Below are 185,466 nucleotides of genomic sequence, written 5' to 3'. Positions count from 1 at the left end.
GGACGACAAGGCCCACTTCACCTTCCGCGGTGAAGCCAAGCCCTCCGCCGTCCCGGACGTCCCGCCGGTCAGCGTCGGCGCCTCCGGTGGCGACGACTCCGGCGAAGCCGAATCGGACTGACGTCCCGACCACGGATCCCGATGTCATGAGGGGACCCCTCCAGACGAAATCTGTCCGGAGGGGTCCCCTCATGAAAGTTCCCGGCCCGGGGATCAGGGTTTGAGGTTCCCGGGGTAGAGGTACTGGTCGGCGGGTTTGGCGTTGCCGTAGAACCAGGCGTCGAAGAAGCCCTGCAAGTTCTGGTGCGCCACCCGCTCGGTGAACTTCTGGAACTCGGGCAGGTTCGCGTTGCCGTCGCGGTGCAGGGTCGGCCACAGCCGCAGCACCAGGTTGAACGCCCGCTCGCCGATCTGGTGCCGCAGCGCGTGCAGCGCGAGCGGGCCCTTGCTGTACACCGAGGTGAACTCGTTGCCCGGCCCCATGTCGTACAGCTTCCCGGCCCAGAACCGGTCGTTGACCTGCTTCACCTGGGTCCGGTACCGGTCGTCCAGGTTCTGCCCGTCCTTGGCCTCCGACCACAGCCACTGCGCGTAGGAGGCGAAGCATTCGTTGAGGCAGACGTCCTTCCAGTCGTCCACCGCCACCGAGTCGCCCCACCACTGGTGCGCGTTCTCGTGCACGATCGTCTGGATGTTGCCCGCCCGGCCGGAGTAGATCGGCCGGCTCAGCGTCTCCAGCGAGAACCCGATCGGCTCGGCGAGGAAGATCCCGCCCGCCGCGTCCACCGGGTACGGGCCGAACTTCGACGACAGGAAGTCGATGATCTCCGGCAGCCGGGCCTCGGCGGCCTTGGTCGCCGCCGAGGTGCCGGGCGCGAACGCGCTCACCACCGGCGTGCCGTTCGCGAGCCTGCCCCGCGAGAACTCCCATTTGTCGATCGCGACCGTGGTCATGTACGGGACCGCCGGGGTCTCCTCGGCCCACACGTGCGTGGTGCCTCGCTCGGTCTTGCTCGTCCCGCGCTCGCGTCCGTTGGCGATCACGCCCCATTCGTCCGGCACGGTGATCGCCAGGTGGAAGGTCGCCTTGTCCTTCGGCGTGTCGTTGACCGGGTACCAGGTCGTCGCCGAATGCGGCTCCCCGGCGACGAACGCGCCGCCGTTAGCGGAGTACTGCCAGCCGTTCGGGCCGAGCCGCGGGTCCTGGATCGGCGCCGGTTTGCCGTGGTAGGCGATCTCGGCGGTGAACCGCTGCCCGCGCCGCAGCGGGCGGTCCGGGGTGATCACGAGTTCGTGCTCGCCGGTGCGGGCGAACTTCGCCGCGGCGCCGTTCACCCGCACCGAATCCACGGTGAGCCCGTTGAGGTCGAGGTTGAACGAGCTCAGCCCCTGCGTCGCCCGCGCGGTGATCACCTGGGTGCCGGTGAGGTCGTGCGAGGCGGGGTCGTAGCCGACCTTCAGGTTGTAGTCGGCGACGTCGTAGCCCCCGTTGCCGTCCTGCGGGTAGTAGGCGTCCCCCGCCCCGTCGCTGCCCGGGGACGCCGACGGCGCGGCCTCGGCGGCCGGGGCGCCGACGGCGACCCCGGCGAGCACGGCCGCCGCGAGCAGGGTCACGCGGCGTACGTGGTGGGTTGTTCTGGCCATGAAGACTCCCATCGGATGCCGGTATGCGCCTCTCCCGCCGGAACGTATCGCGTTCAACCAAAGCCCTCGCCGGGAAATGGGACATTTGTCCGAAGAATCCAGCCTTCCGGTGGTGCCGCACGTCCGGGGCCGGATTCTGGAAAGCTGGGACCGGTGCGGATAGGTCTGCTCGGCCCAGTGCGGGCACACGCTGACGACGGCGCCCCGATCGACATCGGCGGTGTCCGCCTCCGCATGCTGCTGGCCCGGCTGGCGCTGGACGCCGGGCGTGCGGTGTCCGCGGAAACCCTGGTGAGCGATCTGTGGGGCGCCGAACCGCCCGCCGACTCCGCGAACGCCCTCCAGTCGCTGGTTTCCCGGCTGCGCAAGGCGCTGCGCGGCCACGGCACGCTGGATTCGGTGGCCGGCGGGTACCAGCTCGCGCTCGACGCCGAACGGATCGACGCGCACCGGTTCGAAACCCTCGCCGCGCGCGGGCGCCGGGACCTGGCCGCGGGCCGCGACGCGGCGGCGGCCGGGACGCTCGGCGAGGCGCTCGGCCTCTGGCGGGGCGACGCGCTGGCCGACGTGCGCGACGCGCCGTTCGCCGCCGCGCCCGCCGCCCGGCTGGAGGATCTGCGGGCGGGCGTGGCCGAGGACCGGTTCGAGGCGGAACTGCGGCTCGGGCGGCACGCCGAGGTCCTCGCCGATCTGGAGGCGAGCGGCGCCGAGCAGCCACTGCGCGAGCGCCTGGCCGGGCTCCGGATGCGGGCCCTGGCCGCGGCGGGCCGCCAGTCCGAGGCGCTCGCGGTCTACGAGCGGATCCGCGCCACGCTGGCCGGTGAACTCGGCGTCGACCCGTCCGCCGAACTTCAGGAGATCCACCTCGCGGTGCTGCGCGGCGAGCTGACCGGCCCGGCCCGGGCCGAACGCGCCGCCGAGCACCTGCCGGTCCGGCTGACCAGTTTCGTCGGCCGGGACGACGAGCTGAAACTGCTCGCCGAGCTGATGAGCGGCTCCCGGCTGGTCACGCTGGTCGGACCGGGCGGAGCCGGGAAGACCCGGCTGGCCGTGGAGACCGCCGCCCGCCACCGCGCGCACGAGCGCGGGCGGGTGTGGTTCGTCCCGCTGGCCGGGGTCCGCGACGCCGGCGACGTGCCGAGCGCGGTGCTCGGCGCGCTCGGTTCGCGGGGGGACCTGCGGATGGGCGAGAAACCGGTGCCCCGCCAACCGGTCGAGGCGCTCGAGCGCATCGCCGAACTGCTCGGTCCCGGGGAATCGGTGCTGGTGCTGGACAACTGCGAGCACGTCGTCGAGGCCGCGGCCGCGCTCGCGCACGAGCTGCTCGGCCGGGTGCCCGAGCTGCGCCTGCTGGCCACCAGCCGGGAACCCCTGGCGATCACCGGGGAGGCGCTGTGCCCGCTCGGCCCGCTGGAGGTGCCGACCGGTAAGCCCGATGTCGCCGCGGCCACCGGCACCTCGGCGGTGCGCCTGTTCGTGGACCGGGCGACCGCCGTCCAGCCGCGGTTCGTCCTCGACGAGTCGTGCGTGGATTCCGTGGTGGACATCTGCCGCCGGTTGGACGGGATGCCGCTCGCCCTCGAACTCGCCGCCGCGCGGCTGCGGTCGATGAGCGCGCCGCAGATCGTCCAGCGCCTGGACGACCGGTTCCGCCTGCTCACCTCGGGTAGCCGGTCCGCGCTGCCGCGCCAGCGGACCTTGCGCGCGGTGGTCGAGTGGAGCTGGGACCTGCTCGACGACGCCGAATCGGTGCTCGCCCGAAGACTCGCCGTCTTTCCCAGCGGCGCTTCGCTTTCCGCGATCGAGGCGATCTGCGCGGACGAGCTGCTGCCGGCCGAGGACGTGCTCTACGTGCTCGGCTCGCTGGTGGAGAAGTCCATTGTGGACGCCCAAAGCAGCCCGGATCCGCGGTACCGGATGCTGGAGACCATCCGGGCGTTCGCGGACGAACGACTCGCCGAAGCGGGCGAGGAAGCCGCGGTGACCGGGCGGTTCGGCGCCTATTTCCTCGATCTCGCCGAGGAGAACGAGCCGTTGCTGCGGACCGGTGAGCAGCTGCGGGCGATGGCGGTCTTCGACGCCGAGCACGACAACATGCTGTCCGCGCTGCGCCGGGCCATCGACACCGAGGACGCCGACACCGCGTACCGGCTCACCGGCGCGCTGTTCTGGTACTGGGCGGTGCGCGGGTTCGACGAGCAGCCGCTGCTGTTCGTGGACGAGATCCTGCGGTTCGGTGACCGGATTCCCGCCCACGCCCACGCCGCGTTCGCCGCGGTCCGCGGCCTCACCACCAATTTTCCGGGCACGTTGGAGCGGAACCGGTTGCGCCCGCTGATCGACGAATGCGTGCGCACCGGCGCGTGCGACCACTACTCGGTGCTCGCGATCGGGCTGCCGATGCTGGCCTTCATGGTCCGGGACCAGGAACTGGCCGCGCGGGAACTGGCCCGCGCGCACGACCACGCCGATCCGTGGGCGCGGGCCTGCGCGTACTGGGTCGACGGGCTGCTCCACGCCGATCGCGGCGACCTGGCCGGGGCGCAGCGGGCACGGGCCGAGTCGCTGCGCCGGTTCGAGGAACTGGGGGACCGCTGGGGCTTGGCGATAACCCTGGCGATGCTGGCCGAGGGCCAGTCGCTGGAAGGCGACCACGTGTCCGCGATCGCCGCCTACGAGCGGGGGCTCGCGCTCTCCGCCGAACTCGGTGCGCGGGACGACGTCAGCCAGCACCTGGTGCACGTGGCCATTCAGCGCATGCGCGCCGGTGACCTCGACGGGGCGGCGCGGGACGTCCGGGCGGCGGAACGGCTCCTCGCCGACGGCGGCACCGCGGAGATGGAGGCCGTGGTGACCTTCGGCCTGATCGAACTGGCCCGGCTGGCGGGTGATTTCGCGAAGGCGCGCCGCTACCTGGCGCGGCTGGAAACCATCGCCGGTTCGGCGAAGCTGCCGAGTGCGGTGGCGCGGGAGTGGATCGCCACCGCGCGAGCCTCGCTGCTGCTCTCCGAGGGCGACCTGGCCGGGGCGCGCGCCGAACTGCCCACGGCGATCCGGGTGGCCAGCGAGCGGCGGGACATGCCGGACACCGCGGTGCCGGTGGAAAACGCCGCGCGGCTGTTCCGGCTGGAGGGCGATTTCCTGGCCGCGGCACGGACGCTGGGAATGAGCGAGTCGATCCGCGGCGCCTTCGACAGGGGCAATCCGGAACTGCGCGAGCTGATCGGCGAGCTGATCGCCGAACTCGGCGAGCCCGCCTACCGGGCGGCCTACCGCGAAGGCGCTTCGATGTCCAAAGAGGACGCGGTCGCGGCCGTTCTCGTGCGACTGTCGTGAGTGGTCAGGGCTGTCCCGGCCCTGACCACTCACGACTCCCCTTTCCCCGGTCAGCTCGTCCGTCGGCGGTAGGCCCACATGGCGAGCGGGAAGAACACCACGACCAGCGCGGCCATCCAGCCCAGCGCCCCGAACAGCGGCCCGGCGACTTCGCCGCCGTTCATCAGCCCGCGCAGGGCGTTGGCGGTCAGGCTCACCGGGCTGATGTCCGACCACGCCTGCAGCCAGCCCGGCATCCGGTCGCTCGGCACGAAGACGTTGCTGCCGAAGTTGAGCGGCAGGATGAACGCGACCATCAGGCCCTGCACCGCGCCCGGGGTCTTCAGCAGCATGCCGACGAACACCGCCATCCAGCAGAAGCACAGTCCGAACAGGACCAGCAGGGCGACGCCGACCACCAGCGACGCGGCGCCGGTCTGCAGCCGGTAGCCCATGATCATGGCCACCACGAGCAGCACGACCAGGCACACCAGGTAGCGCACCACGTCGGCGAACACGGCGCCGACCAGCGGCGCCGACCGGGCGATCGGCATGCTCCGAAACCGGTCGAACACGCCCTTGCTCGCGTCGGTGTTCAGCGAGACCCCGATGGTCATGCTGGCCTGCATGATGTTCATGACCATGATTCCGGGAACGACCATCTGCAGGTAGGAACCGGTGCTGCCGGAGATCGCGACGCCGAAGATGTACACGAACATGAGCAGGAACAGGATGGGCGCGATCGTCACGTCCATCAGCTGCTCGGGATTCTTGCGGATCTTGAGAATTCCGCGCCAGCCAAGGGAAAGCCCGTGCTTCAGGGCCTTGGCCGGGCCGATGTGCAGCGGCCGCGCGGGAGCCGCGTCGAGTGTCATCGTGGTCATACCAGGCTCCTCACCCTGTCATCGTCCGCGGCCGCGCTGTCCTTTGTGGAGTGACCGGTGAGGGCGAGGAAGACCTCGTCCAGGCTGGGCAGTCGCAGCGCGAGCTCGTCCGCGGTGATCCCGGCCTCGTCCAGCCTCCGGACCAATGTGGACAGCAGGACCGGATCGGACACCGGCGCGGTGAGCAGCCCGGTGTCGTCGTCCCGGGTCGGCGCCATCCCGGTCAGGTCGGCGAGGATCCGGGCCGCCGCGTCCAGATCGGCGAGTGCGGTCGGGCGCACCTGCAGCGTCTGCCCGCCGGTTCGCCGCTTGAGCTCGTCGGCGCGGCCGTCGGCGACGACCCGGCCGTGGTCGAACACGGTGATCCGGTCGGCCAGCTGGTCGGCTTCCTCCAGGTACTGGGTGGTGAGCAGCACGGTCGACCCCTCGGCGACCAGGCTGCGCACCACCTGCCACACCTCGTTGCGGGCATGCGGGTCGAGCCCGGTGGTCGGTTCGTCCAGGTACAGCACGTGCGGGCGGCCGACCAGGCTCGCCGCGAGGTCCAGGCGGCGGCGCATCCCGCCGGAGTAGGTCCGGATCGGCCGCCCCGCGGCCTCGGTGAGCTCGAACCGCTCCAGCAGTTCCGCCGCCCGCGCCTTGGCGCCCGATCGGGAAAGGTCCAGCAGGCGGCCGATCAGCACCAGGTTCTCAGTGCCGCTGAGGTCCTCGTCGACCGAGGCGTACTGGCCGGTGAGCCCGATCAGGCCGCGCACCCGCACCGGGTCCTTCAGCACGTCGTAGCCGCCGACCGTGGCGTGCCCGGCGTCCGGGCGCAACAGGGTGGCGAGGATGCGGACGGCGGTGGTCTTCCCGGCCCCATTGGGCCCCAGCACGCCGACCACCTTCCCGGCCGGCACCTCCAGGTCGACCCCGTCCAGCGCGACGGTGTCGCCGTAGCGTTTGACCAGGCCCTCGGCCCGGATCGCATGAGACATGGTTCCTCCCTCGTGAACACCCACGACGATGGCCGGTGGACCTGGTAACCCCCGCACAGCGCGCTGTCAGCGCCTGGCACCCGCTGTCAGGCAGACTGGTCCACATGGGACTGAAAACCGAGGCCCCGCCCGCGCACCCGCTGCGGAAACGCCTGGTCACCGGCGTTTTCGTGCTGCTCGCCGTGCCGTTCGCGGTGCTCGGAGCCCTGCGCCTGACCGGCATCGACGGCAACACCTACACCGCCTCGGCCCTCGCGCTGACGCCCTATGCCACCGCCGCGGGGCTGGTGCTCGGCGTGCTCGCCCTCCTGCTGCGGCGCTGGTGGATCGGCGCGGTGGTGACGTTGCTCGCCGTGTCGCTCACGATCGCGGTCGTGCCGCGCCTGGTCCCCGCGGACCAGCCCGCCCCGGCGGGTGGGCGGCCGCTGCGCGTGCTCGCCGCGAACCTGCACGTCGGTCAGGCCGACGCGAAGACGATCGTCGACCTGGTGCGCACGCACGAGGTCGACGTGCTGAACCTGCTGGAGCTGACGCCGCGCTCGGTGAACGCGCTCACCGAGGCGGGCCTGTTCACCCTGCTGCCGCACCGCGTGCTGCGCGCCGAACCGGGTGGCTCCGGTTCCGGGATCGTGTCCCGGCATCCGCTCACCGAACTGTCGCTGGCGAAACCGTCCCGGCTCCAGCAGCCGAGCGCCCGGGTGGACCTGGGCGACGGCGCGAGCGTGGAGATCGTCGCCGTGCATCCGCTGCCGCCCACGATGTCCCCGCCGGAGTGGAAGTCCGCGCTGCGCGGGTTGCCCGAGCCGACCGCGGACCTGCCGGTGCGCGTCCTGGCGGGGGATTTCAACGCCACCCTCGACCACGCCCAGCTGCGGGACCTGCTCGACGCGGGCTACGCCGACGCCGGGTCCGAACGCGGCGCGGGGTTCATCCCGACCTGGCCGGACGGGATCTTCCCGCCGCCGGTGACCATCGACCACGTCCTCGCCGACGATCGGTCCGCGGTCAACGACTACCAGGTGTTCGACCTCCCCGGCAGCGACCACGCGGCCGTCTACGCCGATCTCACCATCCCCACCCGTACGTCCTGAGGGGTCGCACTTTGTCGACTAAGTGCGGGCGTCGCCGTCCGGGAGATGGGTGGCCAGGGCGGAGAGGGCGGCCAGGGCGTTCATCGGGAGCGAGATGCCCCGGTTGTGGCGGATTTCCGGCTCGCGGGGGTTGATCCGGATGAGCGCGCCGGTCGCGGCGCTCGCCAGTTCGGCGTACCGGCGCACGGTCGGCACCGCGAGCCCGGCGCCGAGTTCGACCACCACCAGGTTCCGGTGGTCGCGGCGCCAGGCGGTGAGCGCGTCGAGCTGGGCCTGGCCGCGGTGCGGCACCCAGTCGAAGTCGCCGAACATGAGGATGTTGGGGCGCGCGAGCCCGCCGCAGTTCCGGCAGGCGGGCAGCGGCGGCAGCGCGCGCATCGAGTCCTCGTCGACCAGGACTTCGAGGTCGTCGGCGGGCCAGACGTCGTCCGAGCACGGCTCGACGCACTGCAGGTGGTGGATCGAACCGTGGCATTCGGCCACCTGCTCGAATCCGGCGACCTGGAACTGCCCGTCGACGTTGGAGGTGAACACGCGCACCCCGCCGGGAAGCCGGGAACCCCACTCCCGGAGCAGGTGAAAACCTTGGTGTGGCACGGTTTTCCGGTACAGCGCCAGGCGGTGGCCGTAGAAACCCCAGGCGAGGTGCGGATCGGCGCGGAAGTGCCGCGGATCGGCGACCTCGGCGAAGTTCAGGCCGAGCCGGGCATACGGCGGATATGCCCGCCAGAATCCTTCGGCGCCGCGGAAATCGGGCAGGCCGGAATCGACCCCCATCCCGGCGCCGGCGCAGACGAGCAACGCGTCCGCCCCGGCGATCAGCTCCGCGGCGCGGGCGAGTTCGCTCACTCGCCCTTCGGCGTGCTGCTCAGCACGACCTCGAACTCCAGCACCCCGGCCCCGGTCCCGACCGGTTTCCGCTCGCCACCGCCGCCGTGCGCTTCCTTCGACCCGCCGGCCTGCCAGTTCTGGAAGTCCTCGTCGGTTTCCCAGCGGGAGTACACGAAGTAGCGGGTCTCCCCGGCGACCGGGCGGAGCAACTCGAACCCGAGGAACCCGGGCTGACCGTCGAGCGAGGCGAGCCGGGCGGCGAACCGCTTCTCCAGTTCGGGACCGGCGCCTTCGGGGACCTCGATGGTGTTGATCTTCACGACTGCCATGTCGTCAGGGTACGGCCTTGCGCCCGCACCACCGCCGGATCCCGGCGACCAGGCCCCCAACCCCGCCGACCGCGGCTCCGAGCGCCGGTGAGTGGACGACGAGCGCGGCGACCGCGAGGAGGATGAACGCGATCGGGTAGAGCAGGGAACGGGCGCGGCGGGTCCGATCCTCGTCGTCGAGGACGTAACCCAGCAGCCCACCCGGCGGCGCGGTCACCGCATCCGCTCCGGGACCGGCTGGCGGAGGGCCCGCCGCAGGCCGAACGCCCGCGTGCACAGGCGTAGCGTATAGGCGATCCGGAGGCGGCGCGGTTCATCGCGCAGGTCGTACAACTCGGCGGAGATCTCCTCCCGATACCGGCTCCGCTCGTGCGCGGGCAGCAGCCGGATCACCCAGCCGAGGAGCGCGCTTTCGCCGCCTTCCGAGGCGACCCGTCGTGACCGCGCGGCGGCAAGACGCGGATCTGGTTCTCGAATGGCTCGCGCGATGTCGATGAGGAGCTCGCTGTAATGGGTGAGCAGCTTGCTGAGTAAGGTGTCTCGGCCGCTTCGGGTCATGCGGTGTGCAAGCCACTCGAGTGCGTCGGCCAGGTAGTCGGGGATTATCTGCTCGCTCGGCCGAGCAGCACGGAGTTCGGTATCGCTGTTGGTTTTCGCGATCATCGGGCACCTCCGGCGAGGCCGGGGCGGAGGCGGTTCAGCGCCTGCGCCGATGCGCCCGCCCGGTGCAGCGCCGCCCGCACCGATGCGATGTTGTTCGGGTCGAGCCGGTAGTACCGCCGCCGCGGCCGTCCCCGCTCGCTCGGATCGACCTCCTCCCAGCGGCTCTCCAGCCAGCCCGCCTTCTCCAGCCGGGCGAGGATCGGGTGGATCGTGCCGCTGGGCAGCCCGGCCGCGGCGCAGATCTCCAACCCGTACAGCTCCCGCACGGGATCTTCGAGCAGCGTGTGCAGCACCAGCTGGGTGGGCAATGTCATCCGGGGACCGGCCATACCTAGAACTCTACCTAGGGGCTAGGTAGAGAACAAGACAGTTGAAATAACAGAGAATGATCAAGCGGAATCGTGGAGTGAGAACGTCGCGCCGTTCGGACGCGTGAGCACGACCGAACGGTCCGGCACGGTGCGCGCCGACCTCCCGATCAAGTCCTGCCGGAAATCCTGAACCTCACGGGTGCAGCGCACCGGGGTAGAGATCCGCGTCCGGCGGGATCTCGTCGCCGTGGAACCAGATCTCGAAGAACCCGCCGAGGTCACCGCCGGAAATCCCGGTGACGAACCGTTCGAACTCCGGCCACGAGGCGTTCCCGTTCCGGTGCGCGGCGGGCCATTCGCGCAGCACGCGGTTGAACGCGTCCTCGCCGATCTTCCTGCGCAGCGCGTGCACGGCCAGGATTCCCTTGTCGTACACGCCTTCGAACTCGTGCCCCGGCCCCATGTCGAAGAGCTTGTGCGACCAGAACTCCCGGTCGTCGCGCACCTTGTCCAGCGCCCGGCGGTACCGGGCGTCGAGGTCGTCGGCCTCCTTCCCCTCCGCCCACAGCCACTGGGCGTAACTGGCCAGGCATTCGTTGAGGCAGACGTCCGCCCACGACCACACCGAGACCGAGTTCCCGTACCACTGGTGCGCGATCTCGTGCACCACGGTCGGCAGGTCGGCCCATTTCGCGTAGACCGGCCGCCCCTGCGTCTCCAGCGAGAAACCGAGGGACTCGTTCAGGTAGATCCCGCCCGCCGCGCTCTGCGGGTACGGCCCGAACCGCCCGGCCAGGAACTCGACGACCTCGCCGACCCGGGAACCGATCTCCCGCCGCGGCTCGGCGCCCGGCGCGTAGGCGCTCAGCACCGGGATGCCGCCGGGCAGCGCGGACCGGTCGAAGGTGAACCGGTCGACGGCGATCGTGGTCAGGTAGGACGCCACCGGCGTCGGTTCGGACCAGGACGACGTCGTCCAGCCGTCCGCGGACGAGGTGCCCTCCTCGCGCCCGATGGACACCACCGACCAGCCGTCGGGCACCCGGGCGGTGAGGTGGAAGGCGGCCTTGTCCCGGGGCGTCTCGTTCACCGGGTACCAGAAGGACGCCGACCGCGGCTCGCCGACCGCGTACGCCCCACCGGCGGCCGAGCGGCTCCATCCGGTCGCGCCCAGCGGGCCCGAGGTGTCGGCGCCCGGGGTGCCGGAGTAGCGGATCCGGGCGGTGAACGTGCTCCCCGCCGGGACCGGTTCGGCCGGGATGAGCACGAGTTCGGCGTTCTCGCGGGTGAACGCGGCCGGTTTGCCGTTCACCTCGGCCGAACCGACGTCCAGCCCGCGCAGATCGAGGTTCAGCCGGGCCAGGGCGTGCGCCGCCCGCGCGGTGACCGCGGTGTCGCCGTCGAGGTGCTGCTTCGCCGGGTCGAAGCCGATCGTGACGTGGTAGTCGAGGACGTCGTAGCCGCCGTTGCCGTCGTTCGGGTAGTAGGCGTCGCCCGCCCCCGGGGCGCCGGGGACGGGCACCTTCGGATCCGGCGGCGCGGAACTGCCGGGGGAGCAGCCGATAATGATCGAGACCAGGCCGCAGACGGCGGCGGCTCTGGGCGTACGGCTGCGCATGAGTAGGGAGCTTAGGTTGTCGAGGCGTACCGATGTCGTGGACTTCGGCGGCGAGGGCCCGCCGATCCTGCTGCTGCACGGGCTCATGGGGCGGGCGCGGACGTGGTGGTCGGTCGCCCAGTGGCTGGTCCGCTACGGGCACGTGGTCGGGATCGACGCGCGGGGCCACGGGCGCGGTCCGGCCGAGGGGCCGTGGCACACCGAGCGGTTCGTCGCCGATCTGGCCGCCTTCGTGCGGGAGCTGGACGAGGGGCCGGTCGTGGTGATCGGGCATTCGATGGGCGGCCTGCACGCGTGGGGGCTCGCGGCGACCCATCCCGAGCTCGTCCGGGCCGTGGTGTGCGAGGACATCGCGCCGGACCAGCGCGGCAGGACCGTGGACGCGTGGCGGGCCTACTTCGACTCGTGGCCGGTGCCGTTCCAGTCGCTCGCGCACGTTCGGGCGTTCTTCGCGCCGCTGGGCGACTACTTCACCGAATGCGTCGTCGAGCGGGAGGACGGGTTCCACCTCGCCGCCGATCTGGAGAACCTCTACGAGATCGCCACGGAATGGGGCGTGCGCGCCTACTGGTCCTATGTGGACGGTGTGAAATGCCCGCTGCTGGCCATCGAGGGCGAGCACACGGCGATGCCGCCCGGCCAGCAGGCCGAACTGGCCGCCCGGGTGCCGGGCGGCGGCCGCCACCTGATCGTCGCGGGCGCCGGGCACGTCGTGCACGACGAAGCCCCCGAGGAGTACCGGGGCGCCGTCGAGGCGTTCCTTTCGGAGGTCCTCGCCCGATAGGCACCGGTCAGGAGGCGAGGAGTTCCTGCCACGTCCGCGGGGTGAGGACGCCCGTCACCCGGGTTCCGGTGGCCTCCACCAGGGCGCCCGCCGCGCGGGCCGCCTCGTCCCCGGTCCCCGGCCGCACCGAGGGCGTGATGAGCGGCCAGATGTCGGCGCCGAGGAACCCGGTCTCGTCGGCGTGCGCGGCCGCGTAACAGGTGTGCCCGGTCAGCCCGTGAGCCGCCGCGAGCGCGCTCACGGCGTCGCGTGTGGACGGTCCGAACACGCCGTCGGCCGGGACCGACCGCGCTCCCCGGGCGCGCAGGAGATGCTGGGCCGCAAGGACTTTCCGGCCGGTGTCGCCGGGCTTGAGCAGCGGCCATTCGAGCGGAGCGGCCACGCTCCGGCCCAGCGCGCCGCCGACCGCCTGGCGCAGTTCGGGCAGCCGGTCGTAGAGCACCTGGCCCGGGCACTCGGTCGAGTTGAAGTCGCGGTGCCCCTTGATGTTCTCCGGCGGGATGCCGTACTGGCTCGCGATGTAGGCGACCAGTTTCACCAGCGAATCCCACAGTGCCCGCGGCACGTCGACCGTGCTGTACAGGCCCTCGTTCTCGATCCCGATGACCTCGCTGTTGTGGTTGGCCACATTCGCGCCCTGCACGTGCTGCGTGCCGCCGCGCAGGATCTCCAGGCTGCGGTGCCGCCCCTCGGTGACGAACCCGCCCCGGCTGTTGGTGAACTGCTGCCCGGTGTCGATCCAGCCCCGGGTGTTCATGTGGAAGTTCTGAATGTCCCGCGAGATCTGGAAGGCGCGCTCTTTCGAGTAATCCTCGCTGTTGCCCGGCTCCACCGTGTGGTGCACGACGATGTAGGTCGGCTTGTGGTTCTCCACGGTGATCGCGCCGCTCGGCGGGCGGGCGCCCCAGTCCCCGGTGCCGTAGATCTCCGGCGCGGCGACCGATGCGTCGGCCCGCGCCGTGCCGAACGCGCCCAGGGCGCCCACGGCGGTCACGGTCAGGCCGCCTTTGAGCAGGGCACGCCGGTCGAAGCCTGGTGAAGCAGCCATTTTCGATCTCCCTCGACAACGGGGTGGGTACGCGATCGCCCGCACCACCCAGATCGGTTTGATGGCGAAATTTCGGTTATGCGCAGGGTGTGGCAGGAGACGCTAATCGCTTCCCCACAATCAGACAACAGCTAACGAACTTTCGTTGCTCATTGTGGAAGATTGTTAGAAGTGGGAAAACACTTAGCGTAGACCGAATTAGGCCGTTCAGCGGTACGGCGCGCTTCAGCGGTGCTCGCCGGGAAGCGCGAACCGCCCGTCCGGGGTCTGCTCGACCAGCCCGTCGACCAGCAGCGAGTCCAGGCAGCGATCCCGCTGGCCCGGCTCGTTCCAGACGATGTCCAGCCGCGCCTTGTCCACCGGTTCCGCGGTGCCGCGCAGCACGTCGAGGAGCTTGCCCCGCACCTGGCGATCCGTGCCCGCGTACCGCTGCACCGGTTTGGCGGGACCGGCGTATTCCGGGCGCCCGTTGCGCTGCCACGCGCAGTCGCCGTGCAGCGGGCAGTCCGCGCAGCGCGGCACCCGGGCCGTGCAGATCAGCGCGCCGAGTTCCATCAGCGCCGCGGAGAACCGGGCGGCGAGGGCCTCGTTCGCGGGCAGCAGCGCCGCCACGTCGGCCATGTCGCGGCCGGTCGACGGCGGCCCCGCGTCCCCGGCGCCGTGCACCGCGCGGGCCACCGCGCGCCGGACGTTCGTATCCACCACCGGCGCGCGTTTGCCGTAGGCGAAGGCGGCGACCGCGCGGGCGGTGTACGCGCCGATGCCGGGCAGCGCGAGCAGGGCGTCGACGTCCGCGGGCACCACGTCCCCGTGCTTACCGGCGATCGCCGTCGCGGCGGAGTGCAGGCGCAGGGCACGGCGCGGGTAGCCGAGCTTGCCCCACGCGCGCAGCACCTCGCCCTGGCTCGCGGCGGCCAGCGCGGACGGGACCGGCCAGCGAATCATCCATTCGTGCCAAATCGGCTCGACCCGGGCGACCGGGGTCTGCTGCAGCATGATCTCGCTGACCAGCACGCCCCAGGCCGTGCATTCCGGGCGCCGCCAGGGCAGATCCCGCCCGTTCGTGTCGAACCAGTCGATCAGGGTATCCGTGTCGATGGACATCCCGCTAATTCAAGCACCGCCGGGCTCACTCCACTTCGGTGAGGGTGCCTGTGTGGACGTCGTAAACGAAACCCCGGACGTTGTCCGTGTGCGGCAGGAAGTCACTGCGCCGCACCCGCCGCACCGACCGGCGGACGCTGTCCTCGACCTCCCGGAACGCCTCGACCGCCCAGGTCGGCCGCACGCCGGTGGCGTCTTCCAGCTCGTCCTTGAATTCGTCCTCGGTGACCAGCGACAACCCGCAGTTGGTGTGCTGCACGATCAGCACCTCGCGGGTGCCGAGCTTGCGCTGGCTCAGCGCCAGCGAGCGGATCATGTCGTCGGTCACCACCCCGCCCGCGTTGCGCAGGATGTGCGACTCGCCCTGGATGAGCCCGAAGATCTCGAAGACCCGGATCCGGGCGTCCATGCAGGTCAGAATCGCCACGTGCAGGGACGGCTGGGGCGAGGAGCGGTCCCCGGGGACCACGTTGCCCAGCTCCTGGTTGCGCTTCAGCAGTACGTCGATCGCGGTCATCACGGCCACCCTCCGGCGAACTGTCAAGTCGTTCTATTGGACCTGGTGTCCCGCCGAGGGGCAATCAAGATTGGTGAATCGTTGCAGATCTCACCATGTCACGGGCCGAACCACTGCTCCTCCGCCGTGCGCGGGGCCGCCGAGGTGGTGCCGATCCGCAGCTCGGTGGGCAGGGTGATGACCTTGGGGGTGACCCGTTCGGCCGACGCGAGCAGCAGCTTGCCGGCCGCCTTGCCCTTGTCCAGCACCGGCTGGTGCACGGTCGTCAGCCCGGCGCGTTCCGCTTCGGCGATGCCGTCGAACCCGGTCACCGTGAGGTCGGCCGGGACCCGCAGGCCGCGCCGGTTGGCCTCGGCCAGCGCGCCGAGCGCGAGGATGTCCGAGGTGCAGATCACCGCGGTGACCTGCGGATGGGCGTCCAGCAGCTGCCGCGCGGCGGAGGCGCCGTCGTCGACGGTGTGGTCGAAGCGCTCCACGACCGGCACGGTCGCCCAGTCCACGCCGGCCGATTCGAACGCCGCGGCCAGCGCGCCCAGCCGGGTGCGCTGCACGTGGTAGTGCGCCTCCCGCTGACGGGTGAGCGGCACGAAGTCGTCGTTGCGCTCGCGGGCCAGCCGCATGCAGACCACGCCGATCTGCCGGTGCCCGAGTTCGATGAGGTGGTTGGCCAGGCCGGTGATCGCGGCGGCGTCGTCCGGGCCGACCCGGTCCACGCCCTCGAGCCGCGGCTGGTCGATGATCACCGTGGGCACCGGGCGGGAGAGCACCGCGGCCAGGTGCGGATCGTCGTCCGGCACCGAATAGACCACGAAACCGTCCACCCCGGCGCGGTGCACCGCGGCCACGTCCTCGCGGCCGGGACTGGCCGGGACCAGGTGCAGCCCGACGCCCGCGTCCTCGCAGGCGAGCGCGAGCCCCTCGAGCACGCCGACGGCGGCCGGGTCGCGGAAGGCGTAGGACAGGTTCTCGGTGAGCAGGAGGCCGACCGCGCCCGCCTTGCGCGTGCGCAGTGATCTCGCGACCGGGTCCGGGCCGGGGTAGCCGAGCCGCCGCGCGGTCTCCAGTACCCGGCGCCGCAGCTCCGGGGACAGCTGGTCCGGGCGGTTGTAGGCGTTCGACACCGTGGTCCTGGACACGCCCAGTTCGGCGGCCAGCGACGCCAGGGTCGCCTGCCTTCTGGTGCGTATAGGACGTCCCATGGGGAGACCGTAACGGTTCAGAACGTAATCCAGAAGCAACGCCCCACGACTGCCGTATCAGGCGTGCCGCAACTATGCGTTAAGTCACGCGTAACCAGATCGGGTTTCACGACATCGAGTGGGGTAGAGTGCATTCGAAAATGATTTCCATTAGCTATACTAAGCGTTCCGAACTGACTTCCAGGAGTGCCCAGATGAGTTCTCGTGCTGCGTGGCGCCTGCTCACCACCATCTCCGCCGCGGCCGCGCTGACCCTCGGCGTTGCCGGTTGCGGCAACGGCGGCGACGGCGGAACCGCCCCGCAGGGCGGCGACAAGATCAAGACCGTGGCCTCCACCAACGTCTGGGGCAGCGTGCTGACCGCGGTCGGCGGGGACCAGGTCGAGGTCAAGTCGATCATCGGCGAGTCGGGCGACCCGCACTCCTACGAGACCACCTCCGAGGACGGCCTCGCCGCGCAGAACGCCAAGCTCACCCTGGGCAACGGCGGCGGCTACGACGACTTCTTCACCAAGCTCACCGACCAGGCGCCGGGCGCGCGCAAGCTGGTCGCCTACGACATCGCCGCGACCGGCGACGAGAACGAGCACGTCTGGTACAGCCTGGCCGCCGTGCAGAAGGTGGCCGATCAGGTCGCCGCCCAGCTCGGCGAGCTGAAACCGGACGCGAAGCAGGCGTTCACCGACAACGCGAACGCGTTCAAGGCCAAGGTCGGCGAGGTGCAGAAGAAGGCCGAGCAGATCGGCGCCGCGCACCCGGACACCAAGGTGGTCGCCACCGAGCCGATCGCGGACTACCTGCTGCGGACCGCGAAGGTCGACGACGCGACCCCGGACGAGTTCTCCGAGGCGATCGAGGAGGAGACCGACGTCCCGGCCGGCGCGCTGGACCAGGTGAAGCAGCTCGTCGCGGGCAAGCAGGTCAAGGCCGTGGTCAACAACGTGCAGACCACCACCCCGGTGACCGAGCAGATCGTGAGCAGCGCTAAGAATGTCGGGCTGCCGGTGGTTGACGTATCCGAGACGCTGCCGGCCGGAGTAACGGATTACATTGCCTGGATGAGCAAGGAAGTGGACGCGTTGGCCGGAGCGCTGGGTGGCTGAGCCCGCCGTTGAGATTCGCGGCGCCGGGCTGTCGTTCGGCACGCGGACGCTGTGGTCCGGGCTCGACCTCGACGTCGAGCCCGGTGAGTTCCTTGCTGTGCTGGGGCCGAACGGCTCGGGAAAGACCAGTTTGATGAAGGTCCTGCTCGGCCTGCAGCCGCTGTCGTCGGGTTCGGTGCGACTCGCGGGCGCGCGGCCGGGCGAGGCCAACGAGCGGATCGGGTACATCCCGCAGCAGCGCGCGATGCAGGAGGGCCTCACGCTGCGCGGCACCGATCTGGTCGGGCTCGGCCTGGACGGGCACCGCTGGGGGATCGGCCTGCGCGGGATCGGCGAGCGCCGCCGCCGGGTGGCCGCGGCCATCGCCTCGGTCGGCGCCGAGTCGTACGCGAAGTCGCCGGTCGGCCGGCTCTCCGGCGGTGAGCAGCAGCGGCTGCGGGTGGCGCAGGCGCTGGTCGGCGAGCCGGACGTGCTGCTGTGCGACGAGCCGCTGCTGTCGCTCGACCTCGCGCACCAGCGGGCGGTCAGCGAGCTGATCGACGCGCGGCGGCGCCGGGCGAACACCGCGGTGCTGTTCGTCACGCATGAGCTGAATCCGATCTTGTCCTTTGTGGACAGAGTGCTGTACCTGGTCAACGGCCAGTTCCGGATCGGCACACCGGATGAGGTGATGACCTCGGAGACGCTGTCCGAGCTGTACCGGACGAAGGTCGAGGTCATCCGGATCGGCGGGCAGATCCACATCGCCGGTGCGCAGAGCGCGCTGTGCGAGGACGAACCGCACCATCTCGAAGCACGGGTCTCCTGACCTGGGTTAAGGGCGTTCATGGACAAGCTGTTCGACTTCGGGCAGACCGGGAAGCTGCTCGAACTCGATTTCGTGCAGACCGCGCTGATCGCCGCGGCGATCGTCGGGCTGGTCGCGGGCCTGCTCGGCCCGCTGATCGTGATGCGGCGCATGTCGTTCGCCGTGCACGGCACCGCCGAGCTGGCGTTCACCGGCGCGGCGGGCGCGCTGCTGCTCGGCGTCGGGATCGAGTACGGCGCGCTGGCCGGCGCCGTGGTGGCCGCGCTGCTGCTCGGCCTGCTCGGCGGGCGGGAATCCGACCGCGATTCGGTGATCGGCGCGATCCTGTCGTTCGGGCTCGGCCTCGGGGTGCTGCTGCTCTGGTTCTATCCCGGCCGGGCGTCGAACAAGTTCGGCATCCTGGTCGGCCAGCTCGTGTCGATCGAACCGACCGATCTGACCGTGCTCGTGGTGGCCGCGGTGGTCGTGCTGGTGGTGCTCGCGCTGATCTACCGGCCGCTGCTGTTCGCCAGCGTCGACTCGAGCGTCGCGGTGGCCCGGGGCGTGCCGGTCGCCGTGCTGTCCCCGGTGTTCGCGGTGCTCGTCGGGATCGCCACCGCGCTCGGGGTGAAGGTCGTCGGCGCGCTGCTCGTGGTGGCGCTCATGGTGACCCCGGCCGCCGCGGCCGCCCGGGTGACCGCGAGCCCGTGGCGGGCGACCCTGCTGGCGATCGTCTTCGCCGAGGTCGCCGGGCTGGGCGGGATCGTGCTGTCGCTGGCCCCGTCCGCGCCGCCGAGCGCGTTCGTCACCGCGATCTCGTTCACCATCTACCTGGTCTGCCGCTTCATCGCCTACCGCCGCACCAAGGTGGCGTCCCGAGCCCCTGCCCCGGCCGCGGTCAGTGCAGCATGAGCAGGACCTGCAGCTCGCCGACCAGGAAGCCGATCACGCCGCCGACCGCGACGAGTTTCCACTCGTCCTGACGGAAGGCGGGCCGGAGCAGGCCCTCGTACTCGACCGGCGTCAGGTTCAGCATGCGTTCTTCGATCATGTTCGCCACGTCCATGGCCTCGGTCAGGTACCCGGTCGCGTGCCGCACGGTGTCCGGGAACCGCCGCATCGCCTTGACCGCCGCGGCCTGCTTCATCTCCCGCATCAGGTCCCCGCCCGCGGTGACCGCGACCAGCGGCCGGGCCAGGCTGGCCTGCTCGTCGACGGCCTGGGCGACCATCCGCCGCACCATCGCCAGCAGCCGGTCCGAGCGCGGCCCGCTCAGGAGCGCGTCCAGCAGGTTCGGCACGGTCAGCACGTCCCGGGAGATGATCTCGCCGTACTGCCGCGCCACCTCCGCCCGCCGCCGCTGGAACTTGCCCTGCCAGGTGAACCGGTACAACCGCACCGGCTCCCGCGGCACGAAGATCAGCTTGATCGCCAGCCAGTCGGTGAACAGGCCGATGCAGCCGCCGAAGATCGGCAGCACCCACGGCTCCTTGGTCAGCGCCCAGACCACCGCCTGCGCGATCCCGAGCCCGAAGCCGAAGTAGATCCCGCACCGCGCGATGAACGCCATCTCCGGGCGGGACGTCTCGCGCACCAGTTTGACCAGCAGCGCCTTGTCCCGGGTCAGGTTCCGCACGGTCATGTCCCGGACGTCGAGCACCTCGTCCAGGTTCTCCCGGAGCTCGTCGAGCAGTTGCCGGACCAGCCGCGGGGACTGCGCCTGGATCTGCTTGACGATCAACTCCTGCGCCATCGTGGGCAGCAGTTCCCACATGCGCGGGTGGTGCTCGGCGAGCACGTCCCGCGCGATGTCGTCGACCGCGCGCAGCAGCGGCTGCTCGATCTCCCGGGTGAGCCGGTCCGGGTCGATCCGGGCGAAGACCTCCTTGAGGTCGAGCAGGTTCGACGCGAGCAGATCGGTGGCGACCGCCGCCATCCGGCCGCCGTGCCGGGGCACCACGCCCTGCCAGCCGAGGAACGTGCCCTTGATCCCGACGAACTCCAGCGGGCGGAACATCATCTCGATCGCGACGCGCTTGGTCACGTACCCGATCAGCGCGGCGATGAACGGGATCGCGGTGTACAGCGGCCAGTGCCGGGCGAAGTCGTCGAGCACCGCGTCCACACACCACCTCCGGATCCGGTGCGCAAACCGTATCTGGGCTTGATCAGTGCAGCAGGAGCAGGTTCGTGGGTACCCAATGCGGCATTAGGTACCTTCAACGCCCCCAATGCCGCATTGGTGTCCTCGCGGTACCGGCGCAGCGGCACCGGTTGCCCCACGAGCATCCTGCGCACCGTTCGTCGCCTTCACGCGCGCACCGAACGCCGCATTAGGTGTGTGGGACGCGCCGAAAGCCACATTTGTTGCGCCTGTCAGTGCAGCAGGAGCAGGACCTGCAACTCCCCGACCAGCCCGCCGATCACCGCGCCGACCGCGATCAGCTTCCACTCGTCCTGCCGGAACGCCGGGCGCAGCAGGCCCTCGAACTCCACCGGGGACAGCCGCCGCATCCGGTCCACGATCGTGTTCCGCACGTCGAGGGCGTTGATCGCGTAGTCCTCGGCGTGCCGGATGGTCTCCGGCACCCGCTCGGCCGCCTTCGCCGCCGCGGCCTGCTTCATCTCCTGGAACCGCCGCGAGCCGACCGCCATGGCGACGAACGGTTTGACGATGCTGGCCTGCGCGTCGATGGTCCGCCGCACCTCGCGGCTGATCATCTCGAACAGCCGGTCCGCCTTCGGCCCCCGCAGGATCTCCTCCAGCAGGTTCGGGATGGTGATGATCTCGCGGGCGATCATGTCGCCGTAGTCGGCGGCCACCTGGTGCCGCCGCTTCTGGAACACGCCCTGCCAGGTGTAGCAGCCGAGGAACACCTTCGGCTCGCGCGGCAGGAAGATCATCTTCAGCGCGAGCCAGTCGGTGAACCAGCCGATCATCAGGCCGAACGCGGGCAGCACGTACGGCGACTTCGTCAGCGCCCACACCAGCAGCTGCACCACGCCGAGGTAGAACCCGAACACGATCCCGGACCGCGCGATGAACCGCATCTCCGGCCGGGAGATGTCCCGGATCAGGCGGTTCAGCAGCGCCTTGTCCCGGACCAGGTTGGTCACCACCATGTGCTTGAGGTCCAGCACGTCGTCGATGTTGTGCGAGATCTCGCGCATGATCTTCGCGATGACCTTGGGCGATTCGGTCTGGACCCGTTTCAGCAGCAGCTGCTGCGCGCCGGTGGGCAGCGCCTCCCACAGCCGGGGCTGGTACTGCTCCATCACCTCGCGCGTGATGTCCTCGACCACCCGCAGCAGCGGCTCCTCGATCTCCTTCGCGACCTGATCGGGGTCCAGGCGCGCGAAGATCTCGTTCGGATCGACGAGGTTGCTGGTCAGCATCTCGGTCGCGGTCGCGGCCATCCGTTCCGCGTTGGCGGGCAGCACGCCCTGCCAGCCGAAGAACGGCCGGATGCCGACGAACTCGACCGGTTTGAACATCATCTCGATCGCCACGCGCTTGGTGACGTACCCGATCAGGGCCGCGATGAAGGGCATCGTGGCGTACACCTGCCAGTGCGCCTGCAGGTCCGCGAGAATCCCCTCCACGGCGGAAACCGTAGCTGGCGCCTTCAGTGCAGCAGGAGCAGGACCTGCAGTTCCCCGACCAGCCCGCCGATCACCGCGCCGACCGCGATCAGCTTCCACTCGTCCTGTTTGAACGCGGGACGCAGGATGCCCTCGAACTCGACCGGGGTGAGCCCGCGCATCTTGTCCACGATCGTGTTGCGGACGTCCAGCGCGTCGGTCGCGTAGCCCTCGACGTGCCGGATGGTCTCCGGCAGGTGCTCGAGGGCCTTCGCCGCGGCCGCCCGTTTCATCTCCTGGTACCGGCGGCCGCCGACGCTCATCGCGACGAACGGTTTGGCGATGCTGATCTGCTGGTCGATGGTCTTCTGCACCTCGCGCTGGATGAGCGCGAACAGCTTGTCCGACTTCGGCCCGGTGAGCACCGCCTCCAGCACGTTCGCCACGGTGAGCACCTCGTCGGCGATCAGGCCGCCGTAGTCCATCGCCACCTGCCGGCGTCGTTTCTGGAACATGCCCTGCCAGCGGAAGAACAGGAACCCGCGCGGCTCCCGCGGGTAGAAGATCATCTTGAGCGCGAGCCAGTCGGTCACGAATCCGGTGACGAACCCGAAGATCGGCATGATCAACGGCTGCTTGGTCAGCGCCCACGCCACGAACTGCACCAGCCCGATGACGAATCCGAACCAGATCCCCGAACGCGCGATGAACTTCAGCTCGGGCTGGGCGACCTCCTTGATCAGCCGGCAGGTGAGCGCCTTGTCGCGGACCATGTTCGTGATGAGCATGTCGTTGACGTCGAGCACCTCGTCGATGTTCGCCGACACCTCGCGCATCAGCCGGGTCACGACCTTCGGCGCCTGCGCGCGCACCCGGTCGATCAGCAGCCGCTGCGCCTGCGCGGGCAGCAGCTCCCACAGCCGGGGCTGGTACTGCTCCATGACCTCGCGCGTGACGTCCTCGACCGAGCGCAGCAGCGGCTCCTCCAGCTCCTTGACCATCCGGTCCGGATCGAGGCGCGCGAAGATCTCCCGCGGGTTCACCAGGTGCCGGGTCAGCAGGTCGACCGCGGTGGTCGCCATCCGCCGCGCGTTCGCCGGGATCACGCCCTGCCAGCCGAAGATCGGTTTGACGCCGACGAACTCCAGCGGCCGGAACATCATCTCGATGGCGACCCGTTTGGTGATGTACCCGATCAGCGCGGCGATGAACGGCATCGTCGCGTAGACGTGCCAGTGCTCCGCGATGTCGGCGAGGATCGCCCCCATGTCACCCTCCCGACATCGCCTGCTAACACCCGGTCAACAGAGGATGTCATGCGCGGGAGGGCGGACCAAGACCGCGGCGATCAGGCCAGTACGCGTCGCAAGTGGACGCGATCCTCGCCGGGACCGTCGTAGTCCGGCTGGGGAGCGGACACTTCGAAGCCCAGCTTGGTGTGGAAAGCGATCGAGTTCGTGTTGGCGGGCGAGGTGATCGCGTGCACCTCGGTGCGCCCCGCGGCGCGGGCCGCCGCGAAGAACGTCTCGTAGAGCCGCCGGGCGAGGCCGCGCCCGCGGAACTCCGGGTCGATCCCGACGAAGTGGATGTAGGCCTGTGCGGCGTGGTCCTGGGAGTGGAAGCCGACCAGGAAGCCATGCAGTCGCCCGTCCTCTTCGGCGAGCAGGCTGGTGCCCGCGAAGTGCTCGAGGAAAAGCCGGGGCAGCAGCAGGGAAAGCGCTTGCGCCTGCTCGGGAGTGCGCGAGTCGCCCCACCACGTCCGCACCGCCGCGACCAGGTTCGGATGGTCCTCGGGGCCGGGGTGTCGAAGTTGATCTGTCACTCCGTTCACCGTAGTGAGACGTCTTACGCGATGCAGCCGAATGGCGGTATGGAATCGGTCGACCGTAGTTACTAATCTTCCCGCATGGCTGAAGCCGACACGCCCAACCCCGCCCCCAACACCTCCCACTTCGCCACCGCCTTCCGTGGCTACAACGTCGAGCAGGTCGACGAACGCTTCAAACGCCTGACCGCGGAACTCAAGGAAGCCGCGCAGAACCGGGACCAGGCGCTGGCCTCGGTCTCCGAACTGACCAAGGCGCTGAGCCTGGCCCAGCAGGAACTGTCCGAAGCCAAGGCCGGGCTCGCGCGTATGGCCACCAACCCGACCGGCGCGACCGCGATGACCGAGCGCGTCCGGACGATGATGGCGCTGGCCGACGAGGAAATCGCCGAACTGCGCAAGAACGCCGACGAGTACTCGGAGAACAAGAAGTCCGAAGCGGACGACTACGCCCGGGACGTCCGCGCGGCGGCCGACGAGCGCACCAAGGAGCTCGACGAGCGCAGCCGCGAGCTGGAAGAGAAGTACGCCAACCTGACGAGCGAGCTCGAGGACAAGCACGCGAAGCTCCGCGAGGAACTCGAAGCCGAGTTCGAAGCGCTCAAGAAGGAGCACAACGAGGAGCACAAGCAGCTCCTCGCCGACGCGCGGGCCGAAGCCGAGCGCAAGGCCGCGGAAACCGAGGCCGCCGCGAAGGAGAAGGCCGCCGGGATCATCGCCGACGCCGAGGGCCGCCTGGCCGAGGCCGAGCAGACCCGCACGCGGGCCCGGGAGTTCAGCGCGAAGGTCACCGAGCAGCTGAGCGCCACCAGCGCCGCCGTGCAGGAGGCCATCGCGCACCTCGCGCCGAGCGAGGAAGATCAGCCCGTCGCCGAGGCCAAGGCCGGGGAACCGGCCGAGAAGACCGAAGAACCGAAGAACGCCAAGGAGAAGGTGCCGTCACCGTAAGGCGACGGCGTACAACTCCTCGTCGATCCAGCCCCGGGCGTGCAGCTCGGTGCAGAAACGCCGGTAGGAGCCGGTGAGCGCGTCGCTTTCGCGCTCGTCCGGCTCGACCAGCGTGCCCGCGTCGGCGAGCCCGGCGGCCGTGCTCGCCGCGCCGAGGCCGCCGGGCAGCAGCGCCGCCGCGGCGAGCAGCGCCGCGCCGTACCCGGTCTCCGCGTGCGGGGACACCCGCAAACCCAGCCCGGTCACCGTCGCCCGAATTCGTGTCCACAGTGGACTCTTGCTGCCGCCGCCCGCGGCGAACAGCGGTGCGCGCACCTGGATGCCCAGCCGCCGCAGGTGATCCAGTGCGAGCCGTTCGACGAACGCGACCCCTTCCAGCCGGGCCCGATGCAGTTCGACCTCGTCGGCCGGACCCGAGGTGAAGCCCCGGGCGTCCGGGGTGACGAACGGGAACCGCTCACCCGAGCGCGCCAGCGGGTAGGCGACGATCCCGGCGGGACCGCGCTCGGCGGCCGCCGCGTCCAGTCCGGCCAGGCCCGGGGTGCCCGCGACGGCCTCGCCGCCGGTGTTCGAGGCGCCGCCGGGCAGCCACCAGCCGTCCGGATGGCGGTGGCTGTACAGCGCTCCGCTCGGATCCGGGACGAGCCGCTCGGTGACCCCCTTGAGCACGTACGTGGTGCCGAGGATGCCGACGAACCGGCCGGGTTCGTGCGCCCCGGTGGCCAGCTGGCCCGCGCAACCGTCGGTCATCCCGGCGACCACGCGGCAACCGGCCGGGAGCCCGGCGATCGGGCGGGTGAGGGTGCCGAGCACGGTGGTCGGGCGGACCACCTCGGGCAGCCAGGCCGCCGGGACGCCGAACGCGTCGAACACCTCGTGCGCCCATTCGCCGGTCAACGGGTCGTATCCGCTTTTCAGGGCGTGCGAGGAGTCGGTGGCCACCGGTGCGCCGAGCAGGTGCGCGCCGATCACCTCCGGGGTGTGCCGGATCCCGGCGGCGCCCGGGACCGCGTCGCGCAGCCAGGCGATCCGGCCGAGCGCCGCGGTCGGCGAGACCGTGATGCCCAGCGCCCGCCAGCGGTCCGCGCCGAGTTCGGCGGCCTTCGCGTTGTGCCCCGCGCCGCGCCGGTCGTCGTACATCAGCGCGGGGGAGACGGGTTCGCCCCGGCCGTCGACCGCGACGATGGTGCCCGAGGTGGCGGACACCGCGACCGCGGCGACCTCCGCGCCGCGGCCGGGGAGTTCGCCGGTGACCTTCCGCAGCGCGCTTTCCACGGCGGGCCACCATTTCGTGGCGTCCTGCTCGCTGCGCCCGTCGGCGGTGCGTTCCGGCTGGGGCAGCTTCTCGGCCGCGGTGGCCACGACGGCGCCGCCGCCGTCCACCGCGAGGGCTCGCACCCCCGCGGTGGCGACGTCGACGCCGATCGATATCGAACTCACGTGGTGGTAACCCTTTCCCCGAGTTCTTGCAGGTTGGCGTCTTCCTGGATGGCTTTCTCGGTGGTCTCCGGCAGTTTCAGGAACCGCACCAGCACCGCGGCGACCAGGTACAGCGCGGCGAAGATGATGACCACCCCGGCGGCCCCGGCCGGGCCGAGGAACAGGCTGACGATCGCGGGTCCGGCGAACGCGGCCGCCCCGGCGCCCAGGTTGAGCAGGGCCATCGCGCCGCCCTTGTTCTCCGGTGCGAGCGAGGGCAGCAGCGCGGAGATCGGCACGAACCCGGCGAGCGTGGCGCCGTAGAGCGCGCCCACGATCAGCGCCAGCCAGTAGTACTCCGCGCCCATCGCCAGCGGAACGAAGTACAGCAGCAGGATCGAGATCGCGCAGCCGATCGCGCCGAACCAGAAGATCGTGGTGCGCCAGCCGATCTTGTCGCTGAGCACGCCGAAGATGAGGTTGAAGAAGATGTTGGTGCCGTAGATGACCGACACCAGCAGCAGCCACCGGCTCTCGCCGAAGCCGATCTCGTCGATGAAGATCGTCGGGAAGAACACCAGCATGCCGAACTCGGGCGCGGTGTTGATGACCCGCACGATCATGCCGACCCCGACCCGCGGGTTCTTCCAGGCGATCGAAACGCTGGAGACCAGGCTCTGCACCGGTTTCACCTCGGGTGGCGCGAGCCGCCGGTACCCCGTGCGCTCCCGCACCCCGAACACGCACACCAGCCCGCCGAGCGCGAGCAGGCCCACGGACAGCCACAGCGTGCCGTAGTGCCCCATGATCGGGTTGGTGAAGCTGGCGACCAGCGCGCCGAGCGTCGGCAGGCCGCCGGTGAACGCGAAGTAGAACCAGCCGACTGCGGCGCCGAGCCGGGCGATCGGCGCGACCGCGGTGATCCACACCAGGAAGCCGAACGCGAACATGGGGTACCCGAAGCCGCGGATCCCGTAGAAGACGAGCATCAGCGGGTAGTTCTCCCCGGGGACCGCGACCGCCAGGAAGAGCACGTCGAAGACGAGCCAGATGGCCAGCCCGACCAGCATCACGCGGCGCGGGCCCCACAGTTCGGAAAGCGCTCCGGACAGCCAGGACGCGAGCATCACGGCGACGCCGTACACGGTGATCACATAGGACGCTTTGATTTCCGTGCCCGCGCCGTGATCCGCCATGAACGGCGCGATGAATCCGGATTCGACGCCGTCGCCGATCATGAACAGCAGCAGGCCGGCGTACCCGAGGAAAAGCGGTGCGGGCAGCCCCCACCGGTTCAGCAGCCTGGCGAACGAGCTCTCCTCGCCGCCACCGGTCCGGGACAACCGCGGTGTTGTCAACTGGCTCATACACGCCTCCATGACGATAAGTCACAGTATCATGGATCGTGTTAAGTTAACGCGCAAGATGTGACGGCGAACTTTTCGGCGGTCTTCGGGCGAGCGCCGGTCAGATTTCGGCGACGTCCACCTTGGTGCGGCTGCGCAGCTCCTCGACCAGGTTCGCCGGGACGCCGTCGTCCACGATCAGCCGGTGGTAGTCCGAGAGCGGGGCGAGCCGGTGCAGCGCGGGGCGCGGCATCTTGCTGGAGTCCATCAGCAGCACCCGGGTCTCCGCGCTGGCCAGCATGGCCCGCTTGACCATCACGATGTCCGGCTCCTGGTGGTAGGTCATCTCGGTGTTCATCGCCGAGGTGGACACGAACGTGATGTCCACGCTCAGCCGTTCGACCGCCTCCAGGCACGGCATGCCGAGGAACGAGTCGTGCGTGCCCGAGTAGTCGCCGCCGATGCAGATCAACCGCAGCTCGTCGGTGCCCTTGAGCACGTCGATCGTGCGCAGGTAGTTGGTCGCCACGGTCAGCGGGGTCAGCTCGGGCAGCAGCTTGGCCAGGGCCAGCGCGCTGGTCGAATCGTCCAGCAGGATCGACATCCCCGGTTCGACGAAGTCCACCGCCCGCCGGGCGATCGCGGCCTTGGCCTCGACGTGCGCGTTCAGCCGGTACTCGGCGTTGCTCTCGAACACCGTGGAGGGCTGCGCCGAAACGCCGCCGCGGAACTTGCGCAGCAGGCCCCGCCGGGACAGCTCGTCGATGTCCCGGTGCACGGTCATGTGGCTGACGCCCGTGTACTCCACCAGCATCGCCACCGAGGCCTGACCGCGGTCGATGACGAAGTCGGCGATCTTCTGCTGCCGTTCGGTGCGCGAGCGGGCGCTGCCGCCACCGGTGTGGGCGTCGCTGGTCATGGGACTCAGTATCGCGTCCGGGCGGTCGATTGGTTGAAGCGCAACAGGCTGGTGTCGTCGCCGTGCAGCGAGAGTTCGGTGAGCGCCGCGTTCTCCAGGCGCGGGAACACCGTGCGGTAGGTGGCCAGCGGGATGCCGAGCAACCGGCACAGGGTCAGCCGGATGAGCGTGTTGTGCGCGACGACCAGGACCGGGCCCGCGTGCTCGCGGTCGGCGATCGCGCGCAGCGCGGCGGCGCCCCGGTCGGCCGCCTTCTCCGGCGGCTCCGCGCCGGGGAAAGCGCCCCCGACCGGATCGCCGAGGAAGGCGGCGACCGCCTCCGGATCGGTTTCGCGCAGCTCGGCGCGGGTGCGCCCCTCGGCGATGCCGAAGTGCACCTCGCGCAGGTCGTCCACGATCTCCGGGGACAGGCCGAGCGCGCGCGCCGCGGGGGCGGCGGTGCGCCGGGCGCGGTCCTGCGGGGAGCAGTAGAGCGCCACCGGGCGGTCCCTTTCGGGCCGCGCGGCGAGGAACACCGCCAGGTCCTCGGCCTGCTCGAGGCCGGTCGCGGTCAACGCGACCTCGCTCGAACCGGCGTACCGGTTCTCCGCGTGCCATTCGGTCTGCCCGTGCCGGGCGAGAAGCAGCCGGGTGCCCATGTCTCCTCCGCATCGCAGCCTCGCTGAGAAAAGAGCCGGTGACAAATCCCGGACTCGGTGTTAACTTAACATCAACGATGTGATGGAGGAGGTTCCATGGCGCTCGCCGCGGTCGTGTTCGACCTCGACGGAGTCCTCGTCGACAGCGAACATCTCTGGGAGGAGAACTGGGTCGCCTACGCGGCCCGGCACCAGGTCGAGTGGACCAGCGCGGACACCTCGACGGTCCAGGGCATGAGCGCGCCGGAATGGGCGAGCTACCTCGCCGAGCGCAGCGGCACCGCGGACACCGTGGAGCAGGTCGAGCGGGCCGTGGTCGACGGCATGATCGCGTCGATCGAGGCGGGTGAGGCGCCGCTGCTGCCCGGCGCGGACGCCATGGTCCGCGAGGTCGGCGCCCGGGTGCCGGTCGCGCTCGCCTCCTCGGCTGCCCGCCGGGTGATCGACGCGGTGCTCGCCACGCACGGGCTCACCGGCGAGTTCACCGCCACCGTGTCCAGCGCCGAGGTGCCGCGCGGCAAACCGAATCCGGACGTCTACCTGGAGGCCGCGTCCCGGCTCGGCCGCCAGGGCGCCGAATGCCTGGGGGTGGAGGACTCCAGCAACGGGATCCGCGCCGCGGCCGCCGCCGGGCTCACCGTGATCGCCCTGCCCAACCCCACCTACCCGCCGAAGCCGGACGCGCTGGAACTGGCCGCCGAGATCGCCGAGAACAACGACGACGTCCGCCGGAAACTGCTGGCGTATCTGGGCGAGCCCGTCCTGAGTGAATCGGGAGGTCACTCATGACGACTTTGGGCAAGCCCGAGACGTTCAAGCGCGACTGGGTGGACGGGTTCGTCACGGCGTATGGGCGGACCGTTCGTAAGGTGCCGGACGCCTACGGCGTGGTGCGGCGGGAGCCGACGCGGGACGGCAAGGTCGCGGTGGTCATCGGCGGCGGCTGCGGGCACTACCCGGCGTTCGCCGGTCTCGTCGGCCCCGGCCTCGCCGACGGCGCGGTGGTCGGCGACGTGTTCACCAGTCCGAGCGCGGAGCAGGTCTACCGCACCGCGCGGGCCGCGGAGAGCGGCGGCGGCGTGCTCTTCGGTTACGGCAACTACCAGGGCGACGTGCTGCACTTCGGCCTCGCCGCGCGGCGGCTCGCCGCGGAAGGCGTGGACAGCCGCACCATCCTGGTCACCGACGACATCGCCAGCGGCCCCGCCGACCGGCCCGAACGCCGCCGCGGCGTGGCCGGTGACTTCCTCGTCTTCAAGATCGCCGGGGCGGCCGCCGAACGCGGCTACGACCTGGACGCCGTGCACGCGGCCGCGGTCAAGGCGAACGCGCGCACCCGCACGTTCGGGGTGGCGTTCGGCGGCTGCACGCTGCCCGGCGCGCCCGAGCCGCTGTTCACCGTGGGCGAGAACGAGATGGAACTCGGCCTCGGCATCCACGGCGAGCCGGGTGTGCGCACGGTCTCCCGGCTGAACGCGACCGAACTCGCCGACGAACTCGTCGACGGGCTGCTCCCCGAACTTCCCACCGGCGACGGCCGGATCGTGGTGCTGCTCAACGGCCTGGGCCGCACCAAGTACGAGGAAATGTTCGTCACCTACACCCGGGTGCACGAGCGGCTGGCCGCGGCCGGGCTCAGCTCGCTGCACACCGAGGTGGGCGAGTTCGTCACCTCCCTGGACATGGCGGGCGTCTCGCTGTCGGTGCTGGTGCTCGACGACGAACTCGCCGAGCTGTACGCGGCGCCCTGCGACACCCCCGGCTACCGCAGCACCGGCGCGCTCCTGGAAACCGTCCCACTGGAGTCCACAGTGGACACAGTGCTCGCGGATTCCGCCGGTGCGGCCGGAAACGGGATTGTCGATCGAGTACTGACCGCCGCGCTGGCCAGCGTCGAGTCGAATGAGGACGAGCTGGGCCGGTTGGACGCGGTGGCCGCGGACGGTGACCACGGGCTCGGCATCACCCGCGGCATGCGCGCGGCCGTCGCGGCGGCCCGCGCCGCCGAACGGGACGGCGAACCGGTTTCCGGGGCGCTGCTGGCCGCGGGCACCGCGCTCGCGGACGCCGCGGGCGGGGCGTCCGGTGCGCTCTACGGCGTGCTGCTCGCCGAGACCGGGGCCGGGCTGGCGGGACTCGCCGCCGGGGAGATCACCGCACCGGTGCTGGCGGACGCGGTGGACGGCGCCGCGCGCGCGTTCGTCGAACTGGGCAAGGCCGAACCGGGCGACAAGACCATGCTCGACGCGATCGAGCCGTTCCGGGCCGTGCTGCGCGAACGGGCCGAGGCCGGATCGGGTGTCGCGGACGCCTGGCGAGCCGCGGCCGAGCGGGCGACCGAAGCCGCCCGGGAAACCGCGGACCTGCTGCCCGCCAAGGGCCGGGCGGCCCGGCTCGCGCAGCGCAGCAAGGGACACGCGGACCCGGGCGCGACCTCGTTCGCGCTGATCGTCACCGCCGTGGGCGGAGTTCTGGCAGAGAAGGAAAGCTGATGCGTGTTGTGGTGGCGGCGGATAACGCCGGTGTGGGACTCAAGAACGAAGTGCGTGAACTGCTTCGCGCCGATGATCGGGTCACCGAGGTGATCGACCTCGGGGTCGCCGACGCGGCCGACGACCGCGCGTACCCGGTGCTCGGGCTCGCCGCCGCGGAGAAGATCGCCGCGGGCGAGGCCGATCGGGGCGTGCTGGTCTGCGGCACCGGGATCGGCGTGGCGATCTCGGCGAACAAGGTGCCCGGCGTGCGGGCCGCCGTGGCGCACGACTCCTACTCGGCCGAGCGCTCGATCAAATCCAACAACTGCCAGGTCATCACGTTCGGCGCGCGGGTGATCGGGCCGGAACTCGCGAAGAAGATCGTCACCGAATGGCTCGGGTACACCTTCGACCCGGAGTCGGCCAGCGCGGGCAAGGTGGCGCACATCACCGACTACGAACAGACTCATCTGGCCAGCTGACTCGCACTTTGTCGGCCAAGTGCGGCGTGCACCGCCGCGGGTAGTGGGAGAGGAACAATGACGTTGCGGATACTCGCTGCGGGAGACGAATTCGTCGGCACCGAACTGCTCATCTCCGAGGTGCGCGCGGAAATCGGCGACCAGGAGTTCAGCAGGCTTTCGCTGCCCTGGCCGGTGGAGCCGTTCGGCCCGGTCGCCAACGTGCACGAGGCCAGCGGCACCGAGGCGCAGGTGATCGAGGCGCTGGCCGGGGCCGAGGTCGCGGTCACCCAGATGGCGCCGTTCACCAAGCAGGTCTTCGCCGCCGCGCCCGAACTGAAACTGGTCTCGGTCTGCCGGGGCGGCCCGGTGAACGTCGACCTCGCGGCGGCTACCGAGGCGGGCGTCGCGGTGACCTACGCGCCCGGCCGGAACGCCACGGCGGCCGCCGAGTTCGCGATCGGCATGATCCTCGCCGGGATGCGCCGGATCGCCACCTCGTCGGCGGAACTGCTCGGCGGGGCCTGGCGCGGTGACTACTACGCCTACGACAAGACCGGGATCGAGCTCGAGGGCTCCACGGTCGGACTGGTCGGCTACGGCGCGATCGGCTCGCGGGTGGCCAAGGTGCTGCTCGCGTTCGGCGCGCGGGTCCTGGTGGCCGATCCGTTCGCGGACCCGGCGCGGATCACCGCCGACGGCGCCGAGCTCGTCGAACTGGACGACCTGCTGCGGCAGAGCCTGGTGGTCAGCTTGCACGCCCGGCTCACCGAGCAGACGCGGAACCTGATCGACGCGGAGAAGCTCGCCCTGCTGCCCGAGGGCGCGGTGCTGGTGAACACCGCCCGGGGCGGGCTGCTGGACTACTCGCCGCTGCCCGCGGCGCTGCGGTCCGGGCGGCTCGGCGCGCTCGCGCTGGACGTCTACGACATCGAGCCGCCGCCCGCCGACTGGGCGCTGCGGGACGCGCCGAACGTGATCGCCACCCCGCACCTGGCCGGGGCTAGCCGCCAGACCGCCGAACGGGCGGCGAAGATCGTCGCCGCCGAGGTCGGCCGCTACGCCCGCGGCGAAGCGCTCGCCAACGTCGCCAACCCCGACGTGCTCACCCGGTAACCGCCATGAATGGTCACATCATCGGCGTCGACATCGGCACCTCGCTCACCAAGGCGGTGGTCTTCGACTCCGCCGGGGTGTCGATCGCACAGGCGAGCACCCGCTCCGAGGTGCGGCACCTCTCGGGCGGGCGGGTCGAACAGGATCTCGACCAGGTGATCGGCACGGTCGCCACGGTCGTCCGCGAAGTGGCCGCGCAACTGGACGGCCCGGTCACCGCGCTCGCGCTGACCGGCCAGGGCGACGGCCTGTGGCTGCGGGACGCGGACGGCCGCGCGGTCCGGCCCGCGATCTCCTGGCTGGACGGCCGCGCGAACGCGCTGCTCGCCAAGTGGCAGGCCGACGGCGTCACCCGGGAAGTGTTCCGCCGCACCGGCTCCGGCATGTTCCCCGGCTGCGCCGCGGCGATCATGTCCTATTTGGACACCCAGGAACCGGAATCGCTGGACCGGGCCGTGGTCGCGGGTTACTGCGTGGACGCGGTCGTGCAGCGGCTGACCGGCGAGATCACCGTCGACGTCTCGGACGCGTCGCTGCCGTTCCTCGACCCGGCGACGCGCCGGTACGACGAGGAGGCCATCGCGGCCTGCGGACTTTCCCACCGCCGCGCGCTCTTCGCCGAACCGGCGGCGAAGGCGGTGTTCCGGCTGAACGCCGAGGGTGCCGCACTGGTCGGCCTGCCCGAAGGGCTGCCGGTGAGTTCGGGCCCGTTCGACCTGGTGGCCAGCGCGATCGGCGCCGGGGTCCGGGAACCGGGCGACGGGATCCTCATCGCGGGCACCACGCTGGCCTGCCAGGTGCTCACCCGCGACGCCACGATCGATCCGGCCGGCGAACCGGCGGGGATGTTCCTCAGCACCCCGGCGGAAGGCGAGTACCTGCACGCGATGCCCGCGATGGTGGGCACCGCGAGCATCGACTGGGCGTGCGAACTGCTCGGGATCGAGGTCGAGGAAATCGGCCCGCTGCTCGGCGCGAGCGTGCCCGGCGCGGGCGGGGTGCGCGCGTTGCCGTTCCTGTCCAGCTCGGGCGAGCGCGCGCCGTTCGTCGACGCGGCCGCCCGCGCGCAGTTCGCCGGGCTGAGCCTGGAAACCGGCCGGGCGGACGTCGTGCGCGCGCTGTGCGAGTCGATCGCTTACGCCGCAAGGCATTGCTTCGAAGCCGCCGGGCTTTCCGGGCGCCTGTACGCGTGCGGCGGCGGGGTCCGCTCGGCGGAATGGACCCAGATCTTCGCCGACGTGCTGGGCCGCCCGATCGTGATCCCCGGCGATCCGGGCGTCGGCGCGCGCGGCGCCGTGCTGGTCGCCGCGGAATCGCTCGGCAGCCCGTTCGACGCCGAACTCTGGGCGAGCGACTCGCGTACCGTCGAGGTCCAGCCGGAGAATGTCGAGTTCTACCACCGGGGTTACGCCGACTACCAGGCTTCCCTGGCGGCGGCACGCGGATTGTGGAGGCTTTGATGGGTGAACTGCTCCTCGCGGAACAGCGGGCCGCGGTGTGCGACTACGCCCGCCGCATGACCGCCGACGGTCTCGTGGTCGGCACCTCGGGCAACGTCTCCGCACGCGCCGGGGACCTGGTCGCGGTCACCCCGTCGGGCGTGGACTACGACGCCCTCACCCCGGCCGACATCCCGGTGGTCGCCCTGGACGGATCTATTGTGGACGGTTCGCTGCGCCCCACCAGCGAACTGCCCATGCACCTCACCGTCTACCGCAAGGCCACCGACCCGGACGGCGCCGAAATCGCCGCCGTCGTGCACACCCACTCCGTGCACGCCACCGCGGTGTCCACTTTGGTCGAAGAGGTGCCGCCGATCCACTACATGCTCGCCACCATCGGCCCCACCGCCCGCGTCGCGCCCTACGCCACCTTCGGCACCACCGAACTGGCCGACGCGATGCTCACCGCCCTGACCGACCGCCACGGCTGCCTGCTCGCCAACCACGGCACCATCACCTACGGCGACACCCTCTCCGCCGCCTACCACCGAGCCCAGCAACTGGAATGGGTCTGCCACCTCTGGCTCACCGCCCGCGCCGCCGGCACCCCAACCCTCCTACCCCAAACCGAAATCAACCACGTCGTCAACAAACTCCACACCTACGGCCAACCCAAATAACCCCACCCAGAACACCCCACCAAACCCAGTGCAGCCCAGCCCCCACCACTCCCTGGGGGGCGACCCCGAGTCCAGCCTACCCACGAACCGCCCGGAAAACGGGGTCCGCGGAAATCTGTGGATAACGGATGGCGATGTGGACAACTCCCCGCCGCCAACCCCGCCCCCGGCCCACCCGCAAACCCACCTCGCCCGCCCGCGAACCGAGCCCGCCCCGCGAGCCGCCCCAGGCCCCCGCAGCGCGAGTCCCCCATTTCGGTCGTGCGAGTCCCGCATTTCGGTCGTGCGAGTTCCCCATTCCAGTCGCCCTGCCCACCTTCCCGCACCCGAGTTGCACCTTCCCGCACCCGAGTTGCACACTCAGGACCACGAGTTTCACGTTCGCGACAACGAGTTACACGTTCGCGGGTCCCGCACCCAAGACCGCGCGTCCGCGCCCGGGACCTAACCGGTCGCCTGCACCGCCCGGCCGACCGCGGTGATGTCGTGCACGTGGTGGATCCCCTCATGGGTGGCCTGCCGGACCAGCCAGCGCGCGGTGCGCACCTCGTGCGGCAGCCGGGTCGCGACACGGTCCCAGTCGGTGGCCTGACCGACCTCGTCGACGAATCCGTCCACATTGGACTCAATTTCATGCAAAACGGCGGTCAGGTCCAGCGAGTTGTACCGGAACCACTCGACCCGCCGATCGGGCAGCAGCGGTTCCACCGCGGGCCGTTCTTCGGTGCGGGTCCGGTACAGGCGGACGGTGTAGGCCGCGTAGACGTCCCGGATGTGGCAGGCGTACTCGACCACCGACCAGGTCCGCGGCTCCGGCCGCCGCACCCGCAACTCCGGCGGCACACCCAACGCGGCCGCGTGCACAGCGCCGGGTAGCCGCCGGACCTTGTCCAGCGCTTCGTCGATGGTCAGTTCGGCATAACTCAGGTCGCATTCGGCGCACACGTGGTCTTCTTCGGCCAGCGGTGGCAGATCAGCCGGTCTTCCCATACTGGCCAGCAAACTGGTCGAAACCGCGCTTGTCGAGAGATATCGTGCGGGCAGTGCCGCAACGGAAGGGATCGCCTTGCCCAGGGAAGAGACCGTCACCCACCTCGAGATGACCGATCCCGCCGAGTTGCGCCCGGCCGCGGCGGTGCCCGGGGTGTCCCTCGAACGGCTCGAACGCACCTCCCCGTTGATCCGTTCGGTGGCCGTGCGGATCGGCACACCGTACGAATGGCCGAGCGTCTCGTGGACCGACGCGCAATGGGGCGACTTCCTCGCTCACCCGCGGCGGGAGTTCTGGCTGATCCGCCATGGCGAGGAGATCGCCGGCCTCGCCGATTTCGAAGGCCAGGACGGCGGCCAGGTGGAGATCACGACGTTCGGGCTGGTCCCCGAATCGGTCGGCCGGGGCATCGGCGGCCACGCGCTCACCCTCGTCCTCGAACGCGCCTGGAAATTCCCGCACTCCGACGGCGAAGTGCGCCGAGTCTGGTTGCACACCTCGACCCTCGACCACCCCCATGCGATGCCGAACTACCGCAAGCGCGGCCTGCGCCCGTTCCGCACCGAACTCAGCGAGCGGTAATTCGGTTGACCGGGCCGGGCGGTGATCCGGACACTCCGGGGCATGCCGACCCGTACCGCACTGGTCACCGGTGTGAGCCGCCGCAAGGGGATCGGCTTCGCGATCGCCCGCCGCCTGCTGGCGGACGGGGCCCAGGTTTTCGCGCAGTCGTGGGCGCCTTACGACGAGACCGAGCCCTGGGGCGCCGACCCCGGCGGCATGCCCGGAGTGCTCGCCGCGCTCGGCGGTGAAGGCCCAACCCTCGCGCACGCCGAGGCCGACTTCGAAGACCCGGACGCCCCCGCCCGCCTGATCCGCGCCGCGAACGACCGCTTCGGCACCCTCGACACACTGATCGTGAACCACGCCCGCAGCTCCCTGGGCACGCTGCCCGAGCTCACCGCGGCCGAACTCGACCGCACCTGGGCGATCAACGTCCGTGCCACGTTACTGCTGGTGCAAGCGTTTGCGGCGCAGTATCGGAACACCCCGGCGGGCGGCCGGGTGGTGCTGTTCACGTCCGGGCAACACCTCGCCCCGATGTGCGACGAGATCCCGTACGCGACGACCAAGGGAACCCTGCACCAGCTCACGCTCACCCTCTCCGACGCGCTCGTCGAGCAGGGGATCACGGTGAACTGCGTCAACCCGGGCCCCACCGACACCGGATGGGCGACCGAGGAACTGAACCGCGGCGTCGAACGCGCGATGCCCGCCGGTCGCTGGAACTCGCCGGAGGAGGCCGCGAACGTGGTCGCGATGCTGCTGAGCCGCGACGCCGCCACGGTCACCGGCCGGGTCATCGACGCCGAAGCCGGCTTCCGCCGCTGGAAAGCGTGGATATGACGGAAACAACGACCGGCTCCCGAAATACGTGGTCGTTCGCGCGATTGTTTCAAGTGATCGACAATCTGAATCGCGGCTAGAACTGGTAGTAAAGGAATGGGCTGAAGGTGCCGTTGGCGACCAGGATGGCGGCGTAGGCCAGGCCGACGGTCATCACGCCGATGCGGAGGCCGTTGGCCGAGCGGCTGCGGGAGGATTCCAGCAGGGGCCCGGTGACCGGGTGCGAGGGCAGGAAAACCACCGCCAGCGCGGCGAGCAGGATGACCAGTCGCTGGTTGGTGAACGCGGCGTCGACCACCTCGGTCAGGCCGGCGAAGTCCGGCAGGAACATGTGGCCGATCATGTTCAGCGCCTGCCCCAGATCGGGGGCTTTGAAGAACACCCAGCCGAACACGACCAGGACCATGGTCAGCGCGCGCCGCGCGATCCGGGTCGCGGTGCCGGTGGGTGCGGTGTCGAAGCCGAAGGCGCGTTCGATGATCAGCAGGGCGCCGTGGTACAGGCCCCAGATCAGGAACGTCCAGTTCGCGCCGTGCCAGAACCCGGTCAGCACGAAAACGACGCACAGGTTCCGGTACGTCCGGGCCGCGCCGTTCCGGTTGCCGCCGAGCGGGATGTAGACGTAGTCGCGGAACCAGCGCGACAACGACATGTGCCACCGCCGCCAGAACTCGGTGATGGTGACCGACGAGTACGGGCGCGCGAAGTTCTCCGGCAGCCGGAAGCCGAGCATCCGGCCGAGGCCGATCGCCATATCCGAGTAGCCGGAGAAGTCGAAGAACAGCTGCAGCGTGTAGCCGACCGCGCCGATCCACGCGATCGCGAACGTCATCTCACTGCTGGGGGTGGAGAAGCAGGCTTCGACCAGCGGGCTGATCGAGTCCGCGATGATCGTCTTCTTGCACAGGCCCAGCGCGAACCGGGGGAACCCGGCGGCGATGTCGTCCAGGCGGTGCGACCGCCGCTGCGGCAGCTGGTCGGCGATCTCGCGGTAGCGCACGATCGGGCCGGCCACCAGTTGCGGGAACATCGCGATGTACGTGGCGAACGAGACCGGATTGCGCAGCGCCCGCCGCTCGCCGCGGTAGATGTCCACCACGTATGAGATGTGGTGGAAGGTGAAGAACGAGATCCCGATCGGCATCGCGATGTGCACGATCGGGAAGTCCCCGCCGAGCAGGTGCGCGAACGCGGCGAACTGCTGGGTGGCGAACCCGGCGTACTTCCAGATCACCAGCACCGAGACGTCGAAGCCGATCACCGCGATGAGCAGCCAGCGTTTGCGGGTCGCCTGGATGTCCCACGCGTTCGGCTCGAGCGCCGGTCCGGCGGCGAAGTTCACCGCCATGCAGGCGAGCAGCAGCAGCGTGAAGGCCCCGGCGCCGCTCGCGTAGAAGATCAGGCTGCCGACCGCGATGATGCCGTTGCGCCAGCTGCGCGGGCACACCAGCACGGCGAGCAGTACCGCCGGCATGAAGTACCACAGGAACAGTGGCGAGATGAACGACATCGGTGCGCGGGCTCCCAGGAGTCACGAGTCAGCCTCGTGACCCTAGCCGAGCGCGCTTGCCCGTGGTGGCCATACCAGGTTCAAGTGGCCCGCGCCATGCCCCGATCCGGCGGCGCGCCCGCCGCGGCGGCAGGAAGGGAGATTTACTACGGTTCTCCGGTAGTAAAGGTCCCTCGCTCCGGTAGAGCCGGAGCGAAGGTCCCTTCCTGCCGCGGCTACGACGGGGTCCGGGTGGCTTGGCGGCGGCCGACGGCGCGGCCGATGAAGTAGCCGAGCAGCAGGCCCACCACCAGGCCGATGGCGATGAAGAAGATGATCGTGGCCGCGGCGATCTTCCCGACCGTGCCGAGGAACCCCTTCGCCTCGAGCTCCTGGGCGACGGTGACGGCCTGAACCAGCGCGTAGTGGGTCATGCCGCCAGGATTCCACCCGCCGACCGGCCATGCACCCTAGACGCGCCCGGCGAGCCGCCGTCGCCGGGCGACCTCGGCGAGCAGCACGCCCGCCGCCACCGACGCGTTCAGCGATTCCACACCCGCCGCCATCGGGATCGACACGGTCGCGTCGCAGGTCTCCCGGACCAGCCGGGACAGCCCGCGCCCCTCCGAGCCGAGCACGATCACCAGCGGATCGGTCGCCAGGTCGAGCGAATCGATGTCCACCGAACCGTCCGCGTCCAGCCCGGCGATCATCAGCCCGTCGGACGCCCACGCCTTCAGCTGGCGGGTGAGGTTCGTCGCCACCGCGACCGGCAGCTTCGCGGCCGTTCCGGCGCTGGTCCGCCACGCGACCGCGGTCATCCCCGCGCTGCGCCGGCCGGGCAGCAGCACGCCGTGCGCGCCGAACGCGGCCGCCGAGCGGATCACCGCGCCCAGGTTGCGGGGATCGGTCACCCCGTCCAGCGCGACGAGCAGCGGCGGGTCCCCGGACTCCCGCGCGATCCGCATCAGATCGTCCGGATGCGCGTACTCGAACGGCGGCACCTGCAGCCCGAGCCCCTGGTGCACGGCCCGGTTGGTCTTCCGGTCGAGCTCCTCGCGCGGGATCTCCAGGATCGAGATGCCCCGGTCCGCGGCGATCCGCACCGCCTCGGTGACCCGATCGTCGGCGTCGACGTTCAGGGCCACGTACAGCGCGGTCGCCGGGACGTCCGCCCGCAACGCCTCGACCACCGGGTTGCGCCCGGCGATCAGCTCGGGCCCCTCGGTCTTGTTCGCGCGCGCCTCCTTGGCCTTGGCTTTGGCCGCGGCGCGGCGCTGGGCCGGGTGGCCCGGGCGCATCTCGGCCTTAGGGGTCGGGCCCTTGCCTTCGAGCGCCTTGCGCCGCTGCCCGCCGGAGCCGACCACCGCGCCCTTCTTCGTGCCAGGTTTGCGCACCGCACCCTGGCGCCGGGAATTGCCTGCCATACTAAGCGTCTCTCACTGTCCACAAAGGACCATTGGGGGTGTCTTCCACCGCGATGCCCGCCTGCTGCAGGCGGTCGCGGATCGTGTCGGCGCGGGCGAAGTCCCGTTCCGCGCGGGCCATCTGCCGCTCGTTGAGCAGGCCCTCGACCAGGTCGACCAGGGCCTGCCGGCTCGGCGTCTCGCTGCCACCGGCCTCGGCCCACTTCGGTGACAGCGGGTCCAGGCCCAGCACGTCGGTCATCGCGCGCACCGCGGCGGCGAGGTGAAGCGCCTCCTTCTCATCGCCCGAGTCGAGCGCGGCGTTGCCGTCGCGGACGGTGTTGTGTATCACCGCGAAGGCCTTCGGCGTCGCCAGATCGTCGTCGAGCGCGGCGGCGAACTCCGGTTTGATCTCCCCGGTGTGCACCACCCCGGCGACGCCCGCGACCCGGCGCAGGAACTGCTCGATCCGCTGGTACCCCTGCGCCGCCTCGGACAGCGCGCCGTCGGAGTACTCGACGGTCGAGCGGTAGTGCGGCTGGATCAGGTAGTACCGCAGCTCGGGCGCCCGGTAGTTGCGCAGCATCGCCTCGATGGAGACCACGTTGCCCAGCGATTTGGACATCTTCTCGCCGGCCAGGGTCACCCACGCGTTGTGCAGCCAGAACCGCGCGAACCCGTCGCCCGCGGCCAGCGACTGGGCACGTTCGTTCTCGTGGTGCGGGAAGACCAGGTCGACCCCGCCGCCGTGGATGTCGAACTCGGCGCCGAGATAGGCGGTCGCCATCGCCGAGCACTCCAGGTGCCAGCCCGGGCGCCCCGGGCCCCACGGCGTCGGCCAGGACGGCTCGCCGGGTTTGGCGCTCTTCCACAACGTGAAATCGCGTGGATCGCGTTTGCCCTCGGCCAGCGTCTCGCCCTGCTGCACCTCGTCGAGCCGCTGACCGGACAGCTCGCCGTAGCCGTCGAACGAGGTGACCGCGAAGTACACGTCCCCGCCCGCGGCGTAGGCGTGCCCGGAGTCGATCAGGCGCTGGATCATTTCCACCATCTGGGTGACGTGCCCGGTGGCCCGCGGCGCGATCGACGGCGGCAGGCAGCCGAGCAGGTCGTAGGCGCCCTCGAACGCGCGTTCGTGCGTGGCCGCCCACTCCCACCAGGGCCGGCCCGCGTCGGCGGCCTTGTTCAGGATCTTGTCGTCGATGTCGGTGACATTGCGGACGAACAGGACGTCAAGTCCATTGTGGACAAGCCAGCGCCGGAGGACGTCGTAGTTGAGCGCGCCGCGCACGTGGCCGATGTGCGGCACCCCCTGCACGGTGGCCCCACACACGTACATGGACGCCGTTCCGCTACGGGCGGGGTGGAACTCCCGCACGCTCCGGGTCGCGGTGTCATAAAGGTGTAGGACCACGCGGAAATGGTACGGGGCTCGCGTGTGCCGTGTCGCACGGCGTAGCGCTCAGGGGCGAAGGGCCCTCACCGGACGACGTGTTCGCGCAGCGCGGTGACCAGTCCGTTCGGTCGCCGGCTCGTCGGCAGCGGCTCGACCAGGGCGAACGCGCAGCCCAGCGCCCGAGCGCCACCGTCGGCCTCCTCGCTGTCGCCGACCATCAGCGTCTCCTCGGCCGGGACGCCGAGGCGGTCGATCGCCAGCCGGAAGATCTCCGGCTGCGGTTTGATCGCGCCGACCTCGAACGACAGCACGAACGCGTCGACGTAGGAGTCCAGCCCGCGGCTGGTGAACGCGGGCCGGATGTCGAACGCGATGTTGCTCAGCACCCCGACCGCGAGCCCCTGCTCGTGCGTGCCCTTCAGGACGTCCTCGGTGTCCGGATAGGGCGTCCACTGCAGCGGGTCGATCAGCCGGTGGTAGAGCGCCTTGGCCTGCTCGACCCGCGGCACCCCCGACTGCCGGAGCACCTCGAGGTAGACCTTCCGGTGCAGCCCGGCATCCAGATCGCGGTTTTCCCAGGCGTGCTGGTGCTCGTCGTCGAGTTTGGCGACCTGACCGACCGGGGCGGTCATCCGCCGCATCAGCTCGGTCTGCGCCTCGACGTCGAGCGGGTCGCCGTCGTGGTCGGTCAGCTCGGTCAGCCAGGTTTCGTCCTGTTCGAGCCGGAACAGCGTGCCGGAGAAGTCGAACAACACCGCCTTGATCGCCACGCGACCCAGGCTAGCGGCTCAGCGGTTCAGGCGGAGAAACCTGTGATCTTCTCCGGAATGATCCGGACCACCACGCGCACCACTTCGGCGGGCTCCTCCGGGTAGTCCTTGCCCTCGTACTTGTTCGACAGCTCGTCGATCAGCGCGCGGCCGTTCTCCTCGGTCAGCTCGGCGCGGCCGCGGACCTCGACGTAGTCGTACGGGTTGCCCATGCCGAAGATCGAGACGCTGACCCGCGGATCCCGGATCAGGTTGCGGATCTTCTGCCGCTGCTTGGTCGCCGAGAACAGCACGGTGTCGCCGTCTCGTTTGACCCAGACCACCGAGCTCTGCGGCCCGCCGTCCGGGTTCACCGTGGCGACGGTGGCGAAGTTCTTGCCGTCGAAGAGGGCACGGGTGGCCTCGTTGAAAGTCACTCCCATACCGGTGAGCCTAGTGGGATCTCACGGCGTGAATTCGACGATTTTCTCCGGCGTCACCCGCACGATCACGCGCCGGATCTCGCCGGATTCGAACGGCGGGTCCTCGCCGACGTACTTGTGGGACAGCTCCTTCGGCAACGCCTTGCCGGGGTCCTCGGTGACCGACGCGGTGCCGCGGATCTCCGCATAGGCGTAGGGATTCGCGGTGTCGAAGATCGACAGGCTGACCCGCGGATCCCGCACCAGGTTGCGAACCTTCCGCCGCCGTTCGGTCGCCGAGAACAGCACGTCGTCGCCGTCGCGTTTGACCCAGATCACCGAGGTCTGCGGTCCGCCGTCGGGGTTCAGCGTCGCGAGGGTGGCGAAGTTCTTCCCGTCGATCAGGCTGCGGGCGAACTCGCTCAAGCTGACTGCCATAACCCCAAACTAGTGATCGGCCGGGGCCGTCCCACCAGGTAGGAGCAGCGCGGTCGCGACGGCGGCGAGGCCCTCGCCGCGCCCGGTGAGCCCGAGCCCGTCCGAGGTCGTCCCGGCGACACCGACCGGCCCGCCCGCGGCCTCGGACAGCACTTCCTGAGCCTCCGCGCGCCGGGTGCCGACGCGGGGCGCGTTGCCGATGACCTGGACCGACGCGTTGCCCAGGCGCCAGCCCGCGGCCTCGATCCGGCGGCGCACCTCGGCGAGCAGTTCGGCCCCGTGCGCCCCCGCCCACCGCGGGTCGCCGGTGCCGAACACGGCTCCGAGATCCCCGAGCCCGGCCGCGGCGAGCATGGCGTCGCACAGCGCGTGCGACACCACGTCCCCGTCCGAATGCCCGGCGCACCCGTCGACCCCGTCCCAGCGGAGCCCGGCGATCCAGCATTCCCGGCCCGGCTCGACGGGGTGCACGTCGACCCCGGTGCCGACCCTCATCGATTCTCCTTGTGTTCGTCCACCAGCATGGCTTCGGCGATGACCAGGTCGAACGGGGTGCTCACGCGCATCCCGTTCGGATGCCCGGGCACGGTCCGCACCGGGACGTCCCCGGCGAGCGAAGCGAGCACGTCGTCCCCGCCGTGCGCGCACGCGGCGCGCAGGACCGCCTCGGTGCAGCCGAGGGGGGCCTGCAGGGTGCGCAGCCGGGAACGGTCCTCGGTACCGGTCACCACGTCGCCGGCGCCGACCAGCTTGACCGTGTCGGTGACCGGCAGGACCGGGACGACGGCCCCGCCGTGCGCGCCGACCGCCTCGGCCACCGCCTGGACGGTGCCGGGCGGGGTGAAGGCGCGGGCCACGTCGTGGACCAGGAAGACCTCGTACCGGGAAGGCCCGACCGAGTCGAGCGCCATCCGGATCGATTCGGCGCGATCGGCGCCGCCGGGCATCGCCCGGACGCGGTCGCCCGCGCCGGGAAGTGCCTGAAGAACTGAGTTGAAGGCCGCAAAGCGCCGTGCGGGGACCGTCACGACCACCAGATCCACGCACTGGCAGTCGAGCAGCCCTCGCACGGCGTGCGACAGTAGCGATTCGCCGTGAACCGAGGCCAACGCGTCCGGCTCCGCGGAACCGTGCGCATCAGCTATGACGAACGCGACGACTTTCATCGCCGTGATCGAATTCCCGGGGATCAGAACTAAACCGCTGCGGTTTCCAGAACCTCGTCGAGGAGCGATTCCGCCTTGCCCTCGTCGGTGCCCTCGGCGAGCGCGAGCTCGCTCACTAGGATTTGCCGTGCCTTCGCCAGCATCCGCTTCTCACCAGCGGAAAGGCCACGGTCCTTCTCTCGCCGCCAGAGGTCGCGCACCACCTCGGCCACCTTGTTCACATCGCCGGAGGCGAGCTTCTCGAGGTTGGCCTTGTACCGACGTGACCAGTTCGTCGGTTCTTCGGTATGCGGCGCCCGCAGCACATCGAATACTCGGTTCAAGCCATCCTGCCCGACGACATCGCGCACGCCGACGATCTCGGCGTTGTCAGCGGGCACACGAACCGTAAGATCCCCTTGCGCGACTTTCAGGACGAGGTACTTCTTCTCCTCGCCCTTGATCACGCGGGTCTCGATGGCTTCGATGAGTGCGGCACCGTGGTGCGGGTAGACGACGGTCTCTCCGACCTTGAAAACCATGTGTCCTCTGCCCCTTTCGCTGTATCCAGTCTAGCACGGGGTGTCGGGGGCCACCTAGCGCCCCGGGGACCGTCCGCGCAGGTCAGGGGCCTGATGGTGGTCTGGGCGGGGGTTGACAAACGTGCGTTTCCCATGCTCATGCAGGTGAGGCGGGAACCCTTGCAAGCACCCTGGCGAATCCACAGTGGACGGTGGAACTCCCCTCCCGGGCGCGGAACGGCTACCGGGTGATCCACCTGGTGCGGCGCCGGGCTACCCTTCGCGAGTATCTGGAGCGGGCGCTAGGAGGGACTCGTACCGTGAGGCTGCAGAAACGTCGCGTGCTCGGCTCGACCGTGCTGGGCCTCGGTGCCGCCCTGGCCATCGCCGGGTGCGGGGCCGGGCAGATCACCCAGACCGACACCCAGCAGCCCGCGGTCAACGGCGCTTACGGGCAGGTCGGCAAGCTCTCCATCCGCAACGCCTCGCTGGCCAACCGCAACGAGTGCGAGCAGGCATACACCCCGGGGTCGAACGCCCCATTGATCCTGACCGTGGCCAACGAGGGCGGCAAGGACGACGAGCTGGTCTCGGTGACCTCGGAGTACGCGTCCGGCGCGACCGTCGAGGGCGACAAGCTGGTCGTCGCGGGCAGCGCGCTGGTGATCGGCCCGTCCGCGCCGGGCGAATCGGAGGGCGTCGCCGAGCAGGCGGCGGCCGCGCCGTCGAGCACGGCGCCGGCGTCCTCCTCGGCGAAGCCCGGGGCGCAGGGCACCGTGTCGACCCAGCAGCAGGCGCCGGAGAAGAAGCGCGTCGGGCACGCCACCGTGGTCCTGCAGGGCCTGAAGGCCACCGTGTGGCCCGCCCAGACCATCAAGGTCACCTTCACCTTCCGCGACGCCGGACCGGTGACCGTCGACCTGCCGATCGCGGCCCCGACGAAGAAGCTCGAGTGCCGCCCGTCGGAAGAGCACGCCCCGCCCGCCGAAGGCCACTAGCGCGCGCCTGCCCGGAAACTGTCGGACCCGGCGGCTAACGTCTCGCCCGTGGGCAAGAAGGGCATCAGCTACCGCTGCGCGGAGTGCGGGAACGAGGTCGCCAAATGGGTCGGCCGCTGTCCCGAGTGCCAGGCGTGGGGGACCGTCGAGGAACGCGGCGACGGCCGTCCCCCGATCGCGCGCGTGGCCGCCGGGGCGCCGAGCGCGCCCGCACGGCCGATCGCCGAGGTCGACGTCGAGGCGGCGCGGGCCCGGAAGACCGGGGTCTCCGAGCTCGACCGGGTGCTCGGCGGCGGCCTGGTGCCGGGCGCGGTGGTGCTGCTCGCGGGTGAGCCGGGGGTCGGGAAGTCGACCCTGCTGCTGGAGGTCGCGTATCGATGGGCTGCGCGCGATGGCTCCGCGAGCCCGTCGTTGTACGTCACCGGTGAGGAGTCGGCGGGTCAGGTGCGGCTGCGCGCCGAACGCACCGGCAACCTGCACGAGGGCATGTTCCTGGCCGCGGAGAGCGATCTGGCCGCGATCCTCGGCCACGTCGACGCAGTCCGACCGGGCCTGCTGATCGTCGACTCGGTGCAGACCATGTCCTCGCCGCAGGCCGAGGGCACCCCGGGCGGGGTCACCCAGGTCCGCGCGGTCACCGCGGGGCTGGTCGCGCTGGCCAAGGAGCGCGGGCTGCCGGTCGTGCTGGTCGGCCACGTCACCAAGGACGGTTCGGTCGCCGGGCCGCGCGTGCTCGAGCACCTGGTCGACGTCGTGCTGCACTTCGAGGGCGATCGGCACTCCACGCTGCGCCTGGTGCGCGGGGTGAAGAACCGGTTCGGCGCGGCCGACGAGATCGGCTGCTTCGAACTGCGCGAGGACGGCATCGCCGGGGTGCCGGATCCGTCCGGCCTGTTCATGAACCGGACCCTGGAGCCGGTGCCGGGCACCGCGATCACCGTCACGGTCGAGGGCAAGCGCCCGCTGCTGGGCGAGGTGCAGGCGCTGGTCGCGTCCTCGACGCTCCCGCAGCCGCGGCGGGCGGTCAGCGGTCTCGACTCGGCCCGGGTCGGCATGGTGCTCGCGGTGCTGCAGAAGCGCGGCAAGCTGCCGCTGGGCGACAAGGACGTCTACACCGCGACCGTCGGCGGGATGAAGGTCACCGAGCCCGCGGTCGATCTCGCGGTCGCGCTCGCCGTGGCGTCGGCGGCGCAGGACGTGGCGTTGCCGCCGCGCCTGGTCGCGATCGGGGAAGTGGGGCTGGCCGGTGAGGTGCGCCGGGTGACCGGGGTGGGGCGCCGCCTCGCCGAGGCCGCCCGGCTGGGCTTCACGCACGCGATCGTGCCGCCCGATTCGGGCAAGGTGCCGGACGGCATCCGGGTGCTCGAGGCGGGCGATGTGGCCCTGGCGGTCCTGGCCGCCCAGCGCGCCCGCGCGTAATGCGGCCCGTGCGCCCCCGACAGGCGCACGGGCCGCGACCGGAAGCGGGTCAGCTTCCGGGCTTCACCCCGAGCCGGGGAGCGATACCGGTTTCGATCGAGGTTTCCGAGGACACCGTGCCCCGCGGAACGCCCCGGTCGTCGCCGGTGGCCGTCTGGCGTTCGCCGATGGGTTCGCCGGTGGCCGGGTCGATGATGAGTTCCTGCTTCTCCCCGGCCTTGTCGAAGCTCAGCGAGAGCCCGGTCCGGCCGTCGAGGGTCGTGCTGGGTGCGACCGAGAGGCCGGGCACGAGTTCGAGGGCCCGGTACAGGTTGAGCCGCACGTTCGCGGGGACGGTACCGCCGCGGATCGCGTCGGCCACGTACACCAGCATCTCCTTGTCGGGATCCTGGCCGCGGCCGTCGGTGTCCGCCCGCAACCGGTCGTAGAGCTGCCGCGGATCGGTGGGCAGGGACTTGAGGAACTCCGGGGTCGGTGTCTGCCAGCTGCCCTGGATCGGGCCGTGGAACTCGCCGCGTGGCGCCCGCTTGTCCTCGGGCGGTTGCGGACCCGGCAGGAGCCCGGCCGCCCTGGCCTCCTGCTCGGTGCCTGCGAGCATCTTCACCTTGCCGGTGTTCGTGGTGCGCTGGAGCCATTCCTGTTCAGGGTCCGCGGGCATCCACACCTCGGTCATGACTTCTTCGAGGACCACGACCGGATCCGAATACCTTCCGTGCCAGGCGTGCGTGGCGAAGTAGCGGTACTGGCCGGGCGGGATCGGCGCGTCCTTCGCCCCGACGCCCTCGATACCGGTCGGGTTCTGCTGGGAATTGGCCACCGGCGGGGCGGCGGTGGGATTGCCGAGAACCACGTTCCGGACCACCACGGCCCCGGCGACCAGCAGCACCACGGCCGCCGCCGCGGCGAGCCAGCGCGCCCAGTGCCGCGCCGGTTTCCCGGCCGCATCCGAGTTTTCCACGGCCCGGGTGCCGGAATCCTCGGCGGTGACCGGGATTCCCGCGCCGCGCATCAGGGTGGCCCGGGCCCGGGCGAGTTCGCCCTCGTCGGTCCGGACGTCCGCGTGCAGGGTGGCGAGCGCGCCGTCGAGCTCTTCTTCGGACCACACCGCGTGCAGGTTGTCGCCCTCACTCATGATCGCTTGCCTCCTCCGCGTCGTAGCTGTCTCTTGTGGACTGTCCGTTGTGCACCTGCGGGGCGTTGGCGCGGAGCCAGCGGCGCACCCGGTGCAGCCGGGAACGCACCGTCCCCGGCGGGACGCCGAGCGCCTCGGCGGCTTCGGCCGGTTCCAGCCCCGCCCACGACACCAGGAGCAGCGTGTCGCGGTCGGCGGGCGCGAGCTGGGCCAGCGCCCCGGCGAGCCGGGCCGCGCGGACCTGGGCGTCCACCTGGTCGGCGACCCGCGAGTCGTGGCCCGCCACGGTGGATTCGTGTTCGTGCGCCAGGCGTGCGGTGGCGGTCAGCGCTCTGGTCTCGCCGCGGAGGTGGTGGCGGAGCAGGTTCGTCGCGATCCCGTACAGCCAGGCTCTCGCGGTACCGGATTCCGGCCGGTACGAGTCGCGCCGGCGGAGGGCGACGAGGAACGTCTCGGCCACCAGGTCGTGTGCGGTCTCGCTGCCCGCCCGCCGCGCTAGGTAGCGGTGCAGCGGACGCGCGTGGGCGTCGAAGAGCCGGCCGAACACCGGCGCCGGATCCTCGCCGCCGAGATCCGGCCGCTCGAGTCCCGGCGCCGGCCCGGCCGGCTGCTGGTCTTCGGTCATCGGGTGCATATCCGGTATTGCCCGGAGCCCCGCGCCGCGTTCACGCGGGCTTCGCACCCCGTTCGTTCACCACGGTGTAGCCGATCGACGACTCGAAGCGGACCAGGGTCGGCTGCCGCTTCCGGTGCCCGATCACCAGGCCGTTGCCCGGGTCGACCTGCAGCTCCTCCCATGCGCCGGTGTAGTCGGTCATGGTGAGGGAGACCGCCGCGCGCCCGTTGCCGGTCCGCGCGTTCTCGTCGACCTCCAACCAGGGCAGGTAGCTCAGCGTGCGGTAGAAGGTCGCGCGCAGATCGGCGGGGACCGGCCGGGTGAGCACACCGGAGGCGAGCAGGAAGAAGTGCGCCGCGGGATCGGGGCGGCCGTCGGCCTCGTGCGCCAGCTGGTCGTAGAGCTTCGCGGGATCGCGCGGTAACGAGTCCAGCCACGCCTGGCCGTGCTCCGCCGCGGCCCAGCCGTCCTGGCCGGGCCGGTATCTCCCGCCCGGCGCGACCAGGGTGTCCTCGCCGGTGTCCACGGTCAGCTGCCAGTCGCCGAGTCGGTCGAACGGCACCCACTCCTCCCGGGTGGACGGGCGTTCCCGCAGGTCGCCGGAACCGGGACCGGTGGCCAGCCGGACCGTGTAGAGGTACTGCCCCGGTGCCTGCGGCGGGTCGGACACCCGGTCGGCGAGCTTGATCGCCGCGTTCCGCGGCCGGTCCGGCATCCCCGGCAGCGGCGGCGTCCGCTCGCCCGGCACCACCGGCGGGCGCGGTGGCTGGGGTGCGAACGTGGCCGGATCGGCGCCGGGGGCCCGGGGGCCCGGGCCGTTGTCGACGAGCAGGATTCCGGTCGCCAGCACCACGATCGCCGTCGCGGTGGCGCCCAGGGCCGCGGCGGCGAGCCGGAACCGGGTGGCGCGGCGCGGGGGCGGCTCCCGCTCGAGGCGCACACCGCCGATCGCCCCGATCAGCCGGGCGCGGGCGTCCACGTAGGCGTGCGGGCTCATCTCCGGCACATCCACCCGCAGGGCGCTCACCGCCGTGTCGACCCTGATTTCCCAGCCGGTGCCGAGCTTCCCCTCGTCGACGTGTTTGCGCAGCGCGCGTCGGGCGCGGCGCAGGCGGGTCCGGACGGTCGTGAGGGGCAGGCCCAGCACCCCGGCGGCCACGGCCGGCATCAGCTCGGCCCAGGCGACGAGCAGCAGGACCTCCCGCTCCTCCACCCGGAGTTCGGCCAGCGCCCCGGCGAGCCGGTTGGGTTCGCGGGCCAGCGCGCGCAGGCCCCGGGCTTCGCGGCGGGCCTGGGAGCGCGCCAGGTTCGTCGCGACGCCGAAGAGCCAGGCGCGGGCGGTGCCGCGAATCGGGTTGTAGCCCGATCGTTGCCGCCAGGCGGCCAGAAAGGTCTCGGCGACGAGATCGTCGGCGGTCGCGGCGTCGAGCCGCCGGGCCAGGTAGCGGTGCAGGGACATCGCGTGCTCGTCGAAGAGCCTGATCAGGGCCTGTCCGGCGTCGGGGGCGGAGAGGTCGGGCCGCTCGGTGTCGCGAGCCCTGGCGGCGCTCGTCATGGTCATACCTTGTCTTGGCCACGTACTCAGGGGTTGTGCATAGGTAACTATAGGGCTAAAAAGTGCGTTACTTACTAACCTACTGGGAGGATGTTATGAAAAACAGACTGATCGTCACGGCCGTCGCGGTGGCCGCCGCCGGGGTGTTCGGGTTCTCCGGGGTCGCCACCGCCGACGTGCCCGCGGCTCCGGCGGCCGCCCAGGTCGCCGCGAAGTCGCTCGACATCGAGTACCAGGTGCAGGAGACCGGGTACTGGTGCGGGCCCGCGGCCGTCCGGATCGCGCAGTCGGCGCGGACCCGGAGCCTGCCCAGCCAGGGCGATCTCGCGGCCCAGATGGGGACCACGGAGAACGGCACGGACCACATCAGCCAGGTGGCGAACGCGTTGAACGCGAACCTCGGCGGGAACTGGTACGAGGTCAAGGAGATGCCGAGCGATCCGCCGAGCCCGGAGCAGAAGACCCAGCTCTGGAACGACATCGTCTACGACATCGACAACGGGTACGCGGTCGTCACGAACATCGTGGCTCCGCCGAACAACCACCCGCCGGGCTACCCCGACGAGACGATCTACCACTACTTCACGGTCATCGGCTACGACGGCGGCAACTCGACCGTGCAGATCGCCGATCCGGCGTCGTTCGGCGGAAACCAGATCTACTGGCTGTCGTTCGACCAGCTCGCGTCGCTGATCCCGCCCAAGGGGTACGCGGCCTGACCGTCGTATTGGGCCATTCGGGGCTGTTTGAAGATCCACACGGGACAAAGTGGCCGCCTTTCCCCATTATTTCTTTGTTGGGCGGAAAGAAACCGTCATAGCTGGGGAAAGGACTGTCATGAAGCGACGCTTGTTCGTCGCCGCGCTCGTCGCGGCGACCGGTTTGCTCGGCTTGCCGGGGCTGGCCAACGCGGAGACCAAGTTCGTCGTCCCGGCCCCGGCGAGCGTGCCGCGGCTGCCGTCGCCCGCGATGCCGCAGGGCGACGGCATCCGGGCCGCCGCGGTGCTCAACGTCGACTACCAGGTGCAGGAGACGGGGTACTGGTGCGGCCCGGCGGCGACCCGGATCGCGATCTCGGCGCGGACTTCGAACGTGCCGAGCCAGGGCACGCTCGCCGCGCAACTCGGCACCACGACCAACGGCACGGACTGGATCGGCCAGGTCACCGGCGTGCTCAACCAGAACCTCGGCACCGGGTGGTACGAGACCAAGGAGATGCCGAACGACCCGCCGACCCAGGCGCAGCGGGACCTGCTGTGGCGGGACATCGTGCTGGACGTCAACAACGGGTACGCGATCGTCGCGAACATCGTCGCCCCGGCGAACAACCACCCGCCCGGCTACCCGAACTACACGATCTACCACTACTTCACGGTGATCGGGTACGACAGCTCGGATATGACCGTGAAGATCGCGGATCCGGCGTCGTTCGGGGGAAACCAGATCTACTGGCTCACCTTCGACCAGCTGGCCACGCTGATCCCGCCCAAGGGCTACAGCGCCTGACCTCCGCACGAAACGCGGAACTCGCCCTACCGAAACGCGGGACTCGCGCGACCGAAACGGGCGACTCGTGTGCGGGTGGGTTGTGCCAGGTTTGAATAGCCACGTTTGGTCGCGTTGGCGCTGGTGACAGCGGTCATCGGGGCCACCGTGACCGGGACGGCGGCGGCGCAGGAGCCGAGTCCGTCGCCCGGGCCGAACCCGAATCCCACGCCACCGAGCAAGAGCGACTTCCAGCTCAACCCGTCGAAGCACAACGGCAGCTTCCCCGACCGGATCGCGAAGCTGGACAAGGAACTGCCGAAACTCGGCGTGCAGAACATCCTCGAACAGGTCAGCCGCCAGGCGAAGTGCGGCGACGACTGCGAGTCCCCGGCGTTCAAGGACATGACGCCCCGGCGCAGCGGTACTGCTTCGACGGCCCGGACGCCGGCAAGCGGCGCTCCTGGTGAGCTGGTACGACAAGGGTGGCACCGGTGCGGAAAGGGCGTCCGAGTGTCCTTTTTGGACCCCGCCACCAAGAAGTACCAGCACGTGCTGCCAACCGCGGCATCCGGGCGTTCGACATGCGCAAGATCTTCGATCTGAAGGCCGCCCGGGGACAAGGCCGATCTCGGGGACAAGAAACAAATCGGGCGGCAGAACGGGAAGTACTACTCCTTCGGTTACCGGTACGTGATGCCGCAGGTCGCCTCCTGGGAAAACCCGGGCGGTCTCGCGGAATTCCCGCCGGACTACAAGTGCACCGGGAAAGGCACTCCGAAGTACTCCTTCATCTCGCTGGACCGCGGCGCCGCGGACAAACTGATCACCGGCGAGTACTGCTCGAAGGGCAGCATCCCGGACGAGAACGGCCGCGTCGCCCAGTGGCCGCTGAACAGCGAAACCGGGCTCCCGAAGCTCGGCGCCGACGGCAACTGGCACGCCGACAAGGCGTTCCGGCTCCCGGTCGCCAATGTCCAGGGCGCCGTCTCCTGCGACGGCACGTGGTACCTCAGCCGCACCGGCGGTGGTGCGAACGGCAACGCGTCGGAGGCGGAGCACTTTTTCGCCAAAGTGCCCTGCCGCACTCTTCGGACCGGAAGGCGATCACCGCCAGGCCGGTCTTCGGCGCGACCCTGGCGGACCAGATTCCCCGCTGGTCCGCGATCACTCGCCTGGACGGGTGAAAACCTGACCGGTAACACTCGCGGCCCGTTCGGAGATATCTCTGAGGCAAGGGCCGCGGCCCGGTTTTGGCATACCTTCTTTCTGTCGCGAAGAGACCATTCGGCCTAGCGGTTGACGTCATTCACCATTGATTTTCCGTCGTTTTCCGCAGTGCTAGTCGATCAAGCACGGTTCTTTTCCTGCTGGTGTAAAGCCGGGGCAATCGGTTACTTTGAACCCGGCTGGGGTGGCCATCTGATCAAGGGGGAGAACTTCCGGTGTTCAAGCGTGCGTTCGCGGTCGGACTGTGCGGTGTGGTGATCGCGTTGTCGGGTTCTCCCGCGATGGCGGCGCCCGGCGTGCCGGGCGTGGTGGCTTCCGGGCCGGTCCGGGTCGCCGACGCGTCGGCAGATCTGGAGTGGACGTGGTACCTGGCCTTCCGGGATCCCCGTGCGCTGATCCGCGTCTCGGCCCAGCTCGCCCTGAGCCACACCGACCAGGAGGCGGCGGTCGCCCGGTTCCTCAACGAGGAATTCGACTACCTGGTAAGCCTTTCCGACGAATCTGACGCGCGAAACGCCGACTTCGTCCACCAGGTCCTGGAGACTTACCTCCCGGACTTCTCGCCGGAGGTGAACGCCGCGGCGCGCCAGGTCGTGAACGGTACCGCCGCCCAGCGTGAAGAGTTCGTGCGCACTGGCTTCGACGCGGCCAAAGAACGGGATCGGCTGGCGCGCGAGGCTTCGGGTGCGCAAAAGCGCGCGATCATCGAAGCCGACCGCGCGTTCGTCCGGCATCTGGGTGAAGTCGACCCCGGTGAGCAGGTGCGTTCCGCGGTCAAATGGGCGTTGCGGCCGGGATCGGACGACGGTGACCTGGTCGAGTTCTTCGCCTACGGCTGGGCCAGCGCCGGTCAGCTGGACCTGGACGCATTCCGGATGGCGTCGGCGAACAACAACACCGTCTGGCGGGCCACCGCGCACAGGCTCGCCGCCGAGGCGCAGGCGGCCGAAAAGGCCGCGCGCGAAGCCGCGGACGAGGTCGCGGTGCAACTGCGTGAAGCCGCCGCCCGCGCTTGGCGGACCGCGGCGGACCAGACCGCTCCGGCACGCACGGCTTGGGCCGACGCGCAGGAGTTCGCCTTGCGGCAGGCGGAAAACTGGCGCGCGGTGGCCGCCGCCGCGCAGGCCGCCACCGGACCGAACTGGCAGGCGATCGGCGGACCGGCCCAGACCAACCTGGAGCAATGGACCGCCGAGCGGCAGTCCGCCGTCGAACAGGCGCAGTACTGGAAGGACCTGCTCGCCCAGGCCGAGGCCGGCGAGAAACGGATGCTCGAGAAGCCCTGACCCGCTCTTTTCTCTCTTTCCCATTCCTTCTCTTATCACCGGGGTGTGTTTGTGATGCGCGTGAGACGTGCGTTGATGCTGCGTGCGCGGCAGATGCGAAGAACGATCGTGCTGCTGCTGGCGGTGGCGGTGCTGGCGGGGCTGGTGCAACCGGTCTCGTCCGCCCCCGCGGTGGCGGCATCGGCCGTCGCGGACGATCCGGGCGGCGAGCCTCCGCGCCCGATGCCGGGGTCGGAGTGGAAGGAGTGGGACGGCAAGTCGGGGGTGGGGGACCTCGGCGATCCCCGCTACCGGCGACTGGTGGCCGACCTCGCGCAGCTGGACGAGGACGTGGAGGTCCGCGAGGCGGCGGCGGTCGCGCTGAACGGGGACAGCGCCACGATCATGACGTTCCTGCGGACGGGGGTGGACGAGGCTCGAGCCCGGGCGACGGCTCGAAAGCAGGAGACCGCGCGCCAGAACCGGGCCAAGATCGAGGCGCTGGTGGGCCAGGGCGGCCCGTACTTCCGAGGGGAGGTCACGCGAGTCCTCGCGGGCACCGACTACGACCGCGAGTGCTTCCTGGCCTATGGCGCCGAAATCGCGAAGATGCGGGACGAGCAGGCGGCGCAGCTCGACCGGGACCGTCTGGCGACGTTGCGGGCGCGGGTGCAGATGCTGGCGGATGTCGGCAGCCCGGAGGTGCAGAAGGCCGCGCGGGCGGCACTGGTCGCCGGGGATGCGGCGATCGCCGAGTTCCTGAACAACGGGTACCTGGTCGCGGCGAAGAAGGACGCGGCCGACCGCGAGGCGTATCTCAAGGAGCAGGAGGAGCGGCAGAAGGCCGCGGACCAGCTCAGCGAACTGGCCAAGCGCGCGGCGCGGGCGTCGCAGGCGCGGAAGAACCTGCTGATCGCGCACGGTGAAGGCGTGCGGGCGCTGCAGCGCGCGGCGAACGCGATGATCTCGGCGGGTAACGAAGCGCGACGGGCCGCGCAGATCCTCGCCGCGAATGAGGCGGGCGGGCACCACTCGCCGGATTCCTTCGCCGACGCGAAGCGTGAGGTCGCACGTCAGCTGGGGTATGCCGGGGACGCGGCGACGGCGGCGCAGCAGGCCGCGGCCCGGGCGACGGTCGAGGCGAACGTGCTCGTCGAGGTCAACCTGCCGTACGGGTCGCAGTGGGCCCGGATGGCGCAGGGCATGGCTGCGGCCGCGCAGGCGGCGGTGAGTGCTTCGCAGACCGCGCAGCACACGATCGACGCGACCGCGGCGACCGATGCTGCGCGGGATGCGCAGGAAAAGGCCGAGCGGCACGCCGAAGAGGCTCACCGGTGGCGGTTGCACGCGGAGGAGCACGCCCGTTCGGCCGCGCAACTCGCCGAGGCCGCGCGCCTGCAGGCGATCGCGGCGCAGGACGCGGCGGCGCGGGCGCACCAGGCGCGCCTGGAAGCCGAAGAGGCAGAGCGGCAGGCATGGGCGGCCGCGGCGCGGACGCATCAGGCGCGGTTGACCGCGGAGGACGAGCAGCGTAAAGCTGCCGCCGCACGGCAGGTCGCCGAGCGCGAGCGGGCGACCGCGGCGTCGGAGCGGGCGAAGGCCGAGCAGGAAGCGGCGAATGCCCGGATCGCGCGGGGTGAGGCGGACCGGCAGGCCGGGATCGCGCACACGGCGATGCAGAACGCGCAAGCGAAGGAAACGGTCGCGAACCAGGCGGCGGACGGCGCGCAGGCGGAGGAACGCAACGCGGCGGCGGCGCGGGACCGGGCCTACGGGGCCGAGCAGGCGCGGCAGTCGGCCGAGGCCAAGGCACAGGCGATGGAATCGGCGGCGGCCCGGGCCCGGGGCACCGAGCACGCGGACGCGGCGAACCGTGCCGCCGCGGACGCGCGGACCGAGGCGAACATCGCCACCCAGGCGGCGCGCGACGCGCGGGCCGCGGCGGACAACGCGACCGGTGCCGCGGTGCGGGCGAGGGGGCATGCGACCGAGGCGACTCAGGCGGCGGCCCGGGCCCGGGCCGCGGCGAACGAAGCCCAGTACCACGCGGCGCGAGCGAACCAGGCGGCGAACGAAGCCGAGGCCCTGGCTGCTGCCACGCACGCGTTCGCGTTGCAGGCCAACGCCAAGGCAGCCGAGGCCACGGTCGCGGAGGCTCAGGCCGCCGAGCACGCTCGGGCCGCGGTGCAACTCGCCGAGCAAGCGGCTTCGGAGGCCAGGCTGGCATTGCAGGCCGCCGACCGGACACGTGCCGAGGCCGACGCCGCGGCGGCCGAATCGGTTTCGGCCGCGACCCAGGCGGGAATCGCGGTCCGCGCGTCCCAGGCGGCGCGGGCGTCGTCGAACGCGATCATCGAACCGGCGAACACCGCGATCTCCGTGGTGGCCCCGTTCACCGGTGCGGACATCGACGCCGATTTCGTGACCGAGGTCGCCAACCAGGCGAAGCTGGTCGGCGCCGAGCAGGCCAAGGCCGCCGCCGACCGGGCTGCGGAAGCCGAACTCGCCGCACAGCGGGCGAGGGAGGCCGCGGACCGTGCGGCGGGCGAGGTGAAACCGGCCTACGAAGCCGCTGCCGCGGCCGCCGCCTCCGCTGCCGCTGCCGCTCGTTCGGCCGCCGACGCCCAGAAGGCGGCCGCCGATGCCGCCATCGACGGCGCCGCCGCCCGGGCGGCGGGGGAACGGGCCAATCAGGCCGACGCCCAAGCCCGCGCGGACGCGGTCGCCGCCCGCGCGGCGGCGAACCAGGCCAACTCGGACGCGGCCATCGCCGGTCGTGCGGCGGACGCGGCGGAACGCGATGCCGCCGCGGCCCGCGACGCCGCCAGCCGCGCGGAAGCCGATGCCGCGGCTGCGCAGGATGCCGCCCGCCGAGCCGAAGCCGATGCGGCCGCGGCCCGCGCGGCCGCCGACCGGGCCCAGGAAGCGGCCAACCGCGCCACCCAGGCCGCGCAGAACGCCATGGGCAGCGCGACAGCCGCACAGCAAGCGGCGGACCGGGCGGAAGACCAGGCCCGCCGCGACGAAGCCGAACGCCGCCGCCAGGTCGCGGGCCAACTCGACCCAACCATTCCGGACCTGACGCCGGACGAAATAGAAATGCTGACGGCGGCCGGTGGCCCTGAACTCGTTCAACAGTATCGCGACGGTCTCGCCGCGGCGAACAAGACCGTCGTGGAGTTCCTGGTCGAAATAGGGGCCGAAGTCCTCAACGGCTTGCTTGGTATCACCGATGCCAAACGTTGTTTTGGTGAAGGAAATATCGCGAGCTGTCTCTGGACCGTCATAAATATCGGCTCTTTCCTTGCTGTCCTTGGCAAACTTCCTGCCGTGACCACGGCCATCGCCCGTGTTGTCGGCGGGCTTGCCGGATTCCTTTCCCGGTCCAGGTGGGGTAGAGGGGTTCTTGAGGAAATCCACGGCATTACAATCTGCGTCCCGGTGCGTACCGGTGTGGTCGCCCTCAGGGAGGAGCAGAAGGGGCGAATAGCTTCTGAAGCTCTTGGTGATTCCCGATCTGCTGCCGCCTGCCCGAACATCTGGAACTTTGTCAACGCTACGCAGGAAGTCTGGGAAGGGACGAAGATCCCGCAGTCGTTCGAGTTGACCACTCAGGCCGGTGTCAAGATATGGGTGCACCCGAATGGCTCGAAACATATACGCGACTTCGTGCTGGGGAAGGCGGTCAGGCCTGAAATGAGAAGTGCTCAGACGGCTGTGGAATTGGCCAGTCTGTGGAAAGCCGTCTCTATAGCGGCCAGGAACGGCATCAAGTTTGATGAGATGATCGTGGTCGCAGGCTGGGAACTCAAGTTCGGTCCGCCCAAGACGGGGCCGCTTCCCGCTCTTTTTCATGCCAGGTATGTAGGATTCTGATCATGGGACTCATGGTAGCCGCCGTCGGGCCGTCGAAAGTGCCGGTCGACAGAAGTGATGAATACCTGCCGTTGTCCATCGACTTTGATCCTGGTCAGGAATGCGTGGATTCGATCTACTATCTGGTTGAAGAACGATACGGAGGGGCGAATGAAGGATACGTGGAGTTAAAAGTTGAACCGAGTTCCGGTGGAATACTGGGCGTGGTGGCGATAACGAAGCCGCGTACCGGCTGCGATGTTCCGCCGTTCGGGAATGATGGACTGCCGATCGCGGAAGGTCTGGCCCGAGTTGACGTGTCAAAATGGTCCGCGCTGAAGGGGGAGCGGGACCCGCATGTCAACTTCGTTCGTGAACGTAGTTCTCTCGCTTTTGGAGAGAATGACACCAGTGTGTACCTTTCTCTGTCGCCGGTAGCACCTGTCAAGTGGCTGGTCTCGGGCTTTGTTGGATTTGGTGTCGGCGCTGACGGGGAGTTGACCGGTGTGATTTCAAACAAAACTATTTGATTCGAACAGAAGTCGGCCGCTTGTCACGGCAGGCTGGTCAACCCTGGCAAAGAGAAGGGATTGTTTGGAAATGCGAAGACCGACCAAGCCGGTCGTACGCGGATTTGTGCTGGCTTCCGCGGCACTGGTAGTTCCGGGATTGCTGACCACCCCGCCCGCACTGGCCGATACCGGTTCCTCCCGGGTAGCCCCCGCGGAGGCCGCTCCGCAGTCGGACAGTTCGTCGGTGGCGGAGAAACTCCAGGTGCTGAGCGCCTTCGGCATGCTGCCGGCGGATTCGAAGTACCTGGGCATGACCGACCGGACGTTCGTGTTCGAGCTGTGGAAGGTGTCCGCGGGGAAGCGGGAGGTGCGGGCCTCGGCGGAACTGGCGTTGAGCGGCACCGACGCCGAATGCACCCAATGGATCCGCACCGGCGCTCGCGAAGCCCTGAAGCGGGATCAGGACAACCAGGTTCGCGATGAGCAGGAGGCGCGGCTCGCGCAGGAGCTGAAGCGTTCCGCCGCGTCGGTCATCGGGATCAACGACGTCGCGCCGAACGACCTGCTGCAGAGCTACCGGGACTTCGTCTTCTGGCTCTACCGGAAGATCCCGTCGGACGGAACTCGCCCGCTGGCGAGGAAGGCGGCGGAGGCGGCCTTCGACGGGACGGAAGCCGACCAGAAGGAGTTCCTCCGCAACGGGCTGCGCAACGCCTGGGGCCAGGACGTCCAGGACGAGATCGACCGGAACAACGCCAACGACGAGAAGAAGCGGCTGGAACTGGAGCACCGGCAGAAGAAGGCGTCCGCGGCGTCCGTACTCGGGATCGTCGCGACGGACGAGGTGCTGGCGCTGTCCGACGAGAGCTTCGTCCGCCTCATCGCGAACCGGGCGGCCCCCGACACCGAGGTGGCCGCGGCGGCGGAACGGGCGCTGCGCAGCTCCGATCCGGCGGACTGGAAGGCCTTCATCTATACCGGGATCCACGAGGCCAGCCGGCGGGATTCCGAGCTCCAGGAGCAGCGGAGGCGCGAGGCGGCTCGGGCGCGGGCCGCGCAGATCCGGACGCAGGCCATCAACAGCCGCATCCGCCCGCGCCTGGCGGAAGCGGCGTTGGCCGCGCTGCGGGGCACCCCGGACGATGTGGATCGGTTCCTGCGCATCGGGCAGTACGAAGCCCTGACGCAGTCGTTCCAAGCGACCACACCCGGGATGAAGGGCCTGTACCTGCACGCCGAATACGGCGTGGCGACGGTCGGAGCCGGTCGCTACACCGGCCCGGATTCGCGGCACGAGTTCGCCACCTGGACGATCATGCCCGGACTCGCCGACCCCAGTTGCTTTTCCTTCAACTCGGCCGAAAATCCCGGCAACTTCGTCAAGCTCACCGGCATCGAGGTGCAGGTCATCAGCGATGACGCCAGTGAGCAGTTCCGGCGCGAAGCGACCTGGTGCGTACAGCCGGGCCTGACCGACTCGGAGGCATCCCTCGAATCCTTCGCATCGCGCGGCTACTTCATCCGGCACGGTGGTACGGGCGCCTACGGTGAATGGGGCTTGTGGATCGGCGAGAAGGGTGACAGCGGCGCTTCGTGGCGCGCCGACGATCCGTTCCCGAAGCGGGTTTCGCCGATTGCCCGCCGGGTCGCCAACGACGACGCGCTACGCGTGCGGCTCGGCGACCCCGCCGGTGCGGAGCAGCGCGACGGGAACGTCCTGTTCCAGGACTTCCCGGGCGGGCGGATGTACAGCGACCTCGACCCCGCGTGGCAGTGGGCTTACCAGACCCAGGGCGAGGTTCTCGCGGGTTACCTGCGCCTGGGTGGCCACGTCGCGATGGGACCGCCGGTGACCGACTTCGCGGCGACGCCGGACGGGATCGGCCGGTTCAACCACTTCAAGAAGGGCGCCTCGGTCTACTGGACTCCGCAGACCGGCGCGCACAACGTCTACGGGGCGATCCGGGAAAAGTGGGCGAAGCTCGAATGGGAGCGGGGCATCCTCGGCTACCCCACGACCGACCAGGTCGCCACCTCGGACGGCGTCGGTCAGTTCGTCAACTTCAGCAAGGCCGGTAGTGCGATCTACTGGTCGCCTGCCACCGGGGAGTTCGCGGTGTACGGGGCGATCCGCGCGAAGTGGGCGTCGCTGGGGGCGGAGAGATCTGACCTGGGCTACCCGACCAGCGACGAGTTCGATTCGCTGCGCGGCCGCCGCAGCAATTTCCAGCACGGCTGGATCGAATGGGACCGGTCGACCGGGGAGACCTTCGTGTTCCGGAACTGAACGCCGCCGGTGGGTGGAAAGCGCGTGCTTTCCACCCACCGGGGTGTCACTGGGAAAGCAGGTTCGCGCAGCGGATGAGGCCCAGGTGCGAGTATGCCTGCGGGTGGTTGCCCAGCGAGCGTTCGGCGATCGGGTCGTACTGTTCGGGCAGCAGGCCGGTCGGGCCCGCCGATTTGACCAGTTGTTCGAACAGTTCTTCCGCCTCGGTGCGGCGGCCGGTCAGCAGGTAGGACTCGACCAGCCAGGCCGCGCACAGGTGGAAGCCGCCTTCGCCGCCGGGCAGGCCGTCGTCGCGCCGGTAGCGGTAGACCGTGGAACCGCTGCGCAGTTCCGCCTCGATCGCGGTCACCGTCGACTGGAACCGGTGATCGCTCGGGTCGATCAGCCCGGCGAGGCCGACGAACAGCGACGCCGCGTCCAGATCGACGCCGTCGTAGGCGGTGGTGAACGCCTGCACCTCTTCGTTCCAGCCGTTCTCCAGCACGTCCGCGGCGATCTGGTCGCGCAGCCCGGCCCAGCCGGGCGGGATGTCGCGCTCGTAGACTTCGCCGAGCTTGATCGCCCGGTCGATGGTCACCCAGCACATCACCCGCGAGTACACCCGGTGGCGCGGCACGTGCCGCTCCTCCCAGATGCCGTGGTCCGGTTCGAACCAGCGCCGGGCCACCGCCTCGGCCATCGCGCGCACCAGCTGCCAGTCCTCGTCCCGCAGCTCGCCGCGCGCCTGGGCCAGCGCGACCACCAGCTCGACGACCGGGCCGAACACGTCCAGCTGCACCTGGTGGTTGGCCAGGTTGCCGACCCGCACCGGACGCGAACCCGCGTACCCCGGCAGCGAGTCGATCACCGCTTCGGCGCCGATCTGGGTGCCGGCGAGCGTGTACAGCGGGTGCAGCCGTTCCGGGCCGGCCAGGGTGGCGAGCACCCCGTGCAGCCACCGCAGGTAACCCTCGGCCTCGTCCAGCGAACCGAGCGCCACCAGCTCGCGCACGGTGAACGCCGCGTCGCGGACCCAGCAGTACCGGTAGTCCCAGTTGCGCACGCCGCCGATCTCCTCCGGCAGCGAGGTGGTGGCCGCCGCCAGCACGCCGCCGGTGTCGGTGTTCACCAGGCCGCGCAGGGTCAGCGCGGACCGGCCGACCAGATCGGTTTCGACCGGCGGCAGTTTCAGCGTGCTGGCCCAGTCGCTCCAGTACGCCCCCGCCCGCGCCCGGCGATCCACTTCGGACAGTTCGTGGCGGCCGAGATCGGTGGTGCCGCAGCGCAGCTCCAGCACCACCGGCTTCTCCGGGGCGGGTTGGACGAGCGCGGTCGCGGTGTCGTGCAGGCCGTCCGAGTTGATCTCCCACCGCACGCCGGGGGCGCGCAGCACGAACGGCTCCGAGGTGCCGAGCACGCGCAGGCCGTCGTCCTCGGGCAGCAGCCGGACCGGCACGCCGCCGAACTCCGGCCGCGGCGCGAAGGTCACCTCGGCGACCGCCTCACCGGAGATCACCCGGACCAGATCGGTGCGGTGCGCCGGGCTCTCCGGTTCCAGGTAGTCCGTGACCAGCAGCCGCGACCAGCGGGTCTCCACGGTCATCGTGTTCGGCAGGTACCGCTGGCCCAGCGGCAGGCCGTTGCGGTGCGGCCGGATGGTGAAGTGCCCGGCGCCGGGGCCGCCGAGCAGGTCGGCGAACACCGCGGGCGCGTCCGGGCCGGGGTGGCAGAGCCAGGTCAGCCGGGCGTCCGGGGTGAGCAGCGCGACCGAACGCTCGTTGGCCAGCATGGAGATCCGCTCGATCGGCGGAGCCTGCTCGCCGTACAGCCAGGTGCGGCGCTCCTCCAGCATGAACGCGAGCACGGTCGCCACGTCCACGGTGTCCGGAACCCGGTAGGCGGCAAGGGAATCACCGGTGCCGACCTTGATGCCGACGTCCGGACCGGACAGCCGCGCGAACGCCTTCTCGTCGGTGACGTCGTCGCCGAGGAAGATCGCCGCGGTCGCGCCGACCTGGTGGCGGAGGGTGTCCAGCGCGCGGCCCTTGTCGGTCTGGACGACCGCCAGCTCGACGACCTCCTTGCCGTCGGTGGTCGACACGCCTTCCCAAGTAGACGGTCCATTGTGGACGGTGGCGAGCACGCGCCGCCCGGCCTCGTGCTCGGCGCGCCGCACGTGCACCGCGATGCTGGCCGGTTTCACCTCCAGCGACACCCCGGGGACGTCGAGGACGAGCTCCTCCAGCTCGGCTTCCAGTCTGCGGTGCAGCTCGCGTGCCTTCGAGTCGAGCGCGTGCACGAAACCGATGTCGAACTCGGATCCGTGGCTGCCGACCAGGTGCACCTCGGCCGGAAGTCTGGACAGGGTGGCCAGGTCGCGCAGTGCGCGCCCGGAGATCACCGCGGTCGTCGTCTCGTGCAATCCGGCGAGCGAACGCAACGCGCCGACCGATTCGGGCAGCGGGCGGGCCTCGTCCGGATTGGACGTGATCGGAGCCAGCGTGCCGTCGTAGTCGCAGGCGACCAGCAGTCGCGGCGTGCGGGCGATCTGCACGATCGCGCGCCGCAGCTCGGCGGGCAGGGCCTCGGCGGTCAACACTCCTCCTCAGGAGCTTCAAGTATGGGTGGGTGTAAGGAAGAAGAACTCAGTTGTTCAGGGGAAATACTCAGGCGACCGGCTCGGTCCCGAGTGCTTCCAGGAACGAGCGCGCCCACCTGTCGACGTCATGCGTGAGGACCTGACGACGTAGGGCGCGCATCCTACGTCTTCCCTCGGCAGGGTCGAGCGTAATGGCTGCCAGCAGCGCGTTCTTCACCCCGTCGAGATCATGGGGATTTACCAAGAACGCACTGCTCAGTTCCGCCGCCGCACCGGCGAACTCGGACAGCACGAGCGCGCCGCCGAGATCGTGCCGGCACGCGACATACTCCTTGCACACCAGATTCATGCCGTCACGCAGCGGAGTCACCACCATGACGTCCGCCGCGGAGAAGAACGCGGCCAGCTCGGTCCGGTTCACCGACTGGTGCAGGTAGTGCACGACCGGGTGGCCCACCCGGGCGAACTCGCCGTTGATCCGGCCGACCATCTGCTCGATGTCGCCGCGCATGCGCTGGTAGTGCTCGACGCGTTCCCGGCTCGGCGTGGCGAGCTGGATGAACGTGACGTCTTCGGGCTGCACCCTGCCTTCCTGCAGGAGCTCGTGCAGGGCCTGCAGGCGCAGGTCGATGCCCTTGGTGTAGTCGAGGCGGTCGACGCCGAGCAGCACCGTGCGCGGGTTGCCGACGTCGGCGCGGATCTCGGCGGCCCGCTGGGTGACCTGCTTGCTGCGGGCGAGGGTGTCCAGCCCGGCGGCGTCGATCGAGATGGGGAACGCGCCCACCCGGACCGTCCGGTCGCCGACCTGCACCATGCCCGGCCGGGACCGCACGCCGACCGCGCCGCGGCTCGGCTCCAGGCCGATCAGCTGGCGGGCCAGCCAGAGGAAGTTCTGCGCGCCGCCGGGGCGGTGGAAGCCGACCAGATCGGCGCCGATCAGCCCGCGCACGATCTCGCTGCGCCACGGGAGCTGCATGAACAGCTCGACCGGCGGGAACGGGATGTGCAGGAAGAAGCCGATCCGCAGGTCGGGGCGCAGTTCGCGGAGCATGCTCGGGACCAGCTGGAGCTGGTAGTCCTGCACCCAGACGGTGGCGCCCTCGGCCGCGACCGTGGCGCTGGCCTCGGCGAACCGCCGGTTGACCTGGACGTAGCTCTCCCACCAGCCGCGGTCGAACACCGGGCGTTCCACCACGTCGTGGTAGAGCGGCCAGAGCGAGGCGTTGGAGAAGCCCTCGTAGTAGTCGCGGACCTCGTCCGAGGTGAGGGTGACCGGGTGCAGCACGAGGCCGTCGTCGTCGAACTCGTCGACCTCGACGTCCGGCACGCCGGGCCAGCCGACCCAGGCGCCCTTGCGGGACCGCAGGAAGGGCTCCAGGGCGGAGACGAGGCCACCGGGGCTCGCCGTCCAGCGCTGGGTGCCGTCCGCCGATCGGTCGAGGTCGACCGGCAGCCGGTTGGCCACCACGACGAAGTCCGCGGCGCTGGTCCGAGCTGGCTCACTCATCGGTTCGCTGCTCCCTCGCTCATCGGGCGTCGCCCGATACGAACATTATCGGTTGGCGTGCGGGAGCAAGATCACCTGGCTACTCGAGCCGGCGGCGGGACGGGCGCAGCGGCCCGGCCATCCGCGGGCCGGCGAATCTCCGCTCCAGCCGGCCGAGTCCGGTTCGCACCGGTTGAGCGAGGTATTCACCGAGCACCACGCCCGCGGCCAGCGCCAGCCCGATCGCGACGGCACTCATCAGCGTGGAGAAGTTGCCGAACGACTCCACCGCGATCTGGTACAGCCCACGGTAGGTGGACAGACCGGGCAACAGCGGGGTGATTCCGGACACCGCGACGACCAGCGGGGTCACCTTGAGCCGGCGGGCCAGCACGCCGCCGCCCAACCCGACCAGGGTCGCCGCCACCGCGGACGAGCTGATCCCGTCGAAGTCGGAGATCATCAGCGAGCCGTAGACGGCCGCCCCGATCGCCCCGGCGGCGGCCGCGACGAGCATCGACCGCAGCGTCGAGTAGCTGGCCAGGGCGAAGCAGGCGGCCGCGCCCGCGCCCGCGACGACCATGATCGGCAGCGCCTGGGGGTTGTACGGCGGCGCCTCCGGGGTGACCTGCGGCAGGCCGACCTGGGTCGCGACCTTCAGCGCCAGCGCCACCCCGGCGATCAGCCCGGCACTCATCAGGGCGGTCTCCATGGTCCGCCCGGCCGCGGTGACGTTGTACCCGGTGATCGCGTCCTGCACCGCGGACACCGTGGACAAACCGGACAGCAGCACGGTGATCGCCGCGGCGACCACGAGCGTCGGTTTGTCGGTGGTGAGCAGATCGCTGCTCACGATGAGGATCGCGGACAGGGTCGCCACCAGGCCGCCGACCACCTGCTGGAAGAAGAACGGCAGCGCGTACCGGTTGAGCAGGCGGCCGATCCGGTCGATCACCGCGCTGATGACCAGCGCGACCAGGGCCACGTCCACCCCGCCGCCGATGATCAGGGTGATGAAGAAGGCCATCCCGCCCCAGGCGAGGGTGGCGACCCAGCGGGGGTAGGGGTGCGGGGCGGTGGTGATCCGCTGCAGTTCGGAGTACGCCTCCTCGGCGCTGATGTTGCCGCGGGTGATCTGCTGGACCAGCATCTCGGTGGCGGACAGGCGGGTGTAGTCCAGGCTGCGGGAACGCACCACGCGCAGCGCCGACACCGGGTTCATGTCGGTGCCGCGGTGGCAGGTGACGGTGATGGACGTGAAGATGACGTCGACCTCGCAGTGCGGCAGGCCGAGCGCGTTGGTGATCGCGATGATGGTCGCGGTGACGTCGGAAGCGCCCGCGCCACTGGACATCTGCACCTCGCCGATGCGCAGCGCGAGGTCGAGGACGAAGTTGACGGTGGAGTCGTCGGGCAGCGCCGGGCCGACCGCCGTGTCGCTGTCCACCGCCGGCTGCTCGCCGGTCGGCGCCTCCAGGATGTGCCACGCCCGCCGGCGCGGTTCGTTCCCGCGGCGCCGCTTCTTCTCCCCGCTGTGCTCGTCGGCCGGAGCCTCCAGGATCTGCCAGGCGCGCCTGCGGTTCGCGGGCCCCTTCGCGCGCTGGTTGATCTTCACGTCGTCCACCTCCTCACCGGTTTCCCGGGAGACCATCGACGTCACCTCTCCGACCGTTGCATGTTCGAAACAGTGGCGTCCACCACTCTCTCGATCAAGGTATGGCGGAGGCTGTCGGCCCGCGACCCAAGCGGCCATTGCTACGATGGCCCCGCCTCCCGCCGACCTGCGAAGATCGGCACACGGGGCGGCATGCCGGTTTAGCTCAGTTGGTAGAGCATCTGTCTTGTAAACAGAAGGTCAGGGGTTCGAGCCCCCTAGCCGGCTCCACAAGCAGGGTCGTGAGTGTTCGGACCGGTTAGAACCGGTCCGCACACTCACGACCTCTCGGTGCGCAGCGGGGTTTCCTTGATCAGGAGCATCGAGACGAGGGTGACCACCGTGATGCAGCAGGTGATCAGGAAGAGCAGGCCGATCGCGTCCCCGTAGGCCGCGGGCAGGCTCGTCCCCGCCTCGGCGAGGTGCCCGGCCAGCACGGTGCCGAGCACCGAGATACCGGCCGAGCCGCCGAGGTGGCGGAAGAACGGGATCGCCGAGGTCGCCGTGCCCAGGTCCGCCATGCCGACGGTGTTCTGGGCGACCAGCACCAGGTTCTGCGTCAGGCCGCCGAGACCGAGCCCCGTCAGGCCGAGGAACAGGCCCACCCAGGCGAGATCCGTGGTGTGGTCGATGGTGCTCAGCAGCCCGAGGCCGGCGAGCAGCACCACGGTTCCGCCGACCAGCCACGGCTTGGCCTTGCCGGTTCGGGCGATGACCCGACCGGCGAGGGTCGACGAGAGGACCGTGCCGGCGACCAGCGGGGCCGTCATCAGGCCGGTGCGCGTGGGCGAGAAGCCGCGGGCGATCTGGAGATACGGTCCGAGGAACACCGCGCCCGCGAGCATCGCGGTGCCGACCGTGAACGAGCCCAGCACGGACAGGGCGAAGGTGCGTTCCCGGAACAGGCGCAGCGGCACCACCGGCTCGCGCGCCTTCCGTTCGACGAGCACCGCCAGGGCCAGCGCGACCGCGGCGCCGCCGAGGTGGCACGCGGACGGCCAGGACAGCCAGCCGAACCGCTTGCCCGCCAGGGAAACCCAGACCAGCGACAGCGTCGCGCCGCCGACCAGCAGGACGGCGCCCAGCCAGTCGATCTTGACCTCGCGGCGCGCGATCGGCAGGCGCAGGGTCCTGCCGAGCACGAGGAAGGCCAGCGCCGCGATCGGCACGCAGCCCCAGAAACACCATCGCCAGCCCAGCGGGGAGTCGACGACCAAGCCGCCGATGAGCGGGCCGGACACCGTGCCGGCCGCGGCGGTCGCGCTGAGGTAGCCGGCGTAGCGTCCCCGGTCCCGCGGCGGGATCAGGGCCCCGAGCACCACCTGCACCAGCGCCTGCAACCCGCCGATGCCGATGCCTTGCAGCGCGCGGAGGGTGATCAGCTCGTCCATCGAGCGCGCGGCTCCGGCGAGCGCCGAACCGGCGGTGAAGAGGACGATGGCCAGCTGGTAGAGCAGTTTCTTGCTGAACAGGTCGGCCAGTTTGCCCCAGATCGGGGTCGTCGCCGTCGCGGCGAGCAGCGCCGCGGTGACCACCCAGGCGAACTGGCCCGGGGTGCCGTCGAGGTCGGTGAGGATGGACGGCAGCGCGTTGGCGACGGCCGTCAGGGACAGCACGCTCGCCAGCAGGGCCAGCAGGAGCCCGGGCAGCGCCCGCGCCGCCCGGTGGGGCTCGGGCGCCGCGAACTCGCCACCCGGCTTTGAATCGATTTCACATTTCCCGTGGAACGGGGAAAGAATGGGAATCAAGAATGGGAACCGGTCGTGTGAATCGGGACCGGCTTTGCCGGGCGGCATTCTGGGCCTCGGCCGCGGCCCAGAATGCCGCCGGCCGCGCCGGCGGTTGTGGTCACCAGGGCTGCCGAAACACTTCCTAGACCACTGTCACTCGCACTGGATTGCTCGGCGCGGAGCGATTGCCCGCCTCGTCGAACGCCACGATCGTGATCGTGTAGGTGTGGCCGCGCACAACATGGTCGAACTGGAGCAGATCGTAAACGCGCAGGATCCGCTGCTGTTCGAGGTCCCGCCGCGCCTGCGAGCCGTCCACCCGGATGCTGTACCAGTCGATCGCGCCGGAATCGTCAGTGGACGGGTTCCAGGTGAGGACGGGTTGGCCGCCGAACGAGCCGACCGTCCGGAGCTCGGTCGGCGGTGTGGGCGGGTTGACGTCGGTGGTCGCCGACGCGGTGGGCGCGGCGGCCAGTCCGATCGCCAGCGGGGCGGCCACCAGCGTGCTGATCACGGCCCGGCGTTTGCGTTGGGAATCCATGCACCTTCCTCCTCGGTCTGTTGGGACAGCCCCCATTGGCTGACACGAAGTCGATCGCCGCCGGGTTCAACAAGGCGATCTCGCTGTGGGGAACCGGAGTTCGGGCGCCGCGGCGGCACCCGTCGCCGAATATTACGGCGCGGGGAAGGGGTTTCTACGCCACTTGGTCTAGACCAACCTGTCATGTGATGTGGCACGATTATACCCAGCTTGAAGGCTGTCGAGGGCCGCCAAGCAAGCTGGAAACCGACGTCGCCCGGACCCCTGCATTGCCACCGGCGACGCCGGTTCGGTATTTATTCCTGGACCGAGGTGTGCCATGGCTGTGCATCAGCCTTTGCGCGTTGTCCTGCAGCATGAGAATCGATTGCTCCGCGAGTTGCTGGCCGAGCATCTGTTACGCCAGCCGGGTATCAATCTCGTGGGTACCGCCCCTTCCGGACCAGAGCTGATCCGGCTCTGCAATCTTCGAAAGCCGTCGGTCGCCGTGTTCGAAGCGGACGCGACGCGGTGGAGCAATGAGCGTCTGGTCGAGCGGCTCCGCCAGTCCGACCGCCGGATCCGCATGATCGGGGTGCACGCTTCGCTGCCGATGGCGTACGTCCTGCGCGCCTACAACTCGGGGGTGAGCGCCCTGGTTTCCTACACCAGCGGGCTGGAAGCGCTGTTCCACACCGTCCGGGCGGCGGCGCTGCCGGTCGAGGCGGCACGCACGCAGCGGGACGTCCTGACCGAACGGGAGCAGCAGGTGCTGTACCTGATCAGCGCCGGCTATTCGCCCAAGGAGATCGCGTACGAACTCGGGATCAGCCAGCACACGGTGGAGAACCACAAACAGCGGATCTTCACCAAGCTGGAGGTGCACAACCAGGCCCACGCGGCGGCCAGCGCGGTGCGGCTCAGCCTGTTGCCCACCACGGCCCCGGTGGCGGCCGTGGCCGGGCGGCGTTCCGGGGCGAGCGTGGTGCTGCTCGACCCGACCGGCGCGCACACCGATCGCGTGCGGGCGATCCTGGACGAGCATTGCGTTCCGGTGCTCACCGGGGAAGCGAGTTCGCCCGGCGACCACGAGCAGCCGGGGCCGGTCACCGTCCTGATCAACGAGGCGGACGCGGACTGGAAAGCCGGCTCCGGGCGGCCGGGCGAACTGGTCGTGGTGGCCGGCGGGGAGCCCAGCCACCAGGAGATCGCCGTCGCGCTGGCCCGCGGCGTCACGATCATTCCGGCGGCCAGGATCGACGACCTGCTCGCCGCCGCGGTCCTCGCCGCGAGTCAGGGCTATCTCCTGGTGAACATGAACCAGGTCCAGGCGCTGGCCGGCCCGTCGCGGCCGACGCTGGACGGCGGCTGGCAGCGTTGGAAGCTCGCGCTGACCCCGCGGGAAAAGGAGATCCTCACCTCGATCGGCAACGGCCGCACCACGAAACAGACCGCGCGGGAACTCGGGATCTCCGTGCGCACCGTGGAAAACCTGCAGAGCAACCTGTTCCGCAAGCTCCGGGTGCACAGCCGGGCGGCGGCGATCGCGGCGGCCCGCGATCTCGGCCTCATCGAGGACTGAGGCAGGTGCTCATCCGGTTGCCCCGCCCGGGGCGCGTGCTGGTGGTCGCCGCGCTGGCTTGCGGTGTGCTCGTCTGGCAGGCGCCGCGAGCCGCCGCCCACGCCGAACTGGTGGAGACCGCCCCGGCCAACGGCGCACAGCTCGCGACGTCGCCCCGGGAAGTGGTGCTGCGCTTCAGCGAGACGGTTTCCCCGGTGCGGGACGGCTTCCGCGTGCTCGACGAACGGGGTGCGGCCCTCCTCCAGAGCACCGCCGAAGGGGTGCCCGGGGACCGCACGCGGGTGCGCGTGCCCCTGCCGGAATCCCTCGGCGACGGGGTCTACGCCGTGACGTGGCGCGTGGTCTCCGCCGACTCCCACCCGATACACGGGGCCTTCGTGTTCAGCGTCGGTGCGGCCCGGGCCGCACCGCTCGCCGACTCCGGCGCGCGGGCGGGCGCGGACGCCGCCGTGGGATTCGCGTTCTGGCTTTCCCGGATCACCGGCTTCGCCGGGCTGGCGATGGTGGTCGGCGGGGTCGGTTTCGTCCTCGTGTGCTGGCCCGCCGGGCGGGCGGATCGGCGGCTGCGCCTGCTGATCCGCACCGGGTGGATCGCGTCGGTGGCCTCCGCGCTGGCGGCCTTCCTCTTGCAGGGCCCCAACATGGCCGGATCGTCGCTGGCGGACGCCGTGGACCCGGCACTGCTGTACGACACCCTGGGCACCGGTTACGGGCTCGGCGTGCTCGCGCGGATCCTGCTGCTCGGGCTGGCCGGGGTGGCCCTGGCCCGATCGCGTACCGAGGTGGCGGATCCGCTGCCGCGCAAGGAGATCGTCCTCGCCGCGGGCCTTGCCGTCGCGCTGGCGGTGAGCTGGAGCGCGACCGGCCACGCGGCCGCGGGCGCGGCCGTGGCCGGTGCGATCGCCCTCGATTCCGCGCACCTGCTGGCCATGTCGGTGTGGCTCGGCGGACTCGCCTGCCTGGTCACCTGCGTGCTGCGCGGCCGCGGAATCCCGCACCGCACGGCGATCCGGGTCGTGCCGCGGTTTTCCCGCGTCGCCGCGGTCGCGGTGGCGGTCCTCGCGGCCACCGGGTTCGCGCAGGCGTGGCGCGAACTCGCGGCCGCGGGCGGGCTGTCCGGGAACCGGTACTTCTCGGTGCTGGTCTTCAAGGTCGGCGCGTTCGGGTTGCTGCTCTGCCTGGCGGCGCTGTCCCGATCGGTGGTCCGGAACCGGCTGGCCGGGGGCAAGACCGGCGGGGCCACACCGCGGTCGTTGCGGCGATCCGTGCGGTGGGAGGCGCTCATCGGTGTGGTGGTGCTCGGCCTCACCGCGGTGCTCGTGGCGACCCCGCCGGGCGGGCACGATCACGGTCCCAGCGCCGCCGCCCTCCCCGCGGGGCCGTTCCTCGGCGCGCCTTCCCTGGGCGGGAACGGCGACGTGCAGGTGTGGGTCGCCCCCGCCCGCGTCGGCCCGAACCAGATCGTGCTGAACGTCCGGGACGCGCGCGGGATCAACCGGGACGTGCCCGAGGTGACCGCGCGACTGCACCTGCCCTCGGCGGGCATCGGCCCGCTGCCGGTCCCGCTGACCCGGACGGGCCCCGGCCAGTTCGTCGCCGGCGCGGTGACCGTGCCGGTCGCGGGTACCTGGCGGCTCGAGATCGGGGTGCGCGCCACGGAGTTCGATCAGACCATTGTGGACAGTCAGGTTCCGGTGCGCTGACGGGTGCGCGACGGGGAGAACAGGGTCTGGAACAAAAGGGGGCGTCGACTCCTGTTCCCCCCGGCGCCGTGTGCGGCGGAACGTCTCCGCGCCCGCGCTACGAGGTTCCAGGGGGGTGACCCGCGTCAGCCCCACCACACCCGTACGGGCGCGCCCTGGTCCTGACGCGGGTGAACCTCGTGCCGGGACGGATGCCGCCCGCCGCATACGACCTACGGGGTATGGCCGGAAGTTACGTCATCGTCACGACCCCGGGACATGCGCAGAATCTCCTAGGAGTGCGCGGTCTACTTAGGTACTCACCGGTGGAACGCGGGGTCGAAGGGCTGGCCCAGCGCGGCGCGGCCGACCGTGGCGAGCAGGCGGTCCTCGTTGTCGTGGCACACGTAGAACGACAGGTCGCGCAGCAGCCGTTCGACCGCGCTCGGGCGGATCAGGCAGCGCGCGCCGCACACCCGCACGCAGTGGTGCACGGTTTCCAGGGCCGCCCGTTCGATCACGTACCACGCCTGGGTGCCGGCGAGACCCGCTTTCTCCTTGTCGCCCCGATCCCACAGGCCCGCCACGTGTTTCAGCCACAGGTGGCCGGTCTCCACCGCGAGGGCCATGGCGCCGATTCGGTGCTGCACATAGGGATCGCCGCCCTTCTCCTGGCGCAGGACGTACTCCGCCGCGTAGTCGTGGGCCGCTTCGGCGGCGCCGAGGAAACTCGCGGCGTAGTGCGGGACGAAGGCCGTCTGCCACCCCTGGCTCAGGTAGTCGCCGGGCTGGCCGATCCGCTGCGCGTCCGGGATGTACGTGTCGTCGAAGCGGAGCAGATGGCTTGCCGTGGCGCGCATGCCGATCGGATCCCACCACGAGTCGTCCACCGAGATGGAGGGATCGTCCAGGCGGCAGGCGAGCATCAGCACCTCGGCGTCCGGTCCGGCGTGCCGGGCCCCGCCCGGCCCGGCCGGGTCGATCAGCAGGATCGCCCAGTCCGCGCCGGTGGCGCCGGTGGCGAACACCTTGCTCCCGTTCACCACCCAGCCGTCGCCGCGGCGCCGGATCGTGGTGCCGAAGCGGCGCCGCTCGCCCGGTTTGACCGCCCGGGGCTCCCCGCTCCAGACGACCCACTTCTCGCCGCTCCGCACGACGCCGTCGAACCACCGCGACCGCTGCGCCTCGGTGCCGAGGGCGTCGATGAGCAGCAGGGAGTTGGCGTGGCCCTCCCAGCAGCGGGCGAGGGAGAGGTCCGCCGACGCGAGTTCCTTGGTCATCATCCAGAGCGCGTGGGTTTCGCCCTGCAGCGGGCCGATGCCCATGCCGCCGTACTCTTCCGGCACCGTCGGCGCGTGCAGTCCGGCGGCGAAGAGGTCCTCGAAATCCCGTGCCGGGAAGGTGGCGGTGCGGTCGTATTCCGCGGCGCGCTGGGCGAAGGCGCCGGTCAGCATCGAGAGGTCCGCGCGGTAGTCGGTGTGGATGGTCATCGGGCACGCTCCCAGGGGGAAGGAATGGGGGTTCGGTTCGGTGTCGCGTTCGGCTGGACGCGGCCGTCCACCGAGGTCACGGCCGGCATGGACCGGCCCGTCATCAGGCGGAACTGCCGGGACACCTCGATGAGCAGCACTTCCCAGCCGTTGACCAGGCGGATCCGCCGTTTGCGCGCGGCGGCGGAGAGCGCGGTTTCCCGCGTGCCGTAGGGCAGGTCCACGACCACGGCGTCCTCGGCGATCCGGCCGAGCGGGAAGGGCGGCTCGTCGAACGCGGGGGTGGCGTGCACGATGAGCGAGTAGTCCTCCGGCGAGAACCGGGACAGCGGCACGTAGCCGAGTCCGAGCAGCGTCGCCGCGAACCGGCCGCGCGCCTGGCCCCGGTTGACCAGGGTGGGCGACGCGCCCGCGCGCAGCAGCCCGATCGCGGCGCCTCGTCCCGCGCCACCGCAGCCGACCACCGCGGCCTTCCTCCCGCGCAGCGGTATCCCGGCCCGTTTCAGTGCCCCGACCACACCGGCGGGATCGGTGGTGTGCGCCCGCCAGCTCGCTTCCTGCCGGACCAGGAGGTTGGCGGCGCCGGCCTCGGCGGCCGTGGTGCTCGCCGTGCTCGCGATGCTCAACGCTTCCTCCTTGAACGGCGCGACCACGGTCGCGCCGCCGAACGGCAGGCCGAGCCGCTCGTATCCGGTGTTCATCGCCGCCCAGGAACGGGCGAACGCGCCGGTCGGCATCGGCAGGAACAGCGCGGGCAGGCCGAGCGCCTGGTAGGCCGAGTTGTGCAACCGGGGTGAGAGCGAGCCGAAGACGGATCGGCCGACGATGCCGAACAGGCGCTCGATCCGGGGCAGCGCCGGGAACGGGTAGTCCCGCAGCAGGCGCTCGATCGAGGGCAGGCCGCGCGCGCTTTCCCGGCCGAGCCGACCGAACACCACGGGCGCGCCGAACCACGGTGCGAGCAGCCGGCCGCTGACGCCGAACTCCCCGTCGCCGAACGCGGTGACGTCCGCGCGGTCGAGCAACTCCAGCATGCGCAGTGGCGCGATGGCCTGCTCGACGGATTTCACCACCGGCGCCAGCAGGTACAGGCGCGCCGGGGTGGCGGACATCCGCCGGAAGACGCCGAGCAGACCGGCGAGGTCCTCGGGCCAGCCGTGCCAGGAGATCCGGCGGCGATGGGCCGGTACGGCGGCGAGCAGTTCCCGGGTCAGGTCCTGGTCCACGTCGAGGTCGACCACGTCGTAGCTCCGCGCGGCGGCGAGCAGGCGCCGCCGGCGTTCCGGCGAGCCGCCCGAGAACGCGCCGCCCGTCCCGACGGGCCGGAGGCTGTAGACGAGCTCTCCGCCGAACCGGTCGCGGAGCGCGGCGGGATCCGGATCGCCCACCAGATCGGCGCGAATTTCCAAGCCGCTGACCGATTTCGGCAGCGCGCGCAGTTCCTGCGCGGTGCATTGATCGGCGGCCGTGCAGATCGCCGTGACCGAACATCGTCGCGCGGCGGAGCCGGTCGGTCCGCGGGCACCGGAAGTCTGCTCAATCGGTCGAGTTCTGGACAGCTGGTTCATCGCGGCGACAATCCCTTGCTATGGAAGGCGTTACCTGGACTGGCTTCTCCGCCGTCCTGCGAGCTAGGCAGAGCAAGCGGTGTTTCCTGGACCGGCCGGTCTCGCGCCGGGTGCTGGAGAAGGTGCTGCGCGCCGCGGCGCACGCGCCATCGACGCGCAACGGTCAGCCGTGGCAGGTGGCGGTCGTTTCGGGGAGTTCCCGGGACGCGCTCGCCCGGCGGCTGTGCGCGGACTTCGACCACGGCCTCGAGCCGAAGCCCGACTACCCGAACCGCCCGGCGCGGCCCGACGAGACGACCGCGGCCCGTGCGCGGGAGGCGGGGGCGGGAGTCTTGCGGGCCAAGGGAATCGCCCGGGAAGACCGGGCCGCCCGGCGGACGCACGTCCGGGACAACCTCCGGTTCTACGGCGCCCCGGTCGAGATGATCTTCCACCTGCCCGCGGACGCCCCGCCGGGACTGTTCCTGGAAATGGGCCTGTTCCTGGAAAACGTCATGCTCGCCTTGGTCGCCTGCGGCCTCGGCAGTTGCCCGCAGTACAGCGTCGCCGGGCACGCGGACAGCATCCGGGACGAGCTCGGCCTCGGCGCGGACCGGCTGATCGTCTGCGGACTCGCGGTGGGATACCCGGACGAGTCGATGGCGGTGAACCGGTTCCGGCCGCGCCGCGCGGTGCCCGCGGAGTACGTGCAATGGCATGGCCGTCAACCTCCGGAGACCGGGAGCGCCGGGTAGCAGGCGAGCGACTCGCGCACCCGGCGCCGGACCAGCTCCCGGATCCGGCGGGCGCAGTCCGCATAGGACACTCGCGAACCGGTCGGCTCGCGGACGTCCTCGCCGGGGTCCAGGCAGACGATCCGGTCGCTCAGCTCGGGCGCCATCGCCACCGCGGCCGCGCGGTGCGCTCGCGTCATGCAGTAGACGGTGGTGCTCTCCGCGCACATTCGCCGGGTGAGCGGGCGCGCGGAGTGCGCCGGGACCGGAATGTCCAGCTCCCGCAGGGCTTCGGCGGCTCGAGGCGAGACACCGCCGCCGGGATCGGCCACCGACACGCCCGCGCTGCGCACCGCCCAGCCGCGGACCCCGGCCCCGGCGAGTTCGGCCCTGGCGACCGCCGCGGCCATCGGGGACCGGACGGCGTTGCCCCCGCAGACGAACAGCAGCACGCGCTCGCGTGTGGTTGATGCGGCCAGCTTGGCGCGAATCGCCGGGTAGGCCAGCGAGAACGCGGCGAGGATGACGCATCCGGCCGCGGCGAACTGGGCCGCGCTCGGTGGCGCGGTGCCGTAGCTCGCCGTCAGCGCGAACGAGGCGGCCACGCCGGCCAGCAGGCTGGAGCACACGTGCACCGGCATGCAGAAGGAGTATTCCCGCCGGTCGAGGAAGATCAGCGTGGTGAACACGAAGAGTCCCTCGTAGCACACGCCGATCGCGAACGCGGGCAGCGCGGCGGGGGTGGCCAGGAAGGTGCTGAAGCCGTCGCGAAGCGCCTGCATCGTGGCCCCCTGCCCGATCAGGGCGGGCAGCGCGAGCAGGGCCAGCAGGAGCACCGGCGTGGTCATGTGCTCCTCGACGAAGTAGCGGCGATCGCGCGCCAGGTCACCGGTCTTCGCGTGCCTGCTCATGATGAGGAAGCGGCCGGTGTAACCCGCCAGGTAGCCGGACAGGCTGGCCACCGCGCCGAGGGTGAGCAGGTAGTTGTCCACATCGGACAGTGCCACCACCGCGGACAGCGCGCTGAACCCGAGGGCCACCAGGGAGTACCGGTGGATCTTCCGGCGCCGCACCAGGTCCACCGACGGCGAGAGCACCAGCGTCTCGATCCGCATCAGCACGAGCATGAGCAGGATCGACACCCCGGGGAAGGTGAAGTTGAGCGTGGTGGTGCCCACGATCAACGCCATCCAGAACGCCGACATCGCGGTCTCCCGGCCGGGCCACGGCAGGCTCAGCCCGCGCCAGGATCGGCGGCGCGCGTATTTCCACCAGCGCAGCGCGGTGAGGGTCACCGGCATCGCGCACAGCATGCCGAGGGCGGCCGCGGGCAGCAGCACCACGCCGCCGATCGGCCCGTGCGTGACCGGGAACAGCCCGCTGGACATGGCCTTCGCCAGGGCGCTGTAGGGGACGTACCAAAGGAAGTAGGCGATACCGAGACCGAGCATGCCGATTCCGGCTCGACGTACGCGCGTCAAGTGTTCCTCCTCCACTTGCAGGGAATGGGGAGTGGCAACGCGCGGTCCGTGTTCACCCCGATCACGTACTCGCGATCATGTTCAGTTGCCGGCCTGGACGCGGTAGTGGACGGCCGGGTTGACGGGAAGTATGACTATTTAGTCGAAAAGTCACAAGCGGGCTCTGTCAAGTGGCCGGTGCCGATCTCCCGTTTCCGGTGGCCCGGGCGTTGGGCGTACTTAGGTGGCGCGTCTTTCGCCTAGGGGAAAGACGCCATGTCCCGCGGTGGACGGATGTCGCAGACTCTCCGCAGAGGTAGATAGATGGAAACTTTCGGTTTTTTGCGGGAAGAGGACCGGCTCCCGGAGGGCGTCGCGGCGCCGGGCGGTGCGCTCGACGTCGCGCCCCTGCTGGGCACCTGGTTCGCCACGGATCACCACGCGACCGGCGTGCTGCGGATCACGCTGAGCCGGCGCGATGGTGCGCTCGTCATCCGAACCTTCGGCGCGGATTCCACCGGATCCCAGGACTGGGGCGAGACCGCGGCCACGGTGTACGGAGCGACGGTGACGGCCACCGAGGCGATGGCGTTCACCGCCGCCTACGACTTCGGTTTCCTGCACACGATTCTGGCCGCCTACGCGAAACAGGGCATTCTCGTGCTCGACACCTTCAACACCTTCGCCGACGCCAGCGGCCGGTCGAACTATTTCAGCCGCGAGTTCTTCTACCGGCCCAGTGGAGGTGCCGGAGGTTGATGGCGACACGGTTCAAGGATCGCCCGCGCAGCGGGCGCCTCGTGCCGCCCGGCCGTGCCCCGGACCTCCGGCCGCTGCTCGGCGAATGGGTCGGCTACGACGAACGATCGACCGGCATCAGCCGGATCGTGATCGGCGATCGCGGAGCAGCCCTTTCGATCGGGGTGTTCGGGGCGGACCGGCCGGAACCCCGTTACTGGGGCGAGGTCGCGGGCGCCGCGTTCAGCTCCGGGGTGGACACCGCCGAGGCCGTCGGCTTCCGCGCGAACTACCGGTTCGACTTCGCGACCGTGTTGCTCGCCGGATACCTCAACCAGCGCCTGCTCGTGGTGGACGCGTACTCGGTCTTCACCGATTCCAGCGGACGCAGCGGTTACTTCCAGCGCGACCACTTCTACTTGCCCAGAACCTGATCCGGATTCCGGCGGGGAAGGGCCAGACAAAGGGGATTGACCATGCTCGAGCCAGCCAAGCCGATGCGTTTTCACTGGAGCGTGCCGGGAACCGGCGCGGCCGACGCCACCCGGGGCGCTCAGGACCGGCGGGACATCGATCCGATGGCCGATCTCGACGCCCAGCTCGAGCTCTGCCGGCTGGCGGACCGCGGCGGCATCGATCAGCTGCTCCTGCCGATCGGGTTCCACCGGGCGGATCCGATCACGCTGGCCACCCACTTCGCGACGGCGACCCGGCGCGTGCGGTTCATGGTCGCGGTGCGGCCGGGGATCATCTCGCCGACCTACCTCGTCCAGCAGGTGAACACGGTGTCCACATTGACCGGTGGCCGCGTCGCGATCAACGTCGTCGCCGGGTACTCCTCGCAGGAGCTGCGCTCCTACGGCGACTTCCGTTCGCACGACGACCGGTTCGGCTACAGCGACGAGTTCTGGACCGTCTGCCGTGCCTTGTGGAACGGCGAGGATCCGGTCGACTTCCACGGCAGGTACCTGCGGGTCGAAGGCGCCCGGGTCAAGGTTCCCTTCGCCGCCGGGGCCCGGCGCGGCCCGGAGCTGTTCTTCGGCGGGAGTTCGGAGCTGGCGGCCGGGCTGGCGGTGAAGCACGGCGATGCGTTGCTGCGCATCGGCGGCACGCCGGAGGAGATCGCGCCGCGGATCCAGCCGGTGCTGGCCGCGGGCCGGGAGGCCGGCCTGCTGTTCTCGATCATCGCCCGGCCCTCCCGCGACGAGGCGATCGAGGCGGGGCGGGCGCTGATCGAATCCGCGGGGGCGCGGGCGCGGCGGGTGCAGGACCGGTTCCGTAAGGAGAGCGCCGAGTCGATCGGCTTCACCACCACCTACACCCTGGGCGCCGGTGCGGCGGACTGGCCGAAACCGTATCTGTGGCTCGGCGCCATTCCGTTCCTCGGCCCGAACGCGCTGGCGCTGGTCGGCACCCCGGACGGGATCACCGACGCCCTCTTCGAGTACCGCCGGATCGGGGTCACCCAGTTCCTCTTCCACGGCAGACCGGACATCGAAAGCCTGCCGTACTTCTGCGCGGAGATCCTGCCGCGAGTGCGCGAACGCGAGCAGGCCATGGCTTCGCTCTGAGCGCCTGTCGTTGGTTCCGGTCGTGTAGGCGGTCTTTGCCACGTTGACCCCGATCGGCGACCGGTTGCCGACCCCGATCCGGTCCGTGCGGGCGGCACCTTGGTGGGAAAGTGCCGCCGAGTACGCGAAAGTGCGCGCGTTTTCGGTGGCCGGTTGGAACCGGACCAGACACTCACGACCCCAGCATCCGGTTCCTTCTCCCACGGGCGCGTCCTCCGGGGCGCGGGGATGGCGGGTTACCCCGGAGTAGACCGTTCAGCCTAGCGAAATATCCGTTCGCCGCACTCGGGTGACGCTTAGCTGTCGCGCACTCTTAGGGGGTTTTGCCCTCTTCCCTTATCGCGAAATCAACTTACGCTTGAGTTCTGCCGACGGCAGTCCCCAAGCGGAGAGCGCATAGCCTCCGCCAGCTACGGGCAGCTAGGTGGGTTCACCATGTTCCGGGTTTTCCGATGGCGGTGTCAAGACAGGTCGCCGCCGTCTCATCGTGTTGTCCAAAGGCGAGTCGGGAGTCGCCACAAAATGGTTGTCGTGGTGATTCTGGCCGCGGTCGCGGTCGGATTGTTCGGGGTGGGCAGGCTGGTCGCCGTGCTGCGCGCCCCGCCCCGGGCCGTCGTCGGCGCCGAGGCGACGCACGACGGCGTCAACGTGCGCGTCACGGCGGCCAGCTGGACCGGAATGGACCACGATATGTCCGGTACGGCCCCCGGATACACCATGCCACCGGCGATGATGCCCGGTATGCCCGCTGCGGGAGAGCAGCGGCTCGCGGTCACCGTCACGGTGGTCAACACCAGCGACGAGACTCGTCCCGTGCGGCCGGCTCGCGAATTCACCTTGCGGGCGGCCACGGGAGAAAAAGGATGGGAACCCCATTCGCACACGTTCGGCGAACTACCCCGGCTCGCCGCGCACAACGCGCTGGCCGGAACCCTTTTCTTCGACCTGCCACCCGCCGATCTGAATGGTTCACCCGCTTGGATCGAATGGAACCACGAAGGAGTCGTCAGCAGATTGTCCGTTCCGTTCAACGGAGCCGTGCATTCGCCGCACCGGTAACAGCCGATGAATGATTCTTCGTACCGGCCATCGGGCCGGCGCGGTAGTGCTGTGCGAAAAGAGGATAACGATGTTCTCGGCCACTCACGGCCGCCGTGCACGCGGCCGCCGTCGTTGTACCCTGCCCGTGGATCGTGACCCGGCACCACCGCCGAGACCCGTCGGCCGGCAAGGCCGCGCCATCGCGATGGTGCTCCTGCTCGCGAGCGCGTTCGCGCTGTGGGGCCACACCGTGGGATTCCCGGCGGAGCATTCCCCGCACCTCGCGGTCGGCGGGCACGCGCTGGGCGTGCTGCTGGACGCCATGCTCGGCGTCCCCTTCGCCACGGCCGCGGTCTGGCTGGCCGGTCGGACCGCCGCGGTGGTCGCCGGGGCCGGGGAGCGCTTCCGCGCGCGGGTGGCCTTCGCCGCGCTGGTCTCGCTGTACTTCGTGCCGTTGTTCGCCCCGCTCGCCGGGATCCTGCGGCCCCTGCACGAAATGCTCGGGCTCGGCGCCCAGATGGCGGCCCATCACCCGGCCGGAGCGGGGCCGAACCTCCCCGAACTCGCCATGAACGGCCTGTGGACCGCGATCGCGGCGCAGCCTTTTGTCCTCACGGTCGCCTTGCTCACCGCCACTCCGGCGATCCGCCGGTCCGGCGCGGGCGGGCGGGGGTGGCGCGCCGGACGGTGGCGGTCGGCCGTCGTGGCGGCGTCGGTGCCGGTGCTGGCCGCCGCACAGCTCGTCGTGCCGATCGCGCCCCCGGCGCCGGTCGCGAGCGCGGCCGAGGACCCGGCGGCCGCCCCGGTCGCCGGCTGCGCGGGCGCGCCCATCCGCACGTACAACGTGCTGGCCATCAACATCGACATCACCGTCGACCGGTTCGGCGACCACGACCCGTTCGGGTTCATGTACGTGCTCGCCGACAAGCTTTCCGAGGTGCGGGCCCAGGAAGCGGCGTTGAAGGCGAACGCGGCCCCCGGTTCCGACGGCCGCGGCGCCAAGGTCGCCTCCGGGCTCGGGCTGGATCCGATCCAGCCGCTGGTGCTGCGCGCCCGGCTCGGGGAGTGCCTGGTGATCAACCTGACCAACCGGCTCACCGATCCACCGCGCGGCGGCCCGGGATTCGGCGACATTCCGGTGCTCACCCAGCCGGGCGGGGTACCGTCGGTTTCCGTCGACATCGCCGGGGTTTCCCATGACGCCGCCGGCGGCAGCGGCGGCCAGGCCGTCGGCAACAACCCGCTCGCGGTCCAGGTCCCGCCCGGTGGCACGCACACCTACCGCTACTTCCTCGACCCGCTGATGGGCGAGGGACCGCGCGTGTTCAGCAGCGGCGGCGACTCCGTCGAGCTGACCGCGCACGGCCTGTTCGGCACCCTGGTGGTCGAGCCGCCCGATTCGACCTGGCTGGACCCGGAAACCGGGGCCGATCGCACGAACGACCCGAAGTTCAACAGCTTCGCGGCGATCATCAGGCCGGGGCGCGGAACGAACTTCCGCGAGTTCGTCCTCGCCTACCACGAGATCGGCAACGAGCAGTTCGCGCTGCGCAGGCCGCCCCGGGATGACGGCAGCCCCACCAACTGCTTCGCCAACCCGGACGGCAACGGCGCCCCGCTGCCGATGCGCGACGAGGGCGGCCTCGCCAACTGCGGCACGGAGACCGAGGGCTACCGCCCCGGCAGCCGGGCGTTGAACTACCGCGCCGAGCCGTTCTTCCGCAGGCAGGAACTGCTCGTCCAGCGAAAGGACGCCGACGAAACCACGCTGCCCGCGAGCGAATCCCTGATGTACGGCTCCTACCTGAACGGCGATCCGGCGACGCCGATCGCGCGGTCGTACCTGGGTGAGCCGACCAAGACCCGGCTCGTGCACGCCGGTTGGGAACAACTGCACGTGCACCACCTGCACGGCGGGGCGGACCGGTGGCCGATGAACCCGAACGCGGTGGCCGACAACTCCGCGAGCGGGCTGCAGAAGTTCCCGCCGACGGGCACGTCGTCGATCAACCTCGACTCGCAGACCATCGGCCCGCGCGAGGGGTACGACCTGCGGCACGAGTGCGGGGCGGGTGGCTGCCAGCAGGCCGCCGCCGACTTCCTCTTCCACTGCCACATCGCCCACCACTACATCGCGGGCATGTGGGGAATCTGGCGGGTCTTCAACACCAGGCAGCCGAACCTGGCGACGATTCCGGGAAGGGCACCAGCACCTGACGCGGTGACCTCGCAGGGCCTGCTCGGCAAGCGGATCGAGGGCAAGACGGTGGTGCCGCGGGCCGGGCTCAACGATCCGAACACCCAGATCGCGGTCGAGGATCTGGTGGAGCGCCAGCTCCCGCCGCCGGGCGTGCCGCGCGACGACACCGACGCGACCGTGCTGGACTGGGTGAACACGGGTCCGCCCTCGGCGCCGCTGTACCTCAACGAACCGGAGGACGACGAGGTCTGGCCGAACTTCGAGTCGGCGACTCCGGGGCAGCGGCAACCGATCCTGTTCAATCCCGGCAACGGCCGACCGGCCAATCCCTGGCTGCGGCCGCATCTGGGCAAGCGGCCACCGTTCGCGCCCGGCCAGCATTCCGGTGCGCCGTATCTCGGGAACACCACCTCGCCGACGAGACCGGACGGGCTGTGCCCGGCGAGCGCGCCGGTGAAGAAGTTCGACATCACCGCGATCAGCGTGCCGATCCAGCAAACCCTCCGGGAGCGAGATGCCAACGGCATGGTCTACGTGCTCAACCAGGACAAGGACCGGGTGATCGCGGACGCGAGATCCGGGGCCAGGTCGCCGGATCCGCTGGTGATCCGGTCGAATGTCGGGGACTGCGTGGAGATCACCTTCTCCAGTGAGCTGGATCCCGCGGTGATGCAGAAGGTCAACATGCACACGCACTTCGTGCAGTTCGACCCGCAGGGTTCGGACGGGGTGATCACCGGGTTCAACTTCGAGCAGTCGGTGTACCAGAACCAGCGGCAGCCGATCACACTCGCCGCGCCGTCCGCGGTGAACGCCCGGCAGCTCACCGTGTCCAGTACCGTCGGCCTCCGTCCCGGGGTCGCCGTCGCGGTGGGCGCGGGGCGGCCGAACATCGAGATCCGCACGATCACCGCGATCAACGGCAACACGCTCACCCTCGACCGCGGGCTCGGCCAGGCCCATGCCGCGGGGGAACGGGTGACGGTGGAGTTCACCCAGCACCGCTGGTATTCCGATGTGGACAGTGGGACCGTGTTCTGGCACGACCACGTGAAGGGGATCGAGTCCTGGTCGCACGGCCTGTTCGCCGCGCACATCATCGAACCGAAGGGATCGACCTACCACGATCCACGAACCGGCAACCAGATCCAGAGCGGCCCGATCGCGGACATCCGCACGACCGGACAGGTCGGCGTCGGCGTGCGCGGCGCGTTCCGGGAATTCATGGTGTTCCTCCACAACGGACGGCGCGGGCGGCCGGAGCTGAACAACCCCAACCTCGGCCGGATGGACCGCAATGCCGGGCAGGAATGCGAGGAGGGCGCCATCAACCTGAGAGCGGCGCCGATCGGGGAACGAACACCACCGGGCGCGGGCGGTGAGCAGCGCCAGGAGTTCAACGGCAGCGTCGGGGAAAACGGTGTCTGCCGCAACGCGATCAGCAACGACCCGGATCCGACCGGCAACAACACGGTGCAGGCCACGGTGACCGCGGTGGATCCGTACGCGTTCTCCTCGGTGAAGTACGGCGATCCGACCACGCCGCTGTTCCGCGCCTACGCCGGTGACCCGGTGGTGATCCGCACGATCGGGGTCGGCGACAAGATCGAGGCGCTGCGGCTGCAGGGCCACCGGTTCGCCCGGGAGCGGTTCAACGCGGACGGGGAACTGGTCGACGCCGCCACCACCGGTATCTCGGAGCGGTTCGACTACGTGCTGGACGGAGGTGCGGGTGGACCGGCCAAGATGGCGGGCGACTACCTGTACTACAGCACCCGCAACTTCGCGTTCGAATCCGGGGCGTGGGGCGTCTTCCGGGTGCACGACCGGCTGGTGCCGGAGCTGCGGCCGCTGCCGGATCGGGCCGCGCCACCGGGTGGCGCCGGATTCCCGATCCTGCGGCCCGCCACGGGAGACACCCAGCAGACACCGGGACCGAACCCGCCGCCACCGTCGCCGGAAGTGATCACTTCGGGTGCGAGCCCGTGTCCCGCCAGCGCGCCGAGGCGTGCGTACGACGTATCGGTGTTCGACATGCCGCTGCCGACCAGGCCGACGAGCGACACCGGCGGCATCGTCTACTCGCTCACCTCCGACCTGGCCGCGATCAAGAACGGCACGAAGAAGGTCGAACCCCTGGTGCTGCGGGCGAACCACGGGGACTGCGTGGAGGTGACGCTGCGGAACCAGATCGCGGCCGGCACACCGTTCGGCGGCACCCGGGCCGGATTCGATCTCGGGAAGCTGCTGTACAACCCGCAGATCTCGGCGGGCACCGCGGTCGGGCTCAACCCGGACACCACCGTCGCCGCCGGGCAGACCATCAGGTACCAGTTCGCGGCCGACAAGCAGCTCGGCACGGCGGTTTTCCAGAACCTGGGCAGCGTGGCCTCGATGCGGCACGGCGCCTACGGCCTGCTGATCGTCGAGCCGGCCGGGTCGACCTGGTCCAACAGCGCGGACAACGCCCCGCTCGGGCCGACCGCGACCAGCACCCAGGCCATCATCCGGTCGTCGAGCGGCAACTTCCGCGAGTTCGCCCTGGCCATGGGCACCACGGACCAGCAGTACGCGCGCAGCATCGTCCCGTACCAGGACGTGGTGGCCGGGGCGGGCGTGAACAGCGTCTTCGCCGGCAACCCGCCGGTCGCGAACCTGGCGTTCAACCAGCTCAACTACGCGACCGAACCACTCACCACGCGGCTGGGACTGAACACGAACCCGCCGAATCCGAACGCGAACTTCGGCGCCGCGTTCTCCTCGAGGCTCTTCGGCGATCCGGCCACCCCGATCTTCCGGACCATAACCGGCGATCCGGTGGTGTTCCGGGTCGGCATCGGGGCGACCGACCAGTTCCACACGTTCGCCCTCGGCGGGCACGTGTTCCCGCAGGAACCGAACATGTGGAACGGCGGCTCGGACCGGCGGTCGCAGCTGCTGGCGTCCCGGTCGGTCACCGCGGGGGAAACGATGGAGGTCGAGGTGGTCGGCGGCGCGGGCGGCACCGCGCGCGACATCGGCGACTACCTGTACGCCAACGGCCGCAAACCGTTCACCGAGGCCGGTATCTGGGGCATCTTCCGGGTGCTGCCGAGCGGCTCCCCCGGGGTGGCCCCGATCTAGGAAGGCGGAACAGGTGATGATCAGGCCAATGGCCAGGGTCGTGGTGACCGCGGGCACCGCGCTGGCGGTGCTCGCCGGGGGCGGCCCGGTCGCCTCCGCGCACGTCACCGTCCACTCGGACGACGCGGTGCGGGGCGGCTTCGCGGAACTGGCGTTCCGGGTGCCGACGGAAGACGACACCGCGGGCACGGTCGAGTTGCGCGTCGCCATCCCGGCCGACCAGCCGATCGCCTCGGTGTCCGTGCGGCCGCATCCGGGCTGGACCTACCAGGTCAGCAAGGTTCCGCCGCCCGCACCGGTGCGGAACCGGCACGGCGAACAGGTGACCGAGGTGGTCCGCGAGATCAAATGGGCGGCGGTGAGCGAGGAGGCCGCGATCAAACCGGGCGAGTACGAGGATTTCCGGGTCTGGGCCGGTCCGCTGCCGGACGCCGATCGGCTGGTCTTCAAGGTCCTGCAGACCTACGAAGACGGCCGGGTGGCGCGCTGGATCGACGTGCCGGCCACCGGGGCCCCGGAGCCGGAGCACCCCGCCCCGGTGCTCGCCCTCGCGGGGAACACCGGTGTCTCGGCGCACGCCCACGGCGGGGCCGCGGCGGCGGGCGCTTCGGCCACGTCCTGGTGGGCCTTCGCGGTCGCCGGGCTGGCCGTGCTGGTGTCCTTCGCCGCCGGCGCGGTCTCGGTCGCCCACCGCAGACGGGGTGACCAGGGTGGCGGTCCGCCCGCGTGATCCCGGAGGTCGTGAGTGTTCGGGCCGGTCAGAGCGGACTCTCATTGGGTCGCCTACTTGTGACCTGGCGTTTCGGATACCGGAACGGGGAACTCGGCCTACCGGAACGGGGAACACACGCGACCAGAACGAGGGACTCGCCGCGGGCGGGGATCCCGCTGGCGCGTGTCCCCCGTTTCGGACGTGCGAGTCCCTCGTTTCGGCAGGCCGAGTTCCCCATTTCGGTAGGTGACCCCCGGGGGCGCCCCCGGGGGTCACGACCCCAGCGTCAGTCGCGGTCGCGGACGAGTTCTTCCACGCGGCGCACGCTGAGCGAATCCCCGTCCAGGGCGCGGATCGCGGTGACCAGTTCGGCCAGGCCGCCCGCGTAGCGTTCGCAGGTGCGGACCAGGGAGAGCACGTGCATCCGGCCGTGGCTGTCGTAGGGCACGGCGCCGGCGATCTCGGGGCGCAGCAGGGAGATCAGTTGCTGGCGGCTGCGGTCGTCGCTGACCACCGGCACCGCCAGCAGGGCGTCGACCAGTTCGAACAGGTCCGGGGCCCGGCGGGGCGCGGCGAGCGCGGCGGGGTCCTCGGGTAACGCGCAGTCGGGCAGCCGCAGCCAGGCGGTGGCGTTGGTCTGCTTCACCGACACGGCGATGCGGCGGTAGGCGGCGGGCTCCGCCGCGGGATCCTGGCGGACCACGTCCTGGTAGAAGGCGTCCGTGGTGATCAGGGCGAGCAGGGCGCCGGTGCGTTCGAGGGCGTTCTTCGCGGGCGGCGCGTCCACCACGCGGCAGGCGAGGTTGAGCGCCTGGCTGACGATGCCGTGGTCGTTCAGGTGCACCTCGCCGGAATTGAGCGCGACGCGCAGCTGCACCCGGGCCTCGGCCGCATGCCGCGCGTTGTACCGGCGCAGCCCGGCGAGCAGCCGCGCGGGCATCTGGTCGACCAGCCAGCCCTTGGGGAATTCCGGCCGGACCAGGATTATCGCGCCGTCCCCGCGATCTTCGATCCGGCATTCCTTCCAGTGCACTCCGGACTCGTCGAACGCCTTGCTCAGCACGTCGTACAGCCCCTCGTGCACGGTGCGCTGGTGCAGTTCGGTCCGGGTGGGATCGGTGAACCGGGCGACGTCGACCACGACGATCGTGCGGTGGTGGGGCTCGCCCTCCCAGATGTGCTCGGTCACGACGTATCACTCCCCATGACACTCGTTCCTTGACGGCATCTCACTTTAAGCGCAGTCGAGTGATCGTAGTTGTGCGCAGCGGCAATAGCACCCACTCTGAGATGGTGAGCAGCCCGGAGAGCTTCTGGGAGAAGCTCGGGCCGGCTGAGCGGGACTCGATCGAGCGGATCGCCACGCGACGCACGTTCGCGCCGGGCGACTTCCTGTGCCACCAAGGTGATCAGACCCGCAACGTGCACGTGGTGCGGTCCGGGCACGTGCGGGTGCTCGCCACCGGCCCGGACGCGCGCGAGGTGGTGATCGCGGTGCGCACCCCGGGCGACGTCATCGGCGAACTCGCGGCCCTGGACAACAGCCCCCGTTCGGCCACGCTGCAGGCGCTCACCCCGGTCGACGTGCTCACCGTGCCCGGCGCCCGGTTCGCCCGGCTGTGCCAAGCCGAACCCCGGCTGTCCTGGGTCCTGCTGGCCGTGATCGCCAACCGGCTGCGCGACGCGGACCGGCAGTGGCTGGAGTTCGGCGGCGGTTCGGTGCTGCGGCGCGTCGCCGCGCTCCTGCTGGAACTGGCCGTGCGGCACGGCAAGCCGACCGGGGTGGGCGTGGAGATCGCGACGCCCGCGACCCAGGACGAACTCGCCGCCACGGTGGCCACCTCCCGCGAATCGCTGGCCCGCGTGCTGCGGGAGCTGCGGGCGCGCGGGCTGATCACCACCGGGCGGCGGCGGGTGACCATTCACCGGATGGCCGAACTCGAACGCCTGGCCCGCTGACATCCCGGTGAACAAAAGCGCCGAGTGTGTCATCTGACGCAGACCGGATCTCCCTTACGCGGTTGCATCGGAACTGCCGCGAAACAAAGGGGGTCAGCGAGAGTCATGGAACCGTTTCTGCCACCACCTCGACCCGGCCGCTGGCGGGTGGGTGTCTACGCCGCGAGCCTGGTCTTCCCGTTCACCGCGGTACAGGTGTGGGCGGTCACGGTCCTGCTCAGCACGGCCAGCCTGCGCGGTCCGGCGAACCTCGCGCTCCTGTTCATCGTCGCCGGCGCGATGGTCGCCGTGCTCGATGGGTGGCGGTGGACCTGGCAACTGAGCCGGGAGACCGGTTAGCCGTCGTTCGCCGTCGCCGGGACCGCAGACCCGAGGGGGGTCGGCGGTCCCTCCTTTGTCCGGGGTCAGCGTTCGAACCGGCCGACCAGGGTGGCCTCGGACAGCACGTGGTCGTCGAGCGCGGTGTGCACCGCACCGGCGTCGGCCCCCGCGGCGAGTCCCAGCGGCCGGTCCGCGGCGTAGAGCCGGAAGAGGTAGTGGTGCGGCGGGTCGCCGACCGGCGGGCGCGGGCCACCCCAGCCGAAGTCGCCGAACCCGTTGCGGCCCGGGGACGCGTCCGCCGGTGGCAGGCCCTCGGCGAGCCCGCCGGTGCCGGGTGAGATGCCGGTCAGCACCCAGTGCGTGAACGTCCCGCCCGGCGCGTCCGGGTCCTCGCACAGCAGGGCGAGTTCCGCGGTGCCGCCGGGAACTCCGGACCATTCCAGGGGCGGGGACACGTTGCCGCCCTCGTAGGAGTAGCGCTCCGGGATCAAGTCCTGATCGCCGAACGCGACGCTGCGCAATTCCATGCCGTCCGGCTACCCGCGATCGCGCCGGGGCACACCCGGCCGGCGAACGAAGGTCAACTTTTCCGGGGGCCGGTGCGTCCTGAAAATGGCAGGCGGAAAGTTCCCGGGTGACGAGGAGCACAGCGATTTCGGCCGTTCGTAGTGAAGACTTGCCGGTTGCCACGCTGATCACGATCGCCCGCGACCGAGAGGTATGAACGATGGTCTCGCCGACGGTCGTCGAGGAGCCGCTGGAACGGGCGCCGGGCCTGCACACCCGGTGGCCGCACGTCGTGATCGCCGCGCTGGCCGTCGCCGTCGTCCTGGTCACCGGGTACACGCATCGCTGGATCTCCGACGACGCGCTCGTCTACCTCCGCCCGGTGCGGAACATCCTCGAGGGCAACGGCCCGGTGTTCAACGCGGGGGAACGGGCCGAGGCCGCCACCGGCACGCTCTGGCAGTGGCTGCTCGCGCTCACCGGCGGGCTCGGGGTGGGCGATCTCGGCCGGATCGCGGTGTTCCTCGGGCTGCTCTGCTCGGCCGCCGCGGTCGCGCTCGGGCTGGACGGCGCCCGGAGGTTGCACGGCCGGACCCCGGTGCTGCTGCCGGCCGGGGTGATCGTGGTGCTCGCGCTGCCCCCGTTCTGGGACTTCGCCACCTCCGGGCTGGAGACCGGGCTCTCGTACGCCTGGATCGCGCTCGCCTGGTGGCTGCTCGTGCGCAACCGCGACGGCCTGCGCGACCGATACCTCACCGCGGTCGTGCTCGGTCTCGGCCCGCTCGTCCGGCCCGATCTGGTGCTGGTGTCGGTCGTCTTCCTGCTCGCCTGGTGGCTGCTGGCCCGGCCGGGCTGGCGCACCGCGCTCGCGTGCGCGGCCGCCGCCGCGGCGCTGCCGGTGGGATACCAGATCTTCCGCATGGGGTACTACGGCGTGCTGGTCCCGTTGCCGGCGATCAGCAAGGAAGCCGGCGATTCGGTGTGGGCCCGCGGGTGGACGTACCTGGCCGATCTGTTCACCGTGCACTGGCTGTGGCTGCCGGTCCTGCTGGTCCTCGCGGCCGGGGTGGCCGCGCTGGGCCGGGCCGCGACGCGCGCCGACTGGATCCTGGTGCTGGCCCCGGTGCTCGCGGGGGTGCTGGCGATCGGCTACGTCGTCAAGGTCGGCGGCGATTTCATGCACGGCCGGATGCTGCTGCCCGGTGTGCTGCTGGTGGTGCTGCCGTTCTTCTCGATACCGCTCACCGCCGGGATCCGGCGTGCCGTGCTGCCGGTGACCGCGGTGTTCCTGGCCTGGACGACCGCCTCGGCGGTGAGCATCCGGGCGCCGTACGCGCCGCAGATCGGCCCGGCCGGGATCGCCGACGAACGCGCCTTCTACACGGCCACGCTCGGTGACGAGACCCCGGATTCCGCGCGGCCGTACGTCGAGCACGTCGGGGACGAGTCGCGAGCGGTCGATCTCGCGATGACCGCGCCCGGCCGCGAACTGGCGTTCGTCGACTACCCGCGGGCCGAGGTCCCGCTCGGGCCGCGGGTGCCCGCCGACGTGGCGGTGGTGTGGCGGCTGCTCGGCACGGCCGGGGAGGTCGTGCCGCTGGACCAGATCGCGATCGACCAGATCGGGCTGGCCTATCCGCTGGCCGCGCATGTGGAACTGACCCGGCACACCCGGGCCGGGCACGAGAAGGTGCTGCCGAACGTCTGGATCCTCGCGGACTACGCCGATCCGGACTACACCACCCCGTACGCGGGCGCCCTGGACGCCGCGCGGCGCGCGTTGCGGTGCGGCGACCTGGCCGAGTTGCGGGAATCGGTGCGGGCGCCGATGACCTGGGGCCGGTTCTTCGGCAACCTCTTCGGCGCGCCGCGCCGGACCGCGCTGCGGTTCCCGGTGAATCCCGTTGAGGCGGAACGGAAGTTCTGCGGCAGTCAGTCCAGTTGGCCGTCGTAGTCGGGCAGTTTGAAGGTGCGCTCGGCGTGCCCGCCGACGAGGTCGGTGTCGTTGTTGCCGATGTTCGCGACGATCGTGTACCCGAGTTCCTCGATCGCGATGCGCGCCTTGGTCTTCGGCACGTTCAGCGGATCCGGGGACAGCGCCGGGCGCAGGTAGAGCCCGTCGACCGGGTAGCCGACGCGGTCCAGGTTCGACTTCGTCAGCGCGCGCAGGAAGTCGGGGCGCCCGGTCACGAAGAACACCGCGGCGCCTTGGTTCTTGGCCCGCCGCACCAGATCCAGCGTCGGCGGGAGGGCGGGGACGGTGAACGCGTCGAAGTGGTACTTGGTCTCCAGGCTGGTGTTGTCGATGTCCAGCACGATCGCCGGTTTCCCGCCGGGGCGGCCGAGCCGCTCGGTGAGGTAGGCCGACGCGGGTTCGGTCACCGCCCGCACGTCGGCGACCCAGGTTTCGTAGGGCGGCAGGGCGGGCGCGGCGCTCGCGGCCGGTGCGGACAGGCCGAGGAAGGCGGCGAGGGCGAGGAGCAGGGTGGCGATGCGGGAAGTCATGCGCGGGACCCTAGTGAGCCCAGGATACGAAAAGGTGAATTTCTTTCAGGTGCGGCCGAAATGTCCAGAATAGACAGGAAACCGGCCGGACGTGACAGTTCACGTCCGGCCGGGTCCGGCATCCGAAGCGTTGGACGCGCCGCGACATCCGCGGCGCGGAAGTGCAATGTTGCCGGGGAATTCCGGGTCGCGCCAGCACCCGAACGGGTGGCCACGCCCGGTTAGCGCACGTGGTAAAGCGGTGGCAGATAACGATTCGGCCGCGCGCGGGTGAGCAGCTGGCGGAGTCCGGCCAGGGACGGCGGATCGGTGGCGCCGACGAGTTCGGCCAGCCGCCGGACGCTGAGGTAGTCGGCGCCGCGCCGGTTCGCTTCCATGGCGTGCTTGTCGACCGCGGCCAGGGTCGCGGGCCGCGCGGCGGGGCGCGACCGGGCCTTGGCGCGTTCGTAGTCGAGTTCGGAAGTGCCGCGCAGTTCCCGGATCCGGGCCTCGGCTTCGGCGAGGCTTCCGGTGCCGGTGAGCGTGCGCGCCGCCGACGCGGACACCGCGCGGCGCACGTCGACTTCGTACACCCGGGCGCTGAGTTCGCTCAACGACACGGTGTTCCCGGCGTCGCGCACCTCGACCGCGCCCCGGATCCCGCGCGCCGCCGCGGCCAGCATTCCGCTCGCCTCCGACGGATGCCAGGTGAAAACCCGTTCGAACGGCTGGAAATCCTCCCGGGTGAGCGGCGGAAGTTCCCGTGCGCCAAGAAGATCGAGCCGCTCCAGTGCCTCGCGTTCGGTCAGCTCGCCGTCCAGGGCGAGCCCGGTCACGAGCAGCCGCGCGGGGCGGTCTGCGAGCGAACATGCCGCGAGCGCGAGGAAATCGGCGAGCGGGCTGCGCAGACCCGGCTCGTGCCCGCCCGCCACGGCGTCCCCGCCGACGTCCACGAGCACCAGTTCGCCCGCGCCGAAGTGCTCGGCGGCCGCGGCGATCCGCGCGGCCATCCCGATCGCGCCGTCGACGGGATCCAGCAACAGGAACCGCGCGGGAAGCCCGGCGGCGAGCCCGGGCAGCGACGAACCGCCGGGCGGGCGGACCGCGGTGGACGGCAGCACCTCGTGCACGTCCCCGGCCAGGGCCCGCAGGCCGGTGAACTCGTCGCGGCCCCGCGGACCGGGCAGCGGATCGACCACGAGCCGGTCCCACGAGTAGCTCAGCACGACCGGCGGCGCGGCGATCCGTGCGGCGAGCACGGCCGCGGCGATCGCGTCCCCGCCGCCGCCCGCGGCGATCGCCAACGCTGAGGGCATCGGGGTCAGCCCGCGTCGGCGGCGGGGAACTCGCGCAGCCCGAGGCGGAGGTGCTCGATGTGGTACACGGCCTCGTCGAGCAGCATCGCGACGTGCGAGTCGTAGAGGCTGTACACGATGCTGCGCCCGCGGCGCTGCCCGGTGACCAGGCTCAGCGCCCGCAGCAGCCGGAGCTGGTGGGACACCGCGGACTGCTCCATGCCGACCGCCTCGGCGAGTTCGGCGACGGCGCAGGGGCCCTTGCGCAGGCGGGTGAGGATCAGCAGGCGGGAGGGTGTCGCGAGCGCCTGCAGGGTGGCGGCGACGGTCGCCGCGCTCTCGGCGTCCAGTTCCGCCGGGGGAGGTGGTTTGCCCGCTACGCCGTGACCCATGCGAACAGTCTATGTCCGCACACACATGAAGACATCTTCAGATGTATGCACTAACGTGGTCGCGACGGTCGATCGGGAGGACGGCACGGCGATGAACGCAGCGAGCGGCCACGGACATGGACACGGCCACGGTCACGGGCACGGATCCGGTGGATTGTCCCGGTTGCGGCACCTCGGGAAACCGCACAGCCATGACGCGGCGGACCGGGTGGACGCCGCGCTGGAGGCGAGTTCGGCGGGACTGCGCGCGTTGTGGATCTCGCTCGGCGTCCTGGCGGTGACCGCGTTGAGCCAGGGGGTCGTGGTGGCGCTGTCCGGTTCGGTGGCGCTGCTGTCGGACACGCTGCACAACCTGGCCGACGCGCTGACCGCGGTGCCGGTCGGGATCGCGTTCCTGCTCGGCCGCCGGCCCGCGACCCGGCGGTTCACCTACGGATTCGGGCGGGCCGAGGACATCGCGGGCGTGGTGGTGGTCCTGGTCATCGCCGGATCGGCGGTCGCCGCGCTCGTCGAATCCTTGCGCAGGCTGGCCGATCCGGCCCCGATGTCCCACCTGCCCGCGGTCGCGGTGGCCGCGCTGGCCGGGTGCGCGGGCAACGAGATCGCCGCGCAGGTGCGCATCCGCACCGGGCGCCGGATCGGGTCCGCGGCCCTGGTGGCGGACGGGTTGCACGCGCGCACGGACGCGGTGACCTCGCTTGCGGTCCTGCTCTCGGCGGGCGGGGCCGCGCTCGGCTGGCGGTGGGCGGATCCGGTGGCCGGGCTGCTGATCGCCGCGGCGATCGCGGTGGTGACGTGGTCGGCGGCGAAGCAGGTGTTCGCGCGGCTGATGGACGCGGTCGATCCGGAGCTGATCGAACTCGCGCACGGCGAGCTCGCCGGGATGGCGCAGGTGCGCCGGGTGGACCGGGTCCGGTTGCGCTGGATCGGGCACACGTTGCACGCGGAAGTCGAGATCGCCGTGCGGCCGACGCTGCCGTTCGCGGCCGCGCACCGGATCGCGCACGAGGCGGAACACCTGCTGTGCGAACGGGTTCCGCGATTCTCCGGGGCGACCGTGCACGTCCATCCGGACAACGCGCACGCCGCCGCTTGAGCGGTTGCTCATCTGTCCATAGTGGACTCATGCACGTGCAACCGGGGTCTTTGTGCCCCGGTGACAGGTGCCCGACTCCTCTGCCCCGGCGGTGACCGCTGGTAGTTCCCTGGGAACCGCTGGCGACAACGTCGAGAGGAGATGCGCGATGACATCCCTGATGCCGCGGAGTTCGCTGCTGCCGGACGTGCTGCACTGGCTGGAGTCGGAGTTCCCGTTCGGTGACCGCCACGTGGTGCGGATCGAGGACTACACCGCGGACGGCAAGTACGTGCTGCGTGCCGAACTGCCGGGCCTGGACCCGGAACGTGACATCAAGATCACCGTCGAAGGCGACCAGCTGACCATCGAGGCCCAGCGGATCGAGGAGAAGAAGAGCAAGTCGCACAGCGAGTTCCGCTACGGCGCGTTCTCGCGGCGGGTGCACCTGCCCGCCGGCTGCGACCCCGCCGCCGTCGAAGCGCGGTACGTCTCGGGGATTCTCGAAATCGCCGTGCCGATCAGGGAAACGACCGAGGCGCGGCAGGTCCCGATCGCCACCGGCACCACCCAGTGACCCAGCCCCGGGGCGGCGGTGCCGACCCACCCGCCGCCCCGGCCGGCCCAAACACTCACGACCCCCGGTACCAGTGCCCTCCCGTGTGCACGGGAACCTGCCGTGGCGGGGAAGTGCCGCCGTGATGCGGCCCGAAAGTGCGCGCGCTTTCGACGCGACCGAGCGAGGCGGCCCACCCGAATTGTCACCCCGCGACGGGAGCCCGCGGGGGCAGCGATGACTAATCGCCCCAACCGGTCACGACCCCAGCACTCGGTTCCCCACCGGCACAAGGGAGCCGAAGCCCCGGATCAGCCCAACAGCCGGGTGGCGCGGAGCGCGAGGATCAGCTGGAACCGCTGTTCGGGGTCCTCCAGGCGTTGCCCGAAGTGGGTCTCCAGTTCCTGCACCCGCGCGCGGACCGTCTGCGGGTGCACCGAAAGCCGTTCCGCCACCTCCCGCACGTTGCCCCGCGTCTCCAGCCACGCGAGCAGCGTGTCGGCGAGCCGTTCGCGCCGCTTCTCGCTCAGCCCGGCCAGCGGGGCGAGCATCCGGTCCGCCAGTTCCTGCACCAGGAACGGATCGCTGAGCAGCCACAGCTCGGCCAGGTGCTGCTCGCACCAGGTGACCTCCTTCCGCGGCAGCGCGCCGGACTTGACCTGGAGCAACGCCTGCCGGGCCCAGCGCAGGGACCGCGCGGCGTCCGCGAGCGGGACCTCCGGCCCGATCGCCGCCCGCCACCCGGCGAGCCCGGCTTCCAGGCGCGCCCGGTGCTCCTCCCGCGGCGCGGGCAGCACCACGCACGGCGCCTCGCCTTCGAGGTCCAGCAACGCTTCCTCGCCGAGCCGGGGCGCCACCGGCTCACCGGCGTCCGCGGGCGCCTCGAGCGCGATCGTCACGACCTTCTCCGGCACCGCCCATCCCGCGGCGGACGCCAGCGACGCGATCGCCGGTGCGGACGCGGCCGGTTCCGCGAGGACCAGGTCCAGCAGCCGCCGCCGGCGGCGTTCGAGCGTGCCCGCGGCGTAGGCCTGCGCCGAGGCGTGCCCTTCCACCGACAGCGCCGACAACTCGTCGAGATACGCGAACACGGCCTCGGCCAGCAGGTACAACGTCTGCGCCGGAAGCCCCGCGCGGGAGCCGATTTCCGACATCCGCCGCCACGCGACGCGGGCGCCCACCCGGTAGGCGGTCTGCAGCACGTCCATGCTGCGGCCGTGGCGCATCTCGTGCCGGCCCAGCAGCCGGAACGTCCGGCGCCGGTCCTCGGGCGCGTCCGGATCGCCGAGCCGGTCCAGGAACTGGTGGATGGCCTGCTGCACGTTGGTGGTGATGACGGCCCCGAATTCACCCTGCAGCGGGCGCGCGTACTCCGGCACCGTCCGCTGGATCTCCGCGAGGATCGCATTCGTGGTTTCCCGCACGGTGGGCCGGAAAACATTCGCGAGTTCGCGGGGAAGCAGCGACCACAACCTGATCGTCCGGCCGCTTTCGCCACCGGATGCGCCCGCCAGCAGGGAGTCGTATGCCGCGTCGGTGTGCCTCGGCGGCTCGCCCCGAGGGTCGGTCACACTGATCACCACAATCGGAGAAAGGGGGTCGGGGCGCCGAATATACCGCCGATTTCGGTTAATCAGCGGTGGTGAATAAAGGTGATCTCGTTCTTTGTGAGAAGTGCCAGTAATTCCCGTCCCGCTATTCACCCGGAGGTGAGCAACCGATCAGTTCCCGCTGGTGAGCCGTTCGGCGCGCAACGCGATTTCCAGGTTGAGCCGCTCGTCCGCGTCGTTGAGCCGGTCCCCGAAAAGCTCCTCGAGCTGGTGCATCCGGTACCGGATGGTCTGCGGATGCACGTTCAGCTTCGCGGCCAGTTCCGGCGCGCTGCCGCGTTGCTGCAGCCAGACGAGCAGGGTCTCGCTCAGCCGGGCGCGCTGCTTCACGGTGAGCCCGTCGAACGGCGCCAGGCTGCGGGCGCTCAGCTCCCGGACCAGGAACTCGTCGCTGAGCAGCCACAACGTGGAGAGGTGGTCGGCGCACCAGGTGACCGGGGCGTCGTCGAGGACCCCGCGCTGCACCAGCGTCATGGCCCGGCGGGCCCAGCGCAGCGAGACGCCCGCGTCGCTGAGCCGCACGCGGGGGCCGACCGCGGCCCGCCAGCCGTGCAGTTCGGCTTCGAGCTGGCCGAGATCACGAGCCGGATCGGTGGTCAGCAGGCAGGGGGCGGCGCCTTCGAGGTCCATCAGCACCTCCCCGTCCACCGCGGGCGTGCCGAGTTCGTGCTGGTCGGAGCGTGGTTCCAGGGCGATCAGGGTGACCCACTCCGGCAACCGCCAGCGGGCGGCGGCGGCCAGGCTGGCGATCGCCTGCGGGGACGCGGGCGGTTCGGCGAGGATCAGTTCGAGCAGCCGCCGCCGGCGCCGCGCCATCGTGCCCGCCGCGCGCACCTGCTGCGCGGTGTAGCCCTCAATGGACAGCGCGGAGATCTCGTCGACGTAGGCGAAGATCGCCTCGGCACAGACGCACAGGATGTCCGGGCCGACGCCCTGGGACTGCCCGAATTCGGCGACGTGCCGCCAGGCGACCCGGCCGCCGACCCGGTAGGCGGTCTGCAGGCAGTCGAGGCTGCGGCCCTCGTTGAACTCGATCTTGCCGAGTTTCCGGAAGACCTGGCACCAGGCCTCCTGCGGCGCCGCGGGATCGCCGAAGTTGTCCAGGCAGTACAGGATCGCCTGCTGCACGCCGCGCGTGATGACCTCGCCGAACGGGCCTTCCAGCGGCTGCGCGTACTCCGGGATGGCGCGCTGGATCTCGTGCACCATCGCCCGCGCCATGGGATCGGCGTGCGGGCGGAACCGTTCGGCCAGCTCACGCGGCATCGACGACCACAGCCGCCGCGACCGGCTGAACCCGGTCACCTCGACGTCGGGCGCGGTGCGCGGCCGCGGAGTGTCCGGCACCCGTACGGCCGAAACCTCCGTCTCCGGACGGAATCGGTAGGAACTGTTCGGTCTCATGCCGGTCATGCGCGTGGTACCCACATCGGTCCCCAAGTTCGCCTCTGGTAGCAACAAAATCGGTGTCTTCGCCGTCGAAGGTGATCGGGATTTTGTGGCTCGCGTAACTTAATTTCGGGCCGTGGGACCTGTCAACACGGCGGTTGTCGTCCCCCTTCGAGCACCTTGGCAATACACCCGATCGGGTGGTTTGCGAAGGGGGAGTTGATAGTTTTGTGAACAGGGACACGACCGGAGGTGACAAGTTTCGCGCCGAGCTCCGATGCTGGTGAGCGCGTTCCTCGTATGCGGCGACGATGATCGTTCAACCTTCAATCATCCTCGGCTCGATCCGCTGCTCGAGAGCCGTCGGCAGGGTACGGCCGGGGCGGTGCCGATTGTATGATATTGGGAAAATCATTCGCGTTCTACCGTGATCCGTTCCCCGCGAATGGCGCCAGGATAGTTGCCGAGTCGGCAAATTGACATGCCCGGGAAAAACAATCACGCACGATCGGGTCGAATGGTCACGGACCCGTACGAGCATGACAATTTCCGAAAGGCTGCCGGACAATCCGCGGTTCTAGGCGGGCCGGGCCTCCAGCACCACCAAGGGCGTGCCCTGCTGGCAGGTGGTGGCCGTCCCGCGGTCCACCCGGCCCCGGACCACCACGTCCCGCCCGGGCGGCAGCGCCTCCGCGCGGCCGATCAGCAGGTACTCCGTGCCGTCCGCGGGCAGCACCAGGCAGCCCGCCTCCACTCCCGGCCGGACCACTCCGCGCACGGTCCGCTCGGGCGCGGGCGGCGGCGTGCTGCTCGTGGTCCCGCGCTGCTCCGGCTGGTTCGGCGGGGTGGCGGCATCGCCGCAGGCCGCCAGCGCGAAGGCCGCGGCGGCCAGCACGACCGGGACCGGGCGGCCGGTCACGGGGGCTCCTCGCCGGGGCGGTGCGCCACGTGCAGCCAGACCGCGGCACTCAGGACGCCCACGCCGAGCAGGATCAGGCCGGAAGCGCCGAGCAGCAGGCCGGACACGAGCAGCATGCCCGCCAGCAGGTCCAGCCCGACGCGCAGCCACCGTCGCAGCCGGTGGTTGGGCGGCAGCGTGCCATCCCGCAAGGCGTGCGCGAGCTCCGGATCGCTCGCCTCGAACCACTGCTCGATCTTGTCGAGCTCCTGCCGCTCATGCCGACTGAAGAACATAACGACCCGTGCTCCCGCGAGGCGCCTACTCGTTGCTCCCGGCTACCCCGCCCCGGCGCACCGCAAACGCGCGCGGCGATCAGGTCAGCAGCGGGAGGCGGCGGACCGCCCGGGCGACGCCGTCGCTCGCTTGCGCGGCGGCGATCCGCTCCGGCGACGGCGTGCCGTAACCGGTGGTGCGCTGGCGCAACGGGCGGCCCAGCGGTTCCACCAGGGACGCCAGATCGCTGATCGTCTTGTAGGAGCCGTGCGAGGCGCCGGCCATCCGGCTGATCGTCTCCTCCATGAGCGTCCCGCCGAGGTCGTTCACCCCGCCCTGGAGCACCGCGCGGCAGCCCTCTTCGCCGAGCTTCACCCACGAGCACTGGATGTTGTCGATCATCCCGTGCAGCAGCAGCCGCGCCAGCGCGTGCACCGCCCGGTTCTCCCGCAGCGTCGGGCCCGGCCGGGCCAGCCCGGCCAGGTAGATCGGCGAGCTCTGGTGGATGAACGGCAGCAGCACGAACTCGGTGAACCCGCGCCTCCCGGTGGTTTCCAGCGCGCGCCGCTGGAGATCGGCGATCAGCTTGAGGTGGCCGACCCAGTGCGCCGGGGTGTCCACGTGGCCGTACATCATCGTCGACGTCGTCGGGATGCCCAGCCGGTGCGCGGCGGTGATCACCTCGATCCAGGTGGCGGTGGGCAGTTTGCCCTTGGTGAGCACCCACCGCACGTCGTCGTCCAGGATCTCCGCGGCCGTGCCCGGCAGACTGTCCACTCCGGACTCATGTGCCCGCGCCAGCCAGTCCTCGATGGACAGGTTGGTGCGGGAGGCGCCGTTCACGACCTCCATCGGGCTGTACGAGTGCAGGTGGATCTCCGGCTGCCGCTTCTTGACCTCCCGCGCCAGATCGAAGTACGCGGTGCCGGGCAGGTCCGGGTGGATGCCGCCCTGCATGCAGATCTCGGTGGCCCCGGCCGCCCACGCCTCGTCCACCCGGTCGCCGACCTGGGACAGCGAGAGCGTGTACGCGTCGGCGTCGGTGCGCCGCTGGGCGAACGCGCAGAACCGGCAGCCGGTGTAGCAGACGTTGGTGAAGTTGATGTTGCGCGTGACCACGAACGTCACGTCGTCGCCGGACACCGCGCGCCGCAGGTCGTCGGCGATCCGGGCCAGCGCGTCGAGTTCCGGGCCGTCCGCGTGCAGCAGCGCCAGCGCCTCGTCGTCGGACAGTCCGGCGGGGTCTTTTTCCGCCTTGCGCAAGGCATCCCGGATGTCGGCGTCGAACCGGGCCGGGCCGCTCTTGATGTTCCCGGCGATCTCCGACCAGTCGCCGTACACCGAATCGAAGTCGCTGCGCCGATCCTCGGTGCGCCCGGTGGTGTCCACCTCGACGTGCAGATCGGTTCGCCCGGATTCCTGCCAGCCGCCGTCCGGCTCCTGCCACGGAATCCCTTTCACCACGACGTTTTCCTTGACCAGACCGGTCTCCGGCTCGGCCAGCGCGTCGACGTGCGCGCGCAGCCGGGGATCCAGCCACGGCTCGCCCGCCCGGACGTACTCGGGGTAGATCGGCAGCCGCTCGCGCATGGTGAAGCCGAGCGCCTCGGTGCGCCGGGTCAGCTCGTCGATCTGCGGCCAGGCGCGCTCCGGGTTCACGTGGTCCGGGGTGATCGGGGAAACCCCGCCCCAGTCGTCGATCCCGGCGCGCAGCATGGTCTCGTACTGCTGGCCGATCAGGTTCGGCGGCGCCTGGAGGCGCATCTTCGGCCCGAGCACCAGGCGGGCCACCGCGATGGTCGCGGCCAGCTCCTCCAGGGTGGCGTCCGGGGTCGCGCGCATCTTGGTGTCCGGCTTCGCGCGGAAGTTCTGCACGATCACTTCCTGGATGCCGCCGTAGGTGCGGGCCACCTTGCGGATCGCGAAGATCGAATCGGCGCGTTCGGTGTAGTTCTCCCCGATGCCGATCAGGATGCCGGTGGTGAACGGCACCGAGCTGCGCCCGGCGTCCTCCAGCACCCGCAGACGCACGTCGGGGTCCTTGTCCGGTGAGCCGTAGTGCGGCCCGCCCTTCTCGGTGAACAGGCGGCGCGCGGTGGTCTCCAGCATCATGCCCATCGACGCGGCGACCGGCTTGAGCCGCTGCAGGTCCTGCCAGGACATCACCCCGGGGTTGAGGTGCGGCAGCAGCCCGGTCTCTTCGAGCACGCGGATCGCCATCGCCCGCACGTAGGAGTGCGTGTCGTCGTAGCCGTGCGCGTCCAGCCATTCGCGCGCGGCCTGCCAGCGGTCCTCCGGGCGGTCGCCGAGCGTGAACAGCGCCTCGGTGCAGCCCATTTCGGCGCCCTTGCGCGCGATGTCGAGCACCTCGTCGGGGGACATATACGGCGAGTCCACCCGGCCGGGCACGGTGACGAAGGTGCAGTAGCCGCAGCGGTCGCGGCACAGGCGAGTCAGCGGGATGAACACGGATTTGCTGTAGGTGACGACCCCCGGCCGCCCGAGGGCGGCGAGTCCGGCGTCGCGCACCCGCGCGGCGTGGCCGGAGAGGGTCTCCAGGTCGGCGCCGCGGGCCTGGAGCAGCACGGCGGCCTCGTCCAGGTCGAGCGTCTTGCCGTCGCGCGCGCGGGCCAGCGCGCGGCGCATCGCGGAGGCGGTGGGCGCGGTCTCGGCGTGATCAAGGGCCATGGTCCCGACGCTAGAACCGCGCGCCGAGCCGCTGCCAGCGCTGAAACGGGTGCACCCCGGTCGCATGCTGTGATCCGGGTCGTTTCCCCAGCTCAGGATGGCCGCCCCGGTTGCCCGGGGGCGGGTGGGGTGTGTATTACCTAAAGTGTGGCCTCGGTGATCGGGAAGCGGCGGAACGGACAGACCTACTACTACCTCGCGAAGTCGGCGCGGGTGGACGGCGAACCGCGGATCGTCTCCCAGCGCTACCTCGGCACCGCCGAGGACATCGAACGGGCATTCGACGGCGGCGCGGCGGCCCCGCCCCGGGACTCGCGCCGCCTCGCCTTCGGCGACGTCGCCGCGGTCTGGTCCACAGTGGACAAACTGGGCCTGGTGCGCCTGGTGGACGCGGCGGTGGGTCCGCAGCGGGCGAAGGTTTCGGTGGGCACGTACCTCGCGCTGGCCGTCCTGCACCGGGCGACCGCGCCGAACACCAGCCTGCGGCGGTGGTGGCCGGGCACCGCGGCCGACCGGTTCGTCCGGCCCCGGCTGGCCCGCGCGGCGGTGACCGAAGACCGGTGCTGGCGCGCGTTGCAACGCCTCACCCGCGAGCACCTGGACCGGATCGAGGCCGCGGTCTGCGCGGCGGTGGGCGAGCGGTTGCCCGGCCCCGCGCTCGCGCTGGACGTGCCGAACTTCGCGACCTTCACCGGCGCGGACCCGAACCGGGCGGGGCACGAGGCGGCCCTGCACGGGCTGGGTCTGGTGGTCACCATGGACGGCGCGGTGCCGCTGGTGGCCAGTGGATACCGGCGCAACCGGCCGGGGATCGCCTCGTTCGGCGCGCTCGCCGAAGAGCTGGCCGGGCGGCACTGCGCGATGACCGGCGCGGGCGAGGTCACGCTGGTCTTCGACACCGGGCAGTACTCGCAGCTGGACCTGTCGTCCGGGCGGCATTTCGTGGGTTCGCTGCCGCTGGGCGACCATCCCGAACTGCTCGCGCGGCCCGCGTCGGCGCGGCGGCCGGTCGATCCGGAACGGTTCCCCGGCGTCACCGCGCTGGACACCCGGGCCACGGTGGCCGGGGCGCGGCGGCGGCTGGTGCTGACCCATTCGCCCACCCTGCACGCCGCCCAGGCCCGCGGGTTCGCGCAGGCGCTGAGCAACGCGACGCGCGAACTGGAGGGGCTGGCCGCCGCCCTGGACAGCGGCGCCTACCGGCACGGGCGGGAGCAGGTGCTCAGCGACATCGCCCGGATCACCCGCGCCCGGCGCGTCGACCGGGTGCTGCCGACCGAGGTCACCGGCACGAAACCGGGCTCGATCCGGCTCGCGTGGCGCATCGACGAGGCCGCCCGCGCCCGGCTGGACGAGGAGTTCTTCGGCAAGCAACTGCTGGTCACCGACCACGAGGACTGGCCGCTGCCGGACGTGATCACCGCCTACCGCGCCCGGTACCACCTCGATTCGACGTTCCGCCGCCTGAACGATCCGTTCGTGGCGGGCCCGGCACCCCGCTGGTGCTGGACCGAAGACCGCATCACCGTGCACGCGCTGGTGTGCGTGCTCGCCGCCGCGGTCACCCACCTGATGCGCCGCGAAGCCGACCGCGCCGGGCTGAACCTCTCGGTGCGCGAACTGATGGACCAGCTCGCCGGAATCGGCGAAACCCTGCTGCGCTACCCGTCGACCGGCGGCCGCCCCCGGACGCACCGCCTGCTCACCGACCGCGACGAAACCCAGCAACGCCTCTTCGACCTGTTCAACCTCGCCGCCTACGCACCCTGACCCAGCGAGCGCCAGCCCGCTGCCTCCCCGCGAGTTCCACACTCGGGCACGCGAGTCGCACGTTCGGGACAGCGAGTCGCACGTTCGGGACCGCGAACTGCGCACTCGGGCAGAGGCGGCCCTGGATCGCGGCGGGACCTGGGTGCCGACCGGTGTCGCGGGGTGCGGTTCCGAGTGTGCGGTTCGCTTGCCTGAACGTGTAGTTCACGTGCCCGAGTGTGTAGTTCGCTTGCCTGAGTGTGGAGTTCGGCTAGGAAGTCCCCGGTTTCGGCGGTGCGATGTCGCCCGGTGTCCAGGCGAGGTCTTCGGGGAGCCAGGCCGATCCGGTGGCCACGGCGCCGGTCAGGACCGGGTCGGCGAAAGCGGTGAGCGCGTCGAGGACTTCGGCGAACCGGGCGGGCAGGCGGTCCTCGAGCCGTTGCCGCCGTCGCCACGCCGACCAGCGCGCCTGCGCCAGATCGGCGTAGCCGGGCAGGGATTCGGCCAGCGAGGCCGGTTCCGCGCCGCGGTGCCCGGCGACGACCGCGAGCGCGGCGCGCAGTTCGTCCGCGTCGATCCGGTGCCGGTGGGCGATGAAGTAGACGTCGGCGAAATCGCGCCACCGGGTGTTCGCGGTGCCCCGCTGCAGCGCGGTGGTGATCTTCTCGGCGAGCACCATCGGCAGCGGGTAGCCGTGCAGCGCGATGTGGTCCTCGCCGAGCAGCCGGGGCAGGCTGATCCGTTGCGGGGCCGGATGAATCGGATCGCCGACGCTCACGTCGACGTGGAAGCTCAGCCGCGCCGCGGCCAGCGAACCGGTGAGGGAGACCCGGACCCCGCTGTAGGCGTCCAGATCGCGGATCAGTTCGGCGGTGGCCGAATCACCGTCCAGCGCCAGGCCGTCGTCCAGGGGCACGGCCGCGATGGTCCGGACCATCGCGAGGATCTCGCCGACGTCGTTGGAAACCCGCCGCGCTTCCAGGTCGACGTCCCGGGTGGGGCGGCGCATGTCGAACGCGGCGAGCAGCACGCCGCCCTTCAGCACCAACCGGTCCGCGTAGGCGGATTCCGCGAGGCGGGCCAGGAATCCTTCCAGCGCGTAGAGCTGGTGCAGTTCGTCGGTCGGCCGCTTCCCCTTGCGCGCCAGGTTCCGCAGGTCCAGGTACCGCCGCCCGGCGAGGGTTTCCCGCGTCGGGCGGCTCACAGCAGGACCTCCAGGACCCGCCGCAGCGGGGCCTCGGTGCGGGGGAAGTGCCGGGCCAGCGCGAGCAGGGCCGCGGGCTGGGCGCCCGGGCGCGCCAGCCACCGCCGCAACGCCGTGTTCGCCAGCTCCGGACCCTCCCGGTGACGCAGCCGGAAGGCGTCCACTATGGACCGTTCGGCGGAGTAGATTCCTATCGTGGTATGGAAATCGAGCTTGAGCTTCTCGCGGCCGAGGTCGAAGGTTTCGGGCGCGAACAGGTGCCAGCCGACCGCCGCCCCGACCACCGGGCGGCGGCGCCCGCGAGGGAGCGCGACCTCGGTCACCGCGGGAATGAGGTCGGTCAGGCCGTGCCGGGCGAGCGCGCTGGCCAGGCACAGCGTCGCCTCCGGCGCCTTGTACGCGATCTCCAGCAGGTCGATGTCGGCGACCGCGTCCGCGTCCGCGCGCCGGTACAGCCCCCGCCCCAGCGCTTCGAGCGAGCCGTTGTCGCGCAGCTCGTAGATCCGGCGGTCGGACAGGCCGTGCCGCCGGGCCTCGCTGTAGGTGAAGGTTTCCGGCAGTTCGTCGGGAACACTCACTTCGCCCACCTCCCGTGGAGGAAAGTGTACACAGGTTGGCCGTGCCTGTGTACGTTTTCCTCCGCAGGGGGTCAGCGCTTGGTGATGCCCGCGACGGCCCGGACCACCGCGATGCAGCGGTCCTCGACGTAGTCCAGGCCGCCGGCTTCGGCGATTCGCCGCGCCTCGGGCGACACCAGGCCCTGCTGCAGCCAGAGCGCCTTCGCGCCGAGGGCCACCGCCTGTTCCGCGATGCCCGGCGCCTCGCCGGCGGGGCGGAAGACGTCCACGATGTCGACCGGTCCGGGCACCTCGGCCAGCGAGCGGTACACCTTCTCCCCGAGCAGTTCGGTCGCCTCGGGATGCACCGGGATGATCCGGAAACCGGCGGCCTGCAGGGTCGCCGGCACCCCGTGCGCCGCCTTGGCCGGGTCGCGGCTCAGGCCGACGACGGCGATGGTGTTCGCCTCGGCGAGCACGCGTTCCGCGAGATCGGTCATGCCCGGGTCAACGCCGTGACCACCCGGCGCATTCCGGTCAGGACCGGTCCAGCCAGCGCCGGGCGCGCCCGCCGTGGACGAAGACCAGGGTTGGTACGCCCAGGAACACGTACGGCACCGCGGCGGTGGCGCCGCTGCCGCCGCCGTTCCCGGGCAACGAGGCGATGATCAGGATGACCGGGATCATCAGGAGCGCCAGGGCACCCCCGGCGGTCACGGTGGCCGCCGCCCCCGGTCGCCGGACCACCAGCAGGACGGTGCCGACGAGGCAGAGGGCCGCGATCGCGGCGTCGAGGACGATGAGGACCCAACCCGAGCCGGGGGCCGCCGAGGACGCGGCGGTGAACCCGACTGCCGTCCTGGCGAGGCAGAACAAACCGAGCACGAGCGCGAACACGATCGCCCCCACCGGCGCCGCGGCCCCGGGTCTCGGCAGGTCCTGCTCGGCCGGGGACTGCTTGCGCCGCTCTTCGCGCAGGCGCCGGCGGCGTTCGTTCAACGGGGGTCGTTCACCAGGGGCGTTCATGGCGATCCGTCTACGGCATCTTTCGGGGAGGGGTCCCGAAGCTCAGAGCTTCCACAGGCGCAGGCCGCGGACCCGGTAGATCGGCCACGCCACGTGCCAGATCCGCCGCCGCGCGAACTTCTCCGAACAGGTCAGGATGTTGCGCGCGGAGGTCGCCGCCACGTCCCGCCGGTCCGCCCACGGCTCGCCCGCCTTGCCGTTGGCCAGCCGGAACACGTTGAGCAGGCCCCGCCCCTGCAGGTCGTACCGCGCCCCGGTGTCCCCGGACTGCGGGGCCATGCCGAGGATCTCCGCGCGGAAGGCGTTCATCAGCGTGGGCGCCTCGTCGAAGGTGGCGCCGAGCGCCGGGACGTCCGGATCGACGACGGCGGTGAACCGCAACCCGATCGCGGACACCGACTCCGGTTCGCGGGGTGTGTCGCGCACGCTGTCCAGCACGGCCCGGCCGTAGATCCGGCGGCAGTACCGCATCAGCAGCAGGCGCTCCCACCACGGCAGCAACCGGTGGTGCACCAGCAGTTCCGAGCATTCGGAGTGCGCGAGGTAGAAGACGTCCGCGATGTTGTCGTAGGCGTCGCTGGCCACCGACGAGTTCAGGTACAACCTGGCCTCGTACCGCGTCCGCGCGGTCAGCTCGTCCAGCCGTTCCCGCCGGTAGAGCCGGCCCTTCCAGTCCATCGCCTGGCCTCCCAACTGCCGCGGCCAGGGTATGCGAGCCCGGCCCGCGAGTGAACACGTTTCGCGAACATCGGGCCTTCCGTAGGTGTCCATGCAAAGGAATGAACAACGAGCCGAGGCTACCAATCAGTAACATCTGCGGGTATGCTCGCCGGGTGGTGCGATTCCACGGTGTGGCCGTATAGTCGGCCGGTTCCGCCGACGGGGTGGAACGACCCGGTGCGATTCCGGGGCCATGCGGTCAGACCCCGCTCCCGCGGCCCGCGTTCGGCGGGCACAGCCGGGATTTCGCGTCGCGATTGCTTGGGGTGTCAGCCATGTTCACTGGGCGGATCGGCGAACTCGGGGTCGTCGAGGAGATCAAGGACGAACTGCTGCGGGTGCGCGCGCCGAAGAGCGCGGGCTCGGTCGGCGACGGCGGTTCGGTGTGCGTCAACGGGGTCCGGCTCACCGTGCGGCCGTTCCCCGGCGGCGTGCTGGAGGCGGCCGTCACCGCGGAAACGCGGCGGCGGTCCACTTTCGACGCGCTCACGGCCGGGGCGCCGGTCAACGTCGAAGTGCCGCTGAGCGTCGGCGACACCCTGGACGGGCACCTGGTCCAGGGCTACGTGGACGCGGTCGGCAAGGTCGTGCGGGTCGACGGCGAGGGCGGCGGCCTGCGCGTGTGGATCCGGCCGCCGGAACGCCTGCTCGCCCGGCTGCTGGCCAAATCGCCGATCGCCCTCGACGGGGTCAGCGTGACGATCGCCGAGGTCCTGCGCGACCGGTTCTCGATCGTGCTGCTGCCGATGACCCGCGCCGCGACCACCCTGGGCGGCCTGGAGCCGGGCGACCGGGTCAACCTCGAGGTGGATCTGGTCACGCGGCTGGCGGAACGGGTTCCGCACTCGGCCGGTTCGGCCCTGGGGCGGGCGCTGTCCCGGTTGCCGTGGGCCGGGCACGTCAGCGGGCGCGCCGGGGTGGAGAAGGTGCTGAGCGGGCTCGCCGCGGGTGGCGGGGTGATCGTCTGGGATCCGCACACCGAGGGCGAGGGGGATGTGATCTTCGCGGGCGCGCGGCTGCGCCCCGAATCGTTCACCTTCCTGCTCACCCGGGTCTGCGGCCTGCCGACCGTGCCGTGCGCGCCCGAGGTGCTGCGGCGGCTGGAGATCGGCCCGATGCCCGGCGACGGGGACCGGCACGGCACCGCGTGGTCGGTCCCGGTGGACCTGGCGGCGAGCGACGGGACCGGGGTGTCCGCGGCGGAACGCGCGGCGACCGTGCGGAAGCTGGCCGATCCGGCCGCGACCCCCGCCGATTTCCTGCGCCCCGGCCATGTCTTCCCGCTGGCGGCCCGGCCGGGCCTGCTCGCCGAGCGGGCCGGGCACACCGAGGCGACGGTCGCGCTGTGCGCCGCGGCCGGGTTGCCGCCGGTGGGCGTGTGCTGCGAGGTGATGAACCCCGACGGCACGATGGCGGGCAGCGCCGATCTCGAGGCGGCCGCGCTGCGCTGGGGCATGCCCATGGTGGAAATCGACGATCTGAAGGCGTGGTTGTGACCATGACCCGGGCGCGGGGGACGTTCGTGCGGCGAAATCGCCCGAAGGTCTGACCTCCGCTCGTCTCCTGAGCGGCCGGCTCGGCTAAGCTCGGCTCACCTCGTTCGCAGCGGCGAACGAGGACGGCGCTTGAGACCACAGGCGTGTACTGGATTCTCATAGAGCATGAGGAGAGAGTGGATGCCCGCCGATGAGCGGAACACGCAGTCGCCCGGGTTCAGCGTCACCGTGGCGGACGCCTCGGCCGGTTCGGACTGCCCGAGCGTGAAGGTGACCGGCGAACTCGACCTGCTCACCAGTCCCCGGTTGCAGGAGGCGCTGGTTTCGGTGATCGACGAGCAGCGTCCCCGCCGGGTGGTGGCGGATCTGACCGCGGTCACGTTCTTCGACTCCTCGGCGCTCAACACCTTGCTCCAGGTGCAGCGCCACGCCGAGGAGCGCGACGTGACCCTCGTGGTGTCCCCGAGCCGCCAGGTGCAGCGGGTGATCGACCTCACCGGGGTCGCCGAGCACCTCGAAGTCTCCGGCGACCCCGCGCCCTGATCGCTACCAGGGCCCGCGGGCCGCGCGCGCCTCGTCCGTGCCGTCCGGCCAGGGCGGGGTGGTGACCGCGACAACCCGCAGGCCCTGGTCCGCGGCGCGGAACTGGAACGACGTGCCGAGCGGAATGGTCAGGCAGATCCCGGGGGCCAGGGCGGTGTTCTCCGCGCGGCCGTCCTGACTCCGCCACATCTCGCCCGAGCCGCCGATGACGTACCAGATCTCCTCGACCGTGGCATGCGCGACGGCCGCCGAGACCTGACCCGGCGCGAGTTCGAAGTGCGCGAAGCTGGCCACGCCGGGGAGGACGGCCAGCGGGCGGACGGCCGACCCGTCCGGCGCGGTCACCTCGGTCGTCTCGTCGAGCCGTCGTGTGGCGAACGGTTCCGCCATGGCACCCGCCTTCTGTCCAGGAAATGCCGGAAGGACCCCGGGTTCCTTCCTACCCGAGGTCCTTCCGGCGCGGCCACCGGCTCAGCGGACCTTGCCGAAGAACGCGCGCAGGTCGCCGATCAGCAGGTCGGGGGCGTCCTTACCGGAGTAGTGGCCGCCGCGGTCGTGCTCGCGCCACTGCACGATGTTCTTGTGGTCGCGGTCGGCGAACCGCCGGATCGACTGGAAGTCGTGCCGGAACACGGACACGCCCAGCGGGAACGCGGTCGGCTCGGTGCTCGGCTCGGCGTGCGCGTCCTCGTAGTAGAACCGCGCGGAGGAACCGGCCGTCCCGGTCAGCCAGTACAGCATCACGTTGGTCAGGATCCAGTCCCGGTCGAGCGCCGCGTCGATCTCGTCCGGGGCGGTGCCGTCGTTGATCAGTTGCAGGTTCCACGCGAGCTGGCCGACCGGTGAATCGGTGAGCGCGTAGGCCAGGTTCTGCGGCCGGGTCGACTGGAGCTTCTGGAATCCGGACATCTCCTCCCAGAAGGTGCCCAGCACGGCCAGGGCCTGCTGCTCGCGCTCGGACAGGTCCGCCATCTCGGCCGGGTCGCCGGACGGGAACGAGAACACCTGGTTCACGTGCACCCCCGCCACCTGCCCCGGAGCCAACCGGCCCAGCTCCGGCGACACGAACGAGCCGCCGTCGTTGCCGTGCGCGCCGTAGCGCTGGTAGCCGAGCCTGCTCATCAGCTCGGCCCAGGCGGCCGCCATGCGCTTGCGGTCCCAGCCCTCCTCGCGGGTCGGCCCGGAGAAACCGAACCCGGGAACCGAGGGGATCACCAGGTGGAAGGCGTCCTCGGCCCGGCCGCCGTGCGCGACCGGATCGGTCAGCGGGCCGATCAGCTCGACGAATTCGAGGATCGTGCCCGGCCAGCCGTGCGTGAGGATCAGCGGGAAGGCGTCCGCCTCGGGCGAGCGGACGTGCAGGAAGTGGATGTCCTGGCCGTCGATCTCGGTGGTGAACTGCGGGTACTCGTTGAGCCGCGCCTCCTGCGCCCGCCAGTCGTAGCCGTCGCGCCAGTAGGCGGCCAGCTCCTTGACGTGGTCCAGCGGCACGCCGTACTTCGCGCCGGCGCCGGGGATCTGGTCCGGCCAGCGGGTGTTGTCCAGCCGGGCGGTGAGGTCGTCCAGTTCGGACTGCGGGATGTCGATGCGGAAGGGGCGGATTTCCTTGTTGTTCGTCATGGCAGGAACGTTATGGACCCTTCCGGCCAGGTTCTGTCCTAAACGAATGGCAGACTGGAAAAATGTTGGAGACCTCGGCACGACTGCTCCGGTTGCTCGCCCTGCTGCAGTCCCGGCGGGAGTGGACCGGCGCGGAGCTGACCGAACGGCTCGGCGTCAGCGACCGCACGGTCCGGCGGGACGTGGAGCGGCTGCGCGAACTGGGCTATCCGGTGCACGCGACCACCGGCACGTTCGGCGGGTACCGGCTGGGCGCGGGCGCCGCGCTGCCGCCGCTGCTGCTCGACGACGAGGAGGCCGTGGCCGTCGTGATCGGGCTGCGGACCGCGGCGGGCGGGGCGATCACCGGGATCGAGGAGACCTCGGTGCGGGCGCTGGCGAAGCTGGAACAGGTGCTGCCCTCGCGGCTGCGGCACCGGGTGAGCGCGCTGCAGGCGTACACGGTCCGGGTGCCCGCCGACCGGCCCGGGCCGGAGGTGGGCCCGGAGGTGCTCACCGCGCTCGCGAACGCCTGCCGGGACGCCGAGCGGCTGCGGTTCGACTACCGCGACCACCGCGGCGAGGTGAGCCCGCGCGCGGTCGAACCGCACCGGCTGGTCAACTGGGGCCGTCGCTGGTACCTGGTGGCGTGGGACGTCGACCGGAAGGACTGGCGCACGTTCCGGGCCGACCGGATCTCCCCGCGCACGCCGACCGGGCCGCGGTTCGAACCGCGCGAACCACCCGGGGGTGACGTGGCCGCGTATGTGTCGGGCCGGGTTTCCGCGGCGGCCTGGCGGTACCGGGCCCGGGTCGTGCTGCACGCGCCGGCCGCGGCGGTGGCCGAGCGGATCAATCCGGCGGTCGGCGTGGTCGAGGCCGTGGACGCGCGGACCTGCGTGCTGGACACCGGGGCCGATTCGATCGAGAGCCTGGCCGTCCATCTTGGAATGCTCGGGGTGGACTTCGACGTTACCGAACCGAGGGAACTCGTCGAGTACATCCGGACATTGGCCGCGCGGTACGCCCGCGCCACCGACAGGGAGTAGCAGATGTCTTCGTTTGTCATGACCGCCGAGGAGCGCCAGGCGTTCCTGTCCGGGACGCACGTCGGCGTGCTGGCGGTGAACCGGGACGGGCGGGGGCCGCTGGCCGTGCCGGTCTGGTACGACTACGAACCCGGCGGGGAGGTCCTGATCTGGATGGAACGCGACACCGTGAAGGACAAGACGATCCGCGCGGCCGGGAAGTTCAGCCTGGTGGCCCAGGACGAGTCGTGGCCGTACAAGTACGTCACCGCCGAAGGTCCGGTGGTCGCGGGCGACGAGCCGCCGACGAAGGAGCAGGCGCTCAAGATCGCGGGCCGCTACCTGCCCGCCGGGGAAGCCGCCAAGTACGTCGAAACCGCCCTCGGCGAAACGTCCATCCTGGTTCGCATGCGCCCGGAGAAGTGGCTCAGCAACGACCAGGGCAAGTCCTGACCCACCCCCAGCGCCCGGCCCCCCTCGCTCCCGCGGGCAAGGAGGTCACCACGATGGGGAAGTGCCGCCGCGACACGACCCGAAAGTGCGCGCACTTTCGACGCAACCGAACGACACTCACGAGCCGGTCAGGCGAAGTGGGCGCCGCCGTTGGTGTTGAGGGTTTCGCCGGTGATGTTGCGGCCGCCGGGGCCGAGCAGGAAGAGCACGGCCTCGGCGATCTCGTCCGCGTCGGCGACGCGGTTCAGCAGGGTGTCTCGGGCGAAGCGTTCGGGTTCGGTCAGCAGCGGGGTGGCGACCGGGCCCGGCGCGACGCTGTTCACCCGGATGCCGTGCGGGGCGAGTTCCCGGGCGGCGGCCTTGGTCAGCCCGATCACCGCGGCTTTGCTTGCCGCGTAAGCGGTTCCGCCGAGCAGGCCGCCGCCGCGGTGCGCCGCGACCGAGGACACGGTGACGATCGCGCCCTCGCCCGCTTCGCGCATGACCGGCGCCACCGCGCGCATCGCGTACACGGTGCCGAACACGTTCACCTGGAAAACCCGCTGCAACTCCTCGGGATCGGTGTCCAGCAGCCCGCCGGGCGGGGCGATTCCGGCGCAGGTGGCGAGCGCGGAGATCGGGCCGATCGACCGCATCGCGTTGTGCACCCGATCGGAATCCGTGACGTCGACCGGTATCGCTATGTCGACATTCGTCGGCACCGCGCCGACCTTGCGGTCCAGCACGGCGACCCGCAACCCCGCGTCGGCGGCGCGCCGCGCGGTGACCAGCCCGATGCCCGAGCCGCCGCCGGTGACGACCAGGGTCACCGGTGCAACCCGGCGTCGGTGGTCAGGTCCACGGTGTGCGTTTCGCGCAGGAACAGCACGCACAGCCCGCACACCGCGGCGATGCCGATCAGGTAGAGCGACACCGGCACCGAGGAACCGGTGGACGCGATGAGCTGGGTGGCCAGGATCGGGGTGACCCCGCCGCCAACGATGCTGCTCGCGTTGTACGCCACCGACGCCCCGGAATACCGGTACCGGGTGGCGAACAGCTCCGGCAGGAACGCGCCCATCGGACCGAACAACGCGGCGAACGCGATCAGCCCGACCGAAAGCCCGATCCCGATCAGCACCGGCTGCCCGGTGTTGACCAGCGCGAACAGCGGGAACGCCCACGCCGCCGCGAGCACCGCCGAACCGAGGCACACCTTGCGGCGGCCGATCCGGTCCGAGTACACCGCCAGGATCGGCGTCGCCACACCCATCACCGCCGCGGCGGCCATCGCGCAGATCAGCAACGTGTTCTGGTTCAGGTGCAGCACGGTTTTGCCGTAGGACAGGGAAAACGTGGTGATCGTGTAGAACAGCGTGTGCGCGAGGATGAACGCGCCGGTGGCCAGCAGCAGGGTTTTCGGCTGCCGCCGCACCACTTCCACGATCGGCGCCTTCGCCTTTTCCTGTTCCCGCATGGCTTTCTCGAACACCGGCGTTTCGGCGATCTTCATCCGGATGTAGTAGCCGACGATCACCAGGATCGCGCTGGCCAGGAACGGGATCCGCCAGCCCCACGCGGAGAAGTCCTGCTCCGGCAACGTTCCGCTGAGCACCAGGAACGAACCGCTCGCGATGATGAACCCGATCGCCGGACCGATCTGCGGGAAGCTCGACCACAGCCCGCGCCTGCCCTGCGGCGCGTACTCGGTGGCCAGCAGCACCGCGCCACCCCATTCGCCGCCGAGCCCGAACCCCTGCAGGAACCGGCAGAGCACCAGCAGGATCGGCGCGCCGATGCCGATCGCGCTGTAGGTCGGCAACAGTCCGATCGCGACGGTCCCGGTGCCCATCACCAGCAGCGAGGCGATCAGCATGGCCTTGCGGCCGATCCGGTCGCCGAAGTGGCCGAACACCACCGCGCCCACCGGGCGGGCCACGAACCCGACGCCGAACGTCGCGAACGCGGCGAGCGTCCCGGCCAGCGCGGAGAAGGTCGGGAAGAACAGCTTGCCGAACACCAGCGCGGCGGCCGTGCCGTAGATGTAGAAGTCGTAGAACTCGATGGCGGTGCCGATGAAACTGGCCACCGCGATCCGCGCCGTCCGCACCTTCGGCGCGGCGGCCTCCCCGGTGATCTCCGCCGCGGTCATGAGCAGACCGCACCCTGGGCGGCGGACCCGACGAGCCGGGCGTACTTCGCGAGCACCCCGGTGCGGCGCGGCGGTTCCGGCATCTCCCAGCCTTCCCGGCGCCGGGCCAGCTCGGCCTCGTCGATGCCCAGATCGAGCGTCATGGTCTCCATGTCCAGCACGATCGGGTCGCCGTCGCGGACGAACGCGATCGGCCCGCCGTGCGCGGCCTCCGGCGCCACGTGCCCCACGCAGAGTCCCGTGGTGCCACCGGAAAACCGGCCGTCGGTGAGCAGCAGGACGTCCTTGCCGAGCCCGGCGCCCTTGATCGCCCCGGTCACCGCGAGCATCTCGCGCATCCCCGGCCCGCCGCGCGGCCCCTCGTACCGGATCACCACGACGTCCCCGGCCTTCAGCTCGCCGAGCGCGTCCATCGCCGCCTTCTCCCCGTCGAAAACCCTTGCGGTGCCTTCGAAACGGGCCGAGTCGAACCCGGCGCTCTTCACCACCGCGCCCTCCGGGGCGAGGCTGCCGTGCAGGATGGTCAGCCCGCCGGTCGGGTGGATCGGATCGGACAGCCTGCGCACCACGTCACCGTCGAGTTCCGGCGGGGCCAGCTCGGCGAGGTTCTCGGCCAGCGTCTTCCCGGTGACCGTGACGCAGTCACCGTGCAGCAATCCGGCGTCCAGCAACGCCTTCATCACCACGGGCACCCCGCCGACCCGGTCCACCGCGGTCATCACGTGCCGCCCGAACGGTTTCACGTCCGCCAGATGCGGGACCTTCTTGCCGATCCGGGTGAAATCGTCCAGCGTCAAGTCCACTTCGGACTCGTGGGCGATGGCCAGCAGATGCAGCACCGCGTTCGTGGAACCGCCGAGCGCCATCACCACGGCGATCGCGTTCTCGAACGCCTCCCGGGTGAGAATGTCGCGCGCGGTGATCCCCTTGGCCAGCAGGCCGATCACCGCCTCGCCGCTCGCCCGGGCGAACCGGTCGCGGCGGCGGTCCACCGACGGCGGGCTGGCCGAACCGGGCAGCGACATGCCCAGCGCCTCGGCCGCGCAGGCCATCGTGTTCGCGGTGTACATCCCGCCGCACGCGCCCTCGCCGGGGCAGATCGCGCGCTCGATCTTGTCCACCTCTTCGCGGGAGATCAGCCCCCGCGCGCACGCTCCGACCGCCTCGAACGCGTCGATGATGGTGACCTCGCGCCCGTCGACCGTGCCGGGCAGGATCGAGCCCGCGTACAGGAACACCGCGGCCAGGTCGAGGCGCGCCGCGGCCATCAGCATCCCCGGCAGGCTCTTGTCGCAGCCCGCGAGCAGGACCGTGCCGTCCAGCCGCTCGGCCTGCACGACGGTCTCCACCGAATCGGCGATCACCTCCCGGGAGACCAGCGAGAAGTGCATGCCCTCGTGGCCCATGGAGATCCCGTCCGACACCGAGATGGTGCCGAACTCCATCGGGAACCCACCGGCGGCGTGCACCCCCTGCTTGCTCGCCTCCGCCAGCCGTTGCAACGAGAGGTTGCACGGGGTGATCTCGTTCCACGACGAGGCGATGCCGATCTGCGGTTTGGCGAAGTCTTCGTCGCCCATGCCGACCGCGCGCAGCATGCCGCGCGCGGCGGCACGCTCCATCCCGTCGGTCACGTCCCTGCTGCGGGGTTTGAGGTCCGCCATCTCAATCCTCTCCTCGTGCCCGGTCCTGCATGAGGTCCAGTAGTTGCGGTCGGAAGTGCGTGATGTGCTCGCGGATCGCCCGCTCCGCGCGCACCGGGTCGCCGGACTCGATGTCGGCCACCAGTTTCGCGTGGTTGGCGTGAACCTGCTCGATGGATTCGTACAGGCCGAGGTTCATCCGGAAGATGTGCAGCAGCGGGGCGTTGATGCCCTCCCACAGCCGCAGCAGGCGCCGCCGCCCGCACAGCACGTAGAGCTGGCGGTGCAGCGCGAAGTCGGCGAGCACCGCCCCCGGCCAGTCGCCCCGCTCGCACGCGGTGCGCAGCTCGTCCAGGAGCCGGTGCAGGGATTCGTACGGCGGTTCGGCGCCGGTCACCAGGTAGCGCACGGCCAGCGGTTCGATGGCCTCGCGGATGGCCATGATCTCCTCGCCGTCCTCCGGGGTGAGCGAGGCGACCCGGGTGCCGCGGCGGGATTCGGAGACCACCAGGCCCTCGGTGGCCAGCTGGCGCAGCGCGTCGCGCACGGGGCCGCGGCTGACTTCGAGCGTGGCGGCGAGGTCCCGTTCGACCAGCCGCTCGCCGTCGCGCAGCGCCCCGGAGAGGATCGCGTCGCGCAGGCGCCGGGTGACGGTGTCGCCGAGGCCCGGGGACAGGCCGGTCACCGGAGTTCCCCGCGCAGGCGCAGGGCGGTGGAATCGGTGTCGAAGGTGACGTCCGAGTAGCCGATCGCCTGCCCCGCGGCGACCCCGGCGCGCAGGCGGACCCCGTGCGCGAGGCCGATCGGCAGCAGCCCGCGGCGCACCGATTCCCCGGCGGGCAGCACGTTGCCGTACACCGTGTAGCCGCCCTCGCCGTCGAGCACCTCACCCGGCGCGAGAGCGCGTTTCGCGACGGTGACCACGTCCGCGGTGAACCCGCGCGGCCGCCCGGTCGCCTCGCCGCGCAGCGCCGCCGAGAGCACGCTCACCCCGAGTTCCAGGCCGATCAGGTGGAACGGGCGGTACATCGCCGCGAACCGTCCACTGTGGTCGGTGCGCAGGCCGTACTGGGCGAAGCACCCGGCCACGTAGTCCGAGGGCGCTTCGAGCGTGACGTAGACGCCCCAGCGCAGGTCCCGCGCCACCGCGGTGCCGTCGCGGTGCAGGCTGGACACCACCTCGACCGCACCGGGACCGTCCAGCGCGCCGCCGTGTTCGGCGGGGATGCAGACCGAGGCCAGGTCGTCGGCGCCGCACGGCGGGAAGGTGAGGCCGCCCGCCGGGGGCCGCAGGCCGGTCGCGTTGGCGACCGCGGCCATCTCGATCGCCGATTTCGTGCCGTCGAGGAAGGAGTTGAACATCCGCGGGTTCAGCCCGGCGCCCGCCGCGTACTCGGGCGTGAAACCGTAGTGCTCCCAGACGGTCTCCGGGGTCGAGCGGTGGTATTCGGGCAGGTACTTGGTGCCCTTCCCGGCGGCCACCACCGAGAACCCGCAGGTGCGCGCCCAGTCGACGAGTTCGCAGATCAGCGCGGGCTGATCGCCGTAGGCCATCGAGTAGACGACCCCGGCCGCGCGGGCCCGTTCGGCGAGCACCGGCCCGGTGAGGACGTCCGCCTCGACGGTCACCATCACCACGTGCCGCCCCCGCTCGATCGCGGCGAGCGCGTGCTCGGTCCCGGCCAGCGGATCGCCGGTGGCCTCGACGACCACCTCGACGTCCGGGGCGCCGAGCACCTCGTAGGGGTCCTCGGAGATCCGGACGTCTTCGGGCTGACCGGCCTCGGCGAGGGCGGCCCGGGCGCGCGCCGCGGAAAGGTCCGCGACCGCGGCGACCTCGAGTCCGGGCAGGCGGGCCGCCTGGCTGAGGAACATCGTCGCGAACTTGCCGCAGCCGAGCACCGCGCAGCGCACCGGCTTCTCCCGCGCGGCCAGGCTCTCGAACAGGTTCATCGCACCTCGCTGTGGTCGGGCACAGCCTCGGTCACCGCGAGGTCGATTGTCAATGGTTAACCAAGCTCGCTGCGGATCGTGCTCCGCCTGCTTACCGTGGTCGCATGACGAAGGTCGGCCGCACCGAGGGCCTGGTGCTGGTCGCCGTCGTCGTGGCCGCGCTCGCCTGGACCGGGATCGGCGCGAAGAGCCTGGGCACCTGGCTGCTCGAAGTGGTGTGGGTGCTGATCGGGCTGCCGCTGGTGGTGCTGGCGCGCCACCGGTTCCCGCTCACCCGCCTGCTCTGCTGGCTGCTCGTGCTGCACGCGCTGGTGCTCTGCTACGGCGGCCAGTACACCTACGCGGAGACCCCGCTGGGCGACTGGTTGCGCGAGCTGATGGGCACCTCGCGCAACAACTACGACCGGTTCGCCCACTTCGTCCAGGGTTTCGTCCCGGCGATCGCGGTGCGGGAGATCCTGCTGCGGCTGACCCCGCTGCGCCGCGGCGGCTGGACGTTCTTCCTGACCGCAAGCGTTTGCCTGTCGATCAGCGCCTGTTTCGAACTCGTCGAAGGGGGCAGCGCGATGGTGCTGGGCAGCGGGGCGGACGACTTCCTCGGCACCCAGGGCGACCCGTGGGACACCCACTGGGACATGTTCCTCGCGCTCTGCGGCGCGATCGTGGCGCAACTGACACTCCGCCGCGCCCACGACCGCCAGCTCGGTCGAGAGTGACCAGGCCGGTTCGCGCCCGCCCGAACACTCACGACCGTGGCGGCGTCAGCGGCGGGGCGGGGCCGGGCGGCGGGCCGGGCTCGAGGTCTCGGGCGCGGCGGGCTCGGTGCCGTTGACCCGGCGCAGCGTCCGCATGGCCTCGGCGAGCGCGACCGACGCCTCCGGGCCGAGCGGGGCGAGCACGGTCCGGCGGAGGATGTCCGCGCACGCGCGGCGCGACCGGTTGGCCACGTCGAGCCCGTGCTCGGTCAGCTCGGCGAAGGTGACCCGCCGGTCGTCCTGGCTGGGCACCCGGCGGATCAGGTCCGCGGCGACCAGCCGGTCGGCGACCTTGGTGAATCCGCCGCTGGACAACGCCGCCTCGCTGGCCAGGCGGGTCATCGGCATCCGGTGCCCGGGCGTGCGGATCAGCCGGACCAGGATGTCGAACGAGGCGGGGGCCAGCCCGAACCGTTCGAAGATCTCACCCATCAACTTGTCCTGGGTAGCCAGGTAACCCTCGATCACCAGGCCCCACCAGGTGACGATTTCGTCGTCGTCGATGCGGGGTTCGTCGCCACTCGTCACCGGACGCACCTGCCGTGGTTGTTCTGCTGGAATATTTCTTGCGCGCAAGATGTTCCGGGTTTAGCGTTCAATCATCCGCTCCTGAGGAGTTGTCATGGCGGCCTACAGCACGAGTATCAAGACCAGCGGCTTGCACCACGTCACCGCCATCGGTGGTGATCCGCAGCGCAACGCCGACTTCTACCTGCGCACGTTGGGCCTGCGGTTGGTCAAGACCACGGTCAACTTCGATGATCCCGGAACCTATCACCTCTACTACGGCGACCAATCCGGCAAGCCGGGGACGTTGATGACTTTCTTTCCCTGGCGCGACGCACCCAGCGGGCGGCACGGAACCGGGCAGGCCACCACCACCTCGTTCTCCGTGCCGGAGGCCTCCATCGGCTGGTGGCAGGAGCATCTGGCGGCGACGGGGGTGGCCACGAGCCGGGTCCGCAACGCCGAGCAGGAGGACGTGCTGACCTTCCGCGACCCCGACGGCCTCCAGCTGGCGCTGGTCGCGCATCCGCAGGGCGACCCGCGGGACCCGTGGGACAACGGGCACGTGCCCGCCGAACACGCCATCCGCGGCCTGCACTCGGTGACCCTGTCGGTGTCCAAAGAGGACGCGACGGTGGCCATGCTGACCGAGGGCCTGGGGCTGAGCTTCACCGCGAGCGAGGGCAACCGCATCCGGTTCAGCGCCGGTGACGGCGGCCCGGGCGCGCTGGTTGACGTCCTGGTCACCCCGGAGGCGCCGAAGGGCCTGGTGGCCGGTGGCACCGTGCACCACGTGGCGTGGCGGGCGCCGGACGAACCGACCCAGGCCGCGTGGCGGCAGGAACTCGTCGAGCGCGGGGTGCACGTCACCTCGATCCTGGACCGCCAGTACTTCCGGTCGATCTACTTCCGCGAGCCGGGCGGCACGCTGCTGGAGGTCGCCACCGACGAACCGGGGTTCGCGATCGACGAGCCGCTGCTGGAACTGGGCCGCGCGCTGAAACTGCCGCCGTGGCTGGAGCCGAGCCGGGAGCAGATCAGCCACTTGCTGCCCAAGCTGAACCTGCCCAGCGAGAACAACCCGGAACCGCGATGACCCTCTCCCTGGACCACCGTTTCCGCGAGGGAGATCCGGACGCGCCCGCGCTGCTCCTGTTGCACGGCACCGGGGGCACGCCGGACGACCTGGTCGAACTCGGCCGCGTGCTGAGCCCGTCCTCGGCGCTGCTGGCCCCGGCCGGTCCGGTGTCCGAACTCGGCATGGCGCGCTGGTTCCGCCGCCTGGCCGAGGGCGTCTTCGACACCGAGGACGTGCTCAGGCGAACCGTCCAGCTCGCCGAGTTCGTGCTCGCCGCGCGGGCGGAATACGGCCTCACCGGACGTCTCGTCGCGGTCGGGTTCTCCAACGGCGCCAACATCGCGGCCGCGCTCACCCTGCTGCGGCCGGACGCGCTGACCGAGGCGGCCCTGTTCGCCGCGATGCTGCCGGTGCCCGAATCGCCCGAGCACGACCTCACCGGAACCCGGGTCTTCCTGTCCAACGGCGAACACGACCCGATGGCCCCGCGGGATTCGGCCGACCGGCTGGTGGCCGAACTGGAGAAGCGCTCCGCGGAAGTCACCACGCACTGGCATCCCGGAGGACACGAGATCACACCGGCGGGCCTGCGTGCGGCGAAATCGTGGTTGACCAGTAACCCATGAACTCGCGGCAGGCCCGTGCCCCCCGGGCCTGCCGCTGCCCCTTCCCGACCGCGAGTCCCCCGTTCCCGTCGCGCGAGTTCCCCGTTCCAGCACACCGAGTTCCCCGTTTCGGCACACGAGTTACCCGGTCCGGACTGCGAACTTCACGCTGGGGCAACCGAAGCATGCGGTGGCGCATCACCCGTCCGGGCGGTGGGCCCAGCACGAAGGCGGCGCCGGGGTGAGAATTCAGGCATGACACATGCGCAGGACGGCGGGGTGAACCCGCCGCGGCACGCCGCCGACCCGGATCCGCCACCATCCACTGTGGACAAGAAGCCGGTGAAGGTGAAACGGGCGCGGGGCAGCGGTTCCTGGGTGTCGGTCGTCGTCGTCGCGCTGGTGGTGCTGGTCCTGCTGCTGATCTTCATCCTGCAGAACCTGGACACCGCGACCATGCACTTCCTCGGGCTGACCGGCAGCATGCCGCTGGCCGTCGCGATGCTGTTCGCCGCGGTGGCGGGCGCGCTGCTGGTCTCCCTGATCTGGGCCGCGTGGCTCCTCCGGCTGCGCAAGGCCCGCGGCAAGCGCTAAGCGTCGACCTCGCTCCGGGAGCGCCGCTTGGCGCGCTGCTCGAAGAAGATGATCACGCCGAGGCCGATCAGGATGCAGATCATCCCGGCCCACCACGACGTGTGGAACACGAACTTGTCGACCAGTGCCAGCAAACCACCGTCGTGCTCCGTGGTGAGCCGGTTGAACAGCGAAATGGCCCCCTGAATCATCAGCAGGCCGCCGATCGCCTCCGCGGCGGTCGGCTTCCGAGTGGTGCCCATGAACGTCCCTCCCCGTGAGCTTTTATGTTTCGATCGTATCATAAAAACTCGCGGTGGTAGACATGCCGTCGCGGGAGGGACCGGGATGCCGAAGAGGGTCGACCACGAGCAGCGGCGCGCGCAGATCGCCGAGGCCGTGTGGCGCATCGCGCGCGACCGCGGCCTGGAGGACGTGACGCTGCGGCAGGTCGCCGCCGAGGCGGGCGTGTCCACCCGGCTCGTGCAGTACTACTTCGGCACTCGCAACGACCTGCTGCTCGGCGCGCTGAAATCGCTGAACGAGCGGCAGGAGCGCCGCGTCCAGCAGCAGATCGCCGAGGCCGGTGCGCCCGATCTGCGCGGGATCCTGCGCGGAATCCTGTCCGGCATGCTCCCGGCCGACGAGGAGTCGCGGACCACGACCCTGGTGCACATCGCCTACTTCGTCCGCGCGCTCGGGGATCCGGAACTCGCCGAGGCGTTCCGGCAACCGGCGAGCCCGACGCTGGAGGAGCTGTTCGTCATGCTGCTCGAGGACGCGCGCGGAAAGGGACAGCTGGCCCCTGGGCTCGACCTCGCGCGGGAGGCGGACACCCTGCTGGCCATCCCGGCCGGGCTGACCACCGAGATCCTGTTGGGGCAACGCACGGTCGACGACGTGCTGGCCGTGGTCGACTACAACCTCGACCGCATCTTCACCAGAGACTGAGCGCGGCGGTGCCGGGCCGCCTACTGGCGGTTAGCATTACGCCGAACGCGAGAAGGAGCTGGCCGTGGGCACCCAAGATCGACTGATCGACCCCGGATCCGGGAACGGCGACCCCGGTCTCGTGCAGCGCGCGGGCCGGTTCGCCGGCTGGGCCGCGCGCACCGGGTACTCGCTGTCCAAGCGGCTGCCCGGCATCGACACCGCCGAACGCGGTCTGCGCCAGCTCGAACGCACCGTGCTCGGCGAGCTCAAGAAGCGGCTGGACGAGGTCGACGATCCGTACCTGGTCGCCCTGAGCGCCGCGTCCACGATGCATCCGAACGGCGCCGAACCGGGCAAGGACGCGGTCGCCGTCGTCGGCGCCCCCGAACCCCTGCGCGCGGCGATGGGCGAGCTGCTCAACCGGTCCATCGGGTTCGGCCGCGAGCAGTCGCGCGAGTACCTGTTCGCGATCATCCTGCGCCAGCTCACCCCGGACGAGGCGCGCATCCTGTCCGCGCTGTCCGACGGCGCCCCGTTCCCGCTGATCGACGTCGCGGAGCGCAACGCGCTGGGCGGGGCGGGCCGGTTCGTGCTGCGCAACGCGTCCACGGTCGGCAAGTCCGCGGGCGTCTCGCTGCTCGACCAGGTGCCCAGCTACGTCACCCGGCTGCTCGGGCTCGGGCTCGCCGACGTCGACGAGGAAGTGCCCGCGCTGGAGACCCAGTACGAGATCCTGCTGACCGACGACACCGTCCGCGAGGCGGAGAATTCGGTGAAACGCGCCAAGTTCGTCCGGCGCAGCGTGCGGGTCTCGCGGCTCGGCGCCCAGTTCTGGGCCGCCTGCGATCCCGCGGGACAGCCCTGAGCCCCTCCGCCCGGGGGAGATCCGGATGCGGGTCTCGCCCGATCGTGTGACCATGGTCACTCGTTCTGGTGAGACGGGGTGGTCATGGGTGCGCTCCTCGACGATTTCGGGCAGCACTGGGCGCTCTACGTCTCCATCCCGCTCGTCGCGGCGCTGATCGGGTACGTCACCAAGCTCGTCGCCATCCGGATGATGTTCCACCCCCTGGACTTCGTCGGCGTGAAGCCGTTCGGCTGGCAGGGGATCGTGCCGAAACGGGCGGCCCGGATGGCGAGCATCGCGTGCGACACGATGACCCGCCAGCTGGTGAAACCGGCCGACGTGCTGAACCGGCTGGACGCCGGCCGGATCGCCAAGGAGATCGAGAAACCCCTGCTCACCGCGGCCGAGGAGATCGTCCGGGACGTCGCCGCGCACTACCAGCCGGGGCTGTGGGAATCCTTGCCCGGCAGCGTGCAGCGCCTGGTGATCCGCCGGGTCCAGGCGGAGTCGCCGAAGATGGTCGCCGCGGTGCTGGACGCGATGAAGGAGGACGTGGACAGCGTCTTCGACCTCAAGGACATGGTGGTCACCAGCCTGGTCAAGGACAAGGCGCTGCTGAACCGGATCTTCCTGGAGGCGGGGCGCAAGGAGTTCCAGTTCATCGCGCGCTCGGGCATCTTCTTCGGCGGCCTGATCGGGATCGTCCAGATGGTGGCCTGGGTGCTGTTCAAGATCCCGCTGATCATGCCGCTGTTCGGGTTGTTCACCGGCTGGTTCACCGACTGGCTGGCGCTGAAGATGATCTTCCATCCGAAGCAGCCGGTGCGGTACTTCGGGTTGTTCGAATGGCAGGGCCTGTTCCTCAAGCGCCGCGCCGAGGTGTCCGACGCCTACGGCTCGCTGATCGCGCAGGAGATCATCACCCCGCGCAACGTGATCGAGGCGGTGCTGCGCGGCCCGTTGTCGGACAAGGTGCTCGTGCTCATCCAGCGCCAGGTGGACGACGAGCTGAGCAAGCACGCGAGCGTGGCGAAACCGCTGCTGGTGTTCGCCGTGGGCAGCAAGCGCTACCAGGAGATGAAGCTCAGCATCTCGCGCAAGATCATGGAGCGGCTGCCGGAGACCATGCGGTACATCGAGGACTACGCCGAAGACGCGATGGACATCCGCAACCTGCTGGTGACCAAGATGAAGGAACTCGAGCCCGAGGAGTTCGAGGGCCTGCTCCGCCCCGCTTTCCAGCAGGACGAATGGATCCTGATCGCCACCGGCGCGCTGCTCGGGTTCGCGGTCGGCGAGGCCCAGGTCCTGGTGCTCGAGCACTTCGCCGCGTGAGTCATTCGCCGACCTGGCCGTCGGCGAATTCGCGGAGCACGTCGAGGTGGCCGACGTGCCGCGCGGTCTCCTGGATCAGATGGGTCAGGATCCAGCGCACGGTCTTGTCCTCGCCCGCGCGCCGGACCCGGTCACTCGCCGCCATCCCCGCGATCGCCTCTTGGGAGCGCGGCCATTCCGCCCGGTAGGCGGCCACGACCGCGGTCGGGGTGTCCTCGTCGCGGAGTTTGAACAGGGCGTCGTGGTCGTCGGCGTCCAGCCACAGATCGGGGATGTCCAGGCCACCGGCCACGATGGAGAACCACCAGCGCTCGACCGCGGTCAGATGCTTGAGCACACCCAGGGCGTTCATATGCGGCGACGCGGGGAACGGGGTCGCCGCGGCCTGCTCGCGGGTCAGCCCGGCGACCTTGTTCACCGCGGTGATCCGGAGGAAGTTCAGGAACTCCCAGCCCAGCCGCAGCTCGTCGTCGGCCCGTTCGCGCGGCCACGAACGGTCCACCGCTTCGGCGATCTCACTCGAACGTGTGTTCGTCATGACGGCACAGTAACGTCCGCTCCGCGTTCTCGTTCACCGTGCTCGCCCCTCGAATAATTCGATGGCCGTGCCCAGCCGCGGCTCACTACGCTCGCGCCGATGGGTGCCGGTCCTTTCCCCCTGCTGTGGCTGTGCGGTCCGTCCGGTGTGGGCAAATCGACGGTGGGCTGGGAGATCTACACCCAGCTCGGCCGGGAAGGCGTCCAGGCCGGTTACCTGGACGCCGATCAGCTCGGCCTGAGTTTCCCCGTACCGGACGACGATCCGCCCAATCATCGCGTCAAGGCGCGGAATCTCGGTGCGGTGTGGCCCAACTTCCGGTCCGCGGGGGCTCGGTGCCTGATCGTGTCCGGGATCCTGGAATCGCCCGAGGCCGTGCGCATCTATGCCGATTCGACCGCGGGCACCGCGTGGACGTTGTGCCGGTTGCGCGTGGGGCATCCCGAACTCCGGGAGCGGATCCTCCGGCGGGGATGGCTCACCCACCTGGCAGATGACTCCGTTCGCGACGCGGAAGCCTTGGAGCGCGGTGACTTCGCCGATCTGTGCGTCGACACCGGCGGGCTGTCCGCCGCCGAGGTCGCGCGTCGCGTGCGCGAACGGACCGGCTGGCCGGTGGTCGCGTGAACCCCGCGCCGGTGCTGTGGCTGTGCGGTCCTCCGTGCGTCGGCAAATCGGTCGTCGCCTGGGAGATCTTCACCGAGGTCGTCCGGTCGGGCATCGCGGCCGCGTACGTGGATCTCGCGCAGCTCGGCTTCCGCGGGCCCGCCGCGGACGACGATCCGGGCAACCACCGGCTCAAGGCCCGCAACCTGGGTGCGCTGTGGCCGACCTTCCGCGCGGCGGGAGCCCGCCGCCTGGTCGTGTCCGGCCAGGTCGCCGACCGCGACGCGGTGCGGGCCTACACCGGCGCGCTACCCGGGACGGCGCTGACGTTGTGCCGCCTCCGCGCCGGGCGGGACCAGTTGACCGAGCGGGTCCTGCTGCGCGGCCAAGGGGGCGGGCCGCCGATTCCGGGTGATGCACTGAACGGGCGGAGTGCCGACTACCTGCGGGAATTCGCCGAAGAGGCGAACCGGGAAGCGGAAGAACTGGAGCGCGCCGGGATCGGCGACCTGTGTGTCGACACGGATGGCCTTTCGGTCGGCGAGGTGGCCCATTCGGTTCGCGTCAAGGCCGATGGCTGGAGTTTCGAAACCGGGTAACCGCGAACTCGCCGAATTTTGTGAGGAATTCTCCCTCGCCGGAATTGTCAAGGGGTCCGGCTCGCGCGGGTGTGCTGAATCGTGCGCGCGGGCTGAATGTCCGATTTATCCGTATCTCGTGTGGACGGCGACGCCGACGAGGTGGCGCAGCGTAGTGCCGCCGTCTTGATCACGCAGCGCGACTGCGGCTGAACGGGTTGTTCGAGGTGATGACATCTCGCAATTCGTGGTGGCTCCCACTATCTTGTGGCAAATAGCCGGCCTCCGCGCTGGTCAGGGCGGAAGGATGCGCCCAGCAGAGCGGGGGTGTGGCGGGCTGGGCATCTTACCCCATGAGTAACCTGAATGAAACGTTACTGTTGGGATTGTCACATACATTTTTCCATCGCCCCTGGTAGCTCGCCTGCCGTCGACGCGTTCAACTGCAACCCAAAATGTCATCTGTTAGGTTCGATAGACATGTCCGGAAAGCACTTTGAGCGTGCCAACGGCGACGCGGAAACAGCCTCTGACGTGGTGATCGAATCCCCCGCGAAGGGGGATGGCGCCGCGCTCTGGCAAATCGCGCGGGATTCGAAGAAGCTGGATCTCAACTCGCCCTATGCGTATCTGTTGTGGTGTCGAGATTTCGCCGATACATCAGTTGTGGCGAGAGTGGACGGGGAAGCTGTCGGATTCGTGATCGGCTATGTCAAGCCGAGCGCGCCGGACACGCTGCTGGTCTGGCAGGTGGCCGTGGACACCTCGCAGCGGGGTCGTGGCCTGGCCGGATCCCTCTTGGACGAGTTGTTCGCCAGGGCGACCGCGCGTGGGATCCGCTACCTCGAGACGACCATTACGCCAGACAACAAGGCATCGATCAAGCTCTTCAGCTCATTTGCCACAAGGTGGGACGCGGAGCTGTCCCGATATGATTTGTTCGCACCCTCCGACTTTCCGGACGATGGCGAGCAACACCAACCGGAGGACTTGTACCGCATCGGCGCGTTGCATCCTCAATAGTAAGGAAATTTGTCGGCGGCGAGCGTTAATTAACTATCAAGGACGACCTGGGGACGAGCAGGAGACGGAATTACAGTGAGCATTTTCGAAACGCTCGAGTCGGAAGTTCGGAGCTACAGCCGAGGCTGGCCGGTGGTGTTCGACCGCGCCGTGGGCAGCCAGCTGTTCGCCGAGGACGGCACCGCGTACCTCGACTTCTTCGCGGGCGCCGGGGCGCTGAACTACGGCCACAACAACCCGGTGCTGAAGAAGGCGCTGATCGACTACATCTCGCGGGACGGCGTCACCCACGCCCTGGACATGTACACCGTGGCCAAGCGGGACTTCCTGGAGACGCTGAACGACGTCCTCCTCAAGCCCCGCGACCTGGACTACAAGGTGATCTTCCCCGGGCCCGGCGGGGCGAACGCCGTGGAGGCCGCGCTGAAGCTGGCGCGGAAGGTGACCGGCAAGGAGTCGGTCATCAACTTCACCAACGCGTTCCACGGCATGACCCTGGGCGCGCTGTCGGTCACCGGCAACTCGATGAAGCGCCACGGCGCGGGCATTCCGCTGGTGCACGCCACGCCCATGCCGTACGACCGCTACTTCGACGGCGCCTACCCCGACTTCCTGTACTTCGAGCGGCTGCTGGAGGACTCCGGCAGCGGGCTGAACGAGCCCGCCGCCGTGATCGTCGAGACCGTCCAGGGCGAGGGCGGCATCAACGCGGCCGGGCTGGACTGGCTGCAGGGCCTGGCCGAACTGTGCAAGCGGCACGAGATCCTGCTGATCGTCGACGACGTCCAGATGGGGTGCGGCCGCACCGGCCCGTTCTTCAGCTTCGAGGACGCCGGGATCAAACCGGACATCGTGTGCCTGTCGAAGTCGATCGGCGGCTACGGGCTGCCGCTCGCGCTGACGTTGATCCGGCCCGACCTCGACGTCTGGGAGCCGGGCGAGCACAACGGCACGTTCCGCGGCATCAACCCGGCCTTCGTGACCGCCACCGAGGCCATGCGCACCTACTGGCGCGACGACGAACTGGAGAAGTCGACCCGGGCCAAGGGCGAGCGGATCGGCGCCGCGTTCACCGAGATCGTCGAGCGCTACCCGGACGCCGAGCTGACCGCCAAGGGCCGCGGCCTGGCGCGCGGTCTGGAGTTCACCAGCGGTGAGCTCGCGGGACAGGTCTGCAAGGCCGCCTTCGAACGCGGCCTGCTGATGGAGACCTCGGGTCCGGACAGCGAGGTCATGAAGCTCCTGCCCCCGCTGACCGTGAGCGACGCCGAGGTCGAGCAGGGGCTGGAGATCATCGGCGAGTCCGTGCGATCCGTGCTCAGCAAATAATCGAAACCGTAAGGAGAACACCTTGATCGTCCGCACCCTCGACGAGATCACCGACACCGAGGCGGATATCAAGACGCCGAACTGGCGCAGCAAGCGGATCATCCTGGCCAAGGAGGGCGCGGGTTTCTCGGTGCACGAGACCACGCTCTACGCGGGCACGGTGAACGATTTCTGGTACGCGAACCACATCGAGGCGGTGTTCGTCTTCGAGGGCGAAGGCGAGATCACCAACAAGGCCACCGGCGAGACGCACCAGCTCAAGCCGGGTTCGCTGTACCTGCTCAACGAGCACGACAAGCACCAGGTCCGCCCGAAGACCGACATGCGGACCGTCTGCGTGTTCAACCCGCCGGTGACCGGCCGCGAGGTGCACGACGAGAACGGGGTGTACCCGCTCGTCCGCGAAGAAGACGCCGAACAGACTGCGTAGCTCTCACCACCACCACGGAGCTGACGACTCCTTAAGTAACGGAACGAATGGGGCAACTGAACAGAGGAAGCCAGAGGAGGCGAGCAACTTGACGCTCATGGACACCCGGATCGAGGACCGCTATCCGACCCGCGTCGCCGGGGAAGCGAAGTCTCTCGACCGCGCGGACCCGACGGTGTGGGGAAGCGAGTCCGACGGCCCGATCGACGCGGCCACCCTGGCGTCGCACGACGCGAAGGGTTACTCCATCGTGGAGGGCCTGCTGTCCCCGGCCGAGGTGCAGACGTACTGGCAGGAGCTGGTCCGGCTGTCCTCGGACGAGGAGCTCAAGGCCGACGAGCGAGTCATCACCGAGAAGAAGTTCGGCGAGGTCCGGTCGATCTTCGAGGTGCACAAGATCAGCGAGTTGATCAGTGAACTCGTGCGCGACCCGCGGGTTCTCGACCGCGCGCGCCAGATCCTCGGTTCGGAGGTGTACATCCACCAGAGCCGGGTGAACTACATGCCGGGGTTCAAGGGCACCGGCTTCTACTGGCACTCCGATTTCGAGACCTGGCACGCCGAGGACGGCATGCCTTCGCCGCGGGCGGTCAGCTGCTCGATCGCGCTGACCGACAACTACGCCTTCAACGGCGGGCTGATGGTCATGCCGGGTTCGCAGCGGACGTTCATCCAGTGCGTCGGCGAGACCCCGGAGGACAACTACAAGAGTTCGCTGAAGGAGCAGGAGATCGGCGTGCCGAGCGAGCACGAGATCACCAAGCTCGCGGCGGAGTGCGGGATCGACCAGTTCACCGGCCCGGCCGGGTCGGCCCTGTGGTTCGACTCGAACATCATGCACGGCTCCGGCAGCAACATCACGCCGTATCCGCGGTCGAACATCTTCCTGGTGTTCAACAGCGTGGAGAACGCGCTGGTGGAGCCGTTCGCCGCGGCGAAGCCCCGGCCGACCTTCATCGGCAGCCGCGACTTCACCCCGATCACGCGGTAGCGATCAGCCGCGGAAAGTGCTGCCACCTTCGGCTCGTCCCCGAAAGTGGCAGCACTTTCGTGTTTTCGGTGGCGCCCGTACCGCACTTCGCCCGCGAAGTGCGGTAGCTCGATCGGCGCGTCGGCCGGGTGACCGTCGTGAATGGACCGTTCGGAGTACGGGGCGATTGAGGTGGGAGGGGTGGGTGTAGCCAACTCGATGCGTGCTGTTACTTTGTCGCAACCGCATCGGCGTTCGCGGCGATGCGGCGAGGTTGTCATCGGTAGCACGGGGTCCTCCTTGCTCGGGGTGAGTTCCGCGTAGCCGGCTGGCAGCGCTGTCCGGCGGACCCGCCCCCCTGGTGAGCTCGTCGAGGCAATCACCGAGTGCGGCCCCGCACCATCAGATCGGGACTGATGGTGCGGGGCCGTACTCGTTCCCGACCTCGTTACTCCGGCTAGGTCATCTGGGTGAAGTTTCGCGACTGCTCGGTTCGCTGGAGTTCTAGGGAAAACCCTGCCGACCGCTGAATCCGTTGCGAACCGGCCCCGGTTGAACTGCGTTCACGGTAGGTTGGGCCTCCGGCGGGGAGCTCCTTTGCGGGAGGCAGGCGTGGACGAAGGGGACGCGGGCTCGGTTTCCGTCTCGGAACTGCGTTTTCAGCTGCTCGGGCCGGTCCGGTTGCTCATCGGTGCGCGTCCGGTGCCGATCGGGGGCCCGAGTGTGCGCGGATTGCTGGCGTTGCTCGCCCTGCACGCCAACAAGGTCGTCCCGCTGGACGATCTGATCGACGCGCTGTGGGGCCACGATCCCCCGGCCACCGCCCGGACCATCGTGCACGGCAACGTCTCCCATCTGCGCCGGGTGCTGCGCTCGATCCAGGCGCACGGCGCGGACGCGGTCCGGATCCGCACCGCCGCGCCCGGCTACCAGCTCACCGTGGACGAGAGCCGGATCGACGTGCACCGGGCCCGCGCGCTGCTGGAGCGGGCCGACGGCGAACCGCTGGAGAAACGCGCCGAACTGCTCGCCGAGGCGTTCGCCTTGTGGCAGGGCCCGGCGCTGGCCGGGGTTCCCGATTCGATGCACGCGCCCGAACTCGACGACCTCCGGCTCGCCGTGCACGGCGCCCGGGTGGACGCCGAACTCGCGCTGGGCCGGCACGCGGAGCTGATCGCCGAGCTCACCGCGATGGTGCGGGAGAACCCGCTCGCCGAGCGGACCGTCGGCCAGCTGATGCGGGCGCTGTACTACTCCGGCCGCCGCGCCGAGGCGCTCGACGTGTACCGCCGGTTCTCCCGGCACGCGGCGGACACCCTCGGCATCGACGCCGGGCCGGAACTGCACGCGTTGCACGAACGCGTGCTGAACGACGATCTGCCGCCGGTGGGCGACCCGGCGCCGGAGACCGGGCCGCGGGTCGGCGTGGGGCATCTCGTCCCGGCGCAGCTGCCGCCCGCGGTGCCGGTGCTGTCCGGGCGGCGGCGCGAAACGGACTGGCTGGACGGGCTGCTCGGCCGGTCCGAACTCGGCGCCGGGGTGGTCGGCGTGGTCACCGGCACCGCCGGGGTCGGCAAGACCGCGCTGGTGGTGTCCTGGGCGCATCGCGCGTCCGCGCGGTTTCCGGACGGCGTGCTGTTCGCCGCGCTGCGCGGGTTCGACCCGAACCATCCGCCGCTGCCCGCGGCCGACGTGCTCACCCAGTTCCTGCTCGGGCTGGGCGTGGCCCCGGCCGAGCTGCCCGAACGCGCGGACGAGCGGGTCGCGCTGTACCGGTCGCTGCTGGCCGAGCGCCGGGTGCTGGTGCTGCTCGACGACGCCCGATCGGCGGACCAGGTGCGGCCGCTGTTGCCCCCGGGGCAACGCTCGATGGCCGTGGTCACCAGCCGCGCCCGGCTGGACGGGCTGGCCGTGTCGAACGCCGCCAAGGTGTACCGGTTGGACACCTTGCCGCCGCGGGACGCGAAGCTGCTGATCTCCGAACTCGCCGGGGAGGACCCCGGCGATCAGCACGGGCGGCTGGCCCAGCTCTGCGGCTACCTGCCGCTCGCGCTGCGGCTCGCCGGGGCCCGGCTCGCGGCGAGTCCACAGTGGACTGCCGAGGACCTGGTGGGCGAGCTGGCGAACGAGCGGACCCGGCTGGTCGCGCTGGACGTGGCCGGCGCGGACACCAGCGTGCGGGCCGCCCTGGACGTGTCCTTCCGCGGGCTGCCCGCCGATGTGGCCACGACGTTCCGGTCGCTCGGCGCGCTGCACTGCCCGTCGTTCTCGCCGTACCTGGTCGCGGCGCTCGCCGACACGGACGTGGCGGACGCGCGCCGCCGCCTGCGGGTGCTCGCGGCCCACCACCTGCTGACCGAGACGCGGCGGGATTCGTTCGCCGCGCACGATCTCGTCCGGTTGTATGCGCGCGACCTGGCCGAAAGCGAGCTGAGCGGGCCGGAACGGGCCGACGTGCTCGGCCGGTGCGTGCGGTACCACCAGGCGGCGGCCGACCGGGCGCGGCGGCGCCTGCTGCGCCCGGTCGACCAGCTGGACTTCACCGAGGTGCTGGCCGGGGACGAGGCGCCGGAACTCGACGGCGTCGGCGACGCGCTGAGCTGGTTCGCCGACGAGTGGGCGAACCTGCAGGCGACGCTGGGGCAGGCGAGCGCGGCCGGGCGGCACGACGACGTGTGGCGGCTGGCCCGGGTGATGCACACCTACCGGCTGGCCCGGCCGCTGTGGGACGACTGGTTCGCGCTGGTCGAGACCGGGCTGGCGGCCGCGCGGGAGTCAGGCGACCGGCTCGCCCAGTTCTGGATGCGCATCTCCCGCTGCGCGGTGCGCGTGGTGTTCGAGGTCAGCGACGGCATCCTGGCCGACGCCGAGGCCGCGTTCGAGATCGCGACCGAACTGGGTGACGACCGGTTGCTGGTGACCGCGACCATCCACGTCGGCTGTGCGCTGGCCCAGGAGAAGCGCTACGACGAGGCGATTTCCTGGCAGCAGCGCGCGATGGCCGACGCGAGCCGGATCGGCGACGAGGGCCTGCACACCCAGGCGTTGCACAACTGCGCGTGGGCCGAAAGCCAGGCGGGCCGGTATTCCGAGGCCATCGAGCACCAGCGGTCGGCGCTGGAGATCGACCAGAAGCTCGGCGACGACAGTTACGTGGTCGGCGGGCTGAACAACCTGGCCGAGATGTGCCTGGGCGTCGGCGACCTGGCCGAGGCCGAGCGCTGGGCGAGGCAGGCGATCGAACTGTCCCGGACCAGGGATTTCACCTTGCAGGAAGGCGTCGCCCGGCTGTTCCTCGGCCGCACCCTGCGCGCGAGCGGCGACGTCGCCGGGGCCCGCGCGGAGTTCGCGCGCTCCCTCGAACTGCACGAACGGGTCAGCCCGCAACTGGTGCACGAGGTGCGCGGCGAACTGGAGACGCTGAGCCCCGCTCGCGCTTAGCGGATTCTTAGTGACGTTTGGTCGGTTCGGCGTAATGTCGCCGACAGCGTCGGCCGGGTCCGCCGGGGGAGGTGGGACTACCGGCCGGCGCCGCATTCACGGAACCAGGGGCGGGCGTCCGTGATGCGAATCGGGGAACCCTGCGGGGACCCGGAGGCCGGCCGTCTGGTGCAGTGGGGGAGCACCAGACGGCCGTGTGCCTGCGATCTGGCCGAACTCGGGGAAGGCACGCATCGGCACACCCCCAGAACGTGCCGATACGCGCCTTCACTTCCTGTGTACTGCGCCGGGGTTGTTCGGTGTCGAGGGGCCGACGCCGAACGCCGAGATCCGAACAACGCGTCACCGGGGAGCGGGGCGGCCGTGACGGACCGGAGGCGAGTGCGCACAAGGCCGAGGCCGGCGTAGATGATCCACAGTGGACTCGGACGTGCGGGGAACAGCCGAGTTCGAGCACGACCGACCGGGTGGCGCCGTCAGCCGCGCGAGGTGGCCGTGGCGCGGCCGATCAGGTCCCGGGCGGAGGCGAGTTCGTAACCCGTGCACCACTGGCCGGTCAATTTCCGGTCCCGGGTCAGGTAGGGCGTGTACGTCGAACCGAGCAGCCAGGAGGCGCAGTCGGCGACACGTTCCATGGCGTCCGAACCGAAGGCGCGCCGGGTGCGGATTTCGGTGCCGTACCGGTAGCCCTGCTGGGTGTGCGCCCATTCGTGGTTCACCACGCTGGGGATCAGCTCGCAGGGCACGTTCGACGCGATCCGGACCGTGCGGGCGTCGATGGACGTGACTCCGTAGAGGTTGCCCGGCAACGGCTGCGACGCGATGACCCAGGCGTAGCCGTTCCGGCCGAGTTCGCCGAGGCGCCGGTCCAACTCCGCGGCGGGTTCGCAGGACGCGGGCTCGGCCGGTGCGGGTTCGGCGGTCGCGGGTTCGGCGGGCGCGGGTGAGGTCGGGGCCAGCACGAGGAAAGCCCCGGCGACCAGCGCGATCGCCGGGGTGAGCACCGCCGATCGGCGGACTGTGTGCGCCATCGCACCTCCCCTGTTGATCACAGAGTCTGCCGGGGCCGCGCGGACGTTACGCATTACCCCGTTCGAGTGACCCCGCCGGTCGCGCCCAAAAATAGGAAAGGAGGTTTGCTGCCCCAGAAAGGCAGCGGGGGACCTTTGCTCCGGTTAAACGGGAGCGAGGGAGCTTTGCTCCAAGTTTCCCACAGAGTGAGAAGGCGGCCTGGCTGGAGAGGCTACTGGTCGAAGAGGCTGACTTCGGGCGTGATCTCCAGGAGTTCGTGCACCGGGCGGCCGCGGCGGCCGTCGATCGTGGTCGTGCGGACCACCCGCAGACGCGCGGTGACCGGGCGGTCCAGGTTGTTCTTGATCTGGTCCAGCAGGTCCGGCGCCATCGCGCCCTGGATCGTGCCGCCGGATTCGCGTTCCAGGTAGAAGATCCGCCGCCGCGTGCGGATACCGTCCAGCCGCCCGGACACCGTCTCGTAGCCGACCGCCTCGCGCGATTCCCGCAGGCTGCTGTGCAGCACCTTCGCCTGTTCGGTGGTCATGCTCCGGGCGACCTCCTCACCCGAGGTCGGGGTGAGCTGCAGGCCGATCCCGGAATTCTTGGTCACCGCGTTCACGATGTCGCTGACCGCGTTGCGCACGGTTTCCCGTTGCAGCAGCACGGCATCCAGCGCGCCGTCGTCCGAACCGTTGGCCGGGAGGAAGTCGCACAACTCCTTGACCGCGCGCTCGGAAAGCGTCTCGATCCCGTCGTGGATCAGCGCGTCGTCCGGGGCCGGTTCGGGGAACCCGAAGAACAGCGTGTTGCCCGCCTGCCCGCGCTGGATGAGCGGGGCCTTGTCCCGGTCCGCGGGCTGCACGTAGGTGACCTCACCCTGCGGATTCCGGATGATGTGCCCGATCTTCGCGGTCGCGTCCTGCAACGCCCGGCCGATGTCGGAGAACGTGTACGCGTCCTGATGCGTCGACCCGAGCACCGACACGCGCAGCAGCGGCGAACGGCAGGTCCGTTCGAACTTCGTGTGCGCGGCCATCGCCGACGCCCTGGCCAGATCGTCGAGCCAGGTGCCGCCGGGGATCTCGTCCGCGATCCGCCGAAAACTCACCAGGCGACCTCCGGAAACCCTTTCATGCCAACGTTGTTGCCCACCGCGGACCACGTCGCCTCCCAGGTGTCCTCGTCCCCCGGGAAACAGAGGAACCCGTCGAGCAGGCCACCGACGGGCTGCACCTGGTCCAGGTACATCACCGGCTGCCCGATGATCACCCCGCGCAGCGTGAGCAACCCGTAGAGCGCGTCCCGGGCCGGGCCGGTGAGCCGTTTCAGATTTCCCCAGTCCTCCGGGATGAGGACCACGTCCAGCCCGGTCGGCACCGCCGCGGTCCGTTCGACGAACGCGCCGCCGATCCACGCGCGCCCGGCGGGAATGACGCGGCGGACCATGCCGAGGTGACTGTTCAAGGCGCTGAAGAGGATCTCGCGCTCGTTCGCGTGCGGGGCGTCGAAAACCAGCCGCTCGTAGATGTCCGCGAGGTCAGCCGGGTGCCGCCCTGGCGGGAGAACGTTCTCCGCGGTCCAGTGCGGTAGCGGCATCCAGCCTCCTAGGACAATCGGGAACCTGGACTCCCGCTCATGTTCGGTTGCCGAACCTATCAGAGCCGGGTACGCGCTCCTGCTCGGCGGGCGGCCAGTCCTCGTCCCGCGGCCACCGCGGCGTGCCGTTCGCGATCGGCGGCTCGTCGAGTTCCGCACGCGGAATCTCGTTGGTGGGCAAGGTTCCTTCGCGATGCCCGAGGTCGCCGGACTTGATTTCGTAGCCGGTCTCGGCTTCCTGGTCGTAAGGCTCGTCGGGCGACGGCTCCTCCGGCCACCGCCGCGCGGCCGTGAACCGTTGGGTGTCCTCGGGTTCCGCGGCGACCGGCGCGGTGCGCCGGCGACCGGCCGCGGTGAGCAGGAACCCGGTCAGCGCCGCGCCCAAGGTGAACGCGATCAGCAGCCACAGCCAGATCTGCCCGAACAACCAGAACATCCGGTCTCACCTCACCCTGATCTCGACTCGGCGGTCGTCCCCGCTCGCGTTCGGCCGGGTGTCGCCGTAGCCCTTCGCGGCAACGCGTTCGGCGGGCACGCGGAACTCGACGAGCAGTTTCTTCACCGCGTCCGCGCGGTCCTGGGAAAGCTCGCGAGCCGAGGGGGACGCCGTGTCTTCGCCTTTCGCCCGGGCCACGTGGCCGCCGACCTCGAACGTGGCTCCGGCGGGCGCGTCGCGGATCAAATCGGCGATCCGCCGCACGGTTTGCACGCCCTGTTCGGTCGGCTGGTCCGTGTCGGGCTCGAAGGTGATCGGCGCTTCGGCGAGCACCCGGTCGATCTCGGCCTGCAGATCCCGCGGGGGATCGACCGCGGCCGGAGCGGGAACAGGCGCGGGAGCCGGTGCGGGCGCGGGGGCGGGTGGTTCCGGAGCCGGGATCGAGCCGGATGCCTCGGCCGCGCGGACGCCGGTGACGCCGCGAACCACCTCGGCCGCCCGGTCGGCCTGGTCGGCGGGGAAGCCGCGCAACGTGGCGTCGCGTCCGTCGAACGAGACCGCGCCGCCGCCGACCCCGGCCGCGGCGAGTGCCGCCCGCGACCGGTCGCCGAGGTCGGACTCCAGGTTCCCGGAGAGCAGCCAGGTGGCGAGCACCGCGAGCACGCCGGTCGCCATCAGCGCGAACGGCACCAGCGGAATCCAGGCGCGTCTACCGGACATGACAGGACTGTAAGCCGGGGTGACCTGGATCGCGACCGAAGAGACCGCGCACGATCAGGTGGTCGAGTACGACGATCAGGTGAGCGCGGCCTGCTGAGAGTTGAGTGCGCCGACCAGCGCCTCCGGGGTGCCGGGCACGCAGGTGATCCGCGGTTCGGCGCCCGGCGACTCCACCAGGGACGTGAGCACCCGGCCCTGGCCGGCGACGTCGACCACGGTCAGCTGCGGACCGCGGACCCGGCCGCCGCCGCGGGTCCGCTTCGCCGCGTGCAGCGGGTGCTGGCCGGTGCGCCGCGCCCGCATCAGCTCGGCGAGCCGGTCACCCGGACCGGGCGGCGACGAGCCACCGGGTGAATACGCGGATTTCGGCACGGTGATCGGCTCGATCCTCGCCGGGGGCACCCGGGGCAACGCGTCCACCAGGCTCCGCTCGAGCGTGGGCGCGGGCAGGCGGTCGAGCCGGACCCGCCGGTCGTCGCGGATCAGCCGGATCGCGTCCCGGCCCGCCCCGGCCGCCAGGACCGCGCCGGTGTCCCCGGCGTCCAGGCGGCCGATCCAGCCGTAGCACTCGTGATCCGCGTGCGCGAGCACCGCGAGCACGTCCCGGAACTGCCCGGTGAGACCGCCGCGCAGGGCCAGGCCGACCCGGGTCAGCGCGGCCATGATCCGGTCGTCGAGCTCGCGCCGGGAGTCCTCGTCCACCCAGGCCTCGTCCACGGTGAGGGCCGGATGCGGCGGACCGTGCCCCTCCCAGCGCCACGCCGCGAGCAACGCGAGGGTCGGCAGCACCACGGGTTTGTCCAGCATCGCGCTCACTCCCCGATGACCGGCGGCGCGGTGCGCTGGTCGGTGCCGAAGATCTCGTCGGGATCGCTCTCCTGCAGGTAGGAAGCGGTGCGGTGCTCGGCGTCCTCCTCGCCCTGGCCACCTTTGCCGCCGCCCATCCCGCCGCCGCCCATCCCGGGGGCGCCGCGCCCGGAACCCGGGCCGCCGCCCGCACCGGGCTGGCCCGGCGCGCCGGGGCCGCCGCCCGGCAGCGCGCTGCCGGTACGGCCGGGACCGCCCGCGCCACCGCTTCCCGGGCCGCCCGCGCCGGGACCGCCACCGGAGCCGCTGCCGAGCCCGCCGGATGGAACGTAACCGCCGCCCGGTCCGAAGGTGCCCGCGCCGAAGTCGCCGCCCGCGCCGCCGCCGTTCGGGCCGAACCCGGGCGCCGGACCGGGCGACAGCCGGGCGGGCGGCGGTGGCACGTAGGCGTTCGGGTTGGTCTGGTTGCGCGGATCCTTCGGGTTCGGGGGACCGATCGGGAGCTGCGGCCGCGGACGCCGATCCGGCGGCGGCAGGTTCGGGGTCGGCGGCGGGAGGTTCGGCGTGCGCGGTGGCTGCGGCGGATTCGGTGGCGGCTGCGGCGGCCACGGCCTGTCCGGCGGCGGTTTCGGCGGATCGGCCGGATCCTTGATGCCGTAGTCGGTGTCGGTGAACCCCGGAACGTCGCCGTAGCGCATGTTCATCGCCGAGGTGGTCTGGTTGCTCAGGTCGACGTACGCGGCGTAGGCGTCGCCGTTCTCCCGCACCTGCTGGTTGTGCTCGGCGATGCGCCGCTCGGTTTCGGTTTCCCACGGGGTCGCCGAATCCCAGAGGCCCTTCTCCGGCGCCTCGTTGGTCACCCCCGGATGCAGCGTGGCTTTGAGCTTTTCGAACCCCTCCACCTGTTTGGCGACCACCAGGGAGTTCGCGCGCAGGGTTTGCGAAGCGGACGCGGCGACCTTGGCCAGCGGCTCGATGTTCGCCCGCGCCACGTCCGCCGACTTGCCGGTCCAGGCGGCCTCGAGTTTGGTGGCCAGGCGGCGCGAACCGTCCTCGATCGCCGCCTGCTCGTCGGCCTGGTCGATCCCGACCTGCCGCGCGTGCTGCAGGGTGGCCGGACCGGCGCCCTCGTGGATCATCCGCAGCAGGTCGGCGGGCTGGATGAACCGCCCCTCGGCCTCAAGCTTCTTGAGGTAGTCCTCGAGCGAATCCCACGTTCCGTCATCGGCGAGCCAACTCATAGGCCCTGCCCGATCTTCCGCAGCGCGTCGGAGGCGTTCCGGTCGTGACCGGTGGTGACGCCGAGTGCCTTGCTCAGCTTCTCGATGAGCTTGTCCAGGTACTCGCCCTGCAGCCCGAGGTGGCCGACGTAGTTGCTGCCGGTCTTGTTCGCCGCGTCGGTGTACTTCAGGCTGGCCGGATCCTGGCCCGGCGCGGCGATGCCGCGCAGCGGCTCGGCGGCCTTGCCCTGCTTGGCGATCAGCGTGCGCAGGGTTTTCGCGTCCGCGAGGAGCTGGCGCATCTCGTCCTTGCTCATCGCGAAGCCGCCGCTGACCTGGTGCGGGGGCCGTTCGCCGGGCACCAGGTCGGTGACCGCGAAGGTCACCGCGTCCCACCAGCTCGAGGTCGCGCCGGGGTCGTCCTGCTGCTGTCTCGTCGACACGGGCCGCCTCCCCGCCTTCGCCGGGGGCGCGCCGCCCTGGCCCCCGTCCAATGCGGACACACCTTAACCAGCCGGATCGTGCGGTGTACCCGTTTTGGGCGAAGTGGGGCTAGTTCGCGGCGGCGCGGTCCTCGGCCTGCGTCGGCTGGACGGGGCGGAACGGGGCGAGTTCGGGGCGCTTCGGGGCCAGCCCGTCACCCATCGACTCGCCGCGCAGCTGGCGCCGGATCCACGGCAGCAGGTGCATCTTGGTCCAGGTCAGGTCCGAGCGGCGCGAGGTGAGCCAGGTGCTCTGCTCGCCGTCGGCCGGCCACGGTTCGCGCCAGTCCTCCTCGACCGGCAGGCCGAGCACCTCCGCGGTGCGCAGCGCGATGCGCCGGTGCGCCTCGGGGGTGAAGTGCAGGCGGTCGTCGCTCCAGGCCCGCCGGTCGTGCAGGACGTCCATGGTCCACAGGTCGACGACCCGCGCGCCGTGCCGGTCCGCGATGGCCCACAGGTGCGCGTTGTAGATGCCCACCTTTCCGCGCAGCACGTGCATCAGGGAAAGCTGTTTCGTGTCCGGCCCGGTGAAGATCACCACGTGGATCCCGGCGGAGCGCAACGCCGCGATCGCGGATTCGAACTGCGCGGCGCACGCGTCCACGTCGGCGCCCGGAACGATGATGTCGTTGCCCCCGGCACAGAGCGTGACCAGATCGGGCTTGATGTCCAGCGCGATCGGCACCTGCTCCTCGACGATCTCGGCGAGCATCTTCCCGCGCAGCGCGAGGTTCGCGTATCTGAATCCCGGGCGTCCCCGGGCCAGCATCTCGGCCAGCCGGTCCGCCCAGCCGCGAAACGTGCCGTCGGGGAGTTCGTCGTTCATACCCTCGGTGAAGCTGTCACCGATGGCCACGTAGCTGTCATAGCCGAACACGTCAGAATCCCCTTTCGTCGGCGCTCGCGGAAAAGTCGCGCTCCCCTGATCAACACTTGAGCATGCCCCCGCAGTCCCGACCTACGCCACCGTCGGTTCAGTAGGAAGTCATAGTTTCTTCCTCAGTCGGTCATGCTCGCACCCTTATTACCGAGACTTAACATCGGGACATGCGGTTTCCTTACCGGGCCGAGGTCACACGTGTGGCGAACGTCTCGGGCGATGCTGACCGGAGAGCGTTTATCGGGCAGGCTGGTGGGGTGACCGAGCAAACCGCGCCCGCCCGTGAGTCACTCGCCAGCGTGCTCGGCGGTCGCAAGGGCGCGCTGGACGCGAGCCTGCCCCCGGCCGCGTTCGTGATCGGCTGGCTGGCCGCGGACCAGTCGATCCGCTGGGGTTCGATCGCCGCGATCGCGGTGGCCGTGGTGGTGGGCGCCATCCGGCTGGCCCGCGGCGACAAGGCCCGCGCGGTGGTGGTGAGCCTGGCCATGGTGATCGCCGCCGCGCTGATCGCGCTGCACACCGGGCGCGCGGAGGACTTCTTCCTCATCCAGGTGCTGTCCAATGTGGCCAGCGCGCTGCTGTGGGCGGCGAGCGTCGCGGTCCGGTGGCCGCTGCTGGGCGTGGTGGTCGGCCTGCTGCTCGGCCAGAAGGCCCGGTGGCGCCGCGATCCCGCGCTGCTGCGCTCGTACTCCTGGGCGACCCTGACCTGGTCCGGCCAGTACGTGTTGCGCGTGGTCGTCTACCTCCCGCTCTACTGGGCGGCCCAGGTGGAGGCCCTGGCCGCCGCGCGCCTGATCCTGACCTGGCCCCTGCAGGCGCTCACCATCGCGGTCAGCGGCTGGGTCCTGTACAAAACCCTCCCCGCCGGCCACCCGGGCCTCCGCCTCTCCCCGGAAGCCAAGAAGGCCACCGAAGACCCCCGCACCTAGCCGACAAAGCGCGGGCCCGGAACCGGCGTTGGTCCGAGTTCCGAAGCGACCAGCGCCCGCCAACGCAAGGAACTCGGAACGTGGGGGTCTGGGGGCTCGGCCCCCAGAGCGAAACACGGCCCGGGGAAGGCGGGGGAGCCGCCAGGCTCCCCCGCCGAACACGCGGAAGGTGGCCCCCGGCGAGGGGGGAGGTCCGGGGGCCAGGTTCTACGGTACGCGCAAATGGGTGGGTCAGACAGCGGGCAACGCTGGAAAGCCGGTAGAGGAAGCACGTCGTGCCGTTTCCCCGAACGCCTCGACCGCCGCGAGCCAGGCCGCGCCGAGCACCCCGTCGGCGCTCGGGTGGACGTCCAGGCCGGCCAGTCGTTCGCGGACCCCGGCCCCGACCGGGCTGTCCTCGCCGAGGACGCTGCCGACCAGGACGACCGGGGTGTCCTCGCCGGGTTCGCGGGTGGCGAGCGCGGTCGCGGCGAGCGCTTCGGCGGCCCGTTCGATGATCGTCCGCGCCGCCGGGTCGCCGGTCCGGTCGGCGGCGCTGACCAGGGGCGCGAAGCGGGCGAGCCGGATCGGCGGTTCGGCGTTGACCACGGTGATGAGCCGCCGCCGCACGAGCAGCGGATCGGCCGGGTCATCGTCCACTTCGGACTCCGCGAGCACGCTCCGGGCCAGTTCGCCGAGTTCGCCGCCGCCGGTGAGCGCGTCCAGCGCGGCGCGCACGGCCTCGCGGCCGATCCAGAACGCGGAGCCCTCGTCGCCGAGCAGCCAGCCGTAGCCACCGGCCGTGGAGACCATGCGGCGCTTGCGGATCCGGCCCGCGATCGACCCGGTTCCGGCGACCAGCACGGTGCCGTCGGCGGCGGAAGTGGCCGAGGCGAACGCGATTTCCGCGTCGCTGACCGGGTGCACCTCGACGCCCAGCGCGAGTTCGTCCCAGGCGCGGGCGAACACCGCGGCGATCGCGGGATCGCTGAGTTTGCTCACTCCGGCCATGCCGACCACGCACGCCCGGGTCCGCTCGCGCGGCAGCCCGCCGAGCGCGGCGGCGATGGCCTCGGCGATCCGGGACGCGGCGGCCTCGGGCGGATGCGAGTTGGGATTGGCGCCGCCGGACTTCCCCACGCCGAGCACGGTTCCGTCCTCGGCGACGACGAGCGCCCTGGTCGACGTGCCCCCGGCGTCGACGCCGACGACGTGGTTCACCGCGTCTTGGTGACCTTGTTCAGGCCGCGCGGGCGGTCCGGGTCGCCGCCGCGGGCGAGCGCGAGGCCGAGCGCCACCCGCTGCACCGGGAGCACCTCGAGCACCGGCGCCAGCTCCTCGGCGGACTCCGGGATCGGGATCCGCAGCGCGGCGGGCACGTCGCCGGCGGCGGAACCGACCGCGAGCACGTCCGCGCCGCGTTCGGCGACCGCGTCGAGCACGTCGTGCATCGCCGCGCCGCCGCGGCCCGCGCTGGTGACCGCGAGCACCGCGGTGTCCTCGTCGATCGCGGCGACCGGACCGTGCAGCAGGTCCGCGCCGCTGTACGCCCGGGCGGCCAGGTAGCTGGTCTCGGCGAGTTTGAGCGACGATTCGAGCGCGGTCGCATACGAGTAGCCGCGGCCGGTGGTGAGGATCCGGTCGACGAACCGGTAGCGGTCGACCGCGCGCTGCACGCCGTCGGCCGAACCGTCGAGGGTCCGCTGGGCGAGTTCGCCGATGGTCCGGGCGTCCGCGGCGTCCCCGCCGCGCACCGCGTCGACCAGCAGGTAGAGCGCGAGCAGGGTGGCCGAGTAGGTCTTGGTCGCCGCGACCGCCTGCTCGGCGCCGGCGCCGATGTCGACGGCTAGCTCGGCGGCCTGGTTGAGCGGGGAACCCTCCGTATTGCTCACCGCTACGGTGAGTGCGCCCTGCTTGCGGGCGGTCTCGGTGAATTCCACTAGATCGGGTGAACCTCCACTCTGGCTCACCGAAACGAGCAGCACATCGCGAAGATCGGGCCGGGCGCCGTACAGCGTCACCGTGGACGGCGAGACCAGTCCGGCGGGCAGGCCGAGCAGTACCTCGATCAGGTACTTCGCGTAGAGCGCCGCGTGGTCGCTCGACCCGCGCGCCGCGAGCAGGGCGAAGCGCGGCGGGCGCTGGGCGATCGCGCCGGCGACGGCCGCCAGTTCGGCTCGGCGCTCGACCAGTCCGGCCAGGACGGCGGGCTGCTCGGCGATCTCGGCGGCCATATGCGCACCGGGCTGTACTTCGCTGCTGGTCATCTGGTTCCCTTCAGGAGGTCTAGACCAATGCTAACCCGCCGGTCGCTCCCTGGCGAAGGGTACTTTCGGCCGGGACGATGGCAAAGCGCCTCCGCTCCCGGCCAACCACGTTTCGATCAAGAAACCGTGTCGGAGAATGTGAAAGGCGCAGGAGCGGGCATGCTGTCGGGTGCACGCGGGAGAGGAAGCAGGGAGCGGGTCATGTTGGAGACAACCACCGGCGGCGAGGCCGGCGGCATCGCGGGCGTGCGGGGTCAGCGGGAGCCGAAGTACTGGGCGCTCAAGCAGCACCTGCTCGATCTCCTCGACGCGCTGCCACCCGGATCGCCGATCCCGACCGAACGCGCGCTGGCCACCGAGTTCACCGTCTCCCGCACCACCGTGCGCCAGGCACTGGCCGATCTGACCGCCGAGGGCCGCCTGCACCGCGTGCAGGGCAAGGGCACCTTCGCCGCCGAGCCGAAACTCGCGCAGCGCCTGCAGCTGTCCTCCTACACCGAGGACATGCGCGCGCAGGGCCGCGAACCGTCCTCCAAACTCCTGGAGATCGAAGAACTCCAGGCCGAAAGCGAGCTGGCGAAACTGCTCGGCATCCGGCTCGGCGCCAAGGTGCTGCGGCTGCGCCGCCTGCGCCTGGCCGACGCCGAGCCGATGGCCCTGGAAACCACGCACCTCCCGCTCGGCCGGTTCCGCGGCCTGCGCAAGCACGTGTCCGCGGGCGGTTCGCTCTACGCCGTGCTCCGCGAGCAGTACGGCGTGGAGATGGAACGCGCCGAGGAGACCATCGAGACCGCGCTCGCCGGGCCGCAGGAGGCCGAGCTGCTCGGCGCGGACGTCGGGATGCCGATGCTGCTGCTGTCCCGGCACTCCTTCGCCGCCGACGGCAAACCGGTCGAATGGGTCCGCTCGATCTACCGCGGTGACCGCTACAAGTTCATCACCACCCTGAACCGGCCATGACTCCCTCGCCGCCACCCACTCGCGAAATCCCCCAATGCGGCTTTCGGGACACTCAACGCCCCGAAAGCCACATTGGGAACCTTCAACGCCCCCAATGCCACATTGGGGGAAAACGGTGAGCGGGGCGGCGGCGCCTGCCGGGGCGATCCGGTGGGGGAGCCCGACGGCGCGCGGCGTGCTGGCGACCACGATCCTCGGCTCCGGGATGGCGATGCTCGACGGCACGATCGTCAACGTCGCCCTGCCGCGGATCGGGGAGGAACTGCACGCTTCGGTCGCCGGGCTGCAGTGGATCCTCGACGGCTACCTGCTCGCGCTGGCCTCGCTCATCCTCATCGCGGGCTCGCTGGGCGACCGGTACGGCCGCCGCCGGATGTTCGTGCTCGGGGTGATCTGGTTCGGCGTCGCGTCGGTGCTGTGCGGGGCCGCGGTGTCCACCGAGATGCTGGTGGTCACCCGGATCCTGCAGGGCGTCGGCGGCGCGCTGCTCACCCCCGGTTCGCTGGCGATCCTGCAGTCGTCGTTCGCGCGGGAGGACCGGGCGCGGGCGATCGGGGCCTGGTCCGGCCTGGGCGGTATCGCGGCCGCGATCGGCCCGCTGCTCGGCGGGCTGCTCGTGCAGGTCTGGTCGTGGCGGCTGGCGTTCCTGATCAACCTGCCGCTCGCCGCGGTGTGCGTGTGGCTCGCCCGCCGGTACGTCCCCGAGTCGTGCGACGGCCAGCGCACCGGCGGACACCCGGACTTCGTCGCCGCGGCGCTCGGCGCGGTCGGGCTGGCCGGGATCACGGCCGCGCTGGTCGAAGCGCCCGCGCGGGGTATCGGCGACCCGATCGTGCTGGTCGCCGGGGTCGTCGGCATCGCCGGGCTGGCGGCGTTCATCCGGGTGCAGCACCGGTCGGCGGATCCGCTCGTGCCGCCGGCGCTGTTCGCCAACCGCACGTTCACCCTCGCCAACGCGCTCACGCTGGTCGTCTACGCCGCGCTGGGCGGCGTGATGATGCTGATGGTGCTGCAACTGCAGATCTCGCTCGGCTACTCACCGACCGCGGCCGGGCTCGCCGGGCTGCCGATCACGCTGGTCATGCTGCTGCTCTCCGGGCGGTCCGGGGCGCTCGCGCAGAAGATCGGCCCGCGGGTGCAGCTCGTGGTGGGCCCGATGCTGGTCGCGGCCGGGATGCTGCTGCTGATGCGGGTGGGCCCGGGGGCCACCTACCTGGGGTCGGTGCTGCCCGCGGTGCTGGTGTTCGGGCTCGGCCTGGCGACGGTGGTCGCCCCGGTCACCGCGACCGTGCTGGCCGCGGCCCCGGACCGCTACGCCGGGGTGGCCTCCGGCGTCAACAACGCGATCGCCCGTTCCGGCGGCCTGCTGGCGATCGCCGTGCTGCCCGCGGTCGCCGGGCTGAGCGGCGCCGCCTACACCGATCCGGCCGCGCTGACCGCCGGATGGCGGACGGCACTGCTGGTGTGCGCCGCGCTGGCCGTGCTCGGCGGGCTGCTGGCCCTCGGCGTGCACGGCGGCGTCCTCGGCGAAGAGGAACCGAAGGAGCCCCCGGAAAACCCTGAGCCGGGCGAGTGCCTGCACTGCGGGGTCGAGGGACCGCCCACCCACATCCGCCCCGCGGTCCATCCGGGCGGGGCTCCCCCTGCCCGGTGAGCGCCGGTCCGGGTACTCGGTCACCAAAAAATAGCGGGGGACCTTTACTCACGTTCTGCCGTAGTAAAGGTCCCCCGCTCACGTTTCGCCGGAGCGAAGGTCCCTTCCTGCCGCCGCTCCGCCCGCTGACGCGGCCGCCGACCGGGAGGGCTAGCCGGTGAGCAGCTCGGCCAGGAGATCCGCGTCGAGGTTGCCGCCGGAGACGACCGCGACGGTCCGGCCCGCGGGCAGCTCGTCGCCGTGGAAGAGGTATCCGGCCAGTGCCGTGGCGCCGCTGGGTTCGGCGACGAGCCGCCCCTTGAGCGCCAGCGTGCGGACCGCCGAGCGGATCTCGTCCTCGGTGACCGTGATGACCCCGTCCAGCACCTTGAGCAGATGGGCGAAGGTCAGCTCCGACGGCTGCGAGCGCAGGCCGTCGGCGATCGTGCGGGCCCGGCGTTCGGCGGGCCAGTCCACCCGCTTCCCGGCGCGCAGGCCCTCCGCGGTGTCGGCGGCCAGTTCGGGTTCGACCGCGTAGACCCGGGCCCGCGGGCAGCGGGCCTTGATCGCGGTGCCGATGCCGGAGGCGAGCCCGCCACCGCTGACCGGGATCAGCACGACCTCGACCTCGGGCAGGTCCTCGGCGATCTCCAGCCCGATGGTGCCCTGACCGGCGATCACGTCCGGATGGTCGAACGGCGGGATGAGCGTCAGCCCGCGTTCGGCGGCTAGGGCGTGCGCGGCCGATTCGCGCTCGGCGATCGGGACCTCGACCACCTCGGCCCCGTGCGCGGCGGTGGCCTCGACCTTCACCCGCGGGGTCACGTCCGGGACCACGATCACCGCGGGCACGCCGAACGACTTCGCCGCGAACGCGACCGCCTGCGCGTGGTTCCCGCTGGAGTAGGCGACCACGCCGCGTTGCCGCGCGGACTCGTCGAGTGCGGCGATCGCGTTGTACGCGCCGCGGATCTTGAAGGCGCCGATCGGTTGCAGGTTCTCGGGTTTGACCCACAGCGGCGACCGCTGCGCCCACGGCTGGGCCAGCAGCGGAGTCCGGATCGCGGTGCCGCGGATCCGCTCCGCCGCGGCACGAATGTCGTCAATGGTCACCAATTCCATTCCCCGAGTATGTCAAGGAAATGTAAGCCGTGCGCGGTCCACTGTGGACAGTAAGAGTGGCGCTGCTCACGTCCCGGCAACGAGCGGAGTGGTACGGGCGACTTAAACGTTGAGGGATCGAAACGTTGACGGTGCGAGCAGATCGGGATCATGAGCGAAGAGCAGAAGAGCACCTCTGAGGAGAAGAAGGAGGAAAAGTCCGGCGGCATCAAGCCGTCGCAGGTGGTGGCGGCCGCGCTGGCGGCGGTCACCGCGGCTTTCCTGGGGTCGACGCTGGGGGTGGCCGGCACCGTGGTGGGGGCCGGGATCGCGAGTGTGGTGACCACGGTCGGCGGCGAGTTGTACCTGCGTTCGCTGCGCAAGACGCGGGAGGCCGCGCAGCGCACCAAGGAGGCGGCGCGGGCGCTGGCCGATCCGCGCGCCCGGCAGCAGACCAGGGTGGTGCAGCAGCCGCGGCAGGTGCCCGGGCAGCACGCGACCGGTTACCGTCCGCAGCGCACGCAGGCCTTCCAGGCGGCGCGCGGCTCGGGCGAGACGACCAGCAGGCTGCCGGTCGCCGGTGACGGGCGGTCCGGCAACGGGGAACGCACGGTGTTCATCCCCCGGCCGAACCTCCAGCAACCGCCGGCCGAAGGGCCGGAAACCGGCGAGGAGCAGCCGCGCCGCCGGTTCCGCCTCCGCTGGCCGCTGATCATCGGCACCAGCGTGGTGGCGTTCGTCGTCGCGATCCTGGCGATCACCGGCTTCGAGGGCATCACCGGGTCGGCGATCTCGGGCGGCCAGGGCAGCACGATCGGCCACCTGTGGAGCGGCGGCGGGAGCGGCAAGTCCGACGAGAAGCGGCAGGACCAGCCCCCGTCGACCGGGGACGACAAGAACGTCCAGCCCAGCCAGAGCCGGACCCCGCCGACCGGCACCCCGCGGAACGGCAGCGGCGGGGACGAGCAGCCCCCGACGAGCGGTTCGAAACCGTCGACGCCGTCGTCCAGCGCGCCGAAGTCGTCGGACAAGCCGACGCCGACCCCGAGCGCCCCGCCGAGCAACGGCAACAACGCCCCGGGCGGCTCCGACCAGGGCTCCGACGGCCAGCGCTCGGGCAACCAGGGGTCGTAGGCCCCGGAATTGTCAGGTCAGGGCGGCGCGGAGCTGGGCGGCGGCGGCCCGGGGGTCGTCGGCCTCGGTGATCGCCCGCACGACCACCACACGGGAGGCCCCGGCGGCGAGCACCTCGGGCAGCCGCCGCCGGTCGATCCCGCCGATCGCGAACCACGGCCGGTCCGGCGCGGCCTTCGCCGTCTCCCGGACGAGGTCCAGCCCGGGCGCCGGGCGGCCGGGTTTGGTCGGCGTGGGCCAGCAGGGGCCGGTGCAGAAGTAGTCCACGCCCGGTTCCGCCGCGGCGGCCGTGGCCTGCTGAGGCGAATGCGTCGACCGGCCGATCACCGGCCCGTCGCCGAGGATGCGCCGGGCGAGGGGCACCGGGATGTCGTCCTGGCCCAGGTGCAGCACGTCCGCGTCCACGGCCAGCGCGACATCGGCCCGGTCGTTCACCGACAGCAACGCGCCGTGCCGCGCGCACGCGTCGGCGAGCACTTCGAGCGCGGCGAGCTCCTGCTTCGCCTCGAGCGGCGCGCCGTCGGACTTGTCGCGCAGCTGGATGATGTCCACCCCGCCGGCGAGCGCGGCGTCGGCGAAGGCGGCGAGATCGCCGCGGTCGGCGCGCGCGTCGGTGCACAGGTACAGCCGCGCCGCGGCGAGCCGCTGCCTGATCTGGTCCCCGGAAAGGCCTGGCATAGCCGAACCGTACCGCGCGCGCTACGGTGGGAGTGTCCGCACGGGAGCCCGAGGCACGGGCTGAGAGGGAGCCGCCGCTCCGACCGTGGAACCTGATCCGGGTCATGCCGGCGCAGGGAGCGTGATTGTTCATGACGTACAACGAAAGTCCCTTCGCGGCACCCGAAGTGACCACCGAGCGCGCCCCGGCGACGGGATCGCGGTCGCGCGAGGCACAGCAGACCGTCGCGGTGATCGGCGGCGGTGTGATCGGGCTGTCGGTGGCCTGGCGCGCGGCCGCGGCCGGGCACCGGGTTTCCCTGGTCGACCCCGCCCCCGGCCGGGGCGCGTCGTGGGTCGCGGGCGGCATGCTCGCGCCGGTCACCGAAGCCTGGCCGGGTGAGGAGGCCGCGCTGGGCCTGGGCGAGGAGTCGCTCCGGCGCTGGCCGGCGTTCGCGGCGGCGCTGGCCGGAGACGGCGGCGACCCCGGCCTCTCCGAGCAGGGCACCGTGGTCGCCGCGCTGGACCGGGCGGACGCCGAACAGCTGGACGTGCTCGCGTCGTACCTGTGTTCGGTCGGCCGCGAGGTGAAGCAGATCTCCGGCCGCGAACTGCGGCACGTCGAACCGGGACTCAGCGGGTCTGTCCGAAGTGGACTGATGGTCCCGGGCGACCTGGCCGTGGACAACCGGAAACTCCTGCGGTCGCTCTACGCGGCGGCGAAACGGCGGGGCGTGGAGTTCCTGGAGGAAACCGCGCGCGAGATCGGGGCGGGCCGGGTCGTCATCGGCTCCACCGCGCTGTCGTTCGACTCCGTGGTGATCGCCGCGGGGGCGCGCAGCGCGGGCCTGCATCCGGCCCTGTCCGGGGCCGTGCGCCCGCTGAAGGGCGAGATCCTGCGCCTGCACACCCGCCGCGGCAGCCTGCCGCCACCGGAGCACACCGTGCGCGCGGTCGTCGAGGGCCGCCCGATCTACCTGGTGCCGCGTGCGGGCGGCGAGGTCGTGCTCGGCGCGACCCAGTACGAGGCCGGTTTCGACGAGACGGTCACCGCGCGCGGGGTGCGCGAACTGCTCGAGGGTGCGGAACGGGTGTTCCCGAGCATCGCCGAGTACGAGCTCACCGAGACGACGGCCGGGCTCCGCGCGGCGAGCGTGGACAACCTGCCGTTCCTCGGCGAACTCGAGGCCGGGGTGATCGCCGCCACCGGGCACCACCGCAACGGCCTGCTGCTCGCGCCGGTCACCGCGGACGCGGTGCTGGCCCTGCTGTCCGGCGCCGCGCCGCCGGCGCACGCCGAGGCCGCGGATCCGGGCCGGTTGCGCAAGAAGGAAAGGGACTGATGGAAGTACAGGTCAACGGCGATTGGCGCGCGTTTCCCGACGGCAGCACGGTCGAACAGCTGCTCACGGCCGTCGGCGCGGCGCGGCAGGGGATCGCGGTCGCGCTGAACGGGGAGGTCGTGCGGCGCGGCGACTGGGGCGAGGTGGTCGTCCCGGCGGGCGCTCAGCTGGAGATTCTCACCGCGGTGCAGGGTGGCTGAAGGAGGTTTTGGTGATGAGCGGGCAATTCGACGGTTCCGGCGACCGGTTCGCGATCGGCGCGTGCAAACTGTCCTCGCGGCTGATCATGGGCACCGGTGGCGCGGGAAACCTCAGCGTGCTCGAACGGGCGCTGGTCGCGTCGGGAACCGAGCTGACCACCGTCGCGATGCGGCGCGCCGACGCCGAGGGTGGTACGGGCGTGCTGGAATTGTTGCGCCGCTTGGGAATTCGATTACTTCCGAATACCGCCGGTTGCCGTAGCGCGGCGGAGGCGGTATTGACCGCGCGACTCGCGCGCGAAGCACTGGAAACGGATCTCGTCAAGCTCGAGGTGCACGCGGACGACCGCACCCTGCTGCCGGATCCGGTGGAAACCCTCGACGCGGCCGAGCGGCTGGTCGCCGACGGATTCACCGTTCTGGCCTACACCAACGACGATCCGGTGCTGGCGCTGCGCCTGGAAGAGGCCGGGGTCGCCGCGGTGATGCCGCTGGGCGCGCCGATCGGCACCGGGCTGGGAATCCGGAATCCGCACAATATCGAGCTGATCGTGGCGAGAGCGGGCGTTCCGGTGGTGCTGGACGCCGGAATCGGTACCGCTTCGGATGCCGCACTGGCCATGGAACTCGGCTGTGACGCGGTTCTGCTCGCCACCGCCGTCACCCGTGCCCAGGATCCCGAACGGATGGCGTACGCGATGCGTTCCGCGGTCATCGCTGGTCGGCTCGCCCGTGGCGCGGGTCGCATTCCCCAGCGATTCTGGGCGCATGCTTCTAGTCCACCAAGGTGACACATCACCATTTGGTGATGACACGCGACCTTTCGTCGGGTTCCTTGGCACCGAGCACGTATGGTTGTCGGCATTTGGTAATTCGCGAGCCAGAAATGTGCATGAAGGAGCTCGACGTGACCACGTCGTCGACGCAGGATGTCTCCGGCAGATTGTTCCTGGCGGTAGGCAGACTGTCCCGTTCGCTGCGCCAGGCGGGCACGCCCGGGCCGGGGCACGGCGCGATTTCCGCGCTGGCGACCCTGGTCAGCTACGGGCAGCTGCGCCTGGGCGATCTCGCGGCGAAGGAGGGGGTCGCGGCCGCGACGATGTCTCGCATCGTGGCCGCGCTGGTGGAAGCCGGTTACGTGCGGCGGGAGTCCGACCCGCTGGACCGCCGCGCCTGGCTGGCCACCGCCACGGAGGAGGGGGAGCGCATGGTCTCCGGGGTGCGGTCGACCCGGGTGCAGGAACTCGGGCGCCGCATCGACCGGCTGCCCGAGGAGCTGCGCTGTTCGCTGGTCGACGCGCTGCCCGCGCTCGAAGCGCTGATCAGCGACGAGGACTAGGTCGGTTCCGGCGCCTCTTCGCGGGTGCGCAACCGGGCCACCTCGGCCCGCAGTGCGCGCAGTTCGTCGAGGATCGCCTGATTGGCCGCCGCCTGTTCGGCCGCCTGCCTGGCCTCCTCTTCGCGGATGTCCGCCCGCAACTGGTCCTCCATCCCGCTCACCACGACCGCGATGAACAGGTTCAGCACCGCGAAACTGGACACCAGGATGTAGACCACGAAGAAGACCCAGGCCATCGGCGCCTGTTCCATGACCTGCTTGGCGATGTCCGGCCACGCCTCGCCGGTCATGACCTGGAACAGGGTGAACAGCGAGGTGCCGAGGTCGCCGAAGTTCTCCGGGGAGATCGCGCCGAACAGCTTGGTGGCCATCACCCCGGCGATGAAGACGATCAGCGCGAGCAACGCGGCGATCGAGGCCATGCCCGGGATCGCGGCGAGCAACCCGCTGACCACCTTACGCATCGACGGCACCACCGAGATGAGCCGCAGGATCCGGAGCACCCGCAACGCCCGCAGCACCGCGAACGGCCCGGTGGCGGGGATCACCGCGATGCCGATGACCACCAGATCGAACAGGTTCCAGGAGTCGGCGAAGAATCGTTTGCGCTGGGCGTAGAACTTGGCGAGCAGTTCGGCCACGAACACCGCGAGTGCGATGTAGTCGAGCGTGTGCAGGAGATTTCCGTACTCCGCGAGGATTCGGGGAGACGTTTCCAGCGCGAGCGTGCCCGCATTGAAAATGATCACCGCGATGATGAAGTTCTGGAATCGGCGATCCTCCACGAACTTCGCTACCCGTTCCCGCATCGTCACGCGCCGTTTCTCCCCAAATTCACCCGGATGCCGACGCGCCGCATGCTATCGGGCGACGTTATGCGGGGAAGCCCTCCTCGGGCGCAAGCCGCCAGAAGGCCGAAACCGGGCCGACTTTCGCACCCATCGGATAGGCGTGGGCCACCGCGTTGCCGACGAACCATTTCCCGAATCGGGCGGCCTCCACCACGCTCATCCCGCGGGCGAGCCCGGCGGTCAGCGCGGACGCCATGGTGTCCCCGGCGCCGTGCGTGTGCTGGGTCTGCTCCCGCGGCCCGGCCAGTTCCACGAACTCGCGCCCGTCGAAGAGCACGTCCACGCATTCCGGGTCGTCGACCAGGTGACCGCTCTTCACCAGCACGTACCGCGGCCCGAGGCGGTGCAGCACCACGGCCGCCTCGTACATCCGGTCGCGGTCGCGCACGTCCATCTCGGTCAGCAGCCGTACCTCGTCCAGATTCGGGGTGAGCACGGTCGCCCGGGGCAGCAGGTCGTCGCGCAGCGCCGCCAGCCCGTGCTCGTCGAACAGCGGGTGGCCGTGCATCGACGCGGCCACCGGGTCGACCACGAACGGGATGTCCGCGTCCCGCCCGATACCCGCGCGGTCGCAAGCCTGCGCGACGGCGTGGATGATCTCCGCGGAGGCGAGCATGCCGGTCTTGGCCGCGCCCACGCCCATATCGGCGGCGACGGCCTCGATCTGCCCGGCCACGATCCCCGCCGGGATGTCCGCGCGGTCGTGCACGCCGAGGGTGTTCTGCACGGTCACCGCGGTCACCGCGACCAGGCCGTGCACCCCGCAGGTCAGGAACGTCCGCAGATCGGCCTGCAGGCCCGCGGCGCCACCGGAGTCCGACCCCGCGATCGTCAACGCCGACGGCGGGCTGCTCTTGTCACTCATGGCCCCAGTGTGCCCGTCCCGTTCAGGGCAGGTCGTCGGCCAGGCGCCAGAACGGGGACACCGGGCCGATTCCGGAGCCGAGCGGGTAGGACTCGGCGACCGCGCGTTCGATGAAGTGCTTCCCGGCGGCCACGGCGTCCGGTACGCCCAGGCCCTTGGCCAGCGACGCGGTGATGGCCGAGGCCAGGGTGTCGCCGCCGCCGTGGGTGTGCGGGGTGTCGTGCCGCGGGCCGGTCAGCTCGACGAACTGGACACCGTCGGAGAGCAGGTCGACGCAGTCCGGCGCCTCGTACAGGTGCCCGCCCTTGACCAGCACCCACTGCGGGCCGAACTCCAGCAGCGCGCGCGCCGCCTCCCGCTGGCTTTCGGCGTCGGTGACCGTGACGCCGGTCAGCAGGCGCACCTCGTCGAGGTTCGGCGTGACCAGGGTGGCCCGGGGGAACAACTCGGTGCGGATGGCTTCCAGCGCTTCCTCGCGCAGCAGGGCATCGCCGTGCATCGAGGCGGCCACCGGGTCCACCACGAACGGCACGTCCGTGCTCCGTCCGATGTGGACCTCGTCCAGCGTCTTGGCGACCGCGGTGATGATGTCCGCGGTGGCCAGCATCCCGGTTTTCGCGGCGTCCACGCCCATATCGGTCGCCACCGCCTTGATCTGCGCGGTGACCGTCTCCACCGGCACCTCGCTGAAACCCTGAACTCCCCGGGAGTTCTGCACGGTGACCGCGGTGATCGCGGTCATCCCGTGCACCCCGCACGCGAAGAACGTGCGCAGATCGGCCTGGATGCCCGCACCACCGCCGGAATCGGAGCCGGCGATGGTGAGGGCGGTGTGCGGCGTGGCGGTCATCACTCGGCCATCGGCAGGTAGACCTTGCCGCCGTGCGAGGAGAACTCCTCGGACTTCTCCCGCATACCCGCCTCGATGGCCTCCACAGTGGACAGACCGTGCTCCTCGGCGTACTTGCGGACGTCCTGGGTGATCCGCATCGAGCAGAACTTCGGCCCGCACATCGAGCAGAAGTGCGCGGTCTTCGCCGGTTCGGCGGGCAGGGTCTCGTCGTGGAACGAGCGCGCGGTGTCCGGGTCGAGCGACAGGTTGAACTGGTCGTTCCAGCGGAATTCGAAGCGCGCCTTGGAAAGCTCGTCGTCCCACTCCTGCGCGTGCGGGTGCCCCTTGGCCAGATCGGCGCTGTGCGCGGCGATCTTGTACGTGATCACCCCGGTCTTCACGTCGTCCCGGTTGGGCAGGCCGAGGTGTTCCTTCGGCGTGACATAGCACAGCATCGCGGTGCCGTACCAGCCGATCTGCGCGGCGCCGATCGCGGAGGTGATGTGGTCGTAGGCGGGCGCGATGTCCGTCGCGAGTGGACCGAGGGTGTAGAACGGCGCCTCGCCGCAGAGCTTCTCCTCCAGCTCCACGTTCTCCTTGATCTTGTGCATCGGCACGTGGCCGGGGCCTTCGATCATCACCTGGACGTCGTGGTCGCGGGCGATGTGCGTGAGCTCGCCGAGGGTTTCCAGCTCCGCGAACTGCGCGCGGTCGTTGGCGTCCGCGATCGAACCCGGCCGCAGCCCGTCCCCGAGCGAGAAGGTCACGTCGTAGGCGCGCAGAATCTCGCACAGCTCGGCGAAATGCGTGTACAGGAAGGATTCCTTGTGGTGCGCGAGGCACCACGCGGCCATGATCGAACCGCCGCGCGAGACGATGCCGGTGACCCGGCGCGCGGTCAGCGGGACGTACCGCAGCAGCACCCCGGCGTGCACGGTCATGTAGTCCACGCCCTGCTCGCACTGCTCGATCACGGTGTCCCGGTAGACCTCCCAGGACAGCTTCTCCGGGTCGCCGTCGACCTTTTCCAGCGCCTGGTAGATCGGCACCGTGCCGACCGGGACCGGCGAGTTGCGCATGATCCATTCGCGGGTCTCGTGGATCCGCCTGCCGGTGGACAGGTCCATGATGGTGTCCGCGCCCCAGCGGGTCGCCCACACCATCTTGTCGACCTCTTCCTCCACCGAGGACCAGACGGCCGAGTTGCCCATGTTCGCGTTGACCTTCACCAGGAAGTTCTTCCCGATGATGGCCGGCTCGCTCTCCGGATGCTTGCGGTTGACCGGGATCACCGCCCGGCCACTGGCCACTTCGGACCGGACGAACTCGGGATCCACGCGTTCCCGGGCCGCGACGAACTCCATCTCCCGCGTGATGACGCCCGCCTTGGCCCAGCCGAGCTGGGTCTTGTGCTCCTGGCCGTCCGCCCACCCGGCCCGCAGCCGGTGAAGTCCACTGTGGACGTCGATGTGCACGTCCGGATCGGTGTACGGGCCGGACGTGTCGTAGACGTCGAAGTGGTCGCCATTGGACAGTTCGATCCGCCGGGCCGGGACGCGGAGCCCGGATTCGGTCTGGTGGTAGACCTTGCGCGATCCGGTGATCGGACCGGTGGTCACGCTGGGCCGGATTTCCTGGGCAGCCTTGTTTTCCAGCGTCGTCAAAGAAAGTCACTCCCTACGCCGGCATTACCCGGTCAGGTTCATGCGGTCGGCGGCGCCGGGTCCTCGCAAGGGACACCAGCCACCCTCTCAGCCCGCCATGGCGCGAGCTCCCGCGTTGTGTGGTTGTGCCTCGACCATGCCACGCAAGGGCGCAGACCTCAACCCTCCAGCGCCACCGTCACCCCGAATGCGACGAACACGCCACCGGAAGTGCGTTCCAGCCACCGCCGCGTGGACTCCTTGCGCAGCCACCGGCCGATCCGGGTGAGCAGCAGCGCGAGCGCGGTGTACCAGACGACGTCGACCAGCATCCAAATGCCGACGAGCAGCAACAGCGCGGGCGCCCCGGCGTGCGCGGGCACGAACTGGGGGAGGAACGAGATCGCGAACACGCCCGCCTTGGGGTTGGTCACGTTGATCAGGAACCCGGCGCGGAACCCGGCGCCCGCGCTCGGTTCGTCGTCCCGGCGCGGTTTCGCGAAGAAGAGCGCCTTGACGCCGAGGTAGACCAGGAACGCCGCGCCCGCGATGCGGAGCACGTCGTAGGCGATCTGGGAGGCGAGCAGCACCGCCGACAGGCCGAACACCGCGGCCAGCCCCCAGAACAGCACGCCCGCCTCGATCCCGGCGATGGTGGCGAGCGAGTTGCGCCGCGAGCCGCGGGCCGACTGCTTGATCAGCATCACCGTGGCCGGGCCGGGCACGAGGGCGATCAGGAACGCGGCGGGGATGAACGCGATCAAGTTCGGCATCCCCCGATCCTGACCGGTCATCCACCCGCCCGGCCACCGAGTTTTCCGGTCCCCGGAACTGTCATGAGGGGACCCCTCCGGACAAATTTCGTCAGGAGGGGTCCCCTCATGACAGTGCGGCGCCGGGTCAGCTGACGAGTTCGGCGGGGGTGGCGATGACGTCGACCATGGCGCCGTTGCGGAGCACGGTGATCGGCAGGGACGTGCCGATCACCTCGCCGAAGAGCTGCCGCTGGATGCCCTGCGCGTCGGACACCCGTTCCCGCCCGACGGTGAGCACGAGATCGCCGGGGTACAGCCCCGCGCGGTGCGCCGGGCCGCCCTGGACCACCTCCATCACCCGCAGGCCCGCGCTCTGCCCGGTGCGCTCGGCGACCTCGTCCGGCAGCGGGGCGGGCACCCCGGCCACGCCGAGGTACGCGCGCTGCACCCGGCCCTCGACGAGCAGCGTGTCGATGATCCGCCGGGTGGTCGCGTTGATCGGCACCGCCAGGCCCAGGCCGATCCCGGCGACCGCGGTGTTCACGCCGACCACCCGGCCCGCCGAATCGGCCAGCGCGCCACCGGAGTTGCCCGGGTTGAGCGCGGCGTCGGTCTGGATCACGTCCTCGATCACCCGGGTGGTCCGCTGCGAGCGCACCGGCAGCGCGCGGCCGAGCGCGCTCACCACCCCCGCGGTCACCGAACCGGAGAACCCGAGCGGGCTGCCGATCGCGACCACGAGCTGCCCGACGACCAGGCGGTCCGCGTCGCCGAACCGGACCGCGGGCGGCGCCGGGTCCCGGGTGCGCAGCACCGCGAGATCGGACAGCGGGTCCGCTCCGACCACGACGAACTCCGCCTCGCCGCCGTCGGCGAAGGTCGCCACCCCGCGCCGGTGACGGCCGACCACGTGCGCGTTGGTGATCAGGTGCCCGTCGTCGGCGAACACCACGGCCGAACCGCCGCCCTGGCCCAGCCGGACGCTCGCGACATGCGGGGTCACCGAGGCGGCCACGGCACTCACCGCGCGGGAGTAGGCGTCGAGCACGTCTTCTTCTTCGGACACCGCGACCACCGCCTTCAGCAATTACACCGTTGCACCTACTACGAGTGTGCGCCTCGATCGGCCGTGCGGGCCCGTGCGTTCGCCGTAGGCGGACGGCGCGGCAATCAGCTTCAACCTACGAACGGACCATGCGCCCCGCCGGGATTTGCGCAAGACTGAGCGGTCTTCTGTAACGGTGCAGAACATGGGGTGAGACATGCGCAGAATCGCGATCGCCGCACTCGGCGGGCTCCTGGTCACCGGCCTCGTCCCCGCCGTCGCCACGGCGCAGGCCGACGCGCCCGGCGCTCCCGGTGCCCATCCGAGCTGGCTCCCGGCGGACAAGACCGGCTTCGGCACGGCCCGCGACCGGGCGAGCGACGTGTGGTTCACCCTGCAGGGCGGGCAAATGTCCGAGATCTACTACCCGGACCTGTCCACCCCCAGCGTGCGTTCGCTGAACTTCGTGGTCACCGACGGGCGCGGGTTCGCCGCGGTGGACGCCGAGGCGAAGTCGCAGCGGGTGCGCCGCACCAGCGCCGACGGGCTGACCTACGAGCAGACGATCACCGACGACCAGCACCGCTGGCGGCTGCGCAAGACCTACGTCACCGATCCGGCCCGGTCGACCGTGCTGGTCGGCGCCGATTTCACCTCGCTGACCGGGCAGCCGTACCAGCTCTACGCGGTGCTCGACCCGGATCTGGCGAACAACGGTTCCGACGATTCGGCGAGCACGGACTCCGGCACGCTGCTCGCCCGCGACCCCGCGATGGCGTCGGCGTTCGCGGCGAGCCCCGCGTTCACCCGCACCAGCACCGGTTACGCGGGCGCGTCGGACGGGCTCACCCAGCTGAAGAAGACGTTCACCCTCCAGTCCTACCCGGAGGCCCGGCGCGGCAACGTGCTGCTGACCGGGCAGACCGCGGCCGACGGGGTGCGCACCCGGCACGTGGAACTCGCCGTCGGCCTCGGCGACCGGGACCGGACCGCGGCGGCCGCGGCTCGCGAGTCGTTGCGGCGCGGGTTCGGCGCGGCCGCGCGGGCGAACGAATCCGGCTGGCGCCGCTACCTCGACGGCCTGCCGGGCGCGCCCGCGTCCCTGCGTTCCCGCGCGGAACGCGAGGCGTACCGGGCGTCGGTCCTGATGCTCGCGGCGAGCGAGGACAAGCGGCATCCCGGCGGGTTCATCGCGTCGCCGAGCATGCCGTGGCGGTTCGGCAACAACGACGGCGACTTCGAGCCGTCCGGCACCTACCACCTGGTCTGGCCGCGCGACCTGTACCAGATCGCCACCGGGATGCTCGCCGCCGGCGACCGGGCCGCCGCCGAACGCGCGCTGGACTTCATGTTCGGCACCCAGCAGCTACCGGACGGGCACCTGCCGCAGAACAGCAAGGTCGACGGCACCCCGGTGTGGACCTCGATCCAGCTCGACGAGACCGCGTTCCCGATCGTGCTCGCCGAACAACTCGGCCGCACCGACGCGAAGACCTGGCAGGGAGTGCGCAAGGCGGCCGAATTCCTGTTGTCCTACCAGGGACCCCAGGGCCAGAAGTCGCCCTACACCCAGCAGGAGCGCTGGGAAGAACAGGACGGCTACTCCCCGTCCACCATCGCCTCGGTGATCGCGGGGCTCGTCTGCGCCGCAGAACTGGCCAAGGCCAACGGCGCCGCCGCCGACGCCGAGCGGTACCTCGCCAAGGCCGACGAGTTCCGCGCGCACCTGCCCGGCTGGACGGTCACCACCAACGGCCCGCTGTCGAAGGAACCGTACTTCGTCCGGCTCACCAAGGACGGCAACGCGAACAGCGGCGCTCGCTACAACCTCGGCAACTCCAGCCTCACCCTGGACCAGCGCGCGGTGACCGACGCCGGGTTCCTCGACCTCGTCCGGCTCGGCATCTACGCGCCGGACGATCCGGTGATCCGCAACAGCATCCGGGTGACCGACGCGCAGATCGCCCACCGGACCCCGAACGGCGAGTTCTGGCACCGGTACACCGCGGACGGCTACGGGGAGCAGGCCGACGGGAAACCGTGGGACTTCACGTTCCCGCCGGAGAGCCGGACGACGTTCGGCCGCCTGTGGCCGCTGCTGGCCGGGGAGCGCGGCGAGTACGACCTGGCGAACGGCGACCCCGCCACCGCGGCGAACCGGCTGCGCGATCTGGGCCGGGTGAGCACGCCGGGCGGCACCATGCCGGAGCAGGTGTGGGACGAGAACCCGCCGAGCGGGCAACCGGGTTTCCGCCCCGGCACACCGACCGCGTCGGCGACCCCGCTCGCCTGGACGCACGCGCAGTACCTGCGGCTCGCCTGGTCGGTGCGGCACGGCACGGTGATCGAACAACCCCGGGTGCTCCGCTGCCGCTACCTCGGCTGCTGAAGTCCCCCAATGTGGCGTTGGGGACGTTCAATGCCCCCAACGCCGCATTGGGTACATCCAGCGCCCCGAAAGCCACATTGGGGGATTCCGGCTAGGCGGGGGGTTCGGGGAGCCAGGAGTTGCCGGGGACGCCCCATTTGTTGCGCTTGAGCATGCGTTTGGCTTCCCGGGCGTGCCGGCCGACCAGGCGGTCCAGGTAGATGTACCCGTCGAGGTGGTCGGTCTCGTGCTGCAGGCAGCGCGCGAAGTAGCCGGTGCCCTCGACCTCGATCGGCTTGCCGTCCAGATCGAAACCGGTGACCTTGGCCCAGCTCGCCCGCCCGGTCGGATACGACTCGCCGGGGGCGGACAGGCAGCCCTCCCAGTCGTTGTCCGGATCGGGCATGGTCTCCGGGATCTCCGAGGTCTCCAGCTTCGGGTTCACCACGAGCCCCTTGAACCGGTTGCCCTCGTCGTCCGGGCAGTCGTAGACGAACACCCGCAGGTCCAGGCCGATCTGGTTGGCGGCGAGCCCGACCCCCTCCGCGGCGTACATCGTCTCGAACATGTCCTCGGTGAGCGTGCGCAGCGCGTCGTCGAACTCGGTGATCTCCCGCGTCGGGTGGTGCAGCACGGGGTCACCGGCGATGCGGATCGGGTGAATCGTCACGACTTCGGATGGTACCGAGGCGAATCCCCGGGACGCGCCGGGATGTTTACCGGCGATCACCCCCCGACCCGTGATCTAATGGCGGCCGCGGAATGACAGCCGTGTTGTTCGTCATTCGCCCGGACACCGCTGAAGATCCGATTGCGAGGAGTCAGATGGACGCCGCGGAGTCGATGGCCGAAGGCCGGCCGTCCCCGCCCGATCCGACCGGCGCGCCGGTGGAGGGACTCTCGCGCCGGGAGCAGGAGGTGCTGGCCTTCGAGCGCCAGTGGTGGAAGTACGCCGGCGCCAAGGAGCAGGCGATCCGCGAACTGTTCGCGATGTCGTCCACCCGCTACTACCAGGTGCTCAACCAGCTCATCGACAAGCCGGAGGCCATCCAGGCCGACCCGATGCTGGTCAAGCGGCTGCGGAAGATGCGCGCCGCCCGGCAACGCACCCGCGCGGCGCGCCGGCTGGGGATTGAGCTCCCATGAGTTTCCTGGACGGGCTTTCGCGCCCGATGCGTCTCGCCGGTGTGGTGCTGATCGGGGTCGCGCTGGTCGCGGCCGTGGTCGGGACGACCGTCGCGCTGACCGGTGGGGATTCCGGTGAGAACGCCGCCCCGCCGCCGAGTTCCGGCACGACCGGGAGCGTCCCGCCGGGGCCGGGCAACCCGTCCGGCGAGCCGCCGAGCAGCGCACCGCCGTCCTCCGCGCCCCCTTCGAGCACCGCGCCGCCCTCCAGCCCGCCGTCTTCGCCGGGGCAGCCGCCCTCGAGCCAGCCCGGGCAGCCCGGCCAGCCGCAACCCGGTCAGCCCGGTGGGGAGCAGGCGGCGAACAAGTGGGTCGTCGTGCGGGTCTACAACAACAGCATGATCCACGGCCTCGCCGAGCAGGCGGCCAACGACCTGCGCGGGCAGGGCTGGAACGTCGTTGACGTCAGCAACTATCCGTCCGGGATCATCCCGACCACCACCGCCTACTTCCGGCCCGGCACCGACGAGGAGGACGCGGCCCGCGCCCTCGCCGCCTCGTTCGGCATGCGCGCGGAAGCCCGCTTCCCGGGCATCCAGGCGTCTTCGCCCGGCCTGATCGTGATCGTGACCAACGACTACAAGGGCGCCACCGGCAAGGCTAAGTAGCCCGGCCCTCGGCGTAGGCGGCGAGGGCGGCCAGCTGGGCGGGGTCCAGGGACGGGCGCACCGCCTCGCGGGCCTTGGCCAGGTGCGCGGCGGTGACCTCGGTGGCCTCCAGCGACTCGCGCATCGCGGTGAGGGCGGCTTCCCGGATCAGCGCCGCGCAGTCCGCCGCCGAGTAGCGGTCCAAAGTGGACGCGATCTGGTCCAGGTCGACGTCGGCGGCGAGCGGGGTGTTCTTCGACGTGGCGCGCAGGATGTCCGCGCGTGCCTCGGCGTCCGGCGGCGGCACGTAGACCAGCCGCTCCAGGCGGCCGGGGCGCAGCAGGGCCGGGTCGATTAGCTCCGGGCGGTTGGTGGCGCCGAGCACGACCACCTCGCGCATCGGTTCCACGCCGTCCAGTTCGGTGAGCAGCGCCGCCACCACGCGGTCGGCGACGCCGGAATCGCTGGACTGGCCCCGGCGCGGGGCGAGCGCGTCGATCTCGTCCAGGAACACCAGCGAAGGCGCGGCTTCGGCGGCGCGGCGGAACAGCTCCCGCACCGCGCGTTCGGATTCGCCGACCCATTTGTCCATCAGCTCGGCGCCCTTGACCGCGAACACGTTGAGCGCGCCGGTTCCGGCGAGCGCGCGGACGAGGAACGTCTTGCCGCCGCCGGGCGGGCCGTAGAGCAGCACCCCGCGCGGCGGCGCGACGCCCAGGCGCGCGAAGGAATCCGGGTAGCGCAGCGGCCACAACACGGCTTCGGTCAGCGACTGCTTCACCTCGGTCATGTCGCCCACGTCGTCCAGGCTCAGCCCGCCGGTCGCCAGGGTGTCCGAAGTGGACATCGAGATCGGGCGCACGGTGTCCAGCGCGTCGAGCAGATCCTGTTGCGCGATCCGGGGTTCATCCGCCTCCCGCTGGCGCAACGCGGCCCGCAACGCGGCGTCCCGGCGCAGCGCGATCAGGTCCGCGACCACGAAACCGGGGGTCCGTTCGGCGATTGCGCCGAGTTCCACATCGGACTCGAGCGGCACGTCCCGCAGCAGCATGCGCAGCAGTTCGGTCCGGGTTTTCCCGTCCGGCAGGGAAAGCGCGAGTTCGCGGTCGAGCAGATCGGCGCCGCGCAACCGCGGATCGACCGATTCGGGATGCGCCGAGGTGGCGACCAGGGCGAACCCCGTCCTGCCCAGTGCCGCGCTCAGTTCCTCCAGCACCACGGTGGCCACCGGCGGCGGCTGCGTCGCGGGCAGCAGCGCGTCGATGTCGGTGATCAGCAGGACCGCGGCGGCGGAAGCCTGCCCGGCGGTCCGCTGCACGGCTTCGCGCACCCGCGCCGCGGCGGCGTTCGGCTCGAGCACGGCGACGCTCGGCGCGGCGAGCGAGACCACCTGGACGTCCTCGGCGTGCGCGACCGAGCGGACCAGGGTGGCCTTGCCGACGCCTTCCGGTCCGGACAGCAGCACGCCCAGCCGTCCCGAGGTGCCCAGTTTCGCCAGCAGTTCAGGGCGGTGGAAGGCGAGATCGAACCATTCGGTCAGGCGCCGTGCCGCGGACTCCGCCCCCACCAGATCCGCGATCGGTGGCGGCGTGCCCTCGTCCGAAGTATCCTCCACGATCTCCGCGTCGATGTAGTCGTCCACAGTGGACGAGTGCGGGCTGGTGGTGAGCACCGTGCCCGGCCTGCCGGGAGCGGCGGGCGGTTCGGCGTCGCCGGTGCGCGCGCCGTCGCGCCAGCTGACCACAGTGGACGGTCCCACCGCGACCGGGCCGGCCGGATCGGTCGCGGTGACGGTGAGCAGTTCGCTGGTCCAGCTCGCGCCGATCGCGCCGGAAAGCCGGTTCCGCGCGTTGATCACATCCGACCCCGGCGGCGGCGCGAGGTCCTGGGGCAGCAGGGAAACCGCGTCGCCGACGGTGAGGACCTTGCCGATCAGGGCGAGCCGGAGCGTGCCCGGGTTCAGCGCGGTGCTGGCCAGCCGCGACCCGGCGACGGTGACCGTCCGCGCCGCGTGCACGTCGATCGGCGCCACCACCACCTCGGCGCCCTCGGGCACGCCGAGGTTCGACATCGTGACGTCGTCGAGCATGATCACCCCCGGCACGGCCTCGCCGCGCGCCGGGGCGGCCAGCGCGGCGCTGGTGCGCGCGCCGGTCAGGTGCACCGCGTCCCAGGCGCGCAACCCGAGCGCGTCCAGGACCTCGGGATGCAGGCGGACGACACCACGCCGGGCGTCGAGCGCGGACGGGGTGTGCCGGACGGTCAGCGTGATCTGGGGAGCGGTCACGCCCCTACTCTATCCGCGACCGCGACGGGAACCGGCCGGACGCGCGCCGGCTACTTGTCGCCGCCGCGCTGGCGCAGCCCGATCCGCCGCCAGCTCCGCTTGCGCTGCCCCTGCCCGTCCGTCCCCGGCCCGTACCCGCGCCCCAGGGAATCGGAGTTTCCGTTGCGGGGCAAGCGAACCGCGCGCCGGGCGGCGCCCGCGACCTGCTGCAGGCGCGGCGGTCGCAGGCCGAGGCGGCGCGCCCGGCCCCGCCGGGCCCGCCGGATCGCCCGGCGCTCGCGCGGCGGGACGTCCCACGCCTCGGGGTGCTTGGCCAGCCAGTAGTAGCGGCGCACCGAGTACGGGATGTGCGCGAGGTAGAGCAGCAGCGCGGCGGCGAGCGCGATCAGCGGGTACTGGATGATCGCGGCGGCCAGCAGGCCGACCCCGACCAGCAGCGGCGCGACGATCCGCGGCGGGACCTTGACCGACTTCAGCGACAGCGTCGGGATCCGGCTGATCAGCAGCGCGGCGATGGCCACCGTCCAGATCCACACCACGACCGGCTCGGACCACCAGCCCTGGTGGAACTCCTGCTCCAGGATCAGCGGCAGCAGGGCGAGCAGGCCGCCGGCCGGTGCGGGCACGCCGACGAAGAACTCGTTGGCGTACGGCGGTTTCTCCACGTCGAGGAAGGTGTTGAACCGGGCCAGGCGCAGCACGATGCAGACCGCGAAGATCAGCGCGGCGACCCAGCCGATCCGTTCCGCGTCCCACTGCCACACGTAGAGCACCAGCGCCGGCGCGACGCCGAAGGAGATGGCGTCGGACAGCGAGTCCAGTTCGGCGCCCATCTTCGAGGTGGCGTCGAGCAGGCGGGCGATCCGGCCGTCCAGGCTGTCCAGGATCGCGGCGACGCCGATCGCGCCGATCGCGAGCAGGAACTGCCGGTTCAGCGCGAACTGCACGGCGGAGAGCCCGGAACACAGGGCGAGCACGGTGATCGCGTTGGGCAACAGCCGGACGCCGGGCGTGGTGGCGCGAACCATCGGACTCACTGTTTCTTCGCGACTTCGCGCGCGTCCGCGATCGTGTCGCCAGGGCGCGACTTGTGAGCGCATCGAACGTCGGCAGGGAGGGCGCCCTGCCGCCCCGATAGCGGGGCCTGTCGGCCGGGGCGCGCGCTGTGGTCGACTCGAGCGCCGCGACTCACGACTGGACCTTACGTTCGGCCAGCGGCGTCTCGCCGCCGATCGTGCGCTGCCCCTTGCTCACCAGCACCCTGCTGCCCGGCGGCAGGTAGACGTCCACCCGGGAGCCGAAGCGGATCAGGCCGTAGGTCGCGCCGACCTCGGCCTTCTCGCCCTCGCTGACCTGGCAGACGATCCGGCGGGCGACCAGGCCGGCGATCTGGACGACCACCAGTTCCTGGCCGTCCTCGGTGCGCAGCAGGACCGAGTTGCGCTCGTTGTCCTCGCTGGCCTTGTCCAGATCGGCGGAGAGGAACTTGCCGGGGCGGTAGGCGATCCGCTCGATCAGCCCGCTCACCGGGAGGCGCTGCACGTGCACGTCGAAGACGGACAGGAAGACGCTGATCCGGGTGCGCGGTTCGGCGGGCAGCCCGAGTTCGGGCGGGGGAGCGGCCTCCTCGATGAGGGAGACCAGCCCGTCGGCGGCCGCGACGACCAGCCCGGACCGGGCGGGCGGGACCCGGCGCGGCTCGCGGAAGAACGCGGCGGTCGCGACGGTGGCGAGCGCGGCGGCGGCGCCCAGCGGCTTGGAGAGCCTGCGCAGCACCAGCGTGCCGGCGATCCCGCCGAGCACGAACGGCCGGCCGGCCGGGTGCATGGGGGGCAGGGTTTCGCGGGCGAGCTTGACGGCGTGGGCGATGGGATTACTCGCGCTCATCTGATCGGGGGTTCCCGTGGTTCGTGGAAGGTGCTCGGTGCGACCCCACGCTACCGCCCGGGTGAACGGGCCGGAGCCCAGCATCCCCCTCCGTGGTCACTGGGCTCCGGTCCGCCGCGGTGCCGCCCCGCGTTCCCCACGCGGAACGCGGTGCTCCCCTTGAGCGGTCACACCCGTGTGACTGCGCTCGCACGGAAGTCCTTACGGGGTAGGTGTGCGAACTCCCCCGAGCGGGTATCCCCCACCCGCGGAGGCTGCGCTAACGGACGGTGATCGAAGTCGATTCACTGCGTAGTAACCGCAGAGAGGAATATGGTCATGCCAGCCACGGCTACGCGGCGCGGGGACCGGCTCATGCTGCTGTTCGCGGCCTGGCGGCAGGAGATTCTCGACGTCCCCCTGCCGGTGCTGGTCGATCCGGCGACCGCGGTGCGGATCGTCCGGACGGCGCGTGCGGAAAAGGTCAAGAACGGTCGCGCGAACGGCCGCTCACCAGCCTGAGCACGGCAAGCAGCAGGATCGCGCCGAGCACGGCGACCCCGAAGCTCGGGAAGTCGAATTCGAAGGACCTGCTCTGGCCGGTCGCGAGCCGGTAGACGAACCCGCCGAGCGCGGCGCCCACCACGCCGACCAGCACGCTGTACAGGCAGCCCCGGCGCCGATCCGGGCCACCGGCGATCAGGTTGGCCACCCAGCCGGCCAGCGCCCCGAAGATGATCCACGAGAAGATACCCATGGCCGCCAGGCTACGGCCGCGTCCCCGCGGCCGCCCTCGGGGAATTCCCCGGATTCTCCGGCTCCCCGAGTCTCGGGGGTCGTGAGTGGCCAGACCGGTTCTAACCGGCGTGAACACTCACGACCCACCCAGTTCGGTCACAGCAGCAGCACGGAGACCTCGGCGCCCGCGGCCGCCTCGGTGACCTCCTCGGGCAGCACGATCAGGCAGTTCGCCTGGGTGAACGCGGCGAGCAGGTGCGAACCGGGACCGCCGCGCGGCCCCACCTCGCCGGTGACCTGGCCCTCGGCCTGCCAGTAGAACCCGCGCCGGAACTGGCGCCGCCCGGCCGGGGAACGCAGCGACTCGGTCAGCCGGGCCCGCGCCTGGCGCCGGTCGGTCTCGGCGTACCCGAGCGCGGCGAGCAGGGCGGGCCGCAGGAACGCCTCGAACGACACCAGCACGCTCACCGGATTGCCGGGCAGGGTCACCACCGGCACCCCGTGCCAGCGCCCGCAGCCCTGCGGCCCGCCGGGCTGCATGGCCACCTTGGCGAAGGTCACCCCGGCGCCGGTCAACGCGTCCTTCACCACCTCGTACGCCCCGGCGCTGACCCCGCCCGAGGTCACCACGAGATCGGTTTCGGCCAGCCGCGGCTCGATCGCCGCCCGGAACTGGGGAACGTCGTCGGCGACGCTGCGCACGATCTCCACCGGGCAGCCCAGGGCACGGATCGCGGCCGCGAGCATCACGCTGTTCGACTCGTAGATCTGGCCCGGGCGCAGTTCGTCCGGCGGGGTCACCAGTTCCGAACCGGTGGAGACCACCAGGACGCGCGGCGGGGCGTGCACGGTCAGCCGGTCCAGGCCGACCGCGGCGGCCAGGCCGAGCTGCGCGGGCCCCAGCACGCTGCCCTTGGCCAGCGCGACCGTGCCCTGCGCGACGTCCTCGCCGGTGCGCCGCACGTGCTGGCCGGGCGTGGCGGGCGCGTGGATGCGGACCCGCTCGGTGCCGCCGTCGGTGTGCTCCACCATGACCACGCTGTCCGCGCCGGTCGGCAGCGGGGCGCCGGTCATGATCCGGTGCGCGGTGCCGGGCAGCAGCACCGGCACGTCGGTCCGGCCCGCCGGGATGTCCTCGGCGACCGGCAGTTCGACCGCGCGCTCGGCGGTCGCCTCCACCACGTCCACCGAGCGGACCGCGTAGCCGTCCATCGCCGAGTTGTCGAAGGGCGGCAGGGAAACGCCCGCGGGCACGTCCGCGGACAGCACGAGTCCCGCGCACTCGGCCAGCGGGCGGATCGTCGGTGCGGCCGTCCCGAGCAGGGCGGTGACCGTGGCGCGGTAGTCGTCGACGGAGATCACGCGGACCATCCTCCCTCGCGTCCCGGCTCGTGCAAGACTCTCCCCGCCCGGTCGCAGCTTTCATGGGGAGATTTCATGCAGGTTCAAGTCCGCCACCAGCCCGCCTTCGCCGTGGCCAGGCTGCTGCTGGCACCCGGCGAGCCGGCTCAGGTCGAAGCCGGGGCGATGGCCGCCACCAGCTACGGCATGCACGTCCAGGCGCAGTCGCAGGGCGGGATCATGAAGGGCCTCGGCCGCGCGTTCCTGTCCGGGGAATCGTTCTTCATCTCCACCTACACCGCCCCGCAGAACGGCGGCTGGGTCGACGTGGCCGCGAACCTGCCCGGCGACATCCAGGTGATCAACCTGGACGGCCGCACCGGCTGGTGCGTCACCCGGGGCTCCTGGCTGGCGTCCTCGCATGGCGTGCAGACCGAGACCCGCTGGGGCGGTTTCGGCAAGCTCTTCGGCGGCGAGGGCGGCTTCCTCACCCACGCGACCGGGCAGGGGCAACTGGTGGTGGCCTGCTACGGCGCGCTGGAGACGGTGACCCTGCAGGCCGGCGAGATGATCACCATCGACTCCGGGCACGTGGTCGCCTACGCCGACACCGTGCAGTCGCAGACCCGCAAGGTCGCCTCGGGGGTCATCCAGTCGCTCAAGAGCGGGGAGGGCCTGGTGTTCGACTTCGCCGGACCGGGCCAGGTGCTCACCCAGACCCGCAACCCCTCGGCCCTGGCCGCCTGGGTGATCGCCCAGGTGCCGTCGCGGTAGGAGCGGCGCGTGGAGGTGCACACCCGCCACACGCCCGCCTTCGGGGTGGCGCGTGTGGTGCTCTCGCCCGGCGAAGCGGTGCAGGCCGGTGCGGACACCATGCTGGCGAGCAGTTTCGGAATCGTCGAGGCCCCGATGACCCGGGGCGGGCTGCGTTCCCACGGCAAGGGCGCGCCCACGGTGTTCACCGCCCCGGCCGAGGGCGGCTGGATCGACCTCGCGCCGAACAGCGCCGGGGACGTGTATCCGCTCGAGTTCGACGGCTCGACCGGCTGGTGCGTGGCGAAGAACGCGTTCCTCGCCCGCCCGTCCACGGTCCGCGCGGACCACGGCTGGCCCGGCCTGCAGACGCTGTTCGGCGGCGACGCGGGTTTCCTCGAGCACTACAGCGGGGTCGGCCCGCTGGTGCTGGCCTGCGCCGGTCCGGTCGACGCGTTCACGTTGTCGGCGGGCGAGGTGATCACCGTCCGGCCGCCGTACCTGCTCGCCTACCCGGACACCCTGCAGTGCCGGCTGCGGGCGATCGACCCGTCCGGGCCCCAGTCGGTCCGCACCGGGGAAGGGCTCGCGCTCGATTTCGCCGGCCCGGGGACACTGCTGGTCCAATCGCGTAAAGCAGGGTGATTTGCCCGCGAATTGGGCATTGCCCGGCCGCCTGGTTCCGGTAGCGTGATCGGAGCTAAAAACGCTGGTGGAGCGTACCTGCCAGCGTGCTGGTCGGCAGCAAGGAGGGCGCCGTGGCGGTCGGCACGGTCAAGTGGTTCAACTCGGAAAAGGGCTACGGGTTCATCGCGTCCCCGGAGGGCCCGGACGTCTTCGTGCACTATTCGGCCATCCAGTCGGACGGCTTCCGCACCTTGGACGAGGGCGACCGCGTCGAGTTCGAGGTCCAGGCGGGCCGGGACGGGCGGAGTCAGGCGGCCGACGTCCGCAAGGTGTAGTTCGACATTTCCGTAACGGGAAGCGGCTCTTGGCAGAACCGGCGACGGGTGCGGAATCCAGGGCGTTAGGCTGCGCTGCGTGACAGGCGATGTGTCGGGGGACCTCACCGGTCGCCGGTTGGGCAACTACCGCATTGACGGTGTGCTCGGCAAGGGCGGCATGAGCGTGATGTACAAGGCCACCGACGTGCGGCTCGGACGCAAGGTGGCGCTGAAGGTCATCGGCGAGCACCTCGGTGCGGATGCCGAGTTCCGCGAGAGATTCGTCGACGAGGCCCGCAACACCTCCGCGATCGATCACGCGAACGTCGTCCCGCTCTACGACTTCGGCGAGCTGGACGGCATGTTGTACATCGCCATGCGGCTCGTCGACGGGGCCGATCTGGCCAGCCTCATCTCCGGCGGCCCGATGGCGCCCGACCGCGCCCTGAAACTGCTCGAGCAGGTCGCGGACGCGCTGGACAGCCTGCACAACCGGGGGCTGGTGCACCTCGACGTCAAACCGGCCAACGTGCTGGTGACCAGCCGGGAGTCGGCCCGCGAGCACGTCTACGTCGCCGATTTCGGGCTGACCCGCCGGGGCGCCACCGGGCACCGCACCCGGGGCGGCGACTTCCTGGGCTCGCCGACCTACGCCGCGCCCGAGCACCTGCGCGGCGAACCGCTGGACGGCCGCACCGACCAGTACGCCCTGGCCTGCGTGCTCTACGCCTGCCTGACCGGCAGCCCGCCGTTCAAGGGCGACGTGCCCACGGTGATCAAGGGGCACCTCGGCGGCGAGCCGCCCGCGGTGTCGCGCGCGGTCAACCTGCCGCCCGCCATCGACGACGTCGTGCGCAAGGGCATGGCGAAGAATCCCACGGAACGTTACGAGAACTGCGTGGCGCTGGTCACCGCGGCGCGGCAGTCGCTCGGTCCGGCGGAGCGCCCGCCGGGCTCGGGCGCCGGACCAGCCGCCGCGATGGCGGCCGGGCACCAGGCGGGTGCCCAGCGCGGAGAGGGGGGCCAGATGCAGCCGTTCGGACAGCAGCCACCGCCCGGGTACGGGCAGCAAGGACCGGGACAGCAGGGACCGCCTCCGGGCACCCCGCCGCAGGGGCAGCCCCAAGGCCCGCCACCCGGCTACGGCGGGCCGCCCCCGGGCTACCCGCCGCAGGCGCCCCCGCCCGGTTACGGCCCGCCGCCGCAGGGCCTGGGCACGCCCCCGCCCGGCGGCGCGCCGGGGTACGGCCCGCCGCCCGGTTACGGCCCGCCCGGCGATCCGGTGCGGGTGCGCCCGCCGATGCCCGCGAGCGGTTCCGCGGCGTTCTCCCAGAACAAGAGCTCGGGCGCGAAGTGGATCTGGATCGCGCTCGGCATCCTCGTGGTGGCCGGCGCGATCGTCGGCGCGATCTTCCTGTTCTCCGGCGGCAGCGATTCGCCGTCCGCGCCGAGCAGTCCCGCGCCGGAGATCCCGGTCGGGCCCGGCGGTTCGCAGTCGAACGGGCCCGGCACCGGGAAGAACAGCCCGCCGCCCGGGACCATTCCGGTGAAACCGAGCGCGGGCGGCTGACCTGCGGTTCTTGCACTCGCACCCGGAGAGTGCTAAACACGGCGTTGGCACTCGGCGATGTCGAGTGCCAGGCGAGGGGTCACCGACCGCTCGCCTGAAGGTCGGGACGGTGAGGCCAGGTCCGGGAGTTCTCCGGGCCGGTCGTCCGTCGCGGGCACCGAGCCTGGCCGAAGGACGTGTCCTGCTGCTGTCGCCGAACCGGCGGACGGCAGCGCCCAATACCGGAGGACCACACCGCAATGGCCAAATTGATCGCGTTCGACGAGGACGCCCGCCGTGGACTTGAGCGCGGCCTGAACACCCTCGCCGAAGCCGTCAAGGTGACGCTTGGCCCCCGTGGCCGCAACGTCGTGCTCGAAAAGAAGTGGGGCGCGCCGACCATCACCAACGACGGTGTCTCCATCGCCAAGGAGATCGAGCTCGAGGACCCGTGGGAGAAGATCGGGGCCGAGCTCGTCAAGGAAGTTGCCAAGAAGACCGACGATGTCGCGGGTGACGGCACCACCACCGCCACCGTGCTCGCCCAGGCTCTCGTCCGCGAGGGTCTGCGCAACGTCGCCGCCGGCGCCGACCCGATCGCCCTCAAGCGGGGCATCGAGCAGGCCGTCGAGGCCGTGACCGAGCAGCTGCACAAGGCCGCGAAGGAGGTCGAGACCAAGGAGCAGATCGCTGCCACCGCCTCGATCTCGGCCGCGGACCGCACCATCGGTGAGCTCATCGCCGAGGCGCTCGACAAGGTCGGCAAGGAAGGCGTCGTCACCGTCGAGGAGTCCAACACCTTCGGCCTCGAGCTCGAGCTCACCGAGGGTATGCGCTTCGACAAGGGCTACATCTCCGGTTACTTCGTGACCGACCCGGAGCGTCAGGAAGCCGAGCTGGAGGACCCGTACGTCCTGCTCTACGGCTCCAAGATCTCCAACGTCAAGGACGTGCTGCCGCTGCTGGAGAAGGTCATCCAGTCGGGCAAGCCGCTGCTGATCATCGCCGAGGACGTCGAGGGCGAGGCGCTGGCCACCCTGGTCGTCAACAAGATCCGCGGCACCTTCAAGTCCGTCGCCGTCAAGGCCCCGGGCTTCGGTGACCGCCGGAAGGCGATCCTGCAGGACATCGCGACCCTGACCGGTGGCCAGGTCATCAGCGAGGACGTCGGTCTCAAGCTGGAGAACGCCGACCTGTCGCTGCTGGGCCGGGCCCGCAAGGCCGTCATCACCAAGGACGAGACCACCATCGTCGAGGGTGCCGGCGACGCGGACCAGATCCAGGGCCGGGTCAACCAGATCCGGGCGGAGATCGAGAACTCGGACTCCGACTACGACCGGGAGAAGCTGCAGGAGCGCCTGGCGAAGCTGGCCGGCGGCGTGGCCGTCATCAAGGCCGGCGCCGCGACCGAGGTGGAGCTCAAGGAGCGCAAGCACCGCATCGAGGACGCGGTGCGCAACGCGAAGGCCGCCGTCGAGGAGGGCATCGTCGCCGGTGGTGGCGTGGCCCTGCTGCAGGCCGCCGAGACCGCCTTCGCGGGCCTGAAGCTGACCGGTGACGAGGCCACTGGCGCCAACATCGTCAAGGTCGCCGTCGAGGCTCCGCTCAAGCAGATCGCCGTCAACGCCGGCCTCGAGGGCGGCGTCGTGGTGGAGAAGGTCAAGACCCTCCCGCAGGGCCACGGCCTCAACGCCGCCACCGGCGAGTACGAGGACCTGCTCGCGGCCGGCGTGCCGGACCCGACGAAGGTCACCCGTTCCGCGCTGCAGAACGCCGCTTCCATCGCGGCGCTGTTCCTGACCACCGAGGCCGTTGTGGCCGACAAGCCGGAGAAGGCTCCCGCGGCTCCCGCGGGCGACCCGTCCGGTGGCATGGGTGGCATGGACTTCTGACAGTCCGTTACGGCTCAAGGGCCCGGTCCGCTTCGGCGGCCGGGCCCTTCTGCTTTTTCGGAAGTGCCGCCACTTCCGGGCCACGGGTCAGGCGGTTTCCGCTTCGGGCATGAGGATCCAGCAGGCCGCGTAGATCAGGACCGGGGCGCCGACGCCGAAGATGGTGGCCGCCACGAACAGGATCCGCAGGATCGCGGCGTCCACGCCGAGCAGCCGGGCCCAGCCGCCGCACACGCCGGCGACCATCTTGTCGCTGGAACTGCGGCGGAGCTTCTTCGTGGTTTCCGAGGAGAACACGTTGTTCGTCATGACTCCATGTTCGGCGGCCGGACCCGCGCCGGCATCGGGGAACGGCCCGGAGCCGACCCGGAATTCCGACCCTGAGCCGGGTGGAAAAATCAGCTGCGCGGGCAGGTCCCTCCCGAGTAGACAGCGGGTATGAAACACGACAGTCCCGAGTTCGCCGACATCGCCGAGCGCGGCACCATCCTGCGCTGCCAGGTGGGTTCCGGCCTGCACGGGACCGCCGTGCGGGGGCAGGACGACCGCGACGAGATGGGCATCTGCGTCGAGCCGCCCGAGTACGTGATCGGCCTGAGCCGGTTCGAGCAGTACCTCTACCGGACCCAGCCCGAGGGCGTCCGCTCCGGCCCGGGTGACCTGGACCTGATCGTCTACTCGTTGCGCAAGTGGATGCGGCTGGCGCTGAGCGGTAACCCCACCGTGCTGCTGCCGCTGTTCGTGCCGGAGTCGGAGATCGTCCGGCTCACCGATCTCGGCCGGGAACTGCGGGCACGGCCGGAACTGATCGTCTCCCGGCAGGTGGCCCACCGGTTCCGCGGCTACCTGCGCGCCCAGCGCGAGCGCATGCTCGGCCTGCGCGGCAAGCGCACCAACCGGCCGGAACTGATCGAGAAGTACGGCTTCGACACCAAGTTCGCCATGCACATGGTGCGGCTCGGGGTCCAGGGCGTGGAACTGCTGGAGACCGGCCGGATCACGCTGCCCATCCCGGAGCCCTGGCTGACCTGGCTGCGCGACCTGCGCCAGGGGCGGCACACCAAGGACGAGGCGCTGGCGGCCGCGACCGAGCTGGAGCAGCGGCTGGAGAAGCTGAGCACGTCCTCGCCGCTGCCCGAGCGCCCGGACGCGGCGCGGGCGAACGCGTGGCTCGTGCGGGCGTACCAGTCGGCCTGGAGTTGACCCTTCCGCACGACCGGCCGAGCGCATAGTTTTCGATCACGGACCGGATCGATGGAGGTGCTGGGGAATGCGAGTCAAGTTCGCCGCGATCGGGCTGGCGTTGCTGGCCGTGCTCGGGATCGGCACGGCCGGCGCGACTTCCGATCGCGGGCCCGGCCCGGCGAGCAGGCTCGACCTGGTGCAGCACCGCGGCGAGATCCGGGTGTGCAGCACCGGGGACTACCGGCCGTTCACCTATCGCGATCCGGCGACCGGCCGGTGGAGCGGGATCGACGTGGATCTGGCCGGGGATCTCGCCCAGCGGCTCGGGGTCCGGCTGACCGTGGTGCCGACGACGTGGAAGAAGCTCGTCGACGATCTCGGGCGCGCGTGCGATCTGGCGATGGGCGGCATCTCGGTCACCTTGGACCGCGCCAAACGCGCCTTCTTCAGCACGCCGTACGTGCGGGACGGCAAGACGCCGATCACGCGGTGCGAGAACGCCGAGCGATTCGGGACGCTGGAACAGATCGACCAGCCCGGGGTGCGCGCGATCGTGAATCCGGGCGGTACCAACGAACAGTTCGCCGACGCGAACCTGCACCGCGCGACGATCGTCCGGCATCCCGACAACAACACGATCTTCGAGGAGATCATCGCGGGCCGCGCGGACCTGATGATCACCGACGCGACCGAGACGCGGTGGCAGGCGAAACAGCATCCGGAACTGTGCGCGGTGCATCCGGACCGGCCGTTCACGTTCGCGGAGAAGGCGTACCTGCTGCCGCGCGGGGACGTGGTGTTCCAGGAGTTCGTGAACCAGTGGCTGCACCTGGCCCAGAACGACGGCACCTACGACCGGATCGCCAAACCCTGGCTCGGCTGATCCCGCCCGCCTCACCCCGCGCGGACGCGGTCGAGCCGGTCGAGCCACCAGGCCCGGGCAGCCTCCCCGGCGGCGAAATCGGCGTACCGGTCGGGTGCGGGCGCGTGCCGCGGGACCGGTAGGTAACCGTCCACTGGGGACAGCGGTTGGCTGGTGACATCGCCTTCCAGCAAGGAAATCGTGCCGAGCCCGCAGGCGAAGTCCAATGTGGGCAGGGCCCCGGCCAGGGCCAGCCCGGCCGCCAGGCCGACGCTGGTCTCCACCGCCGAGGAGACCACGCACGGCAGCCCGCAGGCCTCGGCCACCGCGAGCGCGCGCCGGACGCCGCCCAGCGGCGCGACCTTGAGCACCGCCACATCGGCCGCCCCGGCCACGGCGACCCGCAGCGGATCCTCCGCCCGCCGGATCGATTCGTCCGCCGCGATCCGCACGCCGACCCGGCGGCGCACGGCGGCCAGTTCCTCGACGGACGGGCAGGGTTGCTCGACGTACTCCAGCCCGCCCGCGGCCTTGTCCAGGGCGGTGATGGCCGCGACCGCGGTCTCGACGTCCCAGGCCGCGTTCGCGTCCACCCGGATCGCGCCGGCGGGCCCCAGCGCGTCCCGCACCGCCGCCACCCGGTCGCAGTCGCCGGCCAACGGCGAGCGCGGATCGGCCACCTTGACCTTCGCGGTGCGGCAGCCCGACGCGGCGACGAGTTCGTGCGCGCGCTCCGGCGGCACGACCGGGACCGTGGTGTTCACCGCCACCCGGTCGCGCACCGGCTCGGGCCAGCCGCGTTCGCTCGCCTCCACGGCGGCGGCCAGCCAGGGCAGGCATTCGGCGTCGGAGTACTCCGCGAACGGGCAGAACTCGCCCCAGCCGGCGGGGCCGTGCAGGAGCACACCCTCCCGGACGGTGATGCCCCGGAAACGGTTGCGCAGGCCGATCGCGTAGACGTCCACGCCCCGAGCGTAAGGCGCGGGCTTGGCACATCCGAGTGATCGGCATGTTTGCCCGGCCGGGTCAGCCGGGTAGTTCCGGACCAGGAGCTACATGAGGAGGAGTTTTCCGTGGCGAACACACTCTCCGGGCAGCGGGTGGCCTTCGTGGTCGCGCCCGAGGGAACCGAACAGGTCGAGCTGACCGAGCCCTGGAAGGCCGTCGAGGAAGCCGGTGGGCGGCCCGAACTCGTCTCCACGTCGCCGGGGTCCGTGCAGGCCTTCAACCACTTGGACAAGGCCGACACGTTCCGAGTCGACAAGGTGATCACCGAGGTGTCGCCCGGCGACTACGACGCCCTGGTCCTCCCCGGCGGCGTGGCCAACCCGGACTTCCTGCGCACGGTGCCGAACGTGGTGCGGTTCGTGGGCGAGTTCTTCGCCCAGCAGAAACCGGTCGCCGCGATCTGCCACGCGCCGTGGACCCTGATCGAGGCGGACGTGGTGCGGGGCCGCCGGATGACCTCCTGGCCCAGCCTGCAAACCGATCTGCGCAACGCCGGCGCCGACTGGGTCGACGAGCAGGTCGTGGTGGACTCCGGCTTCGTGACCAGCCGCAAACCCGACGATCTGCCCGCCTTCTGCGGCAAGCTGATCGAGGAGATCGCCGAGGGCAAGCACCGCGCGCAGGCGCGCAGCGCCTAGACCCGCCCGCCTAGACCCGCACCAGCACCTGGTCGAGGGTTTTGCGCCGCAAGCTGGGCACCACGCAGTCGTCGGCGGGGTAGCCGACCGGGATCACCGCGAACGCCTTCTCGTTGCGCGGCCGGTCGAGCACCTCGCCGAGGAACTTCATCGGCGACGGCGTGTGGGTCAGCGCGGCCAGCCCGGACAGGTGCAGCGCGGTGAGCAGCATGCCGACCGCGATGCCCACCGATTCGTCCACGTAGTAGTGCTTGCGGATACTGCCGTCGTCCTCCAGGTAGAAACGCTGCTGGAAGACCACGATCAGGCAGGGCGCGTCGGTGATGTGCGCCTTGACCGCGTCCGTGCCCAGCGGCCGCAGCGCGGAGAGCCACTCGTCACCCAGCCTGCCGTCGTACGAGATCCGTTCTTCCGCCTCGGCCGCCTCGCGGATGCGGCGCCGCACCTCGGGATCCTCGACCAGCACGAACGTCCACGGCTGCTGATGCGCACCGCTCGGCGCCGTCGAGGCCACCGCGATGGCGTCCAGCACGGCCTGCTCGGGCACCGGATCGGGGGAGAACATGCGCACGGTGCGCCGCGCTTCCATGCGTTCCCGCAGTTCGGCCGCCTCGGCGACGGACTCGTCGGCCGGCATCCGCGCGGGCCGGTAGGGCACCGGCACGTACGGTTCGCCGTAGTTGGGGGTCCAGCGCTCCTCGGTCGTCGTCATGCGGGCGATTGTGGCAACGGCGACGCGCGACGGGAACCCTTTCCGCCCGATTGACGGAAACCGCTGTCCGCAGAGCGGACAAATCGGCTCACCGGCGGGCCGGACACCCGGGCGGGACCTACGGCCGCGGTCCAGCGCCCAGCCGCCGGGCCAGTCCGATCGCGTCACCGGGCGCCTTCACCTTGATGTCGTTGTCGAAGTAGACGTACACATCCCGGTGTTCCCGCGCGGCGGGAGTGCCCACGGTGTGCTCGGTGCGCGGGCTCTCCCCGGCGCGCCATCGCGCGATCTTGTCCGCCCACGAGTCCAGAGCGGCCTCGGTGTACCCGCTGGCGTACAGCTCCTCGTCGCCGTGCAGCCGGACGTACACCAGGTCGCCGGAGGTGACGTCCTCCAGATACGGCCAGGTGCCCGCCGTATCCGCGACGACCAGCGCGACGTCGTTGTCCCGCAACAGGTTCACGCAATCCCCGGTGGCGAAGCTGGGATGGCGGACCTCGAGCGCGTAGCGCAGTGCGCGTTTCTCTCCCGGATCGGTATGGGCCTCTCCCTTCAGCTTGTCGTCGTGTTCGGCCGCCAGTGCCGCGGCCGCGTGGGTGTCCCGCGGGAGCAGTGCGAAGAACTCGGTGAGCCGGTCGGGGTCGAACCGCAAGCGGGGCGGCAGTTGCCACAGGATGGGCCCGAGCTTGTGGCCGAGGGCCAGGACCCCGGAGGCGAAGAAGTTCGCCAGCGGTGCCCGGACATCCCGGAGCTGTTTCATATGGGTGATGAAGCGGCCGCCCTTGACCGAGAACACGAAGTCTTCCGGGGTTTCGGTGAACCAGGCGCGATAGCGTTCCGGTCGTTGCAGCGAGTAGAACGAGCCGTTGATTTCGACCGTGTTCACCTGCCGCGACAGGAACTCCAGTTCCCGGCGCTGCGCCAGGCCCTTCGGGTAGAAGACGCCGCGCCACGGCGGGTACCGCCACCCCGAGGTGCCGATCCGGATCTCAGCGATTGCACCCTCCAGGTTCGGTTGTCGTCGCTTCCCCCAAGCAGCCTCCCTTCGTCGTCGTGCTGGTGTGTAACCGGGTTATGGGATCGCCAAACCCGGGTCAATCCCAGGAGAACCGCCAGTGGCGCGACAGGACCAAACCGGCGGCGAACTCGCGCATGTTGCCCGGCTGCCCGGTGAAGCTGCGCAGGCTGAACGCGCGGTGCTCGGCGGCCACCGCGAGCGCGCGGCCCTGATTGCGGGGTGGTGCGGCGACGGACAGTTCCAGCTCGTCGAAGCCGAGCACGACGAGCGTCGCGCCGAACCGCTCCTCCCAGCTGCGCAGCACCGCGGAGAGCGCCGCGACCTGGTCGGTGGACTTGATCATCCCGGTCCAGCCGAGCAGGGCCGGGATGTCCGCGGGGCGCTCGGTCTGCACCAGGCCGAGGCGGTGCGGCCGCCGCGCGGCCAGGACCGAACCGGTGTTCCCGGCTTCGGCCAGCGGATCCGAACTCCGCCCGGAACGCCGTGCCAGCCCGGGGAAATCCGTGCCGAACGGGCGCAGGCAGTCGCCCCCGCAGCAGGTGGATTCCCACCAGTGGGCGAGCGTCTCACTCGGGTCGAACGAATCGATCTTCCCCGCCGCCGGGAGCAGCCGGCCGCGATCGTCGATCCAGTCCTCGCCGCGGGCGAGGAACCGGGGGTCCTGCGGGATGAGCACCGGCCACAGTCCGGTGCGCTCGAATTCGGCGACGCAGGCCGGGTAGCCGCCCGGATCGGCGAGCGGTTCGTCGGAGACCCAGATCGAGCCGTGCCACCGCCCGGGCGGCAGCGACAGGCCGGGCAGGGTCAGTTCGCGGTGGAGTGGAGCGATGGTCATGGAGACCCCCTCGAGAGCTGGCTTGCGCTGACGGGTCGAACACTAGTTCGAGGGTCCGACAATTTTGGAAAACCGGCCGCCGACCTGGGGCTTGTGCTGTGGCCCGGCTCACGTTAGCTTTCTACCTACTTTTGAGTAGCTAGTTGCCGGTCCCCATCAGCTCAACGAGGAGCAGCCATGCGCCGGGTTCTCAGCAGCCTCGCCGCGGTCGTCGCGGTCGCCCTGACCACGGCACCCGCCGCCGTCGCGTCGTCCGGATACGACTCCTACGTCGCGCTCGGCGACTCGTACACCTCGGGGTCGCTCATCCCGAACCAGGTCAACCTGCCCTGCACCCGGTCCGACCACAACTACCCGTCGCTCGTCGCGAAGGACATCGCGCCCGGTTCGTTCACCGACGTGAGCTGCGGCGGCGCGACCACCAAGGACATGACGGGCTCGCAGCCGCTCACCGGCAACCCGCCGCAGTTCGAGGCGTTGAAACCGGACACCGAGCTGGTGACCGTCGGCATCGGCGGTAACGACGTGCCGTTCGCGGAGGTCGTGGTGACCTGCGGGCTGATGGACGCGCTGGTGCCGCACGGCGCGCCCTGCAAGAACTTCTACACCTCCGGCGGCACCGACAAGCTCGCCGAGAAGGTGCGCGCGGTCGGGCCGAAGGTGGCCGCCGTGCTCCGGGGCATCCGCGACCGCGCGCCGAAGGCGAAGATCGTGCTGGTCGGCTACCCCACGCTGCTGCCCGACGACGGCACCAACTGCTGGCCGCTGGTGCCGATCTCCGACGGCGACGCGCCCTACCTCCGCGACGCCAACAAGCTGCTCAACACCGTCCTGGCCGAGCAGGCGAAGGCGCACGGCGCGAAATTCGTCGACACGTACCGCAGCAGCATCGGCCACGACATGTGCCAGCCGCCCGGCGCCAAGTGGCTGGAGGGCCTCTTCCCGACCTCGGTCGCCGCCCCGGTGCACCCGAACGCGCTCGGCGCCGAGAACCAGGCCCGCCAGGTGCTCGAGGCGCTGGGCGAGTAGCCGGTCAGAACTTCCACTCCCAGCCCTTGTCCGAGGACAGGGGCACGATCAGGGTGCCGTGCGCCATCGGCGCCTCGATCTCCAGCACGCCTTGAGTGCGCTGGTTGGGGCCGAGGTCGGTGGACAACCGGGAGCCGGATTCGGAAAGGCACATCGAAGGGCTGGCAGAGACGGTGAGCCCGTCTTCTCCTAGAAGTTTGATGGAAAAGGGGTTGACCACTCCGCCGAGGCGCTCGTTGGTTCCGGCGTCGTCACCCGTGGCCACCCGGATGTGCAATACCAGGGTGTGCCGTCCGGGCTCGCGTTTGGGGGCGTATTGATCGCACTTCGGATCAACCTCGATCTTGTCGATCGCGAACCTGACCTCGGACCCGGGTTCACCGAATGCGGCTTCCGCTCCTAGTTCTTTGAGAATGTTTCCGCGTTCGTTCGTCGGGACCGCGGGCTTCTCCGGACTCGGCGGTGGCGGGCCCAGGGCCCGGTTCAGGCCGTCGGACAGGTCGCCGAGTTCCCGGGACCATTGCGCTTGCAGCGCCAGTCCGATCGCGATTCCGGCGATGGATAGGGCGAGTCCGAAACCGGACATCACCTTCCGGGCGCCGAACAGGCCGATCGCCGCGAATACGACACCGATGAACCCGGCGATGATCGTGGCGTTGTTCAGGATCGGCAACGGGCTGCCGCAGAGCGCGACGATCCCGAGCACGAGCGCGGTGATCGCGGCACCGTGGAACTGGCGGCGTCTCGGTGGCGCGGGCGGCGGGGGAAGGTGGACTTCCGTCATGTTGTGCTCCCGGACTGGGTGGATGGTGTGGAGCGCGCGTTCCGGGTGCGGTGGTAGTCGGCCGGGAAGCCTGTGTGTTACGCCCGACTGCTTCAGGCGCGCAGGTGGTGTGTGCGGGCGTGGAGGGCCAGGGCGAGTGCCCAGCCGCCGGCGAGGGTCGCGGAGACCGGGAGCAGCAGGAACAGCGGTTGCCACAGGGCCAGCAGGGCGACCGCGCCGCACAGGCAGGCGAGGAGCACCGCGGGGAGCGCGGCGTGCCATCGGTAGGCGGTGAGCAGCGGCAGGCCCGCGAACGCGATTCCGGCCAGGCCGAGGAGGGCGCGCGCACTGCCCGACGAGGACCACAGCACGAGCCAGGCGAGGCTGGGTACCAGCGCGACCGCGAAGACGAGCCACAGCAGGTGGCGAATCATCAGATCGAGTGTTTCGGCGTCCGCGTGCCGGGCGAGCAGGGCGGCCGCGACGGCGAGTGCGGCCAAGGCGGCGATCGCGGCGCCGAGCAGGGCGGGGACGGTGAACGCGGTGCCGTCCAGATCGGGGCGGTGGGACTGCAGGACGGTCGCGACCGCGGCCGCCGCGAGCAGGCCGGTGAGAGTTGCCGCCGCGAGTGCGGCCAGGTAGCGCGGCAGCAGGGTCGGGGTGTCCAGCCGGTGGCGGTCCGCGGAGCCCATGGCCCGAGTGTGGCAGCGCCCGGCGTTGATCGCCGAGTGTGCGGGGAACGTGGAATTCGCGTGCCCGAGTGTGTGGTTCGCTTGCCTGAACGTGTAGTTCGGGTGCCTGAGTGTGTGGTTCGCTTGCCCGAATGTGTAGTTCGGGTGCCCGGGATGTCGAGATCGCCTACCGAGATGGGGAACTCGGTGTGCCGAAACGGGGGACTCGCGGGTCAGAGGGGGCGGAGGAGGTCGTCGGCGTCGACGATGGTGTAGGCGTAGCCCTGTTCGGCGAGGAAGCGCTGGCGGTGGGCGGCGTATTCGGTGTCCACGGTGTCCCGGGAGACCACCGAATAGAAGTGCGCCTGGCGGCCGTCGCCCTTGGGGCGCAGCAGGCGGCCGAGTCGTTGCGCTTCCTCCTGCCGGGACCCGAAGGTGCCGGAGATCTGGATCGCCACCGAAGCCTCGGGCAGGTCGATCGAGAAGTTGGCGACCTTGGACACCACCAGCGTGGCGATCTCGCCCCGGCGGAAGGCGTCGAACAGCGCCTCCCGTTCCTTGTTCCGCGTGGATCCCTGGATCACCGGGGCGTTCAGCTCCGCGCCCAGTTCCTCGAGCTGGTCGAGGTAGGCGCCGATGACCAGGGTCTGCTCCCCGGCATGTTTGTCCACAATGGACTTTATGACCGGGGTCTTGGTGTTCGCCGTGGCGGCGAGCTTGTAGCGTTCCTCGGCTTCCGCGGTCGCGTAGGCGAGCCGTTCGGCGTCGGTGAGCGTCACCCGCACCTCGATGCACTCGGCGGGCGCGATCCAGCCCTGCGCCTCGATGTCCCGCCACGGCACGTCGTACCGCTTCGGCCCGATCAGCGAGAACACGTCGCCTTCCCGGCCGTCCTCGCGCACCAGCGTCGCGGTCAGCCCGAGCCGCCGGCGCGACTGCAGATCGGCGGTCATCCGGAAGACCGGCGCGGGCAGCAGGTGCACCTCGTCGTAGACGACCAGGCCCCAGTCCCGCGAGTCGAACAGCTCCAGGTGCTTGTACTCGCCCTTGGTCTTGCGGGTGATCACCTGGTAGGTCGCGATGGTGACCGGCCGGATCTCCTTCTTCTCACCGGAGTACTCGCCGATCTCCTCCTCGGTGAGCGAGGTGCGCGCGACCAGTTCCCGCTTCCACTGCCGCCCGGCGACCGTGTTGGTGACCAGGATCAGCGTGGTCGCCTGCGCCCGCGCCATCGCGGCCGCGCCGACGAGCGTCTTGCCCGCCCCGCACGGCAGCACGACGACCCCGGAGCCGCCCGCCCAGAACGCCTGCGCGGCCTGGCGCTGGTACTCGCGCAGCGCCCAGCCGTCCTCGGCCAGCGACATCGGGTGCGCCTCGCCGTCCACGTACCCGGCGAGGTCCTCGGCGGGCCAGCCGACCTTGAGCAGCGCCTGCTTCAGCCGCCCCCGCTCCGACGGGTGCACGACCACGGTGTCGTCGTCGATGCGCGCGCCGAGCATCGGGTTGATCTTCTTGTTCCGCAGCACCTCTTCCAGCACCGCGCGGTCGGTCGTGCTCATCACCAGGCCGTGCGCGGGGTTGTTGGTGATCTGCAGCCGCCCGAACCGGCCCATGGTGTCCACCACGTCGATCAGCAGGGGCTGCGGCACCGGGAACCGGGAGTAGGTGGTCAGCGCGTCGACCACCTGCTCCGCGTCGTGCCCCGCCGCCCGCGCGTTCCACAGCGCGAGCGGCGTCACCCGGTAGGTGTGCACGTGTTCCGGGGCGCGTTCCAGCTCCGCGAAGGGTGCGATCGCGATCCGGGCGTCCTCGGCCTGCTCGTGGTCGACCTCGAGCAGCACGGTCTTGTCGGACTGGACGATCAGCGGGCCATTGGTCACGCGTTCCTTTATACGTTGACGGTGGCGGCCACGGCGTCGGTGGCCCAGACGGGGCAGCCGTCCGGCCGGAACAGGATGGCGGTGGCCCCCAGGTCGCCGGTGGGTTCGGCGCGGACGTGGTCGACCCGGGCGGGGAGTTCGAGGCCGGACGGGATGGCGCCGCCCAGGTCGAGCAGGACGGACCGGCCGGACCGGAACAGCTCGGACAGCCGGGCGGGACCGGAGCCGGTGACCAGTTCGGCGTCGGGCACCCGGGCGCCGACGAGCGGATGCGCGCCCGGCAGGTCGTAGCGCAGCGCCAGCCCGGACATCAGCCCCGCGAGGTGGCGGTTGACCTCGGGCAGCC

At 70.8% G+C, this 185,466-nt stretch carries 181 protein-coding genes, 1 tRNA gene and 1 riboswitch (1 of these 183 only partly in view); of the genes, 80 read left to right on the top strand and 102 right to left on the bottom strand.

The features are described from left to right. Nucleotides 1–213 precede the first annotated feature (213 nt). The gene (locus tag FXO23_RS08115) at nucleotides 214–1,644 is read right to left on the bottom strand and encodes a M1 family metallopeptidase (protein WP_158882399.1); all 1,431 of its coding nucleotides are present in this window, start codon (nucleotides 1,642–1,644) and stop codon (nucleotides 214–216) included. 153 nt (nucleotides 1,645–1,797) lie between these two features. On the opposite strand from FXO23_RS08115, the gene FXO23_RS08110 reads away from it, so the two are divergent. Further along, on the top strand, nucleotides 1,798–4,980 hold the full coding sequence (locus FXO23_RS08110; RefSeq protein ID WP_158882397.1) for an AfsR/SARP family transcriptional regulator: 3,183 nt from the start codon (nucleotides 1,798–1,800) through the stop codon (nucleotides 4,978–4,980). Nucleotides 4,981–5,030: 50 nt separating this feature from the next. Here FXO23_RS08110 and FXO23_RS08105 read toward each other — a convergent pair whose 3' ends face one another. Then, nucleotides 5,031–5,843, bottom strand: a complete 813-nt coding sequence (locus FXO23_RS08105; RefSeq protein ID WP_158882395.1) for an ABC transporter permease — start codon at nucleotides 5,841–5,843, stop codon at nucleotides 5,031–5,033. Continuing rightward, nucleotides 5,840–6,820 carry an ATP-binding cassette domain-containing protein gene (locus FXO23_RS08100; protein WP_158882393.1) on the bottom strand — a complete coding sequence of 327 codons (981 nt, stop codon included), beginning with the start codon at nucleotides 6,818–6,820 and terminating at the stop codon, nucleotides 5,840–5,842. The genes FXO23_RS08105 and FXO23_RS08100 overlap by 4 nt, the downstream gene beginning before the upstream one ends. 104 nt (nucleotides 6,821–6,924) lie before the next feature. On the opposite strand from FXO23_RS08100, the gene FXO23_RS08095 reads away from it, so the two are divergent. Beyond that, nucleotides 6,925–7,911 carry an endonuclease/exonuclease/phosphatase family protein gene (locus FXO23_RS08095; RefSeq protein ID WP_158882391.1) on the top strand — a complete coding sequence of 329 codons (987 nt, stop codon included), beginning with the start codon at nucleotides 6,925–6,927 and terminating at the stop codon, nucleotides 7,909–7,911. An 18-nt stretch (nucleotides 7,912–7,929) separates the two neighbouring features. Here FXO23_RS08095 and FXO23_RS08090 read toward each other — a convergent pair whose 3' ends face one another. From FXO23_RS08090 to FXO23_RS08065, 6 genes are all read right to left on the bottom strand, one after another. Continuing rightward, complete coding sequence (locus FXO23_RS08090) at nucleotides 7,930–8,760, bottom strand: SIR2 family NAD-dependent protein deacylase (RefSeq protein WP_158882389.1); 831 nt, start codon at nucleotides 8,758–8,760, stop codon at nucleotides 7,930–7,932. After that, the gene (locus tag FXO23_RS08085) at nucleotides 8,757–9,071 is read right to left on the bottom strand and encodes an antibiotic biosynthesis monooxygenase family protein (protein WP_158882387.1); all 315 of its coding nucleotides are present in this window, start codon (nucleotides 9,069–9,071) and stop codon (nucleotides 8,757–8,759) included. Before FXO23_RS08085 ends, FXO23_RS08090 begins: the two co-directional genes overlap by 4 nt. Nucleotides 9,072–9,075: 4 nt before the next feature. Then, a complete protein-coding gene (locus FXO23_RS08080) occupies nucleotides 9,076–9,288 on the bottom strand; it encodes a hypothetical protein (RefSeq protein WP_158882385.1) in 213 nt (70 codons plus the stop codon). Then, complete coding sequence (locus tag FXO23_RS08075) at nucleotides 9,285–9,734, bottom strand: hypothetical protein (protein WP_158882383.1); 450 nt, start codon at nucleotides 9,732–9,734, stop codon at nucleotides 9,285–9,287. Before FXO23_RS08075 ends, FXO23_RS08080 begins: the two co-directional genes overlap by 4 nt. Next, entirely contained in the window at nucleotides 9,731–10,063 is a 333-nt protein-coding gene (locus FXO23_RS08070) for a PadR family transcriptional regulator (protein WP_246257011.1), read from the bottom strand. The genes FXO23_RS08075 and FXO23_RS08070 overlap by 4 nt, the downstream gene beginning before the upstream one ends. 175 nt (nucleotides 10,064–10,238) lie before the next feature. Further along, nucleotides 10,239–11,663, bottom strand: a complete 1,425-nt coding sequence (locus tag FXO23_RS08065) for a M1 family metallopeptidase (RefSeq protein WP_158882381.1) — start codon at nucleotides 11,661–11,663, stop codon at nucleotides 10,239–10,241. Between the two features lie 16 nt (nucleotides 11,664–11,679). On the opposite strand from FXO23_RS08065, the gene FXO23_RS08060 reads away from it, so the two are divergent. Further along, nucleotides 11,680–12,447: an alpha/beta fold hydrolase gene (locus FXO23_RS08060; protein WP_425484848.1), complete on the top strand. Its 768-nt coding sequence runs from the start codon at nucleotides 11,680–11,682 to the stop codon at nucleotides 12,445–12,447. Nucleotides 12,448–12,454: 7 nt separating this feature from the next. Here FXO23_RS08060 and FXO23_RS08055 read toward each other — a convergent pair whose 3' ends face one another. From FXO23_RS08055 to FXO23_RS08040, 4 genes are all read right to left on the bottom strand, one after another. Continuing rightward, a complete protein-coding gene (locus FXO23_RS08055) occupies nucleotides 12,455–13,495 on the bottom strand; it encodes a peptidoglycan recognition protein family protein (RefSeq protein WP_158882377.1) in 1,041 nt (346 codons plus the stop codon). 225 nt (nucleotides 13,496–13,720) lie between these two features. Next, nucleotides 13,721–14,599 (bottom strand): HhH-GPD family protein, encoded by an 879-nt coding sequence (locus FXO23_RS08050; protein ID WP_158882375.1) that lies wholly within the window; start codon nucleotides 14,597–14,599, stop codon nucleotides 13,721–13,723. 25 nt (nucleotides 14,600–14,624) lie between these two features. Further along, nucleotides 14,625–15,116: a beta-class carbonic anhydrase gene (locus FXO23_RS08045; RefSeq protein ID WP_158882373.1), complete on the bottom strand. Its 492-nt coding sequence runs from the start codon at nucleotides 15,114–15,116 to the stop codon at nucleotides 14,625–14,627. A gap of 98 nt (nucleotides 15,117–15,214) precedes the next feature. Next, nucleotides 15,215–16,315: a LacI family DNA-binding transcriptional regulator gene (locus FXO23_RS08040; RefSeq protein ID WP_158882371.1), complete on the bottom strand. Its 1,101-nt coding sequence runs from the start codon at nucleotides 16,313–16,315 to the stop codon at nucleotides 15,215–15,217. Nucleotides 16,316–16,509: 194 nt separating this feature from the next. Here FXO23_RS08040 and FXO23_RS08035 point away from each other — a divergent pair, with 194 nt between their 5' ends. From FXO23_RS08035 to FXO23_RS08025, 3 genes are read left to right on the top strand one after another with little or no spacing between them, the layout of a single operon-like run. Then, on the top strand, nucleotides 16,510–17,418 hold the full coding sequence (locus FXO23_RS08035; RefSeq protein WP_158882369.1) for a metal ABC transporter solute-binding protein, Zn/Mn family: 909 nt from the start codon (nucleotides 16,510–16,512) through the stop codon (nucleotides 17,416–17,418). Then, a complete protein-coding gene (locus FXO23_RS08030; protein ID WP_158882367.1) occupies nucleotides 17,411–18,226 on the top strand; it encodes a metal ABC transporter ATP-binding protein in 816 nt (271 codons plus the stop codon). Before FXO23_RS08035 ends, FXO23_RS08030 begins: the two co-directional genes overlap by 8 nt. 18 nt (nucleotides 18,227–18,244) lie before the next feature. Beyond that, entirely contained in the window at nucleotides 18,245–19,117 is an 873-nt protein-coding gene (locus tag FXO23_RS08025) for a metal ABC transporter permease (RefSeq protein WP_158882365.1), read from the top strand. On the opposite strand, the gene FXO23_RS08020 is transcribed toward FXO23_RS08025, so the two are convergent. The 4 genes from FXO23_RS08020 to FXO23_RS08005 all read right to left on the bottom strand — a co-directional run bounded on the left by FXO23_RS08020 (nucleotide 19,104) and on the right by FXO23_RS08005 (nucleotide 23,738). Continuing rightward, the gene (locus FXO23_RS08020; protein WP_158882363.1) at nucleotides 19,104–20,330 is read right to left on the bottom strand and encodes a DUF445 domain-containing protein; all 1,227 of its coding nucleotides are present in this window, start codon (nucleotides 20,328–20,330) and stop codon (nucleotides 19,104–19,106) included. The two genes, FXO23_RS08025 and FXO23_RS08020, sit on opposite strands and share 14 nt — an antisense overlap. A gap of 251 nt (nucleotides 20,331–20,581) precedes the next feature. Beyond that, nucleotides 20,582–21,757: a DUF445 family protein gene (locus FXO23_RS08015; RefSeq protein WP_158882489.1), complete on the bottom strand. Its 1,176-nt coding sequence runs from the start codon at nucleotides 21,755–21,757 to the stop codon at nucleotides 20,582–20,584. 74 nt (nucleotides 21,758–21,831) lie between these two features. Continuing rightward, on the bottom strand, nucleotides 21,832–23,055 hold the full coding sequence (locus FXO23_RS08010) for a DUF445 family protein (RefSeq protein WP_158882361.1): 1,224 nt from the start codon (nucleotides 23,053–23,055) through the stop codon (nucleotides 21,832–21,834). Nucleotides 23,056–23,135: 80 nt separating this feature from the next. Further along, entirely contained in the window at nucleotides 23,136–23,738 is a 603-nt protein-coding gene (locus FXO23_RS08005; RefSeq protein WP_281356485.1) for a GNAT family N-acetyltransferase, read from the bottom strand. On the opposite strand from FXO23_RS08005, the gene FXO23_RS08000 reads away from it, so the two are divergent. Next, a complete protein-coding gene (locus FXO23_RS08000; protein WP_158882359.1) occupies nucleotides 23,694–24,560 on the top strand; it encodes a coiled-coil domain-containing protein in 867 nt (288 codons plus the stop codon). The two genes, FXO23_RS08005 and FXO23_RS08000, sit on opposite strands and share 45 nt — an antisense overlap. Here FXO23_RS08000 and FXO23_RS07995 read toward each other — a convergent pair. The 4 genes from FXO23_RS07995 to FXO23_RS07980 all read right to left on the bottom strand — a co-directional run bounded on the left by FXO23_RS07995 (nucleotide 24,552) and on the right by FXO23_RS07980 (nucleotide 28,882). Next, nucleotides 24,552–26,000, bottom strand: coding sequence for an FGGY-family carbohydrate kinase (locus FXO23_RS07995; RefSeq protein ID WP_425484847.1), 1,449 nt, complete (start codon nucleotides 25,998–26,000; stop codon nucleotides 24,552–24,554). The two genes, FXO23_RS08000 and FXO23_RS07995, sit on opposite strands and share 9 nt — an antisense overlap. Further along, nucleotides 25,997–27,346, bottom strand: a complete 1,350-nt coding sequence (locus FXO23_RS07990; RefSeq protein ID WP_179956711.1) for an MFS transporter — start codon at nucleotides 27,344–27,346, stop codon at nucleotides 25,997–25,999. Before FXO23_RS07990 ends, FXO23_RS07995 begins: the two co-directional genes overlap by 4 nt. 100 nt (nucleotides 27,347–27,446) lie before the next feature. After that, nucleotides 27,447–28,244 carry a DeoR/GlpR family DNA-binding transcription regulator gene (locus FXO23_RS07985; RefSeq protein ID WP_158882357.1) on the bottom strand — a complete coding sequence of 266 codons (798 nt, stop codon included), beginning with the start codon at nucleotides 28,242–28,244 and terminating at the stop codon, nucleotides 27,447–27,449. Between the two features lie 5 nt (nucleotides 28,245–28,249). After that, nucleotides 28,250–28,882 (bottom strand): histidine phosphatase family protein, encoded by a 633-nt coding sequence (locus FXO23_RS07980; RefSeq protein ID WP_158882355.1) that lies wholly within the window; start codon nucleotides 28,880–28,882, stop codon nucleotides 28,250–28,252. A 96-nt stretch (nucleotides 28,883–28,978) separates the two neighbouring features. On the opposite strand from FXO23_RS07980, the gene FXO23_RS07975 reads away from it, so the two are divergent. The 6 genes from FXO23_RS07975 to FXO23_RS07950 all read left to right on the top strand — a co-directional run bounded on the left by FXO23_RS07975 (nucleotide 28,979) and on the right by FXO23_RS07950 (nucleotide 35,055). Beyond that, nucleotides 28,979–29,671, top strand: coding sequence for an HAD family hydrolase (locus FXO23_RS07975; RefSeq protein WP_158882353.1), 693 nt, complete (start codon nucleotides 28,979–28,981; stop codon nucleotides 29,669–29,671). After that, on the top strand, nucleotides 29,668–31,374 hold the full coding sequence (locus FXO23_RS07970) for a dihydroxyacetone kinase family protein (protein ID WP_158882351.1): 1,707 nt from the start codon (nucleotides 29,668–29,670) through the stop codon (nucleotides 31,372–31,374). Before FXO23_RS07975 ends, FXO23_RS07970 begins: the two co-directional genes overlap by 4 nt. Next, nucleotides 31,374–31,838, top strand: coding sequence for a ribose-5-phosphate isomerase (locus tag FXO23_RS07965; protein ID WP_158882349.1), 465 nt, complete (start codon nucleotides 31,374–31,376; stop codon nucleotides 31,836–31,838). Before FXO23_RS07970 ends, FXO23_RS07965 begins: the two co-directional genes overlap by 1 nt. A gap of 63 nt (nucleotides 31,839–31,901) precedes the next feature. Next, nucleotides 31,902–32,933 (top strand): 2-hydroxyacid dehydrogenase, encoded by a 1,032-nt coding sequence (locus tag FXO23_RS07960; RefSeq protein ID WP_158882481.1) that lies wholly within the window; start codon nucleotides 31,902–31,904, stop codon nucleotides 32,931–32,933. A gap of 5 nt (nucleotides 32,934–32,938) precedes the next feature. Next, complete coding sequence (locus tag FXO23_RS07955; RefSeq protein WP_158882347.1) at nucleotides 32,939–34,393, top strand: FGGY-family carbohydrate kinase; 1,455 nt, start codon at nucleotides 32,939–32,941, stop codon at nucleotides 34,391–34,393. A gap of 8 nt (nucleotides 34,394–34,401) precedes the next feature. Continuing rightward, on the top strand, nucleotides 34,402–35,055 hold the full coding sequence (locus FXO23_RS07950) for a class II aldolase/adducin family protein (RefSeq protein WP_425484850.1): 654 nt from the start codon (nucleotides 34,402–34,404) through the stop codon (nucleotides 35,053–35,055). Nucleotides 35,056–35,499: 444 nt separating this feature from the next. On the opposite strand, the gene FXO23_RS07945 is transcribed toward FXO23_RS07950, so the two are convergent. Continuing rightward, nucleotides 35,500–36,045, bottom strand: coding sequence for a DinB family protein (locus FXO23_RS07945; RefSeq protein ID WP_158882343.1), 546 nt, complete (start codon nucleotides 36,043–36,045; stop codon nucleotides 35,500–35,502). Between the two features lie 76 nt (nucleotides 36,046–36,121). Between FXO23_RS07945 and FXO23_RS07940 the strand changes: the two genes are divergently transcribed. Further along, the gene (locus FXO23_RS07940) at nucleotides 36,122–36,628 is read left to right on the top strand and encodes a GNAT family N-acetyltransferase (protein WP_343034459.1); all 507 of its coding nucleotides are present in this window, start codon (nucleotides 36,122–36,124) and stop codon (nucleotides 36,626–36,628) included. A gap of 42 nt (nucleotides 36,629–36,670) precedes the next feature. Then, on the top strand, nucleotides 36,671–37,453 hold the full coding sequence (locus FXO23_RS07935; protein ID WP_158882341.1) for an SDR family oxidoreductase: 783 nt from the start codon (nucleotides 36,671–36,673) through the stop codon (nucleotides 37,451–37,453). Between the two features lie 76 nt (nucleotides 37,454–37,529). Here the strand turns inward: FXO23_RS07935 and FXO23_RS07930 are convergent, their stop codons facing one another. The 10 genes from FXO23_RS07930 to FXO23_RS07885 form a co-directional block, all read right to left on the bottom strand. After that, nucleotides 37,530–38,963, bottom strand: a complete 1,434-nt coding sequence (locus FXO23_RS07930; protein WP_158882339.1) for an MBOAT family O-acyltransferase — start codon at nucleotides 38,961–38,963, stop codon at nucleotides 37,530–37,532. Between the two features lie 215 nt (nucleotides 38,964–39,178). Beyond that, nucleotides 39,179–39,376, bottom strand: a complete 198-nt coding sequence (locus FXO23_RS07925; RefSeq protein WP_158882337.1) for a Z-ring associated ZapG family protein — start codon at nucleotides 39,374–39,376, stop codon at nucleotides 39,179–39,181. Between the two features lie 36 nt (nucleotides 39,377–39,412). Then, complete coding sequence (gene rlmB / locus FXO23_RS07920; RefSeq protein ID WP_158882335.1) at nucleotides 39,413–40,369, bottom strand: 23S rRNA (guanosine(2251)-2'-O)-methyltransferase RlmB; 957 nt, start codon at nucleotides 40,367–40,369, stop codon at nucleotides 39,413–39,415. A 1-nt stretch (nucleotide 40,370) separates the two neighbouring features. Further along, a complete protein-coding gene (cysS, locus tag FXO23_RS07915; RefSeq protein ID WP_158882333.1) occupies nucleotides 40,371–41,762 on the bottom strand; it encodes a cysteine--tRNA ligase in 1,392 nt (463 codons plus the stop codon). A gap of 65 nt (nucleotides 41,763–41,827) precedes the next feature. After that, nucleotides 41,828–42,514 carry an HAD family hydrolase gene (locus FXO23_RS07910; protein WP_158882331.1) on the bottom strand — a complete coding sequence of 229 codons (687 nt, stop codon included), beginning with the start codon at nucleotides 42,512–42,514 and terminating at the stop codon, nucleotides 41,828–41,830. Between the two features lie 26 nt (nucleotides 42,515–42,540). Continuing rightward, complete coding sequence (locus FXO23_RS07905) at nucleotides 42,541–42,936, bottom strand: PPOX class F420-dependent oxidoreductase (protein WP_158882329.1); 396 nt, start codon at nucleotides 42,934–42,936, stop codon at nucleotides 42,541–42,543. A gap of 21 nt (nucleotides 42,937–42,957) precedes the next feature. Next, complete coding sequence (locus tag FXO23_RS07900) at nucleotides 42,958–43,353, bottom strand: PPOX class F420-dependent oxidoreductase (protein WP_158882327.1); 396 nt, start codon at nucleotides 43,351–43,353, stop codon at nucleotides 42,958–42,960. 9 nt (nucleotides 43,354–43,362) lie between these two features. Beyond that, a complete protein-coding gene (ispF, locus tag FXO23_RS07895; RefSeq protein ID WP_158882325.1) occupies nucleotides 43,363–43,848 on the bottom strand; it encodes a 2-C-methyl-D-erythritol 2,4-cyclodiphosphate synthase in 486 nt (161 codons plus the stop codon). Beyond that, on the bottom strand, nucleotides 43,845–44,519 hold the full coding sequence (locus tag FXO23_RS07890; RefSeq protein WP_158882323.1) for an IspD/TarI family cytidylyltransferase: 675 nt from the start codon (nucleotides 44,517–44,519) through the stop codon (nucleotides 43,845–43,847). Before FXO23_RS07890 ends, ispF begins: the two co-directional genes overlap by 4 nt. 29 nt (nucleotides 44,520–44,548) lie before the next feature. Next, the gene (locus FXO23_RS07885; protein ID WP_158882321.1) at nucleotides 44,549–45,040 is read right to left on the bottom strand and encodes a CarD family transcriptional regulator; all 492 of its coding nucleotides are present in this window, start codon (nucleotides 45,038–45,040) and stop codon (nucleotides 44,549–44,551) included. A gap of 299 nt (nucleotides 45,041–45,339) precedes the next feature. On the opposite strand from FXO23_RS07885, the gene FXO23_RS07880 reads away from it, so the two are divergent. Together FXO23_RS07880 and radA are read left to right on the top strand one after the other, a co-directional pair. Continuing rightward, nucleotides 45,340–46,017: a copper chaperone PCu(A)C gene (locus FXO23_RS07880; protein ID WP_158882319.1), complete on the top strand. Its 678-nt coding sequence runs from the start codon at nucleotides 45,340–45,342 to the stop codon at nucleotides 46,015–46,017. Between the two features lie 48 nt (nucleotides 46,018–46,065). Further along, nucleotides 46,066–47,436: a DNA repair protein RadA gene (radA, locus tag FXO23_RS07875; protein WP_158882317.1), complete on the top strand. Its 1,371-nt coding sequence runs from the start codon at nucleotides 46,066–46,068 to the stop codon at nucleotides 47,434–47,436. A gap of 49 nt (nucleotides 47,437–47,485) precedes the next feature. Here radA and FXO23_RS07870 read toward each other — a convergent pair whose 3' ends face one another. The 3 genes from FXO23_RS07870 to FXO23_RS51475 are packed head-to-tail and all read right to left on the bottom strand — an operon-like array spanning nucleotide 47,486 to nucleotide 50,739. Next, complete coding sequence (locus FXO23_RS07870; protein WP_158882315.1) at nucleotides 47,486–48,568, bottom strand: CU044_5270 family protein; 1,083 nt, start codon at nucleotides 48,566–48,568, stop codon at nucleotides 47,486–47,488. Then, the gene (locus tag FXO23_RS07865; RefSeq protein ID WP_158882477.1) at nucleotides 48,561–49,202 is read right to left on the bottom strand and encodes an RNA polymerase sigma factor; all 642 of its coding nucleotides are present in this window, start codon (nucleotides 49,200–49,202) and stop codon (nucleotides 48,561–48,563) included. The genes FXO23_RS07870 and FXO23_RS07865 overlap by 8 nt, the downstream gene beginning before the upstream one ends. 31 nt (nucleotides 49,203–49,233) lie before the next feature. Continuing rightward, a complete protein-coding gene (locus FXO23_RS51475) occupies nucleotides 49,234–50,739 on the bottom strand; it encodes a sigma factor (RefSeq protein ID WP_246257005.1) in 1,506 nt (501 codons plus the stop codon). A gap of 95 nt (nucleotides 50,740–50,834) precedes the next feature. Between FXO23_RS51475 and FXO23_RS07855 the strand changes: the two genes are divergently transcribed. The 8 genes from FXO23_RS07855 (at nucleotide 50,835) to FXO23_RS07820 (ending at nucleotide 61,373) form a co-directional block, all read left to right on the top strand. Further along, nucleotides 50,835–51,458, top strand: coding sequence for a C39 family peptidase (locus FXO23_RS07855; protein ID WP_158882311.1), 624 nt, complete (start codon nucleotides 50,835–50,837; stop codon nucleotides 51,456–51,458). Between the two features lie 118 nt (nucleotides 51,459–51,576). Continuing rightward, nucleotides 51,577–52,245, top strand: coding sequence for a C39 family peptidase (locus FXO23_RS07850; RefSeq protein ID WP_158882309.1), 669 nt, complete (start codon nucleotides 51,577–51,579; stop codon nucleotides 52,243–52,245). A gap of 114 nt (nucleotides 52,246–52,359) precedes the next feature. Next, a complete protein-coding gene (locus FXO23_RS07845) occupies nucleotides 52,360–52,830 on the top strand; it encodes a hypothetical protein (protein ID WP_218951922.1) in 471 nt (156 codons plus the stop codon). A gap of 90 nt (nucleotides 52,831–52,920) precedes the next feature. Then, complete coding sequence (locus FXO23_RS50980; protein WP_218951921.1) at nucleotides 52,921–53,520, top strand: hypothetical protein; 600 nt, start codon at nucleotides 52,921–52,923, stop codon at nucleotides 53,518–53,520. Nucleotides 53,521–53,669: 149 nt separating this feature from the next. Beyond that, entirely contained in the window at nucleotides 53,670–54,740 is a 1,071-nt protein-coding gene (locus tag FXO23_RS07835; RefSeq protein WP_246257003.1) for a hypothetical protein, read from the top strand. A 54-nt stretch (nucleotides 54,741–54,794) separates the two neighbouring features. Then, on the top strand, nucleotides 54,795–58,595 hold the full coding sequence (locus FXO23_RS07830; protein ID WP_158882303.1) for a coiled-coil domain-containing protein: 3,801 nt from the start codon (nucleotides 54,795–54,797) through the stop codon (nucleotides 58,593–58,595). Between the two features lie 2 nt (nucleotides 58,596–58,597). Continuing rightward, the gene (locus tag FXO23_RS07825) at nucleotides 58,598–59,104 is read left to right on the top strand and encodes a hypothetical protein (protein WP_158882301.1); all 507 of its coding nucleotides are present in this window, start codon (nucleotides 58,598–58,600) and stop codon (nucleotides 59,102–59,104) included. Between the two features lie 70 nt (nucleotides 59,105–59,174). After that, the gene (locus tag FXO23_RS07820; protein WP_218951920.1) at nucleotides 59,175–61,373 is read left to right on the top strand and encodes an AbfB domain-containing protein; all 2,199 of its coding nucleotides are present in this window, start codon (nucleotides 59,175–59,177) and stop codon (nucleotides 61,371–61,373) included. Nucleotides 61,374–61,419: 46 nt separating this feature from the next. Here the strand turns inward: FXO23_RS07820 and otsB are convergent, their stop codons facing one another. The 3 genes from otsB to FXO23_RS07805 all read right to left on the bottom strand — a co-directional run bounded on the left by otsB (nucleotide 61,420) and on the right by FXO23_RS07805 (nucleotide 67,052). Then, nucleotides 61,420–63,948 (bottom strand): trehalose-phosphatase, encoded by a 2,529-nt coding sequence (gene otsB / locus FXO23_RS07815; RefSeq protein ID WP_179956710.1) that lies wholly within the window; start codon nucleotides 63,946–63,948, stop codon nucleotides 61,420–61,422. Between the two features lie 70 nt (nucleotides 63,949–64,018). Continuing rightward, nucleotides 64,019–65,458: an alpha,alpha-trehalose-phosphate synthase (UDP-forming) gene (locus tag FXO23_RS07810; protein WP_158882295.1), complete on the bottom strand. Its 1,440-nt coding sequence runs from the start codon at nucleotides 65,456–65,458 to the stop codon at nucleotides 64,019–64,021. 79 nt (nucleotides 65,459–65,537) lie between these two features. Continuing rightward, nucleotides 65,538–67,052, bottom strand: a complete 1,515-nt coding sequence (locus FXO23_RS07805) for a threonine/serine exporter family protein (protein ID WP_179956715.1) — start codon at nucleotides 67,050–67,052, stop codon at nucleotides 65,538–65,540. A gap of 194 nt (nucleotides 67,053–67,246) precedes the next feature. Here FXO23_RS07805 and FXO23_RS07800 point away from each other — a divergent pair. Further along, a tRNA-Thr gene (locus FXO23_RS07800) sits at nucleotides 67,247–67,322 on the top strand. 47 nt (nucleotides 67,323–67,369) lie between these two features. On the opposite strand, the gene FXO23_RS07795 is transcribed toward FXO23_RS07800, so the two are convergent. Continuing rightward, the gene (locus tag FXO23_RS07795; protein ID WP_343034458.1) at nucleotides 67,370–68,839 is read right to left on the bottom strand and encodes an MFS transporter; all 1,470 of its coding nucleotides are present in this window, start codon (nucleotides 68,837–68,839) and stop codon (nucleotides 67,370–67,372) included. Nucleotides 68,840–68,963: 124 nt separating this feature from the next. Further along, the gene (locus tag FXO23_RS07790) at nucleotides 68,964–69,362 is read right to left on the bottom strand and encodes a fibronectin type III domain-containing protein (protein ID WP_158882289.1); all 399 of its coding nucleotides are present in this window, start codon (nucleotides 69,360–69,362) and stop codon (nucleotides 68,964–68,966) included. A 487-nt stretch (nucleotides 69,363–69,849) separates the two neighbouring features. On the opposite strand from FXO23_RS07790, the gene FXO23_RS52205 reads away from it, so the two are divergent. Both FXO23_RS52205 and FXO23_RS07780 read left to right on the top strand, forming a co-directional pair. Beyond that, entirely contained in the window at nucleotides 69,850–70,923 is a 1,074-nt protein-coding gene (locus FXO23_RS52205; RefSeq protein WP_281356483.1) for a helix-turn-helix transcriptional regulator, read from the top strand. Between the two features lie 5 nt (nucleotides 70,924–70,928). Next, nucleotides 70,929–72,626 (top strand): copper resistance CopC/CopD family protein, encoded by a 1,698-nt coding sequence (locus tag FXO23_RS07780; protein ID WP_158882285.1) that lies wholly within the window; start codon nucleotides 70,929–70,931, stop codon nucleotides 72,624–72,626. A 299-nt stretch (nucleotides 72,627–72,925) separates the two neighbouring features. Here FXO23_RS07780 and FXO23_RS07775 read toward each other — a convergent pair whose 3' ends face one another. Together FXO23_RS07775 and FXO23_RS07770 are read right to left on the bottom strand one after the other, a co-directional pair. Next, nucleotides 72,926–74,095, bottom strand: coding sequence for an acyl-CoA dehydrogenase family protein (locus tag FXO23_RS07775; RefSeq protein WP_158882283.1), 1,170 nt, complete (start codon nucleotides 74,093–74,095; stop codon nucleotides 72,926–72,928). After that, nucleotides 74,092–75,663, bottom strand: a complete 1,572-nt coding sequence (locus FXO23_RS07770; protein ID WP_158882281.1) for a type I 3-dehydroquinate dehydratase — start codon at nucleotides 75,661–75,663, stop codon at nucleotides 74,092–74,094. Before FXO23_RS07770 ends, FXO23_RS07775 begins: the two co-directional genes overlap by 4 nt. 20 nt (nucleotides 75,664–75,683) lie before the next feature. Here FXO23_RS07770 and FXO23_RS07765 point away from each other — a divergent pair, with 20 nt between their 5' ends. Beyond that, nucleotides 75,684–76,397: a nitroreductase gene (locus FXO23_RS07765; RefSeq protein WP_158882279.1), complete on the top strand. Its 714-nt coding sequence runs from the start codon at nucleotides 75,684–75,686 to the stop codon at nucleotides 76,395–76,397. Here the strand turns inward: FXO23_RS07765 and FXO23_RS07760 are convergent. Further along, nucleotides 76,367–77,857 carry an arsenate reductase/protein-tyrosine-phosphatase family protein gene (locus tag FXO23_RS07760; protein ID WP_158882277.1) on the bottom strand — a complete coding sequence of 497 codons (1,491 nt, stop codon included), beginning with the start codon at nucleotides 77,855–77,857 and terminating at the stop codon, nucleotides 76,367–76,369. The genes FXO23_RS07765 and FXO23_RS07760 overlap by 31 nt on opposite strands. Before the next feature lie 303 nt (nucleotides 77,858–78,160). Between FXO23_RS07760 and FXO23_RS07755 the strand changes: the two genes are divergently transcribed. The 6 genes from FXO23_RS07755 to FXO23_RS07730 all read left to right on the top strand — a co-directional run bounded on the left by FXO23_RS07755 (nucleotide 78,161) and on the right by FXO23_RS07730 (nucleotide 87,239). Beyond that, nucleotides 78,161–78,595: a hypothetical protein gene (locus FXO23_RS07755; protein ID WP_158882275.1), complete on the top strand. Its 435-nt coding sequence runs from the start codon at nucleotides 78,161–78,163 to the stop codon at nucleotides 78,593–78,595. Continuing rightward, nucleotides 78,595–79,008, top strand: coding sequence for a hypothetical protein (locus FXO23_RS07750; RefSeq protein ID WP_158882273.1), 414 nt, complete (start codon nucleotides 78,595–78,597; stop codon nucleotides 79,006–79,008). The genes FXO23_RS07755 and FXO23_RS07750 overlap by 1 nt, the downstream gene beginning before the upstream one ends. 42 nt (nucleotides 79,009–79,050) lie before the next feature. Next, nucleotides 79,051–80,145, top strand: coding sequence for an LLM class flavin-dependent oxidoreductase (locus tag FXO23_RS07745; protein ID WP_158882271.1), 1,095 nt, complete (start codon nucleotides 79,051–79,053; stop codon nucleotides 80,143–80,145). Between the two features lie 531 nt (nucleotides 80,146–80,676). Then, entirely contained in the window at nucleotides 80,677–81,204 is a 528-nt protein-coding gene (locus tag FXO23_RS07740; protein WP_158882269.1) for a hypothetical protein, read from the top strand. Between the two features lie 127 nt (nucleotides 81,205–81,331). Continuing rightward, nucleotides 81,332–86,509, top strand: coding sequence for a cupredoxin domain-containing protein (locus tag FXO23_RS07735; protein WP_158882267.1), 5,178 nt, complete (start codon nucleotides 81,332–81,334; stop codon nucleotides 86,507–86,509). A 28-nt stretch (nucleotides 86,510–86,537) separates the two neighbouring features. After that, nucleotides 86,538–87,239: a YcnI family protein gene (locus FXO23_RS07730; RefSeq protein WP_158882265.1), complete on the top strand. Its 702-nt coding sequence runs from the start codon at nucleotides 86,538–86,540 to the stop codon at nucleotides 87,237–87,239. A 268-nt stretch (nucleotides 87,240–87,507) separates the two neighbouring features. On the opposite strand, the gene FXO23_RS07725 is transcribed toward FXO23_RS07730, so the two are convergent. Next, nucleotides 87,508–88,410 (bottom strand): effector-associated domain 2-containing protein, encoded by a 903-nt coding sequence (locus FXO23_RS07725; protein WP_246257001.1) that lies wholly within the window; start codon nucleotides 88,408–88,410, stop codon nucleotides 87,508–87,510. 101 nt (nucleotides 88,411–88,511) lie between these two features. Between FXO23_RS07725 and FXO23_RS07720 the strand changes: the two genes are divergently transcribed. Further along, complete coding sequence (locus FXO23_RS07720) at nucleotides 88,512–89,180, top strand: Crp/Fnr family transcriptional regulator (protein WP_158882263.1); 669 nt, start codon at nucleotides 88,512–88,514, stop codon at nucleotides 89,178–89,180. A gap of 105 nt (nucleotides 89,181–89,285) precedes the next feature. Next, nucleotides 89,286–89,519 carry a hypothetical protein gene (locus FXO23_RS07715; protein ID WP_158882261.1) on the top strand — a complete coding sequence of 78 codons (234 nt, stop codon included), beginning with the start codon at nucleotides 89,286–89,288 and terminating at the stop codon, nucleotides 89,517–89,519. 65 nt (nucleotides 89,520–89,584) lie between these two features. Here the strand turns inward: FXO23_RS07715 and FXO23_RS07710 are convergent, their stop codons facing one another. Beyond that, a complete protein-coding gene (locus FXO23_RS07710; protein WP_158882259.1) occupies nucleotides 89,585–90,028 on the bottom strand; it encodes a YbhB/YbcL family Raf kinase inhibitor-like protein in 444 nt (147 codons plus the stop codon). Between the two features lie 200 nt (nucleotides 90,029–90,228). Here FXO23_RS07710 and FXO23_RS07705 point away from each other — a divergent pair, with 200 nt between their 5' ends. Then, on the top strand, nucleotides 90,229–91,962 hold the full coding sequence (locus FXO23_RS07705; RefSeq protein WP_218951918.1) for an arabinofuranosyltransferase AftB family protein: 1,734 nt from the start codon (nucleotides 90,229–90,231) through the stop codon (nucleotides 91,960–91,962). Here the strand turns inward: FXO23_RS07705 and FXO23_RS07700 are convergent. The 3 genes from FXO23_RS07700 to FXO23_RS07690 form a co-directional block, all read right to left on the bottom strand. After that, nucleotides 91,941–92,513: an HAD family acid phosphatase gene (locus FXO23_RS07700; protein WP_158882257.1), complete on the bottom strand. Its 573-nt coding sequence runs from the start codon at nucleotides 92,511–92,513 to the stop codon at nucleotides 91,941–91,943. The two genes, FXO23_RS07705 and FXO23_RS07700, sit on opposite strands and share 22 nt — an antisense overlap. Nucleotides 92,514–92,734: 221 nt before the next feature. After that, nucleotides 92,735–93,808: a DUF1152 domain-containing protein gene (locus FXO23_RS07695; protein WP_158882255.1), complete on the bottom strand. Its 1,074-nt coding sequence runs from the start codon at nucleotides 93,806–93,808 to the stop codon at nucleotides 92,735–92,737. Nucleotides 93,809–93,813: 5 nt separating this feature from the next. Beyond that, nucleotides 93,814–94,179 (bottom strand): ArsR/SmtB family transcription factor, encoded by a 366-nt coding sequence (locus tag FXO23_RS07690; RefSeq protein WP_158882253.1) that lies wholly within the window; start codon nucleotides 94,177–94,179, stop codon nucleotides 93,814–93,816. Between the two features lie 91 nt (nucleotides 94,180–94,270). On the opposite strand from FXO23_RS07690, the gene FXO23_RS07685 reads away from it, so the two are divergent. Both FXO23_RS07685 and FXO23_RS07680 read left to right on the top strand, forming a co-directional pair. After that, nucleotides 94,271–95,275 (top strand): cation diffusion facilitator family transporter, encoded by a 1,005-nt coding sequence (locus FXO23_RS07685; protein WP_158882251.1) that lies wholly within the window; start codon nucleotides 94,271–94,273, stop codon nucleotides 95,273–95,275. 148 nt (nucleotides 95,276–95,423) lie between these two features. After that, entirely contained in the window at nucleotides 95,424–95,831 is a 408-nt protein-coding gene (locus tag FXO23_RS07680) for an Hsp20/alpha crystallin family protein (RefSeq protein ID WP_158882249.1), read from the top strand. Nucleotides 95,832–96,121: 290 nt separating this feature from the next. On the opposite strand, the gene FXO23_RS07675 is transcribed toward FXO23_RS07680, so the two are convergent. From FXO23_RS07675 to FXO23_RS07655, 5 genes are all read right to left on the bottom strand, one after another. Further along, nucleotides 96,122–97,381: a PucR family transcriptional regulator gene (locus FXO23_RS07675; protein WP_246257000.1), complete on the bottom strand. Its 1,260-nt coding sequence runs from the start codon at nucleotides 97,379–97,381 to the stop codon at nucleotides 96,122–96,124. 150 nt (nucleotides 97,382–97,531) lie between these two features. Continuing rightward, nucleotides 97,532–98,686: a PucR-like N-terminal domain-containing protein gene (locus FXO23_RS07670; protein ID WP_246257026.1), complete on the bottom strand. Its 1,155-nt coding sequence runs from the start codon at nucleotides 98,684–98,686 to the stop codon at nucleotides 97,532–97,534. Between the two features lie 700 nt (nucleotides 98,687–99,386). After that, nucleotides 99,387–99,728, bottom strand: a complete 342-nt coding sequence (locus tag FXO23_RS07665) for a hypothetical protein (RefSeq protein ID WP_158882245.1) — start codon at nucleotides 99,726–99,728, stop codon at nucleotides 99,387–99,389. After that, nucleotides 99,725–100,003: a DUF3040 domain-containing protein gene (locus FXO23_RS07660; protein WP_158882243.1), complete on the bottom strand. Its 279-nt coding sequence runs from the start codon at nucleotides 100,001–100,003 to the stop codon at nucleotides 99,725–99,727. The genes FXO23_RS07665 and FXO23_RS07660 overlap by 4 nt, the downstream gene beginning before the upstream one ends. A 79-nt stretch (nucleotides 100,004–100,082) precedes the next feature. Then, on the bottom strand, nucleotides 100,083–102,629 hold the full coding sequence (locus FXO23_RS07655; protein ID WP_246257025.1) for a bifunctional FO biosynthesis protein CofGH: 2,547 nt from the start codon (nucleotides 102,627–102,629) through the stop codon (nucleotides 100,083–100,085). A 189-nt stretch (nucleotides 102,630–102,818) separates the two neighbouring features. On the opposite strand from FXO23_RS07655, the gene FXO23_RS07650 reads away from it, so the two are divergent. Then, nucleotides 102,819–104,441, top strand: a complete 1,623-nt coding sequence (locus FXO23_RS07650) for an IS1634 family transposase (RefSeq protein WP_158882239.1) — start codon at nucleotides 102,819–102,821, stop codon at nucleotides 104,439–104,441. 250 nt (nucleotides 104,442–104,691) lie between these two features. Here FXO23_RS07650 and FXO23_RS07645 read toward each other — a convergent pair whose 3' ends face one another. The 5 genes from FXO23_RS07645 to FXO23_RS07625 all read right to left on the bottom strand — a co-directional run bounded on the left by FXO23_RS07645 (nucleotide 104,692) and on the right by FXO23_RS07625 (nucleotide 107,885). Beyond that, nucleotides 104,692–105,624 carry a nucleotidyl transferase AbiEii/AbiGii toxin family protein gene (locus FXO23_RS07645; protein WP_158882237.1) on the bottom strand — a complete coding sequence of 311 codons (933 nt, stop codon included), beginning with the start codon at nucleotides 105,622–105,624 and terminating at the stop codon, nucleotides 104,692–104,694. Then, entirely contained in the window at nucleotides 105,621–106,202 is a 582-nt protein-coding gene (locus tag FXO23_RS07640; RefSeq protein ID WP_218951917.1) for a type IV toxin-antitoxin system AbiEi family antitoxin domain-containing protein, read from the bottom strand. The genes FXO23_RS07645 and FXO23_RS07640 overlap by 4 nt, the downstream gene beginning before the upstream one ends. Before the next feature lie 71 nt (nucleotides 106,203–106,273). Then, complete coding sequence (locus FXO23_RS07635; RefSeq protein WP_158882233.1) at nucleotides 106,274–106,681, bottom strand: CoA-binding protein; 408 nt, start codon at nucleotides 106,679–106,681, stop codon at nucleotides 106,274–106,276. Nucleotides 106,682–106,718: 37 nt separating this feature from the next. Then, nucleotides 106,719–107,180 (bottom strand): hypothetical protein, encoded by a 462-nt coding sequence (locus FXO23_RS07630; RefSeq protein ID WP_158882231.1) that lies wholly within the window; start codon nucleotides 107,178–107,180, stop codon nucleotides 106,719–106,721. A gap of 69 nt (nucleotides 107,181–107,249) precedes the next feature. Then, nucleotides 107,250–107,885, bottom strand: a complete 636-nt coding sequence (locus FXO23_RS07625; protein WP_158882229.1) for a hypothetical protein — start codon at nucleotides 107,883–107,885, stop codon at nucleotides 107,250–107,252. A gap of 317 nt (nucleotides 107,886–108,202) precedes the next feature. On the opposite strand from FXO23_RS07625, the gene FXO23_RS07620 reads away from it, so the two are divergent. Both FXO23_RS07620 and FXO23_RS07615 read left to right on the top strand, forming a co-directional pair. Further along, the gene (locus FXO23_RS07620; RefSeq protein ID WP_158882227.1) at nucleotides 108,203–109,423 is read left to right on the top strand and encodes a 3,4-dihydroxy-2-butanone-4-phosphate synthase; all 1,221 of its coding nucleotides are present in this window, start codon (nucleotides 108,203–108,205) and stop codon (nucleotides 109,421–109,423) included. A 180-nt stretch (nucleotides 109,424–109,603) separates the two neighbouring features. Then, nucleotides 109,604–109,966: an STAS domain-containing protein gene (locus FXO23_RS07615; RefSeq protein WP_158882225.1), complete on the top strand. Its 363-nt coding sequence runs from the start codon at nucleotides 109,604–109,606 to the stop codon at nucleotides 109,964–109,966. Between the two features lie 3 nt (nucleotides 109,967–109,969). On the opposite strand, the gene FXO23_RS07610 is transcribed toward FXO23_RS07615, so the two are convergent. Continuing rightward, complete coding sequence (locus FXO23_RS07610; protein ID WP_158882223.1) at nucleotides 109,970–110,356, bottom strand: cupin domain-containing protein; 387 nt, start codon at nucleotides 110,354–110,356, stop codon at nucleotides 109,970–109,972. Nucleotides 110,357–110,437: 81 nt separating this feature from the next. Next, nucleotides 110,438–111,586 (bottom strand): epoxide hydrolase family protein, encoded by a 1,149-nt coding sequence (locus tag FXO23_RS07605; RefSeq protein WP_158882221.1) that lies wholly within the window; start codon nucleotides 111,584–111,586, stop codon nucleotides 110,438–110,440. Nucleotides 111,587–111,648: 62 nt separating this feature from the next. On the opposite strand from FXO23_RS07605, the gene FXO23_RS07600 reads away from it, so the two are divergent. Next, nucleotides 111,649–112,614 (top strand): helix-turn-helix transcriptional regulator, encoded by a 966-nt coding sequence (locus FXO23_RS07600; RefSeq protein ID WP_158882219.1) that lies wholly within the window; start codon nucleotides 111,649–111,651, stop codon nucleotides 112,612–112,614. Nucleotides 112,615–112,617: 3 nt separating this feature from the next. Beyond that, nucleotides 112,618–113,046 carry a pyridoxamine 5'-phosphate oxidase family protein gene (locus tag FXO23_RS07595; RefSeq protein WP_158882218.1) on the top strand — a complete coding sequence of 143 codons (429 nt, stop codon included), beginning with the start codon at nucleotides 112,618–112,620 and terminating at the stop codon, nucleotides 113,044–113,046. Nucleotides 113,047–113,174: 128 nt separating this feature from the next. Here the strand turns inward: FXO23_RS07595 and FXO23_RS07590 are convergent, their stop codons facing one another. The 5 genes from FXO23_RS07590 to FXO23_RS07570 are packed head-to-tail and all read right to left on the bottom strand — an operon-like array spanning nucleotide 113,175 to nucleotide 118,773. Then, nucleotides 113,175–113,855 carry an SDR family NAD(P)-dependent oxidoreductase gene (locus tag FXO23_RS07590; RefSeq protein WP_158882216.1) on the bottom strand — a complete coding sequence of 227 codons (681 nt, stop codon included), beginning with the start codon at nucleotides 113,853–113,855 and terminating at the stop codon, nucleotides 113,175–113,177. Then, nucleotides 113,852–115,177 carry an MFS transporter gene (locus FXO23_RS07585; protein WP_158882213.1) on the bottom strand — a complete coding sequence of 442 codons (1,326 nt, stop codon included), beginning with the start codon at nucleotides 115,175–115,177 and terminating at the stop codon, nucleotides 113,852–113,854. Before FXO23_RS07585 ends, FXO23_RS07590 begins: the two co-directional genes overlap by 4 nt. Continuing rightward, entirely contained in the window at nucleotides 115,174–116,841 is a 1,668-nt protein-coding gene (gene ilvD / locus FXO23_RS07580; protein WP_158882211.1) for a dihydroxy-acid dehydratase, read from the bottom strand. The genes FXO23_RS07585 and ilvD overlap by 4 nt, the downstream gene beginning before the upstream one ends. 1 nt (nucleotide 116,842) lies before the next feature. Next, a complete protein-coding gene (locus FXO23_RS07575; RefSeq protein ID WP_158882209.1) occupies nucleotides 116,843–117,505 on the bottom strand; it encodes a GntR family transcriptional regulator in 663 nt (220 codons plus the stop codon). Further along, a complete protein-coding gene (locus FXO23_RS07570) occupies nucleotides 117,502–118,773 on the bottom strand; it encodes an NAD(P)H-dependent oxidoreductase (protein ID WP_158882207.1) in 1,272 nt (423 codons plus the stop codon). Before FXO23_RS07570 ends, FXO23_RS07575 begins: the two co-directional genes overlap by 4 nt. Before the next feature lie 104 nt (nucleotides 118,774–118,877). Here FXO23_RS07570 and FXO23_RS07565 point away from each other — a divergent pair, with 104 nt between their 5' ends. Continuing rightward, nucleotides 118,878–119,489, top strand: a complete 612-nt coding sequence (locus FXO23_RS07565) for a DUF2238 domain-containing protein (RefSeq protein ID WP_158882205.1) — start codon at nucleotides 118,878–118,880, stop codon at nucleotides 119,487–119,489. A 45-nt stretch (nucleotides 119,490–119,534) separates the two neighbouring features. On the opposite strand, the gene FXO23_RS07560 is transcribed toward FXO23_RS07565, so the two are convergent. After that, nucleotides 119,535–120,056: a MarR family winged helix-turn-helix transcriptional regulator gene (locus FXO23_RS07560; protein ID WP_179956708.1), complete on the bottom strand. Its 522-nt coding sequence runs from the start codon at nucleotides 120,054–120,056 to the stop codon at nucleotides 119,535–119,537. 94 nt (nucleotides 120,057–120,150) lie between these two features. Here FXO23_RS07560 and FXO23_RS07555 point away from each other — a divergent pair, with 94 nt between their 5' ends. From FXO23_RS07555 to FXO23_RS07545, 3 genes are all read left to right on the top strand, one after another. After that, nucleotides 120,151–121,131 carry a ring-cleaving dioxygenase gene (locus FXO23_RS07555; protein WP_158882203.1) on the top strand — a complete coding sequence of 327 codons (981 nt, stop codon included), beginning with the start codon at nucleotides 120,151–120,153 and terminating at the stop codon, nucleotides 121,129–121,131. Continuing rightward, entirely contained in the window at nucleotides 121,128–121,739 is a 612-nt protein-coding gene (locus FXO23_RS07550; RefSeq protein ID WP_158882201.1) for an alpha/beta hydrolase, read from the top strand. The genes FXO23_RS07555 and FXO23_RS07550 overlap by 4 nt, the downstream gene beginning before the upstream one ends. Nucleotides 121,740–121,973: 234 nt before the next feature. Beyond that, nucleotides 121,974–122,312 carry a LapA family protein gene (locus FXO23_RS07545; RefSeq protein WP_246256999.1) on the top strand — a complete coding sequence of 113 codons (339 nt, stop codon included), beginning with the start codon at nucleotides 121,974–121,976 and terminating at the stop codon, nucleotides 122,310–122,312. Here the strand turns inward: FXO23_RS07545 and FXO23_RS07540 are convergent. Beyond that, a complete protein-coding gene (locus FXO23_RS07540) occupies nucleotides 122,309–122,554 on the bottom strand; it encodes a hypothetical protein (protein ID WP_158882199.1) in 246 nt (81 codons plus the stop codon). The two genes, FXO23_RS07545 and FXO23_RS07540, sit on opposite strands and share 4 nt — an antisense overlap. A gap of 85 nt (nucleotides 122,555–122,639) precedes the next feature. On the opposite strand from FXO23_RS07540, the gene FXO23_RS07535 reads away from it, so the two are divergent. From FXO23_RS07535 to FXO23_RS07525, 3 genes are all read left to right on the top strand, one after another. Further along, the gene (locus tag FXO23_RS07535; RefSeq protein WP_158882197.1) at nucleotides 122,640–123,242 is read left to right on the top strand and encodes a TetR/AcrR family transcriptional regulator; all 603 of its coding nucleotides are present in this window, start codon (nucleotides 122,640–122,642) and stop codon (nucleotides 123,240–123,242) included. A 64-nt stretch (nucleotides 123,243–123,306) separates the two neighbouring features. After that, complete coding sequence (locus tag FXO23_RS07530) at nucleotides 123,307–124,089, top strand: Abi-alpha family protein (protein WP_158882195.1); 783 nt, start codon at nucleotides 123,307–123,309, stop codon at nucleotides 124,087–124,089. An 84-nt stretch (nucleotides 124,090–124,173) separates the two neighbouring features. Further along, complete coding sequence (locus FXO23_RS07525) at nucleotides 124,174–125,406, top strand: DUF445 domain-containing protein (RefSeq protein WP_158882193.1); 1,233 nt, start codon at nucleotides 124,174–124,176, stop codon at nucleotides 125,404–125,406. Nucleotide 125,407: 1 nt separating this feature from the next. Here FXO23_RS07525 and FXO23_RS07520 read toward each other — a convergent pair whose 3' ends face one another. Continuing rightward, a complete protein-coding gene (locus FXO23_RS07520) occupies nucleotides 125,408–125,944 on the bottom strand; it encodes a DinB family protein (protein ID WP_158882191.1) in 537 nt (178 codons plus the stop codon). A gap of 99 nt (nucleotides 125,945–126,043) precedes the next feature. Between FXO23_RS07520 and FXO23_RS07515 the strand changes: the two genes are divergently transcribed. From FXO23_RS07515 to FXO23_RS07485, 7 genes are all read left to right on the top strand, one after another. After that, entirely contained in the window at nucleotides 126,044–126,571 is a 528-nt protein-coding gene (locus tag FXO23_RS07515; RefSeq protein WP_158882189.1) for an AAA family ATPase, read from the top strand. Further along, nucleotides 126,568–127,149, top strand: a complete 582-nt coding sequence (locus FXO23_RS07510) for a hypothetical protein (RefSeq protein ID WP_158882187.1) — start codon at nucleotides 126,568–126,570, stop codon at nucleotides 127,147–127,149. The genes FXO23_RS07515 and FXO23_RS07510 overlap by 4 nt, the downstream gene beginning before the upstream one ends. Nucleotides 127,150–127,608: 459 nt before the next feature. Further along, nucleotides 127,609–128,151 (top strand): diaminobutyrate acetyltransferase, encoded by a 543-nt coding sequence (gene ectA / locus FXO23_RS07505; RefSeq protein ID WP_158882184.1) that lies wholly within the window; start codon nucleotides 127,609–127,611, stop codon nucleotides 128,149–128,151. A gap of 75 nt (nucleotides 128,152–128,226) precedes the next feature. Beyond that, nucleotides 128,227–129,480, top strand: coding sequence for a diaminobutyrate--2-oxoglutarate transaminase (ectB, locus tag FXO23_RS07500; protein WP_158882182.1), 1,254 nt, complete (start codon nucleotides 128,227–128,229; stop codon nucleotides 129,478–129,480). 22 nt (nucleotides 129,481–129,502) lie between these two features. Then, nucleotides 129,503–129,910 (top strand): ectoine synthase, encoded by a 408-nt coding sequence (locus FXO23_RS07495; protein ID WP_158882180.1) that lies wholly within the window; start codon nucleotides 129,503–129,505, stop codon nucleotides 129,908–129,910. Nucleotides 129,911–130,007: 97 nt separating this feature from the next. Then, complete coding sequence (gene thpD / locus FXO23_RS07490) at nucleotides 130,008–130,901, top strand: ectoine hydroxylase (protein ID WP_425484849.1); 894 nt, start codon at nucleotides 130,008–130,010, stop codon at nucleotides 130,899–130,901. A 591-nt stretch (nucleotides 130,902–131,492) separates the two neighbouring features. Next, nucleotides 131,493–134,321 carry an AfsR/SARP family transcriptional regulator gene (locus FXO23_RS07485; protein WP_158882176.1) on the top strand — a complete coding sequence of 943 codons (2,829 nt, stop codon included), beginning with the start codon at nucleotides 131,493–131,495 and terminating at the stop codon, nucleotides 134,319–134,321. 476 nt (nucleotides 134,322–134,797) lie between these two features. Here FXO23_RS07485 and FXO23_RS07480 read toward each other — a convergent pair whose 3' ends face one another. From FXO23_RS07480 to FXO23_RS07440, 9 genes are all read right to left on the bottom strand, one after another. Beyond that, nucleotides 134,798–135,352, bottom strand: a complete 555-nt coding sequence (locus FXO23_RS07480) for a hypothetical protein (RefSeq protein WP_158882174.1) — start codon at nucleotides 135,350–135,352, stop codon at nucleotides 134,798–134,800. A 212-nt stretch (nucleotides 135,353–135,564) separates the two neighbouring features. Next, nucleotides 135,565–136,446: a hypothetical protein gene (locus tag FXO23_RS07475; protein ID WP_158882463.1), complete on the bottom strand. Its 882-nt coding sequence runs from the start codon at nucleotides 136,444–136,446 to the stop codon at nucleotides 135,565–135,567. After that, nucleotides 136,440–136,931 carry a DUF6932 family protein gene (locus FXO23_RS07470; protein ID WP_158882172.1) on the bottom strand — a complete coding sequence of 164 codons (492 nt, stop codon included), beginning with the start codon at nucleotides 136,929–136,931 and terminating at the stop codon, nucleotides 136,440–136,442. The genes FXO23_RS07475 and FXO23_RS07470 overlap by 7 nt, the downstream gene beginning before the upstream one ends. Before the next feature lie 37 nt (nucleotides 136,932–136,968). Beyond that, entirely contained in the window at nucleotides 136,969–137,367 is a 399-nt protein-coding gene (locus tag FXO23_RS07465; RefSeq protein WP_158882170.1) for a hypothetical protein, read from the bottom strand. A gap of 6 nt (nucleotides 137,368–137,373) precedes the next feature. After that, entirely contained in the window at nucleotides 137,374–138,087 is a 714-nt protein-coding gene (locus tag FXO23_RS07460) for an OmpA family protein (protein ID WP_158882168.1), read from the bottom strand. A gap of 75 nt (nucleotides 138,088–138,162) precedes the next feature. Next, nucleotides 138,163–138,894 carry an ESX secretion-associated protein EspG gene (locus tag FXO23_RS07455; RefSeq protein WP_158882166.1) on the bottom strand — a complete coding sequence of 244 codons (732 nt, stop codon included), beginning with the start codon at nucleotides 138,892–138,894 and terminating at the stop codon, nucleotides 138,163–138,165. Nucleotides 138,895–138,899: 5 nt separating this feature from the next. After that, complete coding sequence (locus FXO23_RS07450) at nucleotides 138,900–140,135, bottom strand: hypothetical protein (RefSeq protein ID WP_158882164.1); 1,236 nt, start codon at nucleotides 140,133–140,135, stop codon at nucleotides 138,900–138,902. Continuing rightward, complete coding sequence (locus FXO23_RS07445) at nucleotides 140,132–140,557, bottom strand: hypothetical protein (RefSeq protein ID WP_158882163.1); 426 nt, start codon at nucleotides 140,555–140,557, stop codon at nucleotides 140,132–140,134. The genes FXO23_RS07450 and FXO23_RS07445 overlap by 4 nt, the downstream gene beginning before the upstream one ends. Before the next feature lie 109 nt (nucleotides 140,558–140,666). After that, nucleotides 140,667–141,473, bottom strand: a complete 807-nt coding sequence (locus FXO23_RS07440) for an SGNH/GDSL hydrolase family protein (RefSeq protein ID WP_158882161.1) — start codon at nucleotides 141,471–141,473, stop codon at nucleotides 140,667–140,669. A 260-nt stretch (nucleotides 141,474–141,733) separates the two neighbouring features. On the opposite strand from FXO23_RS07440, the gene FXO23_RS07435 reads away from it, so the two are divergent. Beyond that, a complete protein-coding gene (locus FXO23_RS07435; protein ID WP_158882159.1) occupies nucleotides 141,734–142,405 on the top strand; it encodes a DUF3159 domain-containing protein in 672 nt (223 codons plus the stop codon). Nucleotides 142,406–142,636: 231 nt separating this feature from the next. Here FXO23_RS07435 and FXO23_RS07430 read toward each other — a convergent pair whose 3' ends face one another. Together FXO23_RS07430 and FXO23_RS07425 are read right to left on the bottom strand one after the other, a co-directional pair. Beyond that, nucleotides 142,637–143,605, bottom strand: coding sequence for an N-acetylglucosamine kinase (locus tag FXO23_RS07430; protein WP_158882157.1), 969 nt, complete (start codon nucleotides 143,603–143,605; stop codon nucleotides 142,637–142,639). Further along, nucleotides 143,602–144,651: an SIS domain-containing protein gene (locus FXO23_RS07425; RefSeq protein ID WP_246256998.1), complete on the bottom strand. Its 1,050-nt coding sequence runs from the start codon at nucleotides 144,649–144,651 to the stop codon at nucleotides 143,602–143,604. The genes FXO23_RS07430 and FXO23_RS07425 overlap by 4 nt, the downstream gene beginning before the upstream one ends. A 201-nt stretch (nucleotides 144,652–144,852) precedes the next feature. Between FXO23_RS07425 and FXO23_RS07420 the strand changes: the two genes are divergently transcribed. Together FXO23_RS07420 and FXO23_RS07415 are read left to right on the top strand one after the other, a co-directional pair. After that, nucleotides 144,853–145,611, top strand: coding sequence for a GntR family transcriptional regulator (locus FXO23_RS07420; RefSeq protein ID WP_158882155.1), 759 nt, complete (start codon nucleotides 144,853–144,855; stop codon nucleotides 145,609–145,611). Nucleotides 145,612–145,726: 115 nt separating this feature from the next. Continuing rightward, nucleotides 145,727–147,265 carry an MFS transporter gene (locus FXO23_RS07415; RefSeq protein WP_281356482.1) on the top strand — a complete coding sequence of 513 codons (1,539 nt, stop codon included), beginning with the start codon at nucleotides 145,727–145,729 and terminating at the stop codon, nucleotides 147,263–147,265. A gap of 150 nt (nucleotides 147,266–147,415) precedes the next feature. Here the strand turns inward: FXO23_RS07415 and FXO23_RS07410 are convergent, their stop codons facing one another. Beyond that, the gene (locus FXO23_RS07410) at nucleotides 147,416–148,366 is read right to left on the bottom strand and encodes a threonine ammonia-lyase (protein ID WP_158882151.1); all 951 of its coding nucleotides are present in this window, start codon (nucleotides 148,364–148,366) and stop codon (nucleotides 147,416–147,418) included. Between the two features lie 150 nt (nucleotides 148,367–148,516). On the opposite strand from FXO23_RS07410, the gene FXO23_RS52490 reads away from it, so the two are divergent. Next, the gene (locus FXO23_RS52490; protein WP_343034457.1) at nucleotides 148,517–149,479 is read left to right on the top strand and encodes a hypothetical protein; all 963 of its coding nucleotides are present in this window, start codon (nucleotides 148,517–148,519) and stop codon (nucleotides 149,477–149,479) included. A gap of 12 nt (nucleotides 149,480–149,491) precedes the next feature. Here FXO23_RS52490 and thiE read toward each other — a convergent pair whose 3' ends face one another. Beyond that, the gene (thiE, locus tag FXO23_RS07400; RefSeq protein ID WP_158882149.1) at nucleotides 149,492–150,157 is read right to left on the bottom strand and encodes a thiamine phosphate synthase; all 666 of its coding nucleotides are present in this window, start codon (nucleotides 150,155–150,157) and stop codon (nucleotides 149,492–149,494) included. A 30-nt stretch (nucleotides 150,158–150,187) separates the two neighbouring features. After that, nucleotides 150,188–150,293, top strand: a riboswitch (TPP riboswitch). Between thiE and thiO the strand changes: the two genes are divergently transcribed. From thiO to FXO23_RS07380, 4 genes are all read left to right on the top strand, one after another. Beyond that, a complete protein-coding gene (gene thiO, locus FXO23_RS07395; protein WP_158882147.1) occupies nucleotides 150,289–151,479 on the top strand; it encodes a glycine oxidase ThiO in 1,191 nt (396 codons plus the stop codon). Its footprint overlaps the riboswitch before it by 5 nt. Further along, complete coding sequence (gene thiS, locus FXO23_RS07390; protein WP_158882145.1) at nucleotides 151,479–151,679, top strand: sulfur carrier protein ThiS; 201 nt, start codon at nucleotides 151,479–151,481, stop codon at nucleotides 151,677–151,679. The genes thiO and thiS overlap by 1 nt, the downstream gene beginning before the upstream one ends. A gap of 14 nt (nucleotides 151,680–151,693) precedes the next feature. Continuing rightward, nucleotides 151,694–152,470 carry a thiazole synthase gene (thiG, locus tag FXO23_RS07385; RefSeq protein ID WP_158882143.1) on the top strand — a complete coding sequence of 259 codons (777 nt, stop codon included), beginning with the start codon at nucleotides 151,694–151,696 and terminating at the stop codon, nucleotides 152,468–152,470. Between the two features lie 116 nt (nucleotides 152,471–152,586). Beyond that, nucleotides 152,587–153,018 carry a MarR family winged helix-turn-helix transcriptional regulator gene (locus FXO23_RS07380; protein ID WP_158882141.1) on the top strand — a complete coding sequence of 144 codons (432 nt, stop codon included), beginning with the start codon at nucleotides 152,587–152,589 and terminating at the stop codon, nucleotides 153,016–153,018. Here FXO23_RS07380 and FXO23_RS07375 read toward each other — a convergent pair. The 6 genes from FXO23_RS07375 to FXO23_RS07350 form a co-directional block, all read right to left on the bottom strand. Next, nucleotides 153,015–153,833, bottom strand: a complete 819-nt coding sequence (locus tag FXO23_RS07375) for an ion transporter (RefSeq protein ID WP_158882139.1) — start codon at nucleotides 153,831–153,833, stop codon at nucleotides 153,015–153,017. The two genes, FXO23_RS07380 and FXO23_RS07375, sit on opposite strands and share 4 nt — an antisense overlap. Nucleotides 153,834–153,891: 58 nt before the next feature. Beyond that, a complete protein-coding gene (thiD, locus tag FXO23_RS07370; protein ID WP_158882137.1) occupies nucleotides 153,892–154,734 on the bottom strand; it encodes a bifunctional hydroxymethylpyrimidine kinase/phosphomethylpyrimidine kinase in 843 nt (280 codons plus the stop codon). A gap of 22 nt (nucleotides 154,735–154,756) precedes the next feature. Further along, a complete protein-coding gene (gene thiD / locus FXO23_RS07365) occupies nucleotides 154,757–155,584 on the bottom strand; it encodes a bifunctional hydroxymethylpyrimidine kinase/phosphomethylpyrimidine kinase (RefSeq protein ID WP_158882135.1) in 828 nt (275 codons plus the stop codon). After that, entirely contained in the window at nucleotides 155,584–157,230 is a 1,647-nt protein-coding gene (thiC, locus tag FXO23_RS07360) for a phosphomethylpyrimidine synthase ThiC (protein ID WP_281356481.1), read from the bottom strand. The genes thiD (FXO23_RS07365) and thiC overlap by 1 nt, the downstream gene beginning before the upstream one ends. A gap of 158 nt (nucleotides 157,231–157,388) precedes the next feature. After that, the gene (locus FXO23_RS07355; RefSeq protein WP_158882133.1) at nucleotides 157,389–157,982 is read right to left on the bottom strand and encodes a LysE family translocator; all 594 of its coding nucleotides are present in this window, start codon (nucleotides 157,980–157,982) and stop codon (nucleotides 157,389–157,391) included. A gap of 127 nt (nucleotides 157,983–158,109) precedes the next feature. Then, entirely contained in the window at nucleotides 158,110–159,030 is a 921-nt protein-coding gene (locus FXO23_RS07350; protein WP_158882131.1) for a S1C family serine protease, read from the bottom strand. A 196-nt stretch (nucleotides 159,031–159,226) separates the two neighbouring features. Here FXO23_RS07350 and FXO23_RS07345 point away from each other — a divergent pair, with 196 nt between their 5' ends. After that, complete coding sequence (locus tag FXO23_RS07345; RefSeq protein WP_158882129.1) at nucleotides 159,227–161,398, top strand: glycoside hydrolase family 15 protein; 2,172 nt, start codon at nucleotides 159,227–159,229, stop codon at nucleotides 161,396–161,398. A 91-nt stretch (nucleotides 161,399–161,489) separates the two neighbouring features. On the opposite strand, the gene FXO23_RS07340 is transcribed toward FXO23_RS07345, so the two are convergent. Then, nucleotides 161,490–162,047 (bottom strand): peptide deformylase, encoded by a 558-nt coding sequence (locus FXO23_RS07340; RefSeq protein ID WP_158882127.1) that lies wholly within the window; start codon nucleotides 162,045–162,047, stop codon nucleotides 161,490–161,492. Nucleotides 162,048–162,202: 155 nt separating this feature from the next. Between FXO23_RS07340 and napA the strand changes: the two genes are divergently transcribed. Together napA and FXO23_RS07330 are read left to right on the top strand one after the other, a co-directional pair. Then, complete coding sequence (gene napA / locus FXO23_RS07335) at nucleotides 162,203–162,523, top strand: nucleoid-associated protein NapA (RefSeq protein ID WP_158882125.1); 321 nt, start codon at nucleotides 162,203–162,205, stop codon at nucleotides 162,521–162,523. Further along, entirely contained in the window at nucleotides 162,520–163,170 is a 651-nt protein-coding gene (locus tag FXO23_RS07330; RefSeq protein WP_158882123.1) for a LytR C-terminal domain-containing protein, read from the top strand. Before napA ends, FXO23_RS07330 begins: the two co-directional genes overlap by 4 nt. On the opposite strand, the gene FXO23_RS07325 is transcribed toward FXO23_RS07330, so the two are convergent. The 3 genes from FXO23_RS07325 to FXO23_RS07315 all read right to left on the bottom strand — a co-directional run bounded on the left by FXO23_RS07325 (nucleotide 163,163) and on the right by FXO23_RS07315 (nucleotide 167,323). Continuing rightward, nucleotides 163,163–165,436, bottom strand: a complete 2,274-nt coding sequence (locus tag FXO23_RS07325; RefSeq protein ID WP_158882121.1) for an AAA family ATPase — start codon at nucleotides 165,434–165,436, stop codon at nucleotides 163,163–163,165. The two genes, FXO23_RS07330 and FXO23_RS07325, sit on opposite strands and share 8 nt — an antisense overlap. Before the next feature lie 50 nt (nucleotides 165,437–165,486). Beyond that, entirely contained in the window at nucleotides 165,487–166,464 is a 978-nt protein-coding gene (pssA, locus tag FXO23_RS07320) for a CDP-diacylglycerol--serine O-phosphatidyltransferase (RefSeq protein ID WP_158882119.1), read from the bottom strand. 160 nt (nucleotides 166,465–166,624) lie between these two features. Then, nucleotides 166,625–167,323 carry a phosphatidylserine decarboxylase gene (locus tag FXO23_RS07315; RefSeq protein WP_158882117.1) on the bottom strand — a complete coding sequence of 233 codons (699 nt, stop codon included), beginning with the start codon at nucleotides 167,321–167,323 and terminating at the stop codon, nucleotides 166,625–166,627. A 318-nt stretch (nucleotides 167,324–167,641) separates the two neighbouring features. Between FXO23_RS07315 and FXO23_RS07310 the strand changes: the two genes are divergently transcribed. Further along, nucleotides 167,642–167,824 (top strand): hypothetical protein, encoded by a 183-nt coding sequence (locus FXO23_RS07310; protein WP_158882115.1) that lies wholly within the window; start codon nucleotides 167,642–167,644, stop codon nucleotides 167,822–167,824. On the opposite strand, the gene FXO23_RS07305 is transcribed toward FXO23_RS07310, so the two are convergent. Next, nucleotides 167,787–168,059: a GlsB/YeaQ/YmgE family stress response membrane protein gene (locus tag FXO23_RS07305; protein WP_158882113.1), complete on the bottom strand. Its 273-nt coding sequence runs from the start codon at nucleotides 168,057–168,059 to the stop codon at nucleotides 167,787–167,789. The genes FXO23_RS07310 and FXO23_RS07305 overlap by 38 nt on opposite strands. A gap of 137 nt (nucleotides 168,060–168,196) precedes the next feature. Beyond that, nucleotides 168,197–169,402, bottom strand: a complete 1,206-nt coding sequence (moeA, locus tag FXO23_RS07300) for a molybdopterin molybdotransferase MoeA (protein ID WP_158882111.1) — start codon at nucleotides 169,400–169,402, stop codon at nucleotides 168,197–168,199. Between the two features lie 75 nt (nucleotides 169,403–169,477). Here moeA and FXO23_RS07295 point away from each other — a divergent pair, with 75 nt between their 5' ends. The 5 genes from FXO23_RS07295 to groL all read left to right on the top strand — a co-directional run bounded on the left by FXO23_RS07295 (nucleotide 169,478) and on the right by groL (nucleotide 174,519). After that, complete coding sequence (locus FXO23_RS07295; protein WP_158882109.1) at nucleotides 169,478–170,155, top strand: TIGR00266 family protein; 678 nt, start codon at nucleotides 169,478–169,480, stop codon at nucleotides 170,153–170,155. 9 nt (nucleotides 170,156–170,164) lie between these two features. Then, entirely contained in the window at nucleotides 170,165–170,779 is a 615-nt protein-coding gene (locus tag FXO23_RS07290) for an AIM24 family protein (RefSeq protein ID WP_158882107.1), read from the top strand. A 113-nt stretch (nucleotides 170,780–170,892) separates the two neighbouring features. Next, nucleotides 170,893–171,096: a cold-shock protein gene (locus tag FXO23_RS07285; protein WP_158882456.1), complete on the top strand. Its 204-nt coding sequence runs from the start codon at nucleotides 170,893–170,895 to the stop codon at nucleotides 171,094–171,096. Nucleotides 171,097–171,175: 79 nt separating this feature from the next. Then, complete coding sequence (locus FXO23_RS07280; RefSeq protein ID WP_246256997.1) at nucleotides 171,176–172,648, top strand: serine/threonine-protein kinase; 1,473 nt, start codon at nucleotides 171,176–171,178, stop codon at nucleotides 172,646–172,648. A gap of 239 nt (nucleotides 172,649–172,887) precedes the next feature. Beyond that, nucleotides 172,888–174,519: a chaperonin GroEL gene (gene groL / locus FXO23_RS07275; protein WP_158882105.1), complete on the top strand. Its 1,632-nt coding sequence runs from the start codon at nucleotides 172,888–172,890 to the stop codon at nucleotides 174,517–174,519. A gap of 87 nt (nucleotides 174,520–174,606) precedes the next feature. Here groL and FXO23_RS07270 read toward each other — a convergent pair whose 3' ends face one another. Then, a complete protein-coding gene (locus tag FXO23_RS07270; protein WP_158882103.1) occupies nucleotides 174,607–174,828 on the bottom strand; it encodes a PspC domain-containing protein in 222 nt (73 codons plus the stop codon). A 129-nt stretch (nucleotides 174,829–174,957) separates the two neighbouring features. On the opposite strand from FXO23_RS07270, the gene FXO23_RS07265 reads away from it, so the two are divergent. Both FXO23_RS07265 and FXO23_RS07260 read left to right on the top strand, forming a co-directional pair. After that, nucleotides 174,958–175,722 (top strand): nucleotidyltransferase domain-containing protein, encoded by a 765-nt coding sequence (locus FXO23_RS07265; RefSeq protein WP_158882101.1) that lies wholly within the window; start codon nucleotides 174,958–174,960, stop codon nucleotides 175,720–175,722. Nucleotides 175,723–175,789: 67 nt separating this feature from the next. After that, nucleotides 175,790–176,587 (top strand): transporter substrate-binding domain-containing protein, encoded by a 798-nt coding sequence (locus tag FXO23_RS07260; protein ID WP_158882099.1) that lies wholly within the window; start codon nucleotides 175,790–175,792, stop codon nucleotides 176,585–176,587. 11 nt (nucleotides 176,588–176,598) lie between these two features. Here the strand turns inward: FXO23_RS07260 and FXO23_RS07255 are convergent, their stop codons facing one another. Beyond that, the gene (locus FXO23_RS07255) at nucleotides 176,599–177,531 is read right to left on the bottom strand and encodes an o-succinylbenzoate synthase (RefSeq protein WP_158882097.1); all 933 of its coding nucleotides are present in this window, start codon (nucleotides 177,529–177,531) and stop codon (nucleotides 176,599–176,601) included. 108 nt (nucleotides 177,532–177,639) lie between these two features. On the opposite strand from FXO23_RS07255, the gene FXO23_RS07250 reads away from it, so the two are divergent. Continuing rightward, a complete protein-coding gene (locus tag FXO23_RS07250) occupies nucleotides 177,640–178,212 on the top strand; it encodes a type 1 glutamine amidotransferase domain-containing protein (RefSeq protein ID WP_179956706.1) in 573 nt (190 codons plus the stop codon). A 10-nt stretch (nucleotides 178,213–178,222) separates the two neighbouring features. Here the strand turns inward: FXO23_RS07250 and FXO23_RS07245 are convergent, their stop codons facing one another. From FXO23_RS07245 to FXO23_RS07235, 3 genes are all read right to left on the bottom strand, one after another. Next, nucleotides 178,223–178,924: a nitroreductase family protein gene (locus FXO23_RS07245; RefSeq protein WP_158882095.1), complete on the bottom strand. Its 702-nt coding sequence runs from the start codon at nucleotides 178,922–178,924 to the stop codon at nucleotides 178,223–178,225. A 118-nt stretch (nucleotides 178,925–179,042) separates the two neighbouring features. Continuing rightward, nucleotides 179,043–179,906 (bottom strand): DUF72 domain-containing protein, encoded by an 864-nt coding sequence (locus tag FXO23_RS07240; protein ID WP_158882450.1) that lies wholly within the window; start codon nucleotides 179,904–179,906, stop codon nucleotides 179,043–179,045. A 112-nt stretch (nucleotides 179,907–180,018) separates the two neighbouring features. After that, on the bottom strand, nucleotides 180,019–180,777 hold the full coding sequence (locus FXO23_RS07235) for a DUF4253 domain-containing protein (RefSeq protein ID WP_158882093.1): 759 nt from the start codon (nucleotides 180,775–180,777) through the stop codon (nucleotides 180,019–180,021). 177 nt (nucleotides 180,778–180,954) lie between these two features. On the opposite strand from FXO23_RS07235, the gene FXO23_RS07230 reads away from it, so the two are divergent. Then, complete coding sequence (locus FXO23_RS07230; RefSeq protein ID WP_158882091.1) at nucleotides 180,955–181,806, top strand: SGNH/GDSL hydrolase family protein; 852 nt, start codon at nucleotides 180,955–180,957, stop codon at nucleotides 181,804–181,806. 4 nt (nucleotides 181,807–181,810) lie between these two features. Here the strand turns inward: FXO23_RS07230 and FXO23_RS07225 are convergent, their stop codons facing one another. From FXO23_RS07225 to FXO23_RS07210, 4 genes are all read right to left on the bottom strand, one after another. Continuing rightward, nucleotides 181,811–182,590 (bottom strand): hypothetical protein, encoded by a 780-nt coding sequence (locus FXO23_RS07225; RefSeq protein WP_158882089.1) that lies wholly within the window; start codon nucleotides 182,588–182,590, stop codon nucleotides 181,811–181,813. Between the two features lie 92 nt (nucleotides 182,591–182,682). Beyond that, a complete protein-coding gene (locus tag FXO23_RS07220; RefSeq protein ID WP_158882088.1) occupies nucleotides 182,683–183,261 on the bottom strand; it encodes a hypothetical protein in 579 nt (192 codons plus the stop codon). 212 nt (nucleotides 183,262–183,473) lie between these two features. Continuing rightward, nucleotides 183,474–185,120 (bottom strand): DNA repair helicase XPB, encoded by a 1,647-nt coding sequence (locus FXO23_RS07215; RefSeq protein ID WP_158882086.1) that lies wholly within the window; start codon nucleotides 185,118–185,120, stop codon nucleotides 183,474–183,476. 8 nt (nucleotides 185,121–185,128) lie between these two features. Further along, nucleotides 185,129–185,466, bottom strand: partial view of an FAD-dependent monooxygenase gene (locus FXO23_RS07210; RefSeq protein ID WP_246256996.1) — the end only. Its footprint extends 1,117 nt past the window's final position; 338 of the gene's 1,455 nt are visible here — the last part of the coding sequence; its start codon lies off the right edge, out of view; its stop codon occupies nucleotides 185,129–185,131.

The organism is Amycolatopsis anabasis, from assembly GCF_009765355.1.
GTDB lineage: Bacteria > Actinomycetota > Actinomycetes > Mycobacteriales > Pseudonocardiaceae > Amycolatopsis > Amycolatopsis anabasis.
Note: the sequence above shows the minus strand (reverse complement) of the source record. Positions and strands in the feature narration are given on the sequence as shown.

Coding starts and splice junctions, on each gene's coding strand:
- FXO23_RS08115 (WP_158882399.1), bottom strand. CDS start 1,644: ATGGCCAGAACAACCCACCACGTACGCCGCGTGACCCTGCTCGCGGCG.
- FXO23_RS08105 (WP_158882395.1), bottom strand. CDS start 5,843: ATGACCACGATGACACTCGACGCGGCTCCCGCGCGGCCGCTGCACATC.
- FXO23_RS08100 (WP_158882393.1), bottom strand. CDS start 6,820: ATGTCTCATGCGATCCGGGCCGAGGGCCTGGTCAAACGCTACGGCGAC.
- FXO23_RS08095 (WP_158882391.1), top strand. CDS start 6,925: ATGGGACTGAAAACCGAGGCCCCGCCCGCGCACCCGCTGCGGAAACGC.
- FXO23_RS08085 (WP_158882387.1), bottom strand. CDS start 9,071: ATGGCAGTCGTGAAGATCAACACCATCGAGGTCCCCGAAGGCGCCGGT.
- FXO23_RS08075 (WP_158882383.1), bottom strand. CDS start 9,734: ATGATCGCGAAAACCAACAGCGATACCGAACTCCGTGCTGCTCGGCCG.
- FXO23_RS08070 (WP_246257011.1), bottom strand. CDS start 10,063: ATGGCCGGTCCCCGGATGACATTGCCCACCCAGCTGGTGCTGCACACG.
- FXO23_RS08065 (WP_158882381.1), bottom strand. CDS start 11,663: ATGCGCAGCCGTACGCCCAGAGCCGCCGCCGTCTGCGGCCTGGTCTCG.
- FXO23_RS08055 (WP_158882377.1), bottom strand. CDS start 13,495: ATGGCTGCTTCACCAGGCTTCGACCGGCGTGCCCTGCTCAAAGGCGGC.
- FXO23_RS08050 (WP_158882375.1), bottom strand. CDS start 14,599: ATGTCCATCGACACGGATACCCTGATCGACTGGTTCGACACGAACGGG.
- FXO23_RS08045 (WP_158882373.1), bottom strand. CDS start 15,116: ATGACCGCGATCGACGTACTGCTGAAGCGCAACCAGGAGCTGGGCAAC.
- FXO23_RS08040 (WP_158882371.1), bottom strand. CDS start 16,315: ATGGGACGTCCTATACGCACCAGAAGGCAGGCGACCCTGGCGTCGCTG.
- FXO23_RS08035 (WP_158882369.1), top strand. CDS start 16,510: ATGAGTTCTCGTGCTGCGTGGCGCCTGCTCACCACCATCTCCGCCGCG.
- FXO23_RS08025 (WP_158882365.1), top strand. CDS start 18,245: ATGGACAAGCTGTTCGACTTCGGGCAGACCGGGAAGCTGCTCGAACTC.
- FXO23_RS08015 (WP_158882489.1), bottom strand. CDS start 21,757: ATGCCCTTCATCGCGGCCCTGATCGGGTACGTCACCAAGCGCGTGGCG.
- FXO23_RS08010 (WP_158882361.1), bottom strand. CDS start 23,055: ATGGGGGCGATCCTCGCCGACATCGCGGAGCACTGGCACGTCTACGCG.
- FXO23_RS08000 (WP_158882359.1), top strand. CDS start 23,694: ATGGCTGAAGCCGACACGCCCAACCCCGCCCCCAACACCTCCCACTTC.
- FXO23_RS07990 (WP_179956711.1), bottom strand. CDS start 27,346: ATGAGCCAGTTGACAACACCGCGGTTGTCCCGGACCGGTGGCGGCGAG.
- FXO23_RS07985 (WP_158882357.1), bottom strand. CDS start 28,244: ATGACCAGCGACGCCCACACCGGTGGCGGCAGCGCCCGCTCGCGCACC.
- FXO23_RS07980 (WP_158882355.1), bottom strand. CDS start 28,882: ATGGGCACCCGGCTGCTTCTCGCCCGGCACGGGCAGACCGAATGGCAC.
- FXO23_RS07975 (WP_158882353.1), top strand. CDS start 28,979: ATGGCGCTCGCCGCGGTCGTGTTCGACCTCGACGGAGTCCTCGTCGAC.
- FXO23_RS07970 (WP_158882351.1), top strand. CDS start 29,668: ATGACGACTTTGGGCAAGCCCGAGACGTTCAAGCGCGACTGGGTGGAC.
- FXO23_RS07965 (WP_158882349.1), top strand. CDS start 31,374: ATGCGTGTTGTGGTGGCGGCGGATAACGCCGGTGTGGGACTCAAGAAC.
- FXO23_RS07955 (WP_158882347.1), top strand. CDS start 32,939: ATGAATGGTCACATCATCGGCGTCGACATCGGCACCTCGCTCACCAAG.
- FXO23_RS07945 (WP_158882343.1), bottom strand. CDS start 36,045: ATGGGAAGACCGGCTGATCTGCCACCGCTGGCCGAAGAAGACCACGTG.
- FXO23_RS07935 (WP_158882341.1), top strand. CDS start 36,671: ATGCCGACCCGTACCGCACTGGTCACCGGTGTGAGCCGCCGCAAGGGG.
- FXO23_RS07930 (WP_158882339.1), bottom strand. CDS start 38,963: ATGTCGTTCATCTCGCCACTGTTCCTGTGGTACTTCATGCCGGCGGTA.
- FXO23_RS07925 (WP_158882337.1), bottom strand. CDS start 39,376: ATGACCCACTACGCGCTGGTTCAGGCCGTCACCGTCGCCCAGGAGCTC.
- rlmB (WP_158882335.1), bottom strand. CDS start 40,369: ATGGCAGGCAATTCCCGGCGCCAGGGTGCGGTGCGCAAACCTGGCACG.
- FXO23_RS07905 (WP_158882329.1), bottom strand. CDS start 42,936: ATGGGAGTGACTTTCAACGAGGCCACCCGTGCCCTCTTCGACGGCAAG.
- FXO23_RS07900 (WP_158882327.1), bottom strand. CDS start 43,353: ATGGCAGTCAGCTTGAGCGAGTTCGCCCGCAGCCTGATCGACGGGAAG.
- ispF (WP_158882325.1), bottom strand. CDS start 43,848: ATGAGGGTCGGCACCGGGGTCGACGTGCACCCCGTCGAGCCGGGCCGG.
- FXO23_RS07890 (WP_158882323.1), bottom strand. CDS start 44,519: ATGAAAGTCGTCGCGTTCGTCATAGCTGATGCGCACGGTTCCGCGGAG.
- FXO23_RS07885 (WP_158882321.1), bottom strand. CDS start 45,040: ATGGTTTTCAAGGTCGGAGAGACCGTCGTCTACCCGCACCACGGTGCC.
- FXO23_RS07870 (WP_158882315.1), bottom strand. CDS start 48,568: ATGAGTGAGGGCGACAACCTGCACGCGGTGTGGTCCGAAGAAGAGCTC.
- FXO23_RS07865 (WP_158882477.1), bottom strand. CDS start 49,202: ATGCACCCGATGACCGAAGACCAGCAGCCGGCCGGGCCGGCGCCGGGA.
- FXO23_RS51475 (WP_246257005.1), bottom strand. CDS start 50,739: ATGACGAGCGCCGCCAGGGCTCGCGACACCGAGCGGCCCGACCTCTCC.
- FXO23_RS07855 (WP_158882311.1), top strand. CDS start 50,835: ATGAAAAACAGACTGATCGTCACGGCCGTCGCGGTGGCCGCCGCCGGG.
- FXO23_RS07850 (WP_158882309.1), top strand. CDS start 51,577: ATGAAGCGACGCTTGTTCGTCGCCGCGCTCGTCGCGGCGACCGGTTTG.
- FXO23_RS50980 (WP_218951921.1), top strand. CDS start 52,921: ATGCCGCAGGTCGCCTCCTGGGAAAACCCGGGCGGTCTCGCGGAATTC.
- FXO23_RS07830 (WP_158882303.1), top strand. CDS start 54,795: ATGCGCGTGAGACGTGCGTTGATGCTGCGTGCGCGGCAGATGCGAAGA.
- FXO23_RS07825 (WP_158882301.1), top strand. CDS start 58,598: ATGGGACTCATGGTAGCCGCCGTCGGGCCGTCGAAAGTGCCGGTCGAC.
- FXO23_RS07820 (WP_218951920.1), top strand. CDS start 59,175: ATGCGAAGACCGACCAAGCCGGTCGTACGCGGATTTGTGCTGGCTTCC.
- FXO23_RS07810 (WP_158882295.1), bottom strand. CDS start 65,458: ATGAGTGAGCCAGCTCGGACCAGCGCCGCGGACTTCGTCGTGGTGGCC.
- FXO23_RS07790 (WP_158882289.1), bottom strand. CDS start 69,362: ATGGATTCCCAACGCAAACGCCGGGCCGTGATCAGCACGCTGGTGGCC.
- FXO23_RS07775 (WP_158882283.1), bottom strand. CDS start 74,095: ATGACCATCCACACCGACTACCGCGCGGACCTCTCGATGCTGACCGGC.
- FXO23_RS07770 (WP_158882281.1), bottom strand. CDS start 75,663: ATGAACCAGCTGTCCAGAACTCGACCGATTGAGCAGACTTCCGGTGCC.
- FXO23_RS07765 (WP_158882279.1), top strand. CDS start 75,684: ATGGAAGGCGTTACCTGGACTGGCTTCTCCGCCGTCCTGCGAGCTAGG.
- FXO23_RS07755 (WP_158882275.1), top strand. CDS start 78,161: ATGGAAACTTTCGGTTTTTTGCGGGAAGAGGACCGGCTCCCGGAGGGC.
- FXO23_RS07750 (WP_158882273.1), top strand. CDS start 78,595: ATGGCGACACGGTTCAAGGATCGCCCGCGCAGCGGGCGCCTCGTGCCG.
- FXO23_RS07745 (WP_158882271.1), top strand. CDS start 79,051: ATGCTCGAGCCAGCCAAGCCGATGCGTTTTCACTGGAGCGTGCCGGGA.
- FXO23_RS07730 (WP_158882265.1), top strand. CDS start 86,538: ATGGCCAGGGTCGTGGTGACCGCGGGCACCGCGCTGGCGGTGCTCGCC.
- FXO23_RS07720 (WP_158882263.1), top strand. CDS start 88,512: ATGGTGAGCAGCCCGGAGAGCTTCTGGGAGAAGCTCGGGCCGGCTGAG.
- FXO23_RS07715 (WP_158882261.1), top strand. CDS start 89,286: ATGGAACCGTTTCTGCCACCACCTCGACCCGGCCGCTGGCGGGTGGGT.
- FXO23_RS07710 (WP_158882259.1), bottom strand. CDS start 90,028: ATGGAATTGCGCAGCGTCGCGTTCGGCGATCAGGACTTGATCCCGGAG.
- FXO23_RS07705 (WP_218951918.1), top strand. CDS start 90,229: ATGGTCTCGCCGACGGTCGTCGAGGAGCCGCTGGAACGGGCGCCGGGC.
- FXO23_RS07700 (WP_158882257.1), bottom strand. CDS start 92,513: ATGACTTCCCGCATCGCCACCCTGCTCCTCGCCCTCGCCGCCTTCCTC.
- FXO23_RS07695 (WP_158882255.1), bottom strand. CDS start 93,808: ATGCCCTCAGCGTTGGCGATCGCCGCGGGCGGCGGCGGGGACGCGATC.
- FXO23_RS07690 (WP_158882253.1), bottom strand. CDS start 94,179: ATGGGTCACGGCGTAGCGGGCAAACCACCTCCCCCGGCGGAACTGGAC.
- FXO23_RS07685 (WP_158882251.1), top strand. CDS start 94,271: ATGAACGCAGCGAGCGGCCACGGACATGGACACGGCCACGGTCACGGG.
- FXO23_RS07680 (WP_158882249.1), top strand. CDS start 95,424: ATGACATCCCTGATGCCGCGGAGTTCGCTGCTGCCGGACGTGCTGCAC.
- FXO23_RS07670 (WP_246257026.1), bottom strand. CDS start 98,686: ATGCCGCGTGAGCTGGCCGAACGGTTCCGCCCGCACGCCGATCCCATG.
- FXO23_RS07660 (WP_158882243.1), bottom strand. CDS start 100,003: ATGTTCTTCAGTCGGCATGAGCGGCAGGAGCTCGACAAGATCGAGCAG.
- FXO23_RS07655 (WP_246257025.1), bottom strand. CDS start 102,629: ATGCGCCGCGCGCTGGCCCGCGCGCGCGACGGCAAGACGCTCGACCTG.
- FXO23_RS07635 (WP_158882233.1), bottom strand. CDS start 106,681: ATGACCGATCTCGCGGAACGCGTGCTCGCCGAGGCGAACACCATCGCC.
- FXO23_RS07625 (WP_158882229.1), bottom strand. CDS start 107,885: ATGGACTGGAAGGGCCGGCTCTACCGGCGGGAACGGCTGGACGAGCTG.
- FXO23_RS07620 (WP_158882227.1), top strand. CDS start 108,203: ATGTTCACTGGGCGGATCGGCGAACTCGGGGTCGTCGAGGAGATCAAG.
- FXO23_RS07615 (WP_158882225.1), top strand. CDS start 109,604: ATGCCCGCCGATGAGCGGAACACGCAGTCGCCCGGGTTCAGCGTCACC.
- FXO23_RS07610 (WP_158882223.1), bottom strand. CDS start 110,356: ATGGCGGAACCGTTCGCCACACGACGGCTCGACGAGACGACCGAGGTG.
- FXO23_RS07605 (WP_158882221.1), bottom strand. CDS start 111,586: ATGACGAACAACAAGGAAATCCGCCCCTTCCGCATCGACATCCCGCAG.
- FXO23_RS07600 (WP_158882219.1), top strand. CDS start 111,649: ATGTTGGAGACCTCGGCACGACTGCTCCGGTTGCTCGCCCTGCTGCAG.
- FXO23_RS07595 (WP_158882218.1), top strand. CDS start 112,618: ATGTCTTCGTTTGTCATGACCGCCGAGGAGCGCCAGGCGTTCCTGTCC.
- FXO23_RS07585 (WP_158882213.1), bottom strand. CDS start 115,177: ATGACCGCGGCGGAGATCACCGGGGAGGCCGCCGCGCCGAAGGTGCGG.
- ilvD (WP_158882211.1), bottom strand. CDS start 116,841: ATGGCGGACCTCAAACCCCGCAGCAGGGACGTGACCGACGGGATGGAG.
- FXO23_RS07570 (WP_158882207.1), bottom strand. CDS start 118,773: ATGAACCTGTTCGAGAGCCTGGCCGCGCGGGAGAAGCCGGTGCGCTGC.
- FXO23_RS07565 (WP_158882205.1), top strand. CDS start 118,878: ATGACGAAGGTCGGCCGCACCGAGGGCCTGGTGCTGGTCGCCGTCGTC.
- FXO23_RS07555 (WP_158882203.1), top strand. CDS start 120,151: ATGGCGGCCTACAGCACGAGTATCAAGACCAGCGGCTTGCACCACGTC.
- FXO23_RS07550 (WP_158882201.1), top strand. CDS start 121,128: ATGACCCTCTCCCTGGACCACCGTTTCCGCGAGGGAGATCCGGACGCG.
- FXO23_RS07545 (WP_246256999.1), top strand. CDS start 121,974: ATGACACATGCGCAGGACGGCGGGGTGAACCCGCCGCGGCACGCCGCC.
- FXO23_RS07540 (WP_158882199.1), bottom strand. CDS start 122,554: ATGGGCACCACTCGGAAGCCGACCGCCGCGGAGGCGATCGGCGGCCTG.
- FXO23_RS07535 (WP_158882197.1), top strand. CDS start 122,640: ATGCCGAAGAGGGTCGACCACGAGCAGCGGCGCGCGCAGATCGCCGAG.
- FXO23_RS07525 (WP_158882193.1), top strand. CDS start 124,174: ATGGGTGCGCTCCTCGACGATTTCGGGCAGCACTGGGCGCTCTACGTC.
- FXO23_RS07520 (WP_158882191.1), bottom strand. CDS start 125,944: ATGACGAACACACGTTCGAGTGAGATCGCCGAAGCGGTGGACCGTTCG.
- FXO23_RS07515 (WP_158882189.1), top strand. CDS start 126,044: ATGGGTGCCGGTCCTTTCCCCCTGCTGTGGCTGTGCGGTCCGTCCGGT.
- ectA (WP_158882184.1), top strand. CDS start 127,609: ATGTCCGGAAAGCACTTTGAGCGTGCCAACGGCGACGCGGAAACAGCC.
- thpD (WP_425484849.1), top strand. CDS start 130,008: ATGGACACCCGGATCGAGGACCGCTATCCGACCCGCGTCGCCGGGGAA.
- FXO23_RS07480 (WP_158882174.1), bottom strand. CDS start 135,352: ATGGCGCACACAGTCCGCCGATCGGCGGTGCTCACCCCGGCGATCGCG.
- FXO23_RS07470 (WP_158882172.1), bottom strand. CDS start 136,931: ATGCCGCTACCGCACTGGACCGCGGAGAACGTTCTCCCGCCAGGGCGG.
- FXO23_RS07465 (WP_158882170.1), bottom strand. CDS start 137,367: ATGTTCTGGTTGTTCGGGCAGATCTGGCTGTGGCTGCTGATCGCGTTC.
- FXO23_RS07460 (WP_158882168.1), bottom strand. CDS start 138,087: ATGTCCGGTAGACGCGCCTGGATTCCGCTGGTGCCGTTCGCGCTGATG.
- FXO23_RS07455 (WP_158882166.1), bottom strand. CDS start 138,894: ATGCTGGACAAACCCGTGGTGCTGCCGACCCTCGCGTTGCTCGCGGCG.
- FXO23_RS07450 (WP_158882164.1), bottom strand. CDS start 140,135: ATGAGTTGGCTCGCCGATGACGGAACGTGGGATTCGCTCGAGGACTAC.
- FXO23_RS07425 (WP_246256998.1), bottom strand. CDS start 144,651: ATGACCAGCAGCGAAGTACAGCCCGGTGCGCATATGGCCGCCGAGATC.
- FXO23_RS07420 (WP_158882155.1), top strand. CDS start 144,853: ATGTTGGAGACAACCACCGGCGGCGAGGCCGGCGGCATCGCGGGCGTG.
- FXO23_RS07410 (WP_158882151.1), bottom strand. CDS start 148,366: ATGGAATTGGTGACCATTGACGACATTCGTGCCGCGGCGGAGCGGATC.
- FXO23_RS52490 (WP_343034457.1), top strand. CDS start 148,517: ATGAGCGAAGAGCAGAAGAGCACCTCTGAGGAGAAGAAGGAGGAAAAG.
- thiE (WP_158882149.1), bottom strand. CDS start 150,157: ATGCCAGGCCTTTCCGGGGACCAGATCAGGCAGCGGCTCGCCGCGGCG.
- thiO (WP_158882147.1), top strand. CDS start 150,289: ATGACGTACAACGAAAGTCCCTTCGCGGCACCCGAAGTGACCACCGAG.
- thiS (WP_158882145.1), top strand. CDS start 151,479: ATGGAAGTACAGGTCAACGGCGATTGGCGCGCGTTTCCCGACGGCAGC.
- thiG (WP_158882143.1), top strand. CDS start 151,694: ATGAGCGGGCAATTCGACGGTTCCGGCGACCGGTTCGCGATCGGCGCG.
- thiD (WP_158882137.1), bottom strand. CDS start 154,734: ATGAGTGACAAGAGCAGCCCGCCGTCGGCGTTGACGATCGCGGGGTCG.
- thiD (WP_158882135.1), bottom strand. CDS start 155,584: ATGACCGCCACGCCGCACACCGCCCTCACCATCGCCGGCTCCGATTCC.
- FXO23_RS07355 (WP_158882133.1), bottom strand. CDS start 157,982: ATGCCGAACTTGATCGCGTTCATCCCCGCCGCGTTCCTGATCGCCCTC.
- FXO23_RS07345 (WP_158882129.1), top strand. CDS start 159,227: ATGCGCAGAATCGCGATCGCCGCACTCGGCGGGCTCCTGGTCACCGGC.
- napA (WP_158882125.1), top strand. CDS start 162,203: ATGGACGCCGCGGAGTCGATGGCCGAAGGCCGGCCGTCCCCGCCCGAT.
- FXO23_RS07330 (WP_158882123.1), top strand. CDS start 162,520: ATGAGTTTCCTGGACGGGCTTTCGCGCCCGATGCGTCTCGCCGGTGTG.
- pssA (WP_158882119.1), bottom strand. CDS start 166,464: ATGGTTCGCGCCACCACGCCCGGCGTCCGGCTGTTGCCCAACGCGATC.
- FXO23_RS07315 (WP_158882117.1), bottom strand. CDS start 167,323: ATGAGCGCGAGTAATCCCATCGCCCACGCCGTCAAGCTCGCCCGCGAA.
- FXO23_RS07310 (WP_158882115.1), top strand. CDS start 167,642: ATGCCAGCCACGGCTACGCGGCGCGGGGACCGGCTCATGCTGCTGTTC.
- FXO23_RS07305 (WP_158882113.1), bottom strand. CDS start 168,059: ATGGGTATCTTCTCGTGGATCATCTTCGGGGCGCTGGCCGGCTGGGTG.
- FXO23_RS07295 (WP_158882109.1), top strand. CDS start 169,478: ATGCAGGTTCAAGTCCGCCACCAGCCCGCCTTCGCCGTGGCCAGGCTG.
- groL (WP_158882105.1), top strand. CDS start 172,888: ATGGCCAAATTGATCGCGTTCGACGAGGACGCCCGCCGTGGACTTGAG.
- FXO23_RS07270 (WP_158882103.1), bottom strand. CDS start 174,828: ATGACGAACAACGTGTTCTCCTCGGAAACCACGAAGAAGCTCCGCCGC.
- FXO23_RS07265 (WP_158882101.1), top strand. CDS start 174,958: ATGAAACACGACAGTCCCGAGTTCGCCGACATCGCCGAGCGCGGCACC.
- FXO23_RS07260 (WP_158882099.1), top strand. CDS start 175,790: ATGCGAGTCAAGTTCGCCGCGATCGGGCTGGCGTTGCTGGCCGTGCTC.
- FXO23_RS07245 (WP_158882095.1), bottom strand. CDS start 178,924: ATGACGACGACCGAGGAGCGCTGGACCCCCAACTACGGCGAACCGTAC.
- FXO23_RS07235 (WP_158882093.1), bottom strand. CDS start 180,777: ATGACCATCGCTCCACTCCACCGCGAACTGACCCTGCCCGGCCTGTCG.
- FXO23_RS07230 (WP_158882091.1), top strand. CDS start 180,955: ATGCGCCGGGTTCTCAGCAGCCTCGCCGCGGTCGTCGCGGTCGCCCTG.
- FXO23_RS07225 (WP_158882089.1), bottom strand. CDS start 182,590: ATGACGGAAGTCCACCTTCCCCCGCCGCCCGCGCCACCGAGACGCCGC.
- FXO23_RS07220 (WP_158882088.1), bottom strand. CDS start 183,261: ATGGGCTCCGCGGACCGCCACCGGCTGGACACCCCGACCCTGCTGCCG.